The organism is Mesorhizobium sp. BH1-1-5 (assembly GCF_020165615.1).
Classification (GTDB): Bacteria; Pseudomonadota; Alphaproteobacteria; order Rhizobiales; family Rhizobiaceae; genus Mesorhizobium.
The window spans coordinates 112,088-328,071 of sequence record NZ_JAIUIM010000003.1; the positions used below are offsets into that span (position 1 = coordinate 112,088).

General features: G+C 64.7%; 244 protein-coding genes, 5 pseudogenes and 1 riboswitch (2 of these 250 running past the window's edge). Of the genes and pseudogenes, 109 read left to right on the forward strand and 140 right to left on the reverse strand.

Annotated features, from left to right (window positions below; translation table 11 throughout):
• Together LB572_RS04910 and LB572_RS04915 are read left to right on the forward strand one after the other, a co-directional pair.
• On the forward strand, positions 1 to 318 hold the 3' portion of the coding sequence (locus tag LB572_RS04910; RefSeq protein WP_263497868.1) for a hypothetical protein. 153 nt of this gene lie to the left of the window's left edge; 318 of the gene's 471 nt are visible here — the last part of the coding sequence; its start codon lies beyond the left edge, outside the window; the stop codon is at positions 316 to 318.
• Positions 251 to 574 carry a response regulator gene (locus tag LB572_RS04915; protein WP_318013995.1) on the forward strand — a complete coding sequence of 108 codons (324 nt, stop codon included), beginning with the start codon at positions 251 to 253 and terminating at the stop codon, positions 572 to 574. Before LB572_RS04910 ends, LB572_RS04915 begins: the two co-directional genes overlap by 68 nt.
• Positions 575 to 588: 14 nt before the next feature.
• Here the strand turns inward: LB572_RS04915 and LB572_RS04920 are convergent, their stop codons facing one another.
• Together LB572_RS04920 and LB572_RS04925 are read right to left on the reverse strand one after the other, a co-directional pair.
• On the reverse strand, positions 589 to 753 hold the full coding sequence (locus LB572_RS04920) for a DUF3309 family protein (RefSeq protein WP_140807851.1): 165 nt from the start codon (positions 751 to 753) through the stop codon (positions 589 to 591).
• Between the two features lie 91 nt (positions 754 to 844).
• Complete coding sequence (locus LB572_RS04925) at positions 845 to 982, reverse strand: hypothetical protein (RefSeq protein WP_181179778.1); 138 nt, start codon at positions 980 to 982, stop codon at positions 845 to 847.
• A 142-nt stretch (positions 983 to 1,124) separates the two neighbouring features.
• Between LB572_RS04925 and LB572_RS04930 the strand changes: the two genes are divergently transcribed.
• The 4 genes from LB572_RS04930 to LB572_RS04945 all read left to right on the forward strand — a co-directional run bounded on the left by LB572_RS04930 (position 1,125) and on the right by LB572_RS04945 (position 3,297).
• Positions 1,125 to 1,286, forward strand: a complete 162-nt coding sequence (locus tag LB572_RS04930) for a Thivi_2564 family membrane protein (RefSeq protein ID WP_140807850.1) — start codon at positions 1,125 to 1,127, stop codon at positions 1,284 to 1,286.
• Between the two features lie 46 nt (positions 1,287 to 1,332).
• A complete protein-coding gene (locus LB572_RS04935; RefSeq protein ID WP_224666930.1) occupies positions 1,333 to 1,638 on the forward strand; it encodes a hypothetical protein in 306 nt (101 codons plus the stop codon).
• A 122-nt stretch (positions 1,639 to 1,760) separates the two neighbouring features.
• Positions 1,761 to 2,201, forward strand: a complete 441-nt coding sequence (locus LB572_RS04940) for a GFA family protein (protein WP_224666931.1) — start codon at positions 1,761 to 1,763, stop codon at positions 2,199 to 2,201.
• A 457-nt stretch (positions 2,202 to 2,658) separates the two neighbouring features.
• Positions 2,659 to 3,297, forward strand: a complete 639-nt coding sequence (locus LB572_RS04945; RefSeq protein ID WP_224666932.1) for a PAS domain-containing protein — start codon at positions 2,659 to 2,661, stop codon at positions 3,295 to 3,297.
• A 26-nt stretch (positions 3,298 to 3,323) separates the two neighbouring features.
• Here the strand turns inward: LB572_RS04945 and LB572_RS04950 are convergent, their stop codons facing one another.
• Positions 3,324 to 3,590 carry a hypothetical protein gene (locus LB572_RS04950; protein WP_140807846.1) on the reverse strand — a complete coding sequence of 89 codons (267 nt, stop codon included), beginning with the start codon at positions 3,588 to 3,590 and terminating at the stop codon, positions 3,324 to 3,326.
• A 186-nt stretch (positions 3,591 to 3,776) separates the two neighbouring features.
• On the opposite strand from LB572_RS04950, the gene LB572_RS04955 reads away from it, so the two are divergent.
• Positions 3,777 to 3,953, forward strand: a complete 177-nt coding sequence (locus LB572_RS04955) for a hypothetical protein (protein ID WP_167498612.1) — start codon at positions 3,777 to 3,779, stop codon at positions 3,951 to 3,953.
• Positions 3,954 to 4,052: 99 nt separating this feature from the next.
• Here LB572_RS04955 and msrA read toward each other — a convergent pair whose 3' ends face one another.
• From msrA to LB572_RS04975, 4 genes are read right to left on the reverse strand one after another with little or no spacing between them, the layout of a single operon-like run.
• A complete protein-coding gene (msrA, locus tag LB572_RS04960) occupies positions 4,053 to 4,574 on the reverse strand; it encodes a peptide-methionine (S)-S-oxide reductase MsrA (RefSeq protein ID WP_224666933.1) in 522 nt (173 codons plus the stop codon).
• A 1-nt stretch (position 4,575) separates the two neighbouring features.
• Complete coding sequence (locus LB572_RS04965) at positions 4,576 to 4,746, reverse strand: hypothetical protein (RefSeq protein ID WP_224666934.1); 171 nt, start codon at positions 4,744 to 4,746, stop codon at positions 4,576 to 4,578.
• Positions 4,739 to 5,095 carry a hypothetical protein gene (locus tag LB572_RS04970; RefSeq protein WP_224666935.1) on the reverse strand — a complete coding sequence of 119 codons (357 nt, stop codon included), beginning with the start codon at positions 5,093 to 5,095 and terminating at the stop codon, positions 4,739 to 4,741. The genes LB572_RS04965 and LB572_RS04970 overlap by 8 nt, the downstream gene beginning before the upstream one ends.
• Complete coding sequence (locus LB572_RS04975) at positions 5,088 to 5,450, reverse strand: hypothetical protein (protein ID WP_140807843.1); 363 nt, start codon at positions 5,448 to 5,450, stop codon at positions 5,088 to 5,090. The genes LB572_RS04970 and LB572_RS04975 overlap by 8 nt, the downstream gene beginning before the upstream one ends.
• A 346-nt stretch (positions 5,451 to 5,796) precedes the next feature.
• On the opposite strand from LB572_RS04975, the gene LB572_RS04980 reads away from it, so the two are divergent.
• The 4 genes from LB572_RS04980 to LB572_RS04995 all read left to right on the forward strand — a co-directional run bounded on the left by LB572_RS04980 (position 5,797) and on the right by LB572_RS04995 (position 7,586).
• Positions 5,797 to 6,117 (forward strand): hypothetical protein, encoded by a 321-nt coding sequence (locus LB572_RS04980; protein WP_140807842.1) that lies wholly within the window; start codon positions 5,797 to 5,799, stop codon positions 6,115 to 6,117.
• A 124-nt stretch (positions 6,118 to 6,241) separates the two neighbouring features.
• Complete coding sequence (locus LB572_RS04985; RefSeq protein ID WP_224666936.1) at positions 6,242 to 6,697, forward strand: hypothetical protein; 456 nt, start codon at positions 6,242 to 6,244, stop codon at positions 6,695 to 6,697.
• A 257-nt stretch (positions 6,698 to 6,954) separates the two neighbouring features.
• On the forward strand, positions 6,955 to 7,209 hold the full coding sequence (locus LB572_RS04990) for a hypothetical protein (RefSeq protein WP_224666937.1): 255 nt from the start codon (positions 6,955 to 6,957) through the stop codon (positions 7,207 to 7,209).
• Between the two features lie 71 nt (positions 7,210 to 7,280).
• A complete protein-coding gene (locus LB572_RS04995) occupies positions 7,281 to 7,586 on the forward strand; it encodes a hypothetical protein (protein WP_140807839.1) in 306 nt (101 codons plus the stop codon).
• A 94-nt stretch (positions 7,587 to 7,680) separates the two neighbouring features.
• Here the strand turns inward: LB572_RS04995 and LB572_RS05000 are convergent, their stop codons facing one another.
• Positions 7,681 to 8,103: a DoxX family protein gene (locus LB572_RS05000; protein ID WP_224666938.1), complete on the reverse strand. Its 423-nt coding sequence runs from the start codon at positions 8,101 to 8,103 to the stop codon at positions 7,681 to 7,683.
• 156 nt (positions 8,104 to 8,259) lie between these two features.
• Between LB572_RS05000 and LB572_RS05005 the strand changes: the two genes are divergently transcribed.
• Positions 8,260 to 9,273: an IS5 family transposase gene (locus LB572_RS05005; RefSeq protein WP_181179368.1), complete on the forward strand. Its 1,014-nt coding sequence runs from the start codon at positions 8,260 to 8,262 to the stop codon at positions 9,271 to 9,273.
• A gap of 95 nt (positions 9,274 to 9,368) precedes the next feature.
• On the opposite strand, the gene LB572_RS05010 is transcribed toward LB572_RS05005, so the two are convergent.
• On the reverse strand, positions 9,369 to 10,142 hold the full coding sequence (locus LB572_RS05010) for a tryptophan 2,3-dioxygenase family protein (protein WP_224666939.1): 774 nt from the start codon (positions 10,140 to 10,142) through the stop codon (positions 9,369 to 9,371).
• Between the two features lie 141 nt (positions 10,143 to 10,283).
• Between LB572_RS05010 and LB572_RS05015 the strand changes: the two genes are divergently transcribed.
• Positions 10,284 to 10,754: an Lrp/AsnC family transcriptional regulator gene (locus LB572_RS05015; protein ID WP_224666940.1), complete on the forward strand. Its 471-nt coding sequence runs from the start codon at positions 10,284 to 10,286 to the stop codon at positions 10,752 to 10,754.
• A 163-nt stretch (positions 10,755 to 10,917) separates the two neighbouring features.
• Here LB572_RS05015 and LB572_RS05020 read toward each other — a convergent pair whose 3' ends face one another.
• From LB572_RS05020 to LB572_RS05035, 4 genes are all read right to left on the reverse strand, one after another.
• Positions 10,918 to 11,715, reverse strand: a complete 798-nt coding sequence (locus LB572_RS05020) for a hypothetical protein (protein WP_224666941.1) — start codon at positions 11,713 to 11,715, stop codon at positions 10,918 to 10,920.
• A 154-nt stretch (positions 11,716 to 11,869) separates the two neighbouring features.
• A complete protein-coding gene (locus LB572_RS05025; RefSeq protein WP_224666942.1) occupies positions 11,870 to 13,042 on the reverse strand; it encodes an SdrD B-like domain-containing protein in 1,173 nt (390 codons plus the stop codon).
• Complete coding sequence (locus tag LB572_RS05030) at positions 13,039 to 13,944, reverse strand: HTTM domain-containing protein (protein ID WP_224666943.1); 906 nt, start codon at positions 13,942 to 13,944, stop codon at positions 13,039 to 13,041. The genes LB572_RS05025 and LB572_RS05030 overlap by 4 nt, the downstream gene beginning before the upstream one ends.
• Positions 13,928 to 14,368: a hypothetical protein gene (locus tag LB572_RS05035; RefSeq protein ID WP_224666944.1), complete on the reverse strand. Its 441-nt coding sequence runs from the start codon at positions 14,366 to 14,368 to the stop codon at positions 13,928 to 13,930. Before LB572_RS05035 ends, LB572_RS05030 begins: the two co-directional genes overlap by 17 nt.
• A 331-nt stretch (positions 14,369 to 14,699) precedes the next feature.
• Between LB572_RS05035 and LB572_RS05040 the strand changes: the two genes are divergently transcribed.
• The 3 genes from LB572_RS05040 to LB572_RS05050 all read left to right on the forward strand — a co-directional run bounded on the left by LB572_RS05040 (position 14,700) and on the right by LB572_RS05050 (position 15,606).
• Positions 14,700 to 14,999 (forward strand): DUF982 domain-containing protein, encoded by a 300-nt coding sequence (locus LB572_RS05040; protein WP_224666945.1) that lies wholly within the window; start codon positions 14,700 to 14,702, stop codon positions 14,997 to 14,999.
• 22 nt (positions 15,000 to 15,021) lie between these two features.
• Complete coding sequence (locus LB572_RS05045) at positions 15,022 to 15,306, forward strand: DUF982 domain-containing protein (RefSeq protein ID WP_224666946.1); 285 nt, start codon at positions 15,022 to 15,024, stop codon at positions 15,304 to 15,306.
• Positions 15,307 to 15,378: 72 nt separating this feature from the next.
• A complete protein-coding gene (locus LB572_RS05050) occupies positions 15,379 to 15,606 on the forward strand; it encodes a hypothetical protein (protein WP_224666947.1) in 228 nt (75 codons plus the stop codon).
• 263 nt (positions 15,607 to 15,869) lie between these two features.
• Here LB572_RS05050 and LB572_RS05055 read toward each other — a convergent pair whose 3' ends face one another.
• Positions 15,870 to 16,229, reverse strand: a complete 360-nt coding sequence (locus LB572_RS05055; RefSeq protein ID WP_140808721.1) for an SPW repeat protein — start codon at positions 16,227 to 16,229, stop codon at positions 15,870 to 15,872.
• Between the two features lie 154 nt (positions 16,230 to 16,383).
• Between LB572_RS05055 and LB572_RS34340 the strand changes: the two genes are divergently transcribed.
• Positions 16,384 to 16,518: a hypothetical protein gene (locus LB572_RS34340; protein WP_263497836.1), complete on the forward strand. Its 135-nt coding sequence runs from the start codon at positions 16,384 to 16,386 to the stop codon at positions 16,516 to 16,518.
• Positions 16,519 to 16,633: 115 nt separating this feature from the next.
• Here LB572_RS34340 and LB572_RS05060 read toward each other — a convergent pair whose 3' ends face one another.
• The gene (locus LB572_RS05060; RefSeq protein WP_224666948.1) at positions 16,634 to 17,701 is read right to left on the reverse strand and encodes a sensor histidine kinase; all 1,068 of its coding nucleotides are present in this window, start codon (positions 17,699 to 17,701) and stop codon (positions 16,634 to 16,636) included.
• A 57-nt stretch (positions 17,702 to 17,758) separates the two neighbouring features.
• Positions 17,759 to 18,004, reverse strand: a complete 246-nt coding sequence (locus LB572_RS05065; RefSeq protein ID WP_224666949.1) for a hypothetical protein — start codon at positions 18,002 to 18,004, stop codon at positions 17,759 to 17,761.
• A gap of 275 nt (positions 18,005 to 18,279) precedes the next feature.
• Between LB572_RS05065 and LB572_RS05070 the strand changes: the two genes are divergently transcribed.
• Positions 18,280 to 18,615 carry a hypothetical protein gene (locus tag LB572_RS05070; protein WP_140808715.1) on the forward strand — a complete coding sequence of 112 codons (336 nt, stop codon included), beginning with the start codon at positions 18,280 to 18,282 and terminating at the stop codon, positions 18,613 to 18,615.
• A 36-nt stretch (positions 18,616 to 18,651) separates the two neighbouring features.
• On the opposite strand, the gene LB572_RS05075 is transcribed toward LB572_RS05070, so the two are convergent.
• On the reverse strand, positions 18,652 to 18,873 hold the full coding sequence (locus tag LB572_RS05075) for a hypothetical protein (protein WP_224666950.1): 222 nt from the start codon (positions 18,871 to 18,873) through the stop codon (positions 18,652 to 18,654).
• A 107-nt stretch (positions 18,874 to 18,980) separates the two neighbouring features.
• On the reverse strand, positions 18,981 to 19,190 hold the full coding sequence (locus tag LB572_RS05080; RefSeq protein WP_140808711.1) for a cold-shock protein: 210 nt from the start codon (positions 19,188 to 19,190) through the stop codon (positions 18,981 to 18,983).
• A 297-nt stretch (positions 19,191 to 19,487) separates the two neighbouring features.
• On the opposite strand from LB572_RS05080, the gene LB572_RS05085 reads away from it, so the two are divergent.
• Entirely contained in the window at positions 19,488 to 19,655 is a 168-nt protein-coding gene (locus LB572_RS05085; RefSeq protein WP_181179828.1) for a hypothetical protein, read from the forward strand.
• Between the two features lie 8 nt (positions 19,656 to 19,663).
• Here LB572_RS05085 and LB572_RS05090 read toward each other — a convergent pair whose 3' ends face one another.
• Positions 19,664 to 20,077: an HD domain-containing protein gene (locus LB572_RS05090; protein ID WP_140808706.1), complete on the reverse strand. Its 414-nt coding sequence runs from the start codon at positions 20,075 to 20,077 to the stop codon at positions 19,664 to 19,666.
• Between the two features lie 448 nt (positions 20,078 to 20,525).
• On the opposite strand from LB572_RS05090, the gene LB572_RS05095 reads away from it, so the two are divergent.
• A complete protein-coding gene (locus LB572_RS05095) occupies positions 20,526 to 20,729 on the forward strand; it encodes a CsbD family protein (protein ID WP_112564507.1) in 204 nt (67 codons plus the stop codon).
• Positions 20,730 to 20,791: 62 nt separating this feature from the next.
• On the opposite strand, the gene LB572_RS05100 is transcribed toward LB572_RS05095, so the two are convergent.
• The gene (locus LB572_RS05100; protein WP_224666951.1) at positions 20,792 to 22,042 is read right to left on the reverse strand and encodes a trimethylamine methyltransferase family protein; all 1,251 of its coding nucleotides are present in this window, start codon (positions 22,040 to 22,042) and stop codon (positions 20,792 to 20,794) included.
• Between the two features lie 339 nt (positions 22,043 to 22,381).
• Between LB572_RS05100 and LB572_RS05105 the strand changes: the two genes are divergently transcribed.
• The 6 genes from LB572_RS05105 (at position 22,382) to LB572_RS05130 (ending at position 27,295) form a co-directional block, all read left to right on the forward strand.
• Complete coding sequence (locus LB572_RS05105) at positions 22,382 to 23,101, forward strand: Crp/Fnr family transcriptional regulator (protein WP_140808702.1); 720 nt, start codon at positions 22,382 to 22,384, stop codon at positions 23,099 to 23,101.
• A 210-nt stretch (positions 23,102 to 23,311) separates the two neighbouring features.
• Entirely contained in the window at positions 23,312 to 23,605 is a 294-nt protein-coding gene (locus LB572_RS05110; RefSeq protein ID WP_224666952.1) for a hypothetical protein, read from the forward strand.
• 511 nt (positions 23,606 to 24,116) lie between these two features.
• Complete coding sequence (locus LB572_RS05115; RefSeq protein ID WP_224666953.1) at positions 24,117 to 24,341, forward strand: hypothetical protein; 225 nt, start codon at positions 24,117 to 24,119, stop codon at positions 24,339 to 24,341.
• A gap of 210 nt (positions 24,342 to 24,551) precedes the next feature.
• Positions 24,552 to 25,862 (forward strand): Nramp family divalent metal transporter, encoded by a 1,311-nt coding sequence (locus tag LB572_RS05120; RefSeq protein WP_224667120.1) that lies wholly within the window; start codon positions 24,552 to 24,554, stop codon positions 25,860 to 25,862.
• Between the two features lie 172 nt (positions 25,863 to 26,034).
• Positions 26,035 to 26,547, forward strand: a complete 513-nt coding sequence (locus LB572_RS05125; protein WP_140808694.1) for a ferritin-like domain-containing protein — start codon at positions 26,035 to 26,037, stop codon at positions 26,545 to 26,547.
• Positions 26,548 to 27,082: 535 nt separating this feature from the next.
• Positions 27,083 to 27,295 carry a hypothetical protein gene (locus LB572_RS05130; RefSeq protein WP_224666954.1) on the forward strand — a complete coding sequence of 71 codons (213 nt, stop codon included), beginning with the start codon at positions 27,083 to 27,085 and terminating at the stop codon, positions 27,293 to 27,295.
• 17 nt (positions 27,296 to 27,312) lie between these two features.
• Here LB572_RS05130 and LB572_RS05135 read toward each other — a convergent pair whose 3' ends face one another.
• The gene (locus LB572_RS05135) at positions 27,313 to 28,374 is read right to left on the reverse strand and encodes a YihY/virulence factor BrkB family protein (protein ID WP_224666955.1); all 1,062 of its coding nucleotides are present in this window, start codon (positions 28,372 to 28,374) and stop codon (positions 27,313 to 27,315) included.
• Positions 28,375 to 28,719: 345 nt separating this feature from the next.
• Here LB572_RS05135 and LB572_RS05140 point away from each other — a divergent pair, with 345 nt between their 5' ends.
• Together LB572_RS05140 and LB572_RS05145 are read left to right on the forward strand one after the other, a co-directional pair.
• On the forward strand, positions 28,720 to 29,310 hold the full coding sequence (locus LB572_RS05140) for an NAD(P)H-dependent oxidoreductase (protein ID WP_224666956.1): 591 nt from the start codon (positions 28,720 to 28,722) through the stop codon (positions 29,308 to 29,310).
• An 82-nt stretch (positions 29,311 to 29,392) separates the two neighbouring features.
• The gene (locus LB572_RS05145; RefSeq protein ID WP_224666957.1) at positions 29,393 to 29,575 is read left to right on the forward strand and encodes a hypothetical protein; all 183 of its coding nucleotides are present in this window, start codon (positions 29,393 to 29,395) and stop codon (positions 29,573 to 29,575) included.
• Between the two features lie 24 nt (positions 29,576 to 29,599).
• Here the strand turns inward: LB572_RS05145 and LB572_RS05150 are convergent, their stop codons facing one another.
• On the reverse strand, positions 29,600 to 29,905 hold the full coding sequence (locus LB572_RS05150) for a hypothetical protein (protein WP_224666958.1): 306 nt from the start codon (positions 29,903 to 29,905) through the stop codon (positions 29,600 to 29,602).
• A 17-nt stretch (positions 29,906 to 29,922) separates the two neighbouring features.
• Positions 29,923 to 30,942 (reverse strand): SDR family oxidoreductase, encoded by a 1,020-nt coding sequence (locus LB572_RS05155; protein ID WP_224666959.1) that lies wholly within the window; start codon positions 30,940 to 30,942, stop codon positions 29,923 to 29,925.
• Positions 30,943 to 31,495: 553 nt separating this feature from the next.
• Between LB572_RS05155 and LB572_RS05160 the strand changes: the two genes are divergently transcribed.
• Positions 31,496 to 31,795 (forward strand): DUF982 domain-containing protein, encoded by a 300-nt coding sequence (locus tag LB572_RS05160; protein ID WP_140810999.1) that lies wholly within the window; start codon positions 31,496 to 31,498, stop codon positions 31,793 to 31,795.
• Between the two features lie 29 nt (positions 31,796 to 31,824).
• On the opposite strand, the gene LB572_RS05165 is transcribed toward LB572_RS05160, so the two are convergent.
• Positions 31,825 to 32,544 (reverse strand): Crp/Fnr family transcriptional regulator, encoded by a 720-nt coding sequence (locus LB572_RS05165; RefSeq protein WP_140811006.1) that lies wholly within the window; start codon positions 32,542 to 32,544, stop codon positions 31,825 to 31,827.
• Positions 32,545 to 32,710: 166 nt separating this feature from the next.
• Between LB572_RS05165 and LB572_RS05170 the strand changes: the two genes are divergently transcribed.
• Positions 32,711 to 32,944 carry a DUF6894 family protein gene (locus tag LB572_RS05170; RefSeq protein WP_224666960.1) on the forward strand — a complete coding sequence of 78 codons (234 nt, stop codon included), beginning with the start codon at positions 32,711 to 32,713 and terminating at the stop codon, positions 32,942 to 32,944.
• Between the two features lie 31 nt (positions 32,945 to 32,975).
• A complete protein-coding gene (locus LB572_RS05175) occupies positions 32,976 to 33,869 on the forward strand; it encodes an alpha/beta fold hydrolase (protein ID WP_224666961.1) in 894 nt (297 codons plus the stop codon).
• Positions 33,870 to 33,912: 43 nt separating this feature from the next.
• Here the strand turns inward: LB572_RS05175 and LB572_RS05180 are convergent, their stop codons facing one another.
• Complete coding sequence (locus LB572_RS05180; RefSeq protein WP_140811026.1) at positions 33,913 to 34,137, reverse strand: hypothetical protein; 225 nt, start codon at positions 34,135 to 34,137, stop codon at positions 33,913 to 33,915.
• 442 nt (positions 34,138 to 34,579) lie between these two features.
• Here LB572_RS05180 and LB572_RS05185 point away from each other — a divergent pair.
• From LB572_RS05185 to LB572_RS05200, 4 genes and pseudogenes are all read left to right on the forward strand, one after another.
• Positions 34,580 to 34,678 (forward strand): annotated as a pseudogene (locus LB572_RS05185) (KGG domain-containing protein); the annotation flags it as partial.
• 153 nt (positions 34,679 to 34,831) lie between these two features.
• Positions 34,832 to 35,326 carry a hypothetical protein gene (locus tag LB572_RS05190; protein WP_224666962.1) on the forward strand — a complete coding sequence of 165 codons (495 nt, stop codon included), beginning with the start codon at positions 34,832 to 34,834 and terminating at the stop codon, positions 35,324 to 35,326.
• 12 nt (positions 35,327 to 35,338) lie between these two features.
• Complete coding sequence (locus LB572_RS05195) at positions 35,339 to 35,557, forward strand: hypothetical protein (protein WP_140811050.1); 219 nt, start codon at positions 35,339 to 35,341, stop codon at positions 35,555 to 35,557.
• A gap of 25 nt (positions 35,558 to 35,582) precedes the next feature.
• Positions 35,583 to 35,900 carry a plasmid stabilization protein gene (locus LB572_RS05200; RefSeq protein ID WP_224666963.1) on the forward strand — a complete coding sequence of 106 codons (318 nt, stop codon included), beginning with the start codon at positions 35,583 to 35,585 and terminating at the stop codon, positions 35,898 to 35,900.
• Positions 35,901 to 36,060: 160 nt separating this feature from the next.
• On the opposite strand, the gene LB572_RS05205 is transcribed toward LB572_RS05200, so the two are convergent.
• Positions 36,061 to 36,519, reverse strand: coding sequence for an Lrp/AsnC family transcriptional regulator (locus LB572_RS05205; protein WP_140809012.1), 459 nt, complete (start codon positions 36,517 to 36,519; stop codon positions 36,061 to 36,063).
• Between the two features lie 171 nt (positions 36,520 to 36,690).
• Between LB572_RS05205 and LB572_RS05210 the strand changes: the two genes are divergently transcribed.
• Both LB572_RS05210 and LB572_RS05215 read left to right on the forward strand, forming a co-directional pair.
• Positions 36,691 to 37,434: an AzlC family ABC transporter permease gene (locus tag LB572_RS05210; RefSeq protein WP_224666964.1), complete on the forward strand. Its 744-nt coding sequence runs from the start codon at positions 36,691 to 36,693 to the stop codon at positions 37,432 to 37,434.
• Entirely contained in the window at positions 37,431 to 37,730 is a 300-nt protein-coding gene (locus LB572_RS05215; RefSeq protein ID WP_224666965.1) for an AzlD family protein, read from the forward strand. The genes LB572_RS05210 and LB572_RS05215 overlap by 4 nt, the downstream gene beginning before the upstream one ends.
• Before the next feature lie 6 nt (positions 37,731 to 37,736).
• Here LB572_RS05215 and LB572_RS05220 read toward each other — a convergent pair whose 3' ends face one another.
• From LB572_RS05220 to LB572_RS05245, 6 genes are all read right to left on the reverse strand, one after another.
• Positions 37,737 to 38,240 carry a hypothetical protein gene (locus LB572_RS05220; protein ID WP_224666966.1) on the reverse strand — a complete coding sequence of 168 codons (504 nt, stop codon included), beginning with the start codon at positions 38,238 to 38,240 and terminating at the stop codon, positions 37,737 to 37,739.
• A 242-nt stretch (positions 38,241 to 38,482) separates the two neighbouring features.
• The gene (locus LB572_RS05225; protein ID WP_224666967.1) at positions 38,483 to 40,579 is read right to left on the reverse strand and encodes an EAL domain-containing protein; all 2,097 of its coding nucleotides are present in this window, start codon (positions 40,577 to 40,579) and stop codon (positions 38,483 to 38,485) included.
• A gap of 101 nt (positions 40,580 to 40,680) precedes the next feature.
• A complete protein-coding gene (locus LB572_RS05230) occupies positions 40,681 to 41,841 on the reverse strand; it encodes a M20 aminoacylase family protein (protein WP_224666968.1) in 1,161 nt (386 codons plus the stop codon).
• 48 nt (positions 41,842 to 41,889) lie between these two features.
• Entirely contained in the window at positions 41,890 to 43,086 is a 1,197-nt protein-coding gene (locus LB572_RS05235) for a diaminopropionate ammonia-lyase (RefSeq protein WP_224666969.1), read from the reverse strand.
• A 215-nt stretch (positions 43,087 to 43,301) separates the two neighbouring features.
• Positions 43,302 to 44,537, reverse strand: coding sequence for a Zn-dependent hydrolase (locus LB572_RS05240; protein ID WP_224666970.1), 1,236 nt, complete (start codon positions 44,535 to 44,537; stop codon positions 43,302 to 43,304).
• The gene (locus LB572_RS05245) at positions 44,534 to 45,736 is read right to left on the reverse strand and encodes a diaminopropionate ammonia-lyase (RefSeq protein ID WP_224666971.1); all 1,203 of its coding nucleotides are present in this window, start codon (positions 45,734 to 45,736) and stop codon (positions 44,534 to 44,536) included. Before LB572_RS05245 ends, LB572_RS05240 begins: the two co-directional genes overlap by 4 nt.
• Before the next feature lie 102 nt (positions 45,737 to 45,838).
• Between LB572_RS05245 and LB572_RS05250 the strand changes: the two genes are divergently transcribed.
• The 3 genes and pseudogenes from LB572_RS05250 (at position 45,839) to LB572_RS05260 (ending at position 47,021) form a co-directional block, all read left to right on the forward strand.
• Positions 45,839 to 46,324, forward strand: a complete 486-nt coding sequence (locus LB572_RS05250; protein WP_140809030.1) for an Lrp/AsnC family transcriptional regulator — start codon at positions 45,839 to 45,841, stop codon at positions 46,322 to 46,324.
• 80 nt (positions 46,325 to 46,404) lie between these two features.
• Positions 46,405 to 46,685, forward strand: a pseudogene (locus LB572_RS05255) (type II toxin-antitoxin system RelE/ParE family toxin).
• 36 nt (positions 46,686 to 46,721) lie between these two features.
• The gene (locus LB572_RS05260; protein ID WP_112097758.1) at positions 46,722 to 47,021 is read left to right on the forward strand and encodes a HigA family addiction module antitoxin; all 300 of its coding nucleotides are present in this window, start codon (positions 46,722 to 46,724) and stop codon (positions 47,019 to 47,021) included.
• Positions 47,022 to 47,032: 11 nt separating this feature from the next.
• Here the strand turns inward: LB572_RS05260 and LB572_RS05265 are convergent, their stop codons facing one another.
• The 13 genes and pseudogenes from LB572_RS05265 to LB572_RS05325 form a co-directional block, all read right to left on the reverse strand.
• The gene (locus LB572_RS05265) at positions 47,033 to 47,992 is read right to left on the reverse strand and encodes a branched-chain amino acid ABC transporter permease (RefSeq protein ID WP_140809034.1); all 960 of its coding nucleotides are present in this window, start codon (positions 47,990 to 47,992) and stop codon (positions 47,033 to 47,035) included.
• A 1-nt stretch (position 47,993) separates the two neighbouring features.
• On the reverse strand, positions 47,994 to 48,881 hold the full coding sequence (locus tag LB572_RS05270; protein ID WP_140809035.1) for a branched-chain amino acid ABC transporter permease: 888 nt from the start codon (positions 48,879 to 48,881) through the stop codon (positions 47,994 to 47,996).
• A 7-nt stretch (positions 48,882 to 48,888) separates the two neighbouring features.
• Positions 48,889 to 49,593, reverse strand: coding sequence for an ABC transporter ATP-binding protein (locus LB572_RS05275; RefSeq protein WP_140809037.1), 705 nt, complete (start codon positions 49,591 to 49,593; stop codon positions 48,889 to 48,891).
• The gene (locus tag LB572_RS05280) at positions 49,586 to 50,386 is read right to left on the reverse strand and encodes an ABC transporter ATP-binding protein (protein WP_224666972.1); all 801 of its coding nucleotides are present in this window, start codon (positions 50,384 to 50,386) and stop codon (positions 49,586 to 49,588) included. The genes LB572_RS05275 and LB572_RS05280 overlap by 8 nt, the downstream gene beginning before the upstream one ends.
• Positions 50,383 to 51,591, reverse strand: a complete 1,209-nt coding sequence (locus LB572_RS05285; RefSeq protein WP_140809041.1) for an ABC transporter substrate-binding protein — start codon at positions 51,589 to 51,591, stop codon at positions 50,383 to 50,385. Before LB572_RS05285 ends, LB572_RS05280 begins: the two co-directional genes overlap by 4 nt.
• Positions 51,592 to 51,872: 281 nt before the next feature.
• On the reverse strand, positions 51,873 to 52,289 hold the full coding sequence (locus LB572_RS05290) for a helix-turn-helix domain-containing protein (RefSeq protein ID WP_140809043.1): 417 nt from the start codon (positions 52,287 to 52,289) through the stop codon (positions 51,873 to 51,875).
• Positions 52,289 to 52,586: pseudogene (locus LB572_RS05295) on the reverse strand (type II toxin-antitoxin system HigB family toxin). The gene LB572_RS05290 and the pseudogene LB572_RS05295 overlap by 1 nt, the downstream one beginning before the upstream one ends.
• An 80-nt stretch (positions 52,587 to 52,666) precedes the next feature.
• Positions 52,667 to 53,374, reverse strand: coding sequence for an SDR family NAD(P)-dependent oxidoreductase (locus tag LB572_RS05300; RefSeq protein ID WP_224666973.1), 708 nt, complete (start codon positions 53,372 to 53,374; stop codon positions 52,667 to 52,669).
• Between the two features lie 112 nt (positions 53,375 to 53,486).
• Positions 53,487 to 54,098 (reverse strand): hypothetical protein, encoded by a 612-nt coding sequence (locus tag LB572_RS05305; protein WP_224666974.1) that lies wholly within the window; start codon positions 54,096 to 54,098, stop codon positions 53,487 to 53,489.
• Between the two features lie 166 nt (positions 54,099 to 54,264).
• Entirely contained in the window at positions 54,265 to 54,861 is a 597-nt protein-coding gene (locus tag LB572_RS05310; RefSeq protein WP_224666975.1) for a YdeI/OmpD-associated family protein, read from the reverse strand.
• Between the two features lie 95 nt (positions 54,862 to 54,956).
• The gene (locus LB572_RS05315; RefSeq protein ID WP_224666976.1) at positions 54,957 to 55,679 is read right to left on the reverse strand and encodes an amino acid ABC transporter ATP-binding protein; all 723 of its coding nucleotides are present in this window, start codon (positions 55,677 to 55,679) and stop codon (positions 54,957 to 54,959) included.
• Positions 55,666 to 56,334 (reverse strand): amino acid ABC transporter permease, encoded by a 669-nt coding sequence (locus tag LB572_RS05320; RefSeq protein ID WP_140807073.1) that lies wholly within the window; start codon positions 56,332 to 56,334, stop codon positions 55,666 to 55,668. The genes LB572_RS05315 and LB572_RS05320 overlap by 14 nt, the downstream gene beginning before the upstream one ends.
• A gap of 82 nt (positions 56,335 to 56,416) precedes the next feature.
• Positions 56,417 to 57,232, reverse strand: a complete 816-nt coding sequence (locus LB572_RS05325) for a basic amino acid ABC transporter substrate-binding protein (RefSeq protein WP_224666977.1) — start codon at positions 57,230 to 57,232, stop codon at positions 56,417 to 56,419.
• Between the two features lie 332 nt (positions 57,233 to 57,564).
• On the opposite strand from LB572_RS05325, the gene LB572_RS05330 reads away from it, so the two are divergent.
• Complete coding sequence (locus LB572_RS05330; protein WP_263497839.1) at positions 57,565 to 58,287, forward strand: SDR family oxidoreductase; 723 nt, start codon at positions 57,565 to 57,567, stop codon at positions 58,285 to 58,287.
• Here LB572_RS05330 and LB572_RS05335 read toward each other — a convergent pair.
• Positions 58,238 to 59,191: a LysR family transcriptional regulator gene (locus tag LB572_RS05335; protein WP_224666979.1), complete on the reverse strand. Its 954-nt coding sequence runs from the start codon at positions 59,189 to 59,191 to the stop codon at positions 58,238 to 58,240. The two genes, LB572_RS05330 and LB572_RS05335, sit on opposite strands and share 50 nt — an antisense overlap.
• 13 nt (positions 59,192 to 59,204) lie before the next feature.
• On the reverse strand, positions 59,205 to 60,107 hold the full coding sequence (locus LB572_RS05340) for a S1C family serine protease (protein WP_224666980.1): 903 nt from the start codon (positions 60,105 to 60,107) through the stop codon (positions 59,205 to 59,207).
• A 205-nt stretch (positions 60,108 to 60,312) separates the two neighbouring features.
• Between LB572_RS05340 and yghU the strand changes: the two genes are divergently transcribed.
• Positions 60,313 to 61,182 (forward strand): glutathione-dependent disulfide-bond oxidoreductase, encoded by an 870-nt coding sequence (yghU, locus tag LB572_RS05345; protein ID WP_224666981.1) that lies wholly within the window; start codon positions 60,313 to 60,315, stop codon positions 61,180 to 61,182.
• A 50-nt stretch (positions 61,183 to 61,232) separates the two neighbouring features.
• Here the strand turns inward: yghU and LB572_RS05350 are convergent, their stop codons facing one another.
• The 3 genes from LB572_RS05350 to LB572_RS05360 form a co-directional block, all read right to left on the reverse strand.
• Entirely contained in the window at positions 61,233 to 61,778 is a 546-nt protein-coding gene (locus tag LB572_RS05350) for a YbhB/YbcL family Raf kinase inhibitor-like protein (RefSeq protein WP_224666982.1), read from the reverse strand.
• A 90-nt stretch (positions 61,779 to 61,868) separates the two neighbouring features.
• A complete protein-coding gene (locus LB572_RS05355; RefSeq protein WP_224666983.1) occupies positions 61,869 to 62,669 on the reverse strand; it encodes a hypothetical protein in 801 nt (266 codons plus the stop codon).
• 438 nt (positions 62,670 to 63,107) lie between these two features.
• Entirely contained in the window at positions 63,108 to 64,277 is a 1,170-nt protein-coding gene (locus tag LB572_RS05360; RefSeq protein WP_224667121.1) for a PLP-dependent aminotransferase family protein, read from the reverse strand.
• A gap of 271 nt (positions 64,278 to 64,548) precedes the next feature.
• Here LB572_RS05360 and LB572_RS05365 point away from each other — a divergent pair, with 271 nt between their 5' ends.
• The 3 genes from LB572_RS05365 to LB572_RS05375 all read left to right on the forward strand — a co-directional run bounded on the left by LB572_RS05365 (position 64,549) and on the right by LB572_RS05375 (position 66,154).
• Positions 64,549 to 65,289, forward strand: coding sequence for a sulfotransferase family protein (locus LB572_RS05365; RefSeq protein WP_224666984.1), 741 nt, complete (start codon positions 64,549 to 64,551; stop codon positions 65,287 to 65,289).
• A gap of 231 nt (positions 65,290 to 65,520) precedes the next feature.
• A complete protein-coding gene (locus LB572_RS05370; protein ID WP_140807083.1) occupies positions 65,521 to 65,835 on the forward strand; it encodes a GYD domain-containing protein in 315 nt (104 codons plus the stop codon).
• Between the two features lie 22 nt (positions 65,836 to 65,857).
• A complete protein-coding gene (locus LB572_RS05375; protein ID WP_140807084.1) occupies positions 65,858 to 66,154 on the forward strand; it encodes a putative quinol monooxygenase in 297 nt (98 codons plus the stop codon).
• Positions 66,155 to 66,252: 98 nt separating this feature from the next.
• Here LB572_RS05375 and LB572_RS05380 read toward each other — a convergent pair whose 3' ends face one another.
• From LB572_RS05380 to LB572_RS05400, 5 genes are all read right to left on the reverse strand, one after another.
• Positions 66,253 to 66,408 (reverse strand): hypothetical protein, encoded by a 156-nt coding sequence (locus tag LB572_RS05380; RefSeq protein WP_224666985.1) that lies wholly within the window; start codon positions 66,406 to 66,408, stop codon positions 66,253 to 66,255.
• A gap of 374 nt (positions 66,409 to 66,782) precedes the next feature.
• Positions 66,783 to 67,241, reverse strand: a complete 459-nt coding sequence (locus tag LB572_RS05385; protein WP_318013999.1) for an outer membrane protein — start codon at positions 67,239 to 67,241, stop codon at positions 66,783 to 66,785.
• 218 nt (positions 67,242 to 67,459) lie between these two features.
• Complete coding sequence (locus LB572_RS05390) at positions 67,460 to 68,665, reverse strand: amidohydrolase family protein (RefSeq protein WP_412033536.1); 1,206 nt, start codon at positions 68,663 to 68,665, stop codon at positions 67,460 to 67,462.
• A 326-nt stretch (positions 68,666 to 68,991) separates the two neighbouring features.
• On the reverse strand, positions 68,992 to 69,447 hold the full coding sequence (locus LB572_RS05395) for a GFA family protein (protein WP_140807087.1): 456 nt from the start codon (positions 69,445 to 69,447) through the stop codon (positions 68,992 to 68,994).
• A gap of 61 nt (positions 69,448 to 69,508) precedes the next feature.
• Positions 69,509 to 70,060: an isochorismatase family protein gene (locus tag LB572_RS05400; protein WP_224666987.1), complete on the reverse strand. Its 552-nt coding sequence runs from the start codon at positions 70,058 to 70,060 to the stop codon at positions 69,509 to 69,511.
• Positions 70,061 to 70,197: 137 nt separating this feature from the next.
• Between LB572_RS05400 and LB572_RS05405 the strand changes: the two genes are divergently transcribed.
• Positions 70,198 to 70,512 carry a hypothetical protein gene (locus LB572_RS05405; protein WP_224666988.1) on the forward strand — a complete coding sequence of 105 codons (315 nt, stop codon included), beginning with the start codon at positions 70,198 to 70,200 and terminating at the stop codon, positions 70,510 to 70,512.
• 224 nt (positions 70,513 to 70,736) lie between these two features.
• Here the strand turns inward: LB572_RS05405 and LB572_RS05410 are convergent, their stop codons facing one another.
• Complete coding sequence (locus LB572_RS05410; RefSeq protein ID WP_224666989.1) at positions 70,737 to 71,645, reverse strand: LysR family transcriptional regulator; 909 nt, start codon at positions 71,643 to 71,645, stop codon at positions 70,737 to 70,739.
• Positions 71,646 to 71,742: 97 nt separating this feature from the next.
• On the opposite strand from LB572_RS05410, the gene LB572_RS05415 reads away from it, so the two are divergent.
• Complete coding sequence (locus LB572_RS05415; protein ID WP_224666990.1) at positions 71,743 to 73,002, forward strand: MFS transporter; 1,260 nt, start codon at positions 71,743 to 71,745, stop codon at positions 73,000 to 73,002.
• Between the two features lie 10 nt (positions 73,003 to 73,012).
• Here the strand turns inward: LB572_RS05415 and LB572_RS05420 are convergent, their stop codons facing one another.
• The 4 genes from LB572_RS05420 to LB572_RS05435 all read right to left on the reverse strand — a co-directional run bounded on the left by LB572_RS05420 (position 73,013) and on the right by LB572_RS05435 (position 78,979).
• Positions 73,013 to 73,798 carry a hypothetical protein gene (locus LB572_RS05420; RefSeq protein WP_224666991.1) on the reverse strand — a complete coding sequence of 262 codons (786 nt, stop codon included), beginning with the start codon at positions 73,796 to 73,798 and terminating at the stop codon, positions 73,013 to 73,015.
• A gap of 141 nt (positions 73,799 to 73,939) precedes the next feature.
• Positions 73,940 to 75,943 (reverse strand): amidase, encoded by a 2,004-nt coding sequence (locus LB572_RS05425; protein ID WP_224666992.1) that lies wholly within the window; start codon positions 75,941 to 75,943, stop codon positions 73,940 to 73,942.
• Positions 75,944 to 76,067: 124 nt separating this feature from the next.
• Positions 76,068 to 77,138: an SEL1-like repeat protein gene (locus LB572_RS05430; RefSeq protein ID WP_224666993.1), complete on the reverse strand. Its 1,071-nt coding sequence runs from the start codon at positions 77,136 to 77,138 to the stop codon at positions 76,068 to 76,070.
• A 236-nt stretch (positions 77,139 to 77,374) separates the two neighbouring features.
• Complete coding sequence (locus tag LB572_RS05435; protein WP_224666994.1) at positions 77,375 to 78,979, reverse strand: WD40 repeat domain-containing protein; 1,605 nt, start codon at positions 78,977 to 78,979, stop codon at positions 77,375 to 77,377.
• A gap of 279 nt (positions 78,980 to 79,258) precedes the next feature.
• Between LB572_RS05435 and LB572_RS05440 the strand changes: the two genes are divergently transcribed.
• Positions 79,259 to 79,369, forward strand: coding sequence for a putative RiPP precursor (locus LB572_RS05440; RefSeq protein WP_140807095.1), 111 nt, complete (start codon positions 79,259 to 79,261; stop codon positions 79,367 to 79,369).
• A 227-nt stretch (positions 79,370 to 79,596) separates the two neighbouring features.
• On the opposite strand, the gene LB572_RS05445 is transcribed toward LB572_RS05440, so the two are convergent.
• The 10 genes from LB572_RS05445 to LB572_RS05490 all read right to left on the reverse strand — a co-directional run bounded on the left by LB572_RS05445 (position 79,597) and on the right by LB572_RS05490 (position 91,974).
• Positions 79,597 to 80,787 carry a hypothetical protein gene (locus LB572_RS05445; RefSeq protein WP_224666995.1) on the reverse strand — a complete coding sequence of 397 codons (1,191 nt, stop codon included), beginning with the start codon at positions 80,785 to 80,787 and terminating at the stop codon, positions 79,597 to 79,599.
• A 174-nt stretch (positions 80,788 to 80,961) separates the two neighbouring features.
• Complete coding sequence (gene xth, locus LB572_RS05450; protein WP_140807097.1) at positions 80,962 to 81,735, reverse strand: exodeoxyribonuclease III; 774 nt, start codon at positions 81,733 to 81,735, stop codon at positions 80,962 to 80,964.
• Positions 81,736 to 81,908: 173 nt separating this feature from the next.
• Positions 81,909 to 82,562 carry an alpha/beta fold hydrolase gene (locus LB572_RS05455; RefSeq protein WP_224666996.1) on the reverse strand — a complete coding sequence of 218 codons (654 nt, stop codon included), beginning with the start codon at positions 82,560 to 82,562 and terminating at the stop codon, positions 81,909 to 81,911.
• 210 nt (positions 82,563 to 82,772) lie between these two features.
• Positions 82,773 to 83,870, reverse strand: a complete 1,098-nt coding sequence (locus LB572_RS05460; protein WP_412033538.1) for a tetratricopeptide repeat protein — start codon at positions 83,868 to 83,870, stop codon at positions 82,773 to 82,775.
• 17 nt (positions 83,871 to 83,887) lie between these two features.
• Positions 83,888 to 84,796 carry a Ku protein gene (locus LB572_RS05465; RefSeq protein WP_140807099.1) on the reverse strand — a complete coding sequence of 303 codons (909 nt, stop codon included), beginning with the start codon at positions 84,794 to 84,796 and terminating at the stop codon, positions 83,888 to 83,890.
• 374 nt (positions 84,797 to 85,170) lie between these two features.
• Positions 85,171 to 87,663, reverse strand: a complete 2,493-nt coding sequence (ligD, locus tag LB572_RS05470) for a DNA ligase D (protein WP_224666998.1) — start codon at positions 87,661 to 87,663, stop codon at positions 85,171 to 85,173.
• 264 nt (positions 87,664 to 87,927) lie between these two features.
• Positions 87,928 to 88,152 (reverse strand): hypothetical protein, encoded by a 225-nt coding sequence (locus LB572_RS05475; RefSeq protein WP_224666999.1) that lies wholly within the window; start codon positions 88,150 to 88,152, stop codon positions 87,928 to 87,930.
• Positions 88,153 to 88,246: 94 nt separating this feature from the next.
• Positions 88,247 to 89,476 (reverse strand): GNAT family N-acetyltransferase, encoded by a 1,230-nt coding sequence (locus LB572_RS05480; protein ID WP_224667000.1) that lies wholly within the window; start codon positions 89,474 to 89,476, stop codon positions 88,247 to 88,249.
• 9 nt (positions 89,477 to 89,485) lie between these two features.
• Complete coding sequence (locus tag LB572_RS05485) at positions 89,486 to 90,793, reverse strand: hypothetical protein (RefSeq protein ID WP_224667001.1); 1,308 nt, start codon at positions 90,791 to 90,793, stop codon at positions 89,486 to 89,488.
• Entirely contained in the window at positions 90,790 to 91,974 is a 1,185-nt protein-coding gene (locus tag LB572_RS05490) for a glycosyltransferase family 4 protein (protein ID WP_224667002.1), read from the reverse strand. Before LB572_RS05490 ends, LB572_RS05485 begins: the two co-directional genes overlap by 4 nt.
• A gap of 355 nt (positions 91,975 to 92,329) precedes the next feature.
• Between LB572_RS05490 and LB572_RS05495 the strand changes: the two genes are divergently transcribed.
• Entirely contained in the window at positions 92,330 to 93,517 is a 1,188-nt protein-coding gene (locus LB572_RS05495; protein ID WP_224667003.1) for a DUF1972 domain-containing protein, read from the forward strand.
• A complete protein-coding gene (locus LB572_RS05500; RefSeq protein WP_224667004.1) occupies positions 93,514 to 94,785 on the forward strand; it encodes a glycoside hydrolase family 5 protein in 1,272 nt (423 codons plus the stop codon). The genes LB572_RS05495 and LB572_RS05500 overlap by 4 nt, the downstream gene beginning before the upstream one ends.
• Before the next feature lie 63 nt (positions 94,786 to 94,848).
• Here LB572_RS05500 and LB572_RS05505 read toward each other — a convergent pair whose 3' ends face one another.
• Complete coding sequence (locus LB572_RS05505; RefSeq protein WP_224667005.1) at positions 94,849 to 95,487, reverse strand: TetR/AcrR family transcriptional regulator; 639 nt, start codon at positions 95,485 to 95,487, stop codon at positions 94,849 to 94,851.
• Between the two features lie 179 nt (positions 95,488 to 95,666).
• On the opposite strand from LB572_RS05505, the gene LB572_RS05510 reads away from it, so the two are divergent.
• On the forward strand, positions 95,667 to 96,872 hold the full coding sequence (locus LB572_RS05510) for a TCR/Tet family MFS transporter (RefSeq protein ID WP_412033539.1): 1,206 nt from the start codon (positions 95,667 to 95,669) through the stop codon (positions 96,870 to 96,872).
• Here the strand turns inward: LB572_RS05510 and LB572_RS05515 are convergent.
• Both LB572_RS05515 and LB572_RS05520 read right to left on the reverse strand, forming a co-directional pair.
• Entirely contained in the window at positions 96,801 to 98,195 is a 1,395-nt protein-coding gene (locus tag LB572_RS05515; RefSeq protein WP_412033537.1) for a VpsF family polysaccharide biosynthesis protein, read from the reverse strand. The genes LB572_RS05510 and LB572_RS05515 overlap by 72 nt on opposite strands.
• 1 nt (position 98,196) lies before the next feature.
• The gene (locus tag LB572_RS05520) at positions 98,197 to 100,290 is read right to left on the reverse strand and encodes a GumC family protein (protein WP_224667006.1); all 2,094 of its coding nucleotides are present in this window, start codon (positions 100,288 to 100,290) and stop codon (positions 98,197 to 98,199) included.
• A 245-nt stretch (positions 100,291 to 100,535) separates the two neighbouring features.
• Here LB572_RS05520 and LB572_RS05525 point away from each other — a divergent pair, with 245 nt between their 5' ends.
• From LB572_RS05525 to LB572_RS05540, 4 genes are all read left to right on the forward strand, one after another.
• Entirely contained in the window at positions 100,536 to 102,068 is a 1,533-nt protein-coding gene (locus tag LB572_RS05525; protein WP_224667007.1) for a formyl transferase, read from the forward strand.
• A complete protein-coding gene (locus LB572_RS05530) occupies positions 102,065 to 103,345 on the forward strand; it encodes an FAD-dependent oxidoreductase (protein WP_224667008.1) in 1,281 nt (426 codons plus the stop codon). The genes LB572_RS05525 and LB572_RS05530 overlap by 4 nt, the downstream gene beginning before the upstream one ends.
• 269 nt (positions 103,346 to 103,614) lie before the next feature.
• The gene (locus LB572_RS05535) at positions 103,615 to 104,823 is read left to right on the forward strand and encodes an FAD-dependent oxidoreductase (RefSeq protein WP_224667009.1); all 1,209 of its coding nucleotides are present in this window, start codon (positions 103,615 to 103,617) and stop codon (positions 104,821 to 104,823) included.
• 219 nt (positions 104,824 to 105,042) lie between these two features.
• Positions 105,043 to 105,540 carry a GNAT family N-acetyltransferase gene (locus tag LB572_RS05540; protein ID WP_224667010.1) on the forward strand — a complete coding sequence of 166 codons (498 nt, stop codon included), beginning with the start codon at positions 105,043 to 105,045 and terminating at the stop codon, positions 105,538 to 105,540.
• Between the two features lie 64 nt (positions 105,541 to 105,604).
• On the opposite strand, the gene LB572_RS05545 is transcribed toward LB572_RS05540, so the two are convergent.
• The 6 genes from LB572_RS05545 to LB572_RS05570 form a co-directional block, all read right to left on the reverse strand.
• Positions 105,605 to 106,357 (reverse strand): ABC transporter ATP-binding protein, encoded by a 753-nt coding sequence (locus tag LB572_RS05545; RefSeq protein ID WP_224667011.1) that lies wholly within the window; start codon positions 106,355 to 106,357, stop codon positions 105,605 to 105,607.
• A complete protein-coding gene (locus LB572_RS05550; RefSeq protein WP_224667012.1) occupies positions 106,350 to 107,501 on the reverse strand; it encodes a hypothetical protein in 1,152 nt (383 codons plus the stop codon). The genes LB572_RS05545 and LB572_RS05550 overlap by 8 nt, the downstream gene beginning before the upstream one ends.
• Positions 107,502 to 107,603: 102 nt before the next feature.
• Positions 107,604 to 108,614, reverse strand: a complete 1,011-nt coding sequence (locus LB572_RS05555; protein ID WP_224667125.1) for a LacI family DNA-binding transcriptional regulator — start codon at positions 108,612 to 108,614, stop codon at positions 107,604 to 107,606.
• 206 nt (positions 108,615 to 108,820) lie between these two features.
• Positions 108,821 to 109,831 (reverse strand): zinc-dependent alcohol dehydrogenase family protein, encoded by a 1,011-nt coding sequence (locus LB572_RS05560; RefSeq protein WP_224667013.1) that lies wholly within the window; start codon positions 109,829 to 109,831, stop codon positions 108,821 to 108,823.
• Between the two features lie 131 nt (positions 109,832 to 109,962).
• The gene (locus LB572_RS05565; protein ID WP_224667014.1) at positions 109,963 to 110,733 is read right to left on the reverse strand and encodes an L-iditol 2-dehydrogenase; all 771 of its coding nucleotides are present in this window, start codon (positions 110,731 to 110,733) and stop codon (positions 109,963 to 109,965) included.
• 242 nt (positions 110,734 to 110,975) lie between these two features.
• A complete protein-coding gene (locus tag LB572_RS05570; protein WP_140807523.1) occupies positions 110,976 to 112,289 on the reverse strand; it encodes an ABC transporter substrate-binding protein in 1,314 nt (437 codons plus the stop codon).
• A 287-nt stretch (positions 112,290 to 112,576) separates the two neighbouring features.
• Between LB572_RS05570 and LB572_RS05575 the strand changes: the two genes are divergently transcribed.
• The 3 genes from LB572_RS05575 (at position 112,577) to LB572_RS05585 (ending at position 115,902) form a co-directional block, all read left to right on the forward strand.
• On the forward strand, positions 112,577 to 113,554 hold the full coding sequence (locus LB572_RS05575; RefSeq protein ID WP_224667015.1) for a sugar kinase: 978 nt from the start codon (positions 112,577 to 112,579) through the stop codon (positions 113,552 to 113,554).
• The gene (locus tag LB572_RS05580; RefSeq protein ID WP_224667016.1) at positions 113,551 to 114,834 is read left to right on the forward strand and encodes a D-tagatose-bisphosphate aldolase, class II, non-catalytic subunit; all 1,284 of its coding nucleotides are present in this window, start codon (positions 113,551 to 113,553) and stop codon (positions 114,832 to 114,834) included. The genes LB572_RS05575 and LB572_RS05580 overlap by 4 nt, the downstream gene beginning before the upstream one ends.
• A gap of 66 nt (positions 114,835 to 114,900) precedes the next feature.
• Positions 114,901 to 115,902 (forward strand): aldo/keto reductase, encoded by a 1,002-nt coding sequence (locus LB572_RS05585; protein ID WP_140807521.1) that lies wholly within the window; start codon positions 114,901 to 114,903, stop codon positions 115,900 to 115,902.
• A gap of 107 nt (positions 115,903 to 116,009) precedes the next feature.
• Here LB572_RS05585 and LB572_RS05590 read toward each other — a convergent pair whose 3' ends face one another.
• From LB572_RS05590 to LB572_RS05605, 4 genes are all read right to left on the reverse strand, one after another.
• Entirely contained in the window at positions 116,010 to 116,639 is a 630-nt protein-coding gene (locus tag LB572_RS05590; RefSeq protein WP_224667017.1) for a glutathione S-transferase family protein, read from the reverse strand.
• A 193-nt stretch (positions 116,640 to 116,832) separates the two neighbouring features.
• On the reverse strand, positions 116,833 to 117,930 hold the full coding sequence (locus tag LB572_RS05595) for a flavin-containing monooxygenase (protein ID WP_224667018.1): 1,098 nt from the start codon (positions 117,928 to 117,930) through the stop codon (positions 116,833 to 116,835).
• Between the two features lie 71 nt (positions 117,931 to 118,001).
• Positions 118,002 to 118,235 carry a hypothetical protein gene (locus LB572_RS05600; protein WP_224667019.1) on the reverse strand — a complete coding sequence of 78 codons (234 nt, stop codon included), beginning with the start codon at positions 118,233 to 118,235 and terminating at the stop codon, positions 118,002 to 118,004.
• Between the two features lie 105 nt (positions 118,236 to 118,340).
• Positions 118,341 to 119,003 (reverse strand): GntR family transcriptional regulator, encoded by a 663-nt coding sequence (locus LB572_RS05605; RefSeq protein ID WP_224667020.1) that lies wholly within the window; start codon positions 119,001 to 119,003, stop codon positions 118,341 to 118,343.
• 122 nt (positions 119,004 to 119,125) lie between these two features.
• Here LB572_RS05605 and LB572_RS05610 point away from each other — a divergent pair, with 122 nt between their 5' ends.
• A complete protein-coding gene (locus LB572_RS05610; RefSeq protein WP_224667021.1) occupies positions 119,126 to 120,334 on the forward strand; it encodes an NAD(P)/FAD-dependent oxidoreductase in 1,209 nt (402 codons plus the stop codon).
• An 81-nt stretch (positions 120,335 to 120,415) separates the two neighbouring features.
• On the forward strand, positions 120,416 to 121,018 hold the full coding sequence (locus LB572_RS05615; RefSeq protein ID WP_224667022.1) for a DUF922 domain-containing Zn-dependent protease: 603 nt from the start codon (positions 120,416 to 120,418) through the stop codon (positions 121,016 to 121,018).
• Here LB572_RS05615 and LB572_RS05620 read toward each other — a convergent pair.
• Entirely contained in the window at positions 121,008 to 121,427 is a 420-nt protein-coding gene (locus tag LB572_RS05620; protein WP_140807515.1) for a VOC family protein, read from the reverse strand. The two genes, LB572_RS05615 and LB572_RS05620, sit on opposite strands and share 11 nt — an antisense overlap.
• A 275-nt stretch (positions 121,428 to 121,702) precedes the next feature.
• Between LB572_RS05620 and LB572_RS05625 the strand changes: the two genes are divergently transcribed.
• Complete coding sequence (locus LB572_RS05625) at positions 121,703 to 122,911, forward strand: MFS transporter (protein ID WP_224667023.1); 1,209 nt, start codon at positions 121,703 to 121,705, stop codon at positions 122,909 to 122,911.
• A gap of 49 nt (positions 122,912 to 122,960) precedes the next feature.
• Here LB572_RS05625 and LB572_RS05630 read toward each other — a convergent pair whose 3' ends face one another.
• The 6 genes from LB572_RS05630 to LB572_RS05655 form a co-directional block, all read right to left on the reverse strand.
• On the reverse strand, positions 122,961 to 124,457 hold the full coding sequence (locus tag LB572_RS05630) for a sulfatase-like hydrolase/transferase (RefSeq protein ID WP_318014005.1): 1,497 nt from the start codon (positions 124,455 to 124,457) through the stop codon (positions 122,961 to 122,963).
• Between the two features lie 100 nt (positions 124,458 to 124,557).
• Positions 124,558 to 125,520, reverse strand: a complete 963-nt coding sequence (locus LB572_RS05635; protein ID WP_224667126.1) for an aliphatic sulfonate ABC transporter substrate-binding protein — start codon at positions 125,518 to 125,520, stop codon at positions 124,558 to 124,560.
• Positions 125,521 to 125,570: 50 nt separating this feature from the next.
• Positions 125,571 to 126,353 (reverse strand): ABC transporter ATP-binding protein, encoded by a 783-nt coding sequence (locus tag LB572_RS05640; protein WP_140807513.1) that lies wholly within the window; start codon positions 126,351 to 126,353, stop codon positions 125,571 to 125,573.
• Positions 126,350 to 127,153 (reverse strand): ABC transporter permease, encoded by an 804-nt coding sequence (locus LB572_RS05645; protein ID WP_140807512.1) that lies wholly within the window; start codon positions 127,151 to 127,153, stop codon positions 126,350 to 126,352. Before LB572_RS05645 ends, LB572_RS05640 begins: the two co-directional genes overlap by 4 nt.
• On the reverse strand, positions 127,150 to 128,280 hold the full coding sequence (locus LB572_RS05650) for an ROK family transcriptional regulator (protein WP_224667024.1): 1,131 nt from the start codon (positions 128,278 to 128,280) through the stop codon (positions 127,150 to 127,152). Before LB572_RS05650 ends, LB572_RS05645 begins: the two co-directional genes overlap by 4 nt.
• A gap of 253 nt (positions 128,281 to 128,533) precedes the next feature.
• Positions 128,534 to 130,765 carry a cation:proton antiporter gene (locus LB572_RS05655; protein ID WP_224667127.1) on the reverse strand — a complete coding sequence of 744 codons (2,232 nt, stop codon included), beginning with the start codon at positions 130,763 to 130,765 and terminating at the stop codon, positions 128,534 to 128,536.
• Between the two features lie 414 nt (positions 130,766 to 131,179).
• Here LB572_RS05655 and LB572_RS05660 point away from each other — a divergent pair, with 414 nt between their 5' ends.
• From LB572_RS05660 to LB572_RS05670, 3 genes are all read left to right on the forward strand, one after another.
• A complete protein-coding gene (locus LB572_RS05660) occupies positions 131,180 to 131,386 on the forward strand; it encodes a hypothetical protein (protein WP_201414746.1) in 207 nt (68 codons plus the stop codon).
• 122 nt (positions 131,387 to 131,508) lie between these two features.
• On the forward strand, positions 131,509 to 132,294 hold the full coding sequence (locus LB572_RS05665) for a DUF2270 domain-containing protein (RefSeq protein WP_140807509.1): 786 nt from the start codon (positions 131,509 to 131,511) through the stop codon (positions 132,292 to 132,294).
• A gap of 231 nt (positions 132,295 to 132,525) precedes the next feature.
• The gene (locus tag LB572_RS05670) at positions 132,526 to 132,825 is read left to right on the forward strand and encodes a hypothetical protein (protein WP_140807508.1); all 300 of its coding nucleotides are present in this window, start codon (positions 132,526 to 132,528) and stop codon (positions 132,823 to 132,825) included.
• Positions 132,826 to 132,994: 169 nt separating this feature from the next.
• Here the strand turns inward: LB572_RS05670 and LB572_RS05675 are convergent, their stop codons facing one another.
• The 3 genes from LB572_RS05675 to LB572_RS05685 all read right to left on the reverse strand — a co-directional run bounded on the left by LB572_RS05675 (position 132,995) and on the right by LB572_RS05685 (position 135,360).
• Positions 132,995 to 133,825, reverse strand: a complete 831-nt coding sequence (locus LB572_RS05675; RefSeq protein ID WP_140809167.1) for an aldo/keto reductase — start codon at positions 133,823 to 133,825, stop codon at positions 132,995 to 132,997.
• A 252-nt stretch (positions 133,826 to 134,077) separates the two neighbouring features.
• Complete coding sequence (locus LB572_RS05680; RefSeq protein WP_224667025.1) at positions 134,078 to 134,749, reverse strand: trypsin-like serine protease; 672 nt, start codon at positions 134,747 to 134,749, stop codon at positions 134,078 to 134,080.
• Positions 134,750 to 134,757: 8 nt separating this feature from the next.
• Positions 134,758 to 135,360, reverse strand: coding sequence for a TetR/AcrR family transcriptional regulator (locus LB572_RS05685; RefSeq protein WP_224667128.1), 603 nt, complete (start codon positions 135,358 to 135,360; stop codon positions 134,758 to 134,760).
• 484 nt (positions 135,361 to 135,844) lie between these two features.
• Between LB572_RS05685 and LB572_RS05690 the strand changes: the two genes are divergently transcribed.
• The 7 genes from LB572_RS05690 (at position 135,845) to LB572_RS05720 (ending at position 142,666) form a co-directional block, all read left to right on the forward strand.
• A complete protein-coding gene (locus LB572_RS05690; RefSeq protein ID WP_224667026.1) occupies positions 135,845 to 136,345 on the forward strand; it encodes a (2Fe-2S)-binding protein in 501 nt (166 codons plus the stop codon).
• Entirely contained in the window at positions 136,342 to 137,325 is a 984-nt protein-coding gene (locus LB572_RS05695) for an FAD binding domain-containing protein (RefSeq protein ID WP_224667027.1), read from the forward strand. Before LB572_RS05690 ends, LB572_RS05695 begins: the two co-directional genes overlap by 4 nt.
• A complete protein-coding gene (locus LB572_RS05700; RefSeq protein ID WP_140809161.1) occupies positions 137,322 to 139,616 on the forward strand; it encodes a xanthine dehydrogenase family protein molybdopterin-binding subunit in 2,295 nt (764 codons plus the stop codon). The genes LB572_RS05695 and LB572_RS05700 overlap by 4 nt, the downstream gene beginning before the upstream one ends.
• A 198-nt stretch (positions 139,617 to 139,814) precedes the next feature.
• Entirely contained in the window at positions 139,815 to 140,024 is a 210-nt protein-coding gene (locus LB572_RS05705; RefSeq protein ID WP_224667028.1) for a hypothetical protein, read from the forward strand.
• Between the two features lie 36 nt (positions 140,025 to 140,060).
• Positions 140,061 to 140,444, forward strand: a complete 384-nt coding sequence (locus LB572_RS05710; protein ID WP_224667029.1) for a VOC family protein — start codon at positions 140,061 to 140,063, stop codon at positions 140,442 to 140,444.
• Positions 140,445 to 140,716: 272 nt separating this feature from the next.
• Positions 140,717 to 141,202 (forward strand): hypothetical protein, encoded by a 486-nt coding sequence (locus LB572_RS05715; RefSeq protein ID WP_224667030.1) that lies wholly within the window; start codon positions 140,717 to 140,719, stop codon positions 141,200 to 141,202.
• 621 nt (positions 141,203 to 141,823) lie between these two features.
• Positions 141,824 to 142,666, forward strand: coding sequence for a slipin family protein (locus LB572_RS05720; RefSeq protein WP_224667031.1), 843 nt, complete (start codon positions 141,824 to 141,826; stop codon positions 142,664 to 142,666).
• Positions 142,667 to 142,765: 99 nt separating this feature from the next.
• Here LB572_RS05720 and LB572_RS05725 read toward each other — a convergent pair whose 3' ends face one another.
• On the reverse strand, positions 142,766 to 143,077 hold the full coding sequence (locus LB572_RS05725; protein ID WP_140809153.1) for a hypothetical protein: 312 nt from the start codon (positions 143,075 to 143,077) through the stop codon (positions 142,766 to 142,768).
• A gap of 127 nt (positions 143,078 to 143,204) precedes the next feature.
• Positions 143,205 to 143,399: a hypothetical protein gene (locus LB572_RS05730; protein WP_224667032.1), complete on the reverse strand. Its 195-nt coding sequence runs from the start codon at positions 143,397 to 143,399 to the stop codon at positions 143,205 to 143,207.
• A 320-nt stretch (positions 143,400 to 143,719) separates the two neighbouring features.
• Between LB572_RS05730 and LB572_RS05735 the strand changes: the two genes are divergently transcribed.
• Positions 143,720 to 144,106 carry a low affinity iron permease family protein gene (locus LB572_RS05735; RefSeq protein ID WP_224667033.1) on the forward strand — a complete coding sequence of 129 codons (387 nt, stop codon included), beginning with the start codon at positions 143,720 to 143,722 and terminating at the stop codon, positions 144,104 to 144,106.
• A gap of 179 nt (positions 144,107 to 144,285) precedes the next feature.
• Positions 144,286 to 144,525: a hypothetical protein gene (locus LB572_RS05740; RefSeq protein WP_140809147.1), complete on the forward strand. Its 240-nt coding sequence runs from the start codon at positions 144,286 to 144,288 to the stop codon at positions 144,523 to 144,525.
• Between the two features lie 22 nt (positions 144,526 to 144,547).
• Here the strand turns inward: LB572_RS05740 and LB572_RS05745 are convergent, their stop codons facing one another.
• Positions 144,548 to 144,766, reverse strand: coding sequence for a hypothetical protein (locus tag LB572_RS05745; RefSeq protein WP_140809145.1), 219 nt, complete (start codon positions 144,764 to 144,766; stop codon positions 144,548 to 144,550).
• A 104-nt stretch (positions 144,767 to 144,870) separates the two neighbouring features.
• Positions 144,871 to 146,295 (reverse strand): MFS transporter, encoded by a 1,425-nt coding sequence (locus LB572_RS05750; RefSeq protein WP_224667034.1) that lies wholly within the window; start codon positions 146,293 to 146,295, stop codon positions 144,871 to 144,873.
• Positions 146,296 to 146,427: 132 nt separating this feature from the next.
• Here LB572_RS05750 and LB572_RS05755 point away from each other — a divergent pair, with 132 nt between their 5' ends.
• The 3 genes from LB572_RS05755 (at position 146,428) to LB572_RS05765 (ending at position 148,068) form a co-directional block, all read left to right on the forward strand.
• Entirely contained in the window at positions 146,428 to 147,357 is a 930-nt protein-coding gene (locus LB572_RS05755) for a LysR family transcriptional regulator (protein WP_224667035.1), read from the forward strand.
• 167 nt (positions 147,358 to 147,524) lie between these two features.
• The gene (locus tag LB572_RS05760; protein ID WP_224667036.1) at positions 147,525 to 147,728 is read left to right on the forward strand and encodes a hypothetical protein; all 204 of its coding nucleotides are present in this window, start codon (positions 147,525 to 147,527) and stop codon (positions 147,726 to 147,728) included.
• A gap of 112 nt (positions 147,729 to 147,840) precedes the next feature.
• Positions 147,841 to 148,068 (forward strand): hypothetical protein, encoded by a 228-nt coding sequence (locus LB572_RS05765; RefSeq protein WP_140810070.1) that lies wholly within the window; start codon positions 147,841 to 147,843, stop codon positions 148,066 to 148,068.
• Positions 148,069 to 148,226: 158 nt separating this feature from the next.
• Here LB572_RS05765 and LB572_RS34345 read toward each other — a convergent pair whose 3' ends face one another.
• On the reverse strand, positions 148,227 to 148,349 hold the full coding sequence (locus tag LB572_RS34345) for a hypothetical protein (RefSeq protein WP_263497842.1): 123 nt from the start codon (positions 148,347 to 148,349) through the stop codon (positions 148,227 to 148,229).
• A gap of 685 nt (positions 148,350 to 149,034) precedes the next feature.
• Between LB572_RS34345 and LB572_RS05770 the strand changes: the two genes are divergently transcribed.
• The gene (locus tag LB572_RS05770; protein ID WP_181179928.1) at positions 149,035 to 149,280 is read left to right on the forward strand and encodes a hypothetical protein; all 246 of its coding nucleotides are present in this window, start codon (positions 149,035 to 149,037) and stop codon (positions 149,278 to 149,280) included.
• Positions 149,281 to 149,345: 65 nt separating this feature from the next.
• On the opposite strand, the gene LB572_RS05775 is transcribed toward LB572_RS05770, so the two are convergent.
• Positions 149,346 to 150,278, reverse strand: coding sequence for a hypothetical protein (locus LB572_RS05775; protein ID WP_224667037.1), 933 nt, complete (start codon positions 150,276 to 150,278; stop codon positions 149,346 to 149,348).
• A gap of 241 nt (positions 150,279 to 150,519) precedes the next feature.
• On the opposite strand from LB572_RS05775, the gene LB572_RS05780 reads away from it, so the two are divergent.
• The 4 genes from LB572_RS05780 to LB572_RS05795 all read left to right on the forward strand — a co-directional run bounded on the left by LB572_RS05780 (position 150,520) and on the right by LB572_RS05795 (position 154,016).
• Positions 150,520 to 150,741, forward strand: a complete 222-nt coding sequence (locus LB572_RS05780) for a hypothetical protein (RefSeq protein ID WP_140810040.1) — start codon at positions 150,520 to 150,522, stop codon at positions 150,739 to 150,741.
• A gap of 348 nt (positions 150,742 to 151,089) precedes the next feature.
• Entirely contained in the window at positions 151,090 to 151,575 is a 486-nt protein-coding gene (locus tag LB572_RS05785) for a RidA family protein (protein WP_140810034.1), read from the forward strand.
• 87 nt (positions 151,576 to 151,662) lie between these two features.
• Entirely contained in the window at positions 151,663 to 151,884 is a 222-nt protein-coding gene (locus tag LB572_RS05790) for an alkylphosphonate utilization protein (protein WP_140810027.1), read from the forward strand.
• A gap of 137 nt (positions 151,885 to 152,021) precedes the next feature.
• Complete coding sequence (locus LB572_RS05795; protein WP_224667038.1) at positions 152,022 to 154,016, forward strand: acyltransferase family protein; 1,995 nt, start codon at positions 152,022 to 152,024, stop codon at positions 154,014 to 154,016.
• 53 nt (positions 154,017 to 154,069) lie between these two features.
• Here the strand turns inward: LB572_RS05795 and LB572_RS05800 are convergent, their stop codons facing one another.
• Complete coding sequence (locus tag LB572_RS05800; protein ID WP_140810009.1) at positions 154,070 to 154,423, reverse strand: cupin domain-containing protein; 354 nt, start codon at positions 154,421 to 154,423, stop codon at positions 154,070 to 154,072.
• A gap of 419 nt (positions 154,424 to 154,842) precedes the next feature.
• Entirely contained in the window at positions 154,843 to 156,858 is a 2,016-nt protein-coding gene (locus tag LB572_RS05805) for an AI-2E family transporter (RefSeq protein ID WP_263497843.1), read from the reverse strand.
• Positions 156,859 to 157,115: 257 nt separating this feature from the next.
• Between LB572_RS05805 and LB572_RS05810 the strand changes: the two genes are divergently transcribed.
• The 4 genes from LB572_RS05810 (at position 157,116) to LB572_RS05825 (ending at position 159,784) form a co-directional block, all read left to right on the forward strand.
• Positions 157,116 to 157,433 carry a hypothetical protein gene (locus tag LB572_RS05810; RefSeq protein WP_224667039.1) on the forward strand — a complete coding sequence of 106 codons (318 nt, stop codon included), beginning with the start codon at positions 157,116 to 157,118 and terminating at the stop codon, positions 157,431 to 157,433.
• Positions 157,434 to 157,623: 190 nt separating this feature from the next.
• Entirely contained in the window at positions 157,624 to 157,956 is a 333-nt protein-coding gene (locus LB572_RS05815) for a hypothetical protein (protein ID WP_224667040.1), read from the forward strand.
• Between the two features lie 134 nt (positions 157,957 to 158,090).
• Positions 158,091 to 158,396 (forward strand): hypothetical protein, encoded by a 306-nt coding sequence (locus tag LB572_RS05820; RefSeq protein ID WP_140811425.1) that lies wholly within the window; start codon positions 158,091 to 158,093, stop codon positions 158,394 to 158,396.
• A gap of 101 nt (positions 158,397 to 158,497) precedes the next feature.
• The gene (locus LB572_RS05825; protein WP_224667041.1) at positions 158,498 to 159,784 is read left to right on the forward strand and encodes a DUF763 domain-containing protein; all 1,287 of its coding nucleotides are present in this window, start codon (positions 158,498 to 158,500) and stop codon (positions 159,782 to 159,784) included.
• Here LB572_RS05825 and LB572_RS05830 read toward each other — a convergent pair.
• The 5 genes from LB572_RS05830 to LB572_RS05850 form a co-directional block, all read right to left on the reverse strand.
• On the reverse strand, positions 159,781 to 160,047 hold the full coding sequence (locus tag LB572_RS05830; RefSeq protein ID WP_224667042.1) for a hypothetical protein: 267 nt from the start codon (positions 160,045 to 160,047) through the stop codon (positions 159,781 to 159,783). The two genes, LB572_RS05825 and LB572_RS05830, sit on opposite strands and share 4 nt — an antisense overlap.
• Positions 160,044 to 160,283, reverse strand: coding sequence for a hypothetical protein (locus tag LB572_RS05835; RefSeq protein ID WP_224667043.1), 240 nt, complete (start codon positions 160,281 to 160,283; stop codon positions 160,044 to 160,046). The genes LB572_RS05830 and LB572_RS05835 overlap by 4 nt, the downstream gene beginning before the upstream one ends.
• A 130-nt stretch (positions 160,284 to 160,413) precedes the next feature.
• Entirely contained in the window at positions 160,414 to 161,007 is a 594-nt protein-coding gene (locus LB572_RS05840; protein WP_224667044.1) for a DUF6456 domain-containing protein, read from the reverse strand.
• 188 nt (positions 161,008 to 161,195) lie between these two features.
• Positions 161,196 to 162,041 carry a GcrA cell cycle regulator gene (locus LB572_RS05845; RefSeq protein WP_224667045.1) on the reverse strand — a complete coding sequence of 282 codons (846 nt, stop codon included), beginning with the start codon at positions 162,039 to 162,041 and terminating at the stop codon, positions 161,196 to 161,198.
• An 87-nt stretch (positions 162,042 to 162,128) separates the two neighbouring features.
• The gene (locus LB572_RS05850; protein WP_224667046.1) at positions 162,129 to 162,425 is read right to left on the reverse strand and encodes a hypothetical protein; all 297 of its coding nucleotides are present in this window, start codon (positions 162,423 to 162,425) and stop codon (positions 162,129 to 162,131) included.
• Positions 162,426 to 162,585: 160 nt separating this feature from the next.
• Between LB572_RS05850 and LB572_RS05855 the strand changes: the two genes are divergently transcribed.
• Both LB572_RS05855 and LB572_RS05860 read left to right on the forward strand, forming a co-directional pair.
• Complete coding sequence (locus LB572_RS05855; protein WP_140807477.1) at positions 162,586 to 163,218, forward strand: helix-turn-helix transcriptional regulator; 633 nt, start codon at positions 162,586 to 162,588, stop codon at positions 163,216 to 163,218.
• A 206-nt stretch (positions 163,219 to 163,424) separates the two neighbouring features.
• Positions 163,425 to 168,416 (forward strand): tetratricopeptide repeat protein, encoded by a 4,992-nt coding sequence (locus LB572_RS05860; protein ID WP_224667047.1) that lies wholly within the window; start codon positions 163,425 to 163,427, stop codon positions 168,414 to 168,416.
• Positions 168,417 to 168,544: 128 nt separating this feature from the next.
• On the opposite strand, the gene LB572_RS05865 is transcribed toward LB572_RS05860, so the two are convergent.
• Positions 168,545 to 168,751 carry a hypothetical protein gene (locus LB572_RS05865; protein ID WP_224667048.1) on the reverse strand — a complete coding sequence of 69 codons (207 nt, stop codon included), beginning with the start codon at positions 168,749 to 168,751 and terminating at the stop codon, positions 168,545 to 168,547.
• An 85-nt stretch (positions 168,752 to 168,836) separates the two neighbouring features.
• On the opposite strand from LB572_RS05865, the gene LB572_RS05870 reads away from it, so the two are divergent.
• On the forward strand, positions 168,837 to 169,208 hold the full coding sequence (locus LB572_RS05870) for a hypothetical protein (protein ID WP_224667049.1): 372 nt from the start codon (positions 168,837 to 168,839) through the stop codon (positions 169,206 to 169,208).
• Between the two features lie 61 nt (positions 169,209 to 169,269).
• Here LB572_RS05870 and LB572_RS05875 read toward each other — a convergent pair whose 3' ends face one another.
• From LB572_RS05875 to LB572_RS05890, 4 genes are all read right to left on the reverse strand, one after another.
• Complete coding sequence (locus LB572_RS05875; protein WP_224667050.1) at positions 169,270 to 170,277, reverse strand: ABC transporter substrate-binding protein; 1,008 nt, start codon at positions 170,275 to 170,277, stop codon at positions 169,270 to 169,272.
• The gene (locus LB572_RS05880) at positions 170,274 to 171,047 is read right to left on the reverse strand and encodes an ABC transporter ATP-binding protein (protein WP_140807480.1); all 774 of its coding nucleotides are present in this window, start codon (positions 171,045 to 171,047) and stop codon (positions 170,274 to 170,276) included. Before LB572_RS05880 ends, LB572_RS05875 begins: the two co-directional genes overlap by 4 nt.
• Positions 171,044 to 171,928: an ABC transporter permease gene (locus LB572_RS05885; protein WP_263497880.1), complete on the reverse strand. Its 885-nt coding sequence runs from the start codon at positions 171,926 to 171,928 to the stop codon at positions 171,044 to 171,046. Before LB572_RS05885 ends, LB572_RS05880 begins: the two co-directional genes overlap by 4 nt.
• A 48-nt stretch (positions 171,929 to 171,976) precedes the next feature.
• Positions 171,977 to 172,585, reverse strand: coding sequence for a Ykof family thiamine-binding protein (locus tag LB572_RS05890; protein ID WP_224667052.1), 609 nt, complete (start codon positions 172,583 to 172,585; stop codon positions 171,977 to 171,979).
• Positions 172,576 to 172,688, reverse strand: a riboswitch (TPP riboswitch). It overlaps the preceding gene by 10 nt.
• Before the next feature lie 218 nt (positions 172,689 to 172,906).
• Here LB572_RS05890 and LB572_RS05895 point away from each other — a divergent pair.
• Both LB572_RS05895 and LB572_RS05900 read left to right on the forward strand, forming a co-directional pair.
• Complete coding sequence (locus LB572_RS05895; protein WP_224667053.1) at positions 172,907 to 173,251, forward strand: hypothetical protein; 345 nt, start codon at positions 172,907 to 172,909, stop codon at positions 173,249 to 173,251.
• Between the two features lie 154 nt (positions 173,252 to 173,405).
• Entirely contained in the window at positions 173,406 to 173,612 is a 207-nt protein-coding gene (locus tag LB572_RS05900; RefSeq protein WP_140807483.1) for a hypothetical protein, read from the forward strand.
• Positions 173,613 to 173,732: 120 nt separating this feature from the next.
• Here the strand turns inward: LB572_RS05900 and LB572_RS05905 are convergent, their stop codons facing one another.
• The 3 genes from LB572_RS05905 to LB572_RS05915 form a co-directional block, all read right to left on the reverse strand.
• Positions 173,733 to 173,981, reverse strand: coding sequence for a DUF2934 domain-containing protein (locus LB572_RS05905; RefSeq protein ID WP_140807484.1), 249 nt, complete (start codon positions 173,979 to 173,981; stop codon positions 173,733 to 173,735).
• 117 nt (positions 173,982 to 174,098) lie between these two features.
• A complete protein-coding gene (locus LB572_RS05910) occupies positions 174,099 to 174,308 on the reverse strand; it encodes a hypothetical protein (protein WP_224667054.1) in 210 nt (69 codons plus the stop codon).
• 127 nt (positions 174,309 to 174,435) lie between these two features.
• Positions 174,436 to 174,735 (reverse strand): DUF1236 domain-containing protein, encoded by a 300-nt coding sequence (locus tag LB572_RS05915; RefSeq protein ID WP_140807486.1) that lies wholly within the window; start codon positions 174,733 to 174,735, stop codon positions 174,436 to 174,438.
• 212 nt (positions 174,736 to 174,947) lie between these two features.
• On the opposite strand from LB572_RS05915, the gene LB572_RS05920 reads away from it, so the two are divergent.
• On the forward strand, positions 174,948 to 175,298 hold the full coding sequence (locus tag LB572_RS05920) for a DUF982 domain-containing protein (protein WP_140807487.1): 351 nt from the start codon (positions 174,948 to 174,950) through the stop codon (positions 175,296 to 175,298).
• A 181-nt stretch (positions 175,299 to 175,479) separates the two neighbouring features.
• Here the strand turns inward: LB572_RS05920 and LB572_RS05925 are convergent, their stop codons facing one another.
• Both LB572_RS05925 and LB572_RS05930 read right to left on the reverse strand, forming a co-directional pair.
• A complete protein-coding gene (locus tag LB572_RS05925) occupies positions 175,480 to 175,701 on the reverse strand; it encodes a hypothetical protein (protein ID WP_140807488.1) in 222 nt (73 codons plus the stop codon).
• Between the two features lie 218 nt (positions 175,702 to 175,919).
• Complete coding sequence (locus LB572_RS05930; RefSeq protein ID WP_224667055.1) at positions 175,920 to 176,219, reverse strand: DUF1236 domain-containing protein; 300 nt, start codon at positions 176,217 to 176,219, stop codon at positions 175,920 to 175,922.
• Positions 176,220 to 176,471: 252 nt separating this feature from the next.
• Here LB572_RS05930 and LB572_RS05935 point away from each other — a divergent pair, with 252 nt between their 5' ends.
• Positions 176,472 to 177,362, forward strand: a complete 891-nt coding sequence (locus tag LB572_RS05935) for a DUF1236 domain-containing protein (protein ID WP_224667056.1) — start codon at positions 176,472 to 176,474, stop codon at positions 177,360 to 177,362.
• Positions 177,363 to 177,643: 281 nt separating this feature from the next.
• A complete protein-coding gene (locus tag LB572_RS05940; protein WP_224667057.1) occupies positions 177,644 to 177,991 on the forward strand; it encodes an exopolysaccharide production repressor protein in 348 nt (115 codons plus the stop codon).
• 283 nt (positions 177,992 to 178,274) lie between these two features.
• Here LB572_RS05940 and LB572_RS05945 read toward each other — a convergent pair whose 3' ends face one another.
• Complete coding sequence (locus LB572_RS05945; protein WP_140807491.1) at positions 178,275 to 178,682, reverse strand: hypothetical protein; 408 nt, start codon at positions 178,680 to 178,682, stop codon at positions 178,275 to 178,277.
• A gap of 657 nt (positions 178,683 to 179,339) precedes the next feature.
• Between LB572_RS05945 and LB572_RS05950 the strand changes: the two genes are divergently transcribed.
• On the forward strand, positions 179,340 to 179,882 hold the full coding sequence (locus tag LB572_RS05950; protein WP_224667058.1) for a J domain-containing protein: 543 nt from the start codon (positions 179,340 to 179,342) through the stop codon (positions 179,880 to 179,882).
• A 640-nt stretch (positions 179,883 to 180,522) separates the two neighbouring features.
• Here LB572_RS05950 and LB572_RS05955 read toward each other — a convergent pair.
• The 4 genes from LB572_RS05955 to LB572_RS05970 all read right to left on the reverse strand — a co-directional run bounded on the left by LB572_RS05955 (position 180,523) and on the right by LB572_RS05970 (position 183,781).
• A complete protein-coding gene (locus LB572_RS05955; protein ID WP_224667059.1) occupies positions 180,523 to 181,374 on the reverse strand; it encodes a hypothetical protein in 852 nt (283 codons plus the stop codon).
• Positions 181,375 to 181,684: 310 nt separating this feature from the next.
• Positions 181,685 to 182,095 (reverse strand): TadE/TadG family type IV pilus assembly protein, encoded by a 411-nt coding sequence (locus tag LB572_RS05960; RefSeq protein ID WP_224667060.1) that lies wholly within the window; start codon positions 182,093 to 182,095, stop codon positions 181,685 to 181,687.
• Positions 182,085 to 182,525, reverse strand: coding sequence for a TadE/TadG family type IV pilus assembly protein (locus LB572_RS05965; protein ID WP_140807495.1), 441 nt, complete (start codon positions 182,523 to 182,525; stop codon positions 182,085 to 182,087). Before LB572_RS05965 ends, LB572_RS05960 begins: the two co-directional genes overlap by 11 nt.
• Before the next feature lie 5 nt (positions 182,526 to 182,530).
• Positions 182,531 to 183,781, reverse strand: a complete 1,251-nt coding sequence (locus LB572_RS05970; protein WP_140807496.1) for a pilus assembly protein TadG-related protein — start codon at positions 183,779 to 183,781, stop codon at positions 182,531 to 182,533.
• A gap of 279 nt (positions 183,782 to 184,060) precedes the next feature.
• Here LB572_RS05970 and LB572_RS05975 point away from each other — a divergent pair, with 279 nt between their 5' ends.
• The gene (locus LB572_RS05975) at positions 184,061 to 185,278 is read left to right on the forward strand and encodes a TadE/TadG family type IV pilus assembly protein (RefSeq protein WP_224667061.1); all 1,218 of its coding nucleotides are present in this window, start codon (positions 184,061 to 184,063) and stop codon (positions 185,276 to 185,278) included.
• Between the two features lie 26 nt (positions 185,279 to 185,304).
• Here the strand turns inward: LB572_RS05975 and LB572_RS05980 are convergent, their stop codons facing one another.
• Both LB572_RS05980 and LB572_RS05985 read right to left on the reverse strand, forming a co-directional pair.
• Complete coding sequence (locus tag LB572_RS05980) at positions 185,305 to 185,535, reverse strand: hypothetical protein (protein ID WP_140807498.1); 231 nt, start codon at positions 185,533 to 185,535, stop codon at positions 185,305 to 185,307.
• 69 nt (positions 185,536 to 185,604) lie between these two features.
• On the reverse strand, positions 185,605 to 185,838 hold the full coding sequence (locus LB572_RS05985) for a polymerase (protein ID WP_140807499.1): 234 nt from the start codon (positions 185,836 to 185,838) through the stop codon (positions 185,605 to 185,607).
• 381 nt (positions 185,839 to 186,219) lie between these two features.
• Here LB572_RS05985 and LB572_RS05990 point away from each other — a divergent pair, with 381 nt between their 5' ends.
• The gene (locus tag LB572_RS05990; protein ID WP_224667062.1) at positions 186,220 to 186,600 is read left to right on the forward strand and encodes a cupin domain-containing protein; all 381 of its coding nucleotides are present in this window, start codon (positions 186,220 to 186,222) and stop codon (positions 186,598 to 186,600) included.
• A 312-nt stretch (positions 186,601 to 186,912) separates the two neighbouring features.
• A complete protein-coding gene (gene dinB, locus LB572_RS05995) occupies positions 186,913 to 188,175 on the forward strand; it encodes a DNA polymerase IV (RefSeq protein ID WP_224667063.1) in 1,263 nt (420 codons plus the stop codon).
• Positions 188,176 to 188,182: 7 nt separating this feature from the next.
• Here the strand turns inward: dinB and LB572_RS06000 are convergent, their stop codons facing one another.
• The 7 genes from LB572_RS06000 to LB572_RS06030 form a co-directional block, all read right to left on the reverse strand.
• Positions 188,183 to 189,055 (reverse strand): aldose 1-epimerase, encoded by an 873-nt coding sequence (locus tag LB572_RS06000; protein ID WP_224667064.1) that lies wholly within the window; start codon positions 189,053 to 189,055, stop codon positions 188,183 to 188,185.
• Between the two features lie 3 nt (positions 189,056 to 189,058).
• On the reverse strand, positions 189,059 to 189,814 hold the full coding sequence (locus LB572_RS06005; RefSeq protein WP_224667065.1) for an SDR family oxidoreductase: 756 nt from the start codon (positions 189,812 to 189,814) through the stop codon (positions 189,059 to 189,061).
• A 12-nt stretch (positions 189,815 to 189,826) separates the two neighbouring features.
• Entirely contained in the window at positions 189,827 to 190,558 is a 732-nt protein-coding gene (locus tag LB572_RS06010) for an ATP-binding cassette domain-containing protein (protein ID WP_224667066.1), read from the reverse strand.
• A gap of 3 nt (positions 190,559 to 190,561) precedes the next feature.
• Complete coding sequence (locus LB572_RS06015) at positions 190,562 to 191,539, reverse strand: ABC transporter permease (RefSeq protein ID WP_224667067.1); 978 nt, start codon at positions 191,537 to 191,539, stop codon at positions 190,562 to 190,564.
• Positions 191,540 to 191,617: 78 nt separating this feature from the next.
• Entirely contained in the window at positions 191,618 to 192,595 is a 978-nt protein-coding gene (locus tag LB572_RS06020; RefSeq protein ID WP_040980481.1) for a sugar ABC transporter substrate-binding protein, read from the reverse strand.
• Positions 192,596 to 192,618: 23 nt separating this feature from the next.
• Entirely contained in the window at positions 192,619 to 193,821 is a 1,203-nt protein-coding gene (locus tag LB572_RS06025) for a mandelate racemase/muconate lactonizing enzyme family protein (protein WP_224667068.1), read from the reverse strand.
• Positions 193,821 to 194,540, reverse strand: coding sequence for a FadR/GntR family transcriptional regulator (locus tag LB572_RS06030; RefSeq protein ID WP_140810652.1), 720 nt, complete (start codon positions 194,538 to 194,540; stop codon positions 193,821 to 193,823). Before LB572_RS06030 ends, LB572_RS06025 begins: the two co-directional genes overlap by 1 nt.
• A 105-nt stretch (positions 194,541 to 194,645) precedes the next feature.
• Here LB572_RS06030 and LB572_RS06035 point away from each other — a divergent pair, with 105 nt between their 5' ends.
• The 4 genes from LB572_RS06035 (at position 194,646) to LB572_RS06050 (ending at position 198,410) form a co-directional block, all read left to right on the forward strand.
• Positions 194,646 to 195,545 (forward strand): SMP-30/gluconolactonase/LRE family protein, encoded by a 900-nt coding sequence (locus LB572_RS06035; RefSeq protein WP_224667069.1) that lies wholly within the window; start codon positions 194,646 to 194,648, stop codon positions 195,543 to 195,545.
• 135 nt (positions 195,546 to 195,680) lie between these two features.
• Positions 195,681 to 196,919, forward strand: coding sequence for a patatin-like phospholipase family protein (locus LB572_RS06040; RefSeq protein WP_224667070.1), 1,239 nt, complete (start codon positions 195,681 to 195,683; stop codon positions 196,917 to 196,919).
• A 102-nt stretch (positions 196,920 to 197,021) separates the two neighbouring features.
• Positions 197,022 to 197,462, forward strand: coding sequence for a GFA family protein (locus tag LB572_RS06045; protein WP_224667071.1), 441 nt, complete (start codon positions 197,022 to 197,024; stop codon positions 197,460 to 197,462).
• Between the two features lie 243 nt (positions 197,463 to 197,705).
• Positions 197,706 to 198,410, forward strand: a complete 705-nt coding sequence (locus LB572_RS06050) for an SDR family oxidoreductase (protein ID WP_224667072.1) — start codon at positions 197,706 to 197,708, stop codon at positions 198,408 to 198,410.
• Between the two features lie 44 nt (positions 198,411 to 198,454).
• Here the strand turns inward: LB572_RS06050 and LB572_RS06055 are convergent, their stop codons facing one another.
• From LB572_RS06055 to LB572_RS06065, 3 genes are all read right to left on the reverse strand, one after another.
• Entirely contained in the window at positions 198,455 to 198,685 is a 231-nt protein-coding gene (locus tag LB572_RS06055; protein WP_140805000.1) for a hypothetical protein, read from the reverse strand.
• 71 nt (positions 198,686 to 198,756) lie between these two features.
• Positions 198,757 to 198,996, reverse strand: coding sequence for a hypothetical protein (locus tag LB572_RS06060; RefSeq protein WP_140804998.1), 240 nt, complete (start codon positions 198,994 to 198,996; stop codon positions 198,757 to 198,759).
• Between the two features lie 87 nt (positions 198,997 to 199,083).
• Positions 199,084 to 199,527 (reverse strand): SRPBCC family protein, encoded by a 444-nt coding sequence (locus LB572_RS06065; RefSeq protein WP_140804996.1) that lies wholly within the window; start codon positions 199,525 to 199,527, stop codon positions 199,084 to 199,086.
• A 129-nt stretch (positions 199,528 to 199,656) separates the two neighbouring features.
• Here LB572_RS06065 and LB572_RS06070 point away from each other — a divergent pair, with 129 nt between their 5' ends.
• The 5 genes and pseudogenes from LB572_RS06070 (at position 199,657) to LB572_RS06090 (ending at position 207,103) form a co-directional block, all read left to right on the forward strand.
• Complete coding sequence (locus LB572_RS06070; RefSeq protein WP_224667073.1) at positions 199,657 to 200,448, forward strand: pyrroline-5-carboxylate reductase family protein; 792 nt, start codon at positions 199,657 to 199,659, stop codon at positions 200,446 to 200,448.
• 324 nt (positions 200,449 to 200,772) lie between these two features.
• Positions 200,773 to 202,197 (forward strand): family 16 glycosylhydrolase, encoded by a 1,425-nt coding sequence (locus tag LB572_RS06075; protein ID WP_224667074.1) that lies wholly within the window; start codon positions 200,773 to 200,775, stop codon positions 202,195 to 202,197.
• Between the two features lie 12 nt (positions 202,198 to 202,209).
• Positions 202,210 to 203,970, forward strand: coding sequence for a type I secretion system permease/ATPase (locus LB572_RS06080; RefSeq protein ID WP_224667075.1), 1,761 nt, complete (start codon positions 202,210 to 202,212; stop codon positions 203,968 to 203,970).
• Between the two features lie 3 nt (positions 203,971 to 203,973).
• Positions 203,974 to 205,290, forward strand: a complete 1,317-nt coding sequence (locus LB572_RS06085; RefSeq protein ID WP_224667076.1) for an HlyD family type I secretion periplasmic adaptor subunit — start codon at positions 203,974 to 203,976, stop codon at positions 205,288 to 205,290.
• Between the two features lie 203 nt (positions 205,291 to 205,493).
• A pseudogene (locus tag LB572_RS06090) lies at positions 205,494 to 207,103 on the forward strand (alpha/beta hydrolase).
• A gap of 11 nt (positions 207,104 to 207,114) precedes the next feature.
• On the opposite strand, the pseudogene LB572_RS06095 reads toward LB572_RS06090, so the two are convergent.
• From LB572_RS06095 to LB572_RS06120, 6 genes and pseudogenes are all read right to left on the reverse strand, one after another.
• Positions 207,115 to 207,234 (reverse strand): annotated as a pseudogene (locus LB572_RS06095) (ionic transporter y4hA); the annotation flags it as partial.
• Between the two features lie 51 nt (positions 207,235 to 207,285).
• Entirely contained in the window at positions 207,286 to 208,392 is a 1,107-nt protein-coding gene (locus LB572_RS06100) for a class I SAM-dependent methyltransferase (RefSeq protein WP_224667077.1), read from the reverse strand.
• Between the two features lie 14 nt (positions 208,393 to 208,406).
• A complete protein-coding gene (locus tag LB572_RS06105) occupies positions 208,407 to 208,988 on the reverse strand; it encodes a DUF3726 domain-containing protein (protein WP_224667078.1) in 582 nt (193 codons plus the stop codon).
• Positions 208,985 to 210,634 (reverse strand): hypothetical protein, encoded by a 1,650-nt coding sequence (locus tag LB572_RS06110; protein WP_224667079.1) that lies wholly within the window; start codon positions 210,632 to 210,634, stop codon positions 208,985 to 208,987. The genes LB572_RS06105 and LB572_RS06110 overlap by 4 nt, the downstream gene beginning before the upstream one ends.
• On the reverse strand, positions 210,631 to 211,635 hold the full coding sequence (locus LB572_RS06115; protein ID WP_224667080.1) for an Ldh family oxidoreductase: 1,005 nt from the start codon (positions 211,633 to 211,635) through the stop codon (positions 210,631 to 210,633). Before LB572_RS06115 ends, LB572_RS06110 begins: the two co-directional genes overlap by 4 nt.
• A gap of 15 nt (positions 211,636 to 211,650) precedes the next feature.
• Positions 211,651 to 212,559 (reverse strand): LysR family transcriptional regulator, encoded by a 909-nt coding sequence (locus LB572_RS06120; protein ID WP_224667081.1) that lies wholly within the window; start codon positions 212,557 to 212,559, stop codon positions 211,651 to 211,653.
• Between the two features lie 100 nt (positions 212,560 to 212,659).
• On the opposite strand from LB572_RS06120, the gene LB572_RS06125 reads away from it, so the two are divergent.
• Positions 212,660 to 214,108 (forward strand): aldehyde dehydrogenase family protein, encoded by a 1,449-nt coding sequence (locus tag LB572_RS06125; RefSeq protein ID WP_224667082.1) that lies wholly within the window; start codon positions 212,660 to 212,662, stop codon positions 214,106 to 214,108.
• Positions 214,105 to 215,082, forward strand: coding sequence for a membrane dipeptidase (locus tag LB572_RS06130; protein ID WP_224667083.1), 978 nt, complete (start codon positions 214,105 to 214,107; stop codon positions 215,080 to 215,082). The genes LB572_RS06125 and LB572_RS06130 overlap by 4 nt, the downstream gene beginning before the upstream one ends.
• 19 nt (positions 215,083 to 215,101) lie before the next feature.
• Here LB572_RS06130 and LB572_RS06135 read toward each other — a convergent pair whose 3' ends face one another.
• A complete protein-coding gene (locus LB572_RS06135; protein ID WP_224667084.1) occupies positions 215,102 to 215,458 on the reverse strand; it encodes a DUF2066 domain-containing protein in 357 nt (118 codons plus the stop codon).
• 376 nt (positions 215,459 to 215,834) lie between these two features.
• Here LB572_RS06135 and LB572_RS06140 point away from each other — a divergent pair, with 376 nt between their 5' ends.
• Positions 215,835 to 215,984: the 5' portion of an ABC transporter permease gene (locus LB572_RS06140; protein ID WP_140805008.1), read on the forward strand. 729 nt of this gene lie beyond the right edge of the window; the window shows 150 of its 879 coding nt (coding positions 1-150); the start codon lies at positions 215,835 to 215,837; its stop codon lies off the right edge, out of view.

A 215,984-nucleotide genomic window follows, 5' to 3' on the forward strand; every position in this document is an offset into this window, starting at 1 on the left:
GCTTTCGAGCCATTCTTCACCACCAAGCCTGCGGCCAAAGGCACGGCTCGGGCTCAGCCAGGTGTTCGGCTTCGCCAAGCAATCCGGCGGTCACGTCAAAATCTATTCGGAGCCCCGCGAAGGCACGACGATCAAGATCTATCTTCCCCGTTTTCCCGGTTCGGAAGAAGCGGCGCTGCCGATAAAGGCGGGCGGCAGGAGCGATGTCCCGGCAACCAAAACCGTCCTGCTCGTGGAGGACGACGCCCGCGTGCGTGCTTCGACGGCCGCCACGCTGCTGGAACTCGGCTACACGGTCATCGAGGCCGCCAGCGGTGAAGAGGCGCTGCGCAAGCTCGGCGAGAATGCAGCCATCGCGCTGATGCTAACGGATATCGTCATGCCGGGCATGAATGGCCGCGAATTGGCCGAACAGGCACGTAAGCATTCCCGCTCGCTGAAAGTGGTGTTCATGACTGGCTTCACCCGCAACGCGGTCGTGCACAATGGCGTGCTCGACCACGATGTGCATTTCATCGCCAAGCCGTTCACACTGGAACAACTGACGGCGAAGCTCAGGGAAGCGCTGGCTTGATTGCTTGGGGGTTATCAGAGCCGTCCGAGCACAACCAGAATGACGACGATGACAAGAACCAGCCCCAGGCCGCCGCCACCATAGTAACCGGTGCCGTAGAACGGCCCGCCGCCCAAGCCGCTGAAGCCGCCAAGCAGGGCAAGAATGAGAATGATGATGAGAATTGTGCCGAGGCCCATGGTTTCTTCCTCTCTCTGACAGTGCGATCCCGCGCTTGTTATGATAAGATTAACTCGCAAGCCGCACGCATGTTCCGCTCATATGCGGCCTCTATTCACCGCTGACCGAGTGGGATGAAATGATCGTCTGCCCAGGCTTGGCCTCAAGCTTGATGGGGACCAGAAACATCAGCGCAATGGCAATTGCGATCGAGGCGATGATGGTAGCGGTGCTGAATATGTCCTTCATGTTCCACCTGAATATTCGAAGATGCTGAAGAACGATCGGCCTCGTCTCCTGTTCCTCTTCATCCCGATGGAACCTTTTTCACGCACGCGACGTTTGAGGCAGCCCGCTTAGGGCGAGCGCCGGGAACAAAACGGAGGCAGGCATGGGCGTACTTATCGGCATTCTGATCACCTTCCTGGTGGTGATCCTGGTGCTCTATCTCGTGCAGCGCCTGCCGCTCGATGCCCGCGCGCGCCAGATCGCGCAGATCATCGTCATCATCATCGGGATCATTTCGCTGCTCAAATATCTTGCGGTGTTCTAGCCGCGACCCATATTCGACACCCGGAAACGTCAAAGCCTGGTGTCCCATGAGAACCCCGTCGATTGCATTTGCCGCAGGCAAAATATTGTGGGCCGCCACGCTGTTGTGCAGCGTGAGCGCCGCCTACGCCCGACCAGACGCGCGCGCGATGACTTGTGCGCAGACGCAGGCGTTGATCAAAACCGGCCATGCCGCGGTCTTGACCACAGGTCCGGACACTTATGATCGCTTCGTGCGGCAATTCGGCAATGAGTGCGACTGGCCGGAAGTGCCTATCTCGACGACGATTCGGACCAAGGACGGCGAATGCCTGGTCTACCGGTGCGAGGAGCCGATCAACCTTCCGGATTGATCACGCTTCCAGCGACGCGGCGCGGAACCATTGGAACCTCATGCGGGTTGTAGCAGCCAGCAGCGGGAACGTGCCGGGCACGAGGGAACCTGGCTTCGCGCATGACCGCAGGAGGAAGGGCAATGCCTGAAATCGCGCGCAGCGGCAGTTGTCTGTGTGGCGGCGTGCAGTTCCGTGTCACGGGCGAGCCGCTCCGGGCCGGCCTCTGTCACTGCAAGGACTGCCGCAAGACAAGCGGATCGGCCTTCCATGCCTATGCCGTATGGCCGTTGCGAGCGTTCGAAACCACCGGCATCACCAGCGACTATGGCACTCGAAGCTTTTGCCCCACCTGCGGTAGCCGCGTCCCGTTCGTCGGCGATGACGAGGCCGAGGTCACGATCGGCAGCCTGGATGTTTCGCCAACCGAAGGACTGGTACCGAGCTACGAACTCTGGGTCGGACGCCGCGAGCCCTGGTTGCAGCCCCTGCCCGCGGCGCGTCAGTTCGAGCATGATCGGGTCGTCGATGATTCGGCCGCAGGCGATGAACCCGGCGCGGAACCACAGCAAAGGTCGGCCTAGGTCGGGCTCATGGTGGACTTTGGTCGGAACGACAACGACCTTCAGTCCATCGGGACTCCCGGCGCGTCCGGGAAAGCGCTCGACCGTCAATTGATATGCTCGGACTTTTCTCGAAGTTTTGCCCTTTTTCAACCAGCGGTCGGTTTGCCGGCCAACCAGCTACCGCTAGCATTTGCAGTGCGGCTGAACATGAGGTCGTGGTCCCTGACGGTTCCAGGCACCGCACGCAAAGAGTTTCATTCGCTTACAAAATATAAGAATTTTCAACCATGCTTCTTACGGCAATACAACCTCTGGGGTTGTTTTGCCTGCTTGGCCGCTGCGCTTATCATGTGAAATACCAAGTTGCAGTTGCAACACCAAAGTGAAAATTCTTTCGGCTCAAGAAATTTTCTTCTCGCGCTCTTTCTGGTCATATCAAATATGACGCTCCGAATTTTCAGCCGCAGCGGACCTTATGACTTTCGGCCTTGTACAAAAGGCCATCTTTGTTTCTTCTCTTTTTTGCGACATGGTACTGCCGAATCTTGAAACCGGACGGGGCGGCTTCATGACGGCGGCGCCTGAACACGGCCGAAACATGCATATGCGGTATCCGCCGATCGACGGGTTCTGGACCTGGGACATCAAGCGCGACCGTGTCTATGGCGACGCCAATCTTTCAGACTATTTCGGCTTGACGCTCGACGAATTCTCGCACGGCGCACCGCTGGAACGGTGGATGCAAAGCATCGATCGTGAAGACCGCCCAAGGGTTCGATTGGCTATTCGCAAGGCTATCGAGCGCAGGTCCGGCTTCAGGGAAGTGTACCGGGTCCGTTCGGAAAAGATGGGGCTGCGCAAGATCCTGGCCGTCGGCCAATGCTATGTCGACGGGGTGGGCGAAGCGGCGCTCTATCCTGGCTGGTTCGTCGATCTGACGAAGGATGCCGCGTGCGAGGAACAGGCGCTGCGCGAGATCCACAACCATGTCGGGCAGGCCAAAGACATAGCGCGATCGATCGGAAACGACATGTTGTCCTACCTTCTGGACAATATCGAGGAAGAGGTCGAGCAACGGCTTGGCGCAAGGCTGGGGAGGCGAAGATCGTCCTGAAGCTGCTTTCGCCGGTCGTCTGCGGGTCAGTTTCCGGGCCGCAGCTTGCCGCGCCTGCCGACTTCAGCCGCGACCATGCGCGCGAAATGCGACTGTGGCGATCGGCGCTCGATGAGCTTGGCCCGTTCCAGGGCCGCATCGCCGTAAAATTCAATCAGCACACCAGCGGCCTTGGCGGCGTCGGCCTTCAACCGGCTGAAATCCGTCTGCCCGCTCTCGCTCGAGGGCTCGCTCCTGGCAATCACGTCAAGCATGGCTTGCAACTTATCTGGAGTGCCCTCGTCTTCGTGCATGGTTGCTATCCGATTGGGCGCGTAAAATATCGACATTTCCGTGCAATGTCCAACAGGTTCGTTGATCGGGCGTCGGTGCAACTGAGTACAGCTTCGCCGCGAGCAAGGCGACAATCCTCATACAAGCATAGTGAGCCAAACTTACCGCACAGACATTTGGGGGCACCCATGGACCAGCCTAGCAAAATGGAAAACCTGCAGTTCGCGCAGGGGATCTTGCGAGAACTTCGCCAGAAGGCCGAGGCCGATGGCGAGAAGCTTCTGACCTACTTGATCGACATGGCTTATCTCGAAGCCAGCGACCGCATCCGCGCCCACTGGATCGGCAGCCACGAACATGAAGGCCGGCGAGCCAAAGGCTGAGCCTGCCCGTCCGGACCGGAACGCAAAAAAGCCCGCCGTGCCTTGCGGCATGGCGGGCGGATCAAAGCGCGTAAGGCTGTGTCGACAGCCGGTCTATGACTACGACGCGGCCGCCTGTTGGCGGACCGGAAGCTTCCAGCCCGGCCGCGCGAAATGGCAGGTGTAGCCGTTGGGATAGCGCTCGAGATAGTCCTGATGCTCGGGCTCCGCTTCCCAGAAGGGCCCGACCGGAGCAAGCTCGGTGACGACCTTGCCAGGCCACAGGCCGGACGCGTCGACGTCGGCTATAGTGTCCTCGGCGATCCGCTTCTGTTCATCGCTGGCGTAGAAAATCGCCGAGCGGTAGCTCGCGCCGATATCGTTGCCCTGGCGATTCCTTGTCGTCGGATCGTGGATCTGGAAGAAGAATTCGAGCAGCGTGCGGAAACTGGTCCTGGCCGGATCGAAGACGATCTCGATCGCTTCGGCATGGGTGCCGTGATTGCGGTAGGTGGCGTTCGGAACATCGCCGCCACTGTAGCCTACTCGCGTTGAGATCACGCCGGGCAGGCGCCGGATCAGATCCTGCATGCCCCAGAAGCAGCCGCCGGCAAGCACTGCGCGTTCGGTGGAAAAAGCCATGTCACACCTCCTTTGGATTGCTCCATAGATAGGCGTTGTGGCCGGGTTCTTCCAGCGGCTCGAGCGGGCTGATCGCTGACATCAGCACCGAAGTATCCGGTGTGGACGATGTACCCGTCAATGTTTCGAAGCTACATGCTTGCGCGGCTTCGATGCCGCCACGATCACGCATCCGGCGTTTGCTTGAATCTCCGCACTACCACCTCGAAGACGATGTCCGAAAACTGCTCGAGACTGTTTTGATGGGCATCTACACCGTCCGAGGAATCCTTGGCCGAAAAATCCTTGGGCAGCAGCGTCAGCACGACCTTGAGATACTGGTCGGGCTTTTCGGCCCTGACCGCGGCGATGACACCGGCGCCATGGGCGCGGAAGTCGGCGCGAACGGCTGCCGCGAAGTCGTCGACTAACGTCTTTCGCGGGCGCTTCGGGCGGGTGCGCGGAGCGGTCCCGGCTTGAGTGGCCGTCGGCTTTCGGCTTACCCGCTTCGCGCCGGCGCGGCGCCTGTTTTCGTCAACCATGGGCCGCCGTGTCCGATGGCGCGGCTTTCGCCGCCTTGGCCTTGCGGACCTTGCGCGCCGGTTTCTTTCGCGGCTTGGCGCGTGTCGGCTTGGCGGGCTCGCCGTCGGCCGCCGGCGCGGCCATTACCTTCAACGTCGCGATGGCGGCGCGGGCTGCCCATGGACCAACGCCCTGGGGCGGAAAGCCGAAACCGGCGACGGCATCGACCGTGCCGCCACGGATCATGCCGATGCGCACGCCGGGCACGACCTGCTCGACATTGTGGCGCGGAAGGTCCGTGCCCTCAAATTCCGCGATGGCGCTGACGATCTCGGCGCCGTCATCGGCGGTGACGATGGTGGCGTAGCGTGGCATCTGGGCCTCGGTGTTGCAGGGGGGCTGTCCCGCCAGCGCTTAAAAAGAAATGGATGGACCAAAAAACAAAACCCGCCTGGCGGCGGGTCGTTGGCGCAAATCAGCACCATGGACAAAATAGTAGCATAGCTGCCCTCACCCTGCAATAGCTTCTAGGTACATTTTCCTACGTTTCCGGAAACCGGCCCTCCTCCAACCATCATCGGCGAACACCCGCCCTACAGCCACAGATTGAACCGTCAGCCGAAAGCCCGGTGAAATTTGTCGGAACCAACCTTGGTCCGAGGGGTTCCACCCTTGGTCGCAACGCGACAGACAACCGTCTCGCAACAGAGAGGAGAAGACCATGCTTACGAGGATTCTTGCAGCTTCCGCCCTGACCATCGGCCTCGCCACGGCAGCGATGGCCCAGACCGCCGGCACCGCCGGAGATAATGGCGGCGGCAGCGGTCAGACCATCACCGTCGACCCGAAGACGCCGGGCAGCCCGCCGCCCGACCAGGCCGCGCCCGATACCGGCACGACCGGCAGCGTCACCGGTGGTGACATGAATTCGAACGCCGACAAGAACTGCCCGACCAGCCCGCAGGGCGCGGTGGGCGATGCGAACAACTCGACCGCCGGCACGATGGCGCCGAACGTCAACGACAAGAATTGCGGCAAGTAACGGGCGCCGGGCTTGAAGCAAGGGCCGCGGAGCACGCTCCGCGGCCCTGCTTTCTGGCCGGGTAGGCAGCTTGCGGGAACCATGCCGCGGCTTGGCCGTTCCAGGAGGCAAAAAGGAGAAACCGATGGCAGACAACGACACAAGCACCGCCAATTCGGCCAACGGCAACACGAAAACCACCGCCGCGCGGAATAGTGCTGCGTCGCGCAGCAGCGCACGCGCATCGAGGGCATCGGAAGACGCGATGAAGAAACAGATCGCCGAGCTGAAACGCGAGGTGAGCCGGCTGAACCGCGCGCTTTCCGAACAGGCCGAGGAAGCCGCCGAGACCGCGCAGGGCTGGTACCGAAGCGCGGCCGACCGGGCGACGACCCTTTACAGCGGCGCCTCCGATCGTGCGTCGCGCGCGGCGAGCCAATTGCGCACCCAGGCGCACAGCGTTTCGGAAACGGTGCAGCAGAACCCCGGCACCTTCTCCACCGCAATGCTGATCGGTGGCCTAGTCGGGTTGCTGGCCGGCATGGCGATCAGCCGAAACACCGATCCGGAGCCGGACTGGCTGCGTCGCTGGCATCGATAGGATTTCCCGCCTTGGCCGCATACGGCCAGGATGGTCGGAGGTCGTGAGCGAAGGCTGCCTTTGCAACGGCCGCGCCGAAGGAGGGCCAGGCCGTCGCGCCCGGCCCTTTTTTCTCCGTGTCTCAGGCTTTTTCTTTTCAAGGTTGTGTCGTCCCTGCCCTGTCGCTGTGGCCGGTTGTCCCCCCGGGCTGGTCATTAGCCGGTGCTTATGGGATCATTCCTCAGGGAATCGCGGAGAGCGGCATGGACAGACCTGCCATGGCATCCGTTTTTCGGATGCGGCATGTGCCTGCAAGCATTTCGGGCGTTCGCAGCCTTGGCCGGGGCCAGGCCGATCCGATCTTCCATTCGAGACCGCTCGGCGAGGCAATCCGCTTTATTGCCCAGGCCGAGGGCCAATACGACCTCAGCGCTGTCGCCGTCTTCTACGGCGACCGCCAGACGCCGCCGCTCGGCAACCGCGAGATCAGGCAGCTCTGGAACGAATATGGCGAGCGGTGGATGGAGGCTTAGCCAGCGCAGCCTCCCCCGGATCGGAAACGCCGCTCATGCGTTCTTGAGGCGAGGTCAATGGGAGGAACGCCATGAACGTCGCCAATCTCCAGCTCGAAGGCCTGCTGATGGCCGTCGCCGCGATCAACCATGTGCTTGTCAAGAAAGGCGTGCTGAGCGTCGAGGAAATCGACGTCGCGCTGCGCAAGGCCGAGGCCGGCGAGACCGGCGAGGAGCGCTCGGAGGCGATCTCGGCCTCGAACCGCGACGCCATCAATTTCCCGATCCGGCTGCTCGAGCTCGCCAACCAGTGCCAGCCCGAGGCCGACATGCCGTCCTTCTCGAAGCTGGCGCGCATGGTCGGGCAGATGAAGGAGCCGTATAACGACCAGATGTGAGGGCCTGAGGAGGCGCCTTGCCTGGAGATGCAGGCGCCGCCCCTCATCCGCCCTTCGGACACCTTCTCCCCGTGACTGGGAGAGAAGGAAAGGGTCATGCCCTACCCGGCCAGCCCTGCTTGAGCGCAAGCACGCTGCCCGGGCCATGCATGGCGGCGTAGAGCAGCCCGGCGGCGAACGGGAAATGCGACATGAAGGCACCGAACTCCGCCTGGTCCGCGGCCCAGTGCGACGGACCGTGAAAGGCAAAGCCGAGAAAGGTGACGTAGACCGCGCCGATCAGCGCCAGCGGCGTCAGATAAGCGCCGGTGAGGAAGGATATCACCAGCAGCGTTTCAAGGATCGCCGCGCACCAGGCCAGGAACAACGGGAACGGGAAGCCGGCGGCGGCGATGTAGCCGGCGGTAGCGCCCATATCCATCAACTTGAAGGCGACGCCCATGGCGAACATGGCGGCGAAGATCAGGCGGGCGATGAGAATGGCGGCGGTCTGCCAGGTCGATTGAACGTTTTCCACGAATATCCCTCCGGATGGTTGAAGCGGTTGATGCCCCAAGGACGGACGAAGGGAGAGGATTCCGACAGGGGGGTGGGAAAAATTATGCGAAGCGGGGCGCCGCGGCTCTCCTTCTCCCCTTGTGAGGCCTTTGCACAGAATCGGATTGATGATTCCATGCGGATATCCGAAAGGGGATTCGCGATGGTTGATCGATTGCTTGGGCAGTTGAGTCTTGCGGACGGTCTTGCGGCGTCGGATGAGACGATCTTCGATCTGGTATCGAAGGAACTGGATTGGGAGGCGGTCCGAACCTTGCTTGGTCAGCGCAGCGGCCCCGGTTCGGGTAATACCAGCTATCCGGCGGAAGCGCTGCTGCGCTGTCTCTTGCTGGGCATGTGGCATGGGCTGAGCGATCCGGCGCTCGAGGCGCAAATTCGGGACCGGCTGTCGTTCCGCCGCTTTGCCGGCTTCAGCCTTTCGGATCGCACGCCCGATCATTCGACGCTGTGGCGTTTCCGCGAGGAGCTGACGCGGGATCGACTGATCGACAAGGTCTTTGAGGAGATCAACCGTCAGTTGGAAGAGAAGGGCCTAATCGTCAAGCGCGGTACCTTGGTCGACGCTACATTCCTGCAGGCTCGAGGCCGGCCACCCAAGCAGCCGAAGAAGGGCCACCAAGGTCCGATCAAGCCATCGTCCGACAAGGATGCGCGCTGGGGCAAGAAGGGCAAGAAGAGCACCTTCGGCTACAAGATGCACATTGGCGTCGACCAGGCGCACACCATCATCCGGCGCGTCGAGGCGAGCGATGCCTCGGTTACCGATACCGAGCCGGCCGACAAGTTAATCTGCGGCGATGAGAAGGCTGCCTATGGCGATCAGGCCTACTACACCCATGCCAGGCATGACCGCCTCGCCGAAGCCAATATCAAGGACCGGCTGATGCGACGAGCCAACAGGCATCATCCGCAACTGCCGGCCCGCCAGAAGCTCCGCAACCGGCTGATCGCCAAAGTGCGGGCTGCGGTCGAGCGGCCTTTCGCGGTATTCAAGGAGCGCTACGGCATGCGGCGCATGCGCTTCTTCAACTTGGCCACCAACCGTACGCAGTGCATCCTGGCTGCCTGTGCCTATAACCTAAGGACCATGATTGGCGTCATTCATCGGCCTGCTGAGAGACGGGCATAAGGAGGAGTCCGCCTCTGATCGAGCCGGTGAGCGCTAAACCGTCAAAAAACAGACAAAAAGCCACCGAAAAAAGCTCCGACGGCCCTTTAAAGCCTTCACCAACCCAATGCTAACCGCTGCGCTCCCTGATGCGGCGGGTGGCTGATCGATTCCCGCACGGTGCCGTACTCCGCGCCCCAGCGGTCGGTCATGTCGCAGCGTATGTCCCATAGCTCGGGGAAGAAGCGGTGGCGGGCGCCACCTTCGAGGATCTCTACCGGCCTGCCTTTCAGCGACTTGGCGCCCAGCCCGATCGAGCGGTGGATCAGATAGAGGTGGTTGGCGCGGAATTTCTGGAACAGCTCGTCGAACTCGATCAGCGCCTCGGCCACGACGTAAGCGGCGCCGTGGTCGTAGTGCTCGTCGTAGATATCCTCCACGGTCAGCCCGCGGCCATCGAGATAGGCATGCTTGAAGGCCCGCCAAAGATCAGGCGGCAGGCGCAGCAGAAGCTTGAAGCCCGGCGATTCCTGGCCGCTGCCATTGCCGAGCCGCAGGCGGATCTGCTGGTACTCCTTGGGCGACATCGTCTCCAGGAGATCGAGCTGCGCCGTCATCATGCGCATCAGCCGGTGCACGCGGCCCATCAGCGTGACGATGCGGTGCGTGTCCTGCCTTTCCAGATAGTCGAGCACGTCGACCAGCGTGTAGGCGATAAGCTTCATCCATAGCTCCTCGACCTGATGCACGATCTGGAACTGCAGCTCGTCGGCATTGACCATCTCGGCAAGCGGTTTCTGGCAGGCGAGCAATTGATCGCATTTCAGATAGACGCCGTAGTCGCGCATCTCGGGCGCCTCGATGCGGGCGTGATACTCCGTCTTGTCCATGGCTCATCCTCCTCGCGGGCAGGTTTTCGACCTGGCGACAAGGATAGCGCTTTCGGCTTGAACATTGTTCCTTTCCGTTATCCAATGTGCCAAAATTGGAGGACGATATATCGTCATTCAAGATATTTTGGAGAACGATTCATGCTGGATATGCTCGACCGCAAGATCGTGGCGGCCCTGGAGCGCGACGCGCGCATCTCCTTCGGCGAACTGGCCGAAGAGGTCGGCCTGAGCAAGACGCCGTGCTGGAAGCGGGTCAAGGCGCTGGAGGATCAAGGCATAATCCGCGGCTATTCCACCCGTGTCGACCCCGCGTCGATCGGCTTCGGCATCGAGGCCTTCATCCAGGTGTCGATCGACTTCGAGGTGTCGGACGCCTTCGAGGCGGCGGTGAGGAAGCATCCGCTGATCCGCCGCTGCTACGCCACGACCGGCGAGGCCGACTATCTCCTGCAGATCGTCACCGTCGACATGAGGGCGCTGGACAGGATGCTGCGCGAGGAGCTCAGCCGACTGCCGGGCGTTCGCCGCACCGTCACCTCGATGGCCATGCGCGAGATCAAGGGCGACATCTCGTTCGCCGACGCGGCGGCACATGCGTCGCGTGGGTAGGTGCAAGTGATTTGAGACCCCGGCGCGCCCTCCCCGAACCGAGCCCTGCACGCCGATCGTACAGGCACCGCGTCGAACCCTGACTTTTTCTGGCATGGTCGAAGAACAAGCGTCGAACCGGTCTATAAGTCGGGCCGGGGGTATGCGGGTGGCTGATATCATCTCAATCAGAATCGGTGCGGAGCCTGTCGGGTCGGCAGGGCGTTCGCGGTTTTTCGCATCGACGGCGAATGCCGACATTGCGCGCCGTACCTTCCCACAATTCAGGAGCATTTCCGCGGCGGCGCTGCTCGCGTCGACCATGCTGCTGGCGACGGCCATGGCAGCCCATGCGGCGTCGGTCCCGCCGGAGCCGCGAGACGGATTCCACCGGTCGATGGACGCGAAAGCACTCATTCAGGACGCCAACCGCGCTCTTCTGGCGGAGGCCACAGGTGGTAATGGCGGTAACGGTGGCAATGGCGGGGACGGTGGAAACGGCGGCAATGGTGGAAACGGCGGCAACGGCGGCAATGGTGGAAACGGCGGCAACGGCGGCAATGGTGGAAACGGCGGCAACGGCGGCAATGGTGGAAACGGCGGGGACGGTGGCGGCGCCGGGAATGGCGGCGACGGTGGGACCGGCGGCAATGGCGGCTCCACTGGAAATGGCGGCAACGGCGGCAGCGGCGGCAACGGTGGAAGTGGCGGTAACGGTGGGGATGGTGGCGGCGCCGGAAATGGCGGCGACGGTGGAACTGGCGGTAATGGCGGTTCCGCCGGGAATGGAGGCAACGGTGGAACCGGCGGCAATGGCGGCTCCACTGGAAATGGCGGCAACGGTGGAACTGGCGGCAACGGTGGAACTGGCGGCAATGGCGGCTCTACCGGAAATGGCGGCAGCGCCGGCAACGGCAGTTCTGGCGGCAATGGCAGCTCGGGCGGTGGCGGCGCCGGCCATCACAATGCCAGTTCCGGCCATTCTGGCAGCGTTGGCTCCTGCGGTGGCTCCTGGCGGTCGGCTTGCTGAAGCCACTTGACCTGCAAGCGCGTCGCGCCGAATCGGACCGAGTTGACCCGCATTAGATCCTTGCTTTGGCGCGGACGGAAAACCGCACACTTCTCCTGGAATTGCTCTACGGGCCGGTGCGGTAGGCGAAATCGTCCATCGCGGCCTGCCAGGAATGTTGCGTCCGGATCTCGAGCCGCGTGATGCGCCTATAGTCGGCCGCGAAGTAGACCGGGCCGGTCGCGGACAGCACAAGCCGATCCTCATAGGCAGGCTGGTCGCCCCGCCAGGCCTTGAGAACAAGCGTCTCGCCCTCGGCGTCGTTCCAGCCGACACCGAAATAGGCGCCCGTGAAATCGAACGGCTTGTCACTGAACACCTGCCCGGGGTGGCCGGAGCTGTTATAGGCGATGAACTCGCCCGACATGGTCGTGTTGATGTAGCCCGGGCCGTCGGTGAAACGCTGGTGCATGGCAACGAGATTGTACCAGTTGAGCCCGCCATAGCCGGACGGAATTTCGAACACGCCCGACGTCGTCAAAAGGTCGTCGAAGCTGACAATATGCTGTTCGGGCAGCGGCTCCTCGGCGGGGTCGCCCTTGCCCGAAAACGCGGAGAGCACGACCGGCGCCTCGCCGACCACGATCTTGCGCCGCTCGGTCGCCCCGTCGGCCGAAACCTCGACCAGCCACTCGCCTGACGTCATGGGCGCGCTGAAGCGCCCATCCGGGTCGACCGTGGCCGCGGCGGTGGCGCCGTTCGGGCCCGTAAGGGAAATCCGTGCCCCGGCGGCTGCCGCGCCGCTGATCGTCAGGTCTGCCGCAAGCCCGACCGGATGCGTCGTGCGCGTCGCGATCATGTCGCCCGGCGTGCCGGGTGAAGCCACATAATCGCTATCCTGCGATGCGTTCGCGGTGGTGACGGAAAAGCCTGGCGGCGGCACGACCCGGAACGAATAATGCCCGGGATCGACGACCTCGAGATTGCGCTGGAGAACCGACATCCGGAAATTGGCAAAGCCGCTGACATTGGTCCATCGCATGATGGTGTCGCCATTGGGCTTGCCGAGCTCGACGGCCACATGCGGCATCGGCCGGTCGCCGAGATCGTAGATCCCGTTCCTGTTGCGGTCGCGGAACACCAGGATCGACGTGTTCATCTGGCCGCCGCTGAAGGCGTCCCATGCGCGCCTGGGATAGTAGTCCTGCGCGCTGCCGGCATGCGCCGCGCCGCAGGCCATGGCCAAACCGATGGCCGCCGCGATGACAGCGTCGCCCGAAAACAACAAACCTGGCCTCACGAAATTTCCTCTCTGGCAATCCCTGCCGATCCGATCCCCTGGAGCCGCGCGATGACCCTGTCGACCGCATCGGCATCGAAATAGGCGAGATAAAGCAACGCCATGGTGGCGCTGAACGTATAGACCGGCAGCGTCAGATAGATGATGGCGTGGAAGGCCAAGCCCGGCAGGACCAGATAGCGCCTCGTCGCGCGAAACGGCAGGCCGAAGGCAAGGCCATATTCGAGCCCGACCACGCCGAAGGATACGATCGTGGCGGGCAAGGCAAGGCCGGCCGGATAATCCGAACCATCGTAGAACCAGAGGAAGATCTGCTCGATCCGCGCACCGCTCAGAAAGGCATGGCTCGACTTGTCGAAGGCGGCAAAGAAATAGAGCACCGAGAGCTGCACCACGATCAGCCGCAACCCCCACAGATTGCCGCGCTCGGCCGGCGGCGGAACGCCCATGCGCTCGGCATGCGCCACCGCCAGGTAGCGGTCCAGCGAATAGGAGCGGCCGCATGGGGTAAGCGCGATCAGAAATGCCGCGACGGCAAGCAGATAGGCATGGTGGTGGGTCCAGGGCTCGCGGCCTAGCTGGAAGCCGAAGTAATAATACATGGCCAACCCGACCGCGCCCGTCCAGACGGCGGCGGCGCGGCTGTGATAGCCGACGAAGAGCAGCATTGTGGCGACGAAGAAGTTGGCCGCCAGAAACAGCCCGGCCGGCGATTGATCCCTGTAAAGCAGCAACTCGCCCGCCCAGCGCGACCAGAACAGCATGGCCAGGCCGATGCGGATCAATGCCGACGAGCGCGACGATCCCTCCGTATCGACCGCCCAGTCGACGAAGCGCGCCGCCATGGCATGTGTTGGACGCACGGCCAGCCAGTCGGCCGCGGCGTCAGTCCGCGCAGGCATTTTGGGCATCGGTATGGATGGTCTGCCAGCCGCTGCGCGTGCCCTGCCGGGCGCGGACACGGATGTCGGCGCCCTGCCCGGCGGCTATACAGAGCCGCTTGATGACTGAAGCCAGTTCCTCAGAACTCTCGATCCGCTTCAGCCTGCCGTTGCGAGGAGCGCCGAGCATCTCGAACCGGTCGAGCGGGACAAGCGGGCCGTCCGGCCGGCGGATCTCGAAGGAAGCGTCGATGACGCCCAGCCCGATCGCGCTGAACATGGTCCAGGAGCGCAGCCACGGCGTCTGCACCCCGAAGATTTGCTCCGCGGCCGGACCAGCGACCATGAACGCGGCGATCGCCGTGAAGGCGACCAACCGCAAGCGCCCCGCCGACAGCCGTCCAGCAGGCTCCGCGCCTGTTCCGATTGAGATGATGTCCGCCACCCGCGCACCCCCGTCGCGACTATAGACCGGATCAAAGGCGTTCTTCGACCATCCCAGAAAAAGTCAGGCCTGGGTGCCCGCCGGTTACGGTGGATGCCGACACTCTGAGGCTGGTGACGCTATGTGCCACCCAAACGGCAAACGCCGCTGGTCGACGAGGCGACCTAGCGGATTGCCGACAGGTCTGGTTCTAGCGAGACCATGGAAAGACGCTTTCGCGAACACTCTTGACGACAAAAATCCTCAAACCCATATCGCCGTTAGGCTAGGGACAGCGCTGTAGGTCCCGGCTCTCCTGATACTCAATTGTTCGTTCGATTTGGAGGATCTTATGAACGACCGGATGTTCGACAGCCCTGTTTTCGTTAAGAGCGGAAGCAGCTTCATCCAAGAAATCGCATGCATCGAAGACGCCCTGGAATTTCTCTACGAATGGCCGAAGAATAGGCGCGGCCCGATTTACGACACGGCGCTGCGAGCCTGTCAAAGGGCATTCGACAGCGACTACCCACGAAGCGCCGCGAGAGACGCCTTCTGCGGTTTCGCAAAATCAGCAAAGATTCTCGAAGAGCTGAGCGCACCGCCGCCATGGATGACCAGCGTCGGCGGCCGTGGCGGGCTAGCCGTCTGAAATCTGGTGATGGAGGTTCGACATGCTTTCAAAGCCATTCGAAAATCCGATCAGCGTTTGGGTCGGCATGGGATTTCCCCGTCAGCTCAACACCGTGGTTGACGCATACCAGTTTGCCACCGATTGGTGCGGCAACAGCCCCGAACAGAAAGCCGCTATCCGCGCGTGCAGAGCGGCGCTGGTCGGCGATATCGACGCGGAGACGGCCAGGGGAATCTTCGCTGCCTTTGCCAGGAAGAAGGACATCCTTATCGAGGATGGAAATATGCCGCCGCCTTATTGGAAGGCGCGCCCGTCGCACGTCTAAAATTGGGTGAGGCGGCGACCAACGCCGCCTTTATCCTGCCTAAGCTATTTCCGTCAAAGTCGAGCAATTTCCATGGCAAATGAACTCGCGATTAAATCTCCGTCCCTTGAGGTAAACGCTGCTCGCTACGACAGCGACTGCCAAGACGCGTTGGCTGCTGCAACGGACAATCTGCTGGATCAAGCCGAGGCCGCCGGATGGGACAGGAGACGTGCTGCTTCCGCGTTGATGTATCTTGCCGCGAAAAGACTAAATGGCGCGGCGGTTAATTCGACGAAAAGCTTTCGTCCGCTGGACTGAGGTCCTCTGCGCGCCGCCTCCTTCTCGGCGTCGGCCTTGCGCTTCGGGCATTCCTCGAAATCATGGTCGCGGCCGCCGCAATAGGAGCAGCATTTGGCGGGGGTGTCGGGATTGAACATCGAGGCCATTCCCAAGAATGCACGAAAAGGTTTCCGGTTGCAGCAATTGCGTGAGGACGCCGCAATGACCGTCCAGCCCGATGCTCCGATACCGCAACATCAGGAGCTCGCCGCTTGCGCGGCGGGCTCCCGCTCGATCACCGCTCACGCATGCGCGTGGGGATGACGGAAGTCCCAGACGGCCCAGGCCGATGCCGCGACCACCAGCACGCCGAGCACGACATGCGTAGCCATGACATGCGTGTCAGCCGCAAAGCCCAGCAGCCAGGGTGACACGATCAGCCAGAGCCCGAGGACCAGACTTACCCACTCTTCCCACTCGGCGAACACCGAAAGCATGGCCAAGGCCAGAGCGCCGAGGAGAACGCCGACAATCCAGGCGTTCCACGCAGGCGCCATCGCCGCGGTGAATCCGATGACCCAAGGTGAGATGAACAGGCAAATCGCGAGGACCAGGGTGACCCAGTCCAGGCTCTTTCTTGCTTCCATCAGTTTGCTTGCCATGACAACCTCCATTGATGAAGCTTGACCAAAGCAACTGCATCCGCGTGGACATCGCACGCTCACCGTTGATGTAATTACGCTTTTACGGCGCCGCAAGGAGGCGCAGGGCGGCAGTTTGCTTGCATCCTGCCCGGCGCCTCCTTACCTGCGCTCGATGGCGAGACTCACCGCGCTCGGCATGATTGTGCTCGCCATCGTCAGGTTCGTGGTCGAGCTTTGGGGCTATTGGAAAATGGCATCGTCCGCGCGCAGCCCGGCGCAGTCACGCGCCAATGCCGATGCACGATGAGGTCGACGGCGTGCCACCCAAGTCGCGCCGGGCGAAACCGGCACGCACCGGACGCATGGTCCTGGCTGGCAGCCGACGCGGGGTTCGGTAGCCTCGCAGATCCGAGGCAAGTCCCTCAAACGCTGAAGTCGGTGTCGGTGCCGAGCTGCGGCACCACGATCGCCTCAAGCGGCGCGTCGAGCGCCCATTTGACGCTGCCGGGCGAGCGTTCGAGGGTGGAGGAACCGCTCAGCGACTGCGGCGCCACCCGCTGCAGCACCACCGTGCCGAAACCCTTGCGCTCGCCGGCATCCTTGCGCTCACCTGTCTTCTGCGCGGCGCCGGCGGCCGTCGACCCGGAAGTCTCGTGCCACAGAAGATGGAAGCGCCGCTGCGCTTCCGGGCCGGTCTCGACCTTCCAGGTGATTTCGATACGACCGCCCTCCGAGGCCAACGCACCATATTTGGACGAGTTGGTGCCGAGCTCATGGAAGGCCATGCCGAGATTTTGCACCGCATTCGACTGCAGCGTAAGCAGCGGCCCGGAAAGCGAGATGCGTTCCTCGTGGCCGAACGGCTTCAAATGCTCCTGGATCAGGTCGAAAAGGCTGGCGCCGGCCCATTCCGAGGTGACAAGCAAATCGTGCGAGCGCGACAGCGCCATGATGCGGGCGCGGATCATCTGCTCGAACTCGCCCGGATCGGTCGAGCGCTTGCTGGTCTCTCTGACCATCGACAGGATCACCGCGAACTGGTTCTTCACCCGGTGGTTGACCTCGCGCATCAAAAGCCGGATGCGGCGCTCGCTTTCCTTCGCGGCGCTGATGTCGCGGGCGATTTTGGAGGCGCCGACGATCTCGCCGGCGCTGTTCTTGATCGGCGATATGGTCAGTGAAACGGCGATCAGCGATCCGTCCTTGCGCCTCCTTGTGGTCTCGAAGCTGGGGATTCGATCACCGGCGCGAATGCGGGCGATGATCTCGACTTCCTCGCCCTGCATATGCTCAGGGATCAGCATCAGGATCGACTGGCCGATGGCCTCCTCGGCACTGTAGCCGAACATCCGCTCGGCAGCGTGATTCCAGTCGGTGATGATGCTGTTCAGGTTCTTGCCGATGATGGCGTCATAGGAGGAATCGACGATCGCCGCGAGACGCGCGTCGGCATTCAGATCCTGTCGGAAAGTCCCCCCCGATTTGTTCATGGACGGTAACTAGAGCCGGCTGGGATCAAGGCAATTTGTCGAGGGCGGGATCGCATCTCACAGCTTCGAGCTGGTGGGGCTGTCGTCTGGATTTCTGTCCGGCGCTATCACGCCGAAATCCTGCGATTTCGCGCCAGTCTCGGCCTGCAGGAAACCTTCCGCCGCGAGCCCGCGACGCAACAGTTCTCGCACTGCCGCCGAACGGCTCGGCATGCGCTTCTCGAAGCGCCAGTTCTCCAAGGCCGCCAATTCCTCTTCCGTCAGCATGATCTGCAGCCTTTGCGGCCGTTCGAGCTCCGCCATCTCTTGCCACCCTCAAGACAACCGGTGAGGCAAATGAGTAATTGTCTCACTGTGAGTAGAAGTAGGGTTCGCGCCATAAAACGTCAAGAACGGTCAAGAGGTGAATAGTGAGGCACGCTAACGATCCCCATCATGCCGAGAAGCAGCATTTGTTGCCTTATTGTAACTTATTGATTTATTTATGTTTTTTAACATTTGTGAATTGCTATTGTCCGGCTGGAGGCGCATGGTTCTGATCAGAGGGACAAACCATCCACGAAAAGGAGGGTTTTCCAATGTTACGACGATTTTCCAGCCGGCTGCGCGATGACGCACACTACAAGGTCCAGCACGCTTTGCGGACCAACGGCATCGTCAACATCATCGGATTGTCGGAAGAAATCAGGCTGAAGAACGTGGCGGAGAATATCGCCCGCGAGGACATTGAAGGCCTGGTGATGGAGATCGCGCAGCTCTACGGAGCCCCGATCGAGTTCGACGAGCGCGCTCTGGCGGCGCTGGACTTGCCAGAGGTGCTGTGGCCCGACAATCGCAACGACCTCGAAAAGATGCTGGATGGGCGCACGTCCGGTGGCGATATCACCGTCGACGTGCTGCATTTGAAACTGTAATGCCGCGCCCCTCCGGAAACGACGTCGCGGTGCCGCTCACCCCTTCTTTGGACGCTTGGCGGCGGCTTTCTTCGGCGGTGCCACCGGCGCTTCGGCTTCCTGCGCCAGTCTGGCGGCGCGCAGCCTCTCGGTCTTGACGGCCCTCGCCGCCGCTTCCAGGTCGAGGATTTGCCGAGCGACGCGGGAGGTCGTGTCGGTCTTGGCTTCCGTGCGGGATGGGACCTGCTTGAACAGGCCGCTGTCAGATAGGGACTTCATTGTCTTCTCCTCAATCAAAAAAGGCCGGGCATAGCCCGACCCTCTCCAACGCGCCTCTGCGGCCTATGCCAGTACATCCGTGGTCAAAGGACCGCGAGGCGCTGCAATCAGGCGGCTTGCAGATTCTCAGCCGAACTTTTGCCGCTGCGAGCATCCTTCACGATGTCGAAGCTGACCTTCTGGCCTTCGACGAGAGAGCGCATTCCTGCACGCTCCACGGCCGAGATATGAACGAACACGTCCGGCTGGCCACCGCCCTGCTCGATAAAGCCGAAACCCTTGGTGGAATTGAAAAACTTCACCGTTCCTGTAGTCATTGCGACCTCCTTACAAATCGACGCAAAATTATGCGCGCCCGGCAACCGCCCAGCGACGCAATCTTCGAAATTGAGAGGGAAGATCGTAAGAGCGCAGTTCTGCGCGAAAACAACGTTCTTTCAGCAAGATCGATTTGCCATATATAATGCTTAGTTTCGCCATCGGCAAGGCCTCGTGGGATAACACTTCCAAAACGCTGCTTTAGAAACGAAGCCGTCCCCGGCTGGAACGGCCGATCCGCCAAAGCGTTGGTTTCCTGGATACGATGACGCGTTGGTTTCGTGATTGGGGCAGCAATGGCCGATAAGGATGACAATCCAACCCTGGACGATGTGGTGAAACGCCTGGTGCAGGAAACGGGCGTCAGCGAGGCGCAGGCGCTTGAACTCGTCTACCTCATCGGCCTGGACTGGGGTTCGCTCGTCCGTGAAGCCAAGTTGATCGCTCCCCCACCCCGAGATTAAGTCCAAGCTCAGTCCCTGGAATCCAGCCGGTCGAGTATGGCAAGGCCGGCTTCGTATTTCCCAGGCGCCACTCCCGCCTGGTGCGCCTGCCAGAGATTGTCGCGGAGATCGGCTAGCTTCACCGGCAACGCAAGCTCGCTCGAAACGGCGCGGCAGAGGAAGCCCTCCTCGCCTTCGTCCATGCGCCTCGTCAGCGCGTCGACCGCCGCCACCACCGGCAGGCCGAAGCCGGCATCATGCAGCCGGTCCAGGCTCCAGCCCTCGCCTTTCTCGACGACGTCATGCAGGTAGGCGACCGTCTTTTCATCCAGCGTCTCGACCGCATCGGCGACACGCCTCAGATGCTCGATATAGGGTCTGCCGGTTTTGTCCTTCTGGCCGCGATGGGCCTGCTCTGCGATCTTCGCTGCCTGATGGAGCATGGTCCTTCCGATCTCGTCAAATGGAGCCCGCCCCGGCGAGGGACGGCCGAGGCGGGCTTGCTCGGGCCTGAGCCCGGTCCGATGACGCGCTTTTCGCGGGGGAGCGGGGCTGCGCGCCATCTGCATTCAAGAACATCGGCACCGGGCGAATGTTCCACCGCTCCCGAATTTTTGAGGGCGCGCCATGGCCATCGGCGCCATCCGTTCCAAGCAAGCGCAGGCACCTAAAAAGAAGCCCGGCCAGGAACCGGGCAAGAGAGGTCTTGGGAACATGCCGACCGGAGGTTTCTGGTTCAGCGCTTGCTAATTTGCCGGTTCATCATGACGTTTAGATGAAGCCTCACCAAGTCATGGACCTGGCGACCGATATCGCCGGAGAAATGCATTCCGGCAGGAACCTCGCGACCGCGCTGCCGTTAGCCCTCAGTGTCCAACAGGAGGTCCGGCAATGGATTGGAACCGCGTCGAAGGCAATTGGAAGCAGGTGAAGGGCAAGGTCAAGGAACAGTGGGGCAAGCTCACCGACGACGACCTCGACCGCATCGCGGGAAAGCGCGACCAGCTCGAAGGCAAGATCCAGGAACGCTACGGCATCGAGAAGGACCGCGTGCGCCGCGACGTCGACGACTGGTACAGCATGCAAGGCTGGTAGCAGCCGGCTCCCCCGAAACAAGGGCGTTGCCTCGCGGCGGCGCCCTTTTTTGCGTGAGCCGTTCAAGATTGCGCGATGCGGCCGCGTATCTCCATCTCGATCTCCCGGTCCAGCGGCATCGGCGACTCGGCAGGCTTGCCATGGCCGAGTTCCGCCAGCGCTGCGGCATCGCGGTGGAATTTTTCCAGCGACACCGTGCGGCCCTGCTCCAGCCAGCCGGCGGCATGGAGGATGAAATGCGCGCCCGAGGCCAGCGCCGCCGAAAGCACCCTGCCGCCTTCGGCGCCGGATTGCGCATCGTCGATCTTGGCCGAGGTGACGGCGCCGTCGCCCCGCACCGGCACGCCGAGCCGCCTGCCAAGTTCCGCCGCGTAGAACTGTACAAGCTGCGAGGCCGGGTCGCCGAAGTTGGGCAGCATCCGGCGCATGTCGAACGGATAGGCGAGGATGCCCATCACCACCGGCGCGCCCGGGCGCCACAGCTGCGCCAGCGCAAGGCCGGCCAGCACCTCGGCATAGCCCTGGATCAGCGCGCCGGCGACGGTTACGGGGGCCGTCGCGCCCATCATCATGTAGGACGACACCATGCTCGCCTCGCCCTTCAGCGCGATCGCCCGCAGGCACTTCAACGGGTTCGGCCAATAGGTGAGCGGCGGCGTCGCGTTGATCAGGTGGACAAGGTTGCATTCGCCGGGCGCCGCCGGCCGCCCGGCCGCCGCGGCGGTCATGTCGATCACCGCCTCGGCGGCCGCCGGCGAGGCGATGCTGCCCATGAACGGCTTGTCGGAATGGCTAAGATGCGCAAGCAGCATCTCCAGCGGCCGCCGGTTCTCCGCGACGTCCTCCATGACGCAAATCATCTGCCCGGTGTTGGTGAGCCCCGGCGCGGCATGCGCAGCGGCGACGAGCTCGCCATAGATCCGCCGGCTGCCGGCCACCCTCGCCGCATTGTCGAGCACGACATTGGGCGCGCCGTAGATCGGCGCGAAGACCGGCGCCGCGCCTTCGCCGACCATCGTGTCCCGTGTCGGGTTCCTGCCGCGCAGCAGGAACTTTGCCGGCGCATGCCGCCGTATGATGCGGCGCAGCTCGGCCCCATCCAGGCGCACGACATCGCCGGTCGCCACGCCACCGGCCTGTTTCAGAACGTCGATGGTCTGCGGATCGTCGAGGAAGCGGATGCCGGTTTCCTCGAGCACCCGGTCGGCCGCCTTCTCGATCGCCTCCAACCCGGTCTCGTCGCGCTCTGGACGATAGGATGCGGCAACGAAATCCGCCGCCGCGCGATGTTCAGGAGCCAATGAAGCCGACATGCTGTCCCTCGGCCGGGCGCCACAGTTCGACAGCACCGGCGCGCAGGAGTATCCGGATTCGGTCTGCCTTTGCGACGCTCCTGGCGCGCCACCTTGCGTCGCTTCCAGAAAGGCATGACATCGGGAAACGGGAGGCGTTGGGCGATCCGGCGGCGCCAACCATGCGCCGATGCCTGGCCGAAACACGTTCCCCGGCATTTCGCGGGGGAAAAAGCACCAAGTTATCAAATGTTAGCGCGGACTGTCTAACAACCCCATACCTCGTCAATCGCGCCTGTTTTGAATCAGTTGTGACATCCGCTATGACCGCGCCGCTAGGCCCGCTCATGGAAGACATGAATGCTTGAATCGCTTTTCCTGAATCTCGGCCAGCACGATAGCCTATCGGACGAGGAGCAATCCTTGCTCGGCAATTTGATGGCGGGCGAGCGCAGCTTCGCCGCCGGACAGGACATCGTCGCGTCCGGATCGCGCCCGGCCTACAGCACGCTCATCCTCGACGGCCTCGCCGCGCGCTACAAGGTGCTTGCCGATGGCGGCCGGCAATTCACCTCGCTGCAGGTTCCAGGCGATTTCGTCGACCTCTATGCCTTCCTTTTGAAGACCATGGACCACGGCGTCATCGCGCTCTCGCCCTGCCGCGTCATCCTGGCCGACCATTCGAAGCTGCGCAGCATCACCGAGCGGGCGCCTCACCTGACACGGCTTCTGTGGCTCGACACGCTGATCGACGGCGCCATCCACCGCGAGTGGATCGTCGCCATGGGGCGGCGCTCGAAAGTCTCCCATCTGGCGCATCTGTTCTGCGAGCTTTTCGTCAGGCTGCAGGTGGTGAAGCGCACCAACGGCATGAGTTTCCATTTGCCTGTTTCGCAAGCCGAGCTCGCCGACGTGCTCGGCCTGTCGGTGGTGCATATGAACCGTGTCATCAGCGCGCTGCGCAACAGCGGCGTGATCGCCTGGGCAAACCATACGGTGACGATCCTCGACTGGCAGAAGCTGCAGCAGATCGCCGAGTTCGACCCGACCTATCTCTCGATGACGCGCGAGCCGCGCTGATCGGGAATCTCGCGGGTCAAATCATCACCCTCTTTTCCGACGTCGGTGAAACTGCGAACAACCAGCCAGCTACGACCGCCGCGCGTCAGGCAAGCAATGGGAATAATACCCGGCGGCCTCCTTTGTTTTTCGCATCCTTGCTGGAACTATTTTGTTCTAAGGGCGCTATCTCTCTACATATTTTCCAGATTAATCAGGGAGAAGAGTACCATGAAAGCCAAAGTGATCTTGATGAGTGCCTTCACGATTTCGGTCATGACAGGCTCGGCATTTGCGGGCGCGGGCACCGGAACCTCTGCGCTGGACGATCCCCAGAAAATGTCGCCTTTCTTTACCGACGCCGGCATGAAAACCATGAGGTCCGGCGACGAGTTCAAGAAAGCCTGGATGGCGCTCACCGAAGAGGATCGCGCATCCATGAAAAAGGACTGCGCAGACAAAACCATCGCGAAGTCCCACGATGAATTCTGCAAGGCGACCAGGGACCTCGCCGGCAATAATTGAGCGCCCGTTTGGAAAGAGCGCTAAACGCCCGCCCCACACTTGGGGCGAGCGTCACTTGCTGTTGCCGTGTGAGGACGGTCGGCCCGTTGGGACGCGTCGGGGAGCTTTGCAATCGTCTCTTCGATGCCGGTCATATTCCAAATCGCTGCGCATTCTGGGCGACATGCAAGTCACCGTTAGGACTTCGGTCCAGGATGCCCGAGACCGTGGGCCTATACCTGGAACGTTAGCAACTCCCTCCCGTTGGTCAAAGGCGAAACCTGCAATAGGCAGAGCATCGTCAAGAACCGGGAGAGAAGACATGAACACATCATCTGGCTCGTAGGAGCGATCGTCATCGTCATTGCCATTCTCGGCTTTCTCGGCATCCGATGAGACTTAGAGCCAAGAATAGCGATGCGCGACCTGGTCGTTGCAATTCGTGACAAATTAGCGACCCCTCATATCAAATGTAGTTTCAACGCAACGCGTTGTCGGTCAAACTCGCATGGCTGCGGGGGACCCGGGCGCAATGAGGGCCTATCGCGTCGAGGAATTGGACGGCGAGACCGTCCTTGCAAGCCATGCCGTCGAGGCAATGGCGCCCTATGAGGCTGCCCGAAAGGCGCTCGGCGTCGAGGTCACGCTGCGTGGCGACGCCGACAAATGGATCCGGGTCATCGAGTTGACCGACAAGCCGCCGACGCGGCTGCGTCCCGGTGTCTTCGAGTTCAAGGTGGTGGGCCGCAGGGGCTAGATGGCACGACCGAGGCAAAACTCGGACTGAATGACGGTCTGGCCAAGATGCCAAGGTGATCCTGATGGAACCGACGTCATGCCCGCCAGTTACCTCATGCCTTCATTAACGGGTGCTCATTATGCGGAACAGCCTCGTCCAGCCTCTAGCGCAACTCGTCGCCCTGACGGCCGCTTCTTTCCTGCTCGAGCGCACCTGGAAGAGCCGGCAATGACCGAGGTCGGTTCCCAGGTCGAGAGAGAACAAAGCAACACACTGGCAAAGGGTCCGTTCCAGAGGTTCCTTCGCACGATCGGGCCGGGCTTCATCACCGGTGCGTCCGATGACGATCCCTCCGGCATCGGAACTTACAGCCAGGCCGGCGCCCAGCTCGGCTTCAACATCGGCTGGGTCATGTTGTTCACCTTTCCACTAATGGCCGCGATCCAGGAGATCGCCGCCCGTATCGGACGCACCACGGGCAAGGGCATTTCCGGCAACCTCACCCGGCACTATCCGCCCTCGCTGCTTTACGCGGTCGTCACGCTGCTGTTCGTCGCCAACGTGATAAATATCGGCGCCGATCTCAGCGCCATGGCAGATGCGTTGAAGTTGCTCGTTGGCGGGCCGAGCCCGCTCTATGTGATCGCTTTCGCGGTCGTCTGTATCAGCGCGATCGTCTTCCTCGACTACACCCGCTATGTGAAAGTCCTCAAATGGACCACCTTGAGCCTGTTCGCCTATGTTGCCGCGATGTTAGCCGCGAATGTGCCCTGGGTGGACGCGGCCAAAGGGCTGTTCGTTCCGCACATTGAATGGAGCGGCGCCTTCTTCACCACGCTGCTGGCAATCCTCGGCACGACGATCTCGCCTTATCTGTTTTTCTGGCAAGCCTCGCAGGAGGTTGAAGAGGAAGAGCTCAAGCCAACCGCCAGGCCACTGAGGTGGGCGCCGTGGCAGGCGTCCAGAGCCTTCCGGCGGATACGCGCCGACACGCTGGTCGGAATGGCCTTTTCGAATCTGATCGCCATCGCGATCATCTTCACCACGGCAGCCACGCTCCACAAGGCAGGAGTGACGGACATCGCTTCGTCCACCGACGCGGCAAAGGCGCTGGAGCCGGCGGCCGGAAAATTCGCCTTCATCGTCTTCTCGGCCGGAATCATCGGCACCGGGCTTCTGGCCGTGCCGGTGCTGGCGGGTTCGGCGGCCTTCGCCGTCGGCGAGGCGCTGCGCTGGCCGGTCGGGCTGCAGCGCAAGCCGAAGGAAGCCGTAGCGTTCTACGCGACGCTCACCGCCGCGACCGTCCTCGGCACCGGGATCATGTTCACACCGATAGACCCGATCGAGGCGCTTTACTGGAGCGCCGTGATCAACGGCGTGTGCGCGGTCCCCGTCATGGTGGTCATGATGCTGATGGCCGCCCGCAGGGACGTAATGGGGGAGTTCCCAATGCAAGGCTGGCTGCGCGCACTTGGCTGGCTATCGACATTGACAATGGCAGCCTCGTCGGTGGGTCTCGCAGCGCAGTGGTTCCTATAGTAGTCCCTATAAAGAGGCCGCGGCACCGCCTTACTGCCAGCCCCGGCTCCATAGGAGAACCAGATCAATAACAATTGATGTTTGTGGCGGGACCGCCGCGTAAAATTCTTTCCGGAACAAGTTCAGTCGGGCGGTGTTGGTGATGATCCAACCTCACCCAGGAGATGCAGATATGGCGACGACGAAAGCGGCCTCCAACAAGGGCCTCAACGAACTTTTCCACGACACGCTGAAGGACATCTACTTCGCCGAGAAGAAGATCCTGGCGACGCTGCCCAAAATGGCCAAGGCCGCCCAGGACGACGCCTTGAAGATGGCCTTCGAGAAGCATCGCGACCAGACCGAAGAACATGTCGCGCGTCTCGAAGAGGTTTTCGAGGTGATCGACAAGAAGCCAGTCGGCAAGACTTGTGCCGCCATCATGGGCATCACCGAGGAGGGCGCCGAGATCATGGACGAGTATAAGGGCTCGCCTTCGCTCGACGCAGGCCTGCTGGCCGCCGCTCAAGCCGTCGAGCACTATGAGATTTCGCGCTACGGCACGCTCAGGACCTGGGCGCAGGAGCTCGGCCTGACCGAAGCCGTCACCTTGCTCGACAAGACCCTGAACGAAGAAAAGGAAACGGACGCAGCGCTCACCCAGTTGGCTGAGTCAGCAGTCAATGTCGCGGCCGAAGCCGCATAGCAACCTGCCTCTAGATTGCTCAGGTCCGGGGCCCCGGTGATCGTCACCGGGGCCCTGCGGTTGGCTTCGGCTTTCAAGCCCATGCCCAGCTATTGTCCGTGAGCGAAGGCCGTCGCGAAGGATTCCAGCTCAAATGATGAAACGTTCTCTCTTCCGTCCCTGACAAGGACGACGAACCACTCGCCCATATTTTCGTAGACGAGGACGGAGTTGGGAGGCATGGACTGGGAAATGTCGGAGCACATGGCTTCCTCCCACAGGGGATGGGCGAAAGCAGCGGGATTGACTTTCAAGCGTCTCCTTGCCGCGCAAGATGGAGACGACTTCATCATTATGCTCCCAACCCCGGCAAAAGCGACGTCATTTGTTGAGAGCGTGGGCGGCTGCCCGCACCTGTAGCAGCCCGCCGAGGCGCCCGCGCCTTTTGCAAAGCGCAGGCCCGACCGGACATATCCGCAGCTGCAGCTACCTTGGAGGGACCGCGCCCGTGGAACCTCGGTCAGGGTCAATTGTTCCATCTGGAAGGCGGGCCAGCATGACCAGATCGTCACTTCATCTCCTCAAAGGCACAGGCTATCTGATCTCGACGGTGAGCGTGACTTTGCTGGCTGTCGTCAGTTGGGACAGCGCATCGAAACGTCCGTTGCTGATGGCCTGTCTGCTCGGCGGAGCCGCAACATCGATTATCGGCATGTTCTGCCGTTGGCTTTCCTACGAAATCGAGAAACGGCAAGAAGAGCGGCGGTAAGGCGCCCGAGGTTGGTATTAGCCTTCGCGGCGCAAGACCCGCGTGACAAGCAGAGTGATCAGGCTGCTGAGGACGATCCATCCGACGATCTCGCCGCCGGGTGCCGCTGGCCGAGACGCCGCCATGCCGACATCGCTAGTGTTGGCCGGCATCATCGCCTCGGGTTTGGCTATTTCTTCGGGATGGCGCGGCGCGGCCCGGTCGTTTGCGTCTGCCACGACCGGCGCGAGGTCGCGCCGGCTGCCGCTCCGCACCGAATAGGCGCGCGTGATCTCCGCGCCGAAGAGAAATATCTGCGCCGAATAATAGACCCAGACCAGCACCACCATCAGCGCGCCGGCGGCGCCGTAGGAGGTGGCGATGGCGCTGGTGCCGATATACCAGCCGATCAGCGACTTGCCGATGGTGAACAGCAGCGCGGTGACCAGCGCGCCGATGCCGACGTCGCGCCATTTGAGCGTGCGATCCGGCAGGATCTTGTAAATCGCGGCGAACAGCAGGGCGATCAGCACGAAGGAGACGATCGTGTTGATGGCGCTGACGATCAGTTCCCCGAACGGCAAGCTGCGGTTGATCATTTCGCCCAGTGCCGCGATGGCGGTGCTTGCCGCCAGCGATACCAGAAGCAGGAAGCCGAGGGCCGCCACAAGGCCGAGGCTCGCCGCCCTCGCCCGCACCAGGCGCGACAGCGACACCCCGTCGGGCTTCACCTTCCAGATTTCGTTGAGCGACTGCTGCATCTCGCCGAAGACGCCCGACGCGGTGACAAAAAGCGTCACCAGTCCGATCAGCGCTGCAAGCGTGCTCGACCAGCGGTGCGCGGCGCTCTCGACCGTGGCCTTCAGCAGGTCGGCGCTTTGCGGCCCCATCACGCCCGAAATCTCTGCCGACAGCGCTATCTGGGCCGCATCATTGCCGATGACGACGCCGGCGATCGCCACCACGATCAGAAGGATCGGCGCCAGCGACGTCGTGGCGTAGAAGGCGATAGCAGCGCCGTGGCTCAGCGCATTGTCAGTGATGTAGCCGGTGACGCTTTCCTTGAGCAGTATCCAGCCTTCGTCGAGCCAGCGCGGCATCGTCCCCTCACCTATTTCCGGGGCGGATCGACCATAGCTGAATGCCGGCTTTGTCGGATCGCGTCTGTTCTGCCATTTCCTGCCCAGGCCCAATATGGAGCGGGCCGGGTGGGACAAAAGCTCGACTGCCTTTTCGTTGGCCAGGGCGTGAAGCCGGAGAAACCAGCCCTGTTCTCTTTGCCACCAGGTCCGGCTGACGCGGCCCGCTGAGCACAACCCGGTGCCGGCGCGATGGTTCCGTCCGTCTGTCGACGCTTGGCCGCGGACGACCCGTGCTCAAGCCTAGGCAAAGCAACGGCGTTCAACTAGCCTCGGGGCGGGATCAGAGGCGCGTGGGGGCATGCGATGAAGGTCAATGTCGTCTACGCGCATCCGGCGCAGGACAGCTACCTGGCGTCGCTTCACCGGCGCGTCGTGGAGATCCTCAAGGCCAGGGGCGACGAGGTCGTCGACTTCGATCTCTATGCCATGCAATTCGACCCCGTCATGCAGGTCGAGGAGTTGAAGGGCCACGCCGGTCCGTCCCCCGCGCCGGCGGATCTGCAGGTCTATATCGACGCGCTGCAATGGGCCGAAGCGTGCGTGTTCTTCTTCCCGACCTGGTGGTCGGGCATGCCCGCCATGCTCAAGGGATATTTTGACCGCGTGTGGCGGCCGGGCGTTGCCTTCGAGCTGCCGGCGGATGGCGGCACGATCAAGCCGGCGCTTGTGAACATCCGCCGGATGGGCGTGGTCACCACCTTCGGCTCGCCATGGTGGTACACCAGGCTCTACATGCGGGACCCGGGCAGAAAGGTGCTTTTGCGCGGCTTGAAATCCATGTGCGGACGCACGGAGAAACACCTGTATCTGGCGAAATATTCGGTCGAGAGCATCACCCGCGAGGAGCGGAAAAAATTCGCCCGCGAGGTGGAGCGGCGGTTCGAACGATTTTGAGCGGGTTCATCGTCGGAATTTGCAATGAAGGATAATGGATATATATTTAGCTGACTAACTGATTCATGGCACGGTGAACCCGATGGCCAAGAAGAAAAACAGACAGGCCGCTTCCGGCATTGCGGCAGCCTCCCGCGCCGAAATCCAGGAGGCGGCTTATTTTGCCCGCAAATGCGGCCTCACCCGCGACGAGGCTTTGCAGTTGATCCGCGAGGCCCATGCCCCGGCCGTCAAGCCGGCCGAGAGCGGGAAGCGGAAGCACTGACACTCATCATCGAAGATGCGGGTCTCATTGACCCGTCTGCGGCGGCACCTCGCCCGGCTTGATCACCGGCATGTCGTTGCCGGTCGATGGCGGCGTCGTTGCGTTCTGGTCACCGGTCGGCGGTGGCTTCAGCACGCCGCCGCAATTGCCGAGCTGTTTCGACAATTGATCCGTATCGGCCTCTTGCTTCGGCTTTTGCTGTTGGTCGTTAGCATCGGGCTTGACCTGGCAGTTCTGCGTCAGCTGGTCCTTCGGCTGGGCGGCCGTCTGCGCCGACGCCGGCAGCATAGGAATCAGCGTGAAGACTACGATGAGAAGCGTTTTCTTCATGGGATCCTCCTGATAAGTCAGTAACCCCCGATGATCGGCAGGATCTCGCCGGTGATGTAGCTGGAGCATTGCGGCGAGGCCAGGAACACATAGGCCGGCGCGATCTCTTCCGGCTGCGCCGGCCGCTTCATCGGCGTCTTGGCGCCGAACTGCGAAACGTCTTCCGCTTCCTTCTCGGAGGGGTTGAGCGGCGTCCAGACCGGACCGGGCGCGACCGCGTTGACGCGAATGCCCTTGCCGACGAGATTGCCGGAGAGCGCGCGGGTGAAGGCGTGGATGCCGCCCTTAGTCATCGAATAGTCGACCAGTTCCTTCGAGCCCTCGATGCCGGTGACCGACCCGGTGTTGACGATCGCCGAGCCCGGCTTCATGTGCGGCACGGCTTCCTGGGCCATGTGGAAATAGCCATAGAGATTGGTCTTCAGCGTGGTGTCGAAATGCGCTTCGGTGAGATCGGCGAAGTCGGCCGAATGGACCTGGAAGGCCGCGTTGTTGACCAGCACGTCCAGTTTGCCGAAAGCCTTCACCGTCGCAGCAACCGCCTTGCGGCAGAAGGCGCGCTTGGCGACGTCGCCGCGCAAGATGATGCAGCGGCTGCCCTCCGCCTCGACCGCCTGCCTCGTCGCCTTGGCGTCGCGGTCCTCGCTGAGATAGACAATGGCGACGTCGGCGCCTTCGCGCGCGAAGAGCACGGCGACCGCGCGGCCAATACCGGAATCGCCGCCGGTGATGAGCGCAACCCTGTCCTTGAGCTTGCCCGATCCTTGCCAGAACGGCGCGTCGTAGAGCGGTGCCGGTTCGATCGCCCATTCCTCGCCGGGCTTGGCATGATGTTGCTTCGGAAATGGCGGAACCGGATACCGGCGTGCGCCGGCCTGCATGGCGCCCGTCGCTTTTACCTTCGGCTTGCGGCGGTCGGCGGCATCGACCTTGCGCTGAACGCTGCGCTGCCTGCGCGCGGTCTTCTGCGTGTCCGTCTTCTTGGCCGCGCCTGATTTCCGGGCCGCGTCGGATTTCGTTCGGCTGCTGATCGGCATGATGGTCTCCTTTGAAGGGACAACGCATGCCGGCAAAAAAAGTTGGCTTCGCGATACCCTGCCAACGGTTTTGTCGCACCCCCATCCCAGGTATCGGAGATACATCAAAGTTAAATGCCAAGCCCCGCTCCGCGGTGCTAACCATTGGCCATTGGGGGGACTCTCGAGGAGGAGTCCCATGGACGTTCGAACTTATATCGGCAACCTCTCAGCCGCATTGCTGCGCCGACGTGCTGCCGCACCACCGATCCCCGTCAGGGTGATCCGCGCCTCGCTCGCGGATGTGCCGGTCAGGCCGCGTCCCAGGCCACCGCATCGGCCGGCGCCGCCGATGCGGCCCGCGAGCAACATGTAACCTCAGCGCGGACTTGCCCGGCGGATGCAACCGACCGGCACAGTCATCGTTTACGGCCAACCCCCATTTTGTGGTGCATCATGAAATCATTGCGTTTGAACAGCCCGCTTTTCGTCCTCGCCGCCGCCATGGTCACGGCCGCGCCCTTTGTCGGCCTTGCCTTGCGCACGCGCGAATGGCTCGGATGGTGAGACGTCGATGAGCCGTTTCCTGCCACTCACCATCCGCTTCGTCAGCGGCGGCTCCATGGTGGTCACGACCGTCGCCGAGGCCAAGAAGGCACTTGCCGGCGCATGGAAAAACAAGGATGCGCCCGACTATCTCAAGGCGGTGCGACTGGTGGACGACGCGATCGCCGGCATTTGCCGGCCGGCGATCGCCTTTGCCGCCTTCAAGAAGGTCGCCACGCAGCAGGGCCTGCTGAAGCCTGCCCAGCCAAGCGCCGCGCTCACCATGCTGGACGACCTCTCGTCGCGCTCCAAGACGCCGCCCGGCTAGGCGCCGCAAACCACCTGTTCCATGCCGGCCTATCTCGGCTCGCGCCTCATGCTGAGATAGGTCGGATCGAACTCGGCGATCGCGACCAGGCGCTCCCAGTCGAGGATGGCGGGCTGGTGGCTCGTCCAGCTGATGACGTTCATGCGGCGCAGCGTGCCGATGACCCGGTTCATATGGACGACGGAAAGGCCGAGAACGTCGGCGAGCTCGGCCTGCGACAGCGGCAGATGGAAGCTCATGTCGCGGGTCTTCTTCACCACTTGCAGCCTGACGAACAGCTCGCATATCAGATGCGCGAGATGCGAGATTTTTGAGCGCCGGCCCATAGCCACGATCCATTCGCGGTGAATGGCGCCATCGACCAGCGTGTCCAGCCACAAAAGCCTCGTCAGATGCGGCGCCTGCTCGGTGATCATCTTGAGCTTGCCGTGCTCGGCGGCGAGCACATGGCAAGGCGAGAGCGCGATGATGCCATGGTCCATCGTCTTCAGCAGGAAGGCGTGCAGGTCGACGAAATCGCCGGCGACCTGCAGCGAGGTGAACTGGCGTCCGCCATCCTCCAGCACTTTGTAGCGGGCGGCGAGCCCATCGACGATGAGCGTGCTGTGGATCGGCCGCGTTCCCTCCGTGACGATGTCCTCGCCGGCCGCGATATATTTTTCGAGCGACATGGCGCCGGCGAGCAGCGCCTTTTCTTCTTCCGACAAGGCGTCGTGCTGACCGAGATTGAGGTAGAGCGATTCCAGCATCCGGCGTCCTCCATTCGCAACAGATAACGCCGCAAGCCGGGGCTGGTTGCAGACGGGCGCGCGCCGCAAGGGGTCGGCGCGCCATGGATTTTCCGTCAGGAACAACCTCTTGGAACCATGATCGCGGCCAGGGATTGAACCTGCGAACCGCCTGGAATGCCTATCGATGGAACGCTACTATTTTGACCTCTACAATTCCGAGCACTGCCAGGTCGACGACCAGGGGCAGCTTTTCGCCAGCCGGGAGCGCGCCCGCTTGGAAGCGTTGCGCATCCTGCAGGACATTGCCATCGACGAGGCGCCGGGAGTCGAGCGGCTGAAGATCACCGTGAAGCTGCGCAACGCCGAAAAGGTGCAGATATTCGAGGCGTCGCTGACGTTGGACTCGGCCTGGAACTGAGGCCCAGCGTTGCATTTCGCCGGAGGCAAGCATGTTCGCAGATTTTGAGGCGTTGGAGATCGACACCGGCGCAGCAACGATATTTGCCCGCCGCGCCGGCAGCGGGCCCGGCCTGCTCCTGCTGCACGGTTTTCCGCAGACGCATCTGATGTGGCGCGAGGTGGCGCCAAGCCTGGCACGGGATTTCACAGTCGTCTGCGCCGATTTGCGAGGCTATGGGCAAAGCTCCTGCCCGCCATCGGCCACCGACCATGCGCCCTATGCCAAGCGGGCGATGGCCGCCGACATGGTCGTGCTGATGGAGACGCTCGGCTTTCGGCGCTTCATGGTCGCGGGTCATGATCGCGGCGGGCGCGTCGCCTACCGGCTGGCGCTCGACCATCCGGACCGCGTCGAGAAGCTCGCCGTGCTCGACATCATCGCCACGGCCGATGCCTGGGACCGGGCGGACGACCGGCTGGCGCTTGGCTACTGGCCGTGGTCGCTGCTGGCGCAGCCCGAGTCGCTGCCGGAGACGATGCTGGCGGCGGCCGCGGAAGCGGTGGTTGACAACGCGCTTTCCGGCTGGGGGTCCGCGCCCGGCGCGTTCCCGCCCGGCGTGCGGCAAGCTTACATCGATGCGCTGCGCGACCCGGCGCATATCCACGCCATTTGCGAAGAGTATCGCGCGGCGGCTGCGCTCGACCGCCGGCATGATCGCGAAGACCAAGCTGCGGGTCGTCGCATCGCCTGTCCGTTGCTGGCGCTGTGGAGCGAGCACGGCGCGCTCGCCGAATGGTATCGGGACGAAGACGGCCCGCTGGGCATATGGCGGGGCTGGGCCGACGATGCCAGCGGCGGAGCGATGCCCGGCGGTCACTTCTTTCCGGAGGAGTCGCCGATCGAAACGGCTGCTACGCTCGACGCCTTCTTTTCCGGAAGGTAGAAACAGCGCTTTCCGGGAGCCGGCCGGCACCCGGCCGCCCGGCTCACACCAACATCAGATAGAGCAGCGGCAAGGCCGTCAGGCCGACCGCCATTGCAATCAGCGTGGCGTGGCCGAGGCGCTCCGCGCGCCTGGCAATGTCGGCGACCTCGTCCTCGTCATTGATGCCATCGAGGAACGAGAGATCGGCACGGGTCGCACGGTCGTTGTCGTTGGCAGGCAGGCTTTCGGCGTCCTGCCGGGCGGATTTTGCAGAGATATAGGTCAAAACGTCGTCTCACTCCGAAGCCGGTTGAGCGGCCTTTTGTTGATGGATATTGGTGCCCGCCGGAATTACGCGCGGGGCGATCGGCGGGCACCAGGACGGCCGGCGATGGAGGGGGCTTTTCTCGACGGCCGCTCCCCAATTCGTGGAAAGCAGATTGGTTGCATAAGCCAGCCCAATGCTTTGGTCAGGTCGGACTTCAGTCTTATCCGGGTCACGAAATGTTTCAGCCGGAACATCGATTGCCGGCACCTGTTCCCCTTACTCAAGGAGGCCGAACGCGTCCTTGAGTTCATCCTGAAGAAAAAAATCCGAACCAACGGAGTTCGATATGCCCAATCAAGGCGGAACCCACGAACAGCACGTCAAGGCCGGCCAGCAGAGCCACAAGAACCGTGAAGACCAGCATCGCGGCAGCGGCCAGCAGCAGGCCGAGGACCGTAACATGGGTCAGCGCAGCGCCGGCCGGCATAGAGGCGGCAGCGGCAACTTCAGCGAAGACCGCCAGCGTGCATCGGAAGCCGGCCGCAAGGGCGGCCAGCACTGAGTTTCAAATGGCGTCCGTGTCGTTCACGGACGCCATTTCTTTCTGCGGCGAGTTCCAGCCCTCGATGGAACATCTTCTCCCTCCTCCAGTTCACCTAGGACGGCCGCCGCAAACAGGCGACCACCGCAGGATGTTTCAATGGAGGCGCCAATGTCGCTGCATACGCTTCATCCCGAACGCGTCGACGAGACGCGCATGCGGGCCTATTCGACCTTCGGTCCCCTGCTGGTCCATGCGCTGACGCAACGGCTGGCCCGCTGCCAGGGCATGCGCGAACTGGACAAGGTGGAAAAGTTGCTGGTGCGCCTCATCGAGGAGACGGACGTTGCCGCTCCGCATGGCGAGGCGATGAAGGAGTTCGCGATCGAGCTCGTCGTCTCGACGCTGCGCAATGTGCGCGAGCATCCCGACGCCAAGCACGACCTGGAAGAGATCGACGAGCGGCGCACCGAAGGTCGCTCGGAAAATCCCGGCACGCTGGAAGAGCAATTGCAATCCGGGCTCGAGGACTCGTTTCCGGCCAGCGATCCACCGGCCGTGGTGTCGACCGCGATCACCGGCGGCTCGAAGGACATCATCGGCACAGACGAGGTGCTGCGCCGCAAGAGGGAAGCGCGCCGCGGCAGCCGACAGACTGAAACCTGAAGGAGGCCTGCAATGACACAGGCAAACGACAACATCCCGCATCGTCCGGGCGCGACCGACGCGCCACGGACAAGCAATCTGCCGACCACGGGCGGCGACGATCCCGATGTGCGCTTTCTGGCGGAGAACACCGATCTGTCGCCGAAGCAGGCGCGCGAGCTGATCCGCGAGCACGGCCATAATCGCGACAAGCTGCTCGAGATTGCGCGAACCATGAAGGCGGAGAGCTGAACGCCCCCAATCACGGAGAAGAAAAATGCCACGTGGCGACAAATCGAAATACACCGGCAAGCAGGAACGCAAAGCCGACCATATCGCCGAAGGCTATGAGAAGCGCGGCGTGTCCGAGAAGGAAGCTGAGCGGCGCGCCTGGGCGACCGTCAACAAGGACGACGCGGGCGGCAAGAAGGAAGGCGGCTCCGGACGCGGCAAGCACACCGGCAATCCGGCCGCGCACAAGGGTGGCAGGATGGGCGGCAAGGCCTCCGGCGAGCGCTCCGCGGCGGACAGGTCGGCTTCGGCCAGGAAGGCGGCCGCGACGCGTAAGAGGAATGAGAGCCACGCGCATCATTGATGACTTCCCCTCTCCCCTTGTGGGAGAAAGTGGATCGGCGCGACTGCGCCGAGACGGATGAGGAGTATTCCAGCGGAGTGAGACGCTGGCGTTCCTTGGAACACCCCTCATCCGTCGCCTTCGGCGACACCTTCTCCCACAAGGGGAGAGGGGAAGAATCCTAAAGCGGCATCTCGGACGTCTGCTTGATCGTCTGGCTGGGCACATCCGTCTTGACGTTCTGCACACCCCTGATGCGGCTCAGATGTTCCGACTGGAAGCGGCGGTAGTCGTCGATGCCGGCGGCCACGATCCGCACCATGGCGTCGCAGTCGCCCAGCATCAGATAGCACTCCATCACTTCGGGGAATTTCGCCACCTCGGCGGCGAAATGCTCGATCGTGTCCTCGTCCTGCTGCTTCAGCCAGATGCGGGTGAAGAATGTCTGGCCACGGCCGATCTTGGCCGGGTTGAGCATCGCGACATAGCGGTCGATGACGCCGGCCTCCTCCAGCAGCTTGACGCGCCGCAGGCAGGGCGACGGCGAGAGGCCTACCTCCCTGGCGAGATCGTTGTTGGCCATGCGGCCGTCGCGCTGCAGGGCGCGCAGAATGCGCCTGTCGATCTCATCCAGCTTCATAGCTCAAGATTCCAATGTTCTTTGTAAATGCGCTATCAAATGCCAAATCTTGGCAGAAACGGCGCAACTTCGCAACCCGATTGCCGGGCGTTTCGGCTATTGTCCGGCGATCGACAACCCCCGCAACCGAGCGGGAGAACGGCGGCCGCCAGGCCAGCCGAAGGCAAAGTCATGAGTGTTTCCGAGATCACCCTCGCAGGGGAGCAAACCAGCAACGGCCGCAGCGCCGAGTTCCGGCGCGGGCTTGCCGCCTCGACGCCGGTGCTGCTCGGCATCATCCCCTATGCGCTGGTGCTTGGCGCGCAGGCCGCGCAGAACGGCCTCAGCGTCGTCGAGGTGCCGCTGATGACCGGGCTCAACTTCGCCGGCGGGTCGGAATTTGCCGCGATCCAGCTCTGGACCTCGCCGCCGCATATCCTGCTGATCGCCGGCATCACCTTCCTGGTCAACAGCCGGCATTTCCTGATGGGCGCCGCACTTGCGCCTTTCATCAAGCACCTGCCGAAGCGACAGGTCTTTCCGGCACTGTTTCTGATGTGCGACGAGAGCTGGGCGGTCGGCCTGGCGGACGCGCAACGCCGCGCCGCCGCCGGCCTGCGACCAGCCTTCAGCCTGCCTTTCTATCTTGGCGCCGGCCTGCCCTTCTACCTCGCCTGGGTGGCGTTCACGACCTGCGGCGCAGCCCTCGGCCCGGTGCTTGGCGACGTCGGGAAATACGGCTTCGCAATGGCCTTCCCGGCCGTCTTCCTGGTGCTGCTTCGCGGTATGTGGAAGGGCTTTGCGGCGGCGCGGCCTTGGCTCGTCAGCCTAGTGGTGGCCGCGCTCGTCTATCTCGTCGTCCCCGGCGCCTGGTATGTGGCGGCCGGCGCGCTGTCCGGCCTGGTGGCCGCGTGGTTCCTGGCAGGTGAGAAATGATCGATCCGATGACCGTGTTCGCCATCCTGGCGATGGCCGGCGTGACGTATCTCACCCGCGTCGGCGGCTATGTGGTGCTGAGGAACCGCACGCTCAGCCCGCGCGCCACGGCAGTGATGGAAGCCGCGCCCGGCTGCGTGCTGATCTCGGTGATCGCGCCGGACTTCGTCTCGAAGAACCCGGCCGACCTCGCGGCGCTGGCCATAACCTTGGCTGCCGCGACAAGGCTGTCGATGCTGCCGACGGTGGTGATCGGAGTGGCTTCGGCGGGCGTGCTGAGATGGCTGATCGGCTAGCCGAGATCAGCCGCCGTAGAGCCTCAGTTCGTCCGGCTGGACCGAAGCGAGGTCGCCTTCGCCCTGCCCGCCCTCATGCTGCTTCAACGCGGCACCCAGACTTTCGTTGTCTGTACCTCGCGGATCGACTATCGCGCCAACGAGCGTGTCGAGAGAAACGCCAAGCTGGTCCAGGCCAAGCTGTCTCTCGATTTCGGCGATCGCCGATGGAGATTGCCGTTTCAAAGCTTCGACGGCGCTCTTGACCGCCGCGCCATAGGAAGACACCGACTCATAGTCGGCCTGATCGACACCGAACTCCTTGCCCGCGCGCTCCATCAGCCGCACCTTGACGGCCGTGATGTTGAGGCTGTCGACGCTGAACATGGTCGCCGACAGGGCGGGCGTCGACTGCATGAGCGGTATGCCCGCGGGGCCGGCGGCGATGCCGATGTTCGCCGCCGCCCTGGGGTTCGGCGGCAGGCGTGGCTGCAGGATCACAAGCGCGGTTGTGTTGAGCATCGAAGACATTTGCCGGTCTCGCAGACACCCGTCCATCATGGAGCGGACGCCGGACGGTCGACCCAAGACATCATGTCCTGAGCGGAACAGCCCACAGGCAGTAGTCCAGTTGTCCTAAAAATTCGCCAGAGCAACCGTTCATCATTTAACGAAATGGTGAGCCGCTCTATCACTTTGCTTGGCGCAAATCCTGGGAAAAGGGCCGGGCAAGGTCGCCTGATCCGCCCCACACTCGTCTTGGGATTGCTGCATCAACCAGCCCGCATCCCCAGCGCGCCGCCCGTCGCCCTTGCCACGATCGCTTCCAGCGGCTCGGGCCGGTGCAGGAAATAGCCCTGGCCATAGGCGACGCCCATGCCCATGAGGATCTCCAGCGCGTTCTTTTCCTCGACCTTCTCGGCCACCACCGCGGCGCCCATCGAGCGGGCGATGCCGGTGATCGCCGAGACGATCTCGCGGTCGAAGCGGCTGTCGGCGATGTGCTCGACGAAGGAGCCGTCGATCTTGATGGCGTCGATGGGAAAGCGTCTGAGATATTCGAAGGAGCTCATGCCGGCGCCGAAATCGTCGAGGCTGACGCGGCAATGACGCTCGCGCGCCCGGCGCACAAATGCTTCGGCCGCGTCGAAATTGGTGACGGCGGCGGTCTCGGTGATCTCGAAGCCGACGGCAGACGGCGAAGCGCCGCTCTCGGCAATGGCTTCGTCGACGAAATCCCAGAGCTGCGGATCGGAGAGCGTCTGCGCCGACAGGTTGAAGTCGAGCGAGACGGCGCCCGCGCGCATCGCTCCGCCATGGCGCGTCAGCGCGGTGCGGATGATCCAGCGGTCGAGCCGGGCGGCAAGGCCGAAGCGCTCGGCGACCGGCATGAAATCGCCGGGCGGGATCATGTTGCCGTTGCGGGCCTCGAGCCTGGCCAGCACCTCGACATGGCGGCTGTCTTCCCATGGCTGGCCGAGCCGGTGGATCTCCTGGCCGTAAAGCTTCAGCCGGCCGTCCTCCATCGCATCGACCAAGTCGGCGGCCAGCCGCGCGGCGTTGAGGCCGCCGGAGCCCGAAGTCGTTTCCGGCGAGAACACCGCGAAACGGTCGCGGCCGCCGGCCTTGGCGGCATAGCAGGCATCGTCGGCGCAAGCGAGCGCATCGGCCACGCTCATGCTGCGATCGCGCACGAAGGCGATGCCGATGCTAGCGGCAAGCCTGCGCGAGGTGATAGCCGAGCCGAGATCGGCGTTGCGCACAGCGGCAAGCACGGCGCGGGCAAGGTGCTCTGCACAGGCGTCATTGCAGTTCGGCACCAACAGCGCGAATTCGTCGCCGCCGAGGCGTGCCGCATGCGCCGCCGTCGGCAGGCTGGCGAGAATGCCCGCGGCGACGCTCTTCAGCGCCAGGTCGCCGGCGGCATGGCCGGCATAGTCGTTGAGGGCCTTGAAATAGTCGAGGTCGACATAGAACACGGCAAGCGGCAGCCGCTCGGCCATCGCGATGTTCTCGGCAAGCAACCGATCGAAGGCCGAACGGTTGAGCAGCCCGGTCAGAGCGTCGTGACGCGCGGCGAAAGCAAGCTCCTCGGCGCGCTGCTTCTCCTCGGTGATGTCGCGCACCGTGCCCAAAATCTGGCCGGCCGAGCCGACGCCGGCAATGAAACGCACCAGCGACTCGACATGGCGGATCTGTCCGTCGCGCAGGATAATCCGGTATTGCGAGGCGACGACGCTGTTCGAGCCTGGCGCGATCTGATGCGCCCGCTCGGTGGCTTCCTTGTCGTCGGGATGCAGGTAGGTGTGCCAGAGCTCGGCAGTCACCTCGTCCGTATCGGCAACCAGGCCGAAGATCTCGCGCGTGCGCGCGTCCCAAAAGCTTTTCCTGGTGCCGATATCGTGATGCCAGATGCCGGTGCCGCTGGCGGCAAGCGCGAGGCGGAACCGGGCATTGACCTGCTCGAGCGCCGTCTCGGCCTCTTTCTGCCGGGTGATGTCGGTCTGCACGCCCATCAGTCTGAGCGGCTTGCCGTCGGCGTCGCGCTCGACAATGCCGCCGCGGTCGAGCACCCAGACCCAATGGCCATCCTTGTGGCGCAGGCGCAACTCGGTCTCGATGGAATCGACGATGCCCGCAATATGCCGGTCGCCGCTTTCCTGAGCGCGCTGGCGGTCGTCCGGATGGGTAAGCTTCAGCCAGAGATCCGGCGCGTTGGCGAGTTCGCCCGCTTCGTAGCCCAGCATCTTCGACCAGGTCGGCGAATAATAGCAATCGCCGGTCGACAGATTCCAGTCCCATAGGCCGAGATGAGCGCGATCAAGCGCCATCGCCCAGAACTTGCCGTTGCGTTTATTGTCGTCCGCCATTCTTTGTTCTTGCCGCCCTGCCTCGGCAATACTGCATGAAAGCAGAGAAGAAAGAGTTACCGGGAGCGGTTCAGCTCATCTTCCCCCTTGTGAGGAGATTGCTAACCGCCCACTCCCAACCGTCTCCTCACCACAGCCGCATGAAACCGCGCGCCGTGCAGCAAACCCTCGTCGTTGAAATCATAGCCGGGATTGTGCAGCGGCGCGGTGTCGCCGTTGCCCATGAACACGAAGCATCCCGGCACATGGTCGAGGAAGCGGGCGAAATCCTCCGAGGCGGTCATCGGCTCAGCCGCGACGCGAACAGCGTCGTCGGCCAGCACCGTCCTGGCCGCCGCAAGCGCCTCGTCGACGAGCGCCGCGTCGTTGATCAACGGCATGAACTCGCGGGTATAAGTGACTTCAGCCGCGACGTTATAGGCCTGCGCCGTGCCCTCGGCGATGCGGCGCATCTCCTTTTCGATCGCGGCGCTCACCTCGGGGCGGAAGCTGCGGCAGTCGCCGAGGATGCGCGCGGTGCCCGGCAGCGCGTTACGGGTGCCGTCTGTGATGAGCTCGGTCACCGAGACGACGCCGATATCGGCGGGGCTCAGGCGGCGCGAGACGATGGTCTGCAGGTTGACCACCAGCGCGCAGGCGGCGACCAGCGTCTCCTGGCCGGCATGCGGCCGCGCCGCGTGGCCGCCGAGGCCTTTCAGCACGATCTCGAAATTATCCTCGGCCGACATGACAGGACCGCCGCGGGTCTCGAAATGGCCGATGGGCAGGCCCGGCATGTTGTGCAGCCCGAAGATCTCCTCGAAAGGGAAGCGCTCGATAAGGCCGTCGTCCAGCATGGCCAGCGCGCCCCTGCCCCATTCCTCTGCCGGCTGAAAGATGAAGCGCACCGTGCCGTCGAAGCCGCCTTCACCGGCAAGCAGCTTTGCCGCGCCGAGCAGCATCGAGGTGTGGCCGTCATGGCCGCAGGCATGCATGGTGCCGGGCGCCTGCGAGCGCCAGGCTTGCAGGCCTTGCTCGGCGATGCGCAACGCATCCATGTCGGCGCGCAAGGCGATGGCCCGGTTGCCGCTGCCTCGGGTCAGCGTGCCGACGACGCCAGTGCCGCCAACGCCTTCGGCCACCTCAAGTCCGAAGTCGCGCAGCTTATCCGCCACAAAGGCGGCGGTGCGTTTTTCCGCGAAGCCGAACTCAGGATGGGCGTGGAGATCGCGCCGCCACGCCGTCATCTCGCTGTGCAGTGCCTGTTGGTCGAGTTCAGCCATCGGTCGCGCCCCCAAGCCTTTTCTTAACACGGAGAACCGCAATCGCTCTCAGGCAGTCTGCAGGAACACCTCTTCCGGCGCCATCCCGACCAGCTCGGCAAAACGGCCATGGTCGGTCGCGCCCTCCGAATTGATGACGAGCACGCGCGAATGCCTGTCGAGGCCGAGTGCCGTGCGTATATGCCTGTCGCCCGCGGCGCGGACCAGGCCGGCGAGGCCTGCCCCGCCGCTCTCGCCGGAAACGATCGCCGGATCGCTGCCCAAGGGCCGCGCCAACCGCTTCATCACCGAGATGGCGTCCTCCTCGTCCACAGTCATGAAGGCATCGCCGACGCGCGCCAGCACGCGCCAGGCGACGAGGGAGGGCTCGGCGCATTCGAGCATCGTCATCACGGTCGGCTCTTGATTTGCGATCGTTGCCGGACGTCCGGCCTCGGCCGAAGCGTAGACGCAAGCCGACCGCCGCGGCTCGACCACCACGGCCTTCGGCCGCCTGGAGCCAAGCATGACAGCCATGTGGCCGGCGATCGCCGCCGCGAAGCCGCCGACGCCGGCCTGCAGGAAGACATGCGTTGGTGGCTCGGCCATGCGCCGCAGCGTCTCGCGCACGATCACCGTATAGCCCTGCATGACCAGTCCAGGGACGCGCTCATAGCCCAGCCAGGAGGTGTTGGAGACGATCTTCCAGCCGCGCTCGGCGCCGACGCGCGCGACTTCGCGCACCGCATGGTCATAGCCGCCCTCGACCTCGACAATCTCGGCGCCGAAGCGGGCGATGGCCGCGACACGCTCGCGGCTTACGCCGGCATGGACGAAGATCACCGAACGCGCGCCGACGAGGCTGGCGCCCTGCGCCACGGAGCGGCCATGATTGCCGTCGGTGGCGCAGACGAAGATCATGCCGGACGCGATCTGGCGCACTCTGGAGTCGTTTATCTCGCTGATATCGACATCGCGCCCGAGCCACTTGCCGGCCTCCTCCAGCACCAGCCGCATGACGGCATAGGCGCCGCCCAGCGCCTTGAAGCTGCCCAGGCCAAGACGCTGGCCTTCATCCTTGACATGAAGCGCCCCGATGCCGAGCTCGTCGGCCAGCGCCGGCAAGGCGTGCAGCGGTGTTTCGGCATGGTCATGGCGCGCCTTGAGATAATGCTCGGCCCGCTCGCCACCAGCCATGCCGAGTGCCTCCGCATCGGCGGCAACCAACGGCTGGTTGTATTCTGGACGTTGGTTGAGAAGCAGCATGCTAGTCTTCCTGCGAGGCACTGAACTCTGTCGGCGGGCGCGATTCGGGCGCGATTCCGCGCGCTTTAATTGGCTAAGTGATTGAAGTTTGTTTCGATTGAATGTCGCCGGATGTTCGCTTCGCAGCGACTCGATACCGCCAACTTGACTATTTTTGGGGGTATTCCGCCCCGGTTGCAGGGTGCCGGCGATGCCCATCTGCTTATCTACCCTTATTAGTCGGCCGCCAGCCGGGCGGCAACGCCGAGCAGGATGTTGGCGCCGGCAACGAGCTCGTCGGGAGCGGTGAACTCGGCCGGGTTGTGGCTGATGCCGCCCCGGCTCGGCACGAAGATCATCGCCGACGGCGCGATGCGCGCGATCATCTGCGCGTCGTGGCCGGCGCCCGACGTCATGCGCCGGCAGGACTGCCCGGCGGCCCTGGCGCCGTCCTCGATCAGCGAGACGATGCCGGCATCGAAGGTCACCGGCTCGAAACGCGCCAGGCTTTCGGCATGGATGGTGACGCCGGCGCTTGCGGCAAGCTCGTCGAGGAAGGCGGCGAGCGCCGCTTCCTGCTCGCGAAGATGCGTTTCGTTCGGATCGCGAAGGTCGATGGTGAAGGTCGCCCGCGACGGGATGACGTTGATGGCGTTGGGCTCGAAAGCGATGGTGCCGACGGTCGCAACCGTGCGCGTCGACGAAGCGCTGGCCCGGTCGGCGAGGAAGCCGATCACGCGCGCCGCGGCGACGCCGGCGTCGCGGCGCATCGACATCGGCGTGGTGCCGGCATGATTGGCCTCGCCGTCGATGGTGATGCGCTGCCAGGAAATGCCCTGCAGGTTTTCGACCGCGCCGACGGCGATGCCTTCGCGCTCGAGCACCGGCCCCTGCTCGACATGCAATTCGACATAGGCATGCGGCTTGAGGAAACCTGGCTCGTGTTCGCCGGCATAGCCGATACGCTCAAGCTCCTTGCCCAGCGCCGTGCCGTCGGTACCGATGGAGGCCAGCGCTTCGCCAAGGTCGCGGCCGCCGGCAAAGACCAGCGAACCCATCATGTCGGGCGAAAAGCGCACGCCCTCCTCATTGGTGAAAGCGGCGACGACGAGCGGGCGGGCCGGCGCGAAGCCGGCCTCCTTCAGGCTCTCGATCGCCTCGAGGCCGGCAAGCACGCCATAACAGCCGTCATAGATGCCGGCGTCGATCACCGTGTCGATGTGGGAGCCGAGCATGACGGGCGTCTGGCTTTCGTTGACGCCATCCTTCCAGATGCCGAAGATGTTGCCGATGCGGTCGACGGCGATTTCGAGCCCCGCCTCTTCCAGCCAACCGACGAGGCGATCGCGGCCGAGCCTGTCCATTTCCGAGGCGGCGACACGCACGAGCCTGCCCTGCGCGTCGCGGCCGATTCCGCCGAGTTCCTGGATGCGGCCTAGAAGCCGGTCGGCATTGATCGTCAGATTGCTCATGCCGGCAGCCTTGCATTTGCGACCTCGTCCGGCGCTATGCCCACCAGTTCGGCATAGCGGCCGGGATCGGTCGCGCCTTCGGAGTTGATGATGAGCACGCGCGAATGGGCATCGAGGCCGAGCGCCGTCCGCATCTTCTTGTCGCCAGCGGCGCGGATCAGCCCGGCGAGCCCTGCCCCGCCACTCTCGCCGGAGACGATCGCCGGATCATTGCCCGCAGGCCGCGCCAGGCGGTTCATCACCGCCACCGCATCTTCCTCGTCCACGGTCATGAAGGCATCAGCGAGACGCGACAGCACGCGCCAGGCCACCAGCGACGGCTCATAGCATTCGAGCATCGCCATCACCGTCGGCTTGCTGTGCGCGATCGTGACCGGATGTCCGGTCTTGGCCGTCGCATAGACGCAGGCCGCCCGCGCCGGCTCGACCACAGTCACGATCGGCCGCGCGTCGCCGAGCACGATGGCGAGATGGCCGGCGACCGCAGCGGCGAAGCCGCCGACGCCCGCCTGCAGGAAGACGTGGGTGGACGGCTCGGGCAGACGCTTCAAAGCTTCGCGTACGATCACCGTGTAGCCCTGCATCACCAGCCCCGGTATGCGTTCGTAGCCCGGCCACGACGTGTCGGAGACGACGGTCCAGCCGCGCTCGGCGGCGACGCGGGCGGCTTCCCTGACCGACTGGTCGTAATCACCGGCGACCCGCACCATTTCGGCGCCGAAGCGGGCGATGGCCGCCACGCGTTCGTTGCTGACGCCCGAATGGACGAAGATGACCGAGCGCGCGCCGACAAGGCCGGCGCCCTGCGCCACCGAGCGTCCATGATTGCCGTCGGTGGCGCAGGCGAAGGTCATTTGCGCCGAGATCGCCCTCACCTCGGGCTTGTGCAGTTCCTCGACCGCGACCGCGCGGCCGAGCCGCCTGCCGGCCTCCTCCAGCACGAGATGCATCACGGCATAGGCGCCGCCGAGCGCCTTGAAGCTGCCGAGGCCGAGGCGCTTGCCCTCATCCTTGATGTAGGCTGAGCCGATGCCGAGTTCGGCCGCCAGCGCCGGCAAGGCATGAAGCGGCGTCTCGGCATGGTTGTCGCGCGCGGCAAGAAAGCGCTCGGCCTCCCCGACGCCAGCGAGCCCAAGCGTCGCAGCATCCTCGGGCGTCAGCGGTTGATGATGATCGGGATGGCGGTTGAGCAGGAACATGGGTCTCTCCGTCTTGATTGCTGAAATTTATTGCAAGCCGGGCGAGAAAGGCGCTCTGTTTTGGCGCTCGAAATGCAAGTTTGTTTCGTTTGGAACGCTGCCATGCCCATTTCGCCCGAACTCGACGCCTTCGATCGCGCCATCCTCGCCGTCCTGCAAAAGGACAACGCCACGCCGCAGCGCGCCATCGGCGAGGCCGTGAACCTCTCGGCGCCGGCCGTGCAGCGGCGCATCAAGCGCATGGAGGAGACCGGTGTCATCCGCGCCAATGTCGCGCTGGTCGACCCGGCCAAGGTCGGCCACCCGATCACTATCTTCGTCGAGGTCGAGGTGGAGAGCGAGCGCGCCGAGCTGATCGACGCCGCCAAGCGCGGCTTCGCGCAAGTGCCCGAAGTGCAGCAATGCTACTACGTCACCGGCGAGGCCGACTTCATCCTGGTCGTCACCGTGGCGAGCATGGCCGATTACGAGGCGCTGACAAGGCGGCTGTTCTTCGAGAACAACAATGTGAAGCGGTTCCGGACGTTTGTGGCGATGGACCGGGTGAAGGTGGGGCTGGAGGTGCCGGTGGATGCACCTTCAGCATGATTCCATCTCGTATCATCACATGATACTTCGCGCTTGATCGCAGGAACGTATCATGAGAAGATACTATTCGAGGGCGGTGGATGATACGTTCGTTCAAGGACAAGACCACAGAAGCGGTTTCGACGGGCAAAGCTCCGAAAGGGTTCCAGCAGATCTGCTTCGTACCGCTCAGCGGAAATTGTTCATGCTCGACAATGCCAACGAACTTATGGATCTCAGGGTCCCGCCGGAAAATCGACTTGAGGCGCTGAAAGGCGACCGCGCCGGCCAGTACTCAATTCGTATAAACGAACAATTCCGCGTTTGCTTTCGATGGACCGATGGCGGGGCGGACTATGTAGAGATCACCGATTATCACTAGCGAGCCGACCAGCTCTCTTCGCAGGAGCGGAACCGAATGATCAACCTCGACAGACCCATTCACCCCGGCGAGATATTGAGGGCCGAGTTTCTCGAGCCGCTCGACCTGAAACCATACACGCTGGCGAAGAAGCTCCACGTCCCACGCACGCGTATCGAGCGTCTGGCCAACGAGACCACGCCTGTTACGCCGGACACGGCTTTGCGTCTGGCAAAGTTCTTTGGCACGACACCGCAGTTCTGGATGAACATGCAGGCCAGTTACGACCTGGCCGTCGAGGGCGCGTCGCTTCAGGAAGAGCTCAAAGAGATCGAGCGGTTCGAGGCGGCCGCCTAGGGGCTATCGCCTTACCGCCCCAGCCACCGCGCATAGATCTCTCCGACAATCCCGCGCCGGAAGATAAGAACGCAGACCATGAAGATGAGCCCGGTGGCGATCGTCACCGGGAAGCCGGAGGTCGCAAGCGTGTTCTCCATGCCGACGACGAGGCCCGCCCCAACCGCCGGGCCGACCATGGTGCCGATGCCGCCGAGTAGCGTCATCAGGATCACCTCGCCCGACATCTGCCAGGTGACGTCGGTGAGCGTCGCAAACTGGAAGACGATCGCCTTGGTCGCGCCGGCGAAGCCGGCAAGCGTGGCCGACATGACGAAGGCGGCGAGCTTGTAGCGGCCGACGGAATAGCCGAGCGAAATGGCGCGGTTCTCGTTTTCTCTTATTGAACGCAGGATCATGCCGAAGGGCGAATTGACGATGCGCCAGATGGCGAAGACGCCGATGAGGAAGACGGCGAGCACGAAGAAATACATGTTCATGGTGACGTTAAGGTCGATCACCCCGAAGAGCGTTCCACGCGCAACGCCCTGGATGCCGTCCTCGCCCTCGGTGAAGGGCGCCTGGACGCAGAAGAAATAGAACATCTGCGCCAGCGCCAGCGTGATCATCGAGAAATAGATGCCCTGCCGGCGGATGGCGAGGAAACCCATGACGAGGCCCATTAGCGCCGCACCCGCGGTGCCGAGCAGGATGGCTGCCTCCGGCGGCCAGCCCCAGGCTTTCACGGCGTAGGCGCAGAAATAGGCCGCGCCGCCGAAAAAGGCGGCGTGGCCGAAGGACAGCAGGCCGGTGTAGCCGAGCAAGAGATTGAAGGCGCAGGCAAACAGCGCGAAGCAGAGCATCTTCATGACGAAGATCGGATAGACGAAGAAGGGTGCGGCGATCAGCGCCGCGATGCCCAGCGCTATCAGCGCCCGCTCCAGCCTGAGCGAGGCAGCGGCGCGTTCCTGGTGCAGGGTTGCCTCGCTCATCTCAGGCATCCCTTCCGAACAGGCCGGCGGGCCTGAGCAGCAACACGATCACCATGATGACGAAGACGACGAGGTTCGAGGCTTCCGGGTAAAAGACCTTGGTCAGGCCCTCGGCGAGGCCGAGCATATAGCCGGTGACGATTGCGCCCAGGATCGAGCCCATGCCGCCGACCACGACGACGGCGAAGACGACGATGATGAGGTCGGAGCCCATCAGCGGGCTGACCTGGTAGACGGGCGCGGCGAGGATGCCGGCCAGGCCCGCAAGGGCCGCGCCCAGCCCGTAGGTGAGCGTCAAGAGCAGCGGCACGTTGACGCCGAAGGCCTGCACCAGCTCCGGGTTCTCGGTCGCCGCACGCAGGTAGGAGCCGAGCCTGGTCTTCTCGATCAGCAGCCAGGTGCCGATGCAGACGATGAGCGAGGCCACCACCACCCAGCCGCGATAATTGGGCAGGAACATGAAGCCGAGATTGGTGCCGCCGGCAAGCAGCGTCGGCACGGCATAAGGGTTGCCGGAGACGCCGTAGTAATAGCGGAACACGCCTTCGATCACCAAGGCGAGGCCGAAGGTGAAGAGCAGGCCGTAAAGCGGGTCGAGGCGGTAGAGCCGCGACAAGGCCAGGCGCTCGACCACCATGCCGAACAGGCCGACGATAAGCGGCACCAGGACCAGCGCCGGCCAATAGCCGATGCCCAAATGCACGAGCAGCAGATAGCCGATGAAGGCGCCCAGCATATAGAGCGCGCCATGGGCGAAATTGATGATGCGCAGCAGGCCGAAGATGACGGCGAGGCCGAGGCTGAGCATGGCATAGAACGAACCATTGATCAGACCGACGAGAAGCTGGCCGAGCAGTGCCTGGATGGGGATGCCGAAGACCGTCATCATGGCGCGATCATACTCCCAGCACCTCGTGCAGCTTGTCGGTGTGCGCGGAAAGCTGGCCGACCGGGAACTCCTCCACCACCTTGCCGTGGTCCATCAGATAGAAGCGGTCGGCGATGCGGGCGGCGAAGCGGAAATTCTGCTCGACCAGAAGGATGGTCATGCCGCGCTTCTTCAGCGTCGTCAGCAATTCGCCGATGCGCTGGACGATGACAGGCGCCAGGCCTTCGGTCGGCTCGTCGAGCAAAAGCATCTCGACGCCGGTGCGCAGGATGCGGGCGATGGCCAGCATCTGCTGCTCGCCGCCGGACAGTTTCGTGCCCTGGCTGTTGCGGCGCTCCTTGAGGTTGGGGAAGAGCTCGAAGATTTCTTCCACGCTCATGCCGCCCTTGGCCACGACCGGCGGCAGGATCAGGTTCTCGTCGACGGTGAGGGTCGCGAAGATACCGCGCTCCTCCGGCACGAAGCCGATGCCTTGATGGGCGACGCGGTGCAGCGGCAGGCCGATCAGTTCCTTGCCGTTGAAGGTGACGGAGCCGGCGCGCTTGCGGATCAGCCCCATGATGGCGCGCAGCGTCGTCGTCTTGCCGACACCGTTGCGGCCAAGCAGCGTGACGGTCTCGCCGCGCATGACGTCGAGGTTGACGCCGTGCAGCGCATGGCCCTCGCCGTACCAGGCGTGGAGGTCGCGCACGGCCAGCAGCGGCTCACTCATGCTCGGTCCCCATATAAGCGACGCGCACGCGCTCGTCCTTGCTCACCGTCGCGTAGTCGCCGGCCGCCAGCACCTGGCCGCGCTGCATGACGGTGATCCAGTCGCAGAGATCGGCGACCACGGTGAGGTTGTGCTCCACCATCAGCACGGCGCGGTCCTTCGCCAGCGAGCGGATGATGCCGGAAATCGTGCCGACATCCTCATGCCCCATGCCGGCCATCGGCTCGTCGAGCAGAAGCACCTTCGGGTCGAGCGCCAATGTCGTGGCGATCTCCAGCACGCGCTTCCTGCCATAGGAGAGGTCGCCGGCGAGACGATGCGCCGCGTCGTCGAGGCCAACGATGGCAAGCAGCTCGCGCGCTCTCGGCGTGAGCTCGTCCAGCGCCGAGACGGGGCGCCAGAACTGATAGCCAAGCCCGCCCGGGCGCTGCAGCGCCACGCGCACATTGTCGAGCACGGAAAGGTGCGGAAAGATCGCCGATATCTGGAACGAGCGGACGAGGCCCATGCGCGCCACTTTCGCCGGCGGCGCGCGGGTGATGTCGGTGCCGAGCAATTCGATCCTGCCGCTGGTCGGCTGCAGGAATTTGGTCAAGAGGTTGAAGATGGTGGTCTTGCCGGCGCCGTTCGGGCCGATCAGCGCATGGATCTTGGCCTGGTGGACGTCGAGGTCGACATCCTTCACCGCGACGAAGCCGGCGAAGTCGCGCCTGAGACCGCGGGCGGAAAGCACCACCCGCGGCGTCTTGTCGGTGCTGTCCGGGCGGACAGCGGTGGCGGTGTCGAGCGTCACTTGGTGACGAGCGGGCAGCCGCTGTCTTCGGCCTTCATGAAGGCCTTGTCGCCGGGAATGGTCGCCAGATAGGTGTAGTAGTCCCAGTCCTTCTTCGACTCTTCCGGCTTCTTGACCTGGTAGAGATACATGTCGTGCACCATCGAGCCGTCGGCCTGCACCTTGCCGTTGGCGGTGAAGACGTCGTTGACCGGCATTTCGTGCAGTTCCTTGGCCACCGCCTCGGTCGCGTCGGTGCCGGCCTTGTCGATGGCCTTCAGATACTGCGTCACCGCCGAATAGGTGCCGGCCTGGATCATGTTCGGCATGCGGCCGGTGCGCTTGAAGAAGCGCTGCGCGAATTCGCGGCTCTTGTCGTCGCGGTCCCAGTAGAACCCTTCGGTCAGCACAACGCCCTGTGCCGCCTGGAGGCCAAGCCCATGCACTTCGGCGAGCGTGAAGAGGAGCGCCGCAAGCCGCTGGCCGCCGGCAACGATGCCGAATTCGGCCGCCTGCTTGATCGAGTTGGAGGTGTCGAGACCGGCATTGGCGAGGCCGACGATCTTGGCGCCGGAGGACTGCGCCTGGAGCAGGAAGGAGGAATAGTCGGTGGAGCCGAGCGGATAGCGCACCTCGCCCAGCACCTTGCCGCCGCTTGCCTCGACAAGCTTGGCGGTCTGGTCCTTCAGCGAATAGCCGAAAGCGTAGTCGACGGTGATGAAATACCAGCTGTCGCCGCCCTGCTTGACCAGCTCGCCGCCGGTGCCGACGGCCTGCGAGTGCGTGTCATAGGCCCAGTGGAAGCCGTAGGGCGAGCATTGCTTGCCGGTAAGGTCGGTGGAGGCCGCGCCGGTGACGATGTCGATCTTCTTCTTTTCCTTGGAAAGCCCCTGGACGGCGAGCGCAACGGAGGACGTCGTGAGTTCCATGATCGCATCGACCTGCTCGGTGTCGTACCACTGGCGCGCGATGTTGGAGGCGATGTCGGGCTTGTTCTGATGGTCGGCGCTGACGATCTCGATCGGCGCGCCCTGCACCTTGCCGCCGAAATCCTCGACCGCCATCTTGGCGGCCTCGACCGACCACTTGCCGCCGAAATCGGCATAGACGCCCGACTGGTCGTTGAGAATGCCGATCTTGACCTTGCCGTCGGAGATTTCGCCGGCCGCCGCCGGCATTGCGGATGCCGCAAGGAGCGCGGCCGAGACGAGATAGGATGCTTTCACTGGTGGTTCCTCCCTGGTGGCAACCACGGGAAACGCGGCTGCCTCGCGATGGTTCAACAGTTCTTTCGGATTGGAGCCTCGATCCCGCTCTGCCGCTCCTCCTCCTGCGGGCCTCCGGTTTGCGGGCTGGCCGCGGTGTGCCTTGGGTGCACGGGCGCAAGCCTAGCATCACATTTCGCGAGCCTGGAATGCTATTTTCGTAGCATGGCGGATGAATGGGACGACCGGTTGCCGGAGACGATCAAGAGGCGGTCACGCGTCGATGAGACGCTCCAGGACGATCAAGCGCGAGCGGCGGCTTTTTTATCCTTTTTGTCGCCCTGGTCGACCAAGTGATAAGGAACGATCAAGACCTCCGCGGGGATATGCCACTCACGATTGAGCTTGAAAGCCATGTCCATCGTCAGCGCTCGCTTGCGGGCTAGAATCTCAGATGCACGCGACGCCGATCCGAGCAGCTTTACCAGCGCGTGCCTGCTGAGATTGGCCATCTCCATATGAGCAGTGATCGCGTCCACCGGGTCGGTTTCCGCGATAGGGTAGTGTTTTGCCTCGTATGCTTCGATGAGTTCAGCAAGAACATCGAAACGATCAGCGTCAGGCGTGCCGGGAACCGGCTCCTTGTCAAAATAGCGAGTGATCTCCGCAATCGCCCAATCGTAATCGGCTTCCGTCTTAATGGGTCGGATGTTGTCCATCACACCTTCTCCGCGTCTATCTTGTCGTACTCAGCGTGGGTGCCGACGAACTTGATGAGCACCCTCTTGAACGTATAGCTGACATGCGCAATCAGCCGGTACTTATCGCCCGCAATGTCGAACACCACTCGGTCATCAGCTACGAAATCGACGTTCGTGCCGAACTGTTCCTTGATGTCAGCCGGTCCCTTCCACTCTGCCCTTGCTCGATGCATTGAACCAGGCCGTCAGTGGCATTTTTGATTGCGGGTGCTTCGTCCAGAGGGTGACGAGCGCTTTCCTGCTGACGATTTGCATGCACCCATATAGCCATTTCCCAAACTGGGAACAAGAGAAATTTACCCAAATTGGGAAATATCCTTCCCACCGACGCCTGTTCACCACGGCAGCTTTTTGCCATCGCGGAAAAAGCCGCCGGTCGGGCCGTCGTCGGGCAAGGTCGCGGCCCAGACGATGCCGGCCGCGCCTTGCGCGACCGGGCGTCCGCCAGGGCCGCCCATGTCGGTCGCGACCCAGCCGGGACAGACCGAGTTGACCAGCACGCCCGCGCCACGCAGTTCCGCGGCCAGGATGCGGGTCAGGGCGTTGAGCGTCGCCTTGCTGGTCGAATAGGCCGGCGCGCCGGCTCCCATCGAAGCGAGTGAACCGCCCTCCGACGAGACGTTGACCAGCCTGCCGTGGCCGGCGGCACCGAGCAGCGGCGCGAAGGCGACCGCGACACGCCAGGCGCCGAAGACATTGGTCTCGAATGCCTCGCGGATCATCGTCCAGTCGGGCTCGAGCGCCCGTGCCGAAGGGTCATAGTGGATCGCGGCATTGTTGACCAAAACGTCGAGCCGGCCGAAGCGGCGTTCGACTTCGGCCGCGGCGCGGGCTGCCGCCTCAGGCGCGGCGACATCCAACGCGATGGCCTCGACCTTGCCGCCAAGCCGCTTCGCCGCCGCCTCGCCCTTGGCAAGATCACGCACGCCGATCAGCACGGTGAAGCCGAGTTCCGCAAGCTGGCGCGCCGTCTCCAGGCCGATGCCCCGGTTGCCGCCGGTGACGAGCGCCACCTTGCCGGAATGATCTGTGTTGGTGGTCATTGTTCCTGCTCCTGTTCGGGTTCGTCGACAGCAAGATGGCATCGATCGGATCGAATGATTAGGGCGCGGAATTCGCACGCATCGCGCGATTGGGCTCATGAAAGGCCTACCCTCAAACCAGCCAGGCCACCTTCATCGCAAGCAGGTGTCTGATCGCCAAGATGACAGTTGCCGACCGCTCGCCACGCGGCCATCCCCTTCCGCTAGGGAAAGCGCCAGACACAATCTGGAAACAAGATTCAACAGTCGGGAAAAACTCGCGAAAAAGGCGGCTGTCATAAGCGGCACCGGAGCAGCCGATGATTTGCGGCGCGCGACAAAAGACATTGTTCTTAACCAAGGAATGCCGATTATGAAAAAGACCCTTCTTTCCGCACTCGGCCTTGCCGTCGCGCTCGCTTTTGCGGTGCCGGCGCTCGGCACCACCGAAGCCAACGCCGCTACGACCGCCGCAACCACGACGACCACCACTGCTCCGGCTGCGACCGCCGAAGCCGCGAAGCCGGCAGCGACCGATGCCGCCAAGCCGGCCAGCAATGGCCCGCACAAGAAGCATCACCGCAAGCATCACCGTCATCATGCTCGCAAGCATCATCACGTGAGGAAGCACTCGAAGCATCATGCCAAGAAGCATCACGTGAAGAAGCACCACGTGCGCAAGCACCATGCGAAGAAGCATGTTGCGAAGAAGGCCGCGTAAGGCCTGACGCGTTTCGAACTTCATGACCGGATGATCCGGGACCGCTTGCAAAAGGGTTCAGGATCATCGCTCCCGAAAACGCCGCCCCTCCGGGCGGCGTTTTTGATTGCGGTCTTAGTGAGGCATGATCTTCTCCGAAAACCAGCAACCACTTTTCGCTAGACGCGGTCCTTCGGTTCGGGATCATGCCCTACTTCTTCTGCAGATGGATCGTCTCGCCGCGCGCCAGCATAGCGACGAGATCGGCGATCTTCTTCCTGCGCCCGGCTTCGGTCTTCATGTTGTGGGTGCGGAAGGCGAGCGCGAAGCGGTTCTGGGCGGAAAGCTTTTCCAGCATCTCCTTCGCCTTCGGCTCGGCATCGATCGCGGCCTGCAGGTCGGGCGGGATGGTCATCTCCCTCGACCCGCCATAGGCACGGTCCCAGCGGCCGTCGGCCTTGGCCGCCTCGACCTCGCGCAGGCCATGCTCGGTCATGCGGCCCGCCTCGGTCAGGCGCGCGACATTGTCGATGTTGATCTTGCTCCAGATGCTCTTCCTGCCGCGCGGCGTGTAGCGCTGCAGGAAGCTTTTGTCGTCGAGCGACTTGCGCACCGCGTCGATCCAGCCGAAGCAGAGCACGACGTCGACCGCCTCCTTCGGCGTGATCGAGGCGAGACCGGAACCAACCTTGTGGACCTTGATCCAGACTTCGCTTTCGCCGGCGTGGTTGTCGGCCAGCCAGGCGTAGAAGCTTTCGGCATCGGGGAATTCGCGAACCTTGTCCGGATCGACCTTGATCGGGGCCATCGTCACCTCTGCCGCATTGCTGATCGGGAGACAGTCTCGCCGATTCCGCGGCCCATGTAGCCTCCTCTCGTGCCAGTTTCTGTCAGCAGGAGAGTCTAAAGGATCTTCGCCAGGAAGCTCTTCGTGCGGTTCCTCTGCGGATCCGAGAAAAGCGCCTTGGGCGCTCCCTCCTCGACGATCATGCCGTCATCCATGAAGATCACACGATGTCCGACCTCGCGGGCAAAGCCCATCTCATGGGTGACGACCACCATCGTCATGCCCTCGACGGCGAGAGTCTTCATGACCTGAAGCACCTCGCCCACCATTTCGGGATCGAGTGCCGAGGTCGGCTCGTCGAAGAGCATGACGTTCGGTCCCATAGCCAGCGAGCGCGCGATCGCCACGCGCTGCTGCTGGCCGCCGGAAAGCTCGTCGGGGTAGCTTTCTTCCTTTCCGACGAGGCCGACCTTGGCCAGCAGTTCGCGCGCGACCCTGTTGGCCTCCTCAGTCGGGATCTTCTTGACCTTGCGCGGCCCGATCGTGACGTTCTCCAGGATGGTCAGGTGCTTGAACAGGTTGAACTGCTGGAACACCATGCCGACATGCTGGCGCAACTGGTGGATGTTCGTCTTCGGATCGGTCAGCACCATGCCGGCGATTTCGATCTCGCCGCTGGTAGCCGTCTCCAACCCGTTCAAGCAGCGCAGGAACGTGCTTTTGCCGCTCCCCGAGGGGCCGATGACGACGACGACCTCCTTTTCCCCCACATGGGTGGTTATCCCCTTGAGGATCTCGTTATGGCCGAAGGACTTGTGAAGGTCCTTAACGTTTATCAACTTGAAGCCTCCTCTCCAGGTAGGACGAGAACTTCGAGAGCGAGAAGATGAGGATGAAATAGAGGGCGGCAATCAGCCCCCAGATCGCAAAGGAGGCAAAGGTCTCGGCAATGACGATCTGGCCCTTGTAGACAAGCTCCGCAATGCCGACAGGCGCCAGCAGCGAGGTGTCCTTGATGGTCTGGGCAGCCTGGTTGACCAGCGGCGGGATCATCCGCTTGAACGCCTGCGGCAGGACGATGTAGCGCATCGTCTGGAAGCCGTTCATGGCGATCGACTGCGCCGCTTCCTTCTGCCCCCGGTCGACGCCCAGAATGCCGGCGCGGATGATCTCGGTGACATAGGCGCCTTCATTGAGGCTGAGCGTGAGGGCGGCGGCGAGGATGGGATAGGTCAGTTGCCCGAACCAACGGTTGACGGGCAGGATCGCCGGCAAGCCGAGCACGATGAAGAAAAGCTGCACCAAAAGTGGGGTGGAGCGGAAAATCTCGACATAGCCGGTCGCGATCCAGCGCAGCGGCGCGATCGTCGACAGCCGCATCAGCGCCGCGACCAGGCCGATGGCCACCATCAGAATGATGGCGACGACCGAATACTGGATGGTCAGCCGCAAGCCGTCGAGGAGGACAGGTAGGTTTTGTCTTATAGGGTCCATGAACGTGCCCTGGGTCAACTTCCGGGCCATCATTGGCAAGACGGCCCGGAAAGATCAGTCGTTCACACGATCAGAACCAGGCTCAGCCCGAGATCGCGACGGCATCCGGCTTCTGCACGTCCTTGACCACGCCGCTGGTATCGCCGCCGAAATATTTATCGAAAAGCTTCTGGTATTCGCCGCTCTGCTTGATCTTGGCGAGGCCGTCATTGATCTTCCCGACCAGCTCAGGCTTCTGCTTGCTGACGGCAATGCCGTAATATTCGCCGGTCAGCAAAGGACCGACGGTCTGGACATCGTCATGGGCGGCCTTGAAATTGAGGTTGACCGGATTGTCGAAGATGACGGCGTCCGCTCCGCCGGTTTCCAACGCCTGATAGGCGGCGTCGATGCTCTGGAACTGCTTGATATAGTCCTGCTGAACGCCATGGCCGGTCAGATAGTCGACGGATGAGGTTGCTTTCTTGGTGGCAACCACATGGCCATTCTTGAGGTCGTCGAAGCTCTTGATGTCGGAGTCTTTCTTCACCAACACCGAAAGGCCGGATTTGTAATAGGCGTCGCTGAACTCGACGTTCTGCATGCGGCTCTTCTTGATCGTGATCCCGGCGACCGCGGCGTCGATCGAACCTGCCTGCAAACTGGGGATGATGCCGTCGAACGGCAGCGTTTTCAGGGTGACCGTCATGCTCTCGGCCTTGGCGATCGCATTGATCATATCGATGTCGAAGCCGGTGACCTGGCCGTTCGTCTCGGTCTCGAAGGGCGGGAACGTCGTATCGGCGCCGACCACCATGGTCGTCGCGCTTTGCGCGGACGCGATAGTCGTCGCACCGAGCGACAATGCGAGGCCGGAAACCAGCGACGTGGTCAGCAGGATAAGCGACTTGTTGTTCACGGATGTCTCCTTTCGGCGGGCATTCGTCTGCTGAAGGCGTCGACGATCAGGAGTGGTGCGGAATGCATGAACTCGGGAGCCCGTACTGTGCATCTGGATCGGGCTCGGCCCAAGTCAAGGTTGCCGCTGTCGGGGTTTCCTCAAGGGGGAACCGCAGCCGGCGGATTTCGTGCGCGGCCAGGTCGCGCGACCGGTTATGCCAGGCTTGCGGTGTAATTCGGCGAGCCCGCGGACCTCGCTATCGGAGCTTCCGATCGCGCCATCGATTTCTTCCGTTTCCGCTTCGCGTCTCGGCCTGTCAAACCCTGTCCATGCAAAGGAAAGGCGTGGACATGGACAAGCAGACAATCCTGATCGTCGGCGGCAGCTCGGGCATGGGACTGGCGCTCGCCAGGCGATGCCTCGGGGACGGTGCGCGCGTCGTCATCGCCGGGCGTGGCGAGGCGAAGCTGGGCGCGGCGCGGGAAGAACTCGGCCGGCCGGGGATGCTCGAAACGGCGGCGGTCGATATCAGCCAAGAGGATGAGGTCGCCGCACTTTTCGAGCGTATCGGGCCGCTCGATCATATCGTCAGCACCGCGGCTGCAATCGAAGGCGCCTACCGGCTGTTGCCGGAGATCGAGCTTTCAGCCGCGCAGCGGGTGGTGGAGAGCAAGTTCTACGGGCCGCTGCTGCTTGCCAAGCATGGCGCGCCGAAGCTGCCGCCAACCGGCTCGCTCACTTTCGTGTCGGGCATTGCCGCCTACCGGCCGGCGGCCCGCGGCTCGGTGGTCGCGGCGGTCAACGCGGCGCTGGAAGGGCTGGTGCGGGCTTTGGCCGTCGAGCTGGCGCCGATCCGCGTCAACGCCGTCTCCCCGGGCTGGGTCGACACGCCGATCTGGGAATTCGTCGCGGGCGACAGGAAGGCTGAGACCCTGGCCGCCATGGCGAAGCGGTTACCCGCGGGACGCGTCGGGCTGCCCGAAGACATTGCCGACGCGATCCGCTTCCTGATCGGCAACGGCTTCACGACGGGAGAGACGCTGCATGTCGAGGGCGGGCACCGGCTGGTGTGACCGGCGCGAAGCCCTTGCCTATTGCTGTTAAGAGCGCCTTCAGCGCCGGCGGCTGGACGCGCCGGCGGCGCCAGGTCATCACGACGTCGGCCGAGCGGACCGGGCCGGGCCAGGCAAGCTCGGCCACCTCGCCGCGATCGATCGCGGCGGCGACCGCCAACCTCGGCACGAGGCCAAAGCCGGCGCCGGCCGCCACCAGCCCGGCTATGGCGTGGATGCTGCCGGCTTCGGCGGCAAGGCTTGGCTTGCCCAGACCTGCTCCGGCGAACGCCTTGTCGACCATGGCGCGGTAGACGCAGCCGGTCTCGGTGGCGACGAAATGCTTTTCGGCCAGGGTCGCCAGATCGACATCGGCGCGGTTGTCGGCAGGCGGCGCGATCAGCGCAAGCGGCTCGACCGCCACCACGCGCCTGGCAAGGCGCCGGTCCGGCGCGCCGGCATCTTCAAGCTCGGGGGGCCGCTCGAAACAGAAAGCGACGTCGATCTCGCCGTCACCCAGCCGTCGCAGCAACTCGCCGCTGCCGGCGATCTTGAGCTTGATGTCGATATCGGCATGCGCGGCACGGAAGTCGGCGAGCCAGCCGGCAAGCCTTGCCGAGGCGATCGTCTCCAGCGCGCCGATCGACAGGCCGCCGGCCGGCCCGGCCCTGGTCGCATCGACGGCGGCCCTCGCGTCGTCGGCGAGCGCCAGCAGTTCCTCGGCATAGGGTTTCAGCGCCCCGCCCGCCGGCGTCAGGTCCAGCCCCTGCCGCGAGCGGGTGAAGAGGCTGGCGCCAAGCTCGGCCTCCAGCGCCTGGATCTGGTCGCTGACGCTCGACTGGGCGAGATTGACCTCCTGCGCCGCACGCGTGACGTTGCGCGTTCGCGCGACCGCCAGAAAGGTCTTCAGCAGCCTGGGATGCATAAGGGCGCCGAGCCTACTGCAGCTGCGGCTTCTTCAGGAAGGAATTGCGGTCGGCGGACTTGACGCGCAGCCAGGTCTCGCGGCCGTCGCGCACGACGCGCAGCGGGATTTCCGAACCAGCCGGGTTCTGCCAGAGTTTTCTGTAGAAATCGGCCAGTCCGTCAACCTCGCCGTCGCGCACGTCGGAGATGATGTCGCCCTGGCGCAGCCCTGCCTCCGCGGCCGGACCGCCTTCGGCGACGCTCATCACCACCACCATGCCGTTCGACTCGGCCGAGAAGGCGCCGAGCCACGGACGCGGCGCCGTCGTGGTCTGGCCGCGCTTGATGAGATCGTCGAGGACCGGCGTCAAAAGATCGATGGGCACGACCATGTTGATGTCGGCGACCTCGCCGGCACGGCTCATCTGCAACCGCAGCGAGCCGACGCCGAGCAGCTTGCCGTCGCGGTCGAACAGCGCGGCACCGCCCCAGGACGGGTGCGCCGGTGCGATGAAGATCGCCTCGTCGATCAGATATTCCCAGTAGCCGGCGAATTCCTGCTTGGTGACGATGTGGGCGTCGACCTGCTGGCCGATGCCGTCGGCGAGCGTCACGGAGTCGCCGATATTGGCCTTCCTGGCGTTGCCGAACTGGACCGCCGGCAGGCCAAGCGGGGACAGCGCCTGGACGAGGCCGAAACCGGTCTCCTGGTCGTAGGCCAGCGCGTGGGCCGCGACCACACGGCCGTCCTGGTCGGTCAGCCACACTTCCTCGGCCTCGGTGATGAGGTAGCCGATGGTGAGCACAAGGCCATTGTCGCGGATCACGACGCCGCTGCCCTCGCGGCGCGTGCCCAGCGCATTGGCGGTGAAAGCGTCGTCCGGCACGGTGGCGCGCACGGCAACGACGGAGCGCGAAATTTTCCCGATGGTCATCGATCCATCCTGCGTTGCGGGTCTTTGCCTATAAGTATGGCCGAAGGCGCGCGACGCAAGGGCGGATTTCCCCCTTGACGGCTTGGCACAAGCGCTAGTTCAACGAAGATTGAACTTTTTTCTTTGACGCGCGCAAAACCGCACCTAAGTCTATCGGCATCCGTGGCAGACTTTCCCGCCCCTCACGACACACAAGGCCTCCGACATGGACCAATACATCCCGCCGAAAGTCTGGACCTGGAACAAGCCGAACGGCGGCGAGTTCGCCTCGATCAACCGGCCGATCGCAGGCCCCACGCATGAGAAGGAACTGCCGGTCGGCAAGCACCCGCTGCAGCTCTATTCGCTGGCCACGCCCAATGGCCAGAAAGTGACGATCATGCTGGAGGAGCTCCTGGCGCTCGGCCATAAGGGAGCGGAATACGATGCCTGGCTGATCAAGATCGGCGATGGCGACCAGTTCGGTTCGGGCTTTGTCGGGGTCAACCCGAACTCGAAGATCCCGGCGCTGATGGACCGCAGCGAGCCGAAGCCGGTGCGCGTGTTCGAATCCGGTTCGATCCTCACCTATCTCGCGGAAAAATTCGGCGAATTTCTGCCGACCGAGCGCGCGGCGCGGGCAGAGACCTTTTCCTGGCTCTTCTGGCAGATGGGTTCGGCGCCCTATCTCGGCGGCGGCTTCGGCCATTTCTACGCCTATGCGCCGCACAAGATCGAATATGCGATCGACCGCTTCGCCATGGAGACCAAGCGGCAGATGGACGTGCTCGACCGCAGGCTGGCGGAGAGCGAATATCTCGCCGGGCCAGACTACACGATCGCCGACATGGCGGTTTGGCCCTGGTATGGCGGGCTCGCCAAGGGCCGCAGCTACAACGACGCCGCCCAGTTCCTCTCGGTGCATGAATACAAGAATGTGCAGCGCTGGGCCGACGCGATCGACGCGCGCCCGGCGGTAAGCCGTGGGCGCATGGTCAACCGCATGTCCGGCGACCCGGCCTTCCAGTTGCGCGAGCGCCATGACGCCCGCGACTTCGAGACGAAGACGCAGGATAAGCTGGAGGCGGCGGAGTGACTGCTGATCTCCCCCACAAGGGTGGAGATTTGGCTATCGCCGGCGCCCCGCTACCTCCTATACGTATACGTAACCGTCGCCTGGCCGAGCGCGGAGCTCTTGGCGGCGACCGAGACCATCTCCGGCAACGGGTTGGCCGGTATGCGCAATGTCTTTTCACCCAGCGCATAGAGCGTGAAGACGTAGTGATGGTCGCCGCTGCCGGGCGGCGGGCACGGGCCGAAATAGCCGGCGCGACCGACGCCGCCCTTGCCCAGCACCGAGCCCTTGGGCATGCGCTTGCCGGCCTGCGCGCCGGCGCCCTCGCGCAGTCCCTTGGCGCTCGCCGGGATGTCCCAGGCCAGCCAGTGCCAGAAACCCTTGCCGCCATTGGCATCGGTGTCGAACATGGTCAGCGCGTAGCTTTTCGTGCCGGCCGGCGGATCCTTCCAGGCAAGCGCGATCGAGACGCTCTGTCCGCCGCAGCCGGCCTTGTCGCCGAGGTATTTCGCATCCCATTTGCCGTCCGAGACGGACGGGCTGGATATCTCGAAGGCAAACGCCTGGGTGGCGAAGACAGCGAAGGCGCATGCGACGAGGCTTGGGCGTGGGATCATGGCCGTCCTCCCTGACAGCGATCGTAGAGCCTATCTGAAAGGGCCGAGCGGCACCGAGCAACTTTGCGTGACGGCGGCCGATGACGATCTCTATTCCGCCGCGCTGCATTCGGCGACCGCCGGCATCGCTAGGCCCGCGGCAGCCGCCATCCAGAGCCGATCGATGCCAGCAAGCTTTGCCCGGTCTATCTCGCCGAGATGCTTCCAGTACATCCCGTCCTCGTAGAAGTAGCCGAACTCGCGCTCCATCGCCTCGGCCGCCTGAACCGCCTCACGGTCGAATCCTGCATACAACTCGGCCTGCATGGCCAGGACTCGCGACATGGACAACACCTGCACGTCCTCGAAGGAGAGCTTTGGGAAAACCAGCCTGCTGCGCGGCAGGTCCGACAGGTTGATGCACAGCGTGCCGCGCCGCAGCGCATGGAAAAGAAGGCGCGCGGATTTGGCCTCGAGGCTCTGCAGCGTGACGTCGTCGCGCAGCGGATCGGCGCGGCCGACACCGTAAAAATGGGTGTTGCCGGCGCCGTCATAGATCATGTCGCAGCCCAGAAGGGCGAGCACGTCCGGCTTCTGGCTGTGAATGCTCCAATAGGCCGACGTCAGCGACATGGTGGCGCCGGCATAGACGAAGCCGCCAAAGCTGTTCTGCGCCGGCACATAATGCGCGGCGCTGAAGATCTCGGCTTGCCTGAGTTCCTGCGGGCGCGGCATGCGGTCGGGCGGAAAATCCCCGGCATGCACCAGAACGTCCCAGTCGGGGCGCACGCGCCAGGCGTTGTTGATGGCGACGATGCTGGCGAATGTATGCTTGGGCCACGCAACGCAGCGCATGACATCCGGCGCGCTGCCGAGCAGCAGCGTCACGCGGGGCGATGCGTCATTCACCATGCAATCCTCTTCGTGCACTCTCGCATATGAGCCTTGCCCGCCTCTCCCGACAAGAGCCGGGCGTCTTTTCCGGCTGCGCCAAAACGGCCGCATGGCGGCGGTGTCGGATTCTTGCGGAAGGGCTCATTCCCTGCAGCGGCCTACCTGAACCTGTGGCAATGAACGATGCAGGCCGACAGAGACTTCCCATCGCGGAGAAAATCCCCGCGGCTCCCCTTGCCCACTCGCTGACATTTCGCGGACAGGCGAAAACGAAAAAGCCCCGCCGGTGGAGGCCGTCGGGGCTCTTTCGTTTGGACCATGGAGGTGGGACCCCACGGTCGGGTCGATCCAGGGGGTGTTGGATCGGTCGCGACACTAACCGAGGAATCGGCCGCGCGAACAATCACGCCTGCGCACTACCAATCACGCCTGCGCGAGACGGCGGTGATTGAAGGCTTATCCTCGCAGCAGCTTCGCCAGTCTCGGCACGCCTTCGTTCACCGCGCGGTCGTCGGCAAGGGTGAACGACATGCGCAGCGTGTTGCGGCCGGTGCCGTCGGCGTAGAAGGCGTTGCCCGGCACGAAGGCGACGCGCGCCTCCTTGACCGAGCGCGCCAAAAGCTCGGTGGCGTCGGCGCCTTCCGGCAGCGTCAGCCAGACGAACATGCCGCCGTCCGGTCGGCTCCAGGAAATGCCGTCGGGCATGTTGGCCTCGAGCGCGCCAAGCAGCGCGTCGCGCCGCTTGCGGTAGGCGCCGATCAGCTTGTCCACCTGGGCGTCGAAGATCGTCTCGGCGACGCGGTGCATGACCATCTGGTTGATCGAGGGGCTGTGCAGGTCGGACGCCTGCTTCATCAGCACCAGCTTTTCCACCACATGATGCGGCGCGCAGACCCAGCCGACGCGCATGCCGGGCGACAGTATCTTCGAGAACGACCCGCAATAGAGCGTGCGCACCTTATCGATGCCGCCGGAACGGGCGCAGTCGAGCGCCAGGATCGGCGGCACGCCTTCCCCATCATAACGCAGCGCGCGGTAGGCGGCGTCCTCGATCACGGCGATGTCGAGCTCGCCGGCCAGGTCGAGCACCGCCTCGCGCTGTTTGGCGTCCAGCGTATTGCCGGTCGGATTGGCGAAATCCGGCACCAGATAGGCGAATTTCACCTTGCCGCCATTTGCGGCGGCGGCAGCGCGATAGGCTTCCGGCGTCATGTTGCCGCCGGCGGTGTTCAGCCGGTCGTAGCGCGGCTCATAGGCGTTGAAGGCCTGCAGCGCGCCGAGATAGGTCGGCCAGGTGACCAGGGCCGTGTCGCCAGGCGACAGGAACAGCTTGCCGAGATAGTCGAGCGCCTGCTGCGAGCCGGAGGTGATGAAGATATTGCCTTCGTCGCATTGAACGCCGAGCTTGCCCATATAGGCGGCCAGCCATTTGCGCAGCGGCAGGAAACCTTCGCTGACCTGATACTGCAGCGCGGCGCCCGCCTCGGCGCCGCCGAGCACCGCCTGGTAGGCATCGCCGATCGCCTGTGCGGGAAAAAGCGAAGAGTCGGGAATGCCGCCGGCGAAGGAGATGATGTCCGGCTGGTCGAGCAGCTTCAACAGCTCGCGGATTTCCGAAGCCTTCATGCGCGAGGAGCGCGAGGCCAGAAGGTTCAACAGGGTCAAGGCGCACCTCCCGCAGTGCTTATTTAGGTCAGGTTGGTTGACCTATTATCAGGCCGCGCCTTTCGCGTGAATACACAAAACGGTCATGGCGCATCGTCCAGGCGACATTTGGCCCACAAATTTGCGCGAGCGCTAATGGAAAGTCATTGCGCGATCGGTGGGCCAGGCGCACCATCGCGACCAAGGAATCGGAAGCCGAGAGAAAATCAATCCGGACCAAAGGGGGACGCGCATGACACTCGAGGTCATCGGGGCCGGTTTCGGCCGCACCGGCACGTGGTCGACTTTCGCCGCGCTGAACCGGCTGGGCTTTCCGAGCTACCACATGCAGGAAGTCATCATCAACAAGGCCAACAAGGGCCATCTCGACTTCTGGCGCAAGGTGGCGAACAGCCAGCCGGGCAGCCAGCACGACTGGAACCGGGTCTTTTCCAATTACCGGGCGACCGTCGACAATCCGGGCTGCTGCGTGTGGCGCGAGCTGATGGCCGCCTATCCCGACGCCAAAGTGCTGTTGACGCTGCATCCGCGCGGCGCCGAGGCCTGGTATGACAGCACGATCGACACGATCTACTTCACCGAGAATGTCTGGCAGTTCAAAGTGCTGGAATGGCTCACGCCCTTCGGCCGCAAGTTCGGCGACATGTCGCGCAAGCTGGTCTGGGGCCGAACGCTGAGGGGCGTGATGAACGACCGCGACAAGGCGGTGGCGCGCTACAATTCCTATATCGACGAGGTGAAGGCGGCAGTGCCGCCGGAAAAGCTTTTGGTGTTCAAGGTCAGCGACGGCTGGGCGCCGCTTTGCGATTTCCTCGGGGTCGCGCTGCCCAACGAGCCCTTCCCCAACCTCAACGACCGCGCCAGCATCAAGAAGATCATCAACGGGATGATCATGGGATCCTATGCGATGCTTGTCGGCGTTGCGCTGGCCATCGCGTTTGTGATTGGCGGGCTGTGGTGGTGGCTGGGGTAACGACGGCCATTCACGACGGCCGATAAATCGGCAAGGTGCCCCAGCGCCTAGCGGGATTGTCGTTATATTAGAAAAAACGCATATTATTGGAAGCCGAAGCCATGCTCCGGCTGACCCGTCGGTTTGCCGTATTGCCCAGGCGGTCCACAGACCACGTCAAATGTCAGAAAGGAAGTCCGTGCTGGCCACAGGATTGGGCAGCCCGGGACATGATATCTGGAGGAGGATCCCATGAAGGTTACCATATTGGCGACTTACGAGCCCCACGCCGCCAAGGGGCTGATGCAAGGATCGAATCGGGAAGCCGCAATCAAGGCGCTCTTTGAAAGCGTGGGCGGCAAGATGAGCAGCCTGATGTTCACGCGCGGCATCTACGACGTCATCGTCAATGGCGAGGTGCCGGATCAGATTGCCGGGATGGGCATGACGCTTGCCGTGCGGGCAAGCGGTTCGGTGAGCGACATGGTCGTTCTCGAAGAACTCGACATGAAGGCGGTGATCGCGGCCGCCAACAAGGCCGCCGGCGCTTACAAGCCAGCCGGCTGATCTCAACTGAGCGGAGGAAGCCATGACCGCCTACAACGTCGTCCGTTTTCGCACCAAGCCCGGCAAGGAAAAGGCCTTCATCGATGCGCATGCGAAGATCTCGCTGGACGCCAAGGGCTTTCGCAAGGGCGCCCTTATCAAGACCGGCGAGCGCACATTCTGCATGGTCGGCGAATGGAACAATATGGACAGCCTCGCCGCGGCGCGCCCGATGATGATCGGCATTCTCGACACGTTCCGCGATATGCTCGAAGACCTCGGCGGCGACCTCGGCGTGACCGATCCGGTGTCAGGGACAGTCGTCGCGGAAATAGGCTGAGGACTACCCGTCGGCGGTAGCCGGCCCGCCTTGCGTGTCCAGCACCACCATCGGCGGGGCACGGCGACACGCCGGCCGCGCCGGGGCGGCGCTGTGTTTTAGAACGGCAACCGGATTTCGTCCGGCTCGGCCCTGTCGGGCCAGCCGACGTCCTTCTGGATCTCGGTCGGCAGCTCGTTGAGCTCGCGCGTCGTGCGGCGGCGCTTGCTGGCCTGCGCGAAGGCGGCGCGGATTCGGTTGAGACTTTTGAACATGTAAACCCCCATAAATCAGCGGCGCAAACCGGTGCCGCCTCTTCCCGGCGCCGCTTTTGCGATGCGTCTGTAACCGGTGGATTGCGCGCGAACGGTGAAATGCTTCACGAAGCCAGAGTGGCTTGAAACATATGCATGCAAACTAAATTACGGGATACCGGGCATATGCAGTGACGACCCGAACCATCGCCTGGGTCTGCTCAGACCCTTCTTACGCAAATGCGCTAAGGAAAGCCCCTACGCACTTTCCTGGAATTGTCCTAGAACTTGTAGTTGATCTTGCCGACGACGACATTTTGCGTGTCGTGATTGTCGACGAAGAAGCCCGCTATCCTGTCGCTTTCGCCGGCCTTGGTGCCGAAGTCGTAATAGTTCTATTCGACGCCGGCGGTCCAATGGTCGGTGAGGGCATATTCGACGCCGAGGCCCGCGGTCCAGCCGACGCGCGAGCCGCCGCCGAAGGATTGTCCAGCCAAATCGACCTCAGCGATCTTATACTTGGTGAAGGCGACACCGGCGTCGCCATAGATCAGGAAGCGATCGACCGCATAGCCGAGGCGGCCACGCACGGAACCCAGGTAATCCTGCTTGGTCTCGCAGACCGTGCCTAGGACATTCGAACATTGGTCGTCACCCTTCACGGTCGAGCCCGCGAGGTCGCCTTCAATGCCGATGACATATTGGCCGATCTGATAGTTGTAGCCGATCTGGCCGCCGAAAATTCCGCCCGACCCATTGGTGTTGAAGGGAACGAAATCGCCCGACCAGTGGCTGTCGTTCCAGCCGCCGCCGACCTGGCCGCCAGCATAGAAGCCGGTCCATGAAAAAGGCATCGCCGCGACCGGCTGAACAATATCCGCCGCCAGAACCGGAGAAGAGGCTGCCAAAAATGCAACCGAACAAAGCAGCGCCAGGTTCATGAATATCCCCGCATCGATCGACCGTATATCGATACCACAATGCGGATCATGCCGCGTAATCAAAAAGACTTCTGCAAAGACCTTTTGGATGGCGTTAGTTGTAGCTCGGCAACAAACGAGAGCCTGCTAATTCAATCAGATTTTGCGCTTATCCTGCCACTCCGCGCCACATCCCTGCCCGCCCGATAGACGGTGCGCTCCTTCGGCACCGCCACCACCGCTTCCGGCACATGCTCGGCCTTCAGCGTGACGAAATCCGCCCTGGCGCCGACGGCGATGCCGTAGCCTTCGAGCCCCAGCGCCTTGGCGCCGGCATGGCTCACCACGTCGTAAGCCGCTTCCAGTTCCCAGTCCTCGTAGAAGCCGGAGCGGTAGCCGATCATGTTGGCGCGATTGAGCATGTCGCCATCGCCATAGGGCCACCAGGAATCGCGGATGTTGTCGGAGCCGGCGAAGACGGTGACACCGGCCTTGCGCAGCGCCGCCACCGGCGGAAAAGGATGATCGCCGGGCGCGTTGGTCATGATGGCGACGCCGGCGGCGGCTATCCGCTCGGCCGCGCCGGCCAGCGTGTCGGCGGAAATGTCGCCCAGCCCGTAGGCATGGCTGATGACGACGTTTCCCTGCATGCCCAACGCCTTGGTCCGGGCCGCTATTTCCTCGATCTCGAACAGGCCGAGCGTGCCTCGGTCATGCAGGTGGATGTCGACGCCGGCGCCGTGCTTTTCGGCAAGGCCGAAGACGACATCGAGATGGCCCTTCACGTCGCGGTCGAAGCTTGCCGGGTCGAGCCCGCCGATCAGGTCGCAGCCGAGCTTCAACGCCTCGTCGAGCACCTCCGCGGTGCCTGGCGAGGACAGGATGCCGCTCTGCGGGAAGGCAACGAGCTGGATGTCGATCAGGTCGCGGTATTTCTCCCGTACCCCAAGGATCGTCTCGACATGCTTCAAGCCGACCGCGGCGTCGACCATGACATGGCTGCGCATGGAAAGGCTGCCATTGCCGACGCAGAGCTCGAGCTGGTTTCTCGCGCGCTCCGCCATCGGCGCTGCCTGATCGAGGTTCCTCATCTGGAAGGCGACCCGCTCGCGCACGTCAAAACCGTTGGTGCAGGGAATGTGCGGGCGCCAGGCGTCGCCATAGAAGGAGGTATCGAGATGGATATGGCCCTCGACGAAGGCCGGCAGCACGAGCTGGCCGGCGAGGTCGATGGCGCCGGAGGGCGGCGTGACCGTATTGGTTGCAGGCACGATGGCGCTGAAGCGGCCGTCGGCTACGGTGAGGTCAGCGACCATGCCGTCGGCGAGCCTGGCGTTGAGATAATGAGTCTGGTCCACGGTGCAATCCATTGAAAGGAAAGCGTCAGTCGTCGCCGGTCGGGCGGACGAGGTCAATGCGGCAAGGGATAGAAACTGTTTCACCCTTGCTTTCTCCTCCGTGCGGAGGAAGGCAGGTGCAACCGCCGCCATATACCGTTTTCGCGGAAGTTTCAGCGGGCGGCAAATGTGCCATGGTGAAGTCTGCGGTATGAGGCCGCCGTGGTCGACGCGGACGCCCAAGCACATCCCCAACAATGCGCCCCCAACGGCCGCGTCGACCATGAACGGAAATGGCAACGGCGACCTTGCCCAGGTCGCCGTTTTTTGACCGGCCCTGCTTTTGATCAGCCTTGCGTGCCGGCGTATTCGGCGACCAGCGGCTCATATTCCTCGAAGGACGGCAGCGCTTCGTAGCTGTGCACCGCCGATGTCGCTGCCCAGGGCAATTTCTCGCTGGTCCAGGTTTCGATGAAGGGCGCGAACCAGGCATGCTCGTCGAGCATGGTCGGGCGCAGGTTGACGAACCAGTCGATCCCCTCCGGCCGCGTGAACATCCAGGTCATGCAGTAGCCGCAGAAATAATGTTTCGACGCGCCATGCAGGCCGCCCACAACCGGCTCGCCCTTTGTCACCTCGAAGCCTTCCGAGGGGATCGCCGCGCTCAGCGAATAGGCACTGGACGACATCGACTGACAGCCGGTGCAGTGACAAGCCATGGTGAGCAGCGGCTTCGCCGAAATCTTCAGGCGCACGCGGCCGCAGCGGCAGCCTCCTTCAGCGGGGAGAGCGAGAGTGGGCAAGATGGGCTCCTTGGGTTGGGATTTGTCCCTTCTCCCCTTGTGGGAGAAGGAGAAGGCGCGCTCAGCCTTCGACCAACTCCGCCGTCGTTGCCATCCGGACGCCCTGCCCCTCGAATGCCTCGTTGTGGCGGGCGATGATGTCGGGCGCCCTTTCCTTGTCGCTGTCCAGCGTCGAATGCGCGTCGGAGACCACGGTGACGCCGAGCCCTTCGGCAAAGGCTCCCTTCACCGTGGCGGCGACGCAGAAATCGGTCTGGGCGCCAAGAAGCACGACGCCCTTCGCGCCCTGCCCCGCCACCCATTCGGCCAGGTCGGGGTTGGAGAAGGCGTTGCCGACGCTTTTGCCGAATGCCGGCTCGTCGGCCGTCTGGCCGAGTTGCGGCCATACCGGCCAGCCGGAGGCGCCCGGCGCCAGCGGATCGCCTTCCGGCCCGTCATGGCGGATGAAGGCCACCTTGCGGCCAGAACGGCGTGCCCAACCGATCAGCCGGCCGGCACGCTCGGCGATCCTGTCGGCGTCATGGATCGGCGGCTCGAAACGGCCGTCGAACATATTGGTCTGCAGATCGATGACGATCAGCGGTGCGGCGCTGGAAGGGGCTGTCTTTGGCATGGCGCGAAGATAGCGTGGGTGAGAGGCTGGTCAAGGACAAGGCCAGGAACCAGCAAGCAGCAACTTGCGCAACTACAATTTTCAGTTGTACTCATAAATCATCACAACTAAGATGGCCAAGAGATCGGGGGATGACAATGGATGAACAATACACCGTGTTCCTGATCGGAGGAGACACGGGAGGTGACGAGCAGGCGGTGTTCACGCCGCATAATGTGGGAACCCGGTGCAGGCTCACCTGCAGCTATTGCAACAAAGTCATCGCTGCTGAAGAAGACGACTATTTCGAAGCCCTGTGCCAAATCCGCAAGCAGCTAGAAGTGGGCGGAATACTGCCCTTTTGTTATGGCGCGAGCGCCAATGTTTTCCCTGAAGGCACCGTGACGGAGATGAGCCGTGGATTGGTGGTCTGCAAGGTGAAAACGGGGGAGCGTCCCAAGAGAGCGACTTAGTCAATATATTTGACGATGGCTATGATGTGATGCCCGTGTTCGTTTCCATGCAGCAGAAATTTTGGGATTCGCGGCTCGCTTCCCTGCCCCAATCGCAAGACCCGGAAATAGCGAACTCGAAGGACGGCGCAGTCCACTCCCTCTGGCAGTCTCTAACACTTAGCTTTGCCAAGATGTTGAAATCGCTTTTTCCACGATCGGGGGGAAGATAAGGCGCCTGGCTTTTAGGACATCAGCGGCATCGGGCCCTTCAGCGCCTCGGCCAGCGCATCGCGGAAGACCGCGATCGGGCGCGCCAACCTGCCGGCCGGCGGGCGGTGCAGCAGCCAGCAGCGCACCTGCGGCTTGAAACCGGGGCAGTCGACCACCTCGACCGCGTCGCGCCATTGGCTGCCCGACAACGCGCCGGGCGTGACGACCCCGATGCCGTGACCGCGCGCCACCAGGGACATGCGCAAGTCCGCACCCTGCGCCTCGACGCCGACATGGAAGGGCAACCGCGCCACTTCGAAGCGATGGCGGATGAAGGCGCGGAAGCCGCAGCCGGTTTCGTTGAGCACCCAGGAATAGCGCGCGAGATCGTTGAGCTCCGCCTGCTTCGGCACGCCGAGGCTTGGCGAAGCCACAAGCAGCACCGCCTGCACGCCGAGATCGTCGCCGACAAGCTCGGGCGGCGGCGCGACACCCTCGGCGAGGCAGACCGCGACGGCGTCGATCTCGCTGTGCAGCACCTGCTCCACCAGGCGCGGCGACAGGCTGGAGGTGATCTTCAGCGTCAGTTGCGGGAAGGCCGCGCGAAGACTGTCGAGCGGCTCGGACAGCGCGCTGGTCGATAGATAAGGCATGATGCCGAGGCGGAACTCGCCCCTCACCTCGCCCGCCGGCGAGACGCCCGCCTTCAGATCGTCCAGCGAGCGCAGCACGCGGCGACCATGCTCATAGGCCTCGCGGCCCGATGCGGTTGGTTTCAGCGGCTTCGACTGGCGGTCGAGCAAAGGCGTCGCCAACTGCTGCTCGAGGTTCTGCACCCGGCGCGTCACGCCAGGCTGGGTGAGGTTGAGCCTGGCCGAAGCGCCGACGATGGAGCCGGTCTCGACGACGGCGACGAAGGCTTCGAGGTCATGGATATTCATGCGTAACTCGCATAATCATTATTATATCATTTCAATTGTAGCATTATAGCTGGTCCGAATAAAGTCCCGTTCGAATATGCGGACAGCGAGGCTAGCCATGAACGGAACAGACAACGCCCGGGTCGCGGCGGCCGACTTCGTGGAACAGCCGTCGCATGCTGCCGGCGGCGCCATCACCCGCTCGCAGACATTGCTGTTCGCCGCCTCGGTCGGCATCATCGTCACAAACTTGTTCGCGCCCCAGACGCTGGTCGGATTGATCGGCCCATCGCTGGGTGCCGCGGCATCGGAAAGCGGCCTGGTCTCGATGGCTACGCTGCTCGGCTATGCGGCCGGGCTGTTCTTCCTGGTGCCGCTGTCCGACCTGGTCGAGAATCGCGCGCTGGTGCTGCGCATGCTGTGCGCGGCCGCGCTCGCCGCCGCGGTGGCTTCATTCGCGCCGTCCGCCGCCTCGCTGCTTGCCGTGCTTTTCGTGCTCGGCGCCGCCTGTTCCTGCATTCAGGTGCTGGTGCCGGTGGCCGCCTCGATGGCGCCGCCGGGACAGGAAGGGCGCGTCATCGGCGACGTGATGAGCGGGCTGATGATCGGCATCCTCCTATCCCGTCCGATTGCCAGCATCGTCGCCGACGCCTTCGGCTGGCGCGCCTTTTACGGCATCAGCGCCGCGGCACTTGCGCTGCTTGCCGTCCTGCTCGGCCTGACGCTGCCAAGGCGGCGGCCTCCGGCGCATGCGAGCTACGCCGCGCTCATCGCCTCGCTGATCGGGCTTCTGGGTCAGGAGCCGATGCTGCGTCGCCGCGCCTTCACCGCGAGCCTGGTGATGGCGGCCTTCAGCGTGTTCTGGACGGCGGTGGCTTTGCGCCTCTCGGCATCGCCTTTCGACCTCGGCCAGAAAGGCATTGCGCTGTTCGCGCTGGTCGGCGCCGGAGGTGCGGCGGTGACGCCGATTTTCGGCCGCGCCGGCGACCGCGGTTTTACGCGCCCGGCAACGATCCTCTGCCATATCCTGCTAATCGCGGCGCTCGGCGTCGCCGCGTGGGCCGGCGTGGGGGCCGGCGCGGCCAAGGCCGGCGGCGCATGGCTGCCGCTCATCCTCATGGGCGTCAGCGCCGTGCTGCTCGACATCGGCGTCACCGGCGATCAGACGCTCGGCCGCCGCGCCGTGAACCTGCTGCAGCCGAAGGCGCGCGGCCGCATCAACGGGCTGTTCGTCGGCATCTTCTTCATCGGCGGAGCGATCGGCTCGCTGCTGGCCGGCCTCGCCTGGGCCTGGGGCGGCTGGAACGCGGTGTGCGCCACCGGCGCAGTGTTTGGGGTGGCGGCGCTGGTGGTCGACCTGGTGGGTAGCTCGGAATAGCTGCCGCCGCTCAGGCGTTCCTTGGATCGGCCACGCATTGCGGGATCGCGCGGGTGGCGGCGATCAGCTTGCCGCGCACTTCCGAAGGCCGTCGCAAATTCTGCCAGTAGGCGCCGATGCCCTTCATCTCGGTGCCCTCGCCGCCGCCCAGCGCGCCGTCGGCGCCGACCAGCATCGTCACGATCTTGACGCCGCAGGCGAGGTTGCGGTCGGGATCGGTGATGTCGACCTCCGACTTGAAGCCGCAATGGTATCTCTGCTCGTCCGAAAGCGACAGTTGCAGCAGGCCGATCGAATACTGGTCCTGGTCCTCTTCCCAATAGGCGGCGGAGCTGCTGTTGACGGATTCGGCGCTGACCAGGTCGGCAAGCAGCGTACGCCAGAACACGGCGCGGCTGCCGCGATCCTGCCGCAGATAGCCTGGGCAGAAAACCCCTATGTCGGAAGGCTCGAGACCGCTCAGCGGCTTTTCGGCATCGACCAGATAGGCCAGCTTGCGCGTCACGGTCTTGTGGTCGACCATTTTTGCCACCGCGCCCTGCCCCGCAAGGCAGTTTTTCGCGAAGGCCTGCGCCTCCGGCTGGGTGGTATGACCGTGGGATTTCCACTGGTCGGTGCAGGACGGCTCGGACGCGACAACCGGCTCCGCCGCCCGTGGAGCAGCCGGCGAGGCGACCGCCACGTTAGCAGGCTTCGGTGCGGCGGCTTTCGGAGCGGCAGCCTGGGGCACCGCGCTGTCGATAACCTTGGGACTGGCGCAGCCGTCAAGCGCCAGCGCAAGTCCTATCAATGCCAAGGCGGCGCGGATCGGCTTCGACCGAAGCCCGGCCCCCGAACGGACTGATCCGCAAGCGTGCAAAGTATCCCCTCCCGAGCAGTAAAAGGTACAGACCAGCCCGGCCTCGCATCGTCACTCTGCCAGATCGGTGGTGGCCTGTCACCCGATCCCGCCAGTGATCGTGAAGGTTCCCTTACAGTGCCCGTCGGGCAGGCGCGCAATGGCCGTGACGATCGAGCCATAGGCGCCGCGCCAGACGCTGTGGAAGCCCTGATGCGTCGATGCCGGCACGACCACCCGACCGATCTGACGATTGCCATCCGCCTGCATGACGACAGGCTCTCCGTTGACGTGGACTTTCACTTTGGCCGGCTCGTCCGCGCCGACTTCCAGCACGATCGCGATCTCGTCGGTGCCGCCGGATCGCGTCGTCTCAGCGGTGAGCGCCAGCGTGAGCGGAGCATCGCCGGCCGGCGGGTCCTTGCGCTCGAACACATCGTCGGCCAGCGGCGGCGTGCGCGGCGGAGCGGTGCGGCGCCTTGTGGCGTGCTCGTAATCGCCGGCGATCGTCAGCAACGCCACGTCGTCATAGGCCTTGCCGGCGAAGGTCAGGCCGACGGGCATGCCTATATCGGCCATGGCGCCCATCGGCACGGTCACCGTCGGGATGCCGAGATGGCGCCAGACGAGATTGCCGTTGGCGACCCAGGTGCCGTTGCGCCAGGCGAGCCGGGCGGAAGCCTCGTTGACGTCCGCATCGGCCGGACCGACGTCGGCGACCGCCGGCAGCACCACGGCGTCGAGGCGATTGGCGTCGAGCCAGTCCTCGAAGTCGGCGCGGCGCGTCGCCTCCAGGCCTTTCAGTCCCGCTTCGATGGTTGGAATGTCCGCAAGCGGCGCCACGCTCCGCCTTGCCCGCTCGACATACTGCGCCAGATCGAAATCGGCCTCGCCATAGGCGTCGCGCAACGTGCCCGGCGGCTGCGGGAAGATCTTTGCGCCGTCGACCGAAGCAAGATCGGGGATGGCCGGATCGGCATTTGCGCGCAGGAAATCGTCCCAAGACCAGATGGACAGGTCCCAGATCTCGCGCTCGGCAAACTCGACCGGCACCAGCCCGCGATCGACCATGGAGCGAGCGCCAGGACGGTCGCGCTCGTAGTTGGACACGACGGGAAAATCGACCTCGACCACCTCGGCGCCGAGCGCCCCGAGGTCGCGCGCCGCCTGCCGCCAGAGGTCAAGCACCGAAGCGCGGGTCTCGATCGGGCGCTCCGCACCTTCATCCTTGTCGATATACATTTTCGGCACGCCGAGCCGCCTGCCCTTGAGCGCGCCTTGCACGGCAAGCGCGGCATAGCTCGCCGGCCGCAGCGCCGAGGCCTTCGGGATCGCCACCCAGGGCTGCACGCGCCAGAAATCGCCGCGCGTCTCGTCATCGTCGGCGACGATGACGTCGAGCAGTTCCAGCATGTCGGGAATGGTCCGCGTATGCGGCACGACCACATCCATGGTCGGCACGAGGGGCCAGTTGCCGCGCACCGAGATCACGCCGCGCGAGGGCGTGTAGGCGACCAAGGCATTGTTGGAAGCCGGCGCGCGGCCGGACGACCAGGTTTCTTCGCCAAGCCCGAAGGCGGCGAAGGATGCGGCGGTCGCCGTGCCGGAACCGTTGGACGAACCGGAGGCGAAGGCGGCGGTGAGGAAATCCTTGTTGTACGGACTCTCGGCGCGGCCATAGACACCGCGCTGCATGCCGCCATTGGCCATCGGCGGCATGTTGGTGAGGCCGATCAGCACCGCGCCCGCGGCGCGCAGGCGGGCGATGGTGAAAGCGTCCTCGTTCGCCGCAAGATGCTCGAAGGCCGGCGAGCCGGCGGCGACCGTCAGACCCTTGGCCTTGTAACTGTCCTTGGCGGTGTAAGGGATACCGTCGAGCCGCCCGAGCGTCTTGCCCTCGCGCCGGCGCCAGTCGGACGCTTCCGCCTCCTCGAACATCTTCGGGTTGAGGATGGGCACGGCGTTGAGCGCAATGCCGTGACGGTCGTAGTGCGCGATGCGGTTGAGATACGCGCCGGTGAGCTCGACGCTGGTGACGGTTCCATGTTCAAGCGCGCGGCGCAGGTCGGCGATCGAAGCTTCGACGAGGTAGAGGGTTGGCATAATGGCGGGCGAATTCCTTGTAGAGGTTGCGTTCCGTCACCCCCCCTCTGCCCTACCGGGCATCTCCCCCGCAAGAGGGGAGATCGATGTAGCGATCGCTTTCGCCACTCGCCAGCGATGCCAGTCACAGCGTCTTGCTGTCGAACTGCCCGTTCTGCTTCATGAGTTCGATATAGGTCTTGGCCTGCGCGTTGCCGTGCTCCGCCGCCTTCAGGAACCACTTGGCTGCCGCAGGGTAGTCCGGCTTTCCCAGCGCCCCGAGATAATAGAGTTGGCCCAGGCTGAACTCGGCGTCGGCGTTGCCTGTCTTTGCCACCTCCAACCACATTTTTTCGGCGGCTTTGCTATCTCGGGCCACACCCCTGCCATTGGCGTAGCAGTAGGCCACCCATAGCTGGGCCGCTACATTCCCTTGCCTGGCGGCCTTCAGCCACCACTGCATCGCATTGACCTCGCTTCGAGCCAGGCCTGCGCCTTGCCAGTAGGCAATCCCGAGACTTGCCTGCGCGAACGCGTCGCCCTGGTTAGCCGCCTTCAGCCACCAGGACGCGGCTTCTGTATCGCTCCTGCCGACACCCTTGCCCTTCGAGTAGGCATCGCCCAGCGCCGACTGCGCCGGGATGTAACCTTGCTCGGCTGCCCTGCGGTACCAGACAACCGCCTGCGTATCATCCTTGCCGACCCCGCTGCCCAGCGCGTAGGCATTGCCGATGGCGGCTTGCGCATCGACCTGGCCACGCGCAGCGGCCTTCATCCACCATTCGAAAGCCTTGTTGAAATCCTGATCGACACCGTGGCCGCGCGCATAGAGCGTACCGAGCAGACTCTGCCCGCTCGGGTCTTCCTTGTCGGCGGCGTTTCTTGCAAAAGCCGCCGCAACCTTGTCGTCCCTCTCCACGCCTTCGCCGACGTAGTAGGCGCGACCAATGGCGTAGGCCGCTTGGGCGTTTCCTCCGTCGGCGGCCTTGCGCCACCAATCGAGAGCGTGCTGCCGGTTTTGCGCCACGCCTAGGCCCTGCCAATACAGAACCCCCAGTTTATATTGCCCGTCGGGATTATCTGTATCCGCCAGTAGAGAAAGCTGGCGATACTCTTCCGCATAGTCCTTGGCCAGGTTCGCCGCCCGCGCCTTTTTTATCGCGGACCATTGCTGGTAATAGTTTAAGGCCGGACCGAACAGAACGAAACCAGCCAACACAACTAAGGCGAGGCATAGCGCCGGCCCGGGGCGCGGCCGACGCGGACTATAGACTGCGGTTTGCGACCTAGGCGGCCATTCGAAATTGCTCAAGGTCCCCAACCCATTTGCAGACACAAGTAATCAATAGCGCAAGTCTCCCCATTCGGGAATATTTGCGGAAAGGCTTCGCTCCGGAGGACCAACTCAAGGAGGCCACCCAAGAATCCGACAACCTTGGAACTGATAAAGGCTTATTCCGGCGCACCCGGAAACAGCACCTTCCCATCACCTCCCGCCGCCGGCCAGTCGCGGATGGTGCGGTCGATGCCGCCTGTCAAAAGCGTCCCGTCGGCGGCAAAGGCGACCGAGTATATCGGCCCGGTGCCAGGGTCGAATTCGGCGATCTCGGCGCCGGTGTCCATGTTCCAGACGCGCGCCGTGCCGTCGAGCGAGACGGAGCCGAGCCGTTTGCCGTCGGAAGACAATGCGAGCGCATAGACCGTGCCTGAATGGCCCTCGAAACGTCGCACTTCCTTGAAGCTGTCGAGGTCCCAGAGTTTTATCGTGTGGTCGCCGCTGCCGGTCACGGCGTGGTGGCCGTCGGCCAGGAAGACCGCGCCATAAGCGCCGCGGTCGTGGCCGTGCCAGTTGCGCAGCTGCTTGCCCGAAACGATATCCCAGAGCTTCAGCTCACCGTCGATGCTGCCGGTGAGCGCCCTGGTGCCGTCGGGCGAGATGGCGACGGAGCTGACCGACCAGTCGTGGCCCGGCAGCACATGCGCTACCGTCCCCTTCTTCAGATCCCAGACGACCACCGAACCGGTGTCGTGACCGCTGACAGCGAGCTTGCCGTCCTGGCTGATCTTCAATTGCCTGACGCCGCCATTCGCTCCAGACGAGAAGACGTGCAGCACCGTGGCGTCGGATAGCTGCCGCAGCACGATCTCGCCGTCGTCGCCGGCGGTGAGCGCGGTCTTGCCGTCGGGCATGAAAAGCGCGCTGCGCGCCATATCCTTGTGCTCACCCAGATCGCGGATCAGCCGCTTGCCGTCGATGTCCCAGAGCTTGATCATGCGGTCGGTGCTTGCGCTCATGATCTCGTGGCCGTCGGGCGACACCGCCAGCCAGACGACGGCATCGCGGTGGCCCTGCGGCGCGGTCGGCTGGGCAGGAGGCGCCGGCGGAGGCGGCGCCACCGTCTGCGGCGGCGTTGCGGGCGCGAGCGCCGTCTGCTCGGTCGGCTGGACGGGCTGTGCCGGTTGGGCAGGCTCCGGCGGCGCGGACTCGGCCGGCGCGGCAGCCGTCGGCGCCGGCTGGACGGGAGCCGCGACCGGCTCTGCGGGCGGCGCGGGTTTCGCAGCCATTTCCTGAGCGGGTGCGGGCGCGGCCGGCTTTGCGCTCGCCTCCGGCGAAGTCGGCTTTGCGCTGGCCTCCGGCTCGGGCTTCGGCTCGGATGACCGAGGCGCCGGCTCGGTCGGCGCGATGGCGACGTCCTTCGCCGGTTCGCTGCCAGACTCTTCCGTCCGCCACGGGCCGAATTGGTCGGCGACGATGACGAGCAGCGCCAAAAGCGGCAAAGCAAGCGCTGCGCGGCGCAACCGCGGATGGCCGGCCGGAGCGATCTCGGCGTCGCGACCGAACAAAGGGGCCGCCGGATCGTGCCCTGCCGCCGCCGGCAGCAGGCCGGCAAGGAAAAGCAGCCCGGCAAGGACCGACAGCACGCCAGCCACGCCGAAGATTTCCAGGCGCGCCGTCGCGAGCGGCCTGCCGCCCAGCACCGGATAGAGCTTGGCGAAACAGGCAATGCCGACGATCAGCATCGCCAGCGCCAGCAGCCTGTCGGTCGATCTCCTCATCGGTCTCCCCCCCGCCTCGCAACAGCCCCGCCGTCCCGACCCGCGGCGATAACAACCCCTGCATCCTAGCCGAGCTTGCGGCCAAGGCTAAGTGCAAGACATCACACAAGGGTCGCCGAGCGATATCTTTCGCACTCGGCTCCGGCAGCCACGACCATCGTACTATTGAGCGGCGGTTACACCAGTAGAACGCTGTCCCCAGGAACAGAACGGCCGCTTGCTTGACAGAAACTGCTTATATGAGATTATCCGCTGGGATCTTCGAGGAGCGCAATTCGCATGAAGAAGACTTACGAGAAGCCGATTCTGATGCGCAAGGGCAAGCTTTCGGCGGTGGTAGCGGGTCCGTCGCTCGTCAACGGTAACGGCTCCACTCTGCCCCCGCCCTGATCGAGTCACCTAACCTGTCTTTCGATAATCCCTGCCGCAGGGATTACGTTTCAATTTCCGCCTATTGGGCGTCCTGTAAGGTTTGCGTATATGCGCCACCCGCATTGCGCATGATCACGGAGGGTCGTCTCCGTACCTCGCGGTCGATAGCTGCCGCTTCGCGCCGGCTATGATGTCCCTCCAAGGCAACCACAAAGCCTCGGTCCGCCGGCACGGTTCCGGTGACGTCAGAGCGCAAGCATGAGATCGTCCAACACGGCCTGCCAATGATGCCTGGTGGAGATGCGTATGCGCGTCACCGCCCTAAGCATAGGCGCGTAGTGGACCGGCGCCAGCGCCGACAGCGCGATTTCGTCGCTGGCGATCAGCTCTTCCCCCAGCCAGCTTTCCACCAGTGCCACCTCGCCTTCCGAAGCCAGCCAGGCCGCGGCCAGCATCGCCGAATGGAAGCCGAAGGGCGTGGCGCGGCCGAACTCGGCCGGATGGCCGCTGCTGGTATAGGCGATGTAGGCGCCCGACACGTTGCCGTTGACATAGCCTTCGCTGTTTGAGGTGTGATCGCGCGACATGGCGTTGAGATTGTGCCAGTCGAGCCCGGCGTGACCCGACGGCACCTTGCGCAGGCCGCGCGGTGTTATGTCGTCAAAGCCGATGGCCTTGAGCGACGCGTCGGGCGCGAGCGCGCCGGGCGCCAACAGGCCGAGATCGATCGGATAACCCGATAGCCTGAGCCACCGGTCGAGCCCGGAACCGGCAATGACGATTTCATCGGCATCGACGCCCAGCGGGAAGCGGAAGGCTGCGTCCGCAGGCAGCGCGTGACGTTCGAGCAATTTGCCCTTGCCCATGACCGACAGCGTCGCTTCCATCCCCACCGGCGTGCTGCCGCTCGCCGTCCGCCCCGGCGCGAGGCCGACCGGTTTCGGCAAACCCTCGCCGACGAGGCCTACCATGGAGCCAGGCGCGTCCCGCAGGCGCACTGCCTGGTCCTGGTTGGCACTGCTCGCGCGCCAGCCGGGCGGCACCGAGACCGAGAACCGGTAGATTCCGGGTCGCTGGATCATCGCGCTGCGGCGCTTCGACGACATCGAGAAATTGGCGAAACCGGCACCGTTGCTACGCGCCGAGGCAAGGAAAGTGCCGCGCTCGTCATAGAGTCGCACCACGATGCCCGCCATCGGCCGGTCGGCTTGGCCATAGCTGCCGTCGCCGTCGACATCCATGTAGACGAAAGACGAGAAGTTGAGCTTGCCGGATGTCGGCGCCCAATGGACGCGATGCGCATAGTCGCCGGCCGGATTGGGGTTGCCGCGCGCCCTGCGGCGCTTGCGGCGCCAGCGCAGCGCGATCGCGATGAGGGCAATCGCGCCGGCAAAAACGAGGGCCGAGATGAGGGCGACGAGGGCGGCGTCAGCCATGGTGCGCAGGCGATGGCTGCAGATCAGTGTTCAAGACCACGAGCATGAAAACCCCCTCCAAATTTTCAGCAGATTAGCGTCGGACATCGATGCCGCAAGTCATTGTGATGAATTGCGATGCTGGCGGGACAGCGCCGGCCTTCCCTTCTCTCCTTGCGGGAGAAGGGAAGGATCTCATCCCAACTCCACCCAGACCGGCGCATGATCGCTGGGGTTTTCCCCTCCCCGCACCTCGCGGTCGATACCCGCGCCCTTCAGCTTCCGCGCCAGTTTCTTCGACAGCAATATGTGGTCGAGCCGCAAGCCCGCATCGCGCGGCCAGCGGTTCCGGCGATAATCCCAGAAGGTATAGAGTCTTTCTTGCCTGGGAAAAACCTTGCGCAGTGCATCCGTCCAGCCCTGCTCGATCAGCGCGGCAAAGGCGGCGCGGCTTTCGGGCTGCACCAGCGCGTTGTCGTCATAGGAGCGGGTCTCATAGATGTCGCGTGGTTCGGGCACGATGTTGAAGTCGCCGGCTAGCACCACCGGCAGGCCGGTGTCGAGGAGATCACCGGCGTGTGCTGCGAAGCGTTCGTGCCAGGCGAGCTTGTAGTCGAATTTCGGCCCCGGCCGCGGGTTGCCGTTCGGCGCGTAGAGGCAGGCGATGACGACGCCGTCAACCGCCGCCTCGATGTAGCGCGCCTGGCGATCGGCGTCGTCGCCCGGCAGCGCCTCGCGCGTCAGCACCGGTTCGGCGCCCCTTGCCAGGATGGCGACGCCGTTCCAGGTCGGCTCGCCCTTCCACACCGCGCCATAGCCGGCGTTAGCGAGGCGGGTCAGCGGAAACTGGGTGTCCCGGGACTTGAGTTCCTGCAGGCAGACGACGTCGGGCTTTGCTTTGGCGAGCCAGGCGAGCAGGTTTTCCAGCCGGCTGTTGATGTTGTTGATGTTGAAGGTGGCGAGTTTCATGTTTGGATGCCGAAACCGCCCCTCGCTTCCTCATCCTCGGGCTTGACCCGAGGATCCATTCCGCGACGACCACCGTGGAACGCGGCGGGGCAGAATTCCCGAACCGTTGCAACGCCTGGCGTCACGGAATGGATTCTAGGGTCTGCGCGCGTCGCTTCGCTCCTTGCTCCGCCCTAGAATGACGAAGCCGATGGCTGCGCCAGCTTGGCTTTTATAGTCTCAGCCACCGTCTTCAGATGATCCGCCGTCGAAAAACCCGAGATCGCCCTGCGCGGCTTCAGATCATGGTCGCCGTCTTCCAGCCAAACCACCTCGATGGCGTCGGAAAGGCCGTAGGTCGCGACTTCCTCCTTGGTGCCGAACTCGTCGCGCGTGCCCTGGAAGATCAGCGTCGGCGTTTTCAGGTCGATGAGATGCTTCGTGCGCAATTGCTCCGGTTTGGCGGGCGGATGGAATGGATAGCCGAGGCAGACCAGGCCGGCGATCTCGCCCTTGGCGTACATCTCGTCGGCGACCATCGAGGCGACGCGGCCGCCCATCGACTTACCGCCGATGATCAGCTTGCCGGTCACGCCCTTGGCGCGGAGATCGGCAATCGCCTTCACATATTCCGGGTTCACCGTCTCGGCGCGCGGCGGCGGCTTGCGGTGGCCGTAGCGGCGCGCCGCCATGTAGTGGAACTCGAAGCGCGCGACCTGGAAGCCAGCCGCTGCGAGCGCCTTGGCGGTGGCGGTCATCGAGGGCGAGTCCATCGAAGCACCGGCGCCATGCGCGAGCAGGATGGTGACGGCAGCTGTGTCGAAGCCGTCGAAGAGGAAGTGGGTCATGGGTGCTCCAACCTCCCCTTCTCCCCTTGCGGGAGAAGGTGGCCGAGCGAAGCTCCGACGGATGAGGGATGCTCCAACTTGGCGTACACGCCCATCAATGTACCGGTACACGTCAACATCACCAGCGTCTCATTCCCTCCAACACCCCTCATCCGTCTCGGCGCTGCGCGCCGATCCACCTTCTCCCACAAAGGGAGAAGGAAAAGGCGCTCACCCCGCCGTCCTCGCCATGTGCAAATCCACGAACTGTATGCCCTTCTGCGCCAACCTCGCCCATTCGGAGTCCGCATCCAATTCCAGATACCGCCCCCACAGCCGCCTGGCCTCCGTCAGATTTCCCGCATCGAATTCCAGCCGCGCGAGGTTGAAGACCGGGTCGGCGTAGCTCTTGTCGAGCGCGATCGCCTTCTGCAGATGCCGTCTTGCCGAGGCAACCTTGCCCTCATCGCTCATCAGCCCGGCGAGGTTGAACCAGGCTTCGACAAAGCCGGGATCGAGTTTTATCGCCCGCGCATAGTCATGCGCCGCCTCGGCAGCGCGGCCGGCGCCGCGCAGGCAGTTGGCGCGGTTGAAGGCGGCGATCGCATCCTTGGGATCGATCGCAAGGCAGCGCTGGTAGAGTGCTGCCGCATCGTCGTGGCGCCCCTCCTCTTCCGCCATTTCCGCCTCGGCGAACAGTTCCTCCAGCGTGTCGTCTTCCGGTGAGCCGAGGTCGAACAGCAATTGGCCGTCGAGCTCGCTCCTGCCGTCGTCGAGATAGATCGCGTCCGGGCGGCCATGTTGCGAGCCAAGGTTGAGCGACTTGGCGGTGAGCGAGGCCACCGGGCCGGAGCGGTGCACCGAGCGTGCGATCGCGCCCCACGACGCGCCGCTGGTGATCAGCCCGGCATATTTGCGGGCCAGGATCAGGTCGCGGAAGGAATAGGGTTCGCCATCATGCTCGAAGGCGTCGAACAGCGACAGCATGTCGAGATCGGCGCCAGCCAGTCGCGACTGATCAATCAGCGATTGCCTGGAGAGCGACGAGGCGTCGGGCGCCTTCATCAGGCCAAGGAGGCGCAGGAAGCCATTCTCGCTGATAAGCTGGCGCCCAGCTTCGCGCTCGGCCTTCGCGCGGCGCTCGATCTCGGCGTCGCCGGATTTCGCCGCCTTGGCGAGAAGCGCGCGGCCGAAGACGACGTGGCTGGTGCGGCGGCTGACGCCGCGCCTGAGCTCCGCATGGCGGCGCTCGACCTCGCGCGCGGCAAGGCGCAACGGAAAGGCGGCCAGCGCGCCGACGACGCCGAAGACGGCGCCGGGAACGATCACTGGCCCTGCACTTCCCTTCACTTCTTGCTCTTGCCGACGGCCTTCAACAGGTTCGCCTTCAGCGGATTTTCAGCCGCGCCGCCCGCGGCCGCCTTCTTGGCGGGCTTGGCCGGCGCTTCCTCGGCCTTGCTCTTCGACTTGGCCGGGGGCTTCGCCTGCTGCGACAGGCTCGCCTTCAGCGCGTCCATCAAGTTGATGACATTGCCGCGCTCGGGTGCTGCGGCGATGATCGGCTTGTGGCCTTTCAGCTTCTCGCGGATCATCGCCATTAGCGCCACCTCGTAGCGATCCTCGTAGTTCTTCGGATCGAAGTGGGTTTCCTTCTGCTTGATCAGGGCCTCGGCCAGCTGCAGCATTTCCGCGTCGGGCTTGGCATCCGGGATGTTGCCGAAATATTCAGTGGTGCCGCGCACTTCGTTGGGGTTCCTCAAGGTGCAGACGAACATGCCGTTCTCGCGCGCACCGATCGTCACCACGCGCTCGCGGCTGGAGAGCACCAGGCGGGCAATCGCCAGCTTGCCGGATTTGCGCATGGCTTCCCGCAGCACCGCGAAGGTTTCTTCCGCCATCGCGCCATCCGGCGCCAGGTAATAAGGCGAGTCCTGGTAGACGACATCGACCTCGCCCTCGTCGACGAAGGCCTCGATGTTCATCGTGTGGTTGGATTCGATCCGGACCGCGTCGAGGTCGGCGTCATCGATTATGATGTACTGCTTGTCCTCATATTCGTAGCCACGCACGAGATCCGAGCGCTCGATCAGGCCGAGCTCTGGATCGACCGGCTTCATGTTGATGCGGTTGTGGGTCTTCTTGTGCAGCTGATTGAACGAGATCCGCTCGCTCGCGCTGGTGGCCGGATAGAGCCGGACCGGACAGCTAACGAGGCTGAGCTTGAGGTAACCTTTCCAACTTGCCCTGGGCGCCATGATGAACTCCTACGCGGCCATGCACTGACACTATGTTGGAGCATGATCTTGTCATGCTCTTTGCAGCGCTTCGTCCGAAGGACGAGCAGCGCCGTGGAAATCCTACACCGACCCCTCACCCTACAGCCGAATTCCTAGCGAAGTGTTCTTGGAGTGGGTTAGCGCGAAGGATAATTCAAATTGTAGGAAGCGTCGATGGAGATGGCGCCGCCCTTTTCCTCGCCCCACGAAGTGGGGAGAGGTGGCTCGGCGAAGCCGAGACGGAGAGGGGGAATGGCGTGGCGCCGAATGTTCCGGCGCTTGACCACATACGCTGGCGCTGCCCCTCTCCGGCCGCTGCGCGGCCACCTCTCCCCACTTCGTGGGGCGAGGAACTAGCGCTCAAACGCCGGCAAATCCCTGGCAGCCTCATCGATCTCCGCCCACGGGTCGCCCGACGTCTCCAGCAGGCCGGGCAGCGAGGCGTAGTTCAAATCCTCGGGCGCGTCGATCGCCTCCAGGTCGGTCCAGCTTACCGGAGTCGAGGCCGGCAAGTTGGTGCGGGCACGCAGCGAATAGGGCGCGGCGGAGGTGTGGCCGCGGGCGTTGCGGTGGAAATCGATGAAGATGCGCTTCTTGCGGTTTTCCTTGCCCATCGTGGTGGTGAAGGTGTCAGGCGCGGTCGCGGCGAGCAATGTCGAAATGGCGCTCGACGCCTGGTGCAGCTTCTTCCAGTTCTGCTTGCGCGTCACCGGCACGGTGATGTGGATGCCCTTGCCGCCCGACGTCTTGGCGAACGGCACCAGGCCGAGGCTTTCCAGCCCGCCCTTGATGTGGACGGCGGCCTCGACCACCTCGCGCCACGAAATCCCCTCGCCCGGGTCGAGGTCGAAGACGATCTGGTCGGGCTTGTCGAGCTTGGCGCGATGCGTGCCCCAGGTGTGGAACTCGACGACGCCGAACTGCGCCAGCGCCAGGTAGCCCTTGGCATCCTCGACCGAGAGATAGGTTTTTGTTTCGCCTTCCGAATTGGTGCTCTCGAACACCGCCACCGAGGGCGGCATGCCGGTGAAGGCGTGGCGCTGAAAGAAGCAGTCCTGCGGCTTGCCGGTCGGGCAGCGCACCAGCGACACCGGTCGGCCGATGATATGCGGCAGCATGAAGTCGCCGACCAGCGCGTAATAGACGGCGATGTCGAGTTTGGTCGGCCCGGTCTTGCCGAACAGCCGCCGCTCCGGATTGGTGACCCAGATGGTGGCGAGGTCGGACTCGGCGATCAGCCGCTTGCGCTTGACCGGCACCGGCGTGGTGAGCCCGCCGACATCGCGCAAGCCGCGAAAGACGCCGTGGCGCAGCGAATTGTCGGCCGTGCGGTTGGCGTAGTGGATGCGCGCCGACAGCAACGGCTTCACCCAATGCATCTCGCGCATGATCTCGCGCGGCACGCCTTCGGGCGGCGTGGCGCCGGCGGTCAGCCGCTCCAGTCGGGCGAGCAACTCCGTCGCCATGTCGCGGTCGAAGCCGGTGCCGACCTTGCCGCGATAGTGCAGCTCGCCATTCTCGAACTCGGCCATGCCAAGCGCCGCCAGCCCCTCCGCCCGGTCGGAGACGGTGTAGCCGGCGATGACGAAGTCATCCTTTTCGAGCGCCTTCACCTTGGTCCAACTCTTGGTGCGGCCGCTCTGGTAGATGGCGTCGGCGCGCTTGGAGACGACGCCTTCGAGCCCGAGTTCCGTCGCCTGCTCGTAGAGCCCTTGGCCCGAACCCTCGACATGGTCACTATACTGGATGGCGGAATTGGCGGCCTGGCCGGCGAGCAGTTCGGCCAGCAAGGCCTTGCGCTTTTGCAGTGGCGCCTTGCGCAGGTCCCAGCCGTCGAGATGGAGCAGGTCGAAGGCGTAGAAATGCAGTTTCGAGCCGGCGCCCTCGGCCAGCGCGTCCTGCAGCAGCGCGAAGCGCGAAATGCCTTTGTCGTCGAGCACCATGATCTCGCCGTCGATGATCGCCTGGGCGACCGGCAGCCGCGAAAAGGCCTGCGGGAGATCACCATAACGCTTCGTCCAGTCGATGCCGCCGCGGGTGATCAGCCGAACCTCGCCATCCACCACATGCGCCATGGTGCGGTAGCCGTCGAATTTTATCTCGTGCAGCCAGAGCTCTGGCGTTTTCCGTGAGGGGTGTTCACCGCCCGGCGGCTCTGTCACCTGGGTGGCCAGTTGCGGCTCGATGCGGGCGGGTGGATCGCCTTTTACCGCGCCGGGCAACGCGCCCGGCTTCAGCGAGCCGGCTTTCGGCGGCAGGCGCTCGCGTTTCTTCGGCGGCGTCACCAGCTCCTCGATGCGGAGGCCCGATTTCACGCTTTCGGGCCTGGCTTCAAGAATGTCGAGCTTGGTGTCGGAAGCGAGGTCGCGCTCCTTGAACAAAAGCCAGTTCTTCTTGTTTTCATGCTCGCCGGGCTTGGGCTTCAGCCTGGTCAGCATCCAGCCGCCATTGAGCTTCTCACCGGCCAGCCGGAACTTGAAGGCGCCGGTCCTGAGGCTTTTCTCGACATCCTCCATCGGTGCCCAGGTGCCGGTGTCCCAGACGATCATGGGCCCACCACCATATTCGCCCTCGGGGATGACGCCCTCGAAGTCGATATATTCGATGGGGTGGTCCTCGGTCTCGACGGCGAGGCGCTTGTCGGCCGGGTTGAGCGAGGGGCCCCGCGGCACGGCCCAGCTTTTGAGCACGCCGCCGACTTCGAGGCGTAGGTCGTAATGATCGGCGGTGGCGTGATGCTTGTGGACGACGAAGCGGTTGCCCTCTCCGCCTGCGAGGCTGCCCGTCGGCTCCGGCGTGCGGGAGAATTCACGCTTGGCGCGGTAGGGTTTGAGGTTGGCGGGCATGGCTAGGCGCCGAAGAACGGAATGGAATACGGCGAACGCCGCGTTCCCTCGCCCCCCTCTCTGTCCTGCCGGACATCTCCCCCTCTAGGGGGGAGATTGGCAGTTCCAGCGCCGGCACTCCCCTTCCAACGCCGGCGATTGGCGAAAGTGGTCGCGACATCCGATCTTCCCCCTTGAGGGGGAGATGTCCGGCAGGACAGAGAGGGGGGCTGTCCCGCCGGCATCCGAGATTTTCCTATAGCGCGGCGGAGCAAAGGAAAGAGATCAATCGTCAATCGCCGGCGTCAGTTCCAGCTCGGCCGGCGTCAGCCCTTGCCGCAGCTGGCTCAGCCGGAACTCGTCGACCCAGTAGGCCTCGCCGTCGACCAGCACGCGGGCGCTGTAGGAGCCGCCGGAAAAGCGCTGCGCGGTGACATAGACCTTGTGGCGCTCGAGCGCGGTCTTCACCGCGGCGCGGCGGGAATTTTCTCTGGCAACGGGACTGGCCATGGCCTCACTCGAACACGCTGCCGCGGAGATAGCGGCTGCCCTTAAGCATGGCGGAGACCGGAATGTGAGTCAATTTGCCGGCCAAAGCCGCCGCTCAGCCACCCGACCGCAGACGCCGCCAGCGCTGCATGAATTCCTGCGCGAGCTTGAACAGGCGCGGTTTGTCGCGCACGAAAGCGACGCCCCGGCCGCGGTATCTGATGGCCTCGCTCGCGGCCATGCCCTTCAGCGTGATGCCGTAGCAAAGTTCGGACAGAACCGCCTTCACCGCGCCCATATGTTCCTTGTAGCTCTGATTGCCGACCGACAGGTCGAAATAGCCGAAGCCGGCACCCCGGCCCCATCGGATCAGCTCGCCCATGATGCAAAGGCCGGGCGAAACATTGGGCACCGCGATCTGGTCGATCGCGATCAGCAGCGCGTGCAAGGTGCCCAGATGGACCGCCAGATACTGGACCGCGACCGTCACGTCGCCGGCGCGCAGGCCGAATATCCGCACCGAGCCGTCCGTCAGGCCACGATGCGCGGCCTTGCGGTAAAAATCGATGACCGGCGGCTGCGCCAGCAGATCGAACCGGCCCAGCTCGCGAAAACGGCTGAGCCGCATCTCGACCAGCTTGCCGAAAATCGAGTCCACAAGGGCGGGCGTATCGGCTTCCACCAGGGCCAGGCCGCCATTGCGATCGAGCCGGCGGAGATCCTTGTTCAGCGCCTTGACGAACGAAGGGCGGCAGATGCGCTTGACCACGGTTTCGGCATCGCCGTCCATGGCGATGCCGTAATGCGAGTGGATGGAATCGCGCGCCAACGAAAGCAGCGCCAGTGGATTGGCGACGCCGCCGACCTCTTTCGGAATGCCGGCGATGTGGATGCGATCCGCCGGCGGCAGCACGGAAAGCACCGCGACCCAGGCAGCTTCGGCGGATTGCCTGGTCCAGGGCGTCGCGTCGGCGAGCAAAGGCGCGGAATAGTCGCACACGCCGCAGCTCAGCCATTCGATCACCCAATGGTGGAAGGCCCGGCGACGCATCAGCGGCAGAAGCATCCTCGGCTCGCCCGTGCCGGCATCCCTCACTTCGACGATGGCGAGGCCGGCTTTTTGCGGCACGAGCCCTTCGACGATCCCCTCGGCCCAGGCGAAATGCTGGTGGCCGGTGCACACGCCCGTCGTCTCGAGACGCAGCCAGAGCGGTTTGACCGTATCGAGGCTGGTGTGCAACTGCGCCACGTAAGCGCCGCTGGCGGAGCCTACGGCATGCGGCGCGGCTTCGCCATCGGCCAAACCCGTCGTCATCGCGGCCATCGGCATTGCCTGGCTTGCCACATCATTCTCCTAACGTCTCTGCACGGCGAGCGTAGCCGCGCGGCGCCAGGCACCGACCACGGTGGGGCGCTGCTCGCTCGGGTGCTTGAGGTTCCACATGCGGTTGGCCGCGAAATACCATGAAGCCACGAGCACGAAGATCTCGGACAGCGCGGCGCCGGCCAGCGACCATGTCGACGGCGCGATGGCCAACAGGATCCCGATCGTCACGAGCCCGACAATCGCGCCGGCCATCGTGGTGAAGGCGACGATGCGGAAATCGCCGACGATCTCGAGGACCACGCGCGGCATCACATAGGCCATGATCGGCACATAGTTGGCGATGGCGAAGAGGCCGATCAGCCCGATCGAGGCATGCTGCAGGGCCTGGGACTTGATCATCGGCAGGATGAACAGGATGCCGCCGCCATAGGCCAGGCCGCCGACCCCCATGACGCAGGCCCAGATCTTGGCCTGCGTCCACACGCGGTCGAATTCCTTGTTGCGTACCAACCTTGCCAGTTCCGGCTGCGTCATGTTCGAGAAGGCAAGGCTGGAGATGCGCAGCGGCGCAAACAGCACCAGCACCGCGGCCAGCGGCGCGTAGGCCGCAGGGCCGGCGATGCCGGCGACCAGCAGCGCCAGGCTTTGCCCCTGGATGTTGGTGGTGGTGGCGCTGAAACCCGACCAGGAGAGCTGCGGCCAGAGCTTCGCATAGCGCCGCCAGGTCGGCGCGCGGAAGGAGATGCGCAGCCTGCGCCGCGCCAGCCTCACCAGCACGGTGATGCCGACGACATTGGCCGCGGCAAGCGCATAGAAGGTGGCCTGAAGCTTGTCCGCGAAGAACCACATCGCCGCCCCCGCGAGCACTATGCCCGCGATGGTGAACACGGCGTCGCTGATGGAGACGACGAGCTGCATGCGGCGCGCGAAGAAGGCCGTGCGCATATGGCTTCGCAGCGACCAGGCGCAGACGAAGCAGGCCGCGCCGATGCCGCTCGGATCGCCCAGCAGGCGCATCAAAAGCCCGGTGCCGAGCCCCATCAGCAGCGCCACCACAAGTGCTGCCGATCCGAAGGTCACATCATAAGCGTCGACGCCGGCCCTGTTGGTGCTCTTGCTCATCCATACGGTAGCCGGTACGGCGGTGAGCGAGCGGATATAGGACAGGCCGACGCCGCCCATCACCATGGCCAGCGCGAAGAGGCCGTAGCCTTCGGCCGATAGAAGATGCAGCAGCGCGATGTTGAGGGCAAAATGGAAGCCGCTCTGCATTGCCTCGCCGCCGATCATCAGCATCAGGCGCCGCACCAGGTGGGCCGGGAAGGTGAACCTCACGGGCTCGTCTCCGCCTCGCGCGCAATTCGCGCCCGTCCCTGCCGCGGCGTCGCCGCCTTAAGCTTGTCGGCCACGATCGCCACGATCGCGGCGGCGGCAATATGTTCGCTGAAGAGAGCCTCGTAGCGAGCCCGTCCGGCGGCGGCGTAGCCGCGCCAGAGTTCAGGCCGCAGGATGATCTCCGTGAGCTTGCCGGCAAGGGCCGCGGCATTGCCCGGCGGCACATGCCAACCGGTCTCGCCATCGGCCACCACTTCCACCAGTCCGCCGATCGCCGAGACCAGCGGCGGACGGCCCCAACCCATCGCCTCTATGGCGACGCGGCCGAGCGATTCCGGACGCCGCGACGGCACCGCCACGATGTCGGCCCAGCGGTAGTGGTCGGTGGGGTCGGAGACGAAAGGCAGCACTTCGACATGCCCGGTCAGCCCCATGCGCCCGACCAGTTCGGCCAATGCGTGCTCGCGCTCGACGCTTTCGAAGGCGCCGCCGACGAGGCGGACCTCGACGCGGTCTTGCAACTCCTTGGGGAGCGACGCAACCGCTTCGAGCAGCACTTCCTGTCCCTTGATGCGGTTGACGCGGCCAAGCAACAGGACCTTGAGCGGGCGGCTGCCATCATAAGTCGTCGGCAAGGCGGCCACCGGCCCGGCGACGCCGTTATAGACGACATGCGTGCGCCGTCCCTTGGCATCGACGGCCGGCGGATCGCCGAAGGTGGCGCGCGTGGCGCGCGAATTGAAGATCAGATCGGCCTTGCTCCAACGCATCAGAGCGACGAGCACCTTGCGCAGAACGCCTTCCGGGATTTCGTGGATGTGCAGCAGCGCCTTGCAGGGCAAAAGCCGCGCGGCCAGCGCGTAATCGGCGATGATCGAGGTGTTGATATAGGTGAGGTCGTTGTCGCGCATGCGCCGCCAGGCGCGCCACAGCGCCGCCGGCAGCCGCGCCATCTCGACGGTGGCGAGCTTGAGCATCGCCTGGCGCCTGAGCACCCAGAGCGGCTCGAACACGATGCGGCTGGCATGGGGCTTGAGGATGTCGACGATCGGTCCCTCGCGCGGCAGCACGACCTCGATCTCGGCGGCCGGAAACGCGGCGCGCAGCGCAGCCACGCTTTCCGCGAAGCTGCGGTCCGAACCGTAGAGCTCATAGCCCTGATGAACGCAGGCAATGCGCATCACTATCTTTCCACCTTGCACCCCGAGTCCGCTCAGCACCGGAACCCTTCAAGCGCGGAAGAACTTCATGCCAAATCCGCACGCCGCTCTACCCAGCGGTGGCCACTGCAGGCCCGGGAGCAAGGATCATGCCGGGTCTTGAATGCCCGGCTGCGGCCCAGGAACCCCAGCCGTGCCCCGTATCGGTACAGATACGTCGCGAAAGTTGACCGATAATGAAGCAAACCCGGCGACCTGAAGAGAAATTTTACACCTTCATGTGAATATTCACCTTGGGGGTACCCTGGCACGGAAGTTGCTGGGCGTGTCATTGACGTAGCAACAACCATGACCGAACCCCGGGGAATCCTTCATTTTGAAACCGGAACGACCTTCCATCCTGATCGAAAGACCTTCGATCCTGATCCTGGGAACGCGCGGCATTCCAGCTTCCCATGGCGGGTTCGAGACTTTCGCGGAACGCCTGGCGCTTTTCCTGGCCGGACGCGGCTGGAATGTCGGCGTGTATTGCCAGAAGGAGGTCGGGCGCGTCGGGCAAAGGGTGTCGAGCGAAACCTGGCGCGGCATAGAGCTCATCACCATCGAGGTCGCCTCCAAGGGTCCGCGCGCGACGCTGGAATTCGACTGGCAATGCGTGCTCGACGCCGCCAGGCGGCCGGGTGTGTGCCTGGTCCTCGGCTACAATGGCGCGGTGTTCCTGACCTGGCTCAGGCTCATGCGGCGCAAGATCATCACCAACATGGACGGCATCGAGTGGCGGCGGCCGAAATGGGGACCGGCGGCGCGCAGCTGGTTCTGGCTCAACGAATGGATCGGCGCCTGGCTCTCGCACCGGCTCGTCGCCGATCATCCGGCGATCGCCGACCATCTGGCGACGCGGCGGCCGCGCAGCGCCATCGCCACGATCGCCTATGGCGCGGATCCGGTGACCTCGGCGCCTGAGGAACCCATTCGCGCGCTCGGGCTCGAGCCCGGCAAATACCTGGTCTCGATCGCGCGGATCGAACCCGACAACAACATCCTGCCGATCATCGAAGCCTTCCGCCGCCGCGATCACGGCGACATGAAGCTGGTGGTGCTGGGCACGCTCAACGACGACATTCCCTACCACCGAGCGGTACGCGAGGCGGCGGGCGACACGGTGATGATGCCGGGCGCGATCTACGACCAGGCGGTAGTGAAGGCGCTGCGTTACCATGCGCGCGCCTATATGCACGGACACACGGTGGGTGGCACCAACCCCTCGCTGGTCGAGGCGCTGGCCGCCGGCAACATGGTGATCGCGCATGACAACCGCTACAACCGCTGGGTCGCCGGCGATGCGGCGATCTATTTCAACGACACCGAGAGCCTGAGCGCACGGATCGACGAGGCGCTCGGCGACGATGCGCTGGTGGCGCGGTGCAGCAAGGCGGCACGGGCCCGCGCCCGCGAGGCCTTCCGCTGGGAAGACGTGCTCAGCGCCTATGAGAAGGAAGCGCTGCGGCAGCTCGGCGTCACCACAGCCGCGCCGGCAAAGGCCGACCGCGCTAGGCACGCATGACCGGCTGGTCGCGTCGCCAGGTCCTCAAGGCGGCGCTGGGCGCGGCAACAGTGCCACTGGCGACCACGGTTCCACCGCTCGTATCTCAAGCGCGAACAGCCGGTGCATGGCGTTTCAGGCGCGGCGTCAACACCTGGCCATGGTTTGCGCTGACGCGCGAATTTCCCGCGCCCCGCACCGACTATGACTGGCCGCCCTTCCAATCGCAGCGACCGGTGCCGACTTCGGCCGACCTTGCCCGGCTGCGGGCCAGCGGGCTCGATTTCATCCGCCTGCCTGTCGATCCCGGCCCGTTCCTTGCCGCCGATGCGGGCCAGCGCGCCGAGCTGATGGGCATGCTCGACGCAGCGGTCGATGCGGCTCGAGCCGCCGATCTGGGTGTCATCGTCAACGTGCAGGCCAATGGCGCCACGCATTACTGGAATCCCGACCGCATGTATTCCAGCACCGTGGCGCCGGAATTCGAATCCTATCGGGCGCTGGTGAGCGAAATCGCCGAGAGGCTGCAGGGCAAGACGGCCGGCACGGTGGCGCTGGAGCCTGTCAACGAGCCGCCTCAGGACTGTTCTTCCGAGGCATGGCCGGCCGTGCAGGCCTCGCTGCTGACGGCCGCCAGGGTTTTGGGGCCGAGCGTGCCGCTGCTCGTCACCGGCGGCTGCGGCTCTATGGTGCGGGGCTTGACGGCGCTCGATCCGGCGCCGCTGGCGGATTTCGAGCCGATCCTGTTCACCTTCCACTTCTACGAGCCCTACCTGTTCAGCCATCAGGGCGCGCCGTGGATGCGCGAACCGGTCTACCGCGCGCTGAACAACGTGCCGTGGCCGGCCTCGGCGGGCTCGCTCGAGCAGACGCTTGCTTCGGTCAGGGCGAGGATGGCGCAGGACACGGAAAGGTCCGACGAGGCCAAGAAGGCCGCCTATGCCGAGACCGAACGCGTGCTGAAAGTCTATTTCGACACCCAGCCCGACCGCCGCTTCATCGACGGCTATCTCAAGCAGGTGAGCGACTGGGCCGACCGCCACGGCATCGCCCGCGAGCGCATCATCATGGGCGAGTTCGGCGCGCTGCGCACCGATGCCCGCTACACCGCCGCTCCCAATCCCGACCGCGCCCGCTACGTCGCCGATGTGCGGCAGAGCGCCGAGGCGGCCAGCTTTCCCTGGGCGTTCTGGGACCTGTTCGACGGCATGGGCATGATGGACGACACCACGCGCGCGCTCGACCCTGCAATGGTCGGGGCGCTGGGACTGACGATGCCAGCGGAGTGAACTTGACTTGTTCAATCACCAAACCGCGCTAAGGGTTTGGTTTCATGCCGGAGCCCCTGCTCCTCACACGTAAGGCGTGCCAGTCATCGCGGCTTTCAGTCCCGCCGCGCCCTTGTCGACGAGCGCCAAAAAGGCATCGTTTGCATTCTCCCGACTGCGGGTCCGCCGGAAGATGCGATGGGCATCGAGGAAGGCGACCGTCCAGGTCGCAAGCAGCAGGCTTGCCGCCAGATGCGCGTCGGGATCGGCGGGATCGCGCCCGACCGCCTCGGCCAGCGTTTCCGCCACAAGGTCGGCCAGCTCGTCGCGGATCGCCCGCGCCCGCGCCTTCAGGGTTTCGCTGCCGGCAACCGTCGGCACAAGGCGCTCGCTTCTGGCGGAAAATTCGACCACCGGGCTGCGTTCGGCGACCAGCCGGTGCGCAAGCAGGTGCAATGCCTCGAGCGGTGCAACGCCGGTCGCACGCTGGCGCACGGCCTCGCGCAGCATCTCGCGGCCTTCCTCGTCGCGATCGAAGAACATGTCCTCCTTGCGCGGGAAATGGTTGAACACCGTCATGCGGCCGACATCGGCGGCCTCGGCGATCTCATCCACCGTCACATGATCGAAGCCACGCTCCATGAACAGGCGGGTGGCGGCATCGGAAATGGCCTTGCTCGTGGCGAGGCGTTTTCGGGAATGGCGGTCGGACGGTTCTGGCATGGCCTCCGGTAGCACGATTTTTGTACTCAGTACATATTTCCATTGACTCCGCGTCAGCGATCGCCAATATGTGTACTCAGTACATATTTAAACTCAGTATACCTACGTTGAAGCCCGGCGCGAGGTGAGGTTCGACCCCTTTGCCGCCATGGGCGCAACCGCCTTCGCTCCCGGAGCTCATCCCCATCAACAAGCCTCTCATCGTCATCTTTGCCGCCATATGCCTGGACGCCGTCGGCATCGGCCTGGTCTTCCCCATTCTGCCGCGCCTGATCGAGGAGGTGACGCACAGCCCCGACATCATAGCCTATATCGGCATCATGACCGCGCTCTACGCGGCCATGCAGTTCCTGTTCGCACCGGTGCTCGGCGCGCTAAGCGATAATCTGGGCCGCCGTCCGGTCCTGCTGATTTCGCTGGCGGGCGCCGCGATCAACTATCTGATCATGGCCTTCGCGCCGCAGCTCTGGATGCTGTTCATCGGCCGCGCCGTCGCGGGCCTCACCAGCGCCAACATCTCCGTGGCGACGGCCTATATCACCGACATTACGCCTGAGGATAAGCGCGCCGGCCGCTTCGGCCTGTTCAGCGCCATGTTCGGCATCGGCTTCATCATCGGCCCGGTGCTGGGCGGCGTGCTCGGCGACCACTGGATCCGGCTGCCCTTCATCGCCGCCGCCCTGCTCAACGCCGCGAACCTGCTGCTTGCCCTCTTCGTCCTGCCTGAATCGCGCCAGCCGGTCCGGCAGGGGATCGACCTTGCCGCGCTCAATCCGCTCAAACCGCTGCGCTGGGTGTTTTCGATGAAAGGGCTGCTGCCCATCGTCCTGGTCTATTTCATCCTTTCCGGCGCCGGCGAGGCCTACGGCACCTGCTGGGCGCTCTGGGGTTTCGACACGTTCCGGTGGAACGGCCTCTGGATCGGGCTTTCGCTTGGCATGTTCGGCCTTTGCCAGACGCTGGTGCAGGCCTTCCTGCCCGGCCCGGCAGCCCGGCTGCTCGGCGAGCGCAAGGCCTTCGTCGCCGGCATCGGCTTTGCCTGCATCGCGCTCGCCGCCATGGCCTTTGCCAGCCAGGGCTGGATGGTGTTCGCCATCATGCCGATCTTCGCGCTCAGCGGCATCGGCACGCCGGCCTTCCAGGCGCTGGCGACAAGGCAGGTCGACGCGGAGCGCCAGGGTCAGTTGCAGGGCGTGCTGGCCTCGGCCGTCAGCCTCGCCTCCATCGTCGCGCCGCTGGCCTTCTCGACCTTCTACTTCGCCATACAAAAGCAGTGGCCCGGCGCCATCTGGCTGTCGGTGATCGCGATCAATCTAGTCGCGGTGCCGCTGGTGTTGCTTGGAACGAAAAGACGTGAGGTTGCCGCACAGCCCGCGGGTGCCTGATGCGCTACGCCCGCGTCCTTTGACGACCATCGTCTGCGCCGGCCTATAAAGCGCCAGCGCGATCACCACGAATTTGGCCATCAGCGTCGTCTTGGAGGCGATGCTTTCGGAGGTGTTGAGCAGGATGAGCCAGCCCAGCATCGGCAGCCAGATGCCGGTGTGGCAACGGCGCGCGACCTCGTGCATGAACAGCGCGAAGCCGAAGAAGATCAAAAGCGTGAAGAAGGCGCCCTGGTAGAGCGTCAGGCGCAGGATCGGGTTCTCGATGCCCTGCTCCAGGCCGCTTATGCGCCGCATGCTGTCGAGCAGGTCGACATCGGGCCCGACGATCAGGTCGCGCAATTCCAGATGCCTGAAGAGATCGAACATCTCGACGCGGGCATTGGCGCTGCCGCTGTCGGAGACGAAACGTTCGAGCAGCGCGTCGAAGAAGCCGTAATAGCCGGCAAGCGCGATCGCCAGCGGCAGCAGCGCGGCGAGCATGATAACCAGCGCGGCGCCGAGAAGGTTGACGCGTCCGGTGCTGAGCTGTGCCAGGCCCTGGATGAGCATATAGGCGCCGCCGAGCAGGATCGTCAGCACCATGCCCGAGCGGCCACCGAAGGTTACCAGCGCGCAGAACTGCAGGCCGACGAGCGCCAATCTGAGCGGCGTCGACAGGGAGCGCGAGCCCGACAGCAGCGACAGCACATAGATCGAGGTGACCATGGCATTGGAGAGCGGGTGGCCCTGCAGCGCCGTCGAGCGCAGGTCGTTGACGAACACCGCGCCGTCGAACCGATACGGGAACACCAGATGCTTGGTGCCGAACTCGAACAGCGCCAGCAGCGCGTTCACGGTCATAACGACATGGATGACGAGCTGCAGCCGGGCAAAGGTCTTCTCGTCATCCTCGCTGAGCAGCAGCACAAGCAGCGCCGGGGCGACGAAAGTATCGATCATACCGGCCATGCCGGGGCGCTGCCTGAGGATGACGACGAAGAGAAGCACCGTCGAGATCACTGCCATCAGCATCGTCGCCGGCCGCTTGTTGGTGACATGGACCACATAGCCAATCGGATTGCCGAAGGTGCAGGAGCGCCAGACGAAGACGAGCACGAAGAGATAGGTGGAAGGGTGGATCTTGCTCAGCGGGCTGCCCTGCAAGCCATCGTAGTTATAGCCGGCGAGCCACAACATGCCGCCCGAGATGGAAAACAGAAGCAGCACCGCCACGGTGATGCCGAGCCGGGTCAGCGTGTCGACCGGGACAGTGCGCGGGCCCGCCATCGCGTAGCCCGGGGCCGGGACAGGCCGGGCCGGCCCCGCCAGGATCGAGGCCATGTCAGGCCGCCTCGTCGACCAGCATGGCGCCGGTCGGCAGCCGCCCCATGACCGAGACCGCTTCGGAGGTCGAGGCGACGTCGCGCATCGGCGTCGCGTTCAGCCTGGCGACGAGCAGGATCTCGTCGGCCATGGCGACCAGCGGCAGGACGTTGAGGTCGTCGGCCAGCGCGCCGCCGTCGACGACGACGAGCTCGAAACTGTGATTGGCCTCGGCCAGCATGCGGTGGGCGAAATAGAGCGCCTGGGCTTCCTGGAACACCGCGGTCGGCCGGCCCCTGCCGATCAGCGCCACCGAACTGCCGGGCGCATAGCGGCTGACCGCGTCGAGTGGATATTCGCCGCGCAGCACGTCGAGCACGCCAGGCTGCGGGTCCTTCTGGCCCTTGCCTGCATTGATGTCGATGAACAGCACGCGGCGGCCCCTGGCCGCCGCTGCATTGGCGAGTTGCCATGCAACCCTCGACCGCTGCGCCTTGTCCTCGGGCGGCGACGCGACCAGGATCGAGGGCACCAGCGGCCAGTCGGCAGGACGCCTGGTGGCGGCGGCGATGCGCTGCAGCGCCATCCCCGCCACGGCGTCGGTCTTCTGGGCGGCGGCACCGGAGCGGCGGCGTCCCCTGCCCGGCAGCACGCCCAGCACCGGCGCCTCGATGGCCGACTGCATCTGGTTGGCGGACAGCACGGTCGGCGAAAGATATTCGGCGATCAGCGCCATGCCGACGCCCAGCGCCAGCCCGCCGAAGATGGCGCCGAAGACAAGCAGCCCCTTCGGCGGCCAGCTCTTCTTCAGCGCCGGCATGGCCTGCGAGATGATGCGGGCATTGGTGCTGTTGACGCTGGTCTGCTCGCGTGTTTCCTGGGCGCGCTGCAGGTAATTGGCATAGACGGTGCGCAGGGCGTCGAGATCGCGCTGCAGCTCGCGCAGCCTCACCGACGCCTGGTCGGTGTCGAGCGACTTGCCCTTCAGCGACGCCACCTTGGCCTCCAGTTCCTTCTGGTTGGCCAGAGCTCGCTGGTAATCCGTCTCGGCGGCGGTGACGAGGCGGCCGAGCTCGCGCGAAATCAGCTTGCGCAGGTCGCTCAATTGCTGCTGCGCCGAGATCATCGAAGGATGGCGCGGCCCGAGCGCGGTGCCGAACTGCGAGATCTGATCGACGAGCGTCGCCTCCTGCGCCCTGAGGCTGGCGATGACCGGCGAGCGCAGCGCCTCGGAGGTCGCGTCCGGCGCGCTGCCCTGCCGGCGCAGCTGGTCGACCTGGGCCTTGAGTTGCGCGGTTCGGGCCTGGGCGGCGGTCAGTTGCGTGTTGAGGTCGGTCAGCTCCTGGTCGCTGACCAGGTTGCCGGCGGCCATCACCATGTTGTGCTCGGCCTTGTAGGTCTCGACGGCGTTGGCCGCCTGCTCGACGCGCTTGCGCTGGTCTTCCAGCCGGGCGCTGATCGCATCGGAGGCGTCGGCGGCGGCCTTCGATCGCGCTTCCGCCTGGTCGTCGAGATAAGCCTGCGCGATGGCGTTGGCGAGCTCGGCCGCCAGATCGGCGCTCTTGGCGGTGATGACGATGTTGAGGACCAGCACCTTGTCGTCGCGCTTCACCGCCAACCGGCGGCGCAGCGAATCGAGCGTTTGCGCCGTCCTGTCGCCGTCGTCGGAACCAAACAACATGCCGAGCCACCGGCCGAGCCCGCCCTGCCCGTTGAAGTCCGGGTCCTCGGCCAGGTTGGTCGCCTTGATGGCGCGCAGCAGGACGCCGTTCGATTGCGCCACGCTCACCTGGCTTTCGACCTGGGTGATGCCGCCATCGGGCGAAATGCGGCTTGGGTTGACGTCGTTGGTGACGACCTGAAGGTCCTGCGGGTCGATGATGATCTGCGCCGTCGAGGAGTAGAGCGCCGGCGTCAGGAAGCTGTAGGCAAGCGTCAATGCGGTGAGCAGCGCCGTAATGGCGAGGATCAGGAAGCGGCGCCGCAGCAGGATGCGACCGAGATCGCCAAGTTCGACCGTGGCCTGCGCGGGAGCGTGCGCATAATAGGCCGGCACCGGGGCGACCGCCTCCGGAGCGTTCTGCTGAGGCACCATGAGCAGGGGTGGTTGCAAAGGTCGCTCCGACAACGCTCCATCGGCCGGCAAGATGAGAAATGCGGCGTTGGCCTAGCTATTCCCGGCAACGATTAAAACACTGTTAATTATGTTCATAAATTGACGCCGTGCTGGCACGAAGTTTGCACCAACACAGTTGAATTTAAGTGCAGCCCAATTGGAGACATCGTGCGCATGCGGCGGAAGCTTGACCTGGCCAGCCGGGTCGCCGGCACCGGATATGAGTCGCCCGGGGGTTGGCGATGCGCCTGACCCTGCGCCTCAACGGCGATTGCGTGCGCGCTTTCCACGTGGCGCTGGCCGAGCGGCTGTCGCTGTTGCCCGGCATCGAGCTTGCCATCGAAGCCCGTCCGGCGGCGGGCGGCGTGCCGCGCAGCGCCGAGGCGCTGTTCCAGCTTGAGACGCTCATCCATCGACTGCCCGCCAACGGGACGGCAAAGCGTGTGCCACTTTCGACGTTGGCCGGCCATGCGAGACCATCCGCGCCGGCCGATCTCACGGTCGATCTCATCGGCGACGTCGAGCCGCAGGGCCGACGGGTCTGGCGCCTCGCCTATGACGGCGTTTGCGGCGAGGAAGCCCTGCTGGCGCTGATCCTTGCCGGCCGCACGCCGCTGGCCCGCCTGGAACAGAACGGCGCGACGGTTTGCGAAGGACGGCTCGGCACCGAGTATCACGGCATTGCGCTGGCTTCGTTCCAGGACATGCTGGCGCGCACCGCCAGCCTGATCGTCGCGGCGGTCAACGGCGCCGCACGCTCGTCGCTTCCGGTGCTGCCCGAACCGTCGTCCGAGGCGTCTGCCCCGGCCATGCCGTCGGCCACGAAGCTCGGCGTGCGTGCGGCCAAGGCGACGGCGCGCCGCATCGTCCAGCAGATCTATCATCTGTGCTACAACGCCCCGCATTGGCGGGTCGGCTGGCGCGAGACCGGAGGCAAGGACCTCTACGAGCTGCGCGCCCATCCGCAATCGGGCTGGCGCGACCTGCCCGACGACGGCAGCCGCTTTTACGCCGATCCGTTTCCCGTGTTCTATCGCGGCCAGGTGACGCTGTTCGTCGAGGACTATATCCACCGCACCGGCAAGGCGATCCTTTCGGCAGTGGCTTTCGGGCCGAACGGACCGGCAGGTACCCCGGAGCCGGTGCTGGAACTGCCCTATCACCTGTCCTACCCCTTCGTGTTCGAGCGCGACGGCGAGATGTGGATGGTGCCGGAGGGCTCGGCCAACCGTACGGTCGATCTCTACCGCGCCACCGCCTTCCCTGGCGGCTGGGTGAAGGAAGCGACGCTCCTGTCGGACATCGTCGCCAGCGACGCCACGCTCACCGAGCATGGCGGGCGCTGGTGGATGTTCGCAACCGTGCGCGACGGCGGCGGCGCCTTCTCCGACCAGTTGCATCTGTGGTCGGCGCCGGATTTCCGCGGGCCGTGGACGCCGCATCCGAAGAACCCCTTGCTGATCGACATCGCCTCGGCGCGGCCGGCGGGCCGCATGGTCAGCCGCGGCGGCCAGCTCCTGCGCCCGGTGCAGGACTGCCGCAGGAGCTATGGCGCCGCGCTCGGCATCGCGCGCGTCACGCAGCTTGACGATGCCGGCTTCGAGCAGGTCGTCGAAACGATCCTCAACCCCGGCGCAGGCTGGGCCGGCCGCAAGCTGCACACGCTCAACGAGGCGGGCGGGCTGGAATTCATAGATGGTTCGGCGATGGCGCCGCGCTGGAAACGCACGCAGGGGCAGGATTCCATGCCTTCAGGCGGCGGAGAAAAGACATGAGTGCCGCAGAAGATCGCGAGACGCCTGCCGTGCCGCCTGGCCGGTCCGAGGTCGACGTGGCGATCGTCGGCGCGGGGCTCGCCGGAACCGTGCTGGCGTTGTCGCTCGCCAAGGCGGGCCGGAAGGTCGCGCTGGTCGATCCGCATCGCATCCACCATGACGAATTCCGGGCCGAAAAAACCCGCTCGGAGCAGATGGGGCTATTCGAGAAGCTCGGGCTCGGCCCGGTCTTCAGGTCCCTCGCCACGCCGATGACCGATCTCCATGTCTTCCGCTTCGGCCAGTTGTTCGAGCGCAAGCAGGCCTGGGAATACGCCTTTTCCTACACGCCGCTGGTCAACGGCATGCGGCAGGCCCTGCCCGCGCAAGTGCCGCTGACGGTGGGCAAGGTCGCCGAGGTCTCGACCGGGCCGGACCGGCAGCGCCTGGCGCTTACCGACGGCTCGGTCATCGATGCCCGCCTCTTGGTGGTGGCCACCGGTTACAGCGAGGCGGTGCGGCGCGCCATCGGCGTCGAGCGCGTCGAGGAATCGAAGGCGCATTCGCTGACGATGGGATTCGATCTCGCGATCTCGCCGCAGGAATTCGGCCTGCAGTCGCTCACCTTCTACGGAAGGCGGGTCGCCGACCGCATTGCCTTTCTTACCATCTTCCGGATCGGCGAGCGGCTGCGGGCCAACATGTTCGTCTACCGGACCGTGGCCGATCCGTGGGTGCGTACGTTCCGCGAAAACCCGCAAAAGATGCTGCTGGAACTGATGCCGGAGATTGCCGCGCGATGCGGCAACTTCGCGATCGCCAGCGAGGTGGAAGTGAGGCAGGTCAGCCTGACGACGACGCGGGGCCACCGCCGCGACGGCGTCGTCTTCATCGGCGATGCGTTCGCCACTACCTGCCCGGCGCAAGGCGACGGCATCCACCGGGTGCTCACCGATGTCGATTGCCTCAGCTCGACGCATATCCCCACCTGGCTGGAGACGCCCGGCATGGCGGCCGACAAGATCGGCGCTTTCTACGACGATCCGGTCAAGATCGCCGCCGACGAAAGAGCCATGCGCGCCAGCATCTATGCCAGGCGCATCAACACCGAGACCGGGCTTGAATGGCGCCTGCGCCGCCTGCGCAACAACACCGCGCGGCACCTGATGATCTTCGCTCGTCGGTTCCGCGAGGCAGGAAAACCGCGTGACGCCGCCCCTGGCGCAAGAGAAGCTGCTTTCGATCACACCGACAAGACAGCCCAGGAGTTGCACGCCGGACCGCGCGTGGGAACATAATCGTGAGTGAGCTTACCAATCCGTAAGTCGCGATCCCTGGCGAAGCTGGTTTAGATCGCACTGAGCAGTGTCTCCTGCTCGGCGGGCCAGCACTCCCGTCACACCAATGGCCCGCTGCCGCCTTTATTGGCTCGGCAGTGGGCTATCGGGCGGCGGCTCTCACAAAGCGGGTTAACCTAATTTTTCATTGCTACCCTGCTCGCGTGTGGGTTGCTTGAGATTGTTTCAGCTACTCGTGATGTTCACTCGCGTGGGCTGTGGAGCAGAAAATGAACACCGCGCAGAGCCGCGAAACGCCCGCCGCCCAGGCAGGCGCGGCCGAAGTCGAAGTGGCGATCGTCGGCGCCGGGCTGGCGGGCACGAGCCTGGCCGCGGTGCTGGGCAAGGCCGGCCGCAAGGTAGCGCTGATCGATCCGCATCTGGTCCATCACGACGAGTTCCGGGCCGAGAAGATCGGCATGAAGCAGATGGGGCTGTTCGAGAAGCTCGGCCTCGGCCCGGTCTTCAGGTCCCTCGCCACGCCGATGACCGATCTCCATGTGTTCCGCTTCGGCCAGTTGTTCGAGCGCAAGCAGGCCTGGGAATACGCCTTTTCCTACACGCCGCTGGTCAACGGCATGCGGCAGGCCCTGCCCGCGCAAGTGCCGCTGACGGTGGGCAAGGTCGCCGAGGTCTCGACCGGGCCGGACCGGCAGCGCCTGGCGCTTACCGACGGCTCGGTCATCGATGCCCGCCTCTTGGTGGTGGCCACCGGTTACAGCGAGGCGGTGCGGCGCGCCATCGGCGTCGAGCGCGTCGAGGAGTCGAAGGCGCATTCGCTGTCGATCGGATTCGATCTCGCGATTTCGCCGCAGGAATTCGGCCTGCAGTCGCTCACCTTCTACGGAAGGCGGGTCGCTGATCGCATTGCCTTTCTTACCATCTTCCGGATCGGCGAGCGGCTGCGGGCCAACATGTTCATCTACCGGACCGTCGCCGATCCGTGGGTGCGGGCGTTCCGCGAGGACCCACAAAAGATTCTGACCGAGCTGATGCCGGAGATTGCCGCGCGATGCGGCAACTTCGTTGTCGCCAGCGAGGTGGAAGTGAGGCAGGTCAGTCTGACGACGACTAAGGGCCACCGCCGCGACGGCGTCGTCTTCATCGGCGACGCATTCGCCACGACCTGCCCGGCGCAGGGCGACGGCATGCACCGGGTGCTTACCGATGTCGACTGCCTCGCCTCGACGCATATCCCCGCCTGGCTGGAGACGCCCGGCATGGCGGCCGACAAGATCTGCGCTTTCTACGACGATCCGGTCAAGATCGCCGCCGACGAAAGAGCCATACGCGCCAGCATCTATGCCAGGCGCATCACCACCGAGACCGGGCTTGAATGGCGCCTGCGCCGCCTGCGCAACAACACCGCGCGGCACCTTATGATCCTCGGCCGCAAGATGCGCCGTCGCGAAGGATTGCCGGCGCCGCGCGCGGCGTAAGGGAAAACCTGGCTTTTCGTCGCCCCATGAAATGGGGAGAGGCGGCTCGGCGAAGCCGAGACGGAGAGGGGAGCGTCCTACGAAGGCCCCCTCTCCGTCCGCTCCGCGGGCACCTCTTCCCCGCCTCTGGCCGGGGCGAGGCACCCGAGCCTTCGCATGCGGCGATTGGCTGTATCGGTCGCTTCGCCCTATCTTCAGACTCCAACAGGGATGACGAAGATGACGCATATCCGGGCGATGACGCGCAACGACCTCACCGATGTCTCGCGGCTGCTCGGCCAATCCTGGCGGCGGACCTATGCGCCGATCATGGGCGACGAAACCGTTGCCCGGCTCTCCGACGAGAAGCATGCGCCGGACAGGCTCGCCGCAGACCTCGAGGACGAGGACATCATGTCCTTCGTCGCCGAACGCGCCGACGGCTCGATCGCCGGCTACGCCATGGCGGCGATGGACAAGAAAGGCGACGTGATGCTGGAGCGGCTCCACATCGAGCCGCAGGCGTTCGGCAGCGGCCTCGCGGTCGACCTTTTGCACGCGGTGCTCGCCGCGCATGCCGGCATCCCGAGCATCGCGCTGGAGGTGATCGAAGGCAATGACCGCGCCATCGCCTTCTACCGCAAGCACGGCTTCGAGGTGGTCGAACGCCGCGAGGCCGCGCATGGCGTCGGGGGACATGCCTCGCTGATCATGCGCCACATGCTGCCGCGGGCTTAGAGCTTTGTTTTTGCCGCAATTCCAGGCGGAAAACCGCTCACACTTTTCCTGGAATTGCTCTAGATCAGGCAGCGGCCCGCATGCGCAGCGCCTGCATGACGCTTTCCTCGAAAGCGCCTGGCACTCTTCCTGCCTCGGCCAGCTGGGCCGCATCCCAGCTCCGGCTGAGGCTTCCATCGGCCATCAGCACCGCGCGGTTGCACAGCGCCGGCACCGCCTCCACCACATGGGTCGAGACGATCACGGCGTGACGGCCGCTCGCGCAAAGCGCGGCGATGACACGCTTGACCTCCCAGGCGGCGACCGGGTCGAGGCCGTTCAGCGTCTCGTCGAAGATCAGAAGCGGCGGCCGACCGAGAAGCGCTGCGACGATGGCGGCCTTGGCGCGCGTGCCAAGCGAATATTCGGCGATCCGGCGGTCGATCCGGCGCCCGAGCCCGAGCCGCTCCAGGAGGTCGCCGCTCGGCAGGTCGCCGCTTGGCAAGTCGCTTGGCGCGCAGCCACGGATCGAGGCGACGAGCTCGATATACTGACGTCCCGAAAGCGGCGCCGGCAGTTCGTGCGGCTCGATGGCGAGGCCGAAGCCGGCCTTGGCGCGTTCCGGCGCGGCGGCGAGGTCTATGCCGTCGATCGTCACGGTGCCGCCGATCAACGGAATCTGGCCGGTGACCGCCCTGATGAGCGTCGACTTGCCCGAGCCATTGGCGCCGAGCAGCCCGAGAATATCGCCCCGGCGAAGCGAAAGATCGATGCCGCGAACGGCAATGCGTCCGCGATAGCCGGCGCTGAGTTCCCTGGCGGCGAGGACTTCATCCATTGCGATACCTCTGTCGGGTTCGGTGCCACAAGAAGAACACCAGCGCGGCCAGACCGATCAGCACGGTGCGGCCATATTCCAGCGTCTCGTAGCCGGCATAGGCGAGCGCGCCGGTGAAGCTCAGCGTGGCGACGAAGGGTGCGTTGAGGAAATAGGCGCCGAACACCGCATAGGCGGCATTCAGCACCAGCAGCCAGAGCCCGCCCGCCATCGGCACGGCCCACGCCGACGGCTCGGCCGCAAGTGCCGCGCCCGCCGGCAGCAGGAAGAAGGCGAGCGACAATTGCAGCGGCAATCGCACCAGCCGCAGCCAGACGCGGGTGAAGCCGATGGGCGCCGTGCGCAGCACCGGCGAGCCGAGCGGCTGGCAGCGCAGGCTGAGCATGAAAACGAGGATGCCGCCGGCGAGACCCGCGACCGCCGCCGGGGCGGCCGTGCGGCCCGCCAGGCTGGCCCATCCGCCAAGGACGGCGCCAAGCGCAAGCAGCAGGCCGGCGCCGGCCAGCTTCCATGACGGCCGTACATGACCGGCCGGCAGCCTCCAGGCCCAGCTGGAAAGCCAGCTTGGACGCGCCCGGTCGAGGCGGCGCAGCCAGGGCTTTCCGACCGGCGCCGCCTCGCTTGCCGCCTCATCGAGGAGAAAGCGTGGCCGTTGCAGGCGCCAAAGAGTCGTCGTGCCGAAGCCCAAGGCAAACAGGATTGCCGCACCCAGGCCCCAGACCGGCGCCAACGGTTTTTCGATGACCGCGCAGGCGAAGCCGACCGACATGGCGATCATCAGCATGAGTGGGAAGCCAAGCGCGAAGGCTCCCACCCCCGCCATGCGACGGCGCTCCGCGGAAACGAGCGGCAGCGCCTTGAGGAAGGGCGCAAAGGCGCGAGAAAGGCAAAGCCGCGACATTGAATTGCCGGCCAGACATCCCAGCACGGCGAAAATGATTGGCAATCCGAGCATCCACAGAAGCTGGTCGTGCAGCAGTTTCGGCGTCGCGGCACGCAAGGCGACGACGATATCGGCGACCGCATAGGCCAGAAGCCCACCGCCGCCGAGCGCAATCCAGGCGAGATCGCGACGCCGCATCGCGCGCAGGCCGGCGACCAGCTCGCGCCATAGCAATATCAGGACAAGCCTGTCGTGCCGCATAGAACCGCGATTCCATTCCTCGCTCGCCAAGCAAAGCCAGGATTGCGCCGCCAATAGGGCGATTGATGGAGAGCCGCGCGGGCGTACGGCCGATCTCACCCCTCAAGCCGAGCGGCGCAGCATCAGTTCGGCGTTGAGCAGGACGCGCGCGTTGTCGCGCTTGGCGGCCGGCGCATTCTCGTCCAGCCGCCGCAGCAGGAGCTCGATCGCCAGGCGGCCGATCTCGTTGTAGTTCTGCGCCACCGTCGTGATCGGCGGGCAGGCATAGCGCGACAAGGGATGGTCGTCATGGCCAGCGACGCGCAGGTCGCAATCGGCGCCGTGCCCCACCTTCAGGCCGAGCTCATAGGCGGCGCTGATGACGCCGAAGGCGATGCGGTCGTTGGCGCAAAGCACGGTCCTTGTGGGGAAGCCCTGCCCTTTCAGGATGCGCAGCGCCTCGTCATGGCCGAATTTCTCGAAATCCCAGGAACCCGCATCCTCGACCGCCACGATCGAGGACGTCATCTTGAACCCACGCATGGCCTCGACATAGGCCTCCTGCCGGGCGGAGGCGTTGTTGTTGACCAGCGGCATGGCGAAGTAGCAGGGCGGCTCGCCGGAACGGCAGAGATAGTCGACGATCAGCCGGAAGCTCTGCCGGTTGTCGGTGCCGACGAAGGACGAGGTCTCGTCGAGCGGCGAGTCGACATAGATCAACGGGATCGAGGCGCCGAGCTCGGCCAGCACGCGATGGTGCGAGCGCACGCCGAGCGGCGCGATGATGGCGCCGGCGATGTTCATCGACCGGAACGTCTGGATCACCTGGTCCTCCATCTCGGCGCGGCCGTCGGATGAGAGCACGAAGGCGAGGAAGCCGGCCTCGTTGGCGATCGTCTCGATCCGGCGCGTCAGCGCCATGTAGAACGGGTCGGTCGAATTGGGGATGATGACGCCGAGGATGTTGGAGCGGCGGCGGTTCAGGTTGACCGCGAACATGCTGGGGCGGAAGTCCGACTTCTTCAGCGCCGCCTCGATGGCGCTGCGCGTGTTCTGCCGCACCGAAGCGGGATCGTTGAAGTATTTCGAGACCGTGGTCCGGGACAGGCCGACAAAGGCGGAAAAATCCTCCATCGTCCTGATCGTCTTTGCCATCCTTCTGCCCCTGTCGGTAGCGCCCTCACGACTGTCTACTTGAGTCATCTCGCAACGCAAAGGCGGGCAATCGCGCTCTCCTAGTGCATTTCACCGTTTCACGGAAACGGCGAAACGCCCTATCTCCTTGTTTTTACGCAATTCCGGACGGAAAACCGCTCACACTTTTCCTGGAATTGCCCTAGTCAAGCCTCGGCCGAGAACTGGACCTTCATCGTCGCCGGATTGCCGCCCTTGGCGAAGAAAGGCAGCACCTCGCCCAGCGGCAGCCGATGGCTGACCAGCCTCGCCATTGTGCCGTCGTCGCGGCTCAATATCTCCAGCGCCTGCGGGATGTTGCGGTTCAGCGAATGCGAACCGGCGAGCCTGATCTGGCGGCGGAAGATCTCGAACGGGGCGACCGCGATCCTGGCGTCGGGCGCGCAGACGCCGAAGACAAGAGCGGTACCGCCATCGGCGGTGAGACCGACCATGCCTTCGACCACCTCGGCGATGCCGGTGGCGTCGGCGACGAAGTCGAAACTTTTCGCCCGCGCCGCGACGTCCTGCGATCCCGACACCAGCGGCTCCAGCCCGAGCGAGGCGGCGAAGCCGAGACGCGGCTCGCTGATATCGACCACCGCGACTTTGGCGACGCCGCTCGCCTTGAGCGACAAGGCCATCAGCAGCCCGATCGGCCCGGCGCCGAAGACGAGCGCGTTGCCGGGCACGTGACCGCCGGCCCCTACCCCGGCCGCGCCAAGACCGTTCAGCACACAGGCGAGCGGCTCGGCGAGCGCCGCCGTTTCGAAAGCGAGATCGCCGATGGCATGGAGATGATCGACGGCGACGAGGCTGTATTCGGCGAAGCCGCCATTTTCGGTTACGCCATAGGCCTTCAGCGTGGCGCAAAGGTTGGTGAGGCCTTTGCGGCAGGCCGGGCAGTGGCCGCAGGGGATGTTGGGATCGACGGCGACGCGATCGCCCGGCTTCACCGCCGTGACGTCCTCGGCGACAGCCTCGACCGTGCCGGCATATTCATGACCGGGCACCAGCGGAAACGCGCCCGAACCGTAGCGGCCGTGCAGCACGTCGATATCGGTGTGGCAGAGCCCCGCCGCGCGCACCCGCAGCAAAGCATGGCCAGGCCTGATCGCGGGCATGTCGAGCTCCGCCATGCCGGCATCGCCGGCCGCGGCAAATCGGATGGCCTTCATTGTCGTCTCCTGTTTCGACGCAATTCCGGACGGAAAACCGCTTCACACTTTTCCTGGAATTGCTTCGTTTTGTTTCGACGCAATTCCCGACGGGAAACCGCTTCACACTTTTCCTGGAATGCTCCGGTGCCTCAGCTCATCCAGTTGCCGCCGTCGACATTGTAGGTCTGGGCCAGGATGTAGTCGCTGTCGGACGAGGCGAGGAACACGGCCAGCCCGGCAATGTCCTCAGGCCGCGCGAAACGGCCGATCGGCACCGATTTCGCCACCGCTGCTTTCTTCTCGCCGGGCTTCAGGCCCTCCCATTTGGCGAAATGAGCATCGACGACTTCCCAGTGCTCGCCATCGACGACGCCGGGCGCGATCGCATTGACGTTGATGCCGTGCTTGACCAGCGCGAGCGCGGCCGACTGCGTCGCCGAGATGATCGCCGCCTTGGAGGCGCAGTAGAGCGTCACCAGCGCCTCGCCGCGGCGGCCGGCCTGGCTCGCCATGTTGATGATCTTGCCGCCACGACCGCGCGCGATCATCACGTTGGCCACCGCCTTCATCACGAAAAGCGGGCCTTTGAGATTGATGCCGAAGACGCGCTCGTAGCTCTGTTCGGTAATGTCGGTGATCGGCGCCATATCGAAGATGGCCGCATTGTTGACCAGGATATCGATACCGCCGAACTCGCGGTCGATTTCGGCGACGACGCTCTCGATCGCGGCAAGGTCGGTAACGTCGAGCTTCCTGGCGCTTGCCGCCGGACCGATTTCCCCGGCCGCCCGCGTCGCGCGTTCGATGTCGATATCGGCGATCACCACTTTCGCGCCTTCGCGTGCAAAGGCCTGCGCGAAACCGAGGCCGATGCCGCGCGCGCCGCCGGTGATCAAGGCGATTTTGTCCTTCAGCTTCATTGCAGTTTCCAATTCTTCCGCGTTTCGAAAATTGTGTCGGGCGCGAGGGCGTTGTCTGGTCCGCTCACGAGGAACGCACGGACCCACCTTTGCTCAAGCAATCGAAAGAAGAAACGCCATGCGCTTTTCTCGAATTGCCAGGCGGATCCGCGCATCCTCCGGCCGGCCGCAGGGGAGTTCCGCGGCGGGCCGGATGGCCGGGAGGCGGCGCACGTTCCGCTTCCCGGCCTGAGCGGGCCTGTCTATTTGATGTAGCCCGCCTCCTCCATCGTCTTCTCGACGGAAGCCTGGACTCCGTTCAGCGCGTCATCCACCGACTGCTCGCCGGTGACGGCCGCCGCGATCGCCTGGCCGACCTGCGTGCCGATGCCCTGGAACTCTGGGATGGCGACGAACTGGATGCCGGTATAGGGCACCGGGTCCTTGGTCTGCTTGGTCGGATCGGCGGATTCGATCGCGGCAAGCACGGTCGCGGCAAAGGGCGCCGCCTTCTGGTAATCCGCGCTGGCATAGGTGGACTTGCGCGTTCCAGGCGGCGCCGCGACCCAGCCTTCGGTCTCGCCGACGCGCTGGACATAGGCTTTCGAGGTCGCCCATTTGACGAAGGATTTCGCCGTGTCCGCCTTCTTGGTCGAGGTCGGGATAGCCAGGCTCCAGGCCCAGCCCCAGGCCGACCCGTTGGGCGTAACCGCGACCGGGGCCTTGGCGAAGGCGACCTTGTCGGCGACCTTGCTCTGCTTCGGGTCATAGACGCGTCCGGCGGCCGACGTCGCGTCGATCCACATCGCGCAATGGCCCGACGCAAACAGCGTCTGGTTCTCGTTGAAGCCGTTGGAGCTGATGCCGGGAGGGCCGTCCTTCTTCATGGTGTCGACATACCAGCCGATCGCCTTCTTCCACGCATCGGAATTCAACTGCGGCTTCCAGTCCATGTCGAACCAGCGGCCGCCGAAGGTGTTCACCAGCGTGCCGACGAAGGCCATGTTCTCGCCCCAGCCCGGCTTGCCGCGCAGGCATAGGCCGTACTGTTCCTTAGACTTGTCGGTGAGCTTGTCGGCGAATTCGGTGATCTGGTCGTAGGTCGGCTGCTCCGGCATTTTCAGGCCGGCGGCATCGAACAGGTCCTTTCGGTAGAGCGTGAAAGAGCTCTCGGCATAGAACGGCACGGCATAGAGGTTGCCGTCGACGGTCAGGCCTGAGCGCACCGGCGCGATCAGGTCGTCATAGTCGTAGTCGGCGCCGAGATCGTTGAGCGGCGTCAGCCAGCCGGCCTTGCCCCAGATCGGCGTCTCGTAGCCGCCAATCGTCATCACGTCGAACTGGCCGCCCTTGGTGGCGATGTCGGTGGTGACACGCTCGCGCAGCACGTTCTCTTCCAGCACCACCCAGTTGACCTTGTTGCCGGTCGCCTTTTCCCACTCCGGCGCCAGTTTCTGCATGATGATCATGTCGCCATTGTTGACCGTGGCGACCGTGATTTCCTCCGACAGGGCAACGCCTGCCATCAGCGCCGAGGCGGCAGTGGCCGCGGCGAGAATTCCCATAAGCCTACGCATTGGCATTCCGTCTCCTCCTTTACGAATGCGCATGAAAAACTGAACATGCGTGTATATTCTATTGCGCTATCGGAACACTTAGTCAAGCCCCGCAGATGCAACCCCTGCCGCACTCTTCGCCGTGACAGGATTTCGCGACCAAACCGGAAATGCACTCCGGGCTCGACAAAAGTGAACATGCGTATAGTTTTTGTTGACATCGCCGTCGCCACGATTTACCTCGATCGAAGTCCGGCGCTATCGTGAACCGCTCGCGCCGGTCCGGCTGGGGAGAAGGAATTGCATCAATGAGCCGAGGGGAGATTGCCGCCGAAGCGACCGGGCCGACGATCGTCGCCGGCGAGATCCTGGTCGAGATCATGGCGAGCGAGCGTGGCCAGGGCTTCCTCGAACCGCTGGCGCTGACCGGCCCCTACCCCAGCGGCGCGCCGGCCATCTTCATCGACCAGGTGGCGAAGCTCGGCGGGGGCGCCGGCATCATCGCCTGCGTCGGCCGCGACGATTTCGGCGCCATCAACCTGGAGCGGCTGCGCCACGACGGCGTCGACGTCTCGGCCGTTTCGGTCAGCGACCGCTACCCGACGGGCAGCGCCTTCGTGCGCTACAGGCCCGATGGCGGCCGCGACTTCGTCTACAACATCGCCGAATCCGCCGCCGGCCGCATCAGCCTGACGGCCGAAGCACGGCGGCTGGCCGACGGCGCCGGCCATCTGCATGTCATGGGCTCCGCGCTCTCGATCGCCGGGCTGAAGGAGATCGTCGCCTATGCCGTAAACGCCGTGCGCGCCCGCGGCGGCTCGACCTCGTTCGACCCGAATGTGCGCAAGGAACTGATCGACGACGCCGACGGCGCGCATTTTTCCGTGCTGGTCGACGACGCCGACCTGCTCTTGCCCTCCGGTGACGAGTTGCTCGCTGCGGCCGGCGTCGAGGACGAGCGGCAGGCGGTGGCGGCGTTGATTGCGCGCGGCGTCGGCGAGATCGTGTTGAAGCGGGGGGCTGCCGGCTCGACCCGCTTCGGCGCCGACGGCAGCCGCACCGACTGTCCCGGCTTCGTGGTCGAGGAAGTCGACCCGACCGGCGCCGGCGACTGTTTCGGCGCGACCTATCTCACCTGCCGGCGCAAGGGCATCGAGCCCGGCAAGGCGCTGCTCTACGCCAATGCCGCCGGCGCGCTCAACGTGACGCGGCTCGGACCGATGGAGGGGCTCGCCGGCTTCGACGCGCTCGACCGGTTCATTGCCGGCACGGACCGGGCCAAATGACGATGACGACCAATCCGCTTCAAGGCCTCGCCACCGCCCGCCGCAACGGCAAGCCCTACGGCATCACCTCGGTCTGCTCGGCTCATCCGCTGGTGATCCAGGCGGCGATCCGGCGCGCCGTGGCCGACAAGAGCGCGTTGCTTCTGATCGAGGCGACCTGCAATCAGGTCAACCAGTTCGGCGGCTATACCGGCATGACGCCGGATCTGTTCGTCGCCTTCGTGCAAGAGATCGCGAGCCGCGAAGAACTCCCCGCCTCGCGCATCATCTTCGGCGGCGATCATCTGGGGCCGAACCCGTGGAAGGCAGAGCCGGCCGCGCAGGCGATGGCCAAGGCCGAGGCGATGGTTACGGCCTATGTCTGGGCGGGCTTCAGCAAGATCCATCTCGATGCCTCGATGGGCTGCGTCGGCGAACCGGCGGCGCTCGACGACGAGACCATCGCCACTCGCGCCGCGCGGCTGGCCAAGGCGGCGGAAAAAGCGGCGCGGTCGCGCGGCGGCGCCATGCCGCTCTACATCATCGGCACCGAGGTGCCGGTGCCCGGCGGCGCCGACCATGCCATCAGCGACCTGAAACCGACAGAGGCCGGGGCGGCGCGTCGTACCATCGACATCCATCGCGAGATTTTTGCCCGCGAGGGTCTGGAGGAAGCGTTCGGCCGCGTCATCGCCGTGGTCGTGCAGCCTGGCGTTGAGTTCGGCAGCGAGAACGTGGTCGCCTACAGGCCGGAGGCATCCGCTCCACTGACCGCCCTGCTCGGCCAGGAAACCGCTTTCGTCTACGAGGCGCATTCGACCGACTATCAGAGCCGCGCGGCGCTGACGGCGCTGGTCGCCAACGGCTTTCCGATCCTTAAAGTGGGGCCGGGCCTGACCTTCGCGCTGCGCGAGGCGCTTTACGGACTGGATCTCGTGGCCTCCGAAATGGTCTCCGGCTATGGCGAGCGCTCGCTTGCCAAGGCGATGGAAACGCTGATGCTTTCGGCGCCCGGCCACTGGCGCAGCCACTACCACGGCAACGACAAGCGCCTCTATCTGCAAAGGCATTACAGCTACAGCGATCGCATCCGCTATTATTGGAGCAACCCCGCGGCAAGCGTCGCCGTCGCACGCCTGTGCGAAGCGCTGAGCGGCGTCGCCATTCCCGAGACGCTGATGCGGCAGTTCCTGCCGACGCTGCCAACGGAACTCGGCGCGGCCGGCAATCCCGAGGCGATCCTGCTCGCGGCCGTCGACCTGGTGCTTGCCGACTACGACGCCGCCTGCCGCCAGGCCTGACGCTGGACGCTTGCTCTCCCAGCCCTATAATTTAGCCGGATCGCAAATTCGGCTGGAGAGAAATGCATGAGCCTCGGCAAACAGAAACTCGGCAGCCAAGGGCTCGAAGTCTCGGCCATCGGCCTCGGCTGCATGGGAATGAGCCAGGCCTATGGGCCGGCCGACGAGGCGGAGTCGATCGCGACGATCCACCGGGCGATCGAGCTCGGCTGCACCTTTCTCGACACGGCCGAGGTCTACGGGCCCTTCGTCAATGAAGAGCTGCTTGGGCGCGCGCTGAAAGGCCGGCGCGATCAGGTGACGATCGCGACGAAATTCGGCTTCCGCATCGTCGACGGCAAGCAGTCCGGCACCGACAGCCGGCCCGAACACATCCGCGAGGTGGTCGAGGCTTCGCTCCGGCGGCTCGGCACAGACCGCATCGACCTCTTCTACCAGCACCGCGTCGACCCCGCCGTCCCGATGGAAGACGTCGCGGGCGCGGTCGGCGAATTGGTGACCGAGGGCAAGGTGCGCTTCTTCGGCCTGTCGGAAGCCGGCATTGCCAACATCCGCCGCGCCCATGCCGTCCATCCGGTCTCGGCGCTGCAGAGCGAATATTCGCTGTGGGAGCGCAACCTCGAGCCGGAGATCATCCCGGCGCTGAAGGAGCTGGGCATCGGGCTGGTGCCGTTCGCCCCGCTCGGCCGCGGCTTCCTCGCCGGCGACGTCAGGCGCGCCGAAGACTATCCCGAGGGCGATTTCCGCCGTGGCGACCCGCGCTACCAGGGCGAGAATTTCGACCTGAACGTCGCCGCGGCAAGCACGGTGCGTGACATCGCCGATGCCAAGGGCGTCAAGCCCGGCCAGATCGCGATCGCCTGGCTGCTCGCCAAGGAACCCGACTTCGGCATCGACATCGTGCCGATCCCCGGCACCAAGCGGCGGAGCTATCTGGAGGAAAATGTCGCGGCAGCCGACATCGCGCTGGATGCGACCGAGATGCTGGGGCTCGACATGGCGCTGACGCCCGACAAGGTGTCGGGGCCGAGGTATAACGAGCGGACGATGTCGCTGGTGGATCGGTAGTGATCGAGGTCGTCGGGACCATTGAACGTCGGCGCGAGGCCCCCCTCTCTGCCCTGCCGGGCAGAGAGGGGGTGACGGAACTCAGCTTCCACAGTTGACAACCGCCCTCACCCGCCCGAATGGGGATCGATGCTGTAGGGATACACCGGATAGCCCGGGCCGATCGCCTCGCCGACCCTCTCCACCCAGGCACTGACCGCCGGGTAATCGGCGAGGTCAAAGTCGCAATCCTCGGCGCGGTGGCCGTAGGCAAAGACGGCGATGTCGGCGATGGTCAGCGTGTCGCCGACCAGGAACGGCGTCTCCCGCAGGCTGCGCTCCAGCGCACCGAGTGCCCGCACGCCCGCCTCGCGCTTGCCGGCAACCAGCGCCTGGTTGCGCTCCAGTCGGCCGGTCAGCGTCCAGAAACGCAGCGAGCCGATGACGGGCTCGACATAATACTGCTCGAAGAACAGCCACTGCATCGCCTTGGCGCGAGCAAGCCGGTCTACCGGCAGATAGGGCGTTCCCTCCGCAACCAAAACGAGGATCGCGTTGGACTCGGCGATCGCCTGGCCATTCTCCACGGCAAGCACCGGAACGGCGCCCGCCGGGTTGAGCGTCAGGAAAGCCTCCGTGCGGCTCTCGCCCTCGAAGATCGATACCATGCGGGTTTCGTAGGCGATGCCGAGAAGCCCGAGCAGGACACGAATTTTCCAGGCATTTTGCGACGGGAGATAATCGTAGAGCGTGAGCATGAGGTGGGTCCCCTGGGGTGATGGCGTGACTTCGCATGGGCGATGTTGAGGCACCACCCGATTCAAGCATCGCAACCCTGAATACCCGGCGTCAGCGCGAGGCGCCCCCCTCTGTCCTGCCGGATATCTCCCCCTCAAGGTGGGAGATTAGCTGTCACGCCGGCTTTCGCCAATCGCCAGCGTTTCCATACCCTCACCGCCTGGCAATATCCTTCGCCACCGCCTGCGCCTCGATGCCGATCTCGCGCAGCAGGCCGGTGACCGGGTTGTAGAAACCGACGAGATAGACGCCGAGCTCGCTCGCCCGCGCATTCACGCCGCTCTTGTGTGGCCTGAGCTCCGTCGGCAGGAAGCCGTCATAGGCCGGGCGGTATCCGGTGGCGAAAATCGCCGCGTCGAATTTTTTCTCCACCCCATCGGCGAATTCCACGCCATCCTCGGTGAAGCGCGCAATGTCCGGGGCGATGCCGATCCTTCCCTGCTTGATCGCCGCCACCGTGCCGACGTCGATCACCGGAATGCGGCCGGCTTCGATCCCTTGCAGGATGCCCTGTTTCGGCCGAACGATGCCGTATCTCTCCAGCCGGCCCAGCGCCAGATCGAGGATTTTCGGGAACATCCAGTCGTTCAGCGCCTGCGGCATCGGCCGACTGGCGATGCCCACCATCTGGATCGGCACGCCGAACAGCTGGCGCGGCACGATGTGGGCGCCTTTGCGCACCGAGATAGTGGGTTTGGCGCCGCTTTCGGCGAGATCAAGCGCGATCTCCGCGCCCGTGTTGCCCATGCCGACGACCAGCACGTTTTTGCCGACATAGGGCTCGGCCTCGGTGTAGGCGGCGCTGTGCAGCAGCTTGCCCCTGAAAGCTTCGACGCCCGGGAAGCTTGGCATAGCCGGCTGGGCATTGTTGCCGGTGGCGACGACAACCTTGCGGGCATTGAAGAGCCCGGCATCGGTCTGGACCAGCAGGCGGCCGCCTTCGCGGCGGATGGATTTCACCGTCACGCCGAAGCGCGGCTCGAGCCCGAAACGCCCGGCATAGGCATCGAGATATTCGACCACCTTCTCGCGCGGCACATAGCGCGGATGGCTTTTCGGAAACGGCACGAAGGGCAGCGACGAGAGGGACTTCACCGTGTGCAGATGCAGCCGCCGGTAATGCCGGCGCCAGGCCGGCGCAACCTCATCGGCCTTTTCAAGGATGATGAAATCCCGCCTAGCCTGTTTGAGGCAAGCGGCAATCGCGAGCCCGGCTGGACCGGCGCCGACGATGACGACATTGGTGTCCAAAGGCCTCTCCTCCCGCCCCAGCCGCAGAAGCTATGACGAGAGGCGTAGGGGCGACAAGTAGGGAGAAGCCCCTACTCCACCGCGCCCGGCGTCTCTGGCTCGTCCTCGGGCGGTTCGAGGATCTCGATCAGTTTTGCCACGCGGGCGCCGGGCATAGCGTGGCCTTCATTGACCAGCGCCTCATCGGCGCCGATCCAGGCGAAGGCCTCGCGCAGTTCCTCGAGGCTGGCGCCGGTGAGCGCGATGTCGGCGATGACGGCCTCGTCGACCGGCCCAAGCACGGAAATGATGTCGTTGCGGGTCATCTGTCCTCCCCCATGGGTCGGGATGATTGCCCAAGGAAACGGCTGACGGGCGGAGTGGGTTCCGATGGCCGCGACGCGTCGTTCCACTCCGAGAGACAACCCTCCTCAGCTCTTCTTCGCCATTCCGGCCGCGGCAAGCGTTTCCATCCCTTCGCCGAGATGCTTCTTCAACACGGCCACCGCTTCCTTCACGTCGCGCCTGCGGCAGGCGGCGATGAGCTCGCGATGCTCGGCCTGCGAGCGGCTGCGGTAGTTGAGGTTGGAGAGAAGGATGCGGACATAGCGGTCGGCGGCGTTGTGATGCGCCTCGATCAGCGACAGCAGGCGCTGGTTGCCGCAGGCGCCGTAGAGCGCCAGATGAAAGACCCGGTTCAGCGCGCCCCAGCGGCCGACATCGGGCTCGGCGTCGATGCGGGCCAGCACGTCCTCGGCCTCGTCGAGCCTGTCGTCGCTCAATGCCGGCAAGGAAAGTCGCAGCGCCTCGGCCTCCAGCAGCTCGCGCAGCGCGAAGATCTCGCGGATTTCGGTCGTGTCCATGCCCGCGACATGCGCGCCCTTGGTCGGGTGGATCGACACGATGCCCTCGGCCTCGAGCTGGCGCAGCGCGTCTCGGATCGGCATGCGGCTGAAGCCGAAACGCGCAGCCAGATCGTCCTGGCGCAGCGCCGTGCCGGCGGCCAGGCTGCCGTCGGCGATCGCCTCGCGCAGCACGTCGGCGACCTGCTCGGCCACCGTCAGCGGCCGGCGCATCTCGGCGAAATTCCGCATCGCGATTCCTCCTGCCATTGCGCCTGCCTAGCAGAAAGCGCCTTGTGCGGATACTGTATTTTCGTATACGAGTATACAACAATCAAATTGAACCCGACCAGGGATCCGGAGGAGGAGAAGCCATGCCGACTGCCACGCACAAACCTGTTGAAGCCCTTATCATCGGCGGCGGCATTGCTGGCTGCACGCTGGCGCGCGAGCTGTCGTCGCACGGCGTCAAGACGCTTGTGCTTGAGCAGGCCGTGGTCGCGGCCGAATCCTCGGGCCGCAACACCGGCACCTTGCTCAGCGGACCGCAGCCGGAAGTCGTCGAGATGCTCGACGCCTCCGCCGCCATCTATGCCGAGCTGGCCGATGGGTCGGTGCCGTTCGAGTTCGCGCCCATCGGCCACCTGCTGATCTCTGAAAGCGAGGAGGACTTCGAGGCGGCCGCAACCGTGGCCGAGCGCTACCGCGCCGCCGGCGTCACGATGGACAAGGTCGGCGGCGGCGAGCTTGCGCGCGATCACAAGCGCATCGGCTTCCGCGTCGCCGGCGGCTATCATGTCGGCCGCGCCTGGACGCTGGAGCCGATGGGCGCCACGCACGCCTTCGCTCATGCCGCGCGCGAGGCCGGCGCCACGATCCGCACCGGCCTGCGCGTCGCCCAGATCCGCTCGAGGGGCGGCAAGGTCGAGGGCGTGCTGACCGACCAGGGCATCATCCCGGCCGATCTCGTCTTCATCGCCAACGGATTATGGATGCCGGAGCTTTTGCGCCGCACGGTGGGTGACGGGCCGCTGCCGGCGCTCCCCTTCACCGCCGGCCGCGGCTGGCTGATCCAGCTCGGCCGGCTCGACTTCGAACTGCCCTTCATCGTCGAGGAACTGACATGGCCCGACCAGAAAGAACTGGGACGGCGCATGAAGCTTTCCGGCCTCGCCGACGTCGCCGCGCAGCGCGACGACCAGCCGGCTGTCGAAGCGATCTGCCTCAACCCGATGCGCGGCGGCGACGCCAGGCTCGGCGCCTCGGTGCAGCCGGCCTTCCGCGACCTCGTGCGCAACACCGACATGGCGTCGCGCATCGCGGCGCGCACGCTGAGGATGCTGCCTGGCCTCGGCTCGCCCCGGGTGATCAACGCCTATCCCGGCAACCGTCCGATGCTGTCGGACGGGCTGCCGGTCGCGGGCCGCACGGCGGTCGAAGGGCTCTATGTGCATGGCGGCATGGGTTCGATCGGCATGCACGCGGCGCCTGCCACCGCGCGCTGGCTGGTGGAGGCGGTGCTGTCGGGCGACGGCAATCCGCCGCAAGGGTGGTTGCGGCCGCAGCGATTCGCAGGTTGGTGAAGACGAGGCGACGCGGCGGCTTGTCTCCTCCCTTGCGGGGGAGATAGAACGGCGCTTCTCGTCCGCAATCCATGGATCCCCGTGAAGCCCGCTCTCCTCCTCGCCGCCCTGCTCCTGTCCACGCCGGCGCTTGCCGACTGGAAGCCCATCGAAAAAATCGAGACCTATGCCGTCTCGGGCGAAAGCGCGGAGCAGCTCTATTTGTCGATCGGCGAGAAAGGCCCGCTAGTCGGCACGACCGGCAGCGCGCGGCGCGTCATCGCGCATACGTTCTTCAAGCTGACCTGGCAGCGCGATTACCAGCCGCAGGGCAATGCCTGCGTGCTGAAAACGGCGCGGCCGAAGCTGATCATCACCTACACGCTGCCCAAGCCGGCGGGAAAGCTCGCGCCCGCTTTGCAGGCGCGCTGGGACACCTTCGCCGCCGGGCTGATCGCGCATGAGAAGGTGCACGGCGCCGGCATCGTCGACATGGTCGACAAGATCGTCGCCTTCAGCACCGGCCTCACCGCCGAGAACGATCCAGGCTGCAAGAAGGTCAGGGCCGAGCTGACGGCCTATCTCGACAAGCTCTCCAAAGCGCAGCGCCAGGACAGCCGCGACTTCGACAAGGTCGAGTTCGGGCAAGACGGCAACATGCTGAAGCTGATCGCGGCGTTTTTGGGGGCCACGCCTAAAAACTGATCTCCACCGCCGGGGCACTTCGCCTCGCCTCGCCGTGGAATACCGCCTCGATGTTGTTGCCGTCGGGGTCGAGCAGGAAGCAGGCATAGTAGCCGGGATGGTAGCGGCGCTCGCCTGGCGCGCCATTGTCCTTGCCGCCGGCGGCCAGCCCGGCCTGATAGAAGGCATCGACCATGGCGCGGTCCTTCGCCTGGAAAGCGAGATGGTGGCGGCCGGTGAGCACGCCGAGCGCGGCGCGGCTGTCTGCGCTGGAGACGAACAACTCGTCGGCCCAGAAATAATCCTGCGCCTCGCCGCCGATCGGGATGCCCAGCACCTCGAACAGGGCGCCGTAGAAACGCCGGCTGGCCTTGAGGTCGCGCACCACCAGCTGGATATGGTCGAGGAGCCGGCCGCGATAGAGTTCCATGGATGACGCCTCCTCCTGAATGCTGCGGCTCAATCTAGAAGGGCCCACAGTCGGGTCAATGCGGGGTCTTGCAGGCTGCTGACAGTTGGAGACGCCGGCGGGACAGCGCCCCCTCAGGCAATCGGCGATCACCGCCCCAAAAAATCCGGATAAAAAATGCAACCAGATTTGTAGGATCGGCTCCGGCCCTGGCGTCCTTCGGACGCAAGCGGCCCGGTGGACTGGAAAAACCGTGCCGCATCAAACAGGATGCCTTTCGGCATGGGAGCAGAACCATGAACCATTCCTATCGTTGGGTCATCGTCGCGGCCGGCGCGCTGATGACCTGCGTGGCGCTCGGCGCCATGTTTTCGCTGGCGATCTTCCTGGAGCCGATGTCGCTCGACACCAACTGGTCGCGCACCGGCATTTCCAGCGCCATGACCTTGAATTTCCTCGTCATGGGCCTCGGCGGCTTCGCCTGGGGCGCGATCTATGACCGGGTCGGCGCCAGGCCCGTCGTGCTGGCGGGCGCCGTGCTGCTCGGCCTGTCGCTGGTGGTGGCGAGCCGCGCCAATTCGCTGCTGGTCTTCCAGCTCAGCTACGGCGTGATCGTAGGCCTTGCGGCCAGCGCCTTCTTCGCGCCGATGATCGCGCTCACCACCACCTGGTTCGACACCAACCGCAGCCTCGCCGTCTCGCTGGTCTCGGCCGGCATGGGTGTCGCGCCGATGACCATCTCGCCCTTCGCGCGCTGGCTGATCACGGCCTATGACTGGCGCACAGCCATGTTCGACATCGGCATCATGGCCTGGGTGCTGCTGTTGCCCGCCGTGTTCCTGGTGCGCCAGCCGCCGGCGGCGGCCGCCGCAGGCGACGGCGCGCCCTCGCCCGCAGCCGACGATCCCGGCATGAGCGTCGGCCAGGCGCTGCGCTCGCCGCAATTCATCGTGCTGGGCCTCACCTTCTTCGCCTGCTGCGCGGCGCATTCGGGCCCGATCTTCCACATGGTGAGCTATGCCATGTCGTGCGGCGTGGCGCCGATGGCGGCCGTGTCGATCTACAGCGTCGAGGGGCTGGCCGGCCTTGGCGGGCGCGTGCTCTACGGCGTGCTCGGCGACAGGCTGGGCGTCAAGCCGGTGCTGGTCACCGGGCTCGCCATCCAAGGGCTGGTGATCGCCGCTTACCTGACTGTCGGCCAACTCGAGCAGTTCTACCTCTTGGCAATCATCTTCGGCGCCACCTATGGCGGCGTGATGCCGCTCTACGCGGTGCTGGCGCGCGAATATTTCGGCCTGCGCATCATCGGCACCATCCTTGGCGCGGCCACGATGCTCTCAAGCCTCGGCATGTCGCTCGGGCCGCTTGCCGGCGGCATGATCTACGATGCCACCGCCAGCTACCACTGGCTGTTCATCGGCTCGGCGCTGATCGGGCTGGGCGCGGCCGGCATCGCCATCGCCTTCCCGCCGCAACCCAGCCGGCAGAAGCTGCAGATGGCTTGACGAGGATTGGACATGCGGCCGCCTGACGGAAAGCGGCCGCAGTCCGTAGCTAGTTCAACGACTGGCGGCGCGGCGGTGGCGCGGGATGGCGCTTTTCGAGCTCCGCTGCGGCCGCCCGGCGGCCTGTCTTGCGCAGGCGCTCGAGATAGGCCGGCAGTTCGTCGCGTGTGTGGAACGGCCCGCCCTCGCGCATCACCGTCACCAGCGGGTCGACGTCGCCGTCGCTGCGCCTGGCCATTTCGGTGCGCCAGTCCTCCAGCAGGCGGCTGGCATGGTCGACGATATCGGGCCTTTCGGCGGTCAGGTCGTTCTCCTCATGCGGATCGTCCGACAGGTTGAACAGGCTGACCGGGCCGAAATCCTTGTAGCCGTCATGGTAGGTGCGCAGCATCAGCCAGTCTGCGCCCGCATGGCGGAAGCGCACGCCGCGCTGCACCGCCCAGGCGCCCTGACTCAGCACCAGGAAATCGCGACCGCCCTGCTCTCCCTGGCTGAGCGCCGCGGCGAAGGAGCGGCCGTCCCACAGCGCCGGCACGGTGCCGCCGAGACGATCGATCAGCGTTGCTGCCCAGTCGAAATGATAGTGCAGCCCGTCATTGACGCCGCGCAGGTCCTTGGCGCCTGGCCAGCGGATGATCAGCGGCACGTTGCAGGTGTATTCGTCGGCGGTCTGGTGATCGCCCCAGACATTGAGCTCGCCGAGATTTTCGCCATGGTCGGCGCCGATAACGATGATGGTCTTGTCGAACAGGTCCTGGCGCTTCAGCTCCTCGACGATCAGGCCGATGTAGTGGTCGGCATAGAGGATGCCGGTGTCGTAGCCGTCGAACCAGGCCTTCACGTCGGCCATCGTGTCGATCGGCGCCGGCATGCGCCGCCATTTCGAGCCACCCGGCGCAACGTCGAAGCCTGACGGCTCCTGCGGGCTGTGCGGGCCATAGCCGGCATGGGATTTCTCGAACATCTTCTCGGTCACCCAGGCCGGCATCGGCTCCTTGGCGAAGGGATCGCCAAAGGCATCGGGCGCGCGGTAAGGCGTGTGCGGGTCCCAGACATTGACGTGCAGGAACCACTGTTTCTGCGCGCCGTTGCGCTTCAGCCAGTCCAGCGCCAGCGCCGAGACCTCGTCGGCGTTTTCCATGCCGGCCTTGCCCGGATTGATGATCTCGTTGAAGCCGGCATACCAGTGCCAGCAGCCATGCCGCTCGCCGAAGCTGGAGATGGTGGTGGTGTAGTAGCCGAGGTCGCGCAGCGCGCGCATCCAGCCTTCTTCGTAGAAAGTGCCGGCCCAGGCGCGCTCGGCGCCCTCTCGGAACGGCTCGCAGGCGGTGCCGCCATGGCCGACGACGCCGGTGCGCATGCCGTGGCGGCCGCTCCACAGCGCTGTGCGCGAGGGATGGCAGGGAACGTCGGAGACATAGACATTCTCGAAGCGCATGCCCTCCGCCGCCAGGCTGTCGATCGCCGGCGAGGTGTTGCGGTGGTAGCCATAGCAGCCGAGATGGTCGCGCCTCAGGCTGTCGATGTCGATGTAAAGGACGTTCATTGGGGACTTGGTCATCGGGCACTCTTTTGGGGATGAACTTGCCGGAGCCACCGGCTCACAGGTGGTTGCCGCCCCGCCGACGGCGGCACGGCGGGGTCGGTCAGGCCTGCAGGTAAAGGTCGGCCATGTAGTAGTCCTTCGGGTCGAGCGAGGTGTCGAACTTGCCGAAGCTCTTGAACAGCTCGTTCATGGCGCGGAACCAGCCGGCGACGGTGCCGTCCTTGGTGAGCTTCACGACATCGGCCGACGTCATCAGCTTGCCGTAGCCAGCCTCGGTCTTGAGCTGGTCGGCCGGGATGCCGAGCTGCTTGGCGGTGATGTCGACCGCCTCGTCGAGATGGGCGGCGCGATAATCCTGCGCTTCCTTGATGGCGCCGATCACCTTCTTGATCAGGTCGGGGTTCTTCTCGACCAGATCGTTGCGGGCAATGAACACGCTTGGGAAAGTGGTGGCCGGATAAAAATCGTCGTTCTTGGCGATCTCGACCAGGTCGGGCACGGTCTTCTTGATGATGCCGACGAAGGGATACCAGATGCCGGCGGCGTCGACCTGCTTGGAGGAGAAGGCCGCGACCACCGTGCTCGGGTCCATCGGCACCATCTCGATGTCTTCAACCTTCATGCCGGCCTTGGCGAGCGCCAGCCTCAGCAGCATATCCCCGGAGGTGCCGGCCGGCACCGCGACCTTCTTGCCCTTGAGGTCGGCGACCGACTTGATGCCGGCCTGGGCAATGACGCGGTCGGAGAAGCCGACATCGTTGACGGCGATGATCTTGGCCTTGCCGGTAGCCGGCAGCCACAACGCGCCTGGCCCGAGATAGCCGAATTCCAGGCTGTTGGCGCCAAGCGCCTGGACCTGGATCGGACCGTTGGTGAAGACCTTGGTGGTGGCGCTGACGCCATGCTTGGCCCAGAGGTCCTTGGCGTCGGCGATGCTGGCGATGGAAGCGCCCCAGAAATCACCGTTGTAGCCGATGCGGGCGGTATCGTCCGCGGCGCTGGCCGGCAGCGCGCCGGCCGCCAGGATCGCGGCCGAAGCGGCCATGAAGTCACGTCTGTTCAATGTCATGTTCTCTCTCCCTGTTGTCATTGATATTCGTCGCTGGACCGCCCTCACCGGGCGGCTTGCGCGGCGGGCGGCTGGTGGTAGACGGCGTGCCAGACCCGGTTGCGGATGGCGGCGAATTCGGGTGATAGGCGGATCTGCTCGGTGCGCGGATAAGGCAGGTCGACCTCGATGACCTCCTGCAGCCGGCCCGGCCGCGCCGCCATGACGACGACGCGATTGGCGAGATAAACCGCCTCGTCGACGTCGTGGGTGATGAACATCACCGTTCGGCGCTCGCGGCTCCAGGTTTCCAGAAGCTGGTCCTGCAGTTGGACGCGGGTCAGCGCGTCGAGCGCGCCGAAGGGCTCGTCCATCAAAAGGATGACCGGATCGACGGCATAGGCGCGGGCGATGGCGCAGCGCTGCTTCATGCCGCCCGACAAGGTCTTCGGCAAGGCGTCGGCGAACTGGCTTAGACCGACCAGGTCGATGAAGCGCTCGGCGATCTCGCGCCGGCGCGCGGCCGGCTCGCCCCTGATGCGCAGGCCGAACTCGACATTGTCGCGCACGGTGAGCCAGGGGAACAACGCATATTGCTGGAAGATCATGCCGCGCTCCGGCCCCGGGCCGCTGACCGGCCTGCCGTCCACCGTCACGCGGCCGTCGCTTGCCTCGAGCAGGCCGGCCGCGATGTTGAGCGCCGTGGATTTGCCGCAGCCCGAAGGGCCGACCACGGTGACGAACTCGCCGTCGCCGACATCGAGCGAGAAACGGTCGAGCGCCAGGAAGGAACTGCCCTTGAGATCGAAGCGGCGCGAGACGTTGTCGAAGACGATCTTCGGGGTCATATCCGCTCCTGCCAGATGGTGAGCCGCCGCTCGATCGCCTGCAGCGCGCGGTCCATGGCGAGGCCGAGAATGCCGATGGCGAACAGGCTGACGAAGATCGTCGGCAGGTCGTAGTAGAGCTGCGCCTGCTGCATGCGGTAGCCGAGGCCGGACTGGGCGGCGATCAGCTCGGCCGCGACCACCGTCGCCCAGGCCGATCCCAGCCCGATGCGCACGCCGACCAGGATGAAAGGCGTCGAGGCCGGCACGACGACGCGGCGGAAGATGGTGAAGTCGCCGGCGCCGAGCACGCGCGCGGCGTTGATCATGGTGCGGTCGACGCTGATCACGCCCTGATAGGTGGCGACCACGCTGGCGAGGAAGGAGGCGAGGAAGATGACGAAGATCTTCGGCGTCTCCTCGATACCCATCGTGACGATGGCCAGGGGAATGATGGCCAGCGGCGGGATCATGCGGAAGAATTGCAGGTAAGGTTCGACGAGAGCCCGCGCCACCTTGTACCAGCCCATGGCGAAGCCGACCGGAATGGCGAGCAGGACGCCGAGCAGGAAGCCGGCCAGCACGCGCGCCAGGCTGGCGGCGGTGTCGCGCAGCAGCTGGCCGTTGCCGGCAAGCTCGATGAAACGCGTCAGCACGTCAGGCGGCCGCGGCAGGCCGACGGCCCCGCTGGCGGTGAGCGCCCACCAGATCGCGATGCCGGCAATAACGCCCGCAATGTTCAAGGCAAGGCTGCCATAGTCGAAGGCGGCCGGCCGGCCGGCCGAGGACGCGGCGCGCGGCTTTTCAGCAACCGAATTCATCGCGGAGCCCCCGAATAGAACAGATGGTCGAGCGCCACGGCCGCGCCGCCGATGGCGCCGGCGCCCGGCCCGATGCTCGAGCGCTCGAAGCGCATCGTGTCGCGCATCGGCGGCAGAACGCGCGGCGGCACGCCGGCGCGGATGGCGTCGATGAAGCTCTCCGGCGCCTCGCCGAGATGGCCGCCGAAGACGATCAGGTCCGGATTGAGCAGGTTGGCGGCGCTGGCGATGGCCGTCGTCAGGTGGCGCACGGCATCGTTCCAGACCTCTGGGTGCTTTTCGACGGCGGCAAGCAGGCGCTTGGGATGCGGCGTGTCCACGCCCGCAGCGCGCGACAGCGCCCGTTCGGACAGGAAGGTCTCCAGGCAGCCGGTGCTGCCGCAGGCGCAGCGCGCGCCATGCTCGACGACCTGGATATGGCCGAGCTCGACCGCGCCATGGCCACCGGGCCGGAATGGCCGGCCGTCTACCACCAGCCCGGCGCCGAGGCCGGTGCGCAGATAGATATAGAGCAGCGCGGAGGCCTCACGGCCGATGCCGTAGCGCGACTCCGCCAGCGCCATGGCGCTGACATTGTGCTCGACGACGACTGGCATGCCGAGCGCGCCTTCGAGCTCGTCGGCGAAGGCGACGTCGCGCCAGTCGTAGTTGATCGACAACAGGTTGCGCCGTCGCTTGATGTCGACGGGGCCAGGCACGCCCAGCCCCATGCCGAGGATCTTCGAGCGGTCGGCGCCGGTCTTGCGGACGAGGGCGTCGACCATGCGGGCAACCTTGGCGATGACACGGGCCGGCTCGATGGTCGAGGTATCGAAATGGAAGGAATCGAGCTGCTTGACCGAGGCCTTCAGATCGGTGACCGCGGCGTGGATGGTGCCGGCGCCGATATGCACGCCCACGACATGATGGGCATCGGGCACCAGCGCCAGGCCGACGGCCGGCCGGCCGATCGGCGCCCCGCCCCCGGTCGCCTGGGTAAGCTCGGTGACGATGCCGTCCTTCAGGAGCTGTGCGGTCAGATGGGTGAGCGCGGTCGGCGACAGCGCCGTGCGCCGCGCCAGCTCCGCCCGCGACTGCGGACCGTCATCCCTCAGGATGCGCAGGATCGCGCCATGATGGATGCCCATTGTTCCTCCCATTTATTTTCTAATCTTTAGAAATTAATTGGATTGTGTCAAGGACGGCGAGCACGTTCTTTCCTCGCCCCACGCAAGTGGGCAGAGGTGGCTCGGCGGAGCCGAGACGGAGAGGGGGAACGCGCAGACTTCGCAAGTTTCTTTCCTCTCTGCGAGACAGAGCGCCCTACGAAGCCCCCCTCTCCGGCCGCGGCGCGGCCACCTCTCCCCCGCCTGTCGGCGGGGGCGAGGAAGCCCAATCGCCTCATCCAGTCCCCGTGCCCGTGCGCACGGCCTCGCGGTCGCTCTCGTCGCGTTTCACCCGTTCGTCGGAGATCAGCACCACCGGACATGGACTGCGCCGCAGGACGCCCGTCGTCGTCTCGCCGAAGATCAGCTCTTCGCCCTGGCGCCGCGCCACGCCCATGACGATCAACGCCACGCTGCGGCCGGCCTGGCGGGCGATGGCATCGGCGGCGGCGGCTCGACTGCGAATGGCCGTCTCGATCTCGACGCCATAGCGGTCGGCGAGCGCGACGATGTCCTTCAGCACCGCTTCCCTGCGACGGTGCGAGACGGTGTCGCGCGGCTCGTCGCGACCGACCCTGGCGACATAGAGCATCTTGACCGGCGCGCCGGTGACGGCGGCGATGGCGAGGGCCAGCTCGGCGCCGCGGCGCGCAACCGCCGTGCCGTTGACGGGCACCAGTATCTTGCCCGATCCCGGTTCGAGCCGCGGCATCTGACGGCCGGCGCTCGTCGGCTTCAGCACAAGGCAGAGCGGCCCGTCGAAGGCGCCTGTGACTTCGTTCAGCCGATGCGAGAAGGCGCCCTTGGAAGTGACCGCGCGGCCGAGGCCGACAAGCAGCATGCCGTAGCCCTTGCGCGCTTCCTTCGCGACCGCCTCGGCCGAAAGCACTTCATGCTGGCGGCGGGTGACCGGCGCTTCGCGCACCGGCGCCTCGTCGCCCTTTTTCGCCGCCTCGCGGCTGTCCTCCGCGCCCTTCTCGATTTCCTCCAGATGCAGCCCCTCGGTCGGCTCGGCATCGATCTCGCCGCTGGAATGCAGCACCGTCGTCGGCTTGCCGGCGCCGATGACGCCCGCAAGGTAAGCGGCGAAGCGTCCGACGACGCCCTCGTCGACCACCACCAGCAGCCGCTCCAGATTGGCGACGAAGCCGCGCTGGTCGATCTCCTCGCGCTCCAGCCGCTTCTTTTCCTTCTCGCCCATCGGCAGGCGGCGCAGCGCCCAGCGCAAGGTCGGCGGCATGACCAAAGTGGTGATGACGGCCATGGTGACGATCATGGTGAAGAGGTTGTGCGAAAGCACGCCCATCGACAGGCCGATCGAGGCGACGATGACCTCCGTGGAACCACGCGCATTCATGCCGCAGCCGACGGCGATGCCTTCGGCGCGGCTCATGCCGGCGGCTTCCGCGCCGATGAAAGCGCCGCCGAACTTGCCGATCGAGGCGATCACCACCAGCGCCAGGGTGAGCAGCGCGAGCTGCGGATCGAGAAGCACGGTGAGATCGGCCGACAGGCCGGCGACGCCGAAGAACACCGGCATGAACAGCGCGGTGATGATGCCGCGCAACTGCCCTTCGATGTGACGCGACAGGATCGGCGACTCGCCCACCAATATGCCGGCAACGAAGGCGCCGAGCACGGTGTGCACGCCGATCAGGTCGGTGATCAGCGCCATGGCGCCCATGATGGCGAGGATGACGGTGACGACCGCATATTCCGAGCGGAAGGTGTCGTTGGTCCAGCGGATGGCGTCGAAGACGATGCGGCGCCCGAGCGTGAAGGAAAACGCCATGAAGGCGGCGACGCCGGCGATGGTCAAAGCCAGGCTGCCGATCTCGATGCGCCCCTTGGTGGCGATGCCGATGGTAATGGCGATGATCACCCAGCCGATCGTGTCCTCGATGATGGCAGAGGAGACGATGACCTGGCCGAGATCGCGGCGCATGAAGTTCATGTCGCGCACCACCATGGCGACGATCTTGACCGAGGAGATGGAGAGCGCAGTGCCGAGGAAGAGCCCGGCGACGATGCGCTCGCTGCCGGCGGCAAGCAGCGTGGCCGGCATGAACTGGGCGGCGATGAAGCCGAGCGCGAAGGGGATGGCCACGCCCGCGGCCGAGATGGAAAAGCACGCGCGGCCGACGCGGCGCACGAGCCTCAGATCCGTCTCCATGCCGGTGAGCAGGAGCAGCATCAGGACACCGAGCTGGGCGATGGCGTTGATCATCGACTTTTGCGATGGATCGTTGGCGAAGATCAACCGTTCGGCCGCCGGCCAGACCCAGTCGAGCAGCGAGGGCCCGAGCAGGATACCGCCGATCAACTGCCCCATCACCGCAGGCTGGCCCAGTATTTCCAGCACCTCGCCAATGCCGCGGCCGACGACAAGCAGCAGGATCAGCTCGGCGACGAAAATGCCCTCCGAGGACATCCCGGTTTTCTCTGCCGCGAAAGCAATGGCGGGCATCAGGGCGAGCGCCGCAGCACCAAGCGCGATCCAGACCGACAGCGACCGGCGCCGATTGAGCATGTTGAACAATGTCTGCACCCCTCGTTCCTCGCGCCGGCATAACGGTTTGGCGCAAGGATCGGTTGCACGGAGGCGGCCGCCGTTTCCTCGCCCCATGAAATGGGGAGAGGTGGCTCGGCGAAGCCGAGACGGAGAGGGGGAGCGCCGGTTCGACCGGCAAAAGCACTTTGAAGAGGAAGACTCCCGCCCTACAAAGCCCCCTCTCCGTCCGCCTCGCGGACACCTCTCCCCGCCTTTGGCGGGCGAGGAAACGCGCCCCTACAATTCTAATCAAATGCCACCGCCGATCTTTGCTTCCCGGTAAATCGACTCGGCGATGGTCGCGCCGTGGCGGGCAATAAGGAGAAGCTAATGAAAAGCGACTTTGCCGCCGCCCACCTGCACCTCGACCGGGCCTGCCATTACCTGCGCGGCGACGATGAAACGAGCCGCGCGGCGCTTGCGGCGCTCGACCTTGTGATCGAGGCAGTGGCGGCCGCTCAGCATGCGAGGCCGATGGCCGATGTGCTGCCCTTTCCGCGGCGCGCGAATGGCGGTCTTCCCCCACTTGCATCCTGACTTATCCGCCTGAAAAGGCGGGAACATTTTGGGCCGGCCGCACGTTGTGCTATATGGGAGTGGCCGGCCTGTTCTTAAGATCGGGAGGCGGCCGGCCATGGCGGCGGGAGGCGCATGGCAGAATGTCCCAGACGAAGGCCGCAAAATCCACCGACGCGGCCACGGCCCCGAAATCCACCGAGGCGAACGCGCCGGCGACATCAACCGAGAAGGCAGCACCGCCGCGGGCGTCCGACACGCTGGCGCTAAAGCTCAGTTCCGCCGAATTCACCACGACGCTGTCGCATTTCCACCGCGCCGAGATTGCGCGCATGGCCGGCTGGCGCGACCGCCTCGACCGCACCAGCAACTGGGCGATTACGGTGGTGGCGGCAATGCTGTCGGTGTCGCTGTCGACGCCCTCCGCGCATCACGGCGTGCTTTTGTTCGCCATGCTGCTCATCACGCTGCTTTTGTGGATCGAGGCGCGGCGCTACCGCTTCTTCGACGTCTACCGCGCCCGCGTGCGGCAGTTCGAGCGCTACTACTTCGCGCAGGTTTTTTCGCCGCAGCCCGACTATGCCTCCAACTGGCTGGCCATCCTCGGCGAGGGCCTGCGCTCGCCGCGCTTCCTGATCTCACAGCGCGCAGCGCTGATCCGGCGGCTGCGCCGCAACTACATCTTCATGTATACGATCCTGCTGCTGGCCTGGATCCTGAAGATCACCACGCCAAGCCTCTCGCGCGAAGGCTCTCCGATCGGCTTCGGCGCCTCGCTCGTCGATACGTTCAGGGTGGCGACGCTGGGCCCGATCCCTGGCGTCGTCGTGGCGGGCGCGGTGGCCGCCTGCTATCTCGCGCTACTTGCCGCGGCATTCCTGATCCGCGCCGATGACGGGGAGCTGTCCTTCGGCGACGTGCATGTGTGAGGGATTAGGCAGTAGGCAGTAGAAGGGCGTCCGCGCAGTCTGATTTTCCTACTGCCCAATCCCTACCGCCTACTGCCTTAACTGCAGCGACAGCCCAGTTAATTAAATGACTGTCGCGCCCCAAGTTCGGGTTGACCCCTCACCGGCAGACGGCGACTATCCTTCTTAGAGACCGGGTCACGCTCTGAATCGTCGAAGCGGGCCAGGCGTTTGTTTTTGGGAGGAGATCGCATGGATGAGCTCGAACAGTGGCGCAACATGGCGAGCGCGCCACGGGACGGCAGCCGTATCCTGGTGACGGTACGCTCCTCCGAACAGGGACCGGCCGAGGTCGACATGGCCTACTGGTCGCGCGCCGACCAGTTCGGCGAGGAAGGCTGGCGGGCGTCGGACTCCTCGCCCGGCCGTATCGTCGAATACGCCGAACCGGAGTTGCGGTGCTGGATGGCGCTGCCTTCCGCCGGGCGCGGCTCGATGCCGACGCCCTGGGAAGGCGATGACGTGCCGCTGGTGGATGGCGAGGGGATTTAGGCGGGGCGCCTTCTCCCCCTGTGGGAGAAGGTGGATCGGCGCGCAGCGCCGAGACGGATGAGGGGTGTTCCAGCGGAGTGAGACGTCGGCGTTCCCTGGAACACCCTTCATCCGACCTCGCTCCGCGAGGCCACCTTCTCCCACACGGGGAGAAGGGGAAGCCTAGTTCTCAGAACAAAAACGCCGCCGTGGCCGGATCAGGCCCGGTGCGGCCGTCGGCGGAATCCAGGCCACGGATGGTCGCCATGTCCTCGCCATCCAGCTCGAAACCGAAGACATCGAAATTGCCGGCGATGCGCTCCTGGTGGATCGACTTCGGGATGACGATCAGCCCTTCCTGCAAATGCCAGCGGATGATCACCTGCGCCACCGACTTGCCGTGCTTCTTCGCCAGCTTCTCCAGCATCGGGTCGGCCAGCAGCCGGCCACTGCCCAGCGGACTCCAGCTCTCGATATGGATGTTGTGCTTCTTGTGGAACTCTCTGCTGTCGCGTTGCTGGAAGCGCGGATGCAGTTCGATCTGGTTGACGACCGGCGTCACGCCGGTCTCGCCGATGATGCGCTCCAGATGATCCTGGTTGAAGTTCGAGACGCCGACCGACTTGATGCGCCCGGCCTGCTTTAGCTCGACCAGCGTCTTCCAGGCCTCGACATATTTGTTCTGGCTGGGCACCGGCCAGTGGATGAGGAAGAGGTCGATCTGGTCGATGCCGAGTTTTTGCATCGTGTCGTCGAAGGCACGCAACGCCGCGTCGCGCTGGTGCGCGCCGTTGCGCAGCTTGGAGGTGATGAACAGCTCCTCGCGCGGCACGCCGGCGGCGCGGATCGCCTCGCCGACGCCTTCCTCGTTGCGATAACCCTCGGCGGTGTCGATGAGACGATAGCCGGCATCGATGCCCCAGCGCACGACCTTGGCGGTAATATCCGGATCGACCTGCCACACACCGAGCCCGATCTGCGGGATGGTCGAGCCGTCGTTGAGTTTGAGCTGTTCGGGCATGGGATGTTCCTTTTGGGAGGGGGGTGCCGACTATGTAGGCCGCGTGTTGCACAATGCGAGAGGAAGAGAACGTTGCTGACTTCATTTCTCGCGAGGGAGAGCGACGGTTTCGGTGCTATCCCCTGGCCTTAGCCACCAAAGGCCGCGAGTTTGCGCCGCCTGCCAAATGCCCTAATGGACGGCGACGCCTTTCCGCTCGAACGCGGCAATATCGGGAAAGGCAGGTTCTTGGAAACCGGGGATCGACGACCGTCAATGCGGCATTGGAACGAAGCGACAGGCCGGGTCGCCGATTGACGCGATGCAGGTTACGATCTGGTCGTGATAGCTGGCGATGCGTGAATAGAGGCCTACCTTGATGCGATTGCTGTTGCAACCAAAGGCGTTGGCAGCGGTGGCGCCGCTGACGACGCCGGCCAGCACTTGCCGACCGTCGGCCATATCGTAGACAAGACCGCCGCCACTATCGCCCCTGCACGCATCGGAACCCGTCGGATTGTTGGTGTCGCCAGCGCAAATCGTATCGGCCACAACGCGATCGCCGTAAACCAGCTTGCCCTCGGGCTGAAGATCAAGCGTCCGGCAAAGATCGCTTGGCTCCGAGGGTATGCCAGAGGCAAATTGAAGTGCCGAGACAGGCTCCCCGTCGGCTGTGGATTCACCAAAACCAAGGACCGTGTATTTGGCCAAGGACCGTTCGTGGCCGGCGGTGTCGAATCCGGCTTCGTCCTGCACTGCTATAGGCGCCGCTGCTGCCGGGGCGTCGCTAGCAAGATGCAACAGCACAATGTCCGCCAGAAACTTCGCCTCCGCCGGCGCGCGACGATAGACATAGACTTGGTCAACCGCAATTGCGTCTCGGAAACCGAAAGGTGCGGCCTCCCCGCAGGCGATCCGGCAACGTCTCCTCGAAGGGACGGCCAACTCGCCCTTCAGTCGGCCTGCCTCGCCCCGAAGCGCAGCCCATCCATCAAAAGCTTCACCAGCCTCCCCGAGCGCTCGCGCCAATCGGGCGTGTTCGGTGCCGAGTAGATGCCGCCCAGCGCGTGCATGACGTCGGAGGCGTCGACGTCGGCGCGGATTTTTCCCGAGGCGGCGGCAGCTTCGATCAGGCTTCGCATCGCGCCGGAGACGCGGCCGGAGGTGTCGGAGAACAGCGTCGAGTTGGTGGTAAGCAACAGGCGCAGGCTGGTGGCAAGGCCGCGCTTGGTGGCGATGTAGTCGACGAAGCGCTGCATCCAGAGTTCCAGCGCGACATCGGCCGGATGCTCGCGCGCAAGCTCCTCGGCTGCATGGCAGAGGCCTTCGACCTCACGGCGGTAGACCACTTCGACCAGATGCTCGCGGGTCGGGAAGTGGCGATAGAGCGTGCCGATGCCGACCCCCGCCCGCTTGGCAATCTCCTCCAGGGAAGCGTCGACGCCGTCGCTCGCAAACATTTGCGCCGCCACCTCGACCAGCCTGTCGCGGTTGCGCTGCGCATCGGCGCGCAACGGCTTTTGCGCCGGCGCGTCGCGCATCGCTTCGGTGGTCATTTCCTGGTCGGGCACTTTTTTCTCCACCAACGCAATATGGGGGGTTGAACCATGGCTGGCCAGACCCCAGTTAAATAAACGGAGGCACCTCCGTTTTAGTGGAGTGCTTTTATCATATAACCAGGGGAAGCGGTATGTCACGTAGAGAAGGACGGGAAGCTTTGCCTGATCGCTGGAGACAGAGGCATTCTTCGACGCCTGTGGTTGGCAAACCCGCTCGTGACTTCGTCATCCTAGGGCGAAGCAAGGAGCGGAGCGACGCGGCGCAGACCCTAGGATCCATGCCATACCCTGCGAGCGCGGCTACGGTGCAGAATTCTGGCCCGCCGCGTCCTTCGGCAAACGTCACGGCATGGATCCTCGGGTCAAGCCCGAGGATGACGAACGCGAAGGTCGCCTCCCCGCAACCCTTTACCCTTGCCCCTCTCCTGCCAAGCCCCATTTCCATCCGCTCAAGCGTCCAGCAATCGGAGCCCGACGCCCCATGAATGACCAAGTCACCATCAGTCCCACCACGCTTTCCCTCCATCTCACCATCAACGGCCGAGACCATGCGCTCGAAATCGAGCCGCGCGTGACGCTGCTCGACGCGCTGCGCGACAGGCTGCACCTCACGGGCACCAAGAAGGGCTGCGACCAGGGCCAGTGCGGCGCCTGCACCGTGCATGTCGACGGCGAGCGCGTGCTCGCCTGCCTGACGCTCGCCGCCCAGGTCGAGGGCCGCACGATCACCACCATCGAGGGGCTGGCCGACGAGGACGGCACGCTCAACGCCGTGCAGGCCGCGTTCCTCGAGCAGGACGCCTTCCAGTGCGGCTATTGCACGCCGGGGCAGATCATGTCGGCGGTGGCCTGCATCCGCGAGGGCCATGCCGGTTCGGATGAGGAGATCCGCGAATACATGGCCGGCAATCTTTGCCGCTGCGGCGCCTATCCCAACATCGTCGCCGCCGTCCGCCAGGCCGCACAGGAGCTGCGCTCATGAGAGATTTTTCCTACCTCCGCGCCGACAGCGTGGAAGCGGCGCGTAACGCCGCCGCCCTACCCGGCGCCATGCTGCTTGCCGGCGGCACGACGCTCATCGACCTCGCCAAATGCGGCGTCGCCGAACCGTCGACCGTCATCGACATCAGCCATATCGAGGGGCTTGCCGCCATCGACGTCACTACCGACCGCGCCGCCATCGGCGCGCTGGCGAAGATGAGCCATGTCGCCGACAACGCCGAGATAAAAAGCTATTTCCCTGCAGTGTCGGAAGCGCTCTGGCAGGCCGCGTCGGCGCAGCTGCGCAACATGGCGACCATCGGCGGCAATCTGATGCAGCGCACGCGCTGCCCTTACTTTCGCGATCCGCAAAACTTCCCGGCCTGCAACAAACGCGCGCCCGGCAGCGGCTGCTCGGCGATCGGCGGCGTGACGCGCGGCCATGCCGTGCTTGGCGTGAGCGAAGCCTGCATCGCCACCTATCCGGGGGATCTCGCCGTAGCTCTCATCGCCTTCGACGCCGAGGTCGATCTCGGCGAGCGCAAGCTCAAGGTCGAGGACTTCTTCCTTGCACCTGGCGCCACTGCCGAGCAGGAGCACGACATCCGCCCCGGCGAGGTGATCACGGCCATCGAAATCCCCGGCTCGGCCGCGGCCAGGCGCTCGACCTACATCAAGGTGCGCGACCGCCAGTCCTATGAATTCGCGGCGGCAAGTGCCGCCGTCGGACTGGAGCTTGAAGGCGACGGTCGCACCGTCCGCGACATCCGCGTCGCACTTGGCGGCGTCGCAACGAAGCCGTGGCGGGCGCGTGCCGTCGAGGACGCGCTGAAGGGTAAGGCGCTCGACGAAGAAACGGTCCGCAAGGCGAGCGAGCTCGCCATGGCGGGCGCCGTCGACCATGGCGCCAACCACTATAAGATTGCGCTGGCGCCGCGCGTGATTGCGCGCGCCATCCTCAAATTGGGAGAGACGGCATGACCGTTCATGACATGAAACACGCAGCGTCCGACAGCGCGCGGCTCGAGGCGGTCGGTGGGCGGCTGTCACGCGTCGACGGCCCGGCCAAGATCACCGGTGCCGCCCACTACGCCGTCGAGCAGCAGCTCGAAGGGCTGACGCATGCGGTGCTGGTCGGCGCGACCATCGCCGCGGGCAAGGTGAGCGGCATCGACACGCGCGCGGCCGAAACCGCGCCGGGCGTGCTCGCCGTGCTGACGCCCGACACCATCATGCCGCTGAACGGCGCGTCGGACTGGTTCGGCAACCCCTCGCCGCAGCCGACCTTCCTGCCGCTCGTGCGCGAGGTCACCTTTTCCGGCCAGCATGTCGCGGCGGTGGTGGCCGAGACATTCGAGCAGGCGGTGGCGGCGGCCGCGCTCGTCAAGGTCTGGTATGACGAGATGCCGGCCATCGTCGATTTGAGCGACGGCAAGGCGGGTGACGGCATTCCGATCGACGCCATGACCAAGGAATGGGGCGACGCGCAAGCGGCCTTCGCTGCCGCGCCGGTGCGCATCTGCGCGGCCTACAACACGCCGCGCGAATTCCAGGCGGCGATGGAGCCGCACGGGCTGATCGCCCGATGGGAAGGCGACGAGCTGACCGTCTGGGAGCCGAGCCAGTGGCTGGACGGCATGGCGCGCACCTATGCCGAGTGGTTTTCCGTGCCGTTCGAGAATGTGCGGCTGGTCTCACCTTATATCGGCGGCGGCTTCGGCTCCAAGGCGCTGGCCCTGGCGCACAGCGCGGTGGCGGCGGCCGCAGCCAGGATGCTCGGGCGCCCGGTGAAGCTGGTGCTCAACCGGCCGCAGAATTTTACCTCCTATGGCGGCCGCGCCGCGACACGGCAGACGGTGGCGATCGGCGCCGACAGGGATGGCAAGATACAGTCGATCGTGCATCGCGGCGTCAACGAGACGGCGGTCGACGGCATGTGGGTCGAGCCGCTCGGCTCGGTCACCTCCATCATGTACGCCACGCCCAACTTCTCCTCGAAGCAGAATGTCGTGCGGGTCAACACGGTGGTGCCGGGCGCCAAGCGCGCGCCGGGCGAGAACCCGAGCGCCTTCGGCATCGAATGCGCCATCGACGAGCTTGCGCATGAGCTTGGTATCGATCCGCTGGAGATGCGGCTGATCAACTATGCCGAACAGGACCCGCATGCGAAGAAGGCGTGGTCGACGCGCCAGCTGCGCGAAGCCTTCGCCGCCGGCGCCGAAGCCTTCGGCTGGGCCAAGCGCTCGCCCCAGCCGCGCGCGATGCGCGACGGCCACCAGTTGATCGGCTGGGGCGTGGCGGCCGGCACCTATCCGGTGCGGCGCGCCCATGGCGAGGCAGTGGTGAGGATCATGGCCGACGGTTCTGTCGTGGTCGAAAGCTCCTCCATCGACATGGGCCAGGGCACCTACACAATCCTGGCGCAGACCGCCGCCGAGACGCTCGGCGTGCCGGTTGAGCGGGTCTCTGTGAAGCTCGGAGATTCCCACTTTGCCCGTGCCGGCGTCACCGGCGGCTCGCGGCTTGCCGGCGTCATGACCGGCGCCGTCTACAAGGCCGCCGGCCAGGCGCTGGACGAGCTGATCGGGCTGGCGCTTTCCGACACGCGCTCGCCGTTCCAGAAGCTGCAGGCGAACACGCTGCAAGTGCGGGACGGCCGCATCGCCTCGCCGCGCGGCGAAGGGCCGGAGATCACGATCGCCGAATTGATGAGCGCCGTCGGCCGCGACCATATCGAGGCCAAGGGCGACACGCTGCCGGCAAGCACGACGCCGGAGGAGCGCTACAAGAACTACACCACGATCGCCATGTCGATCCCGCACACCGAAGGCGAGTACTCGCGCCATTCCTGGTGCGCGCATTTCGTCGAGGTCAGGGTGGACGAGGATTTCGGCACGGTGCGCGTCTCGCGCGTGGTGTCGGCGCTGGATTCAGGCCGGCTCTATAACCCCAAGCTCGCGGAAAGCCAGTGGAAGGGCGGCATCATCATGGGCATCGGCCAGGCGCTGCTCGAGGAAGGCGTCGTCGACCGCCGCCATGGCCGCATCGTCAACGGCAATTTCGCCGACTACATGCTGCCGACCAATGCCGACATCCCCGATATCCAGACGATCTCGGTCGGCATCCCGGACCCACACTCCTCCGCGCTTGGTGGCAAGGGCGTGGGGGAACTCGCGATCGTCGGGATTGCGCCGGCGATTGCCAACGCGGTGTTCCACGCGACGGGGAAGCGGGTGCGGGACCTGCCGATCACGCTGGAGAAGTTGATCTGAGATGTCGACGCGAGGCACCCCCTCTGCCCGGCAGGGCAGAGGGGGTGCCTCGCGTCAGCCTCTCGGTCGATCCCCCCTGCAAAGTGCCCTACCCGCCGACAGTTTCGCACCGCTTGTCAGCCGTGAGTGCCCGGCTAGGGAACACGCCCTGCGTCGGCTGCGTTGCAACGAAGCACTCCACGACATGGAGGATGGAAAATGGCGAGCGCAGCCGACCGCGATCCGCGGCACCACACCCAGAAAATGCAGAAAGCATTCCAGCAGGTTCAAGACCACCTGCGGGAAGACATCACAAAGGTCGACGAGCCCCAACTGAAGGCGATGTTCGAAACGTCGGCGGAGGTCCTGGGCGGCTTGATCAAGGCATTCCGGGATTATGAGCAGAAGAACGAGGCAGCCTGGCGGTAATCCTGCTAGAGTGCTTCACCGTTAGAAGGCGAGACGATGTCCGCGACCGTAAACGTCCGATACATGGTCAACGACGTCGATGATGCCGTGGCCTGGCATACGAAACACTTAGGCTTCAAGCAGCTTTCGAACCATGCACCGGCCTTCGCAGACGTCACGCGGGGAGCACTTCGGTTGCTGCTGAGCGGTCCGACCAGTTCGGCGGGCAGGCCGATGCCCGATGGCGAGCGGCCAGGCCCGGGAGGCTGGAACCGCATCCACCTGATCGTCGAGGATCTCGCGGCGGAGGTTGCGCGGCTGCAGGCAGCGGGCCTCAGCTTCCGCAATGAAATCGTGACGGGTCCAGGCGGCTCGCAAATTCTGCTGGTCGATCCTTCCGGCAATCTGGTGGAACTTTTCCAGCCGGCCCAGGCCCGGTGACCGCAATCCCACGTCGTGACGGGTAAGTACGTGGCGAACTGGCAATCGTGGGCATCGCGCCGACGATTGCCTATTCGGTGTTCGATGCGACGGGGAAAAGGGTAAAGGATTTGCAGATAACGCTGGAGGGGTTGATTTAGGTTGAGCGCGTGATCTCCCCCTTGCGGGGGAGATCAGCCGTCACATCGGCTTTCGCTAATCTCCAACCCATCAAGTACTGTCAGAGCTTCATTTGCCCTGTATGCTTCACCGCATCACGAGGGGGAACGATCATGAAACGCGCGCTGACAACACTCATCCTGGCACTGCTCACCACCCTGCCCGCCCACGCCGCCTCCTGCTCGTGGTCCGCCAAGATGGAGGAGGACGAGGGCGGCAGTGTGATGACGGCTTCGGTGTGCGGTGGGCCGAAGGGGGATGCGCATCTGATGCTGACCTGCTTCGAGAGGCCGATGCTGAGCTACGACCTCGGCGCCGCTGGCGGGCAGCTGGAGCCCGGCATCAGCGGCTCCTTCACCTTCAGGGCCGGCGACAAGAGCCTGACCAAAAAGCTCGAGCTCGAGGCGATGTACAATTACTTCACCACCGAGCTTTCCGGGCCCACCGACCCGTTGCTCGCGCTCTTGCGCGGCAAGGGCGACGTGACGGTCTCCGCCGATAAATATGGCGAGGCGAGCTTTTCGCTGAAAGGCTCCGGCCCCGCGATCGGCAAGGTATTGGCCGAGTGCGGCAAGGGTTCGGGCGGCGAAGCGGATTGAGGACCGAGCGCAGGTGCCCGCGCGTTCCAGCGCCTTTCCCGCCGCGCTTTGGAACGCCTTAGCTTTTCACGCCTTGCGCGGAAGCGGAATCGGTTGAAAGCCAACGTCCGGCTCGGCCAGTCGTGTGGCGTCGCGTCCGGCCGCCTTGGCGGCGTAGCTGGTCGGGTTGTGGCGGGCGGTCGGGCCCGCTTACGGCGACGCCGACGCTGATGGTGACCACCTTGCGTTCGCTGCGGGAATGTTCGAGCGCCCGCTCGCGCACCGCGGCTCTCGGATTGTCGGCAACGCGCCGATACCGATCTCCGATCGGGTCATTAAAAGCGCCTGAAAAGTTGTTCCGGGTTAAAGCCTCCACCCAAGGTGGTTCCGCGGTTGCGTCTTGGCGGGCAGTGGGCAAGGAGAAGCCGCGGGTCTGGAAGCGGGGGCGAGAAACACGCCCCCATGGCGAATCCCATCGCCCCGCACCATATAAACGTGCGCCGGCGATGATTGTCCTCGCGACAAGCGTGATCGATCCCTGACATGCCGGCCAGGCGGTCCATCCCGGTCCGCCGACGCTCCTCGCGAGGCCCGTTGCGGCATCGCGCGACCCACCAAAGGCCGCGACAAGGAGCTATTTCGATGAATCCGATCACCCTTTTCCTGACCGCCGTCTTCGCCCTCATCGGCGCCGGCCTCGGCGCCCTTGCCGGGCCATGGGCGGGCGCGCCGTTCTTCGTTATCGCGGCGCTGATCGCCGCCTCGCTGAAGATGGCCAACACCTGGCAGCGCTTCGTGGTCTTGCGCGCCGGCAACCTGCTCGGCGTGCGCGGCCCCGGCCTGTTCATGATCGTCCCAGTCCTGGACAATGTCGTGGCGGTCATCGACCAGCGCATCCAGACTACCGCCTTCAACGCCGAGGAGGCGCTGACCAGGGACACGGTACCGGTCAATGTCGACGCGGTCATCTTCTGGCATGTGCATGACGCGCGCCAGGCGGCGCTGGAAATCACCAACTACCGCGAGGCGATCGACCGCGTGGCGCAGACCTCGCTGCGCGAGATGATCGGCTCCTCGATGCTGTCCTCGCTGCTTGCCGACCGCCAGGCCGCGGATGCGCATCTGCGCGACGTCATCGGGGCCAAGACGGCGCAATGGGGCATCACGGTAATGTCGGTCGAGATCCGCGATGTCGCCATCCCCGTGGCGTTGCAGGACGCCATGTCGCGCCAGGCGCAGGCCGAGCGCGAGAAGGAGGCACGTGTCATCCTGGGCTCAGCCGAGGCGGAAGTCGCTGCAAAATTCGTCGAGGCGGCCACCACCTATGCCGATCATCCGGCGGCGCTGCAACTGCGCGCCATGAACATCATCTATGAGACGACCAAGGAGCGCGGCGCCACCATCCTGATCCCGACCGGGCTGGTGGACAGCCTCAACCCGGCGGCTGCGCTGGTCCAGACAGGCGCGCTGAAGAGCGCGGCGTAGGGAGATTGCATCCTCCCGACGCATCGTAAAAATCCGGTCCGGCTGATGCGCCATGACGCGCGAGCCGGGCCGGATTTGTCTTCAACGATCGATGGAAACTCAGTAGTCGGAGCCGCCCTCGACCACGACCGGACGATGATGGTGTCGGTGGCCGATCGAACCGGTGACGACGACGGTGTCGTCACGGCGGTGATGGCGGTGACGCCAGCCGCGCTCGCCATTGTCATAGAAGGCGACCGTGCCGTGATGGCGGTGATGCAGGCGGTGGCCCTCGTCATTGATGATGACGGCGGGGCGGTGATGGTAATAATGCCTGTGATGCGTCCTGATGACGACATCGGCCTCGGCCGCGGAAGCCACGGCGGGTGCGGCGACGCAGAGCGCCAGGGCAGCAAGAAGCACTGTTTTCATTGCTCTATTCCTCAATTCCTGAATCATCCCTTCGCCGGGTAAACCGCTGTTCGCCGCTTTGGTTCCGGGCTGATATGCGTCCCGGCACAGCACCGATGCGGCAGGTCAGCGCGACCGGCAACCGGGCTCAGCCGCCCCGCTGGCGGCGAAGCGCCACATAACGGAGGTAGGTCGTGGCCGCGGCGTCGCAGGCGCGTCGCCCGCCGCCATTGGCCTCTACCATCGTCTTGGCCAGCCGCGGCGGCAGGCCGTATTTGCTGGCGAAGAATGCCGGCTCGTATGGCTGGTCTTCCGCATCGTCTGTCGGTCTATCGAGGTTCATGAGAGCTCCCTTCAAGCGCGCGAAAAACTTGCGCGCTTGCCAATGCGAAGCCCTGGCTTTGGTTGCCGCGCTCGGTCCTCTTCGCAAACCTGTCCGACTTCAGTCCGACCGAGCCCTCAGACCGTCGCCCGATCGGCGGAACGAAGGTTTTCGGCTCTCGTTTGCCGGCATCGAATCCGCAGCATCGCGGCTGCCAACTGGAGCAACGGACATGAACGACGACCGCAACAGTGTTCTGGAGGCGCGCTGGCTTCTGGCCGTGCCTGCCTCGATGCTGCTCACCGTGCTGATAGCCGGGTTATTGCTCGGGTAGGCGGGCGATGAACCGCCTCCTCTTTCGCGCCGCCGATTTCCTGTCCCGGCCGCCCGGCTTCTACGCAATGGTCGTCGCCATGGTCGCCTGCACCCTCCTGGTGCCGTTCGGCCTGACCTATGCCTTGTCGGTGGCGGCGATCATCATCACCGGTGTGGTGCTCATCCAGGGCTACCGGGACACCGCGGCCATCCACGCCAAGCTCGACGAGATCGTCATTGCGCTTCGTCAGACGCGCAATGACGTGGTCGGGCTCGAATATGCGGAACCGCATGAGATCAAGTCGAAACTGACGGAACTGGAGATGGAGGCCGGGCGCCTTGCGGCCGGTGAAAGCGTGAGGGATGCAATGAATGAAGCCGGAGCCGCGGTGGGTGGGGGTTCGTTGGGGTAGCCGAGGCTCCGGCTGAAGGGCGGAATGGGCACCGCCGCCAGGCAAAGATAGGCTTTGCGGGCGGCGGCGAAATTACGTGATCGCGGAAGCATTTTTGACCCCTGCGCCATCCCGACGCATCGTTGTCACGCGGCCCGACCGGAACAAACGCCCCGGCGTCACCGTTTGCGGAGATGGTTATGTTCGCACCCCTCGATATGAACGGCGAGAATCGCACTGATCTCCATCGAGCCGCAAGGCTGTCGATGCTTCGTGACCGCGTGGTGAAGCGCCTCGACAAGGTCGAGCGTTCCGCCGATGCCGTCGAGATGGCCGCAACCGCTTTCATCGAGGCCACCCGTCGGCCGACCATCGTCGCTGCGCCATTCAGGCCAGTCAGGAAACTTCAAACGGCGGCCGGCTGGACCCTCGGGTTGTGAGTTCCTGAAGGCAGCGAAATTGTCAGTGAGGCTGCGCGTTGCGTTCCCTGACCAGATCGCGCGTCCTCAACGCGGCATATACCGCCTCGCGGTCTCCGCGATATCGTCCAAGCAATCTCATTGCCTCGTCGCGCTCCAGACGCCCGAGCTTCATCATAAAGCGAAGTTCGCATTCCGGAATCAGAGGCTGAGCTTCGCGCCGCCGCCACCACGTTTCATGCATCGCTTCGATCTTCGCCACATCGGGTCAACTGTCCGGCAGAACCGCTGCGCTGCCAACCGCCCTGCCGGTGGAGACGTTGTAGACCAGCCGTGCATTGGCCTCAGTGACACTGCCCACACTTCTCACTCCCTCCAATCAGCAACACGCGCAATCACCATGGCTACCATCACCAGCGCCGCCGCCACGGCAAAGGTCAATCCCATCCCGTGCGCAACGGCGGCCGGTGCTGCCGCCGCGACATCCTTGGTCCCGACGGCGAGGGCGAACACCGCGCCCATCACCGCCGTGCCGGTGACGAGGCCGAGATTGCGCGAGAGGCTGAGCATGCCCGACACCACGCCGCGCTCGTTCCTGCCGACGTCGGCCATGACGGCCGTGTTGTTGGCCGCCTGGAAGAGTTGGTAGCCGGGTGTGAGCAGGACGATCGCCGCCGCGTAGCCGGCGACACCGAACAGGCCCGGCAGCCAAGCCAGTGCTACGCAGCCGGCGCCCATCAGCACCAGGCCGGCAATGACCATAGCGGCCGCGCCGAGGCGGTCGACGACGCGCCCGGCAAGGATACCGCAGAGCGCCGACACCACGGGCCCGATCGACAGCACGGCCCCTGTCGCCGCTTCGCCGAGACCCAGCGCGCGCGACAGGAAGAACGGGCCGACGACCAGCGTTGCCATCATCACCGTCGAAACCAGTGCGTTCATGGCGAGGCTCGGCGCCAGCACCGGGTCGCGCAGCAGCGCGAGCTTGACCAGAGGCGACGCCACCCTGGCCTCGGCGACTACGAACAGCGCCGCGCCGGCCGCGGCCATGCCGAGCAGTGCGAGGTTCAGGCCACCGAAATGGCCGCGCCCGACGGTCATGGACAGCGCATAGGCGGCAAGCGTGGCGGCGAGCAGCAGCGTGCCAAATATATCGAAACGCCCCCTCGCCTCGCCACGGGTGGGTCCTCTTCCCGATGCATCGCCTGCTGGAAGGAAGCGCCAGGCGGCGAGCAGCGCGACCGCGCCGAGCGCGCCGTTGACGAGGAAGATCGAGCGCCAGCCGAGCGCGGCGATCAGCACGCCGCCGAGCGAGGGACCGAGCGCAGTGCCGATCGCCGACATGGTGCCGAGCAGGCCCATGGCGCTGCCTGTGCGTTCCTTCGGCACCGTCTCGCCGACGATAGCGATCGCCAGCGCCATCATCACCGCCGCGCCCAGGCCCTGCGCGGCGCGCGCGGCGATCAACATGACCAGTGACGGCGCGAGCGCGGCGGCAAACGAGGCGACGCTGAACAGCGCAAGGCCGGCGACAAGCAGCGGCCGGCGGCCGACGAGGTCGCCGAGACGCCCGACGCTGACGATCAGCGCGGTAATAGTGAGCAGATAGGCGAGCACCACCCATTGCACCGCCGCAAAGGACGCGGCGAAGGCCACGCTCAGCGTCGGCAACGCGACATTGGCGATGCTGTTGGCGAGCGAGGAGACGAGCATGGCAAGCGACAGGCTGACCAGCGCGCCCGCCGTCGAATGGCTGCCAGGCGCGGCGCGGGTTTCGGCAATGTCGGCCATGATTTCTTCTCCGTCGTTGAACTTGCCAGGGAAGATAAGCGTGCGACTGATATGGCGGAACACGCAGCGTTTGCACTTGAATAGTGCATTCTACGCCATGTCTTATTGACGGATCCATGCTATGGTCGGGCTATGTCGCGACCCGATCTCAACCTGCTCGTCACGCTGGATGTGCTGCTTGCAGAAGGCAGCGTCGCCAAGGCCGCGCTGCGGCTGAAGCTCAGTCCCTCGGCAATGAGCCGGGCGCTGGCAAGGCTGCGCGAGGCGACCGGCGATCCGCTTCTGGTACGCGCCGGGCGCGGCCTGGTGCCGACGCCGCGCGCCATGGAGCTGAGCGCGGATGTCGGCCGGCTGGTGAAGGAGGCGGAAGCGGTGCTACGGCCCGCCGAGCGGCTCGACCTTGCGCGGCTCGTCCGCAGCTTCACGCTCCGCAACAGCGACGGTTTCGTCGAGAATTTCGGCCCAGCGCTGCTGGCCCGCGTGGCTGAGGAAGCGCCCGGCGTGCAACTGCGCTTCGTGCCCAAGCCCGACAAGGACAGCGGCCCGATGCGCGAGGGCACGGTCGATCTGGAGACTGGCGTGATCGGCGGATCGACCGGGCCGGAGGTGCGCGCGCAGGCGTTGTTCCGCGACCGCTTCGTCGGCGTCGTGCGCGCCGGCCATCCGTTGAGCGAAGGCAAGATCACCGCCGCCCGCTTCGCCGCCGGCCGGCACATATTGATCTCGCGCCGCGGCCTCGACCGCGGCCCGGTGGACGATGCCTTGGAACTCGCCGGGCTGACGCGGAAGGTTACCACTGTGGTCGGCGGCTTTGCCGAGGCCCTGGCGCTGGCGCGCGGCTCAGACCTCATTTCCACCATGCCGGAGCGCTATACAGGCACGCTGCGCGAAGGCTTGTTCAGCTTCGCGCTGCCGGTGAAGCTCACCCCGCTGACGATCTCGCTCCTTTGGCATCCGCGGCTCGACGCGGACCCGGCGCATCGTTGGCTGCGCGGGCTGGTCAAAGAGGTGTGCCGCCTTTCCTCTCCCCCATTTCATGGGAGCGAGAAACCCACATCCTGATACGCCGTCGCGACACCGCGGAACCAACCGCGCGTTGCGGGCGATATCCCTATAATATTAGATATTGCTAACGTATATTATTGTACGCAGGACAAACCGTGTCTGTCATGGAACCCGCGGCGCAGTCAGCGCGTTGCCGGGCGCCTGGGAAACAGCGGGAGGCTCGCTTGAGCGAATTCAGGAAGTTCGCCTGCCCTCGGTGCCTTGGCGCCGGCAAGGTGTTCGAGTGCGAGAAACGGGTGGCCTCGAACGGCACATGCTGCCCCTCCGGCGCGTTGCGCGACAATTGCCCGGGACAACGGGTCTGCTGCCAGGCTTGCAACGGAACCGGGCTGCGCGGCTACAGCGCGCCCTCTGTTCTGCAGGACTGAGCCTGTCCACCCCACGTCACGCGCCTGAGACTGGAGCCTTGCCTTTTATTTGCAATTTCTAATATAAAGACGCCCGCGCGAGAAACGTAAAGCGACGCCCCGGGAGGCGCGCATGAAAACCTATCGCGTCGAGGAAATAGACGGCGAAACCATAGTCGCGGTCCATGCGGCCGAAGCAAAGACGCCTTTCGAAGCGGCTGAGAGGGCGCTTGGCCAGAAAGTGACGTTGCGCGCCGGCGCCGACAGGTGGGTCCGGGTGGTCGACCTCACCGAGCGGCCGAGGCCGGTCAGACTCAGGCCCACCATCTTCGAATTCAAGGCAATCGGACAAAGGAAATAGCCGATCCGTCGGCTTTGAACGCTACGCACTTTTCCTGCAATTGCTTCTTGGTGGCCGCAATTCCGGACGGAAAACCGCTACGCACTTTTCCTGCAATTGCTTTTTTGGCGGCCGCAATTCCGGACGGAAAACCGCTACGCACTTTTCCTGCAATTGCTTCAGGTGCTGGCGCCACCCATCAGGGCGGCGACCAGGGTCGCCAGGAAGACAAGCAGCCCCAACGCAACCCGGTCCAGCCATGACCGCCGTCTGGCAAGAACCTCGAACAACCGATTGGCCATCGCAACTTCCCCCCATTCGCTGGCAACATTCTATCACGTCTTTCATGAGCGGATCATGAAACGGCTCACAGATGCGACCGACGCCGCTTTCTAAAGCGCGTTGCGATCTTTCAGATTCGCTCCATGCGCTTTAGGTTTTTGATTTTACGGATGTCTTCATCCCGAAACCGGTTCCCACTTTCGGGAGACATGCTTTAGAGGGAATCCATCGTCGCCGGGCGCCGATGTTGCACTGCCGAATTGCGCCCAAAAAAAGTCGGGGTCGAAGGGACAGGCCGGCCGGCGAAAAATCAGCTTATTCAAGCGGATAGGCATATATGTGCGGCGCGGCTCGCCGGCCCTCGAAAAACCCGGAAATCCGCCATTTCGGGGCTTCTTGACGGGCCCCCAGCATGGCTGCAAGGCGTGCTTCGGGCGCGAAAAGGCGGCTAAGAAGGCGCTCTCGGGGCGCTCGCCGGCGGCGTTGACAGGCCCCCGCGCCAATGGCACTCCGCAACGACTGGTCACGCCATGACCGTTGCTGTTGGGGACGGACGGGGTTTCAGCAGCTTGGCGGCGGCGCCGGACGGGCGGGCACCTGCGCGGTGTACCGCCCGCTCCTGGCCGGTCAGGCTTCCAGCTTCAAATCGCTCGCTTAAAAACCGCTGGCGCGCGCCTCTCAATCCCGGCCCTGGGGATTCAGAACGTGAAGCCGGAGGATGGCAAGGCGGCGGTCACCGCCGAAAGCCTGTCACGTCTGGCAAGCGTCGGTTTGCAATATGGCTTCTTCATCGGCTGTCTCGACCCGGTCGACGACGAACACAGGAGGGCAACATATGCCCGGTGCCCGCCGCGTCAAGCGCAGACGAAATTTGGCACAGAGGAAAATTTGGCCGCCAAACAACCTGCCGGCGAGCCGATGAGCGCGCCAGCCGGCGTATCTGTAAGTTGATGTTAAGGCTTGAAATTTGAAGGGAGGGCGATGGCGATAACGCTCGACTTTGCGATGGTCCGGGGTTAGCCGGCATGCTGCAGCCAATGGCGGTCGAATACGTCGAGGATGGCTCGGAACTCGGCCGGCGGGATCTGGATAGCGCCGTCGTCGCTGAAGGCGTCGAGGAATTGATCGAGCTGGCGGTCGATCGCTTCCGGGTGATCCAGGCCGATGCCGAGGCTTGCCAGGTCGGCGGCGATCGAACCGCCGGCCGGTAGATATCCGCCCCATGTCCCGGCGCCGGATGCCGCATCGCGCAGCCGCACCAGCAGGATCCGGGTCAGCGACGGCTGCGCTTCGGGGCCGATGACAGCCGAGCCGCACATATAGCCGCCGAGCACGCTGACCGGCTGTGTCTGCGGGAACAGGCACAGGAAGAACTGCGTGTCGCCGCCGATATCCTTGAGATGCAGGTAGAGACCGCGCTTTGCCGGCATCACCGGGCCGACGAGCTGCAAGTGCCCCGTCGGCAAGGTCTCGCCATAGGTAGCCGTCAGCCCGTGCACGCCCGGTCCGGCCTCGATCGACAGGCGGCCCTTGATCAGCTGGCCGCGATAATAAGGCGACAAGGCGCGCGAATAGCATGCGTAGGTCGCGGCAAGCCCGGAGCCGACGCCGCGCTCATCGTGCGAAGAGGCATCGAACTGCAAGCCGGCGCGTCGCTCCAACTCGGCGCTGTCGATGCCGTGGCGGGCTGCGATCGCCGCGGTGAAGGCCGGCAGCTCGCTCTCGGCGATCCAGGCGCCGGGCTGCTCCAGTTCAAGCAGCTTCGCCCAGTCGTCATAGACGCTCATCTGTCGCGGCCGCGCGCGGCCCTGCAGCCATTTGTCGGCGCGGCCGAGATCGAACGCCGTCTTCGGGTTGATGGCGCGGAACGCCGCCGCCAGGTCCTTGCGGGTCACCGTTCCCAGCACGGCCGATGTCAGCCTCAGTTTCTGCGCGATGTGCTGCGCCATGCCACGAATTCCCCGATGTTTCTTCGCCGCCTAAGTGTTTCAGCGTTCCGGCGGGAATCGCCAAGCTTCTCCGACGCTTCTGGCTAGCACGCCGGCAACAGTCTCCACCCCGTCGGCGCTTTATTTTCATCTACTAATGTTACTGGAATTCCAAAGAATTCCACAGCGTTCCGCGCGCGTGGTCTTTGCGATGAGACATGCAGCGCTAGGGTGGCTTCGGGGCCAATTCAGGGGAGCTGTCATGAAAATCCTTCTATCCGCGCTTGTTATGGCGCTTGCACTGTCGCAAGCCGCCGAAGCCAAAACGAAAATCCCCCCGACCGAGGCAAAGACCGGCACCGAGAAGAGCCGGCCGCTGCTCGATCAGACGGCCACCGGCGGCATCGTGCCTTCGGCGGGCCTGCTGTCGAAGGACGCCGAACCGGGCCAAGCCTATCCGCAGCCGCTGGACCTTCATTTCTAGATCAATTCCGGGAGACGTGCTCGGCGGTTTTGGTCCGGAACCGCGTAAGACAAAAGGTAGCCATCCCGGGGGGCCCATAGCCGGTTCACCATCCCGATCGGCGAGGAAAAAGCGGCGGCCGGACGGCCGAACCAACAGCCGCCCGGCCAGCCTGAGGGCTGGGGGCTTGGCGCCGTCGGCGGGGCGGCGCCGCCCGCGCGGATCGCAACGCCATGGTCCGCGCGGGTCAGGCTTGCGGCCGGTCACCCCAGATCATTCTTCTTCAAGCCATTCTTGACGAATGCCCAGCGAACCGAAAAGCTCGGCCGCGGCGCCGCAATGGCGCGGTGCGAGAAGGAAGGCCATGCCATGCCGGGTGCCGACGAAAAGCTAGCCGTGCTCGGCATCGTGCTGCCGCCGCCCTTGAAACTGCCGCCGGGCATGGTGCTGCCCTTTCCCTGGGTGAATGTGCGCGGCGACCGCGCCTATATCTCCGGCCACGGGCCGCAGGAGCCGGACGGCGCTCTCGCCGGGCCGTTCGGTGCCGTCGGCGAGAACGTGTCGCTTGAAGAGGCGCGGGGCTCGGCCCGCAAGGTCGGGCTGTCGATGCTCGGCAGCCTGAAACGCGAGCTCGGCAGTCTCGACCGGATCACCGGCTGGTGCCGCGTGCACGGCATGGTCAATTCGGCATTGCGCTTCACCGAGACGCCGGCGGTGATGAACGGCTTTTCGGACCTCATCCTCGAAGTCTTCGGACCGGAAATCGGCCGCCATGCCCGCACGGCCATCGGCGTCGCCGCCCTGCCTTTGAATTTCCCGGTCGAGATCGAGGCCGAGGTGATGCTTGGGCGGTGAGCATCCCCCAGGTTTCCAGCCCGCTTAACCAGGCCGTGGTCGGCGCGATACGCGGGCGCAGGCCATCCAACCAATGAAAGACCCGCCATGACCGACCCTATCGTAAAAGACAGCAACGGCACGCCGCTGAAAGATGACGACTCCGTGACCCTCATCCAGGACCTCAAGGTCAAGGGCACATCGGAAACGATCAAGCGCGGCACGCTGGTGAAGAACATCCAGCTAAACGGCAATCCCGGCGAGATCGAATGCAACACCAAGCAGGTCAAGGGTCTGGTGCTGAAGACGGAGTTCCTGAAGAAGGCCTGATAGCGGGCCGAGGCTCTGCGATGGCCTATCTCCCCTTATGTTGCACCGCGTTAGATTTGTTGCATTGCGATATCATCCCATAGGGCCGAGGCTTTACCGCGGGCGGGATACGAACGACCATTGCGAGGTTCGTATTCGTGTCAGCATCGGCGCAGGATTTCCGACCCGACATAGAAGGGTTACGGGCGCTGGCCGTGGCGGGCGTGGTCGCCTTCCATTTCGGCCTGACCGCGCTGCCCGGCGGCTTTGCCGGGGTCGACATCTTCTTCGTCATCTCGGGTTATCTGATCACCCGCCATCTGGTCGCCGAGATCTCCGACACCGGCCGACTTGATCTGTTGCGTTTCTATGCCCGGCGCGCGCGGCGCCTGTTGCCGGCCGCGCTTTTCGTCATCGCCGCAACGCTTGCCGCGGGCGCGATCATCTTGTCGCCGGAGGAGCAGGCGCTCTATTCCAAGGGCGCGATGTTCGCCTCGGCCTATATGATCAATCTGTGGCTGATCCGCTGGTCGTTCGACTATTTCGCCAATGACGCCACGAGCAACCCGTTCATCCACTACTGGTCGCTGTCGGTCGAGGAGCAGTTCTATCTTGCCTGGCCGGCGCTGCTGATGCTGGCCGCGTGGATGAAACCAGGCAAGCGCGCCATCATTGTTGCCATCGGCATTGTTGGCCTCGTTTCCTTCATCCTCTGCGCCTGGCTGACGAGCGTCTCGCAGCCCTGGGCCTTCTACTTTTCGCCGCTGCGCGCATGGGAATTTGCCGCCGGCGGCCTCGCATCGATGGTGCCGGCGCGGCTGTTGCAGGAGCGCCCGCTGCTGGGGCGGGCGTTGAGCCTGGCCGGCCTGACGATGATCGGGGTCGCTTATCTCACCTTCAGCGAGGACGCTCCCTTCCCCGGCTTTCTGGCGCTTCTGCCGGTGGCCGGCACAGTCCTTCTGCTCAAGGCGGGAGCGGCCGGCGCCAGGGACGGCACTCCTCATTCACACAATTCCGGACGGAATTGGGTGAAAGCCGCCCTGGCGCTGCCGCCTTTGCAATGGATCGGCAAGCTCTCCTATTCGATCTATCTCTGGCATTGGCCGGTCATCGTCTATGCCGGCATGCTGGCGCCGGAGCTGACGCCGGTCGAGCGGCTCTTCTGCCTTGCCCTGACGCTGGCGCTGTCCAGCTTCAGCTACCACCTCATCGAGAACCCGATCCGTCGCAATGGCTGGCTGATGGCCAGTGCGGCGCGGGCGCTGGTGCCGGCCCTCCTCCTGACCGGCACCGGCGTCGCAGCCGCCTATGGCAATGCCAGGCTTGCCGTGCACGACCTCGATCCGGAACAGCGCATCATCGCCGCAAGTGCTGCCGAACCGTCCACGGCCCGCGCCAAGGCCGGCTGCGTGCAGGACTACCAGAGCGTGACGCCGACCCCTTGCGTGTTCGGCGACGGCCGGCGCCTCATCGCCCTGTTCGGTGATTCCCATGCCGACCATTGGTCGACGCCGCTGATCGAGGCTGGCAAGAAGAACGGCTACCGGGTGGTGACCTGGTTGAAGAACTCCTGCCGCGCCTCGCGCATCAGCGTCTGGTCGTCCGAGCTCAAGCGCCCCTATGCGGAATGCGACCGCTGGCGCGAGCAGGCGATCACCGAGATCATCCAGGCGAGACCGGCGCTCGTGGTCATCTCGGAACTGGCGCTGACCAGCGGGCGCAAGATGGCGGGCCGCGGCGGCGACCCCGCAAACCAGGATGCCGACTGGCGGACCGGCCTACGCTCGACGCTCACCAGCCTGAGCAAGGCCGGGCTCAAGGTCGCCTTCATCCGCGACGTGCCGTTCAACAACGCCAATGTCGACACCTGCGTGGCGCGGGCGCTGTGGCGAGGCGAAACGCCCTCGCGCTGCGACCAGACGCGCGCCTACGCCGCCAACGACGCCATGGCGGCGGTGGAGCGCGACATCGTCGACAGCATCCCCAATGCCGCTTATGTCGACCTCACCGACCGCTTCTGCAGCGCCACCATTTGCCATGTCTTCATCGACGGCAAGCTCGCCTTCCGCGACCAGCACCATATGGCGACGCCCTTCGCGGAATCATTGGAGCCGGAGGTGGAGAAAAGGGTGATTTCGAAAGTGGGGCGCTGAAGCTGCCAATCTCCCCCTTGTGGGGGAGATCAGCAGTTCCGGCGTCCGCGCCCTCACCCCGCCACGACGACGAAATGCTTGGTCACCGGCTCGAGGATCTTCCACGTCCCCTTGAAATCCGCCTCGACCACGAAGGCATCGCCGGGGCCGACCTCGACCGGCTGGCCACCATCAGGGGTGATGATGATGCGGCCGGCGATCATGTGGACGAATTCATAGTCGGTGTAGGTGGCGTGATAGGTGCCGGGCGAGGCGCGCCAGGTGCCGGACATCACCTTGCCGTCCTCGGTGGTGTGCTGCACGGCCGTCTGCATGGTCGGCGAGCCCTCGACCGCGATCCAGCCCGGCAGGTCGCCGCCTTCGGCATGCTCGACGGCGCCGAATTTGAGAATGGTGGGTCTGGTCATCGGTGGGCTCCTGGGTTCGCCGGAATTGGCTGGGGATGGGATAGCCGATAGCGGCATGCAGTGCACGCGGCGATGCGACAAAGCGAGGCGAAGTGGCGACGGATGCCTCCGGCCTTCACCGGACGGCGGGCTTTCCGTTTTCCGGCCAATGCCGGAATCCATAGCTGGCCGAGGCGATAGGCCGTGGCATATCAGCAACGCTTAACAGACATCGCGCAGAGTTTGCGGCATTGAGCATCGCTGTCCCGTTTCGGGACTGGCATCCGCCTTGCTATAAAGAGATTGCCGGTGTCCTCCCGCCGGTCCTGATCGGGGGATCAGGTCTTAAATCTCGCCGGGCCTGTGGGCTTTGGGCATCAGGGTCAGGCCCGGCGAGTTTTCTTTCTTCACTGTCATGCCGACTGGCGTGCGCCCCGCCTTCACTGCGCGGCCTGCAATTGCTTCCGCCGCGACGGCGGTCGGCGGCGGTGGGCGGCTTTCAACGTGACCGCCGCCTTGTTGGAGAGCGCGCCGGTCACGGCGTCGACCATGCCGAAGGCGGTGAAGTCGGCGTTCATGGAGGCGGCGAGGTCTACCGCCGCCTGGGCGTCGTCGTTGCCGACTTCCGACCAGAGCACGATGCCGACGCGCAGCCTTGGCTTGATGCGCTTCAACCTGCGCACCGTGAAGCGCGCGTGCTGGGTGGACTGGCGGTTGAGGAAGCCGATGACGACGCTGTCGATCGCCGCGAGATCGAGGCGCCGGATTGCGGAGGGCTCGAGATCCGCGAAGCTCGCTCGCGTCGCTTCGGCGCCTTGCACCTCCAGCACCTGTGCCAACATGGCTGCGGCGGCATCGTCGAGCTCGCCGCGCCCGCCGGCGCAAAGCACGGCAATGCCTGAACCGTCCGGCAGGTCGATCTCCTCATCGTCGGCTTCGCCGGACTTGTCCTCCGGTTCTTCGGCGGCGCTCTTTTCCGAGGATTTGCCTTCCTCCGCCTTGGCGGCCTCCTGGTCCTCTTCCTCCTCGGCCTCCTGCTGGGCGCTGTCGTCGAGATTGGCGACGAGCGTCATGGCGCTGTCGGCGACCTGCCTGCGCTGCTCGGCGTCCATGACGCCGCGCTCGCGGTCCTGCTCGCCAAGCAGCAGAGCCGGGATCGCCACCTTGCCGTAGAATTCGAACAGGTACTTGTCTTCCAGCATCTCCTCGGCGTGGTCGGTCGCCTCTTCCGGATCGCCGGCCAGCAGCCGCTGGTAGAGTCTGGCATGCGGCTCCAGCATCGGTTCGTTGCCGAACAGGACATCGAGGAATTCGAACTGCGGCACGTGCCGGCCGAGCACCACAAGGCAAACGGTGAGCGGCGTCGACAGCACCAGGCCGATCGGCCCCCAAAGCCAGGTCCAGAAGATCGCCGCCACGATGATGGCCAAAGGCGAGAGCCCGGTGTGCGAGCCGTAGAGCCACGGTTCGATGACATTGCCGGTGACGAGCTCCACGACGATGAAAAGCGCGGCGGTCCACAACAGCAGCGACCAGCCGGGCGCCACGGCCAAAGCGAGGAACAGTGGCAGCAGCGCGCCGACGATCGGCCCGATATAGGGAACGAACCGCAGCGCCAGCGCCAGCAGGCCCCAGAGCAGCGCGTTGGGGATGCCCAGCACCCAGAGCCCTATGGTGATGGGGACGGCATAGATGGCGTTGACCACCAACTGCATCAGCAGATACTGGCCGACGCGCTTGCCGGCATCCTGCAGCGCCTGCGTGGTGCGGTGGAGGTCGCCATAGCCGACCAGCCGGATGAAGCGGTCGCGCAGGTCCTCGCGCTCCATCAGCATGAAGATGACGACGATGATGACGAGGCCGGCGGAACTGAGCGGGCTGATCAGCGGGCCGACCAGGTTCTGCAGCACCTCGAGCGGCTTTTCATGCGAGACGACCTCGACCGGAATCGGCTCGCGCTTCGGCGCCTCGGCGGCCGAAGGCAACTGCGGCTCCTGGCGGTCGATCTCCTGGCCGACACGCTCGATGACGCCGCTGAGGCGCGAGATGATGCCGCCGCCGAGGCCGTTTTCCTTGAGCGCGCGGACCTTGGTCAGGATGTTGATCTGGTAGACGGGGATGTTCTGCGCGAGATCGCTGACCTGCGTGGCGACGACGAAGGAGAACAGCGACAGCGCGGCGAACGCGCCGGCAACGCTGGCGATGACCGCCGCGATGCGCGGGATGCCCAGGCGCTTCAGCCAGGACACGACGGGGGCGATGGCGAAGGTCAGGAGCAGCGCAACGGCGATCGGCAGGAACACCTCGCGCCCGAAATAGAGCGCCGCGACCGTGGTGACCACGCTCGCCACGGTCGGCAGCGCCGTGCGCGGATGCCCCCTGGAAGCGGCAAGCAAGCTCGCCAGCCTTGGCTCCGACGCACCATCCACCCCGTTCCGACGATTGGCCGCCACCATCGAGCCTCCCTGCTGCCTGGCAATGATCAGAGATATTTCGCCGGCGTGCAACGCGCCGCGGCCCGGTCGGTTGCAGACGCGCTAATAAATATTCGAGCTCATGATCTTGCGGGCAGGATGCAATGCACCGAATCAAGCGTCTGGCACTTCAGGTGGTGCCTTGCCCAAGGCGCGTGGTTCGCGGGTTTTCGGGAACATGAACCGCCCGAAACCGTTGTCTTGCCGAAGGGGCGTCCTGCAAACTCAAGGAGGCAGCGATGAAAAAGCTTCTGCTTGCTTCGATGATCGCCATCGCCTCGGCGTTCGCGATCGCGCCGGCCAGCGCTGGCGGCGTTCAGCTCGGTATCGGCGTCGGTCAGGGCTATGATGACGGGTATTACGGCGACGATTATGGCGGGTACTACCCGCACCGCTATTACCGGCACGTCTACAATGACGATTACGACAATGGCGGCTATGTGGTGCGCTATCACCACCGCCATCATTGCCGCACCCAGCTGGTGAGCCACTGGCGCCACCACCACCGCGTGGTGGAGGAAGTGCGCGTCTGCGGCAACGGATACGGCCGTTATTAAGCGAGCCAGTTGCCAAGCCGGTCAAAATGGGATCGCGCGGAACAGCCTCTGGCGTCCCGCGCGATCGTTCATCACGCATCCGGGCGGCTCCCGGCGCTCACAAAGCCTTCAAATCTTGCTGATTGCGCGATGCGGCAGGACTTTCCGGCGTGCCGAGCGTTATGATGGCGACCTCAGGAGAAGGTTTGTCATGCGCAAATTTGTGTTCGCCTCGCTGCTCACCCTGGCTTCGGCAGCGGCCATCGTCACGCCGGCGGATGCGGGCAATGTGTTCCTCGGCGGCAGTTATTTCGACTACGGCCCTTTCGGCGATTTTTACGACAGCTACGGCTCCGCACCGGTCTACGGCTCCTATTGGGGTGGCCCCTATCTCAACTACGCCCCCGGGGAGCACGACGACCATGACAGCCTCTATGTCGCCCCGCCGAATGCCGCGCACGCCCGCCGCCATTGCCGGATCGAAACGGTGAGAACCCGCAGCCACGACCATCGGTTCATGCGGCAGGTGCGCGTCTGCGGCTAGCCCTACCCCCCCCCCGCGGCCTCCGAGCGGGCGCGACTTCAAATCCCGGTGATTTCCGGGCAGACCGCACAGCTCCTTGGCAGCTTTTCGGCTCGTAAAGCGTTGTCAATGCGAACCTTCAGGAGGAGGTTGCCATGAAAAAGCTTCTACTTGCCTCGGCAATCGCCGTCGCGTCGGCGGTGGCCACGGTCGCGCCGGCGGACGCCCACGCGTTCTTCGGCTTCGGCTTCGCACCCTTCGGCGGCTATCTGCCGTATTACGGCGGTCCCTATTATGGCGGCGGCCCGTACTACGACGATTATTACGACGACTATTATCCCGGCTATATCGTGCGCTACCCGCACCACCGGTACTACCGGCATTACTACTATCACCCGCGCTACCACTTCAGGCACCACTACCACCATCGGCACCATCACAGTCACTACGGGCGCAGGTAGCAGCGGCCGCCAAGCGATCTTCCCCTTTCGGGGGGAGATCAGCTGCTTGAAAATTCTAGCCGAAATGCCATCTAAGTCGCCGGTTCCAGGGAGAACAAAGGGTGACGCAGCGAAGCGGCAGCGCCGACCTGCCGCTGCATGGCGGGCGGGTCCCGAAATGGCTGGGCGATCGCATGACGAAGCTCGGCACAGTGCTGTGCGAGGCTATCATCCACCATTACGGCCGCGACGAGCTTTTGCGGCGCCTGGCGCATCCCTTCTGGTTCCAGTCCTTCGGCGCCGTGATGGGCATGGACTGGCATTCCTCCGGCATCACCACCTCGGTCATCGGCGCGCTGAAGCGCGGCCTCAACCCGCTCAGCAACGAGCTCGGCATCCATGTCTGCGGCGGGCGCGGCGCGCATTCGCGCAAGACGCCGGGCGAGTTGCTGGCGATCGGCGATCGCGTCGGGCTTGACGGCAAGGCCTTGGCCACCGCCAGCCGCCTCGTCGCCAAGGTGGACAGCGCCGCCGTGCAGGACGGCTACGACCTTTACCTGCACGGCTTCATCGTCGCCGATGACGGACGCTGGGTGGTTGTCCAGCAGGGCATGAATGGCGACGCCCGCCAGGCGCGCCGTTACCACTGGCTGTCGGAAGGGCTCAAAAGCTTCGTCGACCAGCCGCACGCGGCGATCGAGGGCGAGGCGCAAGGGCAGATCGTCAACCTCACCGACCGGCGCGCCGAAAAAGCCCGCGGCGGCCAGATCGAGCTGCTCAAGACCATGAGCCCGGAAAAGATCCTCACCGAGCTTGCCGTGCTGGAGCCGCGGCCGGAACGAGCTAAGCCAGAAATGGGGCCCGCCGCGCAGCCGCTGTTGCCCAACCTCGTCATGCCCGCGCATCACGACGTGCGCGAGAGCGACATCGTCATGCGCCGCCTGCACGGCAACATCGCCTCGGCCATCGAAAGCGGCCCGAAGGATTTCCCTGATTTGCTGCTGGTCCCCGGCGTCGGCCCGCGCACGGTGCGGGCGCTGGCCATGGTCGCGGAAGTGGTGCACGGTGCGCCCTTTCGCTTCTCCGACCCGGCGCGCTTCTCGCTCGCCCATGGCGGCAAGGATCGCCACCCCTTCCCCGTGCCGCTGAAAGTCTATGACGAGACGATCTCAGTGCTGAAATCGGCGGTAGGCAAGGCAAAGCTCGGACGCGGCGAGGAGTTGGAGGCGCTGCGGCGGCTGGACGGCGAGTCACGCCGGATGGAGCGGTACGTGACAGGGCCGAGCCTAAAGGAGATCGTGGCGGGCGAGATGGACCAGTCGCATCTGCTGGGCGGGCGGAGCGTGTTTGGGTGGGAGGGGAAGCCCGGCGTAGGTGCGTCAAAGCCGCAGCAAGAGAAAGACGCTTAGCGCGGCGCGGAATTTGATCCATCGGCTCGCGCCAGGGCGTTTTGCTGCCGGACCCAGCGCACGGCAGTTCCGCCGCCAACCAAGAGCGCGACAACTCCCACCGATATGTAGATCCAGAAGCGGAATTGCAGCGACGCGAGTTCCGGCTGCCACGCCGGGAACTGCGAAAGCCAGGCCAGCGTAACCGCTTGCCCGAAGACAAGCAACGCCCCGATCAACGATACCGAGGCAATTGTGAGGCAGGCCAGGGACTGTTTCGTCACGCCCTTGATGCCCGTCTCGACAGCAGACGCATGTCGGCCTCCGGCTGCACATAATGGATGAGCCCCGCCTTTTCGGACAGGACCATGATGCCCTGTTTCAGATAACCGAAGGTCTCCCGAGAATAGTCCTCGGAATATTCATCCGTATCCATCGAGCAGACCACGACGCCTTCATTTCCCTCCCAGACGAGGATTTTGTCGCCAAGCCTGGCAATGTTTCCATCGGCGTATCGCATGCGCAGCTCTAAGCACGTCGTCGAGAATTCCAGCTTAACTGGCGAATACAGAATACATATGCCAGGTCAATTCGACCTCAACGGTCTCGGCTTATGGTTAGTCTTCCATCAACCAGCACCTTCCAGATATTCACCCCGTCTTCCTCCCCATCATCCCGTAATGCACCGCCAGTAAATCCAGCCCGAGCTTCAGCAGCTTGACCACCACATCCCTTCCCTCGCCGCTGCGTTCGGCGATGGCCTTCACCGACTGGCCTTCAAGGCAGATCTTGCGCACCACCTCCGCCACCTCCCAATGCGCCAGCGCGGCCACCGCATGAGCATAGGCCCGGCCGGCTGAGAGCACCCGGTCGGGAACGCCGCCGAAGCGGCCGCTGTCGACGCGCTCGTTCCAGGACTGCGGCTGCAGGCCTTCGCGCTGGCTGCGCTCGAAGTCGTCGCGAAAGCGCCCTCCTGCCTCGCGCTGCTGGCGGGTGAGCGAGGTGATGCCCTTGAGTGGATCGACATTGCGCAGGCGCACGACGCCGCCGGTGGAGGTGTAGCCGCCATTCGACATCTCGTAGACGCGGCGCGCTTCGGCCGTGCCCGGGGTGAGACGCTGGCGGCCGAAGGCGTCCTGCTTCAGCGCGAAATCGTGGCCGACCTCGCGGCGGATGCGCACCTGCTCGGCCTCGCCCTTGGGGAGTTTTGGCGGCTGCGGTTTCTTGGCGGCTTTGCGGGGCATGGGCGATCCTTGGGGTTGGGGGACGTGTCAGAACTTGGGTTCCTCGACCCCGCCAAAGGTGGGGGAGAGGTGTCCGCGAAGCGGACGGAGCGGGGCCTTCGGAGGGCGCTCCCCTCTCCGTCTAGGCTTCGCCGAGCCACCTCTCCCCACTTCGTGGGGCGAGGAACCTCGATCTTGCCGGGACGCCTTCATACCTCCCTGCCACTATGGCCGTGGAACCTTGCATGGTGATGCGCGCAGTAGGAGCGCGTGCCCGTGGTGTGCAAACCGCAGCACAGCATGTCCGTGCCGGGGCGCGCGCCGGCGGGATCGTCCTCCGGCGTTTCGCGCAGCGCCAGGTCGAGCGGCGCGCGGCAGCGGCCGAACAGGCAATCGAGGAAACGCATGGCGGCGACATGCGGCTGGCGGCCAGGGTTTACCGGCGACGGCGGCGCGGGCAGCTTGTAGCGCTGCGCTTCGGATTTCTCGCGCTCGCCGGGTGCGAGCCAGGCGGGCGGAAGCATGCGCGCGGGTTTGCGGGGTTTGGGTTTCTTGGGCTTGGAGGTGCGGGCAGCGATGGCCACCGGATTCACCGGGGTGCCATGGACGGACACGCCGGCGGGGCAGCGCCCGCCTCTGCCCTGCCCGTCCTCCGCAGCTGCTGCGCTGCAGCTACGGAGGGTGGACCGGGCATCTTCCCCACTTGGGGGGAGATTGGCAGCTTCGGTGCCGGCGCGTTCCACCAGCTCGGCATATCTGGCAAGCGCGGCCGGTTCCGAAAGCGTCACGCCGCCAGCGGCCACCCGGGCGCGCCGGCTGGGGCGATCCGGCCGTGCGGCGTGCTTCCTTGGCCTGCCGCCGGCGCGGCCGCCCTTGGGGTTGGCGAAGCCGATGGCGCTCAAGCCGGCATTGCGGTGGACGATGCCGATGATGGCGTTGCGCGAGACCGGACTGCCGCGCAGCGCGCTGAAGCGGCCAGCGATGCGCGAGGCGGAAAGCCCCTCCTGCAGCCAGGTGGCGATCTCGTCGATTTCCTTTTGCGTGTACGCGGCCATCTTCTCATTCCATTTGCTTGTCGAAAGGCGCGGACAAGCGCCAGGGTTCGGCCGCGAGGCCGCGGTCAGGTCAGCGATCGGTTGAAGTCAGGCGGCGCCGGTCAGCCGAAGAAAGGCGGCCTCGGCTGCGGCGCGGGTCAGGCTCGACACCGCCAGACCCGTCGTCCGGTCGAACAGGATGACGGTGCCATCCTCGGTGCGGATGCAGGATGCGCCGCCACAAAGGGCGGCCGGAGCCGGGGGAGGAACGGCTCCGGCCGTTCCGGTGAACCGGGGTGCGGGCGGTTCGACCGGATCCGGGGCGAAAACCCCGGAATGCGTCCGGACCGGGGAGGAGGACAGTCCGGACGATTGGAATTCATGGATCGAGGGACGCGCGTTCATCTGCCTACCAGCCCTGAGATGCTCGTGGGCGGCGGCGGAATCACGGGCAGTGCGGAAATGCTTGCGGGATGCTCATTCATGCGCTAAGCGTACGTTATGTACGAATGTCGTGCAAGCGAAATCGTACACTTTGGACGATAATTTTCAGGCATTTTGTACGATGATGGATTCACGGCACAGATTGCAGCAGGCACGCGCCCAGGCCGGCTATGCTTCGCCCAGCGATGCGGCGCGGGCCCTGCGCGACATCAACAAGAACACGCTGATCAGCCACGAGAACGGCAACCGGCCACTGTCCCGGAAAGCCGCCGAGAAATACGGCCGGCTGTTCGGCGTCGATCCTGGCTGGCTCCTGTTCAACGCGGATGGCGCGGAGGCGGCGCCCGTCAGTCTCATGCCTTCGCCCGTCACTGTCGACGTGCCGATCGTGTCCTGGATCAGCGCCGGCGAGCTCGGCAGCCAGGACAGCGTGGTCAACCTTTCCGACTATCCGACCATCCCCACCGCCGACCTCGAGGAAGGCGAATGGATCGCGCTGCGCGTCGACGGTTCGTCGATGAACAAGATCTCGCCGCCGGATTCGATCATCTTCGTCAATCTGCGCGACAAGCGGCTGGTGACCAATGGCTGCTACGTGATCTCGGACGAGACGGGACGCGCCACCTACAAGCGCTACCGCCCGAACGACAATCCGCCGTTCCAGCCGGCGTCCTATATGGACATCCCGCCACCGGAGCTGGAGGGCGCTATCACCATCATCGGGCGGGTGAAGCGGTCGATGATCGATATGTGAGCCGCTGGGGGCGCTGGGGCGATGCCGCCAAGCTGAAGGGCTGCGTTGCTTCATGCCCCCTCTCGCAAGGTCTTGCCAAGCCCCTTTGGCCCACTCCAAGCGCATAAATGCAGCCACCGCAATTTCTGCTTGCATTAAGGAACAAAAACAGAACTATATAAGCATCCGCGAGAACAGTCGCGGTAACTCCGGGGGGAGGATCAATCGTGTCACGCCGTATCGGCGCGCTGCCGCGCGCGTTTGTTGCTTGGCTTCCGCGCGGGCCGCTCTTGGCGCTGGCAGGGATGGTTGTGCTTGGCGCCCTGACCGCGTCCGCGGTTGCGAAGGACTATGCCCTGTGCTTCGGCAGCGAAAGCGACGACCAGAGCCCGGACAGCGGCCAAGAAAAGGGAGCGAAAGTCGACAAGGTTGCGGTCGAACAGCGTATCGCTGCCTGCACGGCGATTGCAGAAGACGATGCGCAGGCGTTGCGCCTGCGCATCAAAGCCTATTTCTATCGGGGCGCCACCCGGGACGACAAGCAGGACTGGAATGGCGCGATCGCCGACTACGACAAGGCGATCGCACTCGATCCCAACGGGACTTCGGCTTTGTTCAACCGCGGGACCGACTGGTCCAACAAGGGTGAGTACGACCGCGCGATCGCGGACTTCAACACCGTGATCAGCCTCGAGCCGTCCGCCAGCGACGCCTATTCCAGCCGTGGCTCGGCCTTTCTTCGTAAGGGCAAGATCGAGGCGGCCATGCTTGATTTCCAGCAAGCGATCGAGGCCGATCCGCAAAACGGCAACGCCCATACGGGACTCGGCACCGCCTGGAACAAGACCGGCGAGCGGGAAAAGGCGATTGCGGAGTATGACAAGGCGATCCGCATCGATCCGACTGATTTCATTGCGCTCGTCAATCGCGGCATCGCCTACGCCGCCAAGGACGAGTTCGATCGCGCCATTGCCGATTACGACGCCGCGATGGCCGTGGATCCCAAGAGCGCCGACGCCTATGCCAACCGCAGCGCCGCCTGGATCGGCAAGAACGACTGGGCGCGCGCGATTGCCGATGCGAACAAGGCGATCGAGCTCGATGCCGGGAACGTCGATGGCTACTACGCCCGGGCGGTCGCCTGGGCGAACAAGGACAACAATGATCGCGCCCTTGCCGATTTCGACAAAGCCGTCGAACTCGATGCGACCGATGCCAGGGCGTGGCTCGGCCGGTCGCTGATGCGCTCACGCAAAGGGGACAGCGCCGGGGCGGCGGTCGACTGCCGCAAAGCCATCGAGCTTGATTCGAAGAACACTGGCGGTTGTGATGCGGGGCCGGATGTCGGCGAAGCGGCGGCCGCGAACACCACTGCCGAGTTCTGGCCTTCAACCGCGACGTTGCGGGCAACCGGCAACCAAGTTCGTTCAAAACTTGCTGCCGGGGACATTAGACGAGGGCTGGAACTGCAGAAGCAGGGCGACGTTGCAGGGGCGATCAACTCCTTCAGCATGGCTATCGCAGAGGATCCTGACAACGCCGACGCGGTTTACGACAGAGCGGCGGCAGCGGCCTCAAACGGGGATGACACCCTTGCCGCCAGCGACTGCCGGCGCGCTGTCGAACTCGACCCGCAACGCGCCAATGCGTGCGCCGCGCTCATGGCCGGCCAGCAAACCGTTCAAGCTGCCGAAACAGAGGATCAGGCCGCCGCGAGGATGCTGCTCGAGCGCGCCCAGATGCGTCTGGCGAAATACGGCGTGGACGGCGCCCTGCTCGACTTCGACAAGGCGATCAGCCTCGATCCCAAAAATGCCGACGCCTATCTGGGCCGCAGCCGCGCCAAGACGATCAGGGGCGACAAGGCCGGCGCGGCGGCAGATTGCCGGCGCGCCGTGGAGCTGGATTCCGCGCGGTCGGGAAGCTGCGACGAGCAGGCTGCCGGCGATGACGGCAAACCTGGAACGGCGCAGGATCCTGAGCAGCCGAAGGCGGCGGCCGCTGCTCCAAAGCCACAAATCGTCCGTCCGAATTTGACGGCCACGGACGATACGCTGGCCGCAAAGACCTTGGAGACAAAAGATCAGCGCGCGCTTCAAGCGATCCTGGGTGGCGATGCCTGGCTGGACATGGGCAAATACGACAAGGCGATCGGCTCCTATGACGTGGTGATCGCGCTCGAACCCGACAATCGCTTCGGCTATTTCGGCCGCGGCAGGGCCAGGGCAGCCACACGCGATTACGGCCAGGCGATCGCCGATTTCGACAGGGTCATCCAGCTCGCCCCCAATTTTGCCGCGGCGTATTCTCGTCGCGGCCTCGCGAAGGTGACGTCCGGCGACATCGACGGCGCGCTTGCCGACTGCGACCGGGCTGCCAAGCTCGATCCGAAGGCGCGCGACGCCCACTATTGCAAGGGCATGGCCTGGCACGCCAAGGGCGATGCCGGGCGCGCGATCGCAGCCTATTCGGTGGCGCTCGGCATCGATCCCGAGGCCGGCGCCAGCTATTACGCGCGCGGTATGGCTCGCGCCGACCGCAAGGACTATTCCGGCGCCATCGCCGATTTCGACGAGGCGCTCAAGCTCGATCCCGGCAATGCCGATTACGCCGTAGCCCGCAAGGCAGCGGTGGCGGCCAGCGGGGAGCCTGCCGCGGGCATTGCCAGCGCGTATGGTTCCGACATCGCGGCAAACGAACCCGACACCACCGCCGCCGCGTCGGTCGGCACCCCGTCTGTGGCCGAGCCAGGTGCGAGTGACGATCTTTCGCCTGCCGATCCGAAGTTGGCGAAACTTATCGACACCAGCGATCCCCGTGTCCTGGTCGCGGTGGCCAAGGGCGACAGCCTCTTGCACGAAGAAAACTATGACGAAGCGATCGAAGCCTATGAAGAGGCCATCGCGATCGATCCCGAGAACCCGCTCGCCTATTTCGGCCGAGGCAAGGCCTTTGATGGCAAGAAGGATTTTGCCCGCGCCATCGCCGATTACGACAAGGCCATCGCCATTATTCCCGACGTCGCCGCGCCGCTCACGCGCCGTGGTCTGGCCAAGGCCGCGGCGGGCGACGCGGACGGCGCGCTTGACGATTGCATCAAAGCCATCAGGCTAGACCCGAAAGCAAGCCGCGCCTTCTTCTGTACTGGAGCGGCCTGGTACGGCACCGGAGACGCGAAGCGAGCGATCGAGGCCTTTTCATCGGCGATCGAGATCGATCCGAAAGACGCCGCCAGCTATTATGGACGCGGCATGGCGCGGGTCGACGCCAAAGACTACGCCGATGCCATTGCCGACTTCGACCAGGCGGCCAAACTAGACCCGCACAATCCAAACTACGCCGCCGCGCGCAAGGCGGCGACGGCAGCGCAGCAGAAAGGCGGCATGGGCGGTAATTCGATCGTGCCATCCTCGAAGGAACTCGCGGCTTTCGTCGATCGCGGCTATGCGTTCTACCACAAGGGCAAATATGATCGTGCGATCGCCGAATTCAACAAGGCGATGGCGATCGATCCGCAAGACGCCTCACCCTATGTCGGACGGGCCATCGCGCTTGTCGACAAAGGCAAGTACGACGCGGCGATCAAGGACTACAACAAGGTCATCGGGCTCTACCCCGACTATTCGGACGCTTACATCGGTCGCTCCGTCGCGTGGACCAAAAAGAACCAACCGGATCGCGCCATCGCCGATTTGAGCCGGGCGATCGAGCTCGACGCCAATGACGCGCAGGCCTATTTCGGGCGCGGCGGCGGCTTCGCCGCCAAGGGTGACTACGACCGGGCGATCGCCGATTTCGACCAGGCGCTGAAGCTCGATCCGAAGATGACGCTTGCCCTCAAAGGCCGCGATCTGGCGGTGGTGGCGAGGGACAAAGCCGCAGCCTCGCAACCAACCGGCCGGCTTCGGGACAAGGCGGCGGAAGACGCTATCGAAGCGGGCGATATCTGGCGCAGTCAAAACCAACTCGATCGCGCGCTCGAGCAGTACGGCATTGCGATCGCCGCCGACCCATCAAATGCCCACGCTCATACCTTGCGCGGTTTCACCTATACGCTGAAAGGCGATTCCGACCGAGCGTTGGCCGACCACAACAAGGCAATCGAGCTCGATCCCAAGTCGACCGACAGCTATTTCTATCGTTCTCTCATCTGGCGACAGAGGGGCAAGATCGACCGCGCCATCGCGGATCTGACCACCATCATTTCGTTGCAGCCGAACAATGTCGACGCCTATGTGCTGCGCAGCCGAGCCCGAGCCGTAAAGCACGATTGCGAAGGCATCATCGCCGATTCGACAAAGGCGATCGGACTGAAGCCAACGAATGCCGAAGCATGGTTCAATCGCGGATTCTGCTGGAACAGGAAGAAGCAATACGACCGCGCCATCGCCGATCTCGATGAAACCTTGCGCCTCGATCCAAACTACGCCAATGCCCGCAAGGAGCGAGACGAGGCGGCCGCGGCAAAGGCTTCATACAAGCCAACGACTGCGGACGCGGTGGCGGTGGACGGCGCCACCAAGAGCGGCATAGCTCTGTACAACAAGGGTCGATACGATCTTGCAATCGCGAAATTCGACCATGCGATAGCGCTCGATCCCAACAATGCCGAGGCTTTTGCATATCGCGGTCTCGCGTGGGGGCAGAAGGACAATTACGATCGGGCCATAACCGACTATGGCAGCGCGATCGCCATCGAGCCAAAAAACAGCAGCTATTATTCCGCTCGCGCTTTCGCCTGGACGGCCAAGAACGACCATAAACGTGCGATCGACGATTTCGGCAAGGCGATCGAGTTCGATTCCACCTACGCCACGAACTTTCATGGTCGAGGCATCAGCCGAATGATCGTCGGGGATTACGATGGCGCGATCGCAGACTATAGCAAGGCCATCGAACTCGATCCGAATGTTGCCAAAGTGCATGTCGATCGCGGAATTTTGTGGGTTGTCAAAGGGGACTTGAAGCGGGCCCAGGCCGACTTTGAGACGGCTATCCAAATCGACCGGAACAGCCCCGGCGGCTACTACGGCAGAGGCCTTCTGCGGGCGCGGGCGGGTGACCAGGACGGGGCAATCGCCAACTTCAACCAAGCCATCAAGCTTTACCCCAGATATGCAGATGCTTACACCGCCCGAAGCCAGGCTTGGGCAGCCAAGGGCGATTTGAAACGCGCCAAGGCCGACCGCAAGAAGGCGCTCAGCCTCGGGGCAGAGTGAGAAGGGTGTTGGAGCGCAGGCGGATGTCACCCTGGAAATGGTTGCAAGTGGTGGCGGTCATCCCCGTAAGCATCATTGGGGCTGACGTGATGCCAACGATGTTCGGCGGTGGACATCACCACTATCAGTCAGTGGCGATGCCGCCCCGGGCGCTGACCACCGCCGACATCGATGCCGAAATCCGGAAGCAGGATCTCCGGATCTTCGAGGCTATCGCCAGGGAATTTCCGGACGACTACGATGCGATGCTGCGCAAGATCACTGCCGCGGCCCAGACTGGAAACCAAACTGAAGTGCGCAATGTCAGCAGGCAGGCGGTCGCCGATCTCAGGCACAGATATGCACCGCTGCTGCCCACGGCCCCCGACAGCAATGCTTCGGAAGCGCTTTCGGCGCAACTCGACATGCTCAAATCATGTCATGGCGCGCGAAACGCCGGCCACCTGCAACAATTACCTGCGCAACGGGCCAGACGCGATCAGCGCGCCCGGCGACGATTTCCTGGCCGACCTGGACAGGATCGGCGCCACCCTGTTCCGCGCCTTCGGCGCCGCCAAAAGAAGCGGCTTGCCGGCGGCCGTGCCTAGCGACCAAGACTGGTCGCTGGTCGCCGACGTTTTCACAAAGATCGGCGGCACGCCGGCCGAGATGGAGGCTATCTCGAGCGCCAACCAGGACTTCCCGGGCCTGTGCCCGGCCATGGCGAAATTCTACGAGGCCGCCCTGTTACTGCATGGCGAACCCGGATGGCACATCAAGACCGCTCTGCTTCAGGCCATCGTCGAGAATTAGGCTCCGCACCGGATTTCCCCGCAAAGGCCGGCGCAAGCCGCGTTCCTTCGGCGCGTGGCCGCTACCCCAGAAACTCATTCGTGAAATACGCGCCCAAATCCGGCTTCTCCTTCAGCGCCTTGCCGTTGCCGTCAAGCAATATCCCCGAGGCAAACAAATACCCGCCCATCGCTTCCATCTTGGCCTTGTCCATCGTACCGATGGCGCCGTTTGCGCTCTTCAGGAAATGGCCGTCGTTCAGCGCCTTCAGCGATGCATCGATCAGCGCCGGGTTGGTGAGCGTGTCCTTGTTGGCGGCGATCAGCAGCTCGCCTGCCTCCTGCGCATGATCCACGGCGAATTCGTAGCCGCGCCGCGTCGCCTGGACGAAGGCCGCGGCGGCCTTCGGGTTGGCGACGAGGTAGGCGTTGCTGGAGACGATCAGCGTGGTGTGCTCGTCCGGCACGCCGTAATCGGCGTAGCGGAAGCTGCGCTGCTTGAGACCCTTAAGCTCCGCCTCGACGCCTTCCCAGGTCGAGACTTCAAGCGTGAAGTCGACCGCGCCATTGGCCAGTGCATCGTAGGCGGAAGTGCCCAGCGTTACCGTCGAAAAATCGCCCTTGCCGCCGTCATGGCGGATGATGGTCGAGATGAGCGTGTTTTCCCAGGTGCTGCCGAAGCCGCCATAGGTCAGGCCGTCGAGATTTTTCGGGCTTTTGATCGCGGCGCGGTCGGCGTTGAAGACGACACGGCCGGTCTCCGACTGGACGACGGCGTAGACGGCCTTCAGATCGGCGCCGGCGCTCTTTTGCGTGAATAGGCCGAGCGAACCCGAAATGCCGAAATCGGCGACGCGATTGGCGACCAGCGTGCCCGAGCCGGTGTCGCCATAGGGCAGGATTTCAACATCGAGCCCCGCGTCCCGGTAGAAACCCTTGTCGCGGGCGACGAACAGGCCGATGTGGTTGGTGTTGACGGTCCAGTCGAGCGCAACCGTGACCTTCTGCGCGGCGCGGGCACGTGTGACAGCCCCCGCAAAGGGTAGGCTGGCGGTCAGAAACAGCGCCTGGCGGCGGGTCAGGTCGGTCATTTCAATTCTCCATCGGATGATCGGGAAATAGGTTCGGACTGGCCAAGCAGCGTGTCGAGGATGCCGGCCTCGATCGCGGCGGCCTCGCGGGCGAGCGCCGCGCTTTCGGTGCGCGGACGCGGCAGCGGCACCGCCACTTCGCGGACCACGCGCGCGGGTCGCGCCGACAGCACGTAGATGCGGTCGGACAGAAGCACCGCTTCACGCACGTCGTGGGTGATGAGCAGCGCCGTCCAGCGATGGCTTCGCCACATGCCTTCGAGCCAACGTTGCATGGCCGCGCGGGTCAGCGCATCGAGTGCCCCGAACGGCTCGTCGAGGAGCAGCATGTCGCGCTCCTGCACCACGGTGCGCAAAAGGGCGGCGCGCTGGCGCATGCCGCCGGACAGCTCGGCCGGCCAGGCGCGCTCGAAGCCGGCGAGGCCAAACTCGGCGAACAAGGGCGCTACACGCTCGCGCGCGGCGCGGCGCTTCATGCCCTGCACTTCCAGCCCCAGCGTCGCGTTGTCGATGACGCGCCGCCACGGCATCAGCGCGTCGCGCTGCGGCATGAAGGCGAAGCGGGCGCCATCGAGCGGCGCGCCGTCGAAGCGCATCCCGCCCTCGCCCCGGATCGCGCCGGTGAGCAGTTGGAACAATGTCGACTTGCCCGCACCGGACGGCCCGAGGATGGAGACGAACTCGCCCGCCGCGACATGCAGCGAAACGCCCGCGAGCACTTCTAGCGCGCCGAAGCTCTTGCGGACGTCGCGGAGTTCGAGGCGGGTCACGGCCGGCCCTCTCCGGAGGGGCCCGGTTTCCGGTCGCGCCCTGCCCTCTCCCAGGGCATGGCGAGACGCTGGACAAGCACGGCAAGGCCGAACAGCGCCAGCGTGAGCGCCGAGCTGACGGCCACGGCGGCAAGCACAAGGTCAGGCCGGAAATTGTTCTTAGCGCTGAGCATGTAGATGCCCAGCCCTTTCGCCGCACCCGCATATTCGGCGAAGATTGCGCCAACCACGGCATAGGTGATGGAGATGCGCAGTCCGGCGAAGAAATAGGGCAGCGCCGACGGCAACCGGGCGAGCCAAAAAATACGCCAGCGCCCTGCTCCCATGGCGGCGAGCATCTGGCTGATTTCGGTGCTCGTGGCGGCATAGCCTTCGACCAATGCCACCATCATCGGAAAGAAGGTGACCAAAGCCACCAGCAGGATCTTCGGCAGCAGCCCGAAGCCGAACCAAAGCACCACCAGCGGCGCGATCGCCACCAGGGGCATGGTCTGGCTGGCAATCAGCAGCGGGAACAGCGCGCGGCGCAGGGGGGCCAAGAAGTCGACCAGCGCCGAGAGGATGAAGGCGGCAACGAGCGAGCAGGAAAAGCCCGCCAGCGTGGCGCGGATGGTGGGAAGCGTGTTGTCGGCGAGCGCTGAGCGGTTCTCCCAAGCCTGCGCCAGCACGCGCGAGGGTGCGGGGAGGATCGTGGGCGCGATGCCGCCGAGGCGGGCGTAGAGTTCCCAGGCGATAAGGAGGAGAGCGAAAGCGAGGGCGGCGGGGAAGAACTTGGCGAAGGTCGAGGTGACGGCTGATCTCCACCCTTGTGGGGGAGATTGGCCGTCATCACGGCTTTCGCCAACCGCCAGCGATTCATCTCGCGGTGCAGAATCCACCATAACGCTCACAACCCCCTCCTCGACCGACGCCGGGCTCAAGCCGCCGGCTCAAACCGCGGTCGGGCTGTTCGCCGAAATGGTTATGTCGAGCGTCACATGCCCCGCCCCCGGACCGAAGCGGCAGAAGGCTTCGTTGAGTGTGGCGAACACCGCGCCGGCGTCGCCGCGCAGCTTGGTGCAGAAGTTCTTTGAGCGCTCGAAAACACCGGATTTTTTCAGGAAGTCGATGCAGCCATAGATCTCGTCCATGTGGTCGCCGGTGCCCATCACATAGAGCGAGAATTGCGCGGCCACCGGCTGATCCGTAGTCGTCGTCGCCGCAACGGCGCCGAGCGCGGCGCGCTTGCGCTCGTCGAGCGGGATCACTGGGCCGCCGGTCTCGTCGGAACGGCAGATCGGATCGTCCGGCTCGCCGGGGCAGCCGCGCGAGACGGCGGCCGACAGCACGCAGTGCTTGCCGCTTTTGGCGGCCGCCACGAACAGGTCGCGCATGGCTGGGAACAGCACTTCGGGCGGCCCCACCAGCAGCGTCGAAATGTCGTCGGTCTCGATCCTCAGCCTGTCGCGGTAAGGGTCGAGCGCGCCGAGCGCGCCGAGGATCACGCCGACGAAATCGTCGGCCATGGGATAAAGGGAAATCTGTGCGCCGGAAAACATCGCCCGCCTCGCTCCGCTGGTATTATCCAGATCAGCTTTAGGGTCCGGAGGCTTGCCGCCGCCATCTCAGCCCCGACCGTACGGAGCACCCCTGTGGATGGGCGCGTTAAAGCACTGTTCGAGTGAATGGGAAAGCGGTTTTTTGCGACGCCAATTGGCCAGGAGTCTCATCTCCCCCTAGGGGGAGATGGCTGGATTATAAGATTTTCGCGGATTTCTTATAACCGCCCTTAACCGCCTTGTCGTTCAAATTGTACGAATTCTACTTGATTGCTTTTCGTACATAAAGTACGATACTTCCCTTCCTTTGAGGGAATTTGCTTGAACACCGCGAACCATGCCGCTTTCGCCGACCTCTCCCACCCTTTGCTTTCGCCACTGCCGCTCGCCGAGCGCGAGCGCCTCGCCTCGGCCTGGCGCATGGCCAGCCAGGACATCGCCGACGACATCCGCTTCATCCGGCAATATCTGAAGGTGATCGCCGAGAAGGACGAGCGGCTTTCGACCGGCACGCTGGTGCATGGCCGTGCCTATGTCGAGGCCTGCGCCGCCTGGCTGCCCGAGACGGTGGCGCGGTATCTGCGCAATCTCAGGCTGATCAGCGAATGCGAAAGCGCGATGATCGCGGCGGGGATGAGGTTTGCCCGGTCGAGCGACGCGTGGTGAGGCCGGGCAGTCGCCCGCTACAACCTTAGGCCGCCCGTCGAAAAATGCATCGTTTCACACAATTGGCAATTGGTGGACGCGGACGATCGGCGGGTGGTTAAATTCGTCTCAGGCGAAGGAGGGTAAAGCCGCGCAACAGGGAGGAACTCGTTTGATGGACCAGCAAATCGACATCGGCATACTGCCTGACGACCAGCCATACGAAGTCACCTCATTCGCCCGAAAGCACGGCCTGACGATTCCGGTCGCGGACGCGGTGCTGTTCGCCAAAGGCCCGTCGCCGTCGCGGGCCGCCTGCGATACGGCCGCGCTGGCCCTCATTTGCGCGGTGGCTCAATACGCAACGAGGACGGCGCGCTAGCGTCTTTTGTTTCGCGCAATTCCTAACGGAAGGTTACGGCGAAACCGCCTAACCTAACCGCGATACACTTTCCTGGAATTGCGCCAGCGGCTATGCACCTGCCGGCGCGGCCGCTGGAGATCAGGCCTTGGCTTTTGGTTTGGTCGCCTTTGCCTTGGCGGGGGCCTTGGCGGGTTTTTCCGCCTTCGCGGCTTTTGGCTTGTCGGCCTTGGCGGCGGTCACCTTCTTGGCGGATTTCGGCTTGCCTGCCGCATCCACCTCGGCTGTGGCCCGGTCCCAATGCTCGATATGCGCGCCTTCCGGCCGGCCAGCCTGCTCCCAGATCTCGTGCGCGCGCTGGCGAATGCGTTCGTGCCTGTCGTCCGTCACTGTCGCCTCCTAAGGTTGGGACGGTTCCCCGGCGCGAACATTAGCCGAATTTTCGCGCGGCGTCTTGGGTATAGACGCAGCGCGCAAACGCATATTAGAGCAAAACCAGGTGATGGTTCAGGGATCGTCGGAGAGCACAACGATGCCGAGATACGCGGCCTTCTTGGCAATTAGGCCGGTCAGATCGGCGTCGGAACGGTCGGTGCCGGTGCGCTCGCGCAGCAGCGTGACCGCCTGCCTGATCGACAGCAGCCCATCGCCGCGCTCGGCCAGAAGCTTGTCGACCTGGCGTGCGATGTCGGGTGATTCGACGTGTGGATGATGCATGGCAACGACTCCTTCCGCGCTTCGCTGCCTCCCAAACCGGTGCCTATTCTAGGCCTCATGCCCGGATGCGAAAAGAGCCCGATCCCGATGCTTCGGTCAGAGGGATCGGGCTCTCCAGGGGCCAGATTTACTGGATCACCTGAACAACACGGCGCGTGCCGGGATCGATCAGCACCGTATGGTCGTTGACGACCGCATAGCGGTACTGGACGTCCGGAACCTGCTGCAGCTCAACGGTGTCAGGCACGGTGGAACCGATGCCGAGTTCGAGGCCGAGCACGTTGACCGAGGCGACCGGATGTTTGTGGACATATTCCTTCACCACGGTCTGCTGCTCGGGGGTGACGATCACCTCGTCCGCGGCCGCGACGCCGATGCCGGCCATCAGAGCCAGGCCGGCGACAGCTGGAATGAGGGTGGTTTTCATCGTTTTTCTCCTGTTGCGTTGGCGAGCTCCGCCTTGCCTCCGCGGGGGCGGAAACGTTGCAGGTCGAACATGGGAGCTCCCGGGGCAAACGCCGCCGGCAGGGTGTTGTTCCGTCAGCGGTGACTAATTGATTTGGCGGAACCTTCGCATCGGCTCTGCATTAGAAGGCTTTGAAACTCCCAAGACTTTGAAATTCAAAGGGCGCCGTCGTCATGCGAGAAGGGTCCATCAAAAGCGACATCGAACTTCCGGCTCCGGTGACTATCGCCGTCGGTGCGGGCTTCAGGCGCGAGATCGCCTCACTCACCGCGATGCAGAACTTTCTCAAGGAATGGCCATCCGCCTCGCGAAGCGAGAGCTACGGCAGGGCGTTGCGCGCCTGCGAGGCGGCGCGGGCCGGCGAGATCGATCTCGACACGGCGCGGCAGGCATTCCTGGTCTTCGCCAAGAAGGCGGGGATCGAGTGGACCGGCGCCGATCCGGTCGCGGTGCTGCGCGAAGCAAAGATCAGGCGCAGCCGGGCGCGCGAAAGCCGGGCGCCGAACCGACATGTGCCTGGATAGGCCCAGCCTCGGCGCGTTTCAGACTCACGCCATACGTATCGGCCTTGCTACAAGTTTTAGGGTTTGGCCGGCGGATCCGGAAGCGAACTGGCGTCGCTTGGCGTCCGCTTTGCCCGCAGACCGTCGCCAGGCCGGCTGACGGTCGACTGGATCGATCCGGGATTTTGGCTGGTGGCCGCTGTCAGCTCGGCGTCTGTTCGCCCAGCGCCTCGGTGACGAAGGACGCGGCGATCAGATCGTCCGCGTCGATGCGTAGGGAGCCTTCGCTGCCCCCCATGATGGCGGCGACCTTCTGAAAGGTCTTCATTTCATGCTCGGTGATCCGGGCGTCCTGCATTCTGGCCTTAAGATCGGCCACCCGCATCCCGAGCGAACGGGATGTTCCGATTTCTCGTTTCGACATGTCGGTTAGTCTCCTCCTCGCCCGCCCATACCTGTTCGCCACCGCCCGAATCTCAACGCTGCCATTGATTTGTGTTGTCTATGAGACAGCGCGGACCCAGAGCCGCTAACTCAAACGCGGCGGGAAGGTTCCCTTTAGCACATGGTAACAAAATAATAATCGGTTAACGGCCCGACGCCGGGACCGGCGACGGACCGTCAGATTTGGCGCGATGTCAATCAGTCGAGGACCTTGACGATCTTGCGCGTGCCCGGGTCGACGATCACCGTCCGGTTGTCGACGACGACGTAACGGTATTTGACGTTCGGCACTTCATGGAGCTCGACCGTATCGGGAAGCGTGCTGCCGATATTCAACTCGACGCCCGGAACCTTCACTGAGGCCAGCGGCTGTTTGTGCACATATTCCTTGATGACAGTTTCCTGCTCCGGCGCGATGACAACATCCTGCGCGGCAGCCGCGCCAATGCCCGCGAGAAGCAGGAAGCCGGCGGCGGCGGAGGTGAGGTGTATTTTCATTGGTCGTCTCTCCTATGTGGATTTGAATCAAATCACCTTGATGCTGCGCCTGCGATTTTCCACAGCGGGTCGGCATTGCCGTAACGCCATTCGCCAACCCTTGTTCCTGCAAAATTTAAACTCGCGCTTCCAAAAATACTGCCTCCGCGCTCCGCCAAACCATCATCTTCGCCCGGCGCTGCAATTTCGGAACAATGCGTTTCGGGCGGGGTTACCCATGCGAAGGGACCGACTTTCCGAGGAGAAAATCCAATGAAACATCTGCTGATCACAAGCATGATCGCACTCGGCGTCAGCTGCGGCGCCGCGATGGCCCAGACCGAATCCGCGCAGCCGAGCGGCAGCGACAATTGCCAGGCCGGCACGGCAGATTGCCAGAAGGGCGGCAAGGCAGGCGGTCAGGCCCAGGGCGAGGTGAAATCGAAAACCGAGATGAACGCGCAGGGCAAGGCCGGCGCCAACCCTGAAGAGCAGGCCCAGGGCAAGGCCAAGATGAAGACCGATGAGCAGGCACAGGGTCAGGCAGGCATAAAAACCGACCAGAATGCTCAGGACAATACGCAGCTGAAGAAGAAGCAGCAAGCGCAGGGCAAGGCTGGCGCCAGCACTGAGCAGAACGCCCAGGGCAACACCAAGATGCAGACCGAGCAGAACGCCCAGGGCAAGACCGGTACAACCACCCAGCAGAATGCCCAGGACAAGACGAAGACCCAGACCGATCAGCAGGCTCAAGGTAAGACTGGCACAACGACCGAGCAGAACGCTCAGGGCAACACCAAGATGCAGACCCAGCAGAACGCCCAGGGCAAGACCGGTACCGCCACCGAGCAGAATGCTCAGGGCAACACCAACGTCGAGACCGACCAGAACAAGACGGCGTCAATCAACAACGTGACGGTGGAACAGAAGACGCAGATTACCCAGGTCATTCATGAGACCCATGTCGAGCCGGTTCGCGATGTCAGCTTCGACATCTCGGTCGGCATCGAGGTGCCGCGCCATAAGGTACGCCTGCACCGCCTGCCGGCCCGCATCGTCAAGATCGTGCCTGCCTACGAGTCCTACGAGTATTTCGTGCTGGCCGACGGACGCATCGTCATCGTCGACCCCGACACCTACAAGATCGTGCTGATCCTGACCTGATCCGGACAGCAAGAGGACAAGGGCCCGCCTACATGGCGGGCCTTTTTTACAGCACTGATATCTCATCACGTCAGGTGCGCAGGGGCAGCACTGCAGTCATTAGACATGCGTTGAATGCTGCGACCCAGGGAACGATCTGGCGCAATTCCCAGTTGTCACAACGGAGGTCCTGCGCCCGTCGTCCCTATCAACGTCGGACGAAAGAGCGATCAGCCTGCCGGCAAATCGTTCAAGCTTGCGGTCCACCCGGAAAAGGTGCATGGGTCAAGATGGGTAGAGATATGGGCGAGATCGTCGATGACCGAATGTGGTCGAGGCGCTCGGTTGGGCAGATGTATTTTCCGCAGTTTCTTGTGGGAATGGTGGCAACGCTTCTGGTTATCCTCGGCTGGACCTTCATGTCCACGGGATCTGTCTGGATGGCGATCGGCTGGACATTCCTGGCGGCCGTGGCGCTGCAGGCCGGCTATTTCGTGGCCGTGCTCTGGCTCGTGCACGGCGAGACCGACGTGACCGACGAAAGCAAAGCGGATGCAAGCTCGGCGCCGGCCAAATTGCCCGGCCCGTTCGAGCGCGACGGCATCATTCACGCTCTCATCTTGTGGCTTTTCCCGAAACTGCTGCCCTAATCACGTTGAGTGGCATTTCGCGGCCAGGGCCGCCGATGGATCATCTTCTTCCTTTTCGAAATGCGGCCATGCTGCAATAGCCCGGCACGCTGCATTCCTCTGCTCGAATGCAGGAGCCGGGCTACGCCCGGCATCAGGACTCCGAGGCGCCATCACTTTGTATTGTCGCCAACGGGTCGTCTTTTAACAAAGTTAATGCGGGCTCAACGCAAACGACCGGCTTGCAGCCAACTTGGACTGCAACTGCGACCAAAGGAGGCTGCAAGCCGGCCGACTTGCCGAGCTAACGCACGGTGACCGATGAGGCCGAGCGCACCGTCTCCGAAGCCGAGAAGACGACGAAGCCAAAGACCAGCACCGCAGCGGCGACGATCAGCGAGCCGATCGCCACGACAGGCTCGACCTCCGGATGGCCTGCCGCCAGCATCCAGTACAGCGCCGGCAGCATGATCACGATGCCGACCGTATAGAGGCCGTAGTGGATCATGGCGATGCGACGCTCGGCCTTGGCCGGATTGAGCGCATAGTAGCCGCCGAAGATCGCGCTGGTGACCCAGCCAAGAAGGTTGATGTGGGCATGCGCCGGGAAGGCGCCGTGATCACCCGAAATCGCCATCTGCAGCCCGGCGGCGATACCCAGGATGAGAAAGACGATGGCCGTCTTGAAGAAAAGCTCCGAAACCCGTGGCATTTTGTTGTCCTCCCAATGCCTCTATAAACCCGATTCCACTCTACATCGCGCAAGTCGAATTAGCCATCACACACCTAGGTCGGTGCGGCCATCGGGCGAAAGCGGCGAGATTGGTCCCATCCGGCAGATTTTCAAAAAAATGGCTCGCCCCTTTCGAGGCGAGCCAAAAAGGGAGCCGGGCTTGAGGTCGGCTCCCATCCAGGTTGCCACCTGAATTTCAAACATGGCTAACGTAGCAGGGTGCGGGGTTTATTCCACCACAATAGCGGATCGATCCGGTAAGGTTTTCCAACCCGCGCGGCAGCGCAAGCCCTTGCCGATCGGGCACCGCGAACAAAGGCGCCGACCGAACGTCCCCTTCCTTTCTAGCCGGAGGGCGAAAGCATGCGCTTCAGCGTCCAGTCTGGTTCCATTGCGTCCATTCCCCTGAATACGAGGCGTCCCACGCCTTCACGTCGCTGAATAGTCGAAAGGAGGGTGGCCGAATTTGGCTCGAAAGCTCCCGCAATTTTGGCCGCAATCTAACATTTTCGTATGAGGGGCATTCGCGCCCGCAATGACGATCCGCGACCGGCCCGGGCGCCTTGCAAGCGCGCGGCATTTGGGCAATGCTTGGGATTGGGGGAGTGGTTTCCGTAATGTCGGAAGCACGATTACATGTTCATTGACTACTACGAACTTCTGGAAATAAGCCCGAACGCCAATTCTGAAACCATCGAGCGGATCTTCCGCTACTTTGCTATGCGCTACCACCCCGACAATCGGGAAACCGGCAATGAAGCGCGCTTCAGCGAAATCGTCGAGGCTCACAATACACTGCGAGACCCGGTCAAACGGGCTCAGTACGACATCCTTTATCGCGAGCATCTGGGCCTTCGTCACGAGCTTACGGAAGGCGCGCGCGATGCTGGCGGCATGGAGAGGGATGCCGTCATCCAGGTCAATCTGCTGTCGCTTCTCTATGTGAGGCGCCGGCGGGACGTCAACAATCCGGGCATCGGCGACGACGAGCTCGAGCGCCTGTCGGGTTGCCCTCGCGAGCACCTCGAGTTCCACCTCTGGTACCTCAAGGCGAAGGGCTTCATCGGCAGGACCGAGAACGGGACATTCGCGATCACCGTGGAGGGCATCGATCACGCAGGGATGAAACACGGCGGGGAGCGAGCCGACGCCACCCGCCTGCTCGATCACGCCAACTAGGCCGATCATCAAAAGCCCGCCTACTGGCGCCTGAACCAGTGGCGGGCTCGATGAAGGAACAGCTACATCCCCGAGGAATCGACTGTCGTCTTCTCAACTCCCCATATCTGGGCTCGGTTCGCCGGGGGCGGCGGAGTCTAAGCCATGCACCATGGCGGGCAAGAACAGGGAGCATGGTTAGATTGACGTTGTGCTTCACCGAATACAAGGTGACTGAGGTCCGACGCGCCGACGCATTGGGCCGGTGCCGACGCGTCGAGGGTGGGCGAGGACGTCCCGCCAAGAGCCTGTTTGACGCAACCCCGCGTGGCTGGCGTTTCGAATATATCAAAAAGTGTTGCCGGCCTGTCGTGCCGACGATAAGTGTATCGGACTACGACATTTTTGCGAAAGAAGCCTGCGACACCCGAACGTGCGCACTGCCAGGTGGCGTCTTGCGTTTCATTCGCCAAGAAACCACCGGCCATTCGCGAAAACAGGTGGCAACCTGTAGCGGGAATCGACACCCAACTGCGGCTCCCGCTTTGGCTCGTCTCGATCGAGACGAGCCATTTTTCTTCTGAGACCGCGAGTATCGACAAAAAAACCGCCGGGCGAGACCCGGCGGCTTTCGTCCACCCTCTGGTCGGTTCGCCCGACTTTATGGGGTTGTCGTCGTTGTCGTCGCGGTGGCAGCGGCGATGGCGTCGACCTTGCTTGCCAGCGTATCCTTGGCCCACGCGGTGACGTCGGCGTCGACCGGCTTGTTGGCCATGTCGGAAAGGGCGGTGTCCAAGGAAGCATCGGTGGGAGGCGGTGTATTTTGAGCCGCGGTCGTGGTGGCGGCGAGCGCATTGTTAGCTGCGGTCAACGCGGCATTCGCCTCATCGAGCTGCTGCTGGGTCGGGGTGGGCGCGCCGGGCGCAGTCAGCGCAGCGAGCGCAGCCGTGGCGTCATTCACAGCCTTCTGGGCCGCATCAACCGCCGCCTGCGCGTTCTGGGCCGCCGCGGTTTGCGTCACATAGGCCTGGACGCCCGCGAACTTCTTGCTCTTGGAATTCATGTAGGCGTTGATGTTGCGCTTCAGCGAGTTCAAGCGGCCGAGCTTGGCGTGAAGGTTCTTCTCCTTCGGCGTGGCAGCCGTCGTCGTGTTATCGGTCGAGCTGTCATCGGACGTGCTGTCGGTTCCCTTGTTGTGGCCGTGAGCGGAAGCCGACTTGCCGTGCGAGGCACCGCTGTTGCCATTGCCGTTGCCACCGGCATTTCCGCCGCCGTTTCCGTTGCCGCCATTACCATTGCCATTGCCGCCGCCATGGCCGCCGCCGTTGCCGCCGCCATTACCACCGGCGCCGGCGAATGCGGGGGCCGCCGCGAGCGCCAGAATGGCAAGGGATGCCAGAAGTGTCTTTCGCAATGTCATTGTGCTTCTCCGCAGATGAATCGTAATCGTGGCCCAACCGCTAGGCAGGCTCTTATGAGAATTTCCTAATGGCGTCGGATAAACTTTAAGCAATTGCGGTCGCGAAATGAGAGCATGGCCGCTGCCGCCCGGCGGTTTTCGGAAAATTTCGCTTTAACTCCTTGAAATTTAATGGAAATATAAAGGGCCGAGCGCCCTTGGGCCGTTTGGAACAATGAGGGCCCTCACCCCGCCAGACCATGGTCCCAAAAGGCGTTCTTGCGCCCGCGCAAGGGCGAGAGCAGCAAGGTCCCGTCGCACAGAAACTCACCCGGCTTCCGCAGCGCGGCATCCTGATCCGCGTGTTGTGGCCGCGTCCCGCCCCTTGACCCTTGCGCCGGTGCCGGACCGGCGACCGCTCCCCCTACCCGCCGATCAGCGGCACGGTCACCGAGGTGGTGTAGCTGATCGGGTAATCGCTGAAATAGGGGAAGCTGATGACGAAGGCATAGCTGGCGTTGACATGAGCCATGCGGAAGCCGCCGCTCGCCGGATCGATGGTGATGGTGACGTTCACATTCTTCAGGCCAAGCGCCTGAAGCTTCTGCGTGGCGACGGCCTGGATGTCGGACTGCGTCAGCGTGTTGTTGAGCTGCAGCGAGCGCGCGGAGGCTTCAAGCGCATAGCGCACGCTGGACATGCTGTTCATCGACCAGCCAAAGGCGAAGATGCCGAACAGCAGCGTGATGAGGAAGGGCGCAATCAACGCGAATTCGAGACCGGCGCCGGCCGAGGCATCGCCGGCAAATGCCCGCAATCTTTGGCTAGCGGACACGGACCACCTGCAGATGGCCCATGGCGGTGTTGTCCGGATATGGGCCGAAGGTGAACGGCGGAACCCAAGTGCCCGATGCCTGGATCTGGACGAAGACGGTAGGCACTTTCGGTCCGCTGCAGATGGTGGTCGAGGTGACCACGGTCGTGCCGCATTGATAGGTCCGGCTCACCGTGACCGCCGCGTCAGCCGGTTTCTGTTCCCAGCTCGCCAGCGCCGCGGCCTGGGTGGCATTGTCGTCGGTGCCGCCGGCCATGACGAGGTTGGCGGCCGTCTTGACTCCTGCCCGCATCGCCAGCGAGCTGGTGACGTAGGACCAGCCATCGAGGACGCCGAGAAGAGCGGCACACAACACCGGCATCACCAGCGCGAGTTCCACCGCGGCGATGCCGCCGCGGTCTCTACCGAAACGTTTTGCCGCTAGCCCCATGGCCGCTACTCGACGACCGCAACCGACTGGGCGGCTGGGATATCTTTCATCCCGAGGCTGGTGCAGTCCTGGTTGATGGTCGAATTGCCCGACCACTGGATGGTGTCGGCAACGACTTGCGTACAGCCATTCACGCCCGAGAAATTGCCGAGATAGTTGACCTGCTGCCTGGGAAAATAGATGGCGCCGGTCAGAAGCGAGTCCGCGGTGCCGTTGAAGGTGCTCTTCGCTGCGGTCCCCGTCCTGTCGCCATAGAACAGCACGCCCGAATAGGTGCCCGAGGTCGGCGCGCTCAGCGTCACCGTGGCATTGCCATTCATACTGACGGTGTTGTTGCCTGCCATGAAGATGGTAACGCCGCTGCCGGAGACGACAGCGTTGGCGTTGACCTTCATACTGCCCTGCACGACATAGACGCCGGGCTGCAATGTAACGTTGCCGTTGAGGCTCATGCCACTGCAGTAGGTGCCGGGCTGAAGTGTCTGCGACGTCTTGTTGCCGTTAACGTTTTTGCATGGGTTGCTCGCCGCGGGCGCCGGCAGGCTGGCGAACGGGTCGGCGGCCGGCAGCGCCTGGGTAATCGCGGCCTTGCAGACCATCACCGGCGGATTGTTCAGCACCACGCCGCCGACAGTGATCAGGCAGTCGGTCTGGACTGCCGCCGAGCCCTGGATCTTGATGGCGTCGGAGGCGTTCGAATTCGCCATGTCAACGCAGCCGACTTTCTTCGCGTTGGTGCTGCCGGAGAAAAGCAAGGCCTGCGAGGCCGTGAGACTGAGAGCTATGTCGCAAGCTTTGGAAGCATCGGTGATCAGCGCCACCGCCCTCGCCCGCTCCGGCACCTTCGTCTGCGTGAAAATGGAGGTGAACATCCGGTCGAGGTTCTGGTTGAGGATCACCTCCACCGCCTTCTTGGCCGTGTTCGGTCCGGACGTCGGCGGGGTGTTGACGACGATGGTGCCGCCGCCAAGTCCGTTCGAGGTGGCCGATGTCGTGGCGGCCGAGGTAATGGCGACGGTGTCGGAGCCCGCGATCTTTTCCAGCGCGCCGGCATAGGCGGCCGCATCCGCGATCGCTTGCAGCTTCAGGCTCGAATAGTACCAATAGGAGGTCTCGACGCCGAGCCCCGCGCCGCCGACGACGACCGGCAGTGTGAACGCAAAGATGGTCGCGACATTGCCGCCCTTGCCTTCGCAAAAGCGCCGAGAGGCGGGCCGAGAAAAAAGTTGTCTGAAGAACCGACCTGAAAAGGCCATGGCCAAGCGCGCCCAAACTATCCCGGCCGTGACGTCATCATTACCGTATGAATGAATGCCTAATTAATTCGCTCGACTTGCGCCGGTAGGACCGCAGCGGGCCGCCGCCCCCATCTTGGGCCGCCAACATTACGACTTAAGGCTTAGCGTCCTTCAGACCTAAGGTCTAAGTATCAGTAAAACCATATATTTTAGCACTTTCTGCATTTTAACTTTTTTCCAAATCGCTCGTTGAGACGGCGCGCCTATCACTCTTGCCGTACGGCAAAGGGCGGGTACATGTTTGGACGGTTTTGGGCTTCAAGGCGCGGCAACTTCGCGGTCGCTACCGCTGTCGCCATGGTGCCGGTGATGCTTGGCCTGGCAGGGTCCATCGACCTGATAGGCACCAGCGACGACGCGGCGCAGCTGCAGAATTCGCTGGACGCCGCCGGCCTTGCGATCGGCACCAAATACCAGCCGAGCATGTCGGCGAGCGACGTGCGGCAACTCGGCCAGACCTTTTTCGCTGCCAATATGAGCGCCGCGGATGCGCAGGAATATTCCGGCAGCGTCGCCGCCTTCCAGGCTGCCGCCAGCGGCGATCCGAGCGCCTACTTCCTTTCGCTGTCGTCGAGCATCAGCCGCCCGGCCTTCGTCCCCGGCATGCCGGCCTGGCAGGCGACGCGCTCCGCCTCGGTCAAGATCAAGCCTGGCGCGCAGGCCTGCGTGCTGGCGCTCGACCCGCACGCCGACGATGCGGTCAACCTGCAGGGGTCGACCAATGTGGCGATGACGGGCTGCGTGATCGCGGCCAATTCGGATGCCACCGACGCCGTCAACCGGGGCGGCTCGGCGATCGTCAGCGCCGGCTGCGTCTCAACGGTCGGCGGCACGCAAGGATTGACCCCGCCCAGCGCCACGCTTTCCTGCGGCGCGCCACACGAAAACCAGTACGCCTCGTTCGATCCGCTGGCCGACGTCGTTCCGCCTCCCTACACGCTCTGCCTGCCGGTGCCCAACGGCAAGACGATAACGCTCTCGCCGGGCACCTATTGCGACAAGACCCTGTCGGGGAAGATCACCCTCAATCCAGGCACCTACATCATGCGCAACATCACCATAAAGCCGGGCGGCAATGGCAGCCTGACCGGCCAGGGCGTGACGATCTTCCTGATGGAGAACTCGCAGATTTATATCAACGCCAACGAGCAGGTGAACCTGTCGCCGCCGACCAGCGGCCCCTATCAAGGCATCACCATCTATCAGGCGCACGGCAACACGCAGGCGCTGACGCTGAACGGCGGATCCGGCTCACTGGTGAGCGGCTTCATCTACGCCCCGGACGCCGCCATCACCTATACCGGGAATTCGGATATGAACGCGCAGGGCAGTTGCCTGCGGCTGGTCGGCAACACTGTCGCAATGACGGGAAGCTCCGCCGTGAAATCGGACTGCACGGCCGAACTCGGGAACCGCGAAATGTATGCGGGACGGATGATCACCCTCGCGAAGTGACCCGCCCGCCGAGAGGCAGATCATATCTAGCCCACGATGTCGGCGCCGGCCTGCTCATCGAGGAGCACGGCGCAGCCGCGCTGGAGCGCGACCTGCGTCAAGGCGTTAGCCGCATCCGCATCCGACGAGACGAAATCGCCGGTCAGGACGCGCAATTCCTCGACGGCCTTCGACATCGGCACGAGACGTCCGGCCAAACGGTCGCTCGCGCATGCGTCGATGACGCACAGAAGATCGATGAGTTCGAAATTATGCATGGCGGCCTCCGCCAGCGCCGTCCCTTCGCTCAATCAACGGCGTCACGCGCTGACTGGTTCCCGCCGAGTTCATCCGTGCGGTCTCGCCGGCGCGAGCCTGAGATCGAAGCGGGCGGGCAGGCAGGGCTCGATACAGGCCTTTCGCAGCGATCCGGTTGCCATCGTGTCGACCGGGAGAAGGATCACCATCTTGGCATGGCGCTCAGGCCAGAGCGGCCTGCCGAAGACGAAGAAGACGCTGGCAACGAACGCCGCCAGAAACAGCGTGGCAAACAGGTTCGCGATGATCCTGCCGGGTAGCATGGCCGGCAACTCCAAGAGCTTTTTGGGAGGGAAAGGAGTGCCCGCCATATCGCAGGAAATGGCAGGCACTCCGTGGTCAAACCGCCGATGAAGGGACTTTGTCCGGCGGCTCGCTAACCCAATGAATTGATGGCGCTGTTGTTGCCTCGAAATCGGCGCCTCGGGCCTCTGCGTTCGATGGGTGAGACTTCAGTCCGAACAGGCCCCGGACCGTCGCCCGAAGGCCGGAATATCCGCCTTCCATGAAGAGGCGCCAACCGCTTGGCTGAACTCGCGGTCGCTTCGATTATATTAGCGATACCTCATAATAAAGCGTATGGATGAGGCAGCGGTCGCCGACGATCGCATAGTCGTGCTCCGCTTGCACAAAGGGAGGATGCCATGGCCGAAACCGCAGTGAACGTCAGCAAACTCGAATTCAAATCGCACAACAATCCCGACGAGGTCCGCGCGCCCGCCAAGACGCGTGTCGAGATCGTCCGGCTGCCGGGCTATACGCTCGGGCGGATGAACATGCAGCCGGGCTGGAAATGGTCCGAATGCGTCAAGCCGGTGGTCAAGACCGAGAGTTGCCAGGTCTCGCATGTCGGCTATGTCGTGTCCGGCTCGATCACGGTGCGAATGACCGACGGCACACAAAAGACCTTCGAGGCCGGCTCTTCCTACACCATCCCGCCCGGCCACGACGCCTGGGTGGAAGGCAACCAGCCGTTCCAGTGCATCGAGGTGCTGAGCGCCGAGCAATACGCCAAGCCAGCGTAGACGATTGGCGGCTGGGCGCTGCTATTGGGCGCGCAATCCTTTCTGCGGGAATGCGCGATCGGATTCCAAGGCCCACGCGCGTCGCTTCGCGCCTTGCTCGGTTCTCGAATGACGAACGCTTCAAGTCGCGTTTCCCTTGCAACCGCGTTGCAAACGTACCGGTTGTGCGCGGTTGCAACTGTTCTGGTATCCGGCTCGCCAGCTTGACAAGAGACCGCTTTTGTTCTCTTTATGTTCCGGTTAAATCCCTTACAAAAGACGCAGCTAATGCTGCGGCGCCGCATTGCGGACCGGATGGAGACGGAGCGCAGGATGCTCGCCACGAACGACGCCGCGGCCGCCACCATCCTGCATGCCGATCTTGACGCCTTCTATGCCTCCGTCGAGCAGCTGCTCGACCCGTCGCTGCGCGGCAAGCCGATCGCCGTCGGCGGCGGTGTGGTGCTGGCGGCCTCCTATGAAGCGAAGGTCTTCGGCGTGCGCGGCGGCATGCCCGGCCGCAAGGCGCGCGAGCTCTGCCCGCAGCTCATCTTCGTCGGCGGTCATTTTTCAGAGTACCAGCGTCTCGGCGACGCGGCGATCAAGGTGCTCGGCGATTTCACGCCGGTGGTCGAGCGCATCTCGATCGACGAGGCGTTTGCCGACGTCGCCGGCTGCACGCATCTGTTCGGGCCGCCGCAGGAGATCGCGCGAAAAATCCGAGAGCGGGTGAAGACCGAGCTCGGCCTGCCGATCTCGATCGGCGTGGCGCGGACGAAGCATCTCGCCAAGATCGCCTCGCAGGTGGCCAAGCCCGATGGGCTGGTGGTGGTCGAGCCCGGCACCGAGCTCGCCTTCCTGCACGACCTGCCTGTCACGCTGATGTGGGGTGTCGGCCCGGCGACCAAGGCGAGGCTCGCCGAAATCGGCGTCGAGACGATCGGGCAGCTGGCGCGCACGCATAGCGGCGCGCTGGAGCGGCTGATCGGTCATGCCGCCGGCCAGAAACTTGCAGCGCTTGCCTGGAACCGCGACCCGCGCAAACTCGAGACGCATCGCCCCGCGCATTCGGCCGGCGCGCAATCGGCGCTGGGCAGGAAGCCGGCGCTGCCGCGCGTCTTCGTGCCGACGCTGCTGCATCTGGCCGACCGCGTCGCCAGCCGGTTGCGCGCCAAGGACCGGCCCGGGCGCACGGTCACGGTGCGCGTGCGCTTCGCCGACATGCGCTCGGTGAGCCGCTCGATCACGCTCGAACAGCCGATCCAGGCGACCGCGATGCTGGCCGAGATCGCCGAGGAGCTGGTGCGCGGCGTGCTCGCCGCCCATCCGGGCGAGCGGGACATCTCGCTGCTCGCCATCTCCGTCTCGCATCTGGAGGAGCATGCCGAGCTGCAGCTCGAACTGCCGCTCGGCCTGGTGGACGAGAAGCGCAAGCCCGGCAGCCGCAAAGGTCTCGCCCGCTTCGGCGCCGACCGCGCCATCGACAAGATCCGCCAGCGCTTCGGCAAGGAGGCGGTCGGCTACGGCACGGTGGCGCTGGAAGGCGCGCGCTCGGTGCCGGACGGGTTCAGGGAGCTGGCGGAGAAGGAGTTGTAGCGTGCCCTCAGCCGGCGCGCACCACCGCCCACTCCAGCCGCATCGTCGCGCTCATCGTTTGCCCATCACCGAGCACCGTCAGTCCCTCGCCGTGATGCGCGTCGACCGGGTGGGAGACCGGCTCGAAGCAGAAGAAGCCAGCATCCGGCGACGGCGAATAGAGGATGTAGACGTCGAGCTTCGGCGAAGCGCTCAGCGTGATCTTGATCCCATCGTCGAGCTGCGCGATCGAGGCGCGGCCGTCCCAGCCGTCGAAGGCGTTGTTCACCCAGCCCTGCGGCAGTGGGATGGGACGCGCGAAATCCCAAGCCGGGCGCTCGCCCACCGGCACGACGCCGACGGGCAGGTGCCGCTCGTCCTCCAGCCAGACGCGCTTCGCCTTCGCCTTGAGCAGCGTTTTCCCGCCGCGCGGAAACCACGGATGGAAGCCGAGGCCGTAAGGCAGGCGCATGCCGGCGCGGTTCTCGACGGTGACGCGCGCCTCCAACGCGCCGTCCTGCAGCGCATAGGTCACGGACGCCGCATAGCGGTAAGGCCCGATCGCCCCCTCGTCCAACACCAGCTCGGCTTCGGTGTCGGTTTGGCGGGCAAGCCGCCACGGCTTCTGGAACCCGTCACCATGGATCGGAAAGGCTTCGCCGGGCACATTCGGCGCGACCGCATGGAAGCGAGCATCAAACTCGAAGCCGCCGCCGGAAATACGGTTCGACCACGGCACCAGGAGCTGGCAGCCGGATGTGCCGATACCGTCCCCCGGCTTCAGCAACGGAACCGGCTCGCCGCCGATCGCCAGCGCGTCATATCGGGCGATCGCCGCACCTTTCTCGGGCGCCAGGACCAGCCTCGCCCGCCCGTCGCTCAGCTCGACCGCGCCGGGCATGTCTTACCAGCCGCCGTCGACGGCAATGTTCTGGCCGCTGATCATGTCGGAAGCGGGCGAGACGAGGAACAGCACGAGATCGGCGACGTTATGAGGCTCGATGCGCTTCTTCAGGCTCTGGTTCGCGAGGATCCAGTCATTATACTCCTGCAGCCGGTCGCCGAAGACGCGCTCTTCCGCCTCCGAGACCACCGCGCCCGGCGACACGGCGTTCACCCTGATGCCATGCGGCCCGAGCTCGCGCGCCAGCGATTTGGTGAGGCCGAGCATGGCGCCTTTCGACGCGACATAGGGCACGTAGCCGTCCCAGCGGCCGTTGAGCGTGATCGAGCAGAAGTTGACGATCTTGCCGTAGCCCTTGGCCTTCATGCCTGGAGCGCAGGCCCGCGCCAGCGCGAAGGCGGCCGATGAGTTGACGCGGATCTGGTCCTCATACTCGGCGAGCGAAAATTCCTCGAACGGCCGGTTGATGATCAGCGCCGCGTTGTTGATCAGGATATCGATGCCGCCTTCCTTCGCCGCCAGCGCGGCAACCGCCGCTTCCGCCTCGGCCAGCCGGTTGAGATCGCAGCCGACGAAGGCGATGTCGCCGCCAGCTTCGCCGGCCAGACCGGCGACGGTCTCCACCGCATTTTCGGCATCGGGGCGGTCGAGTAGCAGCACGCGCGCGCCGGCCCGCGCCAGCGTCACCGCCTGGGGCCGGCCGAGCGAGCCGAGGCCGCCCGTCAGCAGCACCTTACGACCAGCAAGCACCTTCATTGCCAAGTTTCCCTAGAGCACGCCATGCACTTCGTCGATCGAGGTATCCTCGATGCGCTTGTCCAGCACCACCTCGCCGCGCGCCATCGCCACGATGCGGTCGCAGCAGTCGAAGACGTGATGCATGTTGTGGCTGATGAAGACGCCTGTCACCCCCTGCTCCTTCAAGCCGCGCACGAAGCCGATCACCTTGTTGGTCTCCTTGACCGAGAGATGGTTGGTCGGCTCGTCGAGGATCATCACCTTCGACTTGAAATGCATGGCGCGCGCGATGGCGACGCCCTGGCGCTGACCGCCGGACAGCTCTCCGACGAGCGCGTCGGGAGAGCGCAGATGCAGGTCGACATTGGCAATGGCCCGCACGCTTTCCTCGGCCATCTTCTTCTGGTCGAGGATGCCGACGCCGAGGACCGAGAACCGGGTCGGCTCGCGGCCGATGAACAGGTTCCTGGCGATCGACATGGTGGGGACCATCGAGTTGTACTGGTAGATGGTCTCGATGCCGAGATCCATCGCGTCGCGCGGCGTAGCGATGCTGACCGCCCTGCCCTCGACCTTGATCTCTCCCTGGTCGGCGCGGTGGACACCGGACAGGATGTTGATCAGCGTGGACTTGCCGGCGCCGTTGTCGCCGACAAGGCCGAGCGCCTCGCCGCGCCGGAAGTCGAGCGAGACGCCCTTCAGCGCGTGCACGCCAGAATACCATTTGTGCAGGTCGCGCACCGAGATGATCGCTTCGCCCACGGCTCAGCCCTCCATCTTGATGGCCTTGGCGCGCTTGCGCATCCAGGCATTGGCGACGACGGCGAAGATGGTGAGGAAGCCGATGGCGAACTTGAACCAGTTGGCGTCGACGTGGCTCAGCACGAGCCCGTTGTCGATGACGCGGATCAGCGTCGTGCCGATGATGCCGCCCATCACCGTGCCGATGCCGCCGGTGAGCGAGGCGCCGCCGATGACCGCGGCGGCAACCGCCTGCAGTTCCAGTCCCTCGCCGATCGAGGGCAGCGGCGAGCCCAGCCGCAGCACCTGCAGCATGCCGGCGAAGCCGGAAAGCACCGAGCACAGCATGAAGCAGACGATCTTGACCCTGGCGGTCGGGATGCCCATCGAGGCGGCCGCCGGCAGGAAGCCGCCGGTGGCCTTGATCCAGTTGCCGAAATTGGTGCGCGACAGCATCAGCGAGGTCAGCACGGCAACCGCCACGAACCACAGGAACGACATGCGGAACATGTTGCCCGGCCCGACGTAGGAGGTGAAGAGCCAGTTGGGCAGGTCGGCGGGTAAGAGCGGCGGGAAACCGCCCGAGACGACGACGGTGAGCGAGCGCGCCATGAACAGCATGCCGAGCGTGGTGATGAAGCTCGGTATGGCAAAGCGAATGGTGATGTAGCCGTTGACGAAGCCGATCGCCGCCGCGACCAGCAGTCCGGCGAGCAGCGCCAGCGGGAACGGCCAGCCATGCACCATCAGCACCGCCATCGACATCGGCATCAGCGCAAAGACCGACCCGACCGAGAGGTCGAACTCGCCGCTGATCATCAGGATGGTGACGCCGATGGCGACGAGGCCGGCCTCCGGCAGGATACCGAGGATGCCGCGCAGATTGTCGGCGTTCAAGAACACGCCGTGCGAGCGCACCTGGAACAGGATGATGAGCAGCACCAGAAGGATCAGCCCGGCCAGCTCCGGTTTTTCGAGATAGGTCTTGAACAGGCGCTTCAACGAAGGCTCCGGGGTTCGGGATTCGGACGCATCGGCGACGGCAGGCGCCGCCGATGCAGGTCTCGCTATCTGGGGAGCTTACCTCAGTCCCTGGGCGGACAGCGCCATGATGCTGTCGGCTTCCTTCGGCCGCACGATGCCCTGACCGGTGTCGATGTCCGAAGGAGCAAGGCCGATCTTCTTGTTCAGATAGGCCTCCATCACCGGCATGAAGCCCTGCATGTAGGGCTGCTGGTCGACCAGCGCCTGGACATAGCCCTTCTGCATCTGCTGCAGCACCTCGGGCACCAGGTCGAAGCCGCCGAGCAGCACCTTGCCGGGGGCCACGCCGCGATCGGCCAGCACACGCGCCACGCCGGCGCACCAGAAGCCGGTGTCGAAATAGGCCGTGGTGTCGGGATGGGCGTTCAGATAGGCGCCGACGCGGTCGGAAGTGATGGCGAGATCGGTGCCGCTGTCGATGCGCTCCCAAGACACGTCGCGGTCTTTGTGCGCGGCCTTGTACTCCTCGAGGAACTGCATGATGCCGGCGCCGCGGCTTTCCGACCAGTTCTGGCCGGGAGCCGAAATGCCGACCAGCACCTTGATCGGGCCGTCCTTCGGGAAGCTCTCAGAAATCGCCTTGGCGAGCGAATAGCCGGCCGGCTTGAAACCCTGGCCGACGAAGGCCTGGCGCGCGTTGCCCTTGGCGCCCTCGGTGTCGTCGACATTGACGGCGATCACCAGCACGCCCGCGTCACGCGCCTCCTTGATGACGTCGTCCAGGGCGTGGTCGTCGACGATGGAGGTCAAGAGCGCGTCGGGCTTGGCGGCAAGCGCGGCGCGCATGTTCGCTACCTGCTGCTCGACCGAGCCCTCGGTCTGGGTGAAGACCATGTTGCAGTTCGCTTCGACCTTGGCGCAGGCATCGTCGAAGCCTTTCTTCACCGCCTGCCAGAACGTGTTCGAGGCCGACGAATGATGGGTGAAGACGATGTTGAGCCCGTCGGCGCGGGCTACGGATTGGCCGCCGATCAGGGCGACGCCGAGCAATAGCATTGCGGTGAGTTTCTTCATGTCTGTTCCTCCCTTTGGATTTTTCAGATGCTTGTCCCGTCGCTGACGCGCCGATGGACGGTGTAGGCGCGGCCGAGGTCCGGACTGAGCGCCAGCCCCAGGCCCGGCCCGGGCGGCACGGTGATCATGCCGTCCTTCACTTCCGGCAGCGCGGTGACCAGATCGCGGTACCACGTGCGGTAGAAGGCGCGCACGCTTTCCTGGACGAGCGCGTTGGGCGCGTTGAGCGAAAGATGCGTCGAGGCGGCGAGCACCACCGGACCGGTGCAGTCATGCGGCGCCACCGGCAGCCGCCAGGCCTCCGCCATCGAGGCGATCTTGCGCGCTTCCGACAGGCCGCCGCACCAGGAGATGTCGAGCATGACGATGCCGGCCGCTCCGGTTTCCAGAAGATCGCGAAAAGCCCAGCGGCTGCCCAGCGTCTCCGAGGCCGAGATCGGCGCCGGGCTCGCGGCGGCGTAGCGCCTGAGGTCGCCGAGGCTGTCCATGCGGATCGGATCCTCGTGCCAGTAGGTGGCGTAGGGTTTCAGCGCCTCGGCGATCTTGATGGCCGGCAGGAGCTGCCACATGGAGTGGAACTCGACCATGATGTCCATCTTGTCGCCGACGGCTTTGCGAATCTTTTCAAACGGTTCGAGCGCGGCCTTCAAGTCTGCGGCGGAAATGTCGTTGCCGCGCGTCTTTTCGGCCGCGTGGTCGAACGGCCAGATCTTCATGGCGGTGATGCCGTCCTCCAGCAGTTCCCCGGCGAGGTCGCCGGCGCGGGTGAGGAAGGCGTTGAGATCGTCATAGTCGCGCCCGGCGCCGATGCCGTAATTGGCGGTCGTCTGGCCCTTGGCGTCCTTGATGTATTCGGTGCCGGCGCAGGTGTTGTAGGTGCGGATCGAACGGCGGCTGAAGCCGCCGAGCAGTTGCGCGACCGGCTGGCCGGTGGCCTTGCCGAAAATGTCCCACAGCGCGATGTCGAAGGCCGAGTTGCCGCGCACCTCGGCGCCGCTGGAGCGGAAGCCGAGATAGCCGACGAGGTCGGCGGCGAGCAGATCGATCTGCAGCGGGTCGCGACCGATCACCCGCGGCGCGACATATTCGTGCAGATATTCCTCGACGGTGCGCGACAGGAAAAAGGTCTCGCCGAGCCCGGTGATGCCCTCATCGGTATGGACTTCGACCCAGAGCAGGTTCGGCCGCTCCTCGATGCGGACGGTCTCGATGGCGCGAATCTTCATCAGGCAATCCCCGCGTCGAGCAGCGCCTTGACGCTCTTGTCGAAATGCTCGGCCATGTGCTCGGCCGCCAGCCGGGGATCGCCCTTGAGGATGGCGTCGGCGATGTCCTCATGGCCCTTGATCATCTTGAGTTGGGCCTCGTCGGACGAGCGGGTGCGCCAGCCGATCACCCAGGTGCGGCGGGTGACGCCGCTGAAGGCGGTGACGATCAGCGAAAAGACGGGATTGTGCGAGGCCGCCGCGATCGCCTCGTGGAAGGCGATGTCATGCTCCATGACGGCCTCGGGGTTCCTGAAACTCTCGCGCATCTGCCGGGCCGACCGAGCAATCGCCGCAGCCTCCTGGTCGGTGCGGCGCAGCGCGGCAAGCGCAACGGTGCGCATCTCTATGGTGCGCCTGACGTCGTAGACCTGCTGGACGCTGATCTGCTGGGTGGTGATGCCGTGCTCGATCACCATCGACATCGCGCCGGTATCGAGCTTGGCGACAGTGGCGCGGCGCCCGGCGCTCATGTCGATCAGGCGCATCGCCGACAGCGAGCGGAACGCCTCGCGAACGACGGTGCGGGAGACGTTGAGCTGGCGCGTCATGGCGGCTTCGCTTGGCAGCGGATCGCCCGGCGCCAGCCCTTCCGAACGGATGTGCTGGGTGATCGCCTGGATCGCCGTGCTGACCAGGCCAGGACTCGGCTCGTCCGGAGGGTCCGTCTGTTCTTGCATCCCGCTTCCCTGAAAACCTGTATGACAGGTTGTTATCCAATTGCTCATATTTCACGCAAAAGATATATGTCAAGCTGATTTCTGAAACCTGCCTGGAGAAGCCTCATGCACGACACGGAAGCCGGCCTGATCTTCGGCGCGCGCGACGTGGTCGGCGAGAGCCTGATGTGGGATGACCGCTGTGGCAGGCTGGTCTGGGTCGACATCATCGGCCGCCGGATCCATCGGCTGGACCCGTCGACCGGAGCGCATGAGAACTGGCCGACGGGCGACCTCGTCACCTCGGTCGGCCTGCGCGCCGATGGCGGCGCCGTCGTCGGGTTGCGCAAGGACATCGCGCTGTGGGATTTCGGCGGGTCGTTCCGGACGCTCGCGACGATCGAGGCCGACTGGCCAGGCACAAGGCTGAATGAGGGCGTGGTGGCGCCGGACGGCTCGTTCTGGGTCGGCACGATGGCCAACAATATCGGGTCGGACGACGCTCCCTTGGCCATAGCAAGCGACGACGGCCGGCTCTACCGGGTCGACTCCAACGGCAAGGCGGCGTCGCTCAGCGAGGACCGCTTCGGCATCACCAACACCATGGCGTGGCTGCCGGACGGCCGCTTCGTCACCGCCGACACGATGAAGAACGCGCTCTACAGCTATGAGTGGGACAAGAAGGCGGGCCGGCTCGGCGAACGCCAATCCTTCTTCACCGGTTTCGAGCGCGGCCTGCCGGACGGCTCCTGTCTCGACGCCGAGGGTTATGTCTGGAACTGCCGGGTGGTTGGCGGGAGCTGCCTCGCCCGCATCGCGCCCGACGGCAGGCTGGACCGGATCGTCGAACTGCCCTGCAGCTGGCCGACGAGCTGCGCCTTCGGCGGTGCAGATCTCGACACGCTGTTCGTGACCTCCGCGCGCTTCACGATGAGCGCGGAGCATCTTGCCGCCAATCCCTCCGAGGGCGGCCTGTTCGCGTTCAAGCCTGGCGTACGCGGCGTGCCGGCCAACCGCTTCGGATAATCTCCCATCAGCCGGCACGCCGGCCGATTTCCAATCTGTGAAGTTACGCGTTCCCCCACTTGCAAGAATGCGGGCGCTGGGCTGGATTGACCAAAGCCAAGCTCGAGGACGCCGGAGGCAGAGGGGGGGGCCGCGATGGAGCCGATTGCGGCCGGATCAGCACCGGACGCGGATGGCGGCAAGGCCGAGCGCTACGATCTCGGCCTCTGCCTGTCGGGCGGCGGCTATCGCGCAATGCTGTTTCATGCGGGCACCCTCTGCCGTCTCAATGAGGCGGGGTTGCTCCAGAAACTCGACATGGTGAGCTCGGTCTCGGGCGGCTCGATCGCTGTCGGGCTGCTCGCGGTGCTTTGGCCGCGCTTTGCCTTCGTCAACAGTGTCGCCACCAATTTCGATGTCTATCTCGACAGGATACTGGACTTCTCGCAGGTCTTCCTCGACGCGCCGTCGATCTTCAAGGGCCTGTTCAACCCGTTTTCCAGCGCCGCGCGCGAGGTCGCCGCCTGCTACGACAAACACCTGTTCGCCGGTTCGAGACCGATGCTGAAGGGCTTGCCGGAAAGACCCTGGTTCGTGTTCTGCTCCAGCAATCTCGGCACCGGCTCGCTGTTTCGCCTGTCGCGGCGCTATATCGCCGACTACCGCATCGGCGTCGCCTACCAGGCCGACTTGCCGGTGGCTCTCGCGGTTGCCGCCTCCTCGGCCTTCCCGCCCTTCCTGTCGCCGCTCCGGCTCGACCTCACGCCCTTCGCGTGGAAGAACGACAAGCTCGACCCGAGCGTCGGCGCGCCAGTGCCGCCTTCCCGCGCCGTGCTGACCGATGGCGGCGTCTACGACAATCACGGCATCGAACCGGCGCTGAAGCGCTGCCGCTGGCTGCTGGTGAGCGACGCCGGCGCGCCCTGGCAGGCTTCGAACGCCGGCTACTGGAACTGGTTCTCGCAGTTGAAGCGCGTCGCCGACACCACCGACAACCAGGTGCGCTCGTTGCGGCGCCGGGACCTGGTGGCGCGCTTCCAGGCAGCCAAGGACGCCGACGATCGCGGCCTGCCCAATGACGCGACGCGCCCCGACTATGCGGCGGCGCGCGGCGTCTTCTGGTCGATCGCCAGCAAGCCGGACGCGACCGAACCGAATTTCGTGCAGACCGCCGCCACCGCGCCAGCCGATATCGGGACGTCGCTGCATTTCCTGGGCAGCGAAGAGACGGTCGACCTGGTGAACTGGGGCTACTGCGCCGCCGACCAGGCGCTGCGCGGCTGGTACGAGCCGGCGGTGGCCCCGGGCAAGGGCGTGCCGCTGAAGCCGGGCGACGTGAAACCTAGACGTTGCGCGCGGGTTTCGAAAGCGGTGATGAGCGTGTTCAAGGTTTGAGAGCCTTTCCTCGCCACACCAAGGCAAGCCCACCTCCCGAAAATATCGATTGCCGGGCGCCGCGAGGCGCGCGAAGCATTCATGTCAACCATGAGACAGCCCATGCGAACCGCATCCTGTGCCTGCGGGCAACTGAAGATCTCCTGTGACGGCGAGCCGCGACTGGTCGCGCTTTGCCACTGCCTCGACTGCCAGAGGCGGACCGGCAGCACGTACGGCATTGCCGCCTTCTTTGCGCGCGTGGCGGTCAGGGCCGAAGGCGCTGCCAGCACCTACAGGCGATTGTCCGACGGCGGCCATGCGGTCACCTTCCATTTCTGCCCGGAGTGCGGCTCCAGCGTCTTCTGGGAGCCGGAGCGCAAGCCGGACGCGATCGCGGTTGCAGTCGGATGCTTTGCCGATCCGGACTTTCCCGCGCCGACGCGGATCGCTTGGGAGGAGAGACAGCATGCGTGGGTAGGCAGGGAGGCGTCGGCGGAGCCGCCAATCTCCCCCGTCGTGGGGGAGATGTCCGGCAGGACCGAGGGGGGCGCGAAGGAATGAGGCATTGCCCCAGCTTGGGTCTCGCCAAATCGAGGGCACAGCACTTCGATAGGTACTGATATGTCAGCGGGACAGCGCGCCCCTCCGCCCTGCCGGGCATCTCCCCCACTTGGGGGGAGATTGGCAGTTCGGCCGCTTTCGCCAATTGCCAACGCCGCCTTGGCGTAATCCAATCCGGTTCGTGCCCTGCCCTCCGCGTGCTAACAGAGGCGCTTTCAACAATTCCAACGAATGGATCAGGACATGGCGGCAGAAAAAGTAGCTCTGGTGACGGCGGGCGGCAGCGGCATGGGGGCTGCGGCGGCGAAGCGCCTGGCAGCGGACGGCTTCAAGGTCGGCGTGCTCTCCTCCTCGGGCAAGGGCGAGGCGCTGGGCAAGGAACTCGGCGGCTTCGGCGTCACCGGCTCCAACCAGTCGAACGAAGACCTGAAGCGCCTTACCGACGGCGCGCTGCAACGCTGGGGCCGCATCGACGTGCTGGTCAACAGCGCCGGCCATGGGCCGCGCGCGCAGATCATCGAGATCAGCGACGAGGACTGGCACAAGGGCATCGACACTTATTTCCTCAACGCCGTGCGCCCGACCCGGCTGGTGACGCCAGTGATGCAGAAGCAGAAATCAGGCGTCATCATCAACATCTCGACCGCCTGGGCGTTCGAGCCGAGCGCGATGTTCCCGACCTCGGCCGTGGGGCGCGCCGGGCTCGCCGCCTACACCAAGATCTTCGCCGACACCTATGCCGCCGACAACATCCGCATGAACAACGTGCTGCCCGGCTGGATCGACAGCCTGCCGACGACGAACGAGCGTCGCGACAGCGTGCCGCTGAAGCGCTACGGCACGTCGGAAGAGATCGCCGCGACGATCTCGTTCCTCGCCTCGGACGGGGCCGCCTACATAACCGGGCAGAACATCCGCGTCGACGGCGGCATTACCCGAGCGGTGTAAGTCGCGCGGCAACGCGATGGCGCCCGGCAATACCGGGCGCCAAGTCATTTGCGGCTGCGAAGATGCAGCAGCAAGAGGACACCCAGAAACGCAACGACGGCGACCACATTGCCGAGAACGTTGCTCCAAAAACGTGCCGGGTCGTCCGCACACGAAATCCAGCTGAGCCGCCCCCGGATTTCTCCGGTCTTCAGGCCGTAGGCAAGATTATAGATCGCGAAGGCGGCGAGTGCCGCCACCAGGACAAAGAAAGCGTCGGTTTTGTTGCGATCCATGGAGCATGGTCTAGCTCCGCCCGATGAAATTTTGCTTATCGTCGTGCGGGCAACAGGGACGCCCGCTCAAGTCATCCGGGTCTGCGGGAATTGAGCACGCACAGAACGCACAGGAAGGCTATCGAGCCCACCAGGACGATCGAATTGCCGACCACGATGTTCCAGAATCGTGTCGGATCGTCCACGAGCGCGACCCAATGCAACTTGCCGCGGACTTCGCCAGTCTGGATGCCGCAGGCAATGTTGTAGACCGCGATGGCGGCGAGCGCCGCCATCAGGACAAACAGGTCGTTGTTCTTGTTGCGATCCATGGCAGCGGCTTTTAACAGCGCTTGGTGAAATTTTACTTACCTTGGGTAAGGCGGCGGCCGCGATACAGGCCGCCGCCTTACACGAGTTTATTGGTTGATCTCCGGCTCGACGAGCTTGGCTAGGTTGCGCAGCGATTCCTGCCAGCCGAGATAGCAGGCCTCGGCGGGGATGGCGTCCGGGATGCCGGCCTGGGTGATGTTGATCTCGGTGCCGACAAGCACTTTCTTCAAGGTCACCGTCACTTCGATCTGGCCCGGCAGGTTGGGATCGTCGAAGCGGTCGGTATAGCGCAGGCGCTCGCCCGGAACGAGCTCGACGAATTCGCCGCCGAAGGAATGGCTGTCGCCGGTGGTGAAGTTGCGGAAGGACATCTTGTAGGCGCCGCCGACCTTGCCCTCGAACTCATGCACCGTGCAGGTGAAGCCGTTCGGCGGCAGCCACTTCGCCAACGCATCTGCCTCGACGAACGCGCGGTATACCTTTTCCGGCTTGGTCGCCAGGACGCGGTGCAGTTTGATGGTGCTCGGCATGTCTCGATATCCTCTCTGGTTTCCGTTGATCGATGCCCCAAGGACGGACGGGCTGCGGCCGATCCGACAGAGGCTGTCAAATTTTTTGCCCGGCGGCTACCGTGGCATCCGGCAACGGAGGCAGCGGACATGAGCGCTTCGATCAGGCTGGGCATCGTCGGCGGCGCGGGCTGGCTGGGCGGCGCCATCGCGGGCGCCGCGCTTCAGGCCGGCATCGTTCACGCGCGGGACCTTGCCCTCTCCTACCGCAGCGGCCGGCCGGATCGTTTTGCCGGCGCGTTCTGGACCGACGATAACCAGGCGCTTGCAGAGCGTTGCGACATCATCATGCTTTCGGTGCGGCCGCAGGATTGGCCGGCGCTTACCGTCGACGCCAAGGGCAAGCTGGTCATCTCGGTGATGGCCGGCATCCGCCTTGCCGAGATCGGCGAGAGGCACGGCACACGCCGCGTGGTGCGCACATTGCCCAACGCCGCGGCCGAGGTCGCAAAATCCTACACGCCGTGGATCGCGAGCAGCGATGCGACCAGCGAGGACCGCGCCATCGTGCGCGCGATCTTTTCCGCCTGTGGTTGCCAGGACGAGGTCGGCAGCGAACGCGACATCGACTATCTCACCGGCCTGACCGGATCGGGACCGGCCTTCCCTGCCCTTCTGGCCGACGCCATAATGCGCCACGCCATCGCGTTTGGCCTCAAGCCCGAAGTCGCGCAGCGCGCCGTCAACACGGTGCTGACCGGCACCGGCCGGTTGCTCGAGGTGAAGGATGCCTCACCCGCCGACACGGTCGAAGCGTTCCTCGGCTATCGCGGCACGACTGCCGCGGCGGTTGAGACGATGCGCAAAGCCGGGTTCGACGAGGCGGTCGCCCAGGGGCTGACGGCGGCGTTCAGGAAGTCGATCGCGATGGGCGAGACGTAAGCGAGCGCTCCACTCCCAGATGTCAAAACTCGATCGGCCATGCCCTGTGGCTCCGCCGCGACAGATGCATGCGTCCACGGCTATCTGCACAATCTTTTGGCAGAAAATCTTGCCAAATTAAGTAAAATTGAGTATAATTCGCGCCCTAATTGTATTAGGCATCGCTCATTCTATCTTCTCGAAATATCGACAAAATTACTGTCGTTTTTCTCTGTACTATTTGCTTGTTTTCGGGAACGATAGCCCGTGTTGCAAGTTGGTTCGAAGCACTCGCTTGAACCTGCAATGAGCCATCCGGGCGGGGCAGCACGGAAGGATCGTCCGATGAGCTTCGTCGTCAACGCGGTAGGCGTTCCTCTCTACTATAGCGGCGCTTCCAATCATTGGTTTTCGGCCTCGTCCGGACCGACGTTCAACGGCAGCAGCGGCAACGACTCCATCTGGGCCGCCAGTGGTGTCAACGTCACCATGTATGGCGGCTCCGGCGACGACATCTATTATCTCTATTCGGCGGGCAACAAGGTGGTCGAGAACCCTGGCGAGGGCATCGACACGATCAGCACATGGATGAGCTACACGCTGCCGGACAATGTCGAGAACCTCATCGTCACCAACCCCCACAACTATGCCTTCGGCAATGCGCTGGACAACATCATCACCGCCACGGCAGGCGGCCAGACCCTGGACGGCGGCGCGGGCAACGATGTCCTGATCGATGGTGGCGGCGGCGCCGACACTTTCATCATCGCCAAGGGCAACGGCAGCGACTCGATCGTCAATTTCGCCTCGAACGATACCGTGCGCCTCGACGGCTACGGGTTCACCTCGTTCACCGCCATCCATGACAGCATGATCCAGGCGGGACCCAATGTGATGCTGAACCTTGGATCGGGAGAGATCCTCGAATTCAAGAACACCACGATCGACAAATTCCAGCCTAACCAGTTCGAGCTGCCGATCGACAAGTCCGGCATGACGCTGTCCTTCAGCGACGAATTCAACACGCTCAATCTTCACAGTAGCCAGGGCGGAACGTGGGACACCAATTTCTGGTGGGGCGCGGCGAACGGCAGCACGCTCACCCGCAATGGCGAGCTGCAGTGGTACATCGACGCCAATTACGGCCCGACCAGCTCGGTGCATCCGTTCAGCGTGCAGGACGGGGTCCTCATCATCACCGCGGCGCAGACGCCGGCCGACATCAAGCCGCTGATCAACAACTACGAATACACATCCGGCATCCTGACCACGCATGATTCGTTCTCGCAGACCTACGGCTATTTCGAAATGAAGGCCGACCTGCCGGAAAACGCCGGCGCCTGGCCGGCCTTCTGGCTGCTGCCGGAAGACGGCTCCTGGCCACCGGAGCTCGACGTGATGGAAATGTATGGCCAGAAGCCGAATTCGCTGCTGGTGACCGCGCATACCAACGAGACCGGCCAGCACACGACGGTGGGATCGACGGTGAACGTCATGGACACCGCCGGCTTCCATACCTATGGCCTGTTGTGGACGCCGGACAAGCTGGTGTGGACCTATGACGGGATGCAGGTGGCCGAAGCGGCGACGCCGTCCGACATGAACAAGCCGATGTACATGCTTGTCGACCTCGCGGTGGGCGGCCAGGCCGGTGCGCCGCCGGACCATCTCGCCACGCCGGCCCAGATGAAGATCGACTACATCCACGCCTATACGCTGGATGAGCTGCAGCAGAGCCATTTGAACGTCACGGGCGAACACACAGCCTAGGCGGTCGAGGCGATGTCGAGGGAGCGCGCCCCGGATGCGATCAGGCAGGCCGGCCCGTGGCCGGTGCTTTTGCGCCGGGTATTCCTGCGCGCCGTCGCCGATGTCGGGCTGTTCTCGCTGCTCGTCAATCTCCTGCTGTTGGTGATCCCGCTTTACCTGCTCCAGGTCTATGACCGTGTGCTGCCTTCCTCCAGCGTCGAGACGCTCGTCTATCTGTCGGTCATCGCGGTCGCGGCGCTTGGCTTCCTCGGCTTTCTCGACGCCGTCCGCGCCATCTACACGCAGCGCGTCGCCGCGACCGTCAACGACAGGCTGGGCGCGAGAACGTTCGCCGCCTCGCTCGGCTCCAGGACTGTGCCATCGCCGCTCACCGACCTCGCCGCGGTCTGCGCCTTCATCCGCTCGCGCGGTGTTTCGGTGCTGTTCGACCTGCCCTTCGCGCCGGTCTTCCTCGCGCTGCTCTACCTGATCCATCCGCTGTTGTTCTGGGTGACGCTTGGCGGCGCGGCGCTGCTCGTCGTGCTGGTCTTTGCCAACCAGCTTGCCATCGGCAGGAACGATGCGCTCTCGGCGGAGCGTTCGGCCTTGGCCAGCCAAGCCGAGCAGGCCTTTGCCCGCAACGCCGAGACCCTGCGCGCCATGGGCATGGTGGAAAACGCCGCGCGCGCATGGGGCCGGCATGTGGCGGCCGCGCTTGTCCTGCACGACCGTTCGGCCGGCGCCAACGCAGTCTTCAGCGGCGCTTCGCGGGCGCTGCGCATGATGCTGCAACTGGCGATCCTCGGCACCGGCGCCTGGCTGGTGCTCAAGAGCGAGATGACGGCGGGCATGATCTTCGCCGCCTCGCTGGTGTCGTCCCGCGCGCTGCAGCCGCTCGACCAGCTGATCGGCTCCTGGCGGCAGCTCGGCGAGGCCAGGCGCGCCTGGACGCGGCTCGGGCGCGCGCTTTCGGCGCAGCCGGAAAAGGCGGGCAAGCTCATCCTGCCCGACCCCACCGGCGCGATCTCGGCGCAGGATCTTTTCTTCATCGCGCCGAATGCCACGTTCGGCGCCGAGCCGATCCTCAAGCGATTGAGCTTCGCGATTCAGCCCGGCGAAGCGGTGGCGATCGTCGGCCCGAGCGGCGCCGGCAAATCGACGCTGGCGCGGCTGCTTGTCGGCGCCGCGCAACCAAGCGGCGGTTCGGTCAGGATCGACGGCGCGGAGCTCAGGACCTGGGACGAAAACCAGCTTGGACGGCATATCGGCTACCTAGCGCAGGAGGTGGAACTTTTCCCTGGCTCCATCGCCGACAACATCGCCCGCTTCGACGCGGACGTCGACGACGCGGCGATCGTCGAGGCGGCGAGGCGCGCCGAGGCGCATGAGTTGATCCTTTCGCTGCGCGACGGCTACCAGACGACGATCGCCGGCACGCTGTCAGGCGGCGAGCGGCAGCGGATCGGGCTGGCGCGCGCCTTCTACGGCAACCCGCGCATCCTGGTGCTGGACGAGCCGAGCACGCATCTCGACGGCGCCGGAGAGACCGCGCTGGACGCGGTGCTTGCCGCCGCGCGCGCTGCCAGCGTCACCACGATCGTGATCACGCATCGGCCTTCGATCGCCACCGCCTGCGACCGCGTGATGGTCTTGCGCGGCGGCGTCATCGAGGCGTTCGGGCCGAGCGCGGAGGTGCTGCGGCAACCCGGCAAAGCCGCGCAGCGGAGCACGGTGGTGACCGGATCGTTCGCGCCGACCATTCGCGCCGCGACGACCACCCGCTACGGGTCCTGAACGATGACGCAGAGCCTCACCTTCGACGGCCGCCCGCGCACGGATTTCCGCGGCACCGCCTTCGCCGGCTACGCTGCGGTCGCGCTTCTTATCGGCGGCTTCGGCTATTGGGCGGCCAAGGCGCCTCTGGCCGGCGCGGTGATCACACAAGGCACGATCGCGGCGACCGGCGGCAACATCCTGATCCAGCACCGCGAGGGCGGCATCATCAAGCAATTGCTGGTGCATGAAGGCGACCGCGTGCGCGAAGGCCAGGAGCTCATCCTGCTCGACCGGACGGCAGCCGAAGCCGATCTCAACCGGCTGACGAGGCAGTGGATCGCGCTCAAGGCGAGCGCCGCGCGGCTGGAGGCCGAGCGCGACGGTCTCGCCACGCTGGCGCCGATCGCCGAGCCCGCGCCCGCGCCGTTCCAGCCGGAATTCGAGAACCTGATCCGCGAACAAAAGAAAGAGTTCGACGCCAGGCTGGCGCGGTTCCGCTCGGAGCAATCGATCCTGGCGCAGCGCGTCGCCATGCATCGCGAGTCGGTCAAAGGGCTGAACGCGCAGAAGCTGGCGATCGAGCAGCAGGCCGAGGTGGTGAAGAAGGAGCTCGGCATCAAGACCGACCTTCTGGACAGGGGCCTTACCGATCGCAACGAATATTCGCTGCTCTTGCGCAGCGAGGCCGACCTCGTCGGCCAGGCCGGCGCGCTGGAGGCCAACCTTGCCTCGGCCAACACGCAGATCATCGAGGCGGAGGCGCAGACCGAACGCGCCACCACGCAGCGCGTCGAGGAAGCGCTGACCAAGCTGGACGACGTGCGCACCAACCTCGCCGACATCGAGGAGCGGATGCGCGCGGCGCAAGCAGTGCTGCAACGCACGACGATCACCGCGCCAGCGGCGGGCATCGTGGTGTCCTCGACCTACAATTCGCAAGGCAGCGTGATCGGGCCAGGCGAGAAAATCATGGAAATCCTGCCCACGTCATCCGGCCTGATCGTCGACGCGAAGCTCAGGCCGAAGGACATAGACCAGGTGCATGTCGGCCAGCAGGCGAAGCTGAGGCTCTCCGCGCTCAACACGCGCCTCACGCCGGAAGTGCCGGCCACGGTGAGCGAGATTTCCGCCGACCGGCTGACCGACCAGGCCACGCACGAGCCCTATTTCCGCGCCAAGCTGAAGATCACCGACGCCCTGCCCGCCGGCGTGAAGAGAGAACAGCTCTATCCCGGCACCCCGGTCGACGTCTTCATCAGCACCGGCGACCGAACCTTCTTCGAATACCTCGTGCGCCCGATGATGGATTCCTTCGCGCGGGCATTCAGGGAAAGGTAGGCTGCGAGGCGAGTCCTCTTGATCGCTCCCCCTGGTCGACGCTCCCCGGATGTTGGGCCGATAGCGGATCGGCAAAGCCTGCGATATAGGAACCGGAAGCCGGAATTATCCTGCGGTTCAACCCGACGCGTAAGGCCCACGTGACAACTGCTCGTTTGCTTCATGTCTGGCGATCGCTGTCCGGTGTCGGCATAGCCCTCGGCATGCTGTTCTTCGCGGCCGCCCTGACGCCGACGCTCGTTCCCCGCACCGACCTGACGCAGGGCGTGCTGGCGGGCGCGTGCTTCGCCATCGGCTACGGCCTCGGCGTCGCCTTGCGGTGGCTGTGGAGATATCTGGAGATTCCGGAGCTGCCGCCACGGGCGCGTTCGCTGTCGAAGGCCGTCATCATGATCCCGTGCCTCGGCCTGGCGATCGTGGCGCTGTGGCGATCCGGCGCCTGGCAGAACTCAATCCGCGCGGTGATGGGCATGCCGGCCGTCGATGGCGCTCACCCGGTCAATGTCTGCGCCCTGGCCATCTGCACCTTCATCGTCGTGCTGGCGCTGGCCCGCCTCGTGGCATGGCTGGTGCGCACCATCGCCGGGGCACTGAGACGCTACATACCCAGGCGCCTGGCGAATGTGGCCGGCGCCGCCATCGCCACGCTGCTCATCTGGTTGCTGGTGAGCGACGTCGCGATCCGGGCGATCTTCAGCGCGCTCGACTCCTCGTTCGCCAAGTTCGACGCTCTGTTGGAACCGGAGCGCCAGCCGCCGAGCGATGCCTCCAGGACGGGAAGCCCCGCCTCGCTGGTCAAGTGGGACGAGCTCGGCCGCGCCGGCCGCGAGTTCATCGCGGACGGTCCCGCCGCTGCCGAGATAGGCGCCTTCACCGGGCGCCCGGCGCAACAGCCGGTCCGGGTCTATGTCGGACTGGGGGCGGCGGACAACCCGCAAGCCCGGGCAAAACTTGCGCTGGAGGAATTGAAGCGGACCGGCGGCTTCGACAAGTCCACGCTTGTGGTCATCACGCCGACCGGCACCGGATGGATCGATCCGGCCTCGATGGACGCGCTCGAATATCTGTGCCGCGGCGATGTCGCCAGCGTCGCCGCCCAGTATTCCTATCTGAGCAGCCCGCTTTCGCTGCTGGCGCAGCCGGAATACGGCGCCGAGACGGCCCGCGCGCTGTTCCTCGAAATCTATGGCTACTGGACGAGCCTGCCGAAGCAGTCCCGACCGAAGCTTTACTTGCACGGGCTGAGCCTCGGCGCCATGAACTCCGAGAAATCAGCCGGGCTGTTCGAGATCTTCGGCGATCCGATCAGCGGCGCGCTCTGGAGCGGACCGCCCTTCGAAAGCCGCATCTGGCGTTCGGTCAGCGATACGCGCAGCAACGGCTCGCCGCAGTGGCTGCCGATCTTCCGCGACAGCAGTCTGGTCCGGTTCATGAACCAGAATGGTCCGGCGGTGGCGCCCGACACGCCCTGGGGGCCGCTGAGGGTCGTCTACCTGCAATATGCCAGCGACCCGATCGTCTTCTTCGACTATCGCGACGCCTACCGGCAGCCCGATGGATGAAGGCGCCGCGCGGGCCGGACGTCTCGCCGCAACTCGCCTGGTACCCGGTGGTGACCATGCTGCAGCTCGGTCTGGACATGGCCGTGGCGACGACCACGCCGATCGGCCACGGCCATGTCTACGCGCCGCAGGACTATGTGGAAGCCTGGAGCGCGGTGCTGGGCGTGAAGGACTGGTCGCAACAGGATCTCGCCGCCCTCAAGGCCCATCTTGCCGCCAAGGTTGCCGCAGAGGCCGACAGAGGTGGATAGCTGAGGCTCCAGGGCACCGCCGAAATCAGCAGGAACATGGCGAATATGCCGAGATGGACCACGCCTTGAAGGCTCGTCGTGCGGCCCGTGCCGAGCGTGAGCGTGCTGACGAACAGGGTGAGCAGAAGAAGGGTATCGGCTTGTGTCCGCGACCGACCCCGGGCGCGGACCTCGATAGCCTCTTACGACTTGACGATCTCCGTCACGCAGTGGACGTAGTCCATCCGATGGCCTTCGGGGGCGCGCGCAACATCGGCTTCGTACGCGCCATAGAGATCGTCGACGATTGCGGCACGGTCATTGGCGGGACGCGAGGGATCGAGCGCGTTCGCAAAGACGGTTTCCGACCAGGAGCGGAGCGTAGGCACATAGGCCCCGGCGAAGTTCTGCGCGTTGCCATGGACCCGGAAGGCCTCGGCATAGGGGCAAGGCGTCACCATGGTGAAGATGTTTTCCAGCCTCAGTCCGGCTTGCGACACCGGCGAAGCCGGATCGCGGAAGGGTGCCGCGAACTCCTCCGGCGTCTTGTAGAATTGCTGGAACGTCGCGTTGACATATTCCGTCTCGCTGATCCGCCCTGCACGAGCCAAGTCGCGCCAATGGCGCGCGAAGCCGTCGAACATGTCGACCCCGGTCGTATGCCCGAGATAGCGCCCTTCTTCGTCGACGCAGAAATTGGCCAGCGCCAGCCTGCCGCCGGACCTGAGCTCGCGCGCCCTGGCCAGCAGGATCGTCTCCCAGTCGCGCAGGCCCTGGGCGCGAAACTGCGCCCGCTCGGTTTCCGTCGCGCCGACCGCCTGAACATGGTCGGCAATCATGCACGGCCGCTTGCTGATCCAGTGCATCGCCGTGGCGGAAAAGCCGAACGAGAGCGAATTGTCCGGCAATATCTGGCGATAGAAGCTGGTGCCGCTGCCGAAGATGTAGAGACCGGGCGTCTCGGCCAACGGAACCTCCGCGGAGGTTCCCAGCAGCCCCTGGCTCAGCCGGAACAGGGTCGAGAAATCATTGTGAGGCAGGTCGGTGTAGGTGATCGATATCGCCCGCTGCGGTTCCCTCTCCCGAATGGCGCCGACCAGCCGACGCATCATGTCCATCGAGGTGCCGCCATCCGCCGCGCCGAAATCGGCGATCGCGAACGGTTGCCCCTCAGCCAGCCGAGGCATCCTCGCGGCGGCCTCGACGACGAGGTCGCCGACCTTGTCGATGACGTATTTGGCGCCCACGGTGTTGGCCGAGTAATAGCCCGCTCCGCGCATGGCGATCTTCTGGTCGTCGGCTGCGCTCATTTTTTCTCCCCTTGTTATTCATCGTCCACGCGGCCGCCGCCGGCTCCGCGCATGCGCGACCGCTCGCTTTCCGGCACATAGGTTCTGGCGGCGAAGGAATTCAGGGCGGCAAGTATCTGCCCGTCGATCGCGCCGCGCCGGCCCGTGACCGGCTGGGCGATTCCGGCGCGGCCTTCGATGACGACATCGGCCTTTGGCGTCAGCGGCGCCGCCGGATGGGCTATGCGCATGGCCGAGCGGCGCAGCATGGCGTCGAGCCAGATCGGCTGGCCGACATCGATGATCGTGAGCGGCATCGCACTCGCTGGAAGCGGATCGTCGAGAAGCAGAGCCGCCGTTCGGATCGGGCAGAGCGGCCTGCCGTCGGAGACATCGGCAGCACCCTCGCGCCAGCGCTTTGCGCGGGCCGGCTCCGGCGGCGCGAAGGATTGCGTATCCTCGAACAAGCTCAGCAGGGCCGGCCCCCAATTGTCGCCCTCGACCGCGATCCGCCGTGCCGCGCGGCCGATATCCTCGGCCAGCCCCCATGAGAATCCGGCGCCCCGCGCCGCCTTGGTGCTCAGCGTTTCCACCTCGTTGAGCGACAGGTCGATCACGCGGCCTCTCCTGCCATCGTAGCGACATCCTCGATCAGGGGCTCGCCGCTGAAGAGCGCGATGCGCAGCCAGCGGTCGGAGCGCGGATCGAAACTGCGCGCGCCGAAGAAGGCGAGCTTGGCGCGCAATATGTCGACGGGCCGCAATTCGGCGCCGATCAGGTTGTCGTGGATCTCGGCATAGGGGAATTTCGCGACGATCTGGGCGCGCCGCACCGCATGGCGCCATTCCGGCCGGCGCAGCAGGAAGTCCGCGACACGGGCCGACGCCGGCTCCCGCGCCAGCGCGGCCGCCAGGCTGAGTGCGTCGCGCGCGGTGGCCAAAGGCTGTTCGAGCTCGGCGCCATCCTCCTCGAAGCGTTCTCCGAGCCGGGGCTCGAGCTTCTCTGCCGAGACATACCAGAAGCGCGCATTGGCGGACGGCTCGGCGAAGTCGATGCCTGCCGCCCAGGAATAGCAGTCGAGAAGCGCCTTGCGCAGCGAACCGCAGTCCATGCCGCCTGCGATAGCATGGCCGGGCGTCTCGTCGGCTTTCATCGTGTCGCCGAGCTTATCGACCAAAGTTCCATGCGGCTCGAGAATCAGCGAGACGCAGGCCTCCTGCCCTTCGAGGGAGAAATTGTCTTCCGCGAAGCGATAGACCGCATCCCAAGGCTGGGGTTTCGCCAGCAGCCGATCGAGGTTTCCGACCAGCGCATCGAGATCGGCGGCCAGCGACAAGGTTGCGGCGGCTTGGCGGCTGTCGTCGCTGTGCCAACGGGCGACACGTCGCGACAGGTCGGCAAGCGTCCGCGCGAAAATCCCCCGTTCCGCCGCGCCAGCATGCGGCTCTGCGCGCACCCGCGCCAGCGCGGTTTCGCGGGCCAGGAACCAGCTATGCGTCAGGAGCGGATGGCGAACGAGGAACGGCGCCATGCCGAGCCCGGTCGCGTTTCCCACGCCGAGCGCCCGGCGCAAATCCGGCGCCAGCCTGGCCGCGCCGGCCGGATTGCGGCGATGGGCGATGTGATCGACCAGATCGAGCGTGAAGGAGCGGATCAGCCAGACGGTGAGCATTTCCGCCTGGAAGGATCCCGCAAGCTCCGGCCGTGTTGCGATCTCGTCGCGATCGGCGATGCCGAACTTGCCGTTGCCGTAAACGGCCGTCGTGCGCAGCAGATAGCCGACGCCGAGCAGTTGCTCCTCGGCCGGCTGTCGTCCTTGCGCAAGTACCGCGGCGACGTCCTCGAACAGCCGCACGCTCTTGTTGGCGCGCGCCAGCACCAGTTCGCGGCTGGTGTAGCGGCCCGCCTCCTGCAGCGGCGCATTTGCCTCCAGCCGCGCGATTTCGGCGGCGTCCGGCAATCCGTCGTAAAGCACGTAGCTCGTGTCCCAGGCCTGCGCGATCACCCGGTCGGATCGCTTCTCGTCATCGAGCGGCGTCGAGAACGCGACCAGGCTGTAGGTTCTCGCCGGCGTCTCGACCGCATAGACCGCGCACCCGAACCCATTGTCGTCCAGGTCGAACAGATGCTTGCGCACCCGCCATTTCTCCCGGGCGGCGCGGCGGATCAACTGGCGCAGAAAGCTGAGGCGCGTCGGATGCGCGGCGCCCAGCCGCTTAAGGCGCATGACAACCTCGGGCGGGCGCAGCGCGATCGCCGTCATGCGGTGGCGCCCGCAAGCTTTTCGAGCGTGGCGAGCGTTTCGGCCGCCACCTCGATGCCGTCTCTGGTGTTTTGTTCGCGCGCGCCGAAGCGCCTTGTGCCTGGAAGCCTGGTATCGCCAGTGAAGGCGCCAGCGACGATTTCCAGATTGCCCGCGAAGGCCCCTGCCGAAGTGGCATCGGGCGACACCGCCAGGAAGAACTGGCCGGTTCCCGGCGGGCCTCCGGCCGTGCCGGAGAAGGGGCTGGCGACAAGCCCGGGATTGGCCCCCGTCAGGCATGCGGCAAAGATCTCCACCAGCAGCGCGGAGCCGACGCCCTTGTAGCCGCCCGCCGGCGCCATCGTGCCCTTCAGCGCTTCGCCGGCATCGGTGGTGGTCTCGCCGCTCGTGTCGAAGGCCCAGCCGGGCGGGATCGGCTCGCCGGCGCGGGCGCGCTTGATGACCTCGCTCTTGGCGACGACGCTGGCGCTCTGGTCGATGACGAAACGGGCGCCGCTCTGCCCGTCCGGGACCGCCAGCGACCATGGATTGGTGCCAAGCGCCGCCTTGCGGCCGCCCCAGGGCGCGATCGAGGCCGGCGCGTTGGTGAACCCCAAACCGACCAGACCGGCCTGTGCGATGTTTTCGGTGTGATAACCGAGCGCGCCGCAATTGTAGGAGTTGCGGATGGCCAAAGCCGCCATGCCTTGCGAGCGCGCCGCTTCGATCAGCGCCGGCAGGCCGAGGGCGATGGCCGCATGGGCAAAGCCGTTGGCGGCATCGACGGCGACGACCGCGGGAGCCGGCCGCGTCAGGATTGGCTGCGCCTGCCCCAGCACCTTGCCGCAGGCCAGATGCTCGCAATAGGTCGGCAGATACATCAGGCCGTGCGACTTCAACCCGTCGCGTTCGGCTGCCGCGATGCCGGCGGCCAGCGCCCCGGCCTGGCCCTCGCTGGCGCCATGGCGCATCAGCGCGGCGCGGGCGAGCGTTTCGATGCGGGCTTGCGTCAGACGTGTCATCCCCTCACCCGCCAATCATGCCGCCGCATAGCCGAACTCTCCTTCGCTCGCCCGCGTCTGCAGTCGGATGCATTCGATGAAGCGCAGCGATGCCGGCTGCAGGTTGCGGCCCTCCTTAGCGATCCAGCCGACGGTGCGGCTCGAGCGCGGATCGGCAAGCGGCATGAAGCGAACCGCATGGCTCGATTTCCAGCGGCAGAGCCTGGGCAGGATCGTCACCCCGAGCCCCGCCTCCACCATCGCCAAATTGGAGCTCACATTGGTCGCGGTGAGTTTCGAGCCGGCGGCAAGCGCCTCGATCTCGGTAATGCCGAGGGCAGCCGCCGCGCCGTTGCGGATGAAGCTCTCGCCGTCGAGCTGCTCCCATTTCAACGGGCGCTTCGATTTTGCCAGGGGATGATCGACCGGGCAGACGAAATCGAGCGGCTCATGGAATAGCGGCTCGAAGCTAAGCTGCGGCCGCCTGGTGGCGAGCACGCACAGCCCGACCTCGACCATGCCGTTCTCGACCGCATCTACGATGGCGCTGGAATCGCTGTCGCGGACATGGATGTCGAACCGGCTGCCCTCGGCGCGAAGCTGCGCGATCGCGCGCGGCAACAGGGTCACCGCGACCGAAGGCACACTGGCCACATCGCAGCGCCCCTGACGGTCCGCCGCGTAGCTAGTCATTGCCAGGCAGGCGCGGTCGTAGTGCGCGATCATGGCGCGCGCCTCGTCGAGCACGATGCGACCGACCGGAGAGAGCGCGCCCTTGCGTTCGCTCTCGAACAGCGGCGCGCCGATGTCGTCTTCCAATTGCTTCAGGGTCATCGACACGGCCGACGGCGTGCGGCCGATCTGGTCGGGGGCGGCGCGCACGCCGCCGGTCTCGCAGACCGCGACGAAGCTGCGCATGCCGGTCAGGCTGATGGTTTTGGTCACTGTTAAGCTTGCCTGAACATTTGTGCCAAAAATTGAGCTTGATTGAAGTTCACAGCATTGGTTAGGTCGTTGTCAACCGAATTGATGCAGGTCGAACAGGATGCTGAACGGTCAGAACTTCATTGCAGGCGAATGGCGCGACGGCGCCGGCTGGGTCGAGGACATCAATCCATCCGATGTGACCGATGTTGTCGGGCGCTTCGCCCAGGCGCGCACCTCCGACATCCATGACGCCGTGGCGGCGGCGCAAGGCGCCCAGCGGGAATGGGCGGCGGCGGGGCTGGAAGCCAGAGCCGCCGTTCTCGACGCCGTCGGACGCGAGTTGATGGCGCGCTCGAAGGAGCTTGGCGAATTGCTGTCGCGCGAGGAGGGCAAGACGCTTCCCGAGGGTGTCGGCGAGGTTTATCGCGCCGGGCAGTTCTTCACCTATTTCGCGGCTGAAGCCTTGCGCAATCTGGGCTCCTCGGCCGACTCGGTCAGGGCCGGCGTCGACGTGCTGATCGAGCGCGAGCCGCTCGGCGTCGTCGCGATCATTTCGCCCTGGAACTTCCCCGTCGCCACAGCGTCCTGGAAGATCGCGCCGGCGCTTGCCTTCGGCAATGCGGTGGTCTGGAAGCCGGCCAGCATCACCCCGGCGAGCGCCTGGGCGCTGACCGAAATCATCAGCCGGCAGGCGATCCCGAAAGGATTGTTCAGCCTGGTGATGGGATCGGGCTCGACGATCGGCCGCGAGCTTGCCGCCAATGCCAACATACAAGGGTTGAGTTTCACCGGCTCCGGCGCCGTCGGCTCCGGCATCGCGGCGCTGGCCGCCGCGCGCTTCGTGAAGCTGCAGCTCGAAATGGGGTCGAAGAATCCATTTGTGATCATGGACGACGCCGACCTCGACCGCGCCGTCGACCTTGCCGTGAACGGCGCCTTCGGCGGCACCGGGCAGAAATGCACGGCCTCGTCGCGCCTGATCGTGCACCGGCCGATCCATGACGCCTTCGTCGAGAAGCTGCTGGCGAAGACCAAGGCCCTGAAGGTCGGCCATGCGCTCGAGGCCGGCGTCCAGATGGGACCGGTCGTCAGCGCCGAGCAGATCTCGGCCAATCTCGATTATGTGACGCTCGGCATCAGCGAAGGCGCTGAGCTTGCGACCGGCGGCGAGGTGCTCGATCTGGCGCATAATGGGCACTATATGGCTCCTGCCGTGTTCCTCAACGGGGGCTCGCGCATGCGCATCAACCAGGAGGAGATGTTCGCGCCGATCACCTGCATCATTGCCGCCGACGATCTCGACGAGGCGATCTTCATCGCCAACGACACGCCCTATGGGCTAACGGCAGGCATCGCCACGCGCTCACTCGCACGCGCCACGAAATTCCGCCGCGCCTCGCGCTCAGGCTGCGTCATGGTCAATTTGGCGACCGCCGGCACCGACTATCACGTGCCGTTCGGCGGCGTTCGCGCCTCGAGCTACGGGCCGCGCGAGCAAGGCCGCGCCGCGGTCGAGTTCTACACCCAGGTCAAGACATCCTACATCCACGCGGGCGCGCCCGAATGACCAGCGACGCGCCGCAAGTTCTCATCGACGGGCTGCAATACTGCAACTGGTCGCGCGAAATTTTCGAGGAGATGCGCCGGGGCGGCCTGACCGCGGTCCACGCCACGGTCGGCTATCACGAAGGTTTCCGCGAGACGGTGCGCCACCTCGTCGATTGGCGCACTTGGCTTCGCGACAATGAGGACCTGATCCTCCTGGCGCGCGATGCCGGCGACATCGAGCGGGCGCGGGCCTCGAACCGGACGGCGATCCTGCTTGGCCTGCAGAACCCGATGCCGATCGAGGACGACATCGGCCTGATCGAGATGCTCTTCGATCTCGGCATCCGCTTCATGCAGCTCACCTACAACAACCAGTCGCTGCTCGGCTGCGGCTGGATGGAGAAGGAAGACAGCGGCGTGACGCGCATGGGACGCGAGGCGATCGCCGAGATGAACCGGCTCGGCATGATCATCGACCTGTCGCATGCCGGAGAACGGACCGCGCTGGAAACGATCGCGTTCTCAGGATGCCCGGTGGTCGTTAGCCACGCCAATCCGCGCTGGCTGCGCGACAGCAACCGCAACGTCTCCAGGGCCGTCCTGCACGCGCTGCGCGAAAAGCAGGGACTGCTTGGCCTGTCGCTCTATCCGCTGCATCTTCCGAACGGCTCGGACACGACCCTCGCGCAATTCGGAACGATGGCTTCCGAGGCCGCCGAGATCATGGGAGCGGAGCATCTCGGCATCGGCTCGGATCTCTGCCAGGACCAGCCCGACAGCGTCGTGCGCTGGATGCGCGAAGGCCGCTGGACGCGCGAGACACAGGCGGCGGCAAGTTTCCCGCCACAGCCATCCTGGTTCAGGTCGAACCTCGACTTTCCTGGGTTGTCGGAAGGCCTGCTCTCGGCGGGCTTCGACAAGGCGCAGACCTCGCTTGTGCTCGGCGGCGCTTGGCATCGCTTCCTGACGGCCAGCCTGCCTGCGGCCGGGTGATTGCTGGCCTTTTCAATAGCTAGTTCATCGGCCGAAGGCGCTTGGCCGCGCCGCCTATGGCATTGCGGAACGCGGCATCGAAGTTGACGCCGGCGATCTCCCAGCTCTTGTCCTGCGCGCCAAGCGGCAGGCGCCAGACAGCATGCCAGCCCGGCTCATTGGTTTCCCAGTCAAGATGGCCGACCAGGATCGCATCGGCCCCCAATCTGGATTTCAGACCTGCCAATGTCTCTTGCGGTATCGCGTCGACCTTCTCCGGCGCGATGGCCGACAGGTCTGCGTCGCTTGCGAAGACGATAGGTATCGCGAAACGCGTCGAAGCGTCCTCGAAGCTTGCGCGCAGGTCCGAGCCGTGGGCGCCGCCGGAACGACGCACGGGCCGCCGGGCTTTCGGCATCCATTTCATAGAGCGATGCGTAGCCAGACCGCCAAAGCTCGAACTCACGCGCATTGCCGGCCTGGATGGACAGGTTCAAGCGGTTCGGCGCGCGGCGGGCCGTTTGTGGCGCTGGCGAATCCATGGGGCAGGCTGCTCCAAAAGCTGGCGAGCCAGCGTGCCCAACAGGCCCCGATTTTGCAAGGCATCCATTCAAAGCCCTTATATTTCCGGACCGTACGCTCCTCGCGTCGCGCGGCCCTCCCCTGGCTGAATCGAATTTAGGCCAGCGCCTGTAGACATCGCGGCGGCAATGAAACAATCTTCACTGCGGGAACACAAGCGCCTCGAAGAAGGCGCCTACATCCGGGTGCGCATGAACAATCGCTGGACCTTGTATGATCCACGCCTGGCCTGGATGCTGGTTGCACCAGTGCTTCTGCTGCTGATCTTCTTCCTGGTGCTGCCGATCGCGGTGATGGCGGCCTATACGTTCTTCACCTTCGTCACCGCAGGCGTCGAAACC

What these genes read in the sequence shown, in the direction of transcription:
- LB572_RS06110 (WP_224667079.1), bottom strand. Translation starts at nt 210,634, where the DNA reads ATGACGGCGATCGCGCTGCGCCCGCCCGAGGTTGTCATGCGCCTTAAG.
- LB572_RS05275 (WP_140809037.1), bottom strand. Translation starts at nt 49,593, where the DNA reads ATGAGTGAGCCGCTGCTGGCCGTGCGCGACCTCCACGCCTGGTACGGC.
- msrA (WP_224666933.1), bottom strand. Translation starts at nt 4,574, where the DNA reads ATGGCTTTTTCCACCGAACGCGCAGTGCTTGCCGGCGGCTGCTTCTGG.
- LB572_RS05585 (WP_140807521.1), top strand. Translation starts at nt 114,901, where the DNA reads ATGAGCCTCGGCAAACAGAAACTCGGCAGCCAAGGGCTCGAAGTCTCG.
- LB572_RS05250 (WP_140809030.1), top strand. Translation starts at nt 45,839, where the DNA reads ATGCCCATTTCGCCCGAACTCGACGCCTTCGATCGCGCCATCCTCGCC.
- LB572_RS34340 (WP_263497836.1), top strand. Translation starts at nt 16,384, where the DNA reads ATGGCGAGACTCACCGCGCTCGGCATGATTGTGCTCGCCATCGTCAGG.
- LB572_RS05845 (WP_224667045.1), bottom strand. Translation starts at nt 162,041, where the DNA reads ATGGCCGCGTACACGCAAAAGGAAATCGACGAGATCGCCACCTGGCTG.
- LB572_RS05930 (WP_224667055.1), bottom strand. Translation starts at nt 176,219, where the DNA reads ATGAAAATACACCTCACCTCCGCCGCCGCCGGCTTCCTGCTTCTCGCG.
- LB572_RS05030 (WP_224666943.1), bottom strand. Translation starts at nt 13,944, where the DNA reads ATGCCTGCGCGGACTGACGCCGCGGCCGACTGGCTGGCCGTGCGTCCA.
- LB572_RS05775 (WP_224667037.1), bottom strand. Translation starts at nt 150,278, where the DNA reads ATGGCGCAGCACATCGCGCAGAAACTGAGGCTGACATCGGCCGTGCTG.
- LB572_RS04920 (WP_140807851.1), bottom strand. Translation starts at nt 753, where the DNA reads ATGGGCCTCGGCACAATTCTCATCATCATTCTCATTCTTGCCCTGCTT.
- LB572_RS05755 (WP_224667035.1), top strand. Translation starts at nt 146,428, where the DNA reads ATGTCGCGACCCGATCTCAACCTGCTCGTCACGCTGGATGTGCTGCTT.
- yghU (WP_224666981.1), top strand. Translation starts at nt 60,313, where the DNA reads ATGGACCAATACATCCCGCCGAAAGTCTGGACCTGGAACAAGCCGAAC.
- LB572_RS05535 (WP_224667009.1), top strand. Translation starts at nt 103,615, where the DNA reads ATGAACACCGCGCAGAGCCGCGAAACGCCCGCCGCCCAGGCAGGCGCG.
- LB572_RS05465 (WP_140807099.1), bottom strand. Translation starts at nt 84,796, where the DNA reads ATGGCGCCCAGGGCAAGTTGGAAAGGTTACCTCAAGCTCAGCCTCGTT.
- LB572_RS05725 (WP_140809153.1), bottom strand. Translation starts at nt 143,077, where the DNA reads ATGAAAACAGTGCTTCTTGCTGCCCTGGCGCTCTGCGTCGCCGCACCC.
- LB572_RS06035 (WP_224667069.1), top strand. Translation starts at nt 194,646, where the DNA reads ATGCACGACACGGAAGCCGGCCTGATCTTCGGCGCGCGCGACGTGGTC.
- LB572_RS05670 (WP_140807508.1), top strand. Translation starts at nt 132,526, where the DNA reads ATGGATGAGCTCGAACAGTGGCGCAACATGGCGAGCGCGCCACGGGAC.
- LB572_RS04940 (WP_224666931.1), top strand. Translation starts at nt 1,761, where the DNA reads ATGCCTGAAATCGCGCGCAGCGGCAGTTGTCTGTGTGGCGGCGTGCAG.
- LB572_RS05720 (WP_224667031.1), top strand. Translation starts at nt 141,824, where the DNA reads ATGAATCCGATCACCCTTTTCCTGACCGCCGTCTTCGCCCTCATCGGC.
- LB572_RS05190 (WP_224666962.1), top strand. Translation starts at nt 34,832, where the DNA reads ATGTCGCTGCATACGCTTCATCCCGAACGCGTCGACGAGACGCGCATG.
- LB572_RS04975 (WP_140807843.1), bottom strand. Translation starts at nt 5,450, where the DNA reads ATGCCACGCTACGCCACCATCGTCACCGCCGATGACGGCGCCGAGATC.
- LB572_RS05310 (WP_224666975.1), bottom strand. Translation starts at nt 54,861, where the DNA reads ATGGCCCCGATCAAGGTCGATCCGGACAAGGTTCGCGAATTCCCCGAT.
- LB572_RS05355 (WP_224666983.1), bottom strand. Translation starts at nt 62,669, where the DNA reads ATGGTGAATGACGCATCGCCCCGCGTGACGCTGCTGCTCGGCAGCGCG.
- LB572_RS05730 (WP_224667032.1), bottom strand. Translation starts at nt 143,399, where the DNA reads ATGAACCTCGATAGACCGACAGACGATGCGGAAGACCAGCCATACGAG.
- LB572_RS05260 (WP_112097758.1), top strand. Translation starts at nt 46,722, where the DNA reads ATGATCAACCTCGACAGACCCATTCACCCCGGCGAGATATTGAGGGCC.
- LB572_RS05055 (WP_140808721.1), bottom strand. Translation starts at nt 16,229, where the DNA reads ATGGCAAGCAAACTGATGGAAGCAAGAAAGAGCCTGGACTGGGTCACC.
- LB572_RS05475 (WP_224666999.1), bottom strand. Translation starts at nt 88,152, where the DNA reads ATGGCCAGTCCCGTTGCCAGAGAAAATTCCCGCCGCGCCGCGGTGAAG.
- LB572_RS05940 (WP_224667057.1), top strand. Translation starts at nt 177,644, where the DNA reads ATGGGCGAGATCGTCGATGACCGAATGTGGTCGAGGCGCTCGGTTGGG.
- LB572_RS06100 (WP_224667077.1), bottom strand. Translation starts at nt 208,392, where the DNA reads ATGAGCGCAGCCGACGACCAGAAGATCGCCATGCGCGGAGCGGGCTAT.
- LB572_RS05630 (WP_318014005.1), bottom strand. Translation starts at nt 124,457, where the DNA reads ATGAACGTCCTTTACATCGACATCGACAGCCTGAGGCGCGACCATCTC.
- LB572_RS05410 (WP_224666989.1), bottom strand. Translation starts at nt 71,645, where the DNA reads ATGAATATCCATGACCTCGAAGCCTTCGTCGCCGTCGTCGAGACCGGC.
- LB572_RS05575 (WP_224667015.1), top strand. Translation starts at nt 112,577, where the DNA reads ATGAGCCGAGGGGAGATTGCCGCCGAAGCGACCGGGCCGACGATCGTC.
- LB572_RS06025 (WP_224667068.1), bottom strand. Translation starts at nt 193,821, where the DNA reads ATGAAGATTCGCGCCATCGAGACCGTCCGCATCGAGGAGCGGCCGAAC.
- LB572_RS05620 (WP_140807515.1), bottom strand. Translation starts at nt 121,427, where the DNA reads ATGGAACTCTATCGCGGCCGGCTCCTCGACCATATCCAGCTGGTGGTG.
- LB572_RS05785 (WP_140810034.1), top strand. Translation starts at nt 151,090, where the DNA reads ATGCCGGGTGCCGACGAAAAGCTAGCCGTGCTCGGCATCGTGCTGCCG.
- LB572_RS05050 (WP_224666947.1), top strand. Translation starts at nt 15,379, where the DNA reads ATGGCAAATGAACTCGCGATTAAATCTCCGTCCCTTGAGGTAAACGCT.
- LB572_RS05115 (WP_224666953.1), top strand. Translation starts at nt 24,117, where the DNA reads ATGAGGGCCTATCGCGTCGAGGAATTGGACGGCGAGACCGTCCTTGCA.
- LB572_RS06085 (WP_224667076.1), top strand. Translation starts at nt 203,974, where the DNA reads ATGACGCAGAGCCTCACCTTCGACGGCCGCCCGCGCACGGATTTCCGC.
- LB572_RS06050 (WP_224667072.1), top strand. Translation starts at nt 197,706, where the DNA reads ATGGCGGCAGAAAAAGTAGCTCTGGTGACGGCGGGCGGCAGCGGCATG.
- LB572_RS05090 (WP_140808706.1), bottom strand. Translation starts at nt 20,077, where the DNA reads ATGCTCCATCAGGCAGCGAAGATCGCAGAGCAGGCCCATCGCGGCCAG.
- LB572_RS05065 (WP_224666949.1), bottom strand. Translation starts at nt 18,004, where the DNA reads ATGGCGGAGCTCGAACGGCCGCAAAGGCTGCAGATCATGCTGACGGAA.
- LB572_RS05835 (WP_224667043.1), bottom strand. Translation starts at nt 160,283, where the DNA reads ATGCGATACGCCGATGGAAACATTGCCAGGCTTGGCGACAAAATCCTC.
- LB572_RS06055 (WP_140805000.1), bottom strand. Translation starts at nt 198,685, where the DNA reads ATGGATCGCAACAAAACCGACGCTTTCTTTGTCCTGGTGGCGGCACTC.
- LB572_RS05545 (WP_224667011.1), bottom strand. Translation starts at nt 106,357, where the DNA reads ATGGATGAAGTCCTCGCCGCCAGGGAACTCAGCGCCGGCTATCGCGGA.
- LB572_RS05225 (WP_224666967.1), bottom strand. Translation starts at nt 40,579, where the DNA reads ATGGCGGACGACAATAAACGCAACGGCAAGTTCTGGGCGATGGCGCTT.
- LB572_RS05925 (WP_140807488.1), bottom strand. Translation starts at nt 175,701, where the DNA reads ATGTCGAAACGAGAAATCGGAACATCCCGTTCGCTCGGGATGCGGGTG.
- LB572_RS34345 (WP_263497842.1), bottom strand. Translation starts at nt 148,349, where the DNA reads ATGGCCAATCGGTTGTTCGAGGTTCTTGCCAGACGGCGGTCATGGCTG.
- LB572_RS05105 (WP_140808702.1), top strand. Translation starts at nt 22,382, where the DNA reads ATGCTTGAATCGCTTTTCCTGAATCTCGGCCAGCACGATAGCCTATCG.
- ligD (WP_224666998.1), bottom strand. Translation starts at nt 87,663, where the DNA reads ATGCCCGCCAACCTCAAACCCTACCGCGCCAAGCGTGAATTCTCCCGC.
- LB572_RS06115 (WP_224667080.1), bottom strand. Translation starts at nt 211,635, where the DNA reads ATGACACGTCTGACGCAAGCCCGCATCGAAACGCTCGCCCGCGCCGCG.
- LB572_RS05010 (WP_224666939.1), bottom strand. Translation starts at nt 10,142, where the DNA reads ATGGACAAGACGGAGTATCACGCCCGCATCGAGGCGCCCGAGATGCGC.
- LB572_RS05590 (WP_224667017.1), bottom strand. Translation starts at nt 116,639, where the DNA reads ATGCTCACGCTCTACGATTATCTCCCGTCGCAAAATGCCTGGAAAATT.
- LB572_RS05910 (WP_224667054.1), bottom strand. Translation starts at nt 174,308, where the DNA reads ATGCATCATCCACACGTCGAATCACCCGACATCGCACGCCAGGTCGAC.
- LB572_RS05160 (WP_140810999.1), top strand. Translation starts at nt 31,496, where the DNA reads ATGAGCCGTTTCCTGCCACTCACCATCCGCTTCGTCAGCGGCGGCTCC.
- LB572_RS05915 (WP_140807486.1), bottom strand. Translation starts at nt 174,735, where the DNA reads ATGAAAACCACCCTCATTCCAGCTGTCGCCGGCCTGGCTCTGATGGCC.
- LB572_RS05130 (WP_224666954.1), top strand. Translation starts at nt 27,083, where the DNA reads ATGACCAGATCGTCACTTCATCTCCTCAAAGGCACAGGCTATCTGATC.
- LB572_RS05985 (WP_140807499.1), bottom strand. Translation starts at nt 185,838, where the DNA reads ATGCTACCCGGCAGGATCATCGCGAACCTGTTTGCCACGCTGTTTCTG.
- LB572_RS05570 (WP_140807523.1), bottom strand. Translation starts at nt 112,289, where the DNA reads ATGCGTAGGCTTATGGGAATTCTCGCCGCGGCCACTGCCGCCTCGGCG.
- LB572_RS05500 (WP_224667004.1), top strand. Translation starts at nt 93,514, where the DNA reads ATGACCGGCTGGTCGCGTCGCCAGGTCCTCAAGGCGGCGCTGGGCGCG.
- LB572_RS05640 (WP_140807513.1), bottom strand. Translation starts at nt 126,353, where the DNA reads ATGACCCCGAAGATCGTCTTCGACAACGTCTCGCGCCGCTTCGATCTC.
- LB572_RS04985 (WP_224666936.1), top strand. Translation starts at nt 6,242, where the DNA reads ATGGCAGACAACGACACAAGCACCGCCAATTCGGCCAACGGCAACACG.
- LB572_RS05765 (WP_140810070.1), top strand. Translation starts at nt 147,841, where the DNA reads ATGAAAACCTATCGCGTCGAGGAAATAGACGGCGAAACCATAGTCGCG.
- LB572_RS04950 (WP_140807846.1), bottom strand. Translation starts at nt 3,590, where the DNA reads ATGCACGAAGACGAGGGCACTCCAGATAAGTTGCAAGCCATGCTTGAC.
- LB572_RS05235 (WP_224666969.1), bottom strand. Translation starts at nt 43,086, where the DNA reads ATGCTGCTTCTCAACCAACGTCCAGAATACAACCAGCCGTTGGTTGCC.
- LB572_RS05040 (WP_224666945.1), top strand. Translation starts at nt 14,700, where the DNA reads ATGAACGACCGGATGTTCGACAGCCCTGTTTTCGTTAAGAGCGGAAGC.
- LB572_RS06040 (WP_224667070.1), top strand. Translation starts at nt 195,681, where the DNA reads ATGGAGCCGATTGCGGCCGGATCAGCACCGGACGCGGATGGCGGCAAG.
- LB572_RS05205 (WP_140809012.1), bottom strand. Translation starts at nt 36,519, where the DNA reads ATGAAGCTGGATGAGATCGACAGGCGCATTCTGCGCGCCCTGCAGCGC.
- LB572_RS05350 (WP_224666982.1), bottom strand. Translation starts at nt 61,778, where the DNA reads ATGATCCCACGCCCAAGCCTCGTCGCATGCGCCTTCGCTGTCTTCGCC.
- LB572_RS05175 (WP_224666961.1), top strand. Translation starts at nt 32,976, where the DNA reads ATGTTCGCAGATTTTGAGGCGTTGGAGATCGACACCGGCGCAGCAACG.
- LB572_RS05935 (WP_224667056.1), top strand. Translation starts at nt 176,472, where the DNA reads ATGAAACATCTGCTGATCACAAGCATGATCGCACTCGGCGTCAGCTGC.
- LB572_RS05075 (WP_224666950.1), bottom strand. Translation starts at nt 18,873, where the DNA reads ATGAAGTCCCTATCTGACAGCGGCCTGTTCAAGCAGGTCCCATCCCGC.
- LB572_RS05045 (WP_224666946.1), top strand. Translation starts at nt 15,022, where the DNA reads ATGCTTTCAAAGCCATTCGAAAATCCGATCAGCGTTTGGGTCGGCATG.
- LB572_RS05660 (WP_201414746.1), top strand. Translation starts at nt 131,180, where the DNA reads ATGAAAAGCGACTTTGCCGCCGCCCACCTGCACCTCGACCGGGCCTGC.
- LB572_RS05170 (WP_224666960.1), top strand. Translation starts at nt 32,711, where the DNA reads ATGGAACGCTACTATTTTGACCTCTACAATTCCGAGCACTGCCAGGTC.
- LB572_RS05735 (WP_224667033.1), top strand. Translation starts at nt 143,720, where the DNA reads ATGAACCGCCTCCTCTTTCGCGCCGCCGATTTCCTGTCCCGGCCGCCC.
- LB572_RS05080 (WP_140808711.1), bottom strand. Translation starts at nt 19,190, where the DNA reads ATGACTACAGGAACGGTGAAGTTTTTCAATTCCACCAAGGGTTTCGGC.
- LB572_RS06070 (WP_224667073.1), top strand. Translation starts at nt 199,657, where the DNA reads ATGAGCGCTTCGATCAGGCTGGGCATCGTCGGCGGCGCGGGCTGGCTG.
- LB572_RS05425 (WP_224666992.1), bottom strand. Translation starts at nt 75,943, where the DNA reads ATGCCAACCCTCTACCTCGTCGAAGCTTCGATCGCCGACCTGCGCCGC.
- LB572_RS05085 (WP_181179828.1), top strand. Translation starts at nt 19,488, where the DNA reads ATGGCCGATAAGGATGACAATCCAACCCTGGACGATGTGGTGAAACGC.
- LB572_RS04935 (WP_224666930.1), top strand. Translation starts at nt 1,333, where the DNA reads ATGAGAACCCCGTCGATTGCATTTGCCGCAGGCAAAATATTGTGGGCC.
- LB572_RS05215 (WP_224666965.1), top strand. Translation starts at nt 37,431, where the DNA reads ATGATCGATCCGATGACCGTGTTCGCCATCCTGGCGATGGCCGGCGTG.
- LB572_RS05155 (WP_224666959.1), bottom strand. Translation starts at nt 30,942, where the DNA reads ATGCCGATCAGCAGCCGAACGAAATCCGACGCGGCCCGGAAATCAGGC.
- LB572_RS05270 (WP_140809035.1), bottom strand. Translation starts at nt 48,881, where the DNA reads ATGATGACGGTCTTCGGCATCCCCATCCAGGCACTGCTCGGCCAGCTT.
- LB572_RS04945 (WP_224666932.1), top strand. Translation starts at nt 2,659, where the DNA reads ATGACTTTCGGCCTTGTACAAAAGGCCATCTTTGTTTCTTCTCTTTTT.
- LB572_RS05980 (WP_140807498.1), bottom strand. Translation starts at nt 185,535, where the DNA reads ATGCATAATTTCGAACTCATCGATCTTCTGTGCGTCATCGACGCATGC.
- LB572_RS05150 (WP_224666958.1), bottom strand. Translation starts at nt 29,905, where the DNA reads ATGAAGAAAACGCTTCTCATCGTAGTCTTCACGCTGATTCCTATGCTG.
- LB572_RS05135 (WP_224666955.1), bottom strand. Translation starts at nt 28,374, where the DNA reads ATGCCGCGCTGGCTCGACGAAGGCTGGATACTGCTCAAGGAAAGCGTC.
- LB572_RS05370 (WP_140807083.1), top strand. Translation starts at nt 65,521, where the DNA reads ATGAAGGTTACCATATTGGCGACTTACGAGCCCCACGCCGCCAAGGGG.
- LB572_RS05210 (WP_224666964.1), top strand. Translation starts at nt 36,691, where the DNA reads ATGAGTGTTTCCGAGATCACCCTCGCAGGGGAGCAAACCAGCAACGGC.
- LB572_RS05525 (WP_224667007.1), top strand. Translation starts at nt 100,536, where the DNA reads ATGCGCCTGACCCTGCGCCTCAACGGCGATTGCGTGCGCGCTTTCCAC.
- LB572_RS04930 (WP_140807850.1), top strand. Translation starts at nt 1,125, where the DNA reads ATGGGCGTACTTATCGGCATTCTGATCACCTTCCTGGTGGTGATCCTG.
- LB572_RS06065 (WP_140804996.1), bottom strand. Translation starts at nt 199,527, where the DNA reads ATGCCGAGCACCATCAAACTGCACCGCGTCCTGGCGACCAAGCCGGAA.
- LB572_RS05020 (WP_224666941.1), bottom strand. Translation starts at nt 11,715, where the DNA reads ATGGCCGGAACTGGCATTGTGATGGCCGGCGCCGCCACCGCCCGAGCT.
- LB572_RS05975 (WP_224667061.1), top strand. Translation starts at nt 184,061, where the DNA reads ATGTTTGGACGGTTTTGGGCTTCAAGGCGCGGCAACTTCGCGGTCGCT.
- LB572_RS04990 (WP_224666937.1), top strand. Translation starts at nt 6,955, where the DNA reads ATGGCATCCGTTTTTCGGATGCGGCATGTGCCTGCAAGCATTTCGGGC.
- LB572_RS05550 (WP_224667012.1), bottom strand. Translation starts at nt 107,501, where the DNA reads ATGCGGCACGACAGGCTTGTCCTGATATTGCTATGGCGCGAGCTGGTC.
- LB572_RS05365 (WP_224666984.1), top strand. Translation starts at nt 64,549, where the DNA reads ATGACACTCGAGGTCATCGGGGCCGGTTTCGGCCGCACCGGCACGTGG.
- LB572_RS05490 (WP_224667002.1), bottom strand. Translation starts at nt 91,974, where the DNA reads ATGCGCATTGCCTGCGTTCATCAGGGCTATGAGCTCTACGGTTCGGAC.
- LB572_RS05900 (WP_140807483.1), top strand. Translation starts at nt 173,406, where the DNA reads ATGGACCAGCAAATCGACATCGGCATACTGCCTGACGACCAGCCATAC.
- LB572_RS04925 (WP_181179778.1), bottom strand. Translation starts at nt 982, where the DNA reads ATGAAGGACATATTCAGCACCGCTACCATCATCGCCTCGATCGCAATT.
- LB572_RS06030 (WP_140810652.1), bottom strand. Translation starts at nt 194,540, where the DNA reads ATGCAAGAACAGACGGACCCTCCGGACGAGCCGAGTCCTGGCCTGGTC.
- LB572_RS05320 (WP_140807073.1), bottom strand. Translation starts at nt 56,334, where the DNA reads ATGGACCCTATAAGACAAAACCTACCTGTCCTCCTCGACGGCTTGCGG.
- LB572_RS05140 (WP_224666956.1), top strand. Translation starts at nt 28,720, where the DNA reads ATGAAGGTCAATGTCGTCTACGCGCATCCGGCGCAGGACAGCTACCTG.
- LB572_RS05515 (WP_412033537.1), bottom strand. Translation starts at nt 98,195, where the DNA reads ATGGCCTCGATCCTGGCGGGGCCGGCCCGGCCTGTCCCGGCCCCGGGC.
- LB572_RS05265 (WP_140809034.1), bottom strand. Translation starts at nt 47,992, where the DNA reads ATGAGCGAGGCAACCCTGCACCAGGAACGCGCCGCTGCCTCGCTCAGG.
- LB572_RS05165 (WP_140811006.1), bottom strand. Translation starts at nt 32,544, where the DNA reads ATGCTGGAATCGCTCTACCTCAATCTCGGTCAGCACGACGCCTTGTCG.
- LB572_RS04995 (WP_140807839.1), top strand. Translation starts at nt 7,281, where the DNA reads ATGAACGTCGCCAATCTCCAGCTCGAAGGCCTGCTGATGGCCGTCGCC.
- LB572_RS05230 (WP_224666968.1), bottom strand. Translation starts at nt 41,841, where the DNA reads ATGGCTGAACTCGACCAACAGGCACTGCACAGCGAGATGACGGCGTGG.
- LB572_RS05850 (WP_224667046.1), bottom strand. Translation starts at nt 162,425, where the DNA reads ATGAACGCGCGTCCCTCGATCCATGAATTCCAATCGTCCGGACTGTCC.
- LB572_RS05800 (WP_140810009.1), bottom strand. Translation starts at nt 154,423, where the DNA reads ATGACCAGACCCACCATTCTCAAATTCGGCGCCGTCGAGCATGCCGAA.
- LB572_RS06075 (WP_224667074.1), top strand. Translation starts at nt 200,773, where the DNA reads ATGAGCTTCGTCGTCAACGCGGTAGGCGTTCCTCTCTACTATAGCGGC.
- LB572_RS05100 (WP_224666951.1), bottom strand. Translation starts at nt 22,042, where the DNA reads ATGTCGGCTTCATTGGCTCCTGAACATCGCGCGGCGGCGGATTTCGTT.
- dinB (WP_224667063.1), top strand. Translation starts at nt 186,913, where the DNA reads ATGCTCGCCACGAACGACGCCGCGGCCGCCACCATCCTGCATGCCGAT.
- LB572_RS05565 (WP_224667014.1), bottom strand. Translation starts at nt 110,733, where the DNA reads ATGAAGCTGAAGGACAAAATCGCCTTGATCACCGGCGGCGCGCGCGGC.
- LB572_RS05610 (WP_224667021.1), top strand. Translation starts at nt 119,126, where the DNA reads ATGCCGACTGCCACGCACAAACCTGTTGAAGCCCTTATCATCGGCGGC.
- LB572_RS05145 (WP_224666957.1), top strand. Translation starts at nt 29,393, where the DNA reads ATGGCCAAGAAGAAAAACAGACAGGCCGCTTCCGGCATTGCGGCAGCC.
- LB572_RS05540 (WP_224667010.1), top strand. Translation starts at nt 105,043, where the DNA reads ATGACGCATATCCGGGCGATGACGCGCAACGACCTCACCGATGTCTCG.
- LB572_RS05385 (WP_318013999.1), bottom strand. Translation starts at nt 67,241, where the DNA reads ATGCCTTTTTCATGGACCGGCTTCTATGCTGGCGGCCAGGTCGGCGGC.
- LB572_RS06020 (WP_040980481.1), bottom strand. Translation starts at nt 192,595, where the DNA reads ATGAAGAAACTCACCGCAATGCTATTGCTCGGCGTCGCCCTGATCGGC.
- LB572_RS05875 (WP_224667050.1), bottom strand. Translation starts at nt 170,277, where the DNA reads ATGACCGACCTGACCCGCCGCCAGGCGCTGTTTCTGACCGCCAGCCTA.
- LB572_RS05740 (WP_140809147.1), top strand. Translation starts at nt 144,286, where the DNA reads ATGTTCGCACCCCTCGATATGAACGGCGAGAATCGCACTGATCTCCAT.
- LB572_RS05690 (WP_224667026.1), top strand. Translation starts at nt 135,845, where the DNA reads ATGAATGACCAAGTCACCATCAGTCCCACCACGCTTTCCCTCCATCTC.
- LB572_RS05330 (WP_263497839.1), top strand. Translation starts at nt 57,565, where the DNA reads ATGGACAAGCAGACAATCCTGATCGTCGGCGGCAGCTCGGGCATGGGA.
- LB572_RS05625 (WP_224667023.1), top strand. Translation starts at nt 121,703, where the DNA reads ATGAACCATTCCTATCGTTGGGTCATCGTCGCGGCCGGCGCGCTGATG.
- LB572_RS04965 (WP_224666934.1), bottom strand. Translation starts at nt 4,746, where the DNA reads ATGCGTGATCGTGGCGGCATCGAAGCCGCGCAAGCATGTAGCTTCGAA.
- LB572_RS05220 (WP_224666966.1), bottom strand. Translation starts at nt 38,240, where the DNA reads ATGTCTTCGATGCTCAACACAACCGCGCTTGTGATCCTGCAGCCACGC.
- LB572_RS05415 (WP_224666990.1), top strand. Translation starts at nt 71,743, where the DNA reads ATGAACGGAACAGACAACGCCCGGGTCGCGGCGGCCGACTTCGTGGAA.
- LB572_RS05110 (WP_224666952.1), top strand. Translation starts at nt 23,312, where the DNA reads ATGAAAGCCAAAGTGATCTTGATGAGTGCCTTCACGATTTCGGTCATG.
- LB572_RS04970 (WP_224666935.1), bottom strand. Translation starts at nt 5,095, where the DNA reads ATGGTTGACGAAAACAGGCGCCGCGCCGGCGCGAAGCGGGTAAGCCGA.
- LB572_RS05445 (WP_224666995.1), bottom strand. Translation starts at nt 80,787, where the DNA reads ATGGCTGACGCCGCCCTCGTCGCCCTCATCTCGGCCCTCGTTTTTGCC.
- LB572_RS05360 (WP_224667121.1), bottom strand. Translation starts at nt 64,277, where the DNA reads ATGAAGGCTTCGGAAATCCGCGAGCTGTTGAAGCTGCTCGACCAGCCG.
- LB572_RS06005 (WP_224667065.1), bottom strand. Translation starts at nt 189,814, where the DNA reads ATGAAGGTGCTTGCTGGTCGTAAGGTGCTGCTGACGGGCGGCCTCGGC.
- LB572_RS05530 (WP_224667008.1), top strand. Translation starts at nt 102,065, where the DNA reads ATGAGTGCCGCAGAAGATCGCGAGACGCCTGCCGTGCCGCCTGGCCGG.
- LB572_RS05685 (WP_224667128.1), bottom strand. Translation starts at nt 135,360, where the DNA reads ATGACCACCGAAGCGATGCGCGACGCGCCGGCGCAAAAGCCGTTGCGC.
- LB572_RS05710 (WP_224667029.1), top strand. Translation starts at nt 140,061, where the DNA reads ATGTCCGCGACCGTAAACGTCCGATACATGGTCAACGACGTCGATGAT.
- LB572_RS05245 (WP_224666971.1), bottom strand. Translation starts at nt 45,736, where the DNA reads ATGTTCCTGCTCAACCGCCATCCCGATCATCATCAACCGCTGACGCCC.
- LB572_RS06125 (WP_224667082.1), top strand. Translation starts at nt 212,660, where the DNA reads ATGCTGAACGGTCAGAACTTCATTGCAGGCGAATGGCGCGACGGCGCC.
- LB572_RS05970 (WP_140807496.1), bottom strand. Translation starts at nt 183,781, where the DNA reads ATGGCCTTTTCAGGTCGGTTCTTCAGACAACTTTTTTCTCGGCCCGCC.
- LB572_RS05555 (WP_224667125.1), bottom strand. Translation starts at nt 108,614, where the DNA reads ATGGAGGATTTTTCCGCCTTTGTCGGCCTGTCCCGGACCACGGTCTCG.
- LB572_RS05440 (WP_140807095.1), top strand. Translation starts at nt 79,259, where the DNA reads ATGAAGAAGACTTACGAGAAGCCGATTCTGATGCGCAAGGGCAAGCTT.
- LB572_RS05005 (WP_181179368.1), top strand. Translation starts at nt 8,260, where the DNA reads ATGCGGATATCCGAAAGGGGATTCGCGATGGTTGATCGATTGCTTGGG.
- LB572_RS05840 (WP_224667044.1), bottom strand. Translation starts at nt 161,007, where the DNA reads ATGCCCCGCAAAGCCGCCAAGAAACCGCAGCCGCCAAAACTCCCCAAG.
- LB572_RS05675 (WP_140809167.1), bottom strand. Translation starts at nt 133,825, where the DNA reads ATGCCCGAACAGCTCAAACTCAACGACGGCTCGACCATCCCGCAGATC.
- LB572_RS05505 (WP_224667005.1), bottom strand. Translation starts at nt 95,487, where the DNA reads ATGCCAGAACCGTCCGACCGCCATTCCCGAAAACGCCTCGCCACGAGC.
- LB572_RS05890 (WP_224667052.1), bottom strand. Translation starts at nt 172,585, where the DNA reads ATGTTTTCCGGCGCACAGATTTCCCTTTATCCCATGGCCGACGATTTC.
- LB572_RS05870 (WP_224667049.1), top strand. Translation starts at nt 168,837, where the DNA reads ATGGCGCGCGAAACGCCGGCCACCTGCAACAATTACCTGCGCAACGGG.
- LB572_RS05605 (WP_224667020.1), bottom strand. Translation starts at nt 119,003, where the DNA reads ATGCGGAATTTCGCCGAGATGCGCCGGCCGCTGACGGTGGCCGAGCAG.
- LB572_RS05920 (WP_140807487.1), top strand. Translation starts at nt 174,948, where the DNA reads ATGCGAGAAGGGTCCATCAAAAGCGACATCGAACTTCCGGCTCCGGTG.
- LB572_RS05965 (WP_140807495.1), bottom strand. Translation starts at nt 182,525, where the DNA reads ATGGGGCTAGCGGCAAAACGTTTCGGTAGAGACCGCGGCGGCATCGCC.
- LB572_RS05715 (WP_224667030.1), top strand. Translation starts at nt 140,717, where the DNA reads ATGAAACGCGCGCTGACAACACTCATCCTGGCACTGCTCACCACCCTG.
- LB572_RS05300 (WP_224666973.1), bottom strand. Translation starts at nt 53,374, where the DNA reads ATGACCACCAACACAGATCATTCCGGCAAGGTGGCGCTCGTCACCGGC.
- LB572_RS06000 (WP_224667064.1), bottom strand. Translation starts at nt 189,055, where the DNA reads ATGCCCGGCGCGGTCGAGCTGAGCGACGGGCGGGCGAGGCTGGTCCTG.
- LB572_RS05195 (WP_140811050.1), top strand. Translation starts at nt 35,339, where the DNA reads ATGACACAGGCAAACGACAACATCCCGCATCGTCCGGGCGCGACCGAC.
- LB572_RS06045 (WP_224667071.1), top strand. Translation starts at nt 197,022, where the DNA reads ATGCGAACCGCATCCTGTGCCTGCGGGCAACTGAAGATCTCCTGTGAC.
- LB572_RS04980 (WP_140807842.1), top strand. Translation starts at nt 5,797, where the DNA reads ATGCTTACGAGGATTCTTGCAGCTTCCGCCCTGACCATCGGCCTCGCC.
- LB572_RS05650 (WP_224667024.1), bottom strand. Translation starts at nt 128,280, where the DNA reads ATGGGCATCCATCATGGCGCGATCCTGCGCATCCTGAGGGATGACGGT.
- LB572_RS05305 (WP_224666974.1), bottom strand. Translation starts at nt 54,098, where the DNA reads ATGAAGTTCGAAACGCGTCAGGCCTTACGCGGCCTTCTTCGCAACATG.
- LB572_RS05705 (WP_224667028.1), top strand. Translation starts at nt 139,815, where the DNA reads ATGGCGAGCGCAGCCGACCGCGATCCGCGGCACCACACCCAGAAAATG.
- xth (WP_140807097.1), bottom strand. Translation starts at nt 81,735, where the DNA reads ATGAAACTCGCCACCTTCAACATCAACAACATCAACAGCCGGCTGGAA.
- LB572_RS06080 (WP_224667075.1), top strand. Translation starts at nt 202,210, where the DNA reads ATGTCGAGGGAGCGCGCCCCGGATGCGATCAGGCAGGCCGGCCCGTGG.
- LB572_RS05070 (WP_140808715.1), top strand. Translation starts at nt 18,280, where the DNA reads ATGTTACGACGATTTTCCAGCCGGCTGCGCGATGACGCACACTACAAG.
- LB572_RS05805 (WP_263497843.1), bottom strand. Translation starts at nt 156,858, where the DNA reads ATGGTGGCGGCCAATCGTCGGAACGGGGTGGATGGTGCGTCGGAGCCA.
- LB572_RS05095 (WP_112564507.1), top strand. Translation starts at nt 20,526, where the DNA reads ATGGATTGGAACCGCGTCGAAGGCAATTGGAAGCAGGTGAAGGGCAAG.
- LB572_RS05580 (WP_224667016.1), top strand. Translation starts at nt 113,551, where the DNA reads ATGACGATGACGACCAATCCGCTTCAAGGCCTCGCCACCGCCCGCCGC.
- LB572_RS05820 (WP_140811425.1), top strand. Translation starts at nt 158,091, where the DNA reads ATGAAAAAGCTTCTACTTGCCTCGGCAATCGCCGTCGCGTCGGCGGTG.
- LB572_RS05405 (WP_224666988.1), top strand. Translation starts at nt 70,198, where the DNA reads ATGGATGAACAATACACCGTGTTCCTGATCGGAGGAGACACGGGAGGT.
- LB572_RS05790 (WP_140810027.1), top strand. Translation starts at nt 151,663, where the DNA reads ATGACCGACCCTATCGTAAAAGACAGCAACGGCACGCCGCTGAAAGAT.
- LB572_RS05750 (WP_224667034.1), bottom strand. Translation starts at nt 146,295, where the DNA reads ATGGCCGACATTGCCGAAACCCGCGCCGCGCCTGGCAGCCATTCGACG.
- LB572_RS05340 (WP_224666980.1), bottom strand. Translation starts at nt 60,107, where the DNA reads ATGACCATCGGGAAAATTTCGCGCTCCGTCGTTGCCGTGCGCGCCACC.
- LB572_RS05335 (WP_224666979.1), bottom strand. Translation starts at nt 59,191, where the DNA reads ATGCATCCCAGGCTGCTGAAGACCTTTCTGGCGGTCGCGCGAACGCGC.
- LB572_RS05665 (WP_140807509.1), top strand. Translation starts at nt 131,509, where the DNA reads ATGTCCCAGACGAAGGCCGCAAAATCCACCGACGCGGCCACGGCCCCG.
- LB572_RS06130 (WP_224667083.1), top strand. Translation starts at nt 214,105, where the DNA reads ATGACCAGCGACGCGCCGCAAGTTCTCATCGACGGGCTGCAATACTGC.
- LB572_RS05695 (WP_224667027.1), top strand. Translation starts at nt 136,342, where the DNA reads ATGAGAGATTTTTCCTACCTCCGCGCCGACAGCGTGGAAGCGGCGCGT.
- LB572_RS05400 (WP_224666987.1), bottom strand. Translation starts at nt 70,060, where the DNA reads ATGCCAAAGACAGCCCCTTCCAGCGCCGCACCGCTGATCGTCATCGAT.
- LB572_RS05060 (WP_224666948.1), bottom strand. Translation starts at nt 17,701, where the DNA reads ATGAACAAATCGGGGGGGACTTTCCGACAGGATCTGAATGCCGACGCG.
- LB572_RS05780 (WP_140810040.1), top strand. Translation starts at nt 150,520, where the DNA reads ATGAAAATCCTTCTATCCGCGCTTGTTATGGCGCTTGCACTGTCGCAA.
- LB572_RS05015 (WP_224666940.1), top strand. Translation starts at nt 10,284, where the DNA reads ATGCTGGATATGCTCGACCGCAAGATCGTGGCGGCCCTGGAGCGCGAC.
- LB572_RS05435 (WP_224666994.1), bottom strand. Translation starts at nt 78,979, where the DNA reads ATGAGGAGATCGACCGACAGGCTGCTGGCGCTGGCGATGCTGATCGTC.
- LB572_RS05645 (WP_140807512.1), bottom strand. Translation starts at nt 127,153, where the DNA reads ATGAATTCGGTTGCTGAAAAGCCGCGCGCCGCGTCCTCGGCCGGCCGG.
- LB572_RS06060 (WP_140804998.1), bottom strand. Translation starts at nt 198,996, where the DNA reads ATGGATCGCAACAAGAACAACGACCTGTTTGTCCTGATGGCGGCGCTC.
- LB572_RS05990 (WP_224667062.1), top strand. Translation starts at nt 186,220, where the DNA reads ATGGCCGAAACCGCAGTGAACGTCAGCAAACTCGAATTCAAATCGCAC.
- LB572_RS05810 (WP_224667039.1), top strand. Translation starts at nt 157,116, where the DNA reads ATGAAAAAGCTTCTGCTTGCTTCGATGATCGCCATCGCCTCGGCGTTC.
- LB572_RS05125 (WP_140808694.1), top strand. Translation starts at nt 26,035, where the DNA reads ATGGCGACGACGAAAGCGGCCTCCAACAAGGGCCTCAACGAACTTTTC.
- LB572_RS05560 (WP_224667013.1), bottom strand. Translation starts at nt 109,831, where the DNA reads ATGAAGGCCATCCGATTTGCCGCGGCCGGCGATGCCGGCATGGCGGAG.
- LB572_RS05600 (WP_224667019.1), bottom strand. Translation starts at nt 118,235, where the DNA reads ATGACCCGCAACGACATCATTTCCGTGCTTGGGCCGGTCGACGAGGCC.
- LB572_RS05655 (WP_224667127.1), bottom strand. Translation starts at nt 130,765, where the DNA reads ATGCCCGCCATTGCTTTCGCGGCAGAGAAAACCGGGATGTCCTCGGAG.
- LB572_RS05120 (WP_224667120.1), top strand. Translation starts at nt 24,552, where the DNA reads ATGACCGAGGTCGGTTCCCAGGTCGAGAGAGAACAAAGCAACACACTG.
- LB572_RS05455 (WP_224666996.1), bottom strand. Translation starts at nt 82,562, where the DNA reads ATGACCCACTTCCTCTTCGACGGCTTCGACACAGCTGCCGTCACCATC.
- LB572_RS05375 (WP_140807084.1), top strand. Translation starts at nt 65,858, where the DNA reads ATGACCGCCTACAACGTCGTCCGTTTTCGCACCAAGCCCGGCAAGGAA.
- LB572_RS05815 (WP_224667040.1), top strand. Translation starts at nt 157,624, where the DNA reads ATGCGCAAATTTGTGTTCGCCTCGCTGCTCACCCTGGCTTCGGCAGCG.
- LB572_RS05380 (WP_224666985.1), bottom strand. Translation starts at nt 66,408, where the DNA reads ATGTTCAAAAGTCTCAACCGAATCCGCGCCGCCTTCGCGCAGGCCAGC.
- LB572_RS05855 (WP_140807477.1), top strand. Translation starts at nt 162,586, where the DNA reads ATGATGGATTCACGGCACAGATTGCAGCAGGCACGCGCCCAGGCCGGC.
- LB572_RS05240 (WP_224666970.1), bottom strand. Translation starts at nt 44,537, where the DNA reads ATGAGCAATCTGACGATCAATGCCGACCGGCTTCTAGGCCGCATCCAG.
- LB572_RS05950 (WP_224667058.1), top strand. Translation starts at nt 179,340, where the DNA reads ATGTTCATTGACTACTACGAACTTCTGGAAATAAGCCCGAACGCCAAT.
- LB572_RS05945 (WP_140807491.1), bottom strand. Translation starts at nt 178,682, where the DNA reads ATGCCACGGGTTTCGGAGCTTTTCTTCAAGACGGCCATCGTCTTTCTC.
- LB572_RS05200 (WP_224666963.1), top strand. Translation starts at nt 35,583, where the DNA reads ATGCCACGTGGCGACAAATCGAAATACACCGGCAAGCAGGAACGCAAA.
- LB572_RS04955 (WP_167498612.1), top strand. Translation starts at nt 3,777, where the DNA reads ATGGAAAACCTGCAGTTCGCGCAGGGGATCTTGCGAGAACTTCGCCAG.
- LB572_RS05700 (WP_140809161.1), top strand. Translation starts at nt 137,322, where the DNA reads ATGACCGTTCATGACATGAAACACGCAGCGTCCGACAGCGCGCGGCTC.
- LB572_RS05290 (WP_140809043.1), bottom strand. Translation starts at nt 52,289, where the DNA reads ATGGACAACATCCGACCCATTAAGACGGAAGCCGATTACGATTGGGCG.
- LB572_RS05885 (WP_263497880.1), bottom strand. Translation starts at nt 171,928, where the DNA reads ATGGTGGATTCTGCACCGCGAGATGAATCGCTGGCGGTTGGCGAAAGC.